The organism is Cardinium endosymbiont of Sogatella furcifera (assembly GCF_003351905.1).
Taxonomy (GTDB): domain Bacteria; phylum Bacteroidota; class Bacteroidia; order Cytophagales; family Amoebophilaceae; genus Cardinium.
Window position 1 is genome coordinate 57,672 of the sequence record NZ_CP022339.1, and the last position, 230,686, is coordinate 288,357.

The window sequence follows — 230,686 nt, forward strand, 5'->3', positions numbered from 1 at the left end:
TTTCCTTAACGTGCTTTATTTTCCCTTTTCTGAGGCCACCCATATTAGATGGCTTACTCTATAATGAAACTGATTTAGATCTAGAAGAGCATTACACAGACACACATGGTTATACAGAAATTAATTTTGCAGCTTTCGCTTTATTAGGCCGAACATTTTCACCTCGTATCAGAGGTGTACAGCATCAAAAAATTTATAAAATTGATGAAAAAAAAGACTATGCTAGTTTAGCACCAATGCTCTCATCTGGTGACCATAGGATTCATATTGATTGGATTACTGAACAATGGGACCGGATGGGACAATTTTATGCTTCCCTTGAGCAAGGTCATGCTACAGCATCAATGGCATTGAAAAGATTGTTATCATTTAATAGTAAAAACCATTTCTATCGTGCCAATCGTGAGCTTGGGAGGATTATTAAAACTGAGAATATTTTACTTTATATGTCTGATCCATTACTACGAAAAAAGCGACGGCGTGGGTTACTCAAAGGTGAACAAATACATCAACTTGCTAGAGAAGTAGCCTACGGTAAAAGAGGTAAAATAAAAGCACGTGATTTTCAAGAACAGAAAAATACATGTAGTTGCTTAACATTGATTTTAGCTTGCATTATCTATTGGCAAGCCAGAGAAATTAAACGCGTAATAGAGGAATGTAATCCTAAAGCTGAAAAAATAAATTTGAAATTATTAGAGCACATTAGCCCTATCGGATGGGATAATATTCTGCTATACGGAGAATATGTCATAAATAAAAACCTGGTTAAATAAAAAAAGCCTTAGCATGTATTTACGAACGATTTTGCCTAGTACCCTTATCACATAAAAAAATCTAGACATAGTTGGATATTAGATGCAATTTTGGAGAAAATTGATAGAGAAAGTGTGTAACTAGGGAACTAATCAAAATCTATTGTAAATAAACGTTATGTTGCTCCATTTATCAGGATATTTCTACATAATATGAGACTTTTTTAGTAAAAAATAGAAATTTCTAATAGAAACTAAAATAAATATTTATTTGTAATGTAAAAGAATTTAAATATATTATATTTGTACTTATAAATACATTTAAGTAATTATTACAGATTGTTTTTCCAACTATTTAATACTTTTTAGTAAGTTATCTTTATGACAGAAAGACTAAAGCACGACAGCTTAGCAAAAAAAATCCTATCTGATCCAATAGCTGCCCGTGAATTTCTTAGCCATTATTTACCAGAATCGTGTAAATCATTGTTAGATCTAAACACGCTTAAGGTAGAAAAAGAATCGTATGTAGAGAACAATTTAAAGCAAAAATTCAGTGACTTAGTATTCTCTATCAAGACTAAAAATAATGATAAGGCTTTTGTATATGCCTTAGTAGAAGTTGAAGTGAGTCCTAAGTATTGGACGGCATTTAAGTTATGGAAATACATCTTTCTCTTACTAGAAAGGCATAAAACAAAGGAAAAATCAAAGTTACCTTTAGTAATACCAATAGTGCTCTATCACGGTAACAGGTCTTTTAACGTCCCAAGAAATTTATGGGAATTATTTAGTGAACCTAGCCTTGCTAAAGAGTTTATGGGCGGTGATTATCAACTAGTAGATTTGTATGCTATGCCAGATGATGAAATCAAAAAGAAGGCGCATCTAGGCATGATGGAATATTTCATGAAATATATACATACCCGTGATATGATCAAGTTATGGGATGAATTTTTAGAAAACTTTAAATCATGTATTGTCCTAGATAAAGAAAAAGCTTATATTTACATAAGAAGCTTTTTATGGTATAGTGATAGTAAATTACCTGAAGATCGGCAAGCTATTTTAGAAAATATTATCACGAAGCATCTACCTAGTCAAGATACAGAAGATATTATGAGAACTATAGCACAAAAATATAGGGAAGAGGGTATTCGAATAGGAGAAGAAAAAGGTATCCAAATAGGGCAAGAAAAAGGTAAGCTAGAGGGTAAGCTAGAGGGTAAAGAAGAAAGGAATTTAGAGTTTGCGAAGTCCATGCTTTTACGTGGCTACCCTATAGGGGATATTATTGCTCTTACTGGTTTACCTTCTTCTCGTATTCAGGATCTTGTATAGATCTATTTATATCTATCTTCTTCTATACATTCCATGTATCTTGGTTGAAAGATTCCAGTTCTAAAGAAATCATTATTCACCCAATATAGATCTGGATCTTTGGTTTTGGCTAATACCTTTTTGGAGCATAGTTCTGCTATCCCATCGCATGGATATTTCATATTGATGTATATCATAAACCTATTAAACTCATTGAGCTTAAATAATAATTTTTCTTCTTTAAATGAATGTTTACACATTAAATATTTTATGATATTCTTAGCTTTATTTGATAGTTCATCTATGAAAAACTCATCGAATTCTACCTCTGACCTGTAATTAAAAAAAGGGTTATAAACAAACTCCTTCACTTCTTCTAGTTTATATTTTTTACTCATCTTCATTTAAAATTTACTATTTCTTTTGATTTTACTTTTAACGATATGCTGTATTAGATCATTGTTTAGCTTTTCACTATATAGCTCTGCAATAGCTTCTTTATCTTTTTTAGACACCTCTTCCGATTCCACTTGCAGTCTATTGATACGTTCTACAAGTTCTCCCATATCTAAGATGTTTTTGTTTTTAATACTTTCTAGTTGAAAGTATTTTACTGGATCATTTTTGTAAAAATTAGGATTAGATAGCGTTTTATCTATTTTTTTATTTTGAATCTCTAGATTTTTGATCTGTTCTTTGTAGACTGGAATCAGTCTATTATTGGCCTCTTTAGAGGCAATCTTTATCTGATCTGATCTACGCAACTCTCTTTGAATATCTGAGCAAAGGGAATTTAAGCTTTTTGGTGGCTTTGTGCTTAGGAAATTACTACTTCTACCCGTAAAAGAATCTACTTTACCTAATAGATATTTTTCTCTGTAACAGGAAAAAGAACAATATCTTTTAAGCTCTCTAGTACAATCTAAACTAGGAATATAGTCACTTGGATTCAAACTAATGCCACTTATTTTTTCTGATATACCCAGGGCTACTTTACCATATTTCGCATCAGATAGATCTTTGAATAATGATTTACCTTGATTTTTAATAGAATTAGCCTCTTCTACACTCTTTTTTAGTTTTCTCATACTATCAGCCGCATCCTTCATTTGTGCTAAAACATTACTAGAGGTACCTACTTGCTCTTCCATTAACTGAGCTGTTTTTTCTTCTGGAGATAGACCAGGTATCCACTTCTTTAATCCGTTAGGTAGGATTTTGTTTAATCCTGATTTGATAGAAGATCCTATACTTGCTGAAGAAGTTACAGGAATGAACAGGCATAACCAAACTAGACCATATTTTTTACACTTATTCATTTTTCTATTGGTTTAAGGAACACCTTTCTTCTATTATCTATAGTTATTTTTTGTTCATTTTTAACAGATTTAATACCATCTACTACTACTTTGCTGATCTCTCTGATCCAAGAATTACTGCTACTACTAGCTGCTCTACTGAGCAATTTGTTTTGCGCTTGATCAATGAAAGGATGTAAATTTTCTACTAATAGTCCAATCATGTAATCTGAATCATATAAACCAATAGCAACCGGAATAACATTTTTACCAAATTCAGCTGTTTCTAATTTAGCTAGAATTCTCTCTTTTCCAAAAGCAACGATTCCGTATAAAAACGCACCTTTTGGTATTTCTTGACCTTTATAAACAAAAGCTTCTTTGACACGTATTTTAATACTTCTGCCATGTTTGAGTTCCTGCGTGCCATAGACATATCCTGCAGCAAAGCTGTTTTTTACCTTAATATTCCTTTTTCTGCCTTTTCTTTCAAAGGCTACTGGAAAGTAGTTTTTTTCCTGTTTTGGAGTAAAAACTATCTTTTTAACGTTTTGAATTACCTTTTTAGGTTTAATGGTAACTGGTTCGGCTTCTTTAACCGATTCTGATACACCAGACTCTTGTTCAACTGTTGATACATCTTTACTGATATTTTTAGCCATATTTTCAAACAAAGAGCAGCCTACCTTTTCCGATTTCATGCCACCAACACCTTTAATTCTTTGATTGGTTTCTTTAGTAATCGACAAGGGTTCTGCTTTTTCGAGTAGCTTACAAGTTTTAGGTGGAGGGGCTACAAAAAAATCATGCCAACTTTTTGTTTTGCGCACATCTCTGAGCACCACCCAAGTAAAAACCAACAATCCAGCGAGTCCAAAACCTAATTGCTTCTTATCCATAGAAATTAAGGTTCTTTAACCAAACATGGTATACTTAATAATAATCTATTAGGTAGGTTCAAACTTAAATCTCTACGCCCTTTTTTCTCTTCAAAACGAACGATTATACCTGATTTTTCTACCTTGTGTTTGATAACGAAAATCATAGGTATGATATCTCCAGGTGCTACTACCATTCGTTTAGGTTTTAGTTTAATAGGAATAGCGGTTTTGTCTTTGTTGTTGCCTACAAAATATACGCTTCCTACCTTATAGTTATAAGGAGAGCTATTTCTCAACATAAACTTTAAAACAATCTCTTCTCCTGTGCTTACTGCATTACTCAAAAAACAACTTACCTTTTGTTTAGTCTGATGAAAACGTTTAACATTTGGCTGTTCCTGAGATACATATTCTATAGCTTCTGTTAAAGGGTCGGTTAAAGGTTCATCGGTGTCCCATTTCTCTGCTTCTTCTATGTTTTTAACTTTATGCTGGGTAAGATCATACATTGGCTGTATACCTGCATCATAACTAACGGTTCCATAAAATACATCAACCTTTTCATTTTTTTTGCCTTCGTTGGATAAATAAAAGACCGTAATAGTGGTTTTACTGGTCCCAGGATGTTTGGCCTTTATTTCTAAAAACCTACCTTCTTCTTTGGAGACATATTCTTGGTCTCCATTGCCAAAAGAAATCTTCTCAATGGTACCACTGAGTTCCAACAAAGTTGGATATTGATCTGAAACCTTGATATCCAATGCAAAAACAGGAAAATAAGAGATCAAAAATGCTAAAAGGCTACTTTTCTTCATGATTTAAAAAGGTTAGATCGGTAATCATTAAACCATAAGGATTGTTACTACATCTAGCTGTCGATTGCATTTCTAGTGCAATGCCTTGATGGTAACTATGGGTTTTGACTTTCCCTTGTCCAGTTAAAAATTTTAAATCTGTTTGAAAGTAGACCTCTGCTTTATATGGGTGGGATAATGTATCAGTGACGATGCGTTTAACCGTAATTGTTGTTACCCCATTCGATTCTTTATATACTTGAAACAAACTATCATCAGAAAAGAGTTTTTTTAAGGTGACTCTAGAAGCATTATTCATGACCGTCAAGGCTCTTTCAATGTTTTCCTGATAATTGTTTTCACTATGGGCAAAACCATCTTGTATAAAACGCATGGAAAAGTTTTCTACTTCAAACGATTCTCTGCTGTTATTAGTTGGATTCTCTTTTCTTATACCCACATGGGTCCCTTCAAGGGTAGCAAAATAGACCAAATCACTTCTGTTCTGTTTAAATACCAAATAGCCTAAAAAAGCAGACAAACCACCTAAGGATACCAAAAGAAAAACGACTAAAAATCGTAGTAGGTTAATGATATTCCTGTAATGATAGCTGTTTAGCTTATGAATCGATTGAACGGTTGATGACTGATAATCTTTATTATCTAACATATTGTATTGTGTTCATAGTATTCTTTCCCATTAGCTTGCCAAACCAAGTCCTTACACAGTAAGGATTAATATATTGTCTAGTCACTATTCATTTTGTTTTCTCAACTTTTGTAAACTACTAACTCCATAAGCCATAAACTGACTCGTCTTTGCTTCTCCTATCGCAAAAAGGCTATTTCCTACTGTATTGCCTATATATAGGGAGGTAAGCGGACCTACCATAGCATACATCAAGCAAGTAGCGATAGCAGCGCCGATACCATCTGCATTATTAAACTCCAAAGAAATCAATGAATAGTCTAATAAATCAATGGTCACCCCCCACATTAGAAAGGAAATCAGCATATTGAGCCAGTAATTAACTATCCCACTAAAATTTACTGGTAAGAGGCTAGCAGCAATGGCCAAAGGACCTACTTGTAAGGTAAATAGGATCGCCTGATGACGAAATATAGTAGTGGTTAAACCCATTATGCGAGATATCGATTTTAAAGCTTTAGTAGTTAAATTCGAAAAACCATTTTTAATTAGCTGCCAGATACTTATTTCAGGATCTTTTATACTTTCGAAACTATCAGGTTTAACTAGATCGTGCCAATCAAACCCATTCATAATCAAAGCGGTTAATTTGTCTAGCATATGAAAAATATCCAAGTAGAACTGTAAAAGCAGAAAGGTAACAGTTAGTGTTAATAGACTGGTATAACAGGATTTTAATAACTCGACAGTGCTTAAATGATACTGAAAATAATAGACCATTAAACGTACCAACAAGAAAGGCAATAGTAATAACTTAGCTAATCCAACCATCTTGCCAATGGTGATATTTACCATTAGGTTTTGTGCTTCTAGATTAGCTGAAGATGATAAAATACCTTGAAAATGACTAGACATAATATTTTTGTTTAGTATGGTACACCCATTCTGCAATGCCATCTTCTATGTTTTCATGTTTTTTAGCCAATGCAGCAAGTTGGTTTCTTTCTGATGGATGAGAGGTAAGCATAGCATGTTCCCAAAGAGAGGGTTCTACTAGCCACACATGGCTTTGTCCCATCTCTTTAATAAAGATTTCCCTAAAACCGACTGGGCCATTGTGTCTGCGCAGACTGGCATACTTTTGCATGTCTAACGCATTCATACCTAAGAAATCACCTATTTCTTCTCTGCTACATGCTTTTTCATTATATAACAGGATAAAGGTAGCTGCATTGTTTTTAATGGCACTGGCGATCTTAGATGATTTGATCTCCCCGATGTCTTGGGTGATGATGCGAATAGAGGTTTTTGTTTTTCTGCCTTTTCGGTAAAAGGCTTCTATATGCTCTCTAGATGCATCATCTAAGGTGGTCCAACCTTCTTCGATATCTATAAACTTGATGGCATCTGGATGTTTAGATACCATCTCAAAAGCAAAGTCAAATAGAATCTGTACTACCAATGGATAGAGTTTGCTATTGCCTTTAATCGCTTCTAGTTCAAAACAGACTAATCTATGGTCTAATAGGTAGTCTTGTTCCAGGGAGTTAAAGTGATCTTTATGGATACCATGCGCAAATGGCTTTAACACAATAAAAAATTCCTGAAAAGGGAACAACTGTTCCTTTTTAAGATCAATTATATCTTTCCCATTAGCTTGAACTAGTTCTTTTAGGTAGTTATAAAATCCTGTTAAAGTAGGGATGACCGCTTTTGGTAAATCTCTATAATAATCACTAATCCACTGAGAGAGTAAAGATGTTTCTACTTCACTCATGGGATTTTCATTCAAATCTCCCTTCCACATTTTGCCAATCAGTTGAACTAGAAATATAATTTTACTGCTATCTGGCAGGTAGCTACCTGATTCATCAGCTGGGAATAAAAAAGGATTTAAGGATAAAGATTTTTCTGCACTGAGTTCAATATATTTCCCTCCTAAAGCTTCAAATAAATGGCGATAGGTGCCACCACTGTCAATAACAATCACTATATGGCCTGCTTCAAATCGATCTTTAATCATTTTGCCATTAAAAAAGGATTTTCCAGAGCCAGAAGGACCGAAAATAAATGCATTTTGATTATCTAAATCGGTATTAAACGGGTTGAAATAGATCGGTTCTCTATATCTATTGGCTAGCAAAACACCCTCTTTATATCCTGTAAAGGGAGTGGCACTATTCATATGGGCAACTGCTGTTAACAAAGGAATAGGTATACGCCTATAGACTTGATTGCCATTACCTGGTAAAACAGTACAAAATAAGTTAGCGGTATCTATGGTTTCTAAGTAACCCCTCATGCCTATACTTGAAAAAGCAGCTAATACTTGAGCACTATAGTTATTAAGAGTTTCCAAATCAGTTATACCAAAGGGTATCACTAAAAAAGATAAATAAACAATGGGTTCGTTACGCTGGAGAAGGGTTTGTTCAAACTCGGCCATTTCACTACGTATATGTCTGATGTTTTGCAGCTTTCGTTCATCGATTTTAGTAGCCTCACTCCAGGCAAATGAATTAAAATGTTTTTTTAAGAATGCTTCAGAGTCGATCATACGAATAACCCTAGAAATAACATGCGGAAAGTTTAGACTACGCCCAAATCCCTCTGTTAAAGGGGCACAAACTCCTCCATTATGGCCAAACTTATCCAGCACTGTATAACTAGGCTGAGCAGCGCTCTCTATTAAAGATATTACTTGGGCTTTTCTGTTAGCCACCTGTACATATTCTTTATCTTTAACTAAACCACCATATAAGGTGCCTTTAGGATCTTTAAAGTTTAAGGATAAGCATCTATGTACCAGGCGAGAGAATTCACTAGCAGTAAGAGGGGTTAAGGGAAGATGGGTAGATACACTTTGACGAAATTGGGCAGCATCTTTTTTAGCTATTGTTAATCTATTTTCTAGATTAGCAAATGTATTTTTGCTAAAGCTCTTGGTCTCATCACTAGAATAAAAAGTAGACAGTGGCGTATAATCTTTATAAAAACCAGGAAAGGAAAGGATGATATAGGATTCATGGCGCAGTATAGGGCGACCTTCTGCATGTTCGAACTGTTTTTGTGCAAAAAAATCATTTATATTTACAGATGGGTTATGCCATTGGTCTGGGTAATATATATCTACTTGTTGCATCAGACTGTTACATGGTAGTTCTTTCATGCTATTAGATAGGGTAGCCGTCCAACCTATATACTGTTGCTCGGTATACTGTTCCTGAAAGGATAAAGATGCTTTAAATGGAACAGAAATAGTCCCATCTGCAGCAATAGCCATATCTTCATGAAAATCTACAAATGGTAGAACTCTATGTAAGTCTTCTTTCTTATCTTTTTTTGAGAAAAGCATTGATCTTAAATTTTAGCCTAAAATTATCTATCGGTACATGCAAAAAATGATAAGCAAAAAGACTTGATAACCAGGTAGGATTACTATTTTTCAGCAATATTTTTACCAAAAAGGAGATAATAACCATTAGGCTTGTTAAAGAGATGGTCCACATGCGGTTGTAGTGTAACCAGTCTTCACAGTAGCAAGAGACCATATAGGTCAGGCAGCAAACGCCTAACGCCACTAAGGCTTCTGATAATGAAAAAGGACCTAAAAAGCCTTTTTCTTTTAAGTAGGGGCTATTGACTAATTTTTGCATGGGAAACCTATAATTTATCCGATTCTAAAAAAATTGGCAACCATATCATACAAAGGGCCAATCGATGAAAAAAATACAATGGCAGTTACCCAGTGTAGTAATTCATGAAAGATCATGCCTCTGTCCCTGCCAGTATTATACAAATAGGCCAATCTAAAAGCGCCTACTACACCTAATAGCTTGGCTACCAAGGTTAACAACTGGTAGCCACTTGTAATCCAGCCTTCTAGGGCGCCTGTTATGTCCAGTAATATCATTTTTCTTCTATTTTAATATTGTATCCTTACTGTGTAAGGATATTGGTTTTTACTAAACAAGCTAATGGGATAAGAATTAGTTTGTTATTTTTTATGATTTATAAGTTAAAAAAATATTCATATTCAGTGTATTATTTATGTAAATCCATGAATTTTTTTTCTAAAGAACGAATCTTAGATAACTGTTTAGGTAATTCTGCTTTTGAAAATGAGGCTATACTAGGATGCAAAATTTTACAGGATAAGCTATTTGCTTGATCATCTAGATGATCATAATACTGTCTTTCTTTTTTCAAAGCTCTTTCAGTATTTATTATATCTAATTCTTTCTGTAAGCTACTGCACTTAGCTCTAAGACTACTATTAACCCTACTTAACTCATCCATTAAGCTATTTAACCTTGCAATATCTCCATCATGGCTTTTTATCTTATATTCTATATCATCCCTACTCTCACAGAGTTCTTCTATCTCTCTTTCTAAACGTTTCATGTCAGATTTCCTATCTCTCTGCTCATTATCTATAGCCTGCCTAGTTTCTCTTTGAAAATCTTTGTATTCTGCTTCTTTTTTATATTTTTCAGCATATTTTTGAATTATTTCTCTTTTGAGTTCTTCAACTCGTTCTTTAACCTTTACTAAATCTGTATGAATGTCTTCTATGCCTGTCATTTCTACACATTCTTCAAATACATTAGAAAAACGCTCTATCTCTTCCTCTAGAATTTTTGTTCTAGCTTGACAATCATCTGGATCCTGATTATTAGGGATACTATTCATTTCATCATACCAACGGTTGAACAACTGAGTAGTCAATATTCTTTTATTAACCTTGTCCTTTGTATTTTTTTTAAGTGTCTGTAGACTAGAAAGTGTATCTGTTACTTGAGGAGAAACAGTCGTATCACACTGCATATAGACTAGCAAATTATGTAGGTTAGACTGACGATCATACCAAGCTGGTTCTATGTTTTTTAAATTTTGCAAAGCTGGTGCTGAAGGTATACTGTAATCTTCAACTAAAGGCTTGTATAACTCTTTTCCATCATTACCCAATGAATTTAATTTAGAGGCTAATGCTTCAAATAAGAAAATAGATAGATCTACAGGTTCTGTTTCATGATTTGTGCCATCTGGATAGGTAATGTCAAAATAAATCCTTGGTGCACCATCAATCTTATCCATAAACGTATCTAGTTCACCTAACCTAAATTTAAACGCACTATCGCCTACTGATAGCATACCACCTGGTTCAACATGCTCTCCTGTTATTTTTAGTAAATCACCTTCTATACCGCCTGATAGACGATAATTTGACAAAATAAACTTATCACTTGTAGTATTAAAAGGAGCAATAACCTTTAAGTTGATATGTCTGTTATCGATACCATTCTCAACACTACCTTCTAAACTACCCACTACTTTAAAAGATGGATCTTTAACAATAAATGGATGTTTAAGCGTTACTTCGCGTTCATCTCCCTTATCATTTACTATGGTGATAGAGGACGTTAAATCACCAACATAACCAAATGGATTTAACATTAGTGTATTGACCCCTACTGTTAGGGGTGTTCCTTCTTTTATGGAATCCTTACCTAAAATGAACTTACCTCCATTCAGCTTAATGGCCTTAATATGGTATTTAAGCACTTTACCTGCATCGCTTAATGGCCTGATCTTAAGTTTACATACCCTATCTTTAAACGGTAACAAAGGTATTTCTCCTGAGACTATAGAAAGTTCTGCTGTAAAGTTTTCAATTCTATGATCTTGAACTTTAACAGAAAAAGAATAGTCTTGTGTGGTATCACCTTTAGTATTGCCTACTGTTAAATGAATAGTATGATTTCCGTCACTACCAGGTTTTGGAGCGTAAAATAGTGTATTGCTACCAAATTTAATTGGTTCATTGCTACATATTGGTTTTTTGCATCTGCCTGTATCTACATACATAGTTCCCTGGCCATCTGTCACACACCATTTAACCAATCGGTATTTTTGACACGATGCTAATACGTTGGATGAACTGATATTAATATTAATAGGTGTACCTTCTTTGTCTTCTACATAAGCAACCTTGACATTTGTACCAGCCTTTAAATCATAGGGAGGCTCATCTAACCTTAGCGAACAGGTTATAGGATCTCCTCCTTCTCTGTTAAAATCACAAGTCAATATAATAGCATCAATACTGACCTTATGTGTATGACAAATGTCTTTTTCATTAGGAACATAGTATAGAAACGTATCACCATGTTGGACTATGCTACCCACTTTAAAGGGCTCACCTATAGAAGCGTTGCCATCTATTTCAACACGCTTGAACAATTTTCCTTCACCACCTTCAACCCTAATGCCCTTAATACGAAATTGGATCACTTCTGGATTAACATTCCATTTTTCATATCTATGTGGAGATTTAGGTTTATTGGATTTATCGTTATTCCATGTGTCGTCAAACTTAATACTCAAGATTACAGGGACTTTCTCCGCTAAAACAGGTGCTACACCTTTTTCTGGCAACAAGGCATATTCATGCTTTGGTATCCAAATGATTTCGTCGGCAAATTGCTGTCTAAAGGCTACTGTACAAGACCAAAAAAATAAAGAAGCAGCAATAAATAATGGGGATGCTATTTTTCTCATTTTAGTTCTCATTTTCATTAATTAACCATATATTCGTTATACTGGGTTAATGACACATAGTAAAACTACTTGCTACATTACTGTTTCGGTTAGATCAATAGCCATTTTTTAAAAGGTAATACGTAATCCTGCCGAAAATCGATAATTAAACACATCATTTTTATCCAAAAAAGAAATAGGCGTCTCTGCTAGTAATATCAACAGCAAGTAATCCGTGATATATTTTTCCAACTCTAAACCTAATTGGGCGCCTATATTGAAACGTTTAGCACAATGCTCCCAACAAGCATGGTGGAATTTATAGCTCCCTTGACATCCTACTAAAAAATTCAGAAAGGTAGATTCGTAATGGTTGAACAAATTATAGTGGTAAGTATTGTATACCGTCAATAGATTTTTGTTATAAAAACCACCAGATAATTTCATATGCCATATTTCATTAATATGATATGCATAGCCTGCAGAAACCCCATGCATTTTATGCGAAACCCCATAATTGACTTCTATCCCATGACAACCATGTGTATGAATAGGTCTTTGCAAGACATAAACCCTATTCGGTTTACCAAATACACTAAAAGTCAAACCTAAAAAAGTAACCAGACTTATGATTATTTTTTGTTTAAACATGACAATGTTAAATTAAATGCAATAATCTCTATAGCTTTGAATGATATCCTATCGGATCTAACTACCGACCAAATAAAATCTTTTCTTTAATTTTACTTCCTGACAATCCAAACGCAGGCTGAATATCGTCTGTAACTGAACTAATACCACCAGCTTCTGATAGAATGGACTTAAGATCAGAATCATGTGCCTTATCTATAGGAGACGTTCCACCAGGTATTAGCCTATTAACTCTAGCACCTTGACGAATAAGGTCTAATAGTATTTGTGTAACTAAATCAATTTTATCACCTACAAATAAACCATGTACCAACTTACCTAGTTCTAGGTCGCATATTTTTTCATCACGTTTGATATGACTAAACCCGAATAAAAGGCCTGACATCTCAAATGACAAGTTATCACGGCAATAAGGACAAGGAATTTTGATAAGATGGTTTACTACATGTTTTCTAGATACATAATCAGTAATACACGTGAGATGAAATTTATGACCACACTCCAGTGGGATAACCGTCCATACCTTATCTTCCTCAACATTGAAGCTACCAAGACAAATACTACAATTCCAATCTTCTTTTACTAAATCCGGATATAACGAATAACCATCTGGAGAAAGAATATCTTTTAATTCCTCATGTTTATTAGATATGGCCAACATCAAAGGTGTAAATCCGCTTTTGCTCGTATCTGTTTTACTGGCACCTGTAGCAATAAGTAGTTCAACTATTTCTTTAAATCCTCTTCTAGCAGCCCAATGAATCGGCGTGAACTTATAAGGATTATCTGCATTATGAACAATAGATGGATATTTCTCTAAAATATGCTTTACTACATTTAAGTGACCATCCCTACAAGCCCAATGGATAGGAGACAAACCAACTGAATCTTTCTTATCTTTATCAGTAAAATGACACAGAACTATATCAAGCATTTCTTGGTCGTTATCCAACTCAAAAGAAACTAAAATATCTGATTTTCCATCTTTTCTAAATATTACATCCGCTCCATGAAAGAGTAATAAAGTAACCATATCTTTGTTTTTATTATGCACTGCCCAACTAATAGGAGTATCTTCTCCCCTAGCTATATTCGGATCCGCCCCTAATAGCAATAGTTCTTTTGCCATAACTAGATCGTTTTTCATAACAGCCTTTAATAAAGGCGTGTATCCTGTACTATTGACTTTATTAACATCCTCTGGTTTTATTTGTCCTTTTTTCGGATCAGATTCACATACAACAGGAAGATATTTATTATCTATTTCACTGATACCTGGATCCTTTTTAGAATCTTTCTTGCCATTTTTAGAAAAATCTTTCTTTTGATTCAGCTGATTATATTCAACCTTTGGCTTGACTTCCGTTTTTTCACAAGTAGTAGCTAAACAGCTACAAGCTAAAAAATATAAATAACATAATGATAATTTCATATATTTTTTCTATATTTATAAATATAGCAAAAATATATGAAATTATTTTAAAATATACAAAAATTTTTAACTAAAAAAATAAGATATCTATCTAGATCCAAAAATCAACTCTATCTCTTCTTCTATTTTCCTTTGATTATCTATAATATCTTCATTACCAACCCTTTTAACATCTGGTAAATCTTTTAACAACTCATTTTTAAAGTTTTTGTCATAAGACGATACTTCTTTGAACTGTTCTTGAAAAAAGACATTATCACTTTCTACTACTTTCCCAGCAAAAAATCCTACATCAAAACCTGAAAACTCATTAGGTTTTATCAACTCTTGTTCATGTATAGTAATATTTTCACCATGCGTAGTATGGTGACCTTGAGTGTTACTGTGACAAGTTTCTGAGGAACTTGTAGACTTGATCATGTGTTCTTCCTTACCAAATATAGAACTGGCATATCTAGAAGACTCCACACCACAGTTGCCCATAAATTGATTACTTAGGGTACCTTGTATCTTTTTAGCACCTATACTGCCATAGGTATCTTCTAATTGGGCATTCGATTGTATACAAGAAATGGTACTAATACCGTATTTTCTAGCCGTAGCTGGAACTTCTGCAAGACCTGGGATGTATAAGGTAGGTAGCTCATCTATAGCCACAAAACTCTTCGTTCTATTATGGCCATACATAGATTTAAAACATATGGTAATCAGTAAAGATATAACTGGACTGAAAGCTGATTTAGCAGGTGGGAAATTGCCTATACAGAGTATGGTTGGAGCAATATTATCGTTGATAGTTAGTTGTACTTCATTTTTACTCAAGACCCAAAATAAGTTCTTATCAATTAAAGGTTGTAAGCTTGTTTTAAAACTTGCTATAATACCTATTAACTGACCTGATGATTTATCTCCGCCTTTATAAGCATCAAATATTGACCTAGCATAGGAATAGGCTTCTGAGTCTTGTTCTATGATACTTAATATTTTAGGCTTAGTAGCTAACGTTACTACATGCGGCAACGTACAACAACTCTTTGCCTGATTGGATGAGTAAACGATAATGCCTTTTAGAAGGGATTTAGTACTTAAATACCAAAAATCATCTTTCCCTCCAGGATTAAGATTTTTTAATAATACAGTCACATATTCCTCTAAATAGGATCTATCTGATATGTATATAGGATCAATAGGATTGATACGAATACTCTTGTTAAGATTTGTAAAATTAATCGTATTAAACGAAACATTTTTCCTGTCCTTTTCTGGGTAATGGAAGTGTTCGATGAACTGTGTCAATTCCTAAAAGAGTTATAAATTAAATAATTAACGACTAAAGGTTTTTAGACATGGAAGAGCATATGAACAATGATTACGTTGGTTTAGTAGATTATAAAGATTTGGAGGAAAACATTTTGTCCTCTATCCGTTTAGGTAAGCCATTGACAGGCAAAGGTGGGGCATTAACCCCTCTGATAAAAAAGCTTCTAGAGGCGAGTCTAGAAGGTGAGATGGCCCATCATTTGTCTAGTGAGAGGATAGTAAATAATCGAAGGAATGGTAAAAGTTGTAAAACTTTTCGTACAAGCTCTGGTTCCTTTGACTTGGTAACCCCTAGAGATAGAACAGGTAGTTTCGATCCACAAATAGTTAAAAAGCGTCAAACAAATCTTCATCCTGAACTGGAAACCAAGATTTTAAGCATGTTTTCTAGTGGTATGAGCTATAAGTCTATAGCCGCTCATATTGAAGAAATCTATGATCATAAAGTATCAGCTGCTGAAATATCGGCTATTACAGATAGCTTATTGCCAGTAATAAATGAATGGCGTAACCGTCCTCTTCAATCGGTCTACCCCATAGTTTTTATGGATGGTATGTTTTTTAAGGTTAAAGAAGATGGGAAATGTGTAAGTAAATGTCTGTATACCTTATTAGGCATAGATCAAGAGGGTAAAAAAGAAGTGTTAGGCTTCTATTTATCTGAAAGTGAGGGAGCTAATTTCTGGTTAGGTGTACTCAACGAGCTTAAGGCAAGGGGTGTAGAAGATATCCTTATTGCCTGTGTTGATGGACTAAAAAGCTTCCCTGCAGCCATTAATAACGCTTTTCCCAATGCACAGGTGCAGGTCTGTGTAGTACACCAGATACGCAATTCCATCAAGTATGTAGCTAGCAAAGATGTAAAACGTTTTTTAACTGATTTAAAGCAAGTATATCAAGCTTCAAATAAGGAAGTTGCAGAACATTATCTATTGGAATTAGAAGAAAAATGGGGAGAAAAGTATCCAATGGTTATCAAATCTTGGCAAAACAACTGGGAGCATTTGTCTGGTTACTTTAAATATTCAGATCCTGTCAGAAGGCTAATTTATACGACCAATCCAATAGAAAGCCTCCATAGACAAATTAGACAGTTTACCAAAACAAAAGGGGCATTTACCAGTGTCAATGCTTTGTATAAATCAGTATATTGCGCTATCAAGAAGATGGAGGATAAATGGACTATGCCGCTCAGAAACTGGGCACTGACCATATCTCAGATAGACATCTTTTTTCCTGGAAGAGTCAAATCTGAGTTGACGTGAAGCCCGAAACTGACACAGTTAATTGAACACTTCCAAAAAAATGAAGCCAGTCATCTGATTCGCGAACGTGTAGTGCAGGCAAGGAAAATACAAGAAAAACGTTTTCAAGATCATACACAGCTCTATACCAATGCACGGATGTCTTCTACTATGACCAAGGTCTTTTGTCCTATTTCAAAGGCTGGACAAAAGTTGTTACAAGTAGCTATGGAAAAGTTGGGGCTCTCGGCCAGGACTTATGAAAGAATTTTAAAAGTAGCTAGAACCATTGCCGATTTAGCAGGAAGTGATTATATTTCAGAAGTGCATTTGGCAGAAGCTATTCAATACCGTAGCTTGGATCGATCGGGGTGGGGAAGTTAGGTAGGATGGTTTGGGCATCTTCTCTATAAGCCAAGGTAAAGTTTATAAAAATTTCATAAATTTGGCCCGTTGGACCATTCAATTGGTGTAGTATGGCGCATCTATTTTTCTTGCTATACAACTTGCAAAAAATATAACTATTGTTTAATAGAAATATTATGGCTATATACCATTGCTGGCGCAAGCTAAATCTTGCCTATAGGGCTGATCTGTTTTTGTGATTTTATTTACTTTATGTTTATGCTGATGCAGCCAAAAAAAGTTGGGTTTGTTGTTTTCGTACTGCTGTTTTTTTTTCAATCTATTCCCAAGACCCCTGCTTTAGGGGTAGATTTTATAGAAAAAGCCCATTTTAATGAAGATGGCTCTGGTCTGTTTAGTATTGAAGTGGATTTAACGAAGGCAGGTACAGTCCTTTCCATTATTAAATGCTTAAATTTAAATACAAGCTGTAAATTAATTAAATCTATTGGATATAAGTCCTTGCATAATGCCGAGGAGTGCTTAAAAAGCATAGCTGATATCAGCCAAGTCGGTATGCGTTATGATGAAAAAAAACTTAAATTTGAGTTAAGCTTTAACTTTCATACCATTAAGGCACTTAATAAAGCGATGCGAAAAATTAATAAAGGTTTGGATCCGCCTAAAATTACCTATTTTAGTCTCCAGGATGGGCTCTTTGTCCGTCAGGATATGAATGGTATTGCAAAAAAGGTACTCTTTTACCAAGAGTATGATAATTGTTTGGTTAAAAGTTTAGATTTGGCTTGCTTTTTCAAACAAACCACCTATACAACGATCTATACTTTTCCTAAAGAAATTAAAGATTGTAGTAATCCACTCAGCGAATTAACCAAAAATAAAAAGACGATACGTATTAGGCATGATGTATTTGCGCCTGACCAAATAGAAGACTCTATAGGGAATCGTATTCATTTTATACAATAAAAGTTATTTTTAAATAAGCTCTATGAAAACCAAATACCTCCATCTAGCAGAAAGAATAAAGGCCTTAAAAGACTGTCTTTGACTATGCTGACAAAGATAGGCAACTACAGCTATTAGAGGAAGCAGTTGCCGACCCTTTATTTTGGTCTAATCCAGCAGAGGCCCAACAAACCATCCAAAAAATTAAAGTATTAAAAGAAGCAATTGATCAACTCAATACCCTACAGACCCAATGGGAAGAGCTTCTTTTGTTAGAAGCCTTATTTGCAGAAGATGCGGTAGCACAAGAGGAGTTATCACTTATTGCCTCATCTCTTGCTGCATTGGTAGAAGAAGTTGAGTTAAAAAAAATGTTGGATGGTGAAGCAGACCATTTAAATGCGATTATAGATATAAAACCAGGTGCAGGTGGCACAGAAAGCCAAGATTGGGCCTACATGTTGGTACGTATGTATACGATGTGGGCAACTAAAAAAGGTTATGGGGTTAAAACGGTTCACTACCAACCAGGAGATGGTGCAGGTGTAAAAGCGGTAACATTAGAAGTGGTGGGTGCCTATGCCTATGGCTATATAAAAGCAGAGGTGGGCATTCATCGGTTGGTTCGTCTCTCTCCCTTTGATGCTGCAGGTAAGCGACATACTTCGTTTGCGTCTATATATGCAGCCCCTGTGGTCGATGATACCATAAAAATTGAAATTAACCCTGCAGATCTCAGTTGGGATACCTTTCGATCTGGTGGAGCGGGAGGACAAAATGTAAATAAAGTAGAAACAGCTGTTCGTGTGAAGCATATTCCTTCTGGTACTGTGGTGGAATGTCAACAAGAACGCTCTCAGCTACAAAATAGGGATAAAGCTTTACAACTGCTTAAATCGAAACTTTACCAACAAGCGCTAGAAAAGAGAAGAGCCAAACAACAACAAATAGAACAGAGCAAAAAAAAGATTGAATTTGGCGCTCAGATTAGGAGTTATGTGTTGCATCCTTATAAAATTATTAAGGATAACCGAACAGGATATGAGCGAAAAGATGTAGAAAATGTTTTAGATGGTGATCTTGATGGATTTATAAAAGATTATTTATTACACGTTTAGTATGTTCAGAACCTTGCGTCGAGGTAAGGATTAATCGAGATTGCTTTGAGGATAGGTTAGGAGTTGAAATTTAAAACAATACGGAAACAGAGTAAAATAAATTAAATTTTTCACCCATTTCAACCAATAGATTCTTGCTATACCATAAAAAGTTACTATATTAAAGATAGATGTTATATACCCCTATGGTGACCTCAAAGTTTTTAAATCCGAAGAACGACGTAGCTTTTCGCAAGATATTTGGTAGTGAAAAGCATAAAGATATTCTTATTCACTTTATCAATGATGTGCTGGATCTACATGGTCCAGATAAAGTAAAAGAAGTAACTTTTCTTTCTACGATTCAGGATCCGGATATTGCTTGCAAAAAAGAAAGTATAGTAGATGTACTATGCACAGACCAATATGGCAAGCAAATCATCGTAGAGATGCAAGTTGCTCCCCGAGAGGGCTTTGAAAAAAGGGCACAGTATTATGCTGCAAAAGCCTATTCCAGACAGCTCAATGCAGGGCAAGAAGTAGGCGCTAGATATCAAGATCTTAAAGCAGTTATTTTTATCGCTATTACGGATTATATTGTTTTTCCTGACAAAAAAGATTATCTATCCAATCATATTATTTTAGACGCTAATACCTACGCGCATGATCTACAAGATTTCTCTTTTACTTTTATAGAACTACCCAAATTTAAGATTACCGCTATAGAAGACCTTTCCACCATGATAGAGAAGTGGTGTTACTTTTTTCGTTATGCTTCCTCTACGAGTGAAAAAGATGTTAGCAAAATACTAGATTCTGATTTGGTTATTCAGCGCGCTTATGAAGCTTTAAATCGGTTTAACTGGTCAGAAACGGAATTACTTACCTATGAACAAGAGATCAAGCGTATCATGGATAATCAAGCAGTAGAAGACTATATGAAAAACCAAGCTAGGATAGAGGGTAAGATGGAGGGTAAGATAGAGGGTAAGATAGAGGGTAAGATAGAGGGTAAGATGGAGGGTAAGATAGAGGGTAAGATAGAAATCGCTAAACTAATGCTCCAAGAAGGTGAGCCTATAGATAAGATTATGCGTTTCACTGGATTGTCCCAGCCTCATATTGAAAAACTTATCTAATTATTAGATAGGAAGTGTTCACTCAATCGTATCAACTTAAGAAGTATATTTTATTGATTATTAAATAAAATATCAGTATCTATTCAAGTCAATGGTTTTGTATGTGTTCAGCGTAGTGGTTTTTATTAGGTATCTATTCAAGTCAATGGTTTTTTGCGTTAAAAAAACAACGCTCTTGTAAAAAATGGAACTAGATAAAATAGATAAACATATTTTAAATATTCTTCAAGTTGATTCAAAAATCACCAATGCTGCGCTTGCACAGAAAATCAACCTATCTCCTGCAGCTACGCTTGAACGGGTTAAAAAACTGGAGCAGCATGCCATTATCACAAGTTACTGTGCACAAATGGATTATGCAAAGCTAGGTTTCTTGGTCCATGTAATAGTGGGCATTCGCCTTCAAAAAAGTACCGCTGAATACATCAAGTTATTTAAACTTACGGTTGATAAAATAACATCTATTACCATTTGTTATCAAGTAATAGGTGATTTTGATTTTGTGTTAATGGTCTATGCGAAAGATATAGCCAGCTACCAAACAATGGTAGTAGAAAAGCTCTATCTACTGCCCTTTGTGGACCATGTAAAAACCTTATCAGTCACCCAATTGGTCAAAAACAAACCACTATTGCTAGCATAGACTCTTGACCCTTTCCATGGCAAATGGATGCCATGCATCCATTCATTCCCATCTCATCGTTTCCATTATTTCTATTTTATCCGTATAATCTATTGTAGTTATTACGACAGCAATAATAAATATTGGATATTTTGAATGGCTAAGTGGTTTATGTTAACCTCTTAATGAAGTAGTTATGTTTATCATATGGTTTTTATTGTCCTATTTAAAGATGATTCTACTTTTATCTTGCGTAACGAATCATTTACGCATTCCCAATCGTGCGCAGCAAATTGCAGAGAAGCATACAAAAATCGTGATGGAAAGCTTTACCGTGCTACAACCGCCTTGTGGTGGACAGGGGGCTAAATCTATCGGTACAGCGGACGCAAAACAAACTATAAAAATTATGAAAGAATATTGTGGTATGAACAATGAGAAGTATAATATCGTGGAGCCATTTTATTGTATGAATAGAGACGGGCAATCCGATTCTATAACACCTTTGACAAGATTGAATGACTATGAGAACAATAAAAAAGGGACGTTATTGACTTTCATCAATAGCCTAGTAATAACCAATGGTCACTTATTGATGAATCTGGAATTATTATCGATTTATCTAGGTGATGAAAGCAAAATTCAGGAAGAAAGTGTAAGGAAAGCGTTTATAAAAATAGAGCAAGTTGCTTTGGAGTCACAAAGGCGTTATAGAGCGGGAGCAATGTTTGCAGATGTCACCTACAAAGCGATCGAAGATATAATTACATATGTGCGCAGTAGAACGCGTATGTTTTCTCAGGCCCATCAATTACATGATAATTTTCATGCAACCGTTAGTGGTCTATACAGTCATATACTTACTAACCGAAAGAGCTTTGTGGATGTGCTAAAAATTGTATTTGAGAGATATAAAGAGGCGGAATTGGCTGTAACACATGCCCAACATATTTATAAAAAAAGGTTACAAGCACTGAATATAGAGAATAAAATAATCGATTTGTATCGCACAAAAGGCAAGGATGAAGCAGCTCGATTTTATTTAGACGTTCTCGCTATTTTGGAAGAAACAGAAACCGAAGCTAAAGCTAAGGAAAAAATCAATGAAGCATTTACAAATGCACAAGAAACACCACTAAAAACAGTGGATCAATTGGTTCTAGAGATAGAGCCTAGTCCACGATCTAATCCAAACCTTGGATTGCATCGGAAAAAACACCCTAAAACAAAACAACAAAAGTTAAAGACAAAAAATCTAAAAAACTTTTCTGCTCAAGAAAGCGATAAGGTAAACCAACCTAAAAAATCTATGCCATTTATATGGGAACAAAATGAAGCGGAACTACAGGAAGCAAATAAGCTTCTACAATCAGTAGGGGGGCTACAAAAGCGTTTTGATACATATGGTTATAAAGTGCATCCTAGGGTATTACGGTGGGTTGGGGCAACTACCGATCAAATAAAAAAATTTGATATGGATAATAAAAATAAAAAAATACACTATACGGATCTTAGAGAAGAAGATATTCTTTTGCAAAAGGCGTATCATGACCTGAAGGGTGTAGAATTGTTGCTTTGTGTAGATGACCATAAAGACTACTTTTTTAATACTCCTAAAGGTAAGTCAGCTTTTACCATTTTGAAGATGGGTGATGTTACGGTTGAAGGTATCCTTGAGATGGGCATTTCAGATGAGGGGAATATATATCATATGATGTTCAATGATAAGGTAAAACATAGGCCGGAGCAGTTGTTTCAAATTACAGATCCTCTATTAGAGGATGCAGACGAGGGTGGATTAGACAGTAATGCAAACGCTAGTCAGTGGTGCAATAAAGATGGCTTTGAAATAGCCAAACAAGATGATACATATATCGTCTCCTTTGGCATGCCTACTTCTACGCACTGCTCTATGCCTCAGCCCTCTAAAAAACTGTTTATTCAGCCGAATAAGTTATCTATAAAATCGATTAAAAATTTAGCAAATTGAGATCTTACTTTTGACCAAACAGATGGTACAAAAATAGGCTTAGCCGTTGCATGTTTTTAGGATAGAGTCAAAGAGATAAAGATGCGTTGCTATCTTATTGTTTTTATATTATTGGTGGGTGTAGATTTTCCCTTGGCTTTACCTTATTTATTTTCCTTTGACGATTACGTAAACGCAATCTACCAGCGGCAAAATTTTACGGAAGAGGAAGATTTTGAATCTATTAAACAAGCCCTTCGAGAAGCTTACGCTACACCATTGGATTTAAATAAGGCAACGGAAGAATCATTGACAGCATTAGGAATTCTATCTACAAATCAAATAAAAAATTATTTTAACCATTTGGCTACCACAGGCCCGCTTTATTCCAAATATGAACTGCAGGCCATTCCTGATTTTGATCTAACCACCATAGCTTTGCTTTTACCATTTGTCTATGTAACAGAAACCTACCATCTTCCATCTAATTTTCTGAAAATCAATGAAAATAAATCTAGTTATTTTTTATGTCGTTATACGCCTTCACTGAATAAAACGACTCAGTCGTCTACCTTAGGTAATCTAGATCAATGTATGGTGCAACTTTCCTGTAACCATAATGATGCCATAACATGGGGCATCACCGGTAGAAAACAGGCAGGCGAATCATTTTATTGGGACCATGCAACCTATCGTTATGGATGTAACCTATGGTCTGTTTTTGTAATGGTAAACCGTAAAAAGCAGATAAAAAAAATAGTCATTGGGGATTATCAAGTGGGTTATGGCCAAGGCTTATTGTTAAGTGCAGGGTATATCCATTCAGGAGAGGCGATTTGTTCTATTGTTCGTTCTAATAATGTGGGCATTAGGCCCTATAAGGGTATAAGGCGCATTGGATTGCGTGGTGTAGCCATTACCTCTGATCTAGGCCCTATTGAGGCAACAGGGTTCTATGCAAACCATAACCTAGATGCTACTTTGCAACGCAATGCAAATAACCAGCTCTATATCCATCAAATCGATTGCATAGGGAAATATGATACTGTCCATAAGTTAGCCAAAAAAGGCACGGTTAATGAACAGGTGGTTGGGTGCACCATACGAAAACCCTACCATAGAGGCCAAACAGAAGTGGGTATTGCTCTATTACCATTATGATATACCTATTATGGACAAGACAGTGGCCAAGGAGCCCTATGGGTCCCAATCTGCTGCTAGTCTATTTTACCGTTTGTTATGGAAAAACTGGATCTTGTTTGGAGAGGCAGGGTTTACTATGCCAAATACTATTCAGGCTAAGCAGGGAAAAGCGTTGATTACAGGATGTGTAGTAAGTTTTTCCCGTTATGTAGATCTTTCAGGTGCGTTATATTACTATGGTAAGGGATTGTATACACCCTATGGGAATGCCTTTAAACGGTATACCACAGAACATGCCAATGAAAAAGGAGGGTATCTCTGTTTGCAAGTTACACCTTTACCTAGTTGGCAACTCGCAACTAGTGGGCACTTTTTTGCCACCTTATCTCCTAAGCCTCAGCTGTCAACAGCGCGTAGTGGCTATCGTTTTACTACACGTTCTAATTATATGTTGCATCGTACCACCCTATTGGCCTTGCAACATAAACTGCATAAGAATCCGCGTAATAAGCCTAAAACAGCAGGTGAAGCCGCAACGACTGCCTCATCTACCCAAAATAGTTTGAAGTGTAAAGTAGACCACAAGCTGACCCACTATTGGTGGACCCAAGCAGAAATACAATATACCCATTATACTTTTTTATTCGAAACCCACCATGGTTATGCGGTATCCAGCATACAAAAATGGAAAACCAGCCAATGGCAATTGGCTGGCAAAGCGATCTATTTTAATACTCCAAATTATGCTACTAGACTATACTTTTATCTACCCAATCCATTATATAGTAGTACGCAATTTTATCCCTATTATGGTAATGGAATCGCTGCTACCGGGCTGGTTTGTTGGAAGCCCATGGGATGGATTCGTCTGGAAATTAAATATAGTTTTATATATTATATTAAAGATCTGCCTAAAACAGAAGCAGCCCAAACAAAAAAACCTTCACCCAGTAGAGGTAGTCATCGTGGAATGATACAACTTTTAGTAAGGTTTTAACGCAACTTCTTACAAAAGATATTTTTTGTTTGCTTTTGTCTTTCCAGCAAGTGGAAGGGCAGCCTTGTTGCTAGTCTATTAGAACTATTCATGAAAAAATCTACCATTGGCAAGTTGCCGCATATAACCCATATGTGGGTTAAGCTTTTAGCTACAATTAGCATCGTCTTGAGCAGTCTATTGGTAAATTATACCGCTTGCCATACTTCCAATCGACTCGACTCCGACTTAGCCATACAAGCCTGGTTTACACCACAGGACCCTTGTATGGATCTTATTGTGGCCAAGGTTCTGTCTGCCAAAACATCCATTCTTGTACAAGCCTATGTCATTACCTCTAGGCAGATTGCAGACGCATTGATAGCAGCGCATCAAAATAAGGTGGCGGTTCAGTTGTTAATAGATAAAGATGCCCCAACTACCAAGGGCAGTAAAGTGAATGAGTTGCTGCGGTATGGTATGCCTATTATAATTGATAAAACAGTTGGTTATGCACATAATAAAGTTATGATTATTGATGATGAATATGTGATTACAGGTTCTTTTAACTGGACACATGGTGCACAAACCAGAAATGCAGAGAACCTAGTGATGATAACAGGAAAAGAAATCAATAGAAGGTTTAAAAATAATTGGTACATGCGGGCAGCAGTTGGAGAACGATTAAAATATATGCGTAACCATTGACCTTATAGATTACAAAACAGTGGCGTTAACTTACTGTTGCCAAGCTACGGTTTTTAATCAAACTTGCGATCCCATCCAGCTATTATATTAAGGGTATACTTATTATCCATGAAAAAATACTGTTTTATCTACTCATTCATAATATGGATGCCTTATCCATGGAAAGAAACGATAATCCTATTACATTTGCCAATGGTATCATCCCTACACCTCCATTATTGGCTAAATGAACTATAATTTTAAATTGCGATGCATATGCACAATGCTCATCAGACAAAAAGTCTTAAAGAATTGGTAAACAGATTTCTTGAAACCTCTCCTTTTCAGAAACAACTAACAGCAGCTATGGTACGTGCTGCATGGCATACCACCATGCCTAAAGTGGTTTGTGATAGGACGGAAAAGCTTTATGTCCACCATAACAAGATTTTTTTAAAAATAACTTCTGCTCCTTTACGGCATGAGTTAAAGTGCAATAAAGATAGAATCCTGATGATGCTCCATCAAACTATGTCGCATACCCTGCTACAAGATGTTATTTTTTTGTAGGTATACTTCCACAAAAAAGATGCAAAATAAATCACTAACTATTTAGAACTACTAAAATATTGCTTAGATTCACATCAGCGTTCAAAAGTTATCAATACTGAACTGTAAAGGGATGATTATGCTAGTAGAAAAAAGGCCAGTAGTAGAAACAGAGCAAAAACTTGTGGTAGACCAGGGTGTAAATAAAGAAAAGACAATCAAAACAAAAGAGATGATTCTCCAAAGAACCAATCAAGTCTCTTTAATTAGCCATCTTGTTTCTGGTTTTGACCCCGTTAATGTAGAAGGCAATTACCAATCTAAATCTTCTTCACGGGTATCTATTTACTTTGGGAAAGTAAGTAAAAAATGGAAGTTTAAATGCCATCAAACGGATCAGGAGGGGGATGTGTTTGCCCTTTGGGGATACTGTTATGGATTAGACTATCCAACCCAATTGAATGATATTCTGGAGCATATGAATCGAAAGCTTTCCTTGGGCCTGTAACCCTATTTGTTTAAAGCAAGCACTTTTATGGTTGGTATACAAGGCATATCTTTTAAGGGTAAAAAGGTACTCATACGCGTTGATTTTAATGTACCCATAACGGATCATGGCGTGGTTATCGATGACCGGCGTATTCGGAGCAGTTTGCCAACGATTCAAAAAGTAATAGCAGATGGCGGAATAGCTATTTTGCTCGCTCATTTGGGCAGGCCTAAACATGGATATGAAGCACGTTATTCGTTACGCAGACTTTTGCCTGTATTATCTAATTTATTGCAACAACCTATTGTTTTTGCGCCCGATTGTATAGGATCTGTGGTAAAAGAACGGATAGATGGGCTAGAGCCAGGTAGCATCTTACTACTGGAAAATGTGCGTTTCCATGCATCAGAAACATTAGAAGATCGTGGTTTTGCTCAAGCACTGGCTGAATGGGGGGAGGTCTATATCAATGAAGCTTTTGGAACCATTCATAGAAATCATGTTTCTACTACTTTATTGCCTACTTATTTTAAAGAGCGCTATGCGGGCTACTTATTGCAGCAAGAAATAGCCGCTATTGATAAACTTTTTTCAAAAGAGCAAAGCCCCGTTGTGGCCATTATGGGCGGCAATAAGCTTGTAGATAAAGCAAAGCCGATTCAAGGTTTAATGCGTTACGTAGACCATATATTGATTGGTGGAGGATTGATCCTACCGTTTTACTATGCAAAACAGTCACCATCTGCACATACCGATTCAGAAGCAGAGGGGATTGCCAGTAGATTATTTGATGCACTGATACGCCATGGCCATTGTCAATTATGGTTGCCAACAGATGTCCAGGCGCTACCTGAAATGGATGAGCAGCTTACACCATCGACCTTATCGCTTGCCGATCTACCATATGACTCTTATGTAGTAGATATTGGACCGGTTACACAAGCACGCTTTGCAGCATTGATTCGGCAAGCTAAGACCATATTATGGGCTGGCCCTATAGGGGTATTTGAATGGGATCAATGTGCGCTTGGAACTGTTTCCATTGCCCAGGCCATTGCCCAGGCCACTGCGCATGGTGCCTACAGCATAGTAGGTGGCGGAGATACCGCTGCTGCTATAAAACAAGCAGGCTATGTCAATCAAGTTTCCTATATTTCTACAGGAGGAGGAGCCTTGCTGGCCTATATTGCAGCAGATCGAAAATTATCAAGTCTAGAGGCATTGAAGCAATAGCGTAGTTATAATGCGTTGTTATCCCAGTACATTAACAAGATAAAAAAGATATGATGAGAACCATAGCACAAAAATATAAGGAAGAAGGGAGGCAATTTGGTCAAAAGAGAGACAAGTTAGAGGGCAAATTAGCAATAGCTAGTTGTTTATCTGAAGGCGAATCGTTAGAGAGTGTGTGATTCGTAGAGGTTGTTACACCTGAGTTGTCCGATTAAGTTTGTGATACTACACTTTAGCTTACTAAGCTTATTAGGTCTTTGCGTTTTATCCTGTAGCCCTGCCAGACCGCCTAGTTTATACCTTTTTAAACAACGATAAAGAGTTGATCTAGCAATACCACAACGCCTAGCTGTCTTGCTTATAGAGCCTAACGTTTCATAAGCTTGTATCCAAGTCTTATGTGCATTAACCTTACGAGTTTTATTCTCCATTACGTACGCTATTATATGGGATTATGGATAAGTTTAACAACTTACCCATAATCCCATATAAGCTACTATAATTTTATATTTTTATAAAGTATGTTTTGTAGTGTTTCTGTTGAAAATTCACACAATTTATCGATTGTATTAGTTAATGCATCATGCTTTAGTGGCTGATTTTATTAACATGGCGGATAAAGGATTTAACTGATTCCCTTGTTTTTTTTCAAGATTTGGAGTTTTTTCAGGGTTTCCTGTTCCGTTAGCTTATTGATTAGTGTTTCCAATGTTTGAGTTGCTGCTTTTCCAGTTCCAATTACCATGCTGGAGAGACTTCTAATTGTGATCCCTTGTTTTTTCAAGATTTGGAGTTTTTTCAGGGTTTCCTGTTCTGTTAGCTTATTGATTAGTGTTTCCAATGTTTGCGCTGCTTCCTTTCCAGCTCCATTTGCCATGCTGGAGAGATTATTAAACCTAATATTATTATTAAGTATGTGTTGTAATTTACTTTCTATGGCATATCCCCCGCTAGCGCACTTTATTAAAGTTTTATTGAGCAAAGTGTCGAGCACATATAGATCGGTACATTTTTTTAAGACACTACTCAAAAAAGTATAGGGCAGCTTTAGTTTATCGTAAGCATCAAGTTTTTCTATTATGCTTTCCGCTAATAGGCTATTTGGATCATGATTTATTTTAATTTTTAATGACTTAAAATAAATTGTATTGGGTAAACGTTCCAATACGTCTAGGCTGCTTTGTGGATTATATAACCTAATATTATTGTTTACTTCACGCTTTTGTTTCTTTTTTATTTTACTATTTTGGGTAGATCCACTTGAATTTTTAGGCAAATATAACCGTTTTTGTAACTGATTACCCATTTTTTTGTGCTTGCTGAGTATATCTGATGATTGCTGTTCATTTTGTTGCTCTTTATTTGGCGCAGCACCAGGTAGCCATGAACTGCTAGATACTTTACATCTTTTATCTTGGGAAGATTCACCCGAATCTGGAACAGCAGTGAGTGGCTTTATCTTAGGTCTCTTGAGCGATTGCGCATGCTTATTAAATGTTTCTTTATGGATTATTTGTTCCTTGGATAGGAGGGCTTCACATTTTATGCGTGGCTGTATTTTCAGATGAGTGTGATTACAGGCATATATACATATCAAAATAAATCTATACCACACCCCCAATAGGGTGGCTAATAGTGTGATCATTTAATTAAAATTATTAGGTGTGTTATACGTATTGTCTTTCTTAAAAAAGATAGCATTATATACAAAAATTTTAATTTATGCAATACGATACAACTGTAAAGCGTTCAGGGGCGTTATGGAAGTGGTAGGCATCATTCCTATGGCTCAACAGTTGCCATGGTTCCGTCCTTACGTAGGTGCCATTTTGTAATCGTTCGTTATGAGGATGATTTTTTTTGAAAATTTTATTTTTTTATCTACTTTTGAAAATCGGGTACTTCTTGTGTTTAATAACTTTATGACCCTGTTTTATGGTGAATGTAGCTCAGCTGGTTAGAGCATTGGTTTGTGGTACCAAGGGTCGCGGGTTCGAATCCCGTCTTTCACCCCATTTTTCTATTTCAGCTATTTTCTATTTCAGGTTATGCGCTATATAAGAAGTTTATTTAAAGCAGTTGCTTTGTTTTGTTTATCAGCAGTCTTGTACCCAGGATGTAAGTCTTCTCGTAAAAAAGATTCGGAGGTTAAAGTATCTAGTAAGGAAAAAGCAAAAACTACTGACAAGACACCAGTACAAAGTGGTAATAAAAAAGCATCACAAAATGAGATAAAGCCACTACAGCAGCCGTTTATGCCTCCCCATTCAACACCATCACAGAATATTAATCAGGAAAAACGTAAAAAAGTGTTGGAATTCTTGATTCAACAGACTATGGTGACTATAGGGCCACTATGTCAAGAACTTATTCCGTCCGATCAAAAAATAAAAGATTTGATAAAAATTCTTAAAGGTCAACTCGGTAAGTTATTGGAGGAGGTGTTGAATGCCCTGCCTTCTGGTGAACAGAAACTTCTACTTGATTGCTTTGTAAAGTGTAAACAAGTCATGGATGAGTATAACAAGCAGTTGGGTGAGACGCTCAAACAGGTCCATGAGAAGTATAAAGAGTTGGACAATCTTATTAAGAAAGGAGAGAACTGCGAGATAGGTCCAAAAGTCAATGGATCTGACCCTATATTTCAGGATATTATTAAAGCGGCTAAAGAGGTAGGTGCGGATCATGAATTTATTATTAAATGGATGAAAATGGAACAAGTATTTCCAGGGTGTTCATCTCAAGAGCAGGCAACCTACTTGCCTCATTTGAAAGATATTAGATCTTTACTCATGTCTTCAAGTGCAAAAAACCAAAAGCTCCTTATTCAAATGCAAGAGCAGTCTTCTAAAGTACCTGCTCATGTATTAGAGCAGATTAAAAAAGGCAGTATACAAATATTAGAAAAGCTAAAATCCATACATAGCACGAAGAAGCAATCAGATACAACGTATAACTCAAGAGTCCGTGCTGGAGGCAGATAATGTAAAAGGTAAAGATAGGCTTTCAGTGGCTTTCTGATCACATCTTGTTCCAAGGAGCTTTTGTACTTTCTTGTAAGGAGTGTTGCTATATGGACACATTTGCTATTCATTAAGCTATTAGCAATTAGCCCTGTTTCTTTATCGGCGGCTGGTAGCAAGACTACAGTTGAAGTGTACTATATTTCCTTAAAAACTATCTATCTTGCAATAGATCTCTTTTTGTATATGTTCAGCGCAGTGGTTTTTATTAAGTATCTGTTCCAGTCACTGGTTTTTTGCGTTAAAAGAACAACGCCTCTGTAAAAAGTAGCGGTGTAGAAAGTGGCATTTTACAGATGATTAGGAAAAACAGTTGCCTTTGAAGCCCCCAAAGGGGGCGGTTTCTGTTTTTCCATCTGTAAGATGGCATTTTCAGCGGCTTTTTACCGAGGGCTTGATTTTTTGTCCACTTTTTTATCAAGAAAAAAGTGAGATAAAATGCATTATTAACCAGTATCGTGAACAGATACCTCTTTCGAGGCTCGATTTCTAATGGCAATCTTGTAGTCTATGCGCTCAAATACAGCTTGAGTATTCTGGCGACTCCGCTGCTCCTAAAAATTGCTCATCACAAATAGGGAGCGGTCTAATGTGCACCACACTGATATATTTATCATTACGACCAAATTAAGAACAAGCTATGGAAAGAATTACCCCAAAAGTCAACCTAGCCTTTAAAAAAATCTTTAGTGTAAAAGCAAACAAAGACCTGCTGATTGCCTTTAATGATGCATAACTTTTGCCATTTACATTGCCATACAGAATATTCCTTATTGGACGGTGCCGCCAAGGTAGAGCGGCTTATAGCGGCCAATAAACAACTGGGCATGGATGCATTGGCCATTACAGACCATGGCAATATGTTTGGGGTGCCTCATTTTGTATCTGCAGCTGCTAAGGAAGGGGTAAAACCTATTATAGGATGTGAGTTTTATATCGCACCTGACCGACATAATCATAAAGATAAAACCCGCTACCACCAGTTGTTGTTGGCCAAAAATGCTATAGGCTATCAAAACATTACCAAATTATCTTCCCTGGGTTTTTTAGAAGGCTATTATTATAAACCCCGCATTGATAAGGCTTTGCTCAAGCAGTATAAAGAAGGCTTAATCGCCACTACCTGTTGCTTGGGTGCAGAGATTCCTAAAACCATTATTCGTTATGGTGAAGCGGCTGCAGAAAAGCTGTTTGTAGAATGGTTGGAGTTATTTGGAGCAGATTACTATATAGAATTACAACGGCATGGTATCCAAGAACAAGAAGTTTGTAATGCCGTATTGCTGCGCTGGGCAGAAAAGTATAATGTACCAGTCATTGCTACCAATGATGTCCATTACACTACGCAACAAGATAGCCTTGCGCAGGATGTATTGCTCTGTTTACAAACTGGCAAAGATTACAACGATCCCAATCGGATGCGTTTTAGCAACGATCAATTCTTTTTAAAGTCACCAGAAGAGATGGCGCTGCTTTTTGCAGACGTACCCGCGGCTATTACCAATACACTTGCCTTGGTAGAAAAAATAGAAACGCCCTCTTTGACGCGCGATGTGCTGCTGCCTATTTTTCAACTGCCTAGCGGCTTTTCAGATGCCAATCGCTATCTAAGCCATTTGGCTTTTTCCGGTGCCCGTGTTAAGTATGGAGCCATTTCTATGGAAGTAGAAAGCAGACTGAATTATGAATTGGCCATTATTGCTCAAACCGGTTTTGCAGGCTACTTTTTAATTGTACAAGACTTTATTGAAGCAGCGGTACAATTAGGGGTTATCGTAGGTCCAGGAAGAGGGTCTGTAGCAGGTTCCCTAGTGGCTTTTTGTATAGGGATTACTAAAATAGATCCCCTGCGTTATAATTTACTTTTTGAACGCTTTCTGAATCCAGAGCGGGTTTCTATGCCCGATATAGATGTAGACTTTGATGATGAAGGTCGTAGAAAGGTAATCGATTATGTAGTTCAAAAATATGGTCGCAACCAAGTTGCCTCTATTATTACTTTTGGTAGCATGGCGGCTAAGTCGGCTATACGTGATGTAGCACGTGTCTTGGGTCTCCCTTTGGCACGCGCCAACTATTTAACCAAGTTGATACCAGATAGGTTAGGCATTACTTTATCAGAAGCCTTTGAAGAGGTAGGGGAACTCGCTGAGCTTAAAAAAGCCATTGCCACGCCAGAAGGTAAAGTACTTGATTTAGCTGAAACCCTGGAAGGCTTGGTGCGTCATACCGGTATCCATGCCGCAGGCATCATCATTGCACCTAATGATATTATAGATTATATCCCAATAAAAACAGATAAAAACGCTGACTTATTGGTAACCCAATATGATGGGTCGGTATTGGAAAAGGTGGGTATGCTGAAAATGGATTTCTTAGGACTCAAGACGCTAAGTATTATTAAAGATGCCCTGCTATTGATCCAACAAAATAGAGCCATTACCATAGATATAGATCTGATTCCATTAGATGATCCACTTACTTTTCAATTGTACCAGTCCGGTAGTACCAAAGGCACCTTTCAATTTGAATCAGAAGGCATGCGCCAATGGTTGATGAAACTGCAACCTACTACGATGGAGGAGCTTATTGCTATGAATGCACTCTATAGGCCCGGTCCTATGCAGTTTATTCCCAATTTTATTGCGCGTAAGCATGGCAAAGAAGCCATTGAATATCCACATCCACTTTTGGAAACCATTTTAAAGCCCACTTATGGCATTATGATTTACCAAGAGCAAATCATCCAAACGGCGCAAGCCATGGCAGGTTATACGCTAGCTGGTGCCGATTTATTGCGTAAGGCTATGGGTAAAAAAAATGCGACAGAAATGGCAAGGCAACGCGATGTCTTTGTAACAGGAGCAGCAAAAAAACATCAGATTCCTAAAGAAAAAGCATTGGCTATTTTTGAGATTATGGAAAAATTTGCGCAATATGGCTTTAATCGTTCACATGCAGCGGCTTATTCGCTTATTGCCTACCAGACCGCTTATTTAAAGGCCCATTACCCTACCGAATATATGGCTGCGGTATTGACGCATAACCAGGGTGATATGGATAAAATTACTTTCTTTATGGAAGAGAGCCGCCAGCAAGGGCTCTCTGTATTAGGCCCTGATATCAATGCAAGTCAAGTAAATTTTAGTGCTGGTCTCCATAAAGAAATACGATTTGGATTGGGGGCGATTAAAGGAGCGGGCGAAGCAGCGGTCACCGCTATTATAGCAGCAAGAGCGCAAAAAGGCGCTTTTAAAGATATTTTTGATTTTGTAGAAGCGGTCCAACTCAAAACGGTCAACAAGAAAACCATGGAAGCCCTTGCCTTATCTGGTGCGTTTGATACCTTTAAGGGCTTGCATAGAAGGCAGTATGTCTATGAGGCATCTGGTAGCAGTTTTATAGAAAAAGTCATACAATACCGCAACCGCATTCAAAAAGAGCGCACCGAAGCGCTTCAATCACTCTTTGCAGCGAGTGCGTATAGTCAAATTAAAAGGCCAGAACCAGTTGATTGTCCACCTTATGAGCCATTGGAACAATTGCGTATAGAGAAAGAACTGGTTGGTTTTTATATTTCTGGTCATCCATTAGATCCATTTAAAGTGGATATAGCTAGTTTCTGCAATGCCACCACACAAAATATATTGGGTACTAGTCGAAAAGCAGTAACCATAGCGGGTATGCTTACCGCTGCTACCATTAAGCAAAATGGTAAAGGCAATGCCTATGCTTTACTTACATTAGATGATTATTGTGGCTCGCTTAACTTTGCTCTTTTTGGAGAAGACTACTTAAAGTACAAACATCTATTAGCAGTCGGCACCCTACTCTTTTTGACAGGTAGTGTAGCCCCACGCTATGGAAGCCAAGCCATGCAAACCTTTAAGCCACAAACCATGCACCTATTGGAAGAGATGCGGGAGCGCATGGCCAAAGGTGTCCATTTAACGCTGGAACAACACCATATCAATCCGCTATTGGTACATGAGTTGGAAGCTGGTATCAAACGTTATCCAGGTAAATATTTGATAAAGATATCCATTGTAGATCACGACGCGCAAATCACCATTCCCACCCTTTCTACCCAATATCGTGTGGCACTTACAAATGAGCTATTGGATTGGCTCAACCAGTTGTCTATCGATTTTCATCTGTTTATGTAAGCATATACATAATATGTATGGATCTTACGGTGGTTGGTATTGTATGTTTGATCTATAAAGCTTAAATTAACATAGAAATAGAATAAACTGGTTTTTTTCTATTTCATTCGGTTTGCACTACTATTCAAGTAGGGGAGCCAGATAAAAGTATAGATATGGGTGCGGGGAATCATAGAACTTTTGTCTTGGCTTTATTAGGCAGCAGATGGTACAAAACGATTTTTTTGCATCTCAATACTCCTTCTAAATCTATGCAATGGGCCGTTAAATACAAATATTGATATGCATACGAATACCGCTAAAGATTTTTCTTTTACCTTATTAGATGGCACTTTATTTAAGTTTTCTAATCAAGATGTTTTGGTAGTCAATACGGCTTCACAGTGTGGATTTGCCCGTCAGTTTAATGCATTACAGGAACTACATGATCGTTATCATGCCCAAGGCTTTACCGTGCTTGGGGTATCCTCCCAAAGCTTTCGTAAGCAAGAATTTGATCAGCCTTGTGAGATAGCTGCTGCTATAAAAAATAAATGTAATAGGGTTACTTTTCCTATTACGCAGCTAGCAGCTGTTCGTGGAAAATCCATTCATCCATTTTATGCATGGGCTGCTACCCAAGTCTCTTTATTGGGGCGCCCAAAGTGGAACTTCCATAAGTATTTGATAGGTAAAGATGGCAGGTGCATCACATGGTTTTCTTCCGTAACTGATCCTTTAGCTCCAAACGTCATAGACGCAGTAGAAGCGGCACTAGCCAACCAGTAGTGCTGCGCTCAATAGCCTCAATTTAAGAACGATATATTATTGATTATTCAATCAAATAGCATTTTTTATCGTATCTGTTCAAACCACTGTTTTTTACATTAAAAAAACAACGCCCTTGTAAGATGGCACTTTCAGTGGATTTTTACCGAGGGGTTGATTTTTTGTCCACTTTTTTATCAAGAAAAAAGTGGGATATAACTCATTATTAACCAGTATCGTGAACGACAGATACTAAACAAGTATAAGAATTTGGAATTTTAAATAAAAAAATATACGATTTAAGAACAGCGTTTATGTTGTTTTGAATCCGTAAAATCGAATATATGACCTATGATGATGCTTCTAAAATCTACGTAAGCAATCGTAAGGACACTATTGTTTGTTCCAGTTGTATCGCTTCTTTGGTTCAAAAGTTGTTCTCTACAATTTTTTTCATTGTACTATGTCGCAGTTGTCTGTTATACATTGTAGGCTTCAGCTGTAACTGCAACAATAGTGATGCAACCTCTGCGGCTGATATTACTCCATCACGACATCATGTGACCCAACCCCACTGTTTAGGCACTGTAACTACGTTGGGCACAAATGACCCAATTGGCTATATTATAGAAGAGCGTCGCCTACTTGATCCAAAAAGTAAATGGAAGCAAGACCAACTAAAAAGCACCCCAAAAGTAATATTCCATCTGCATGATCAGGAATCCATCGCGCTCCCTGATGGTGCAGTGCCCAATTGGCAAGCGTATGGGATAGCGCCCTTTATGTTTTGTCAGATCAAAAGTTTAGGCGATAAACATATTGTTGCTTTGGATTTGAATGGCGCTAAATTTCAAAATGGTGAACAATTGGGTTTTATATTCGTGAAAAATAACCGAACGCTAGTTGATGTGATGCAGCATTTGATAGGGTGTCCTGATCAATCCTATGCCTGTAGGCAGATCAAAGATGGTTTGATCCTCCCTGGCGTTGTCAGCGGATATCTATTGCAATCTGAATCTATTTTAAATAGATCTATAGATTTAAATAGTTATTCGAATGGCTATTGCTATATTAAAAAAGGTGATCATTACTGTTTTATTCCCTTAAAAAATAGCGTTCCTGAAGTTAAACTAGTACAGCCAGTAGCTGGTTCATCGTATAACAGCATACTCCCAACAAACATACAACCATCATTATTAGAAAATAGGATAGATGCACCGCCTGTACGTCCTTTATTTTTAAAAAATGACGCGCCATCGGCTGCCTTATCTATGGTTCATGAGGAAGCTGTTACAGATAGGTCTATGCAAACGAATGATATAGAATCCGCTCCGCTCAACCTATTAGGAGGTGTAGGTGGCGGTCTGTATAGTGATAAGGCAGCGCACAATAATGGTTTATCCGAAGCCATGCGCGCAGAAAAAATCATCCAGATGAAGCAAAAAGCCTTGAATAAGATAGTAAAAAAGATAGCAACCTATACCATCATCCACGAGCAAGTTATAAAAACCATACAAAAAATAAATTTAGACAAGGTCGTATTAAATGATATAGTGCAAAACCACTTTAAACCAAATGTTGGCAGCACGTTACAATTGGTGTTCAATCCGGTATTGCAAGCGATAAGCCAATTGCAAGCTGCATTGATATTAGAAAAAAGTTGCCAACTCGGTATAGAATATAGTAGGCCCACCTATCTTAGCGATCAATGCAGTGCACTAATAAAACAATTAAGAAATTTAGAAGTAGCTATATGTGAGGAATATTTCGAAATCTTATCTACAGAAATCTTACTGCATCAGGTAATAGAATTTTTCGAAAGTATGTATGATTTACTCCTTTACATCAGACGCTTATACATTCTGAATCCAACAGATCGCATGCGGCAATGTGTCAAACAATTGTACATTGAAGATGATAGGCAATCCAAAACGGCGCAAGTCATCATAGAACAGCTAGAAAAACTAGAAGATGAGCAACTCAGTATGGTCCGAGAGGTAAGAAAAATAGCCTCAAAAAGAGCAGGAACACTAGTAGCGATACAAGATGCCGTCACCTTAGTACGTAATCCATTGGAAAATGCAATACATACCATACGCGCATTAGATTTAAGAATCAAGCTGAGGCTAAACTTAAACGTTATAGTAGGGAAGGTGAAAAACCTTAAGCGCCTCAAAGAGATTATAGCAGATTTAGACTTAGCCAAGGAGTATATATGCGCCATACGAGTGCGTGTACATGATCCCACTTTAAAGATACTAAAAGCAGCCATAGCAAAACAGATACAAACAGCCACAAATGAGGCATTAAAGCTAGCAAATAAACTTGAAACAAATTTGCGATCAAAAACAAATAGTATGGTCGATCAGGAAAAAGTACTTAAAACACTATTGCCAACAATAGATGCCTGTGATGATGCTGGGTATGAAGCAGCATAAAACCCGTTGGGCCAGTTTGGTATAAGTATGGCCTATTTTTTTCGTAGTCTAGCCAGTTCGTATGAACCGGTAAGTGCTCATAAAGTTTTTGATTTTATTGTAAAAAATGTTTACAATTGTAGTTTGAATAACCCTGAGGAATAGATATAAGGTTCATTTAACAAGATAGGTGTAAAAGGTTCTTCTTAAAAAGAAGCACACTTTGGTCAGTCATTATTTAGATGAATTTCTAAAAATTAAATTTAATTATCAGCATAAAAAACTATATTCTATATAGTACCATATGCATAAGGTATCGGTTGGGATTGTTGAATTTAAGTAGTTGTATCTATGGGTGTTTTAAATCTACCTCTGTTGATGGTAGCGACTTTTTTGTTATTAACCTTGGGTATAGGGCTATGTTTTACGAAGATCTCTACTTCATTTCGGGAATATGCTTTAGGGGATCAAACGTGGCATACGGCACCTTTGATGGGTACATTATTGACGCTTATCTATGGAGGAGGGAGGTTAATGGTTGGCGTAGAGCAGGTACATAATTTTGGACTTGCTTGGGTCTTTTTTATACTTTTTACTAGTTTTTTGCCACATTGGGTAATCAGCTGGTTGGCATTACGTATGACACCATTTATGCGTAACCTCTCTATGTCAGAGAGTATAGGCCGTGTGTATGGTACCTATCCGAGAATAATTACTGGGTTAGCTAATATTTGTTTTGCCATTGCTACCATTGCTATTCAAATCAATGTAATGTCTCGGTCCATCAGTATGTGTATAGATGTCGAGCATTCGCGTATGATCACCAGTTTGGTTATCTTGGTTTTGTTTATCTATTCCCGTATTGGCGGCATGCGTATTATTACTTTTATAGATATCGCACAAACCTTTGTCTTTTTTCTGATTATTCCCTTTCTTGCTTTCTCGATATTTGAGGCAACGGGTAGACCTGACGTGCTCTCTTTTTTGCGCACGCAAGAAAGTTTTCAGTTTCATACGTTGTTTCAATTTGAACCCAACCAATTGGCCATTTTTACCCTCTTCCTCTCTAGTCTGGTGTCCAGTATCAATCCTCCGATTATACAGAGAATTTATATGTCTGCCGATTGCTTTCAAGCCGGTATGGTTTTCTTTTTCACCGGTTGTTTGAGTCTGTTTATCGCTTTATTTATCATATTGCTGGGTCTATATACTTTTGTCGCTGCACCGCATCTATCAGTGGCAGAGGTTTGGCACTATATCATAGCTCATATTTCACCTGTTTGTAAAGGTTTTGTGGTTATAGGCTTGCTGGCTATGGCTATGTCTACAGCTGATACTTACTTAAATAGTTGTGCTGTTATGTTTAGTAATGATATAGCAAGCAGTATGATGGCTAAAAAGTCATTTCCCTACCCTATTCAGCTTAGGTTAGCTAAGGTAATTGCACTTTTTATAGGCATTATTACGGTGCTATTCAGTTTGTATTGTAGTGATCTATTTGCCTTATTGAAGTTTCGTTTTGATTGTTTTATTCCTATCGTAATTGCTCCTTTTATCTTAGCTGTTTTGGGGTTTAGGGGTGGTTCATCTACTGCTTTGATGGGCATGGCTGCAGGCACCGTGACCATTTTGGCTTGGAATAGGTGGGTTGAGCCAGCTACAGCTATGAATGGTTCTTTTATAGCTATGGTAGTTAATGGGCTTGTTATGAGGGTTGTACATTATGTGTCTCTTAAACTAAAAACATAAATCGTGGAAGTCCAGTTTGGTAGGTTGCGTAGGTTGGTTGCTGAGTTGCCTTCTTTGAGGAGGTACGTATAGTAATTTTTTATATCATGGTTTGCGTGTATGTGATTTTGGGTCTAGGAAAAAGTAGCGTATAAAGCTCTATGTTTGATTTTTAACTAGAAATACGTACCATTAAATGTAGCAACCGCTATCATTTATATTATAATCTTTTTAATTGTTTGCTTTATGATCTGTTTGAATATGTCCCTATTTATAGTGGCTGCTTTTTTATTATTAACCTTAATAGTAGGTGGCTACTTTAGTAGAAAAAAAACCACCTTTCGAGAATATGCAGTGGGGCATAAACAGTTTGCGACGGCTACTTTGGTAGCTACCGTATTGGCTACTTTTTTTCAAGGGGGTGGGTTGGTACGTAATATAGAATGTGTCTATGATCTTGGCTTGTGGTTTACAGTTATTTTGCTTTTGGTGCCTCTTGGCATGTGGAGCACTAGCAGATTTGCATTGCGTATGGGGCCATTTATGCAACACCTCTCTCTGGCAGAAACAATAGGTAGTATTTATGGTACGTATGCAAAGGTTATCACTGTTTTGGTTAGCATTTGTTGTAATATCCTCCTAATTACTTCTCAAATCGTCATTGTCTCCCAAACTATTGGCATTTGTGTAACTTTAGATAACCCTTATGTAATTCCTGTTCTTTCCACCTCAATCCTTATTTTTTATTCTACCTTTGGGGGGGGCCGCGCGGTTACCTTGACAGATGTGTTCCAATTTATCACTTTTTCCATTGTTATTCCTTTGCTTTGTTGGTTTGCCTTTGCAAAAATAGGAAAACCAGTTGCAACCATTGTTCCTATACTACAGAGTCACACTAAGTTTCAGTTTACCCACTTATTTCACTCTAATAACCAGCTAATTCATATAGTACTACTGTTGTTAGCTGATATACCGAGTAGTATAGTAGCTTCTCCTCTTACGCAACGGGTCTATATGGCTGCTAGTCCTATTCAAGCCCAAAAAGTTTTTTCGTATGCTGCTATTTTTAGTTTTATTATTCAGGTTTTTATAGTTTTAATTGGTCTATTTATTTTTGTCGGGGCATCAAACTTACCCAAAGTAGAAATTTGGCCCTATATAATGGGCCATATCCCTCCTCTTTTTAAAGGATTTGTTGCCAGTATACTCGCTATGGTGATGTCTACTGCTGATTCTTGCTTAAATACTTGTGCGGTTATGGTCAGCCATGATATAGCAAAAAGCCTAATAAAACAAAAAAAGATTAGTGATTCCACTCAGCTTAAAATAGCCAGGTGGACTACACTAACGGTGGGCCTATTATCTATGGTCATAACTTTTAAGTATAATGATTTGTTAAAATTAATGTATTGGGGCCTTAACTGTCGGGTACCTATACTAACCGCTCCTTTTATTTTAGCTGTTTTTGGTTTTCGGGGTACTCCTCGAACGGCTTTAGTAGGTATGACTACAGGTGCATGCACTATTTTAGCGTGGAACAAATGGATTAAACCTGCAATAGAGATAGATGGTTCTTTTATGGCTATGGTGGCCAATGGATTAGCGATGCTAGCGGCCCATTATCTACTGAAGCAGCCAAAAAGTGCTGGGTGGGTGAAACCAGATCATGAGTTTAAACAAGTACAACAAGCCCATGCGCGCAATAGAGCGGAGCGAAGGGAGATGATTAAAAATGGTTGGGCCAATAGAAAATCCACTTTGTCTAAGCTGATACCTAGTGATGCTGCCTTACGTTTAACAGGGCTTTATGTGGTCATTACGGCTATTCTAGGTTATTGGTTTATTAGGCCAGATCATATCTATTGGGCGATATGTCAAGGCCTTGTGGGTGCCCTGCTTACATCTTCTAAAACCTTTTTTAGCAGCGCAATTCCCGCCTGGTGTATTGGTTTGGGCTGGCTTATAGGGTTAGTGGTTTATCTGCCTCTGAGTCTGCTTGGACACTGGTGGTATCTTGTAGATCCGATCTTTACCGCATCTTTGTCTTTGGCCCATTGTGCTGTAATCCTATGGGTTTTGCCACTCCATCTGGGCATAGGGGTTGTTACCACTACCTTATTAATAGCCATTTATCCTATGGCTATTGGATTGACTTTGCCAGTATTGTCTGCTTTATTTCCGCTGTTCATAGCAGGCTTAGTGGTATTTGCTATGGCTATTTACTTTAAGGTAAAGGTACGCAATTACACCACTCAAATTCTTTACTTAAAAGATCAAGAAGGGATTAGAGAAGCACAACAACTGAAAGCCTCTCTTTATGATTCGGGTACGGTTCCTGCTACTATAGTTAATAAGTCTAAGGGTTATGGCGCTATTTTAACACAAGTAGTCGGTAAGATTGAAGAATCTATTTCTTTTTTAGATAGCAATGTGCCACTTTATAAGCAAGATTTTCAGAGTATTATTAATAAATTGTATGATTGGGTGGCCTATTTTAATAGAAGAGAAAGGGCCAAAAAACATGCCCTGCTGCAGCCTACTAAAATTACTTTAGATAAACTGATACGTAAGGTAGAATTGGCGTTAGGCCAAGAGGTAGCGCATCCGCCTAGGTTGTTGATAGAAAAGATAAACGATTCCAATGGAGCGCCATCTCCGCATATGGTATGTGATATCAATCAAATTGCCTATTTACTGGTGCAGGCTGTGTTACGTGTTGGTAAACGAGCGGGTACATCAATTGTTCATATACGTTTCCATAATACTGCTTTACAGTTTAAGCAAGCCGATGCTATTGACAACAGCTATCCTCTATCCATGCTTTTTCAAGCTACTGCCCTGGTAGTCAGTCAGGCTACTACTCTCCCTGAAGTGATGGTCAAAGTAAAACCTGTCTATGATGATGAGATAGATATGATGGGCCATCAAGGAAAACAGGACACACCACCCTCTATAGATCTTCAACAGGAAACCATATCCAGTATTGTGGGGGGGCATTATGGCCATTTAGAAATCTTCGATGGCGAGCAGCAGCCAGCTATGCTACTGGTATTGCCTAGTAATGTCACTGATATTCTTAGTAAAATAACGATTAACTTACCTCTAGATGAGTTAACCTTAGAGACCCCTGTCACCCCTAAGGAACAAGCCGATTCCATGATGGCATTAATGCAGTTCCATGATCATGTTAGTAGATCTTCTCATCGAGCGGATCCTATTGATATAGGTATTATTTCAGGGTTGCTTTTATTGCTGCGGCAGCATTTTGGCTTTAAGCGACATGCTTCGGGTCAATTGTTTTATGTACGTGCGGTAGGTATTGCGGAAATAGTCGTAAAATGGGTATTTCACTCTCCTAAGGTGATTTATGCTGCTTTGCTCTATGAGTTGGTGCGTCGTACCTGTTTGCCGCTTTCTTATGTCAAGGAACATTATAATTTAGGCGTATATGCTTTTGTATTGAATGTAGTAGGCATAGATAAACGGCAAGCATTGGATCATCCTTCTTTGCTGTATGTGCAAAATCGATTGCAAGAAGCAATTAAGGAGGAACATGTACAGCTTTCCGTTCTTTTTATCAAACTAGCCGAGCGGCTCTATGACCTACGTCATGCAGCAGGTTATAGCCATCTCTCAGAAGTACAACATATGGCGCAAGAAACCCTGACCATAGATGTGGAGTTAGCCAATGCCTACTTGGGCCCAGAGATAGGCGTGGCACTAGAAAAAGCAGCCAAACAGGCATTAGAACTGGGCAAACATAGACGAAAGGATCAAGATAATGAGCTATGATCAGGTGGCTGGTAACCGTCAGCTGACCTGTTGGCGCCATGCTTTGATCTATTTTTAAGGCCACTATACTTTATAACTATTTTCGAACCATTTTTTCTATTAGAAACAAATGACTACACCCACTTTACCACCACATTACAACTTTGTAGAACGAGAAACATATTGGCAACATTTTTGGGAAGCAGCAGCGCTATATAGTTGGGACCCAACTGATCCAGATACTTTTGTGGTAGATACACCTCCCCCTACCATTTCCGGACAGCTGCACGTAGGCCATGCTTGTAGCTATGCACAAGCCGATTTTATCGTTCGATTTCAACGCATGTTGGGTAAAAATATTTTTTATCCAATGGGTTTTGATGACAATGGGTTACCCACGGAGCGGTTGGTAGAAAAACAAAAAGGTGTTCGCGCAGCCCATATGGATAGAACGGCTTTCATAAAATTATGTCAGGAAGTAGTGGATAGGGAAGAAGAAAAGTTTAGGCATCTTTTTAAGGCCATGGCGCTTTCTGTGGATTGGAGTTTAGAATACCAGACGATTAGTCCACTATCTCGTAAGCTTTCACAGATGTCTTTTTTGGACCTTTTGAAAAAAGGGGAGGTATACCGTAGTGCGCAACCGATGTTGTGGGATCCAGTAGATGGTACTGCTTTGGCACAAGCTGATATTGAAGACCAGGAGCGCACCACCTATATGAATGACATTCTATTTCTACATGAAGCGACGCAAGCCCCTTTACCCATTGCTACGACTCGACCTGAATTATTGCCTGCCTGCGTGGCCTTATTCTACCATCCGGATGATATGCGTTACCAACATTTGGCGCACACCTATGCCCTGACACCTATATTTAATATGAGGGTGCCTATTTTAGCAGATGTGCTTGTGCAGCCCAATAAGGGAACCGGTTTGGTGATGTGTTGCACCTTTGGAGACCAAACCGATATAGTGTGGTGGAAGAAACACCAATTGCCTACTTGTATCATCCTAAATAAACAAGGCAGGGTAACCCATGTTGGTCCATTGCAAGGCCTTAAGGTAACAGAAGCACGCGAAAAAATCATTCAAATCTTAAAGGATCAGTCGTTGTTGGTTAAGCAAACGCTTGTGCAGCAATCTGTCAAGTGTGCAGAACGTTCTGGTGCACCTTTAGAAATACGCACTACACCTCAGTGGTTTGTGCGTACCATAGATCATAAAGCCGCCCTTTTAGCTAAGGTCAAACAACTCAAATGGCACCCTGCTGCCATGCAGCATAGGCTGGAGGAATGGATTGCTGGCATCGCTTGGGATTGGTCTATAAGCCGTCAGCGCTATTTTGGGGTGCCTTTTCCGGTTTGGTATTCTAAACGTTCTGGGGAAGAAGGAAAGATATTGGTGCCCACTGTAGATCAGTTGCCTGTAAACCCACTTGAAGATCTACCCATAGGCTATACCCGTGAAGAGGTAGAACCAGACTATGATGTAATGGATACTTGGGCAACGAGCAGTATTTCGCCCCAACTCTCTTCGCATGCGATTAATAAGGAGTCTAGCGTAGACTATAATAGGCACCTGCAGTTGTTCCCTATGGATTTGCGCCCACAAGCCCATGAGATTATACGGACTTGGGCTTTCTATACTTTACTCAAAGCCCATTTGCATGAGGATAGTCTGCCCTGGAACCATATTATGATCCATGGATGGTGCCTAGCGTCAGATAAGCAAAAGATGTCTAAGTCTAAAGGTAATGTGTTGCTGCCTGAAAAGCTTTTAACTACCTATGGGGCGGATGTCATCCGCTATTGGGCCGCTAACGCCCGTTTGGGTGCAGATACTTGTTATTGTGAAAATGTGATGAAAAATGGCAAACGGTTGGTGACTAAATTATGGAATGCCGGTAAGTTTATCTTGGGCCATTTTGATAAAATAGAAGGTTTAGGTCAACCACTTCAGTGGCAAAAAGTCACCCATACCCTAGATCGATGGCTCTTAGAATCCCTAGCCGCACTGACTGATAAGGTGCATGCACATTTGTTAGCCTATGGCTATGCAGAGGCGTTGGAACAGGTAGAAAAATTCTTTTGGTCTGTTTTTTGTGATGACTATCTAGAGCTTAGTAAAGCTAGGGTTTATAATGCACTGCAGCAAGATCCGCAAGGTCAGTATAGTGCTATGGTAACACTTTACCATGCTTTTTATGGTCTATTGCAACTTTTTGCTCCTATTTTGCCTCATATTACAGAGGAACTGTCTCAGGGATTGTATCCCCATAAAGGTTCTATTCATCAAAGAGGCAATTGGCCCACGTGGAGATTAGAGACGACCATTCCTCAAGCGCAAGTGGATCAAGTCGTGCACCTTAGGGAAATCATTGGATTGGTACGTAAAGCCAAAGCAGATGGTCAACTTTCTATAAAAGCGCCGATTCAGTTGCTTACCATTAGCGGTACAGTTTTAGATGAAGATATATATCAAGACCTTAAAGCGGTCACTGCTGCTACCGAGATCGTATTCGGCGATCTAACCTCAAGCCCTATGGATATACAAGTAGTGGGTAAGCAGTGTGGCATAGGGGTAGTGTGGGGGTAGGGAAGGTATCTGTTCAATTCACTACACATCAGATGCCATTGAGCAAAGCACAAACAAATAGCCAGGCGGGCATCTACCTGCACATCCCATTTTGCAAGCAAGCTTGCCACTATTGTGACTTCCATTTTAGTACTAATTTGTCTTTTAAGTCATTAATGGTCCATAGCATCCAAAAAGAACTTGCATTACGTCAAGATTATTTGAAAGGCATACCCATTACCAGTATTTATTTTGGTGGTGGTACTCCTTCGTTATTAACGCTTGTAGAAATAGAGCAGCTGCTCAACCAAGTGGTACGTTGTTTTCCTATAGCGCCAGCAGCAGAGATCACATTAGAGGCCAATCCTGATGACTTAACGCTTGAAAAATTGCAAGGATTGAACCATATGGGTGTAAATAGGCTTAGCATAGGCATACAGTCTTTTAATGATCAGGCACTGCGTTATATGAATAGGGCCCATACCAGTTCCATGGCCCAAAATAGTGTAGCGTGGGCACGTACTGCTGGCTTTGATAACTTAAGTATAGATCTTATCTATGCCATTCCTGGTACTACTATGTGCGATTGGCATGCTGATTTAACACAAGCCCTATTGTTGGAACCAGCGCATATTTCTACCTATTGTTTGACCATTAAACCTAAAACTGTATTTGGCTATTGGCATAAACAAGGTAGTCTGGTGGAGCTAGATGAAACTTTCGCAGCAGAACAATTTGAACGAACTGTAGCAGCTTGTGCTCAACAAGGTTATCTACATTATGAAATTTCTAATTTTTGCAAGCCAGAAAAATATTCTAGACACAATACAAATTACTGGAAATCAGGTCCATATATAGGTGTCGGACCAGGGGCACATGCCTATAATGGGCAGCAAAGACAATGGAATATTGCTCATAATGCATTATATATTAAAGCCATTCAAAATGGGAAGCTACCTTATACGGAAGAAACCTTAACGGTAGCCAATCATGTAAATGAATATATGATGACCAGTCTAAGAACTTGTTGGGGATGTGATTTTGATTGGATTTATGCACAATATGGGATTGACCTTATGGCCATACAAAAAGATTATTTAGAAAAAATTATGCAATGGAAATTGGCCTATTTGACCGGCCATATACTTTATTTAACAAATAGTGGTAAATTACTAGCCGATAAAATAGCGAGTGATCTTTTTGTAGATGGATGATCGCTCCATGGCATCATGGTAAGAAAAATAACCATTGATCCAACCATACAAATTCCTTTGATTAAGTTTAAGGTATGGTATAAAATCCTCTTCAATGCGTATTTATTCTAGGATTTTAGGTTACGCAGGGCCTTTATGGCCGTGCGCTTTTTATTATTTTTCTGCTATTCTCTTATCCATTGTTTTTGGATTGGCGACCTATGGCTTGGTTATTCCCTTGCTTAAGGTACTATTTAATCAAGAGGAGTTGAACCGGTTGTTATGGGAAGACCAAGTAATGCCCACATGGCAGCTAAATATGCACTACCTTACGAGTTTATTTAATTACTTTTTTATAAAAATTATTATCGATTACGGTAAAATACGTGCACTCTGTTTGTTGGCATTTTTATTTATGTGCGCTAATGCCATAAGTGGGTTTTTTAGGTATATAGCAGATGTTACTATGGCTAAAGTCCGTATCCATCTTGTCCATAATTTGCGCCTGGCTCTCTTTAAAAAAAGTTTAACGTTGCCTGTGGAGTATTTTACTGATCACAAGAAAGGAGATATAATAGCGCGTATTACTATTGATATTCAGGAGGTAGAGCATGCAGTTGCTGATACGTTGCGTCTATTTTTAAAAGAACCCACTCAACTTTTTTGTTACATTGTGGTGCTGTTTTACATGTCACCAAGTCTTAGTATTTTTACCTTATTATTTCTACCTATTGTAGGGTGGGCCATAGCTCAGCTTATACAATCCCTCCGTAAATGGACAGATGCAACGCAGCAGTCACTGGGTCATTTAATGCATTTAATTGAAGGTACCGTCAGTGGCATCCGTATCATTAAGCTTTTTGGTGCTCAAAAATATGCTATTGATCAGTTTAAAAAAGAGGGGAAGGTATATGCCTCTACCCATATGGATGTAGCTAAAAAGTCCTATATGCTTGCACCAGTTTCTGCCTCATTAAGTGTGGTGGCGGTGTCTATTGTATTGGCCTATGGTGGCCATTTAATCCTTTTGGACCGTAGCCTACTTACGCCCAGTACGTTTATTGCTTACATCATTATTTGCTCCCAAGCGCTTATACCGATCAAAATGATTGCGCGGTCTATTGGCCATATTCAACGGGGGATAGCTGCCGGGAGACGTATTTTTGATGTATTAGATGAAAAATATGCGTTTAAGCGTTATTCAGGAGCATCTATGTCTATCACATTTAAAGATAAGATTGTATTTAAAAACATTTCTTTTGCCTATAATGAGGGCAAGGAGGTTTTACATCAAATCAATTTTACGATTCAAAAAGGCGAAATGATCGCGTTGGTTGGTGCTTCTGGTTCAGGAAAGTCTACACTTTTATCCCTTTTGTCAGGACTTTATCAACCCAATAGTGGCGTTATTGAGATAGATGATCTACCCATTTCCCAGATGAGTGAAGCATCACTTCGTCATTTAATGGGCGTGGTCACGCAGGAATCTATTGTATTCAACGATACAATCTATAATAACATTCTTTTGAATAGAACAGGGTTCCATAAGGAAGCAGTCCTACAAGCTGCCCAGATAGCTTGTGCGCATGATTTTATTATGGCGTTACCTGAAGCCTACTATACCATTATTGGAGACAATGGCAGCAAGCTTTCGGGTGGGCAAAGGCAACGCATTTGTATGGCTAGAGCGCTATTAGGGAATCCACCTATCTTAATATTAGATGAAGCCACTTCCGCTTTAGACATGGTTGCTGAGCGCAACCTACAGAGAGGTGCGCTGCTTAAAGATAAGACCTCTATTGTAGTAGCCCATAGGTTAACTACCATTTGTGATGCGGATAGAATTATTGTATTGGAACAAGGAAAGATAGTAGAAGAGGGTACCCATGCCAGTCTACTGGCGCAAGGAGGGGTCTATAAGCAATTGTTGGTTGGGCAACAGAGGTAGATTGGAGTATCTTAAATAGATAAAAAAATTTGTATAGCACAATAAAGCTTTGTAGACCAGCAAAAGTTTTAATATATTAAAAATATTAGGTGGTAGCCTTGTATATCTGTTTGTCTCTATTAGGCCCTTCTACTTAAATGGATAGACTTATTATAGGAGCTCGAAAGAGGAACCAAAATGAACATGTTAAGGAGCTCTTTGTTGCTTTGTTTTTTTACACTGTTTTTCTTATCCGGATGTAGATGGCTACGCCGTGGTTCGAAATTCGAGCTATTAAAACTTGATAAAACAGAGACTGCACCAGTGTCATTAGAACCTGACAAAACAGAGCCCGCACCAGTGCCATTAAAACCTGAGCAAACAAAGACCGCATCAGTACCATTAAAACCTGACAAAACAGAGGGCATTCCACGTGTAAATGCGCATCATCAACAACAAAAGCCAGTTGATCCAAAGCAGCCATCTGATCATCCTTCTACCTATTTTCCTATGCATCAGGAAGCCGGTCCCAATAATATGCTACAGCAGAAGGTTGAGCAGATAATAAAGCAGAAGAAGCATCAAGAGGAGTTGACCTATAAGCAAAAAGAGGAGTTGCTCAATCAAGCATATGAGCAGGCAAAGCAGGAGTTGGAGGAGAATAAAAAACAGATGCAAGGTAAGTTGGGGGAGCAGGAACAGGCGTATGAGAAGGTATGTAAGGAGGTAGACGACCTGACGGAGCAAGAGGAGAAAAAGAAGAAGGAATTGGATAAGTTGAATAATATCAACAGGCAGAAGCAGTCGAAGAATATGAATAAGCGGAAGAAGAAGTTGCAGAAGAAGCAGAAAGATGAACAGCAGGAAAAGGTGGAGGAGCTGTCTACGGAAATAAAGAAGCTGCAGGGAGATAAAAAAGACAAAGAGCAGGAGTCGGGGAAGCTGCGTGATGAAATAAACAAGCTGAACGACCAGATGAAGGATCTGGAACAAGAATTGAACAATCTGGACCAAGAGCGGGAGGAGATAAAGCAAATGATAGCGAATGAGGCATGACAGGGTCAGCTAGTAAAACATCATAACCAGTAATTTGTTTGGTAGTCAGTAAAATATACTCTTTAAGTTGACGCTATTGGATGAGCGGAAATAGGGAGGAAGCTAAGTGAAGTGCGCAAAGAGCCGTTGTATCTATTCCAGGCACTGGTTTTTGTGTGCAAAGAAAAACACCCCTGTAAAAAGTTGCGGTATGGAAAGTGGCATTATACAGATGATTTGGAAAAACAGTTTCCTTTGAAGCCCCAAATGGGGTGCTTTTTGTTTTTCCATCTATAGGATGTCACTTTCAGCGACTTTTTACCGAGGGCTTGATTTTTTGTCCACTTTTTTATCAAGAAAAAAGTGGACAAAAATCATTATTAACCAGTATCGTGAACGTATGACAGATACAACAAACTAACCTACAATGATTGACCATTTAAAATTCCATGGATACAACTGATAAAAAGCCTTTTTGGATGGATACACCGCTGGACAAAATGACACCTTCACAATGGGAGTCTTTATGTGATGGCTGTGGTAAGTGTTGCTTGCTTAAAATACAAGAAGCAGCAACCCAGAAACTGCATACCACAAAGATTTGTTGCCGGCTACTCAATACGCGCACCTGCCAGTGCTCCAACTATAAAGAACGGTTTCGCTATGTAGATGATTGCATCAAACTAAATCCTACCAATGTGCAAACGATCACCTGGTTACCTAAAAGTTGCGCCTACCGGCTGGTTAAAGAAAAAAAAACATTGCCTGACTGGCATCCATTGATCACCAAAGATCCGCAATCTACGGTCAAAAGTGGCCATTCTGTTAAAGGCTTTGTTGTACACCCAGCATTGGTCAACAAACCCATTATAACCTATTTACTAGAAGAAACTACGCCCTAACCTTCTATGCAGCCAATATCCGTTTTGCCGCGTGTCATAAATCATTTTCCCTGTATATAACTTTCCTCAATGTTTTTCATTTTTTTTGGTAAGACAGTCATATTTATAGGTACCCGCTCACTCCATATAAGTTCATTTTTATATTGCATCCAATAACTAATATATACGTTGTCACACTTAACAGGCTCATCAGCCTTACGAGGATTAACTTTCTGGTATAGACGATGTAAATAATTCTCTAGATTCTCTTTTTCAACCTCCTCTTTAAAGATTAATACGACCTTCTCTTTATTTTTATTCTCGTTGATTAGATATAGATTCTTCTTACTATGCTCAGTTATATACTTACTGATATCTTCCTTTATATTTGTATCGTCTATAAATACTATAAAACCTCGATGTCTGCGCGCATCTATATCAAACCCACTAGGTGTTATATGAACGGTAGGAAGTTTATAAAAAACATCATCTGGCTCAAAAAACCCAGTTTTGATGATCGTAACATGCGTTTTTGTATGGTCTAATGTTATCTTTGGCTTATCCGGCTTTGCTGCTTCCTTTAATTCCGGTTTTGGTGGCTTCGTTTCGTTTACTTCATCTACTTCTATACTTAATGGTTCTCTTTGTCTGTAAAACTTAAGCTTATGATCTATAAATAGACAAACCATATATTCGTAATCTGTTCCATGACTAAAAAAGTCGATGCAAGATGAATCAAGTGGTTTCCGTACATCTGTTACAAGACAGATGGTGCCATCATCTGTCACACTCGTATTGCTATGGGATCTAGGTGATGCTTCAAATAAAGTTTCCAGCTTATCGGTCCTCCAAATCGTATCTTTTGGTAAAAAGAATAAAGCTACTTCTGCGTTTGGAGGTAGTGGGGTGACTTGATCATTAACGGTATACTCAATGGTACAATCAGATAATTTTACAGCTCGAACCTGGCCTGATGCTTGTTCACGGTAAAGCTTTAAATCCAATACTTTTAAACTATGACTATTACCCGTAAAGGTAATAGAAGGCGGGACACTTTCTTGAACCAATGGGCTTTCTGTAACATTAGATAGGATATCTCCCATTTGACTCAAATAATAGTGCGGACCTTGAATCAAATAACAAAGTATCTTAAACTTACCCCCTTGAATAGGGGATTGGCTGTTGCACAATGTACCTATTATCGGAGGATCCATTCTCCTTAACCTACCTGGAATAACAATCATCTCATCATTAAATGATGTAACTTGAGTAGGCCATTCATCTCCAGAAGTTATGATTTGCTGCACCAAATGATAAGGGTTGATCCCTTCTTTAACTAATAGGAAACCTACTTTTTCATCTTTTGGGTAAAAATTAGTCAGCCCACCTTTTAAGAACCAACCTGTACCATTTTTTCCCTGGTTTTCAATAGCATCCATAGCTTCCAGTCTGATACCTCGATAATTTGGCAACGATGGATGCGTTTCTGTGCGATCCATTTGGAAGGGAGTAGTAGAAACTACATAATCTTGGGCAGATGCACCACTTGGTGCATATATCATATGCATGGTATATTTTTTTGAGGTTAATTTTTTATAGGTTTCCTCCTCTGCTTGAATCGTCCATTCTATTGGACCCGCACCAACTTTATTGATTTTATTCCAATAGATAAAACGATCTTTATCTAGCCATATAAACTTTTCAACCTCATTTTTAACATCCATAGCACTTTTTACTAAGGATAATAGTTCCGTATCGAAGGTAGCAGGTTCATGGCATGTAGCACCATCTAGACACCCTATAAAGGCTACCTGACCTTTTGATGCAGGCGCTACATTAGAGATATGCCCCTTAAACCGGAAGAACCAATCTGTTTTAGCTCCCCCCATACAACTGAGACTGCCTAGTGGCCTACAAAAAGAGCAAGCAACCACTGGCTTATTAGGAAGCGCCGAATCTTGACTATCTACAATAGATGCAATAGGAGCCTGCGTACACCGGGGACATCCTCCTCCCCATAGGCTATAAATAAATGATAATGATAAATAACGTAAGTGTTTATGCAACATGTTGATCATGAATGAAATAAATTAACCTTTGCCTAAAGGTAGTACGTAGGATAGATGATACTACAAATAGTAGACATTATGAATAACATATCATTATAGAATTATTATATGGCTTGGTACTACTCAGGTATCCAAAATAAAATAATTTCTTCTTGCATCCAAGGTAATTTAAGCTTATTCATAGACCAAGGAGGCAGTAAATCACCTGTATCGTGGTCCTGATGCATCATCGTTAAATGCCAAAATTTTTTCTCTGTAGTGTCATCAGCTTGGTGGCTGGTTAAAATACCTAATCTATTTAAGAAATAGTCTTTTACTATCCTTTCCAGGGTAGCGTTTTGAAATGCATCGGTTTCTTGCAGTTTTGTTATGCTTTTCCAACGCTTTAGGACTTTTTCCATAAGCAGTTGGCTATTGGCTGATAGGATTGCCATTGTGTTACTAGATGTGGATGTTTCTGTTTCTATTTCTATTTTTGATGTAGTCCCGTCTTGGGACGCTTGGAGCTGTTGGTCTGACGTAGTGCCCTTTTCTTCTACTTGATCATATATATCCTCCGTTTCATCTATAGGCTTATAGGGTAGCAATACTGCATCATAAGATAATCCACAAAGTAGTTTAGGAAGGGTAAGCTGCCATTCGGGACTCTTTAGCTTACCTGTAACCAAATATTGTAAGAGATAGACTGCATTATGGGCTGCTTGGTCACAGAAAAATTGGTCGTCAACCATAAGATTGTTTAACTTGAAAAAATCATACAAAAAGGGCCATAGAAATACCAAGCCTGTATTTTTTGTATATACCTGAACCGATGCTTCTGGTAGACGAACTTTTTGAGGTGATGTTTTTAGTGGCGCTTTTTCTAATGACTGATGGACTAAAGCTGACTGGGATGGGTGCATGTGCTTAATTAATGGCTTAAGTAAGGTGATCAGCTGATCTGCTTCCTGGTTCGTAGCCTTTGTATCGACAATTGAGGTAATGATTTTGTAAATAGTTCCTTGAGTATAGCAAGTGGTCAGTAAGGTACTGTGTACAAACTCTTGGGCTGCAAATGACTTTTTTGAAATTAAATAATGCATAATAGAAATGCAGAGTTCCTTTTTCCATGTGGATGGATGATGGAAGGGTATAGTTGTATCTAGCAATGGATGGTTTAAAAGAGTTAGGTAGTGCATGACAAATGGAGCGTTGTCTTTTGCTAAACAGGTTATAATTTTTGTAGTCACTTCTTCGCTAAAATAGTGGACTATGCGCCTGGCTGTTACTTGATGATTGTCCTGATCTGCTAGAAGTTTTGGTAATTCAAGTGGTTGGTCTTCCATAAATTGAATCAACTCATCGCCTAATCGCTCTATTGTTAGATGATACTGCTGGGCAAAAAGAGATAAGTTGCCATTAAGCAGTAGATAAAGCTTGATTAAGATAGGTGCGTGGTATCCACGCTGCCTAGCTTGTTGTTGGAATACTTGACTATATTTTTCTTGTAGCCTGTTCAATGAAGCAGTTAACGTTTCTGGTATCTCCTTGGTATCAAGTAGTTGAAAAGTTGTTAGTAGGGTAGTTGGTGTAACTTCCAGTACGTTACTCAATTCAGTAGTAAGGTCCGCAAGCCAATCATCTGGTGCAATAGATGTCTGAGGTAGTGTTTTTAATACACCATCCCAAAATAAATTTTTAGTCATATTTTGCTCGCCTAGTGCACCTTGTGTGTCACACCACCATTGATAGCTCCCTTGTATGAAGGTTGTTAACGTTTTACCTATTGCACTATGTCTTTGAATCAATTGCATCAGTTGCGTATGGGTAAAATTTGCGATAAGGCGTTGCCGCACATGTGCTTTATCTTGGGCTAAAGAAAAAGTAGAAAGGTGTGTGAGCACATCACTTAACAAGGCTGTTGCATCTGTATAATTTCCAAGCTTACCCGTATGCAAAAAGAGGTGCCATCTTTCTATAATCCTCTTTTTTTTGCCTAGTATCACATCGGCAATCTGTTTGTAGAGCGTGATGCGCATCGTTTCCTGTAATGGTAGGTTGGGTAAGTGTTGTGCAACCAATTGGTCGATGATGGAGGGAGATAGCTCAACAGATTGGCGTACCATCTCTTTAATAGCTGGTAGTAGCCTACTATAGTAAAGTGGTACAAGAGCTTGGTCTAATGTTTCATGTGTAGATAGAAACATTAGATCCACTTCATCTATTTTAGTTAGTTTTAATGGCGTTAACTTCTCTTTGAGGAAAGAAAAAATCTCTACCAGCTGGTAATCGGTTTCCTCTCTGGCTGCATCAATTAACGCATCACATAAACGGGTTGGGGGAGATGCAGTTTGTGCGCTCAGATGGAATACGATACGCTCTATATATTGTTTTTCTGGTGGAGTTTCTCTAATTGCGGCAGCAATAAAAATTTCTTTAATGGAACGGATATGGCCCTGTTGCTGGGTGCGCTGCAACACTTGCATCATGACCCTTTCTAGGCGATCCAGCATCTGATGGGAACAAGGGACAAAGGCCTGCAATAGTTTGGCTACAGTGATCTCTGTAGCATGTTGCATGAGCTTTTTTAAAATGGTTGCTTCTTGGCACCAAGGTGCTAATTGATCTCTTATCTGTTTGGGTGTGGCACGCTCCAAACACTTAGCTATGAAGTAGGCTGGCACCAACTGATCATTTGGCAATACATTATCAACAAGAAAATCCACTACATCTGCCAATGGATGGTTATGGGTACCATCTAAACGAGTGGTGTGCTGCTTGGTTTGCGATGCGTCAACCGGTTTTGATGTGCTATAGGTTTGTACTATATAGCTCTCTTGGTCTACTTTAGGTGACACACGCGCCAAACATGCTGCTAGATCTGGATAGGCTTTCTGTTCTGCTATATCAGATAGTCGGTCACATAATGCGTCAGCAGATAAGGAGGTATAAGGCGCTAGATAACCTATCACACGTCCTATATATTGCCTAGTAGATGGCGCATCCACGGCTGCTGTAATAAACATATTTTTGAGATGGTCTATGTTTGCTTGGCATTCAGTAGATTCAAGGAATGCAATCAGAACGGTTTCGAGTTTAGGTAGCCACTCCATTGAAAGAGGAATGGATGCTGGCAAGCTGTGCTGTATGATAGGCGGCTGCATAGCCGCTTTGTTATTTGCATCAGGCATAACAGGCCAAAGGCACGTGGTCTCCTTGGGCATCTCTGATGATAAGGTCGATATGGATACCAGTGGGGCTATTATAGCTTTTATAGCTGGGTTATAGGTTTGAGTAGTTAGCAATTTGGCGCATTGTTGCGGGCTGATTACACCATTGGCCATATGTGTTCTAAACAACGCGTGCATCTCTTCAAGATAAAATGTTTTAGAATGTTCAAAGGCACAATAGGCTAAAGTCATAGCTTTAATCGCACAAGCAGGTGTGGTGGCAGCAGTAGTAGCCGTTGCGATTTGCATACAATCAGAAAATATACCTACAATAGAAGGATCTATAGAGGCTAAGCAGGCAACAAAGAGCCTATCAGGTAAGTTTTGAACCAACTTTTCCCTATTTTTTGCTTCCTGCAGCCAGCTTTTTACTAGAGGTCGTATACCTGTTCGGTCCATTGCCCGTTTCATACTACCTATAGCGGCTGATAGTTGATGGGGCGCCATGCCATTATTGGCTATTTTGTCCAATTCTTTTACTATTTGTTCCTTATTTTTGATACTTTCATACCCGAATTTTAGTGGCGTTATCGCTAGGTCACGCAACTGAAGCACCAATGCTTTCGTAGTGGAGTCAAATGAGGGTTTTTTTTCATTTTGTGCGTAATAAATCTGTAATGCTTCTAGCATTTTTTCGTAGCTGGTAGAGGTTTGTAGGGCGACTTGCTTGAGGAGCATGCGCAAAAAACCCATTCGGTCTACTTTGCCTCTTGGTTGGTTGATGATACTCAATAGAGTCGTTGCAAACAATTGCTTCGTATCTAACAAGTTGGTTGCAACCCTCTTTTGTTGTAACAATATTCCTATTTCAGTTAGGATAGGCTTAAAGTAAGCTATAGGTTGTTTCAATAAGCAGGAAAGAGTTCGCTCTACAGTAGACCGAGCAAAAAATGTCATACAACGTTGGACAGCTTTTTCCTTTTTATGCAGATCATACCAAAGCTGTTCTATAAGCAGAGGCGTGTAGTGCAGCAATTCTAGATATATTTTTTCAATTTGTTTTTCAGAACGTTCGATCATCCACCACGCCAAATGACCTTCTGATAAATAGTGTGCTATGGCTTGCCGTTTTGCCTCTGGTAGTGGGATTACTGCAGTAGGGTTATGGATGACCTTACGCATCTGTTCTTGTAATTTAAGCATTAACACCTGTTCTACCTGACAAGGGAGTTGTTTGTCAAGGGTAGATAGATATACGTCACCTCCATCTATAACCAGCTTGTCTAAATGGATGACTACATCACTAGGCACATATTGAGCAAAGAGTTTGGATAAAATGGGTATAATTCGTTTTTGGACAGCTTGCTGAACGGTGTGATAGAGCATGCTATTTTGACTATGCTGATCAATAGTTACTTCAATCCGACTACGTAGAATGACATGATGATTTTTTGTAGGCATAATTGGTTCTATTAGATAAGTAGACCACTACCTTGATGTAAGGGAGTTTCCATCAGTTTTCTCTGGCTTTTTACCAAAAATTTAAAAAGCCAGATGATTAAGTTGTAATATAGCACTATAAGCCAGCCATATCGACTAGCTTAGGTAGCATAGCTGCTATAGAAGCTTGGTCCGTAATAACATAACGCCACATTTTATCTAAACCTTTTGAGATCCCTATTCTAGATGTTGACTTATAAGGCAATTGATAACCTATATCTTTAATATATAATGTTTTTGATAGCGTTACATCGATCGCATTATGGGTTACATTAATACCTAAGCATTGACAAAGCTTGCCTGGACCATTTAGGTAAGTATAGGGCGGATGGATCAGCTGTATGCCTCTAATGAGTGTAGCTGCTGGAAAATTTAAAGCTTCAGTAACAATATTTAAGCAATAATATTTTCCATATATAAAATAAACATAACTAAACCCAGCTTGCCCAAACATGACTTTAGTTCTTTGTGTAATACCTCTAGCCGCATGGCAAGCGGGATCACCTACACCAATATAACTCTCTGTTTCGGTAATAATCCCCTGAAAATCATGGAAGCATAGTAGTTTGCCAATTAAATGGGTACTAACCGTGTGTGTATCTTGTACAAAAAAGTCTCTATTTAAAATCATTTAGGGCCACTAGGCTTATTTATAATGCGTATCGATGCCCTTATGTAGCCTGCTTTCAAAAGGCTATGGATCATTGAGCACGTCGATCTGGTGGTTACATCCTTACGTAGATTGAATGTGTTGCGGCTTTGTGCACCATTTTTGTACAAAAGCATAAGGCCAAATCAGGTTATTGCTTATAACGGGGTGGGTTACCTTATCTGCTACAGCTTAACCAGCGTAACCGTTGCTTTGTCTTACTATAAATCGGTTTGGCATATAAAATGGCCACCGAAACTAAGTATATACATACGGCAAAGAGATAGGTATAAGCCGTTTCTTTATACAAGACCGAACAAACCTTATGCATAGGCCATATCCGGATAAAAAATAGGCCCATCAATAAATGATCCACAAGCGCAGAGATGGGTAAACTGATACCATTACTTAGTGCAAAACCATACCGTAGCTCTAGCTTTACAAAAAGCCTTAACCCAATATATGAAGCGATCAATATGGCGCATAAAGAGGCTACTATAAGTCCACTAATAGGCTTACCAGCCATATAATATTGTTTATTATATAATAAGCAAAGCGTTGTGGCCGTACATAATACAATACTTACCGTGGCCTTTTTGCTACCATGGTACTTTGCAATGCCATTTAAAATAAGTGTTAAAAAAGTAAATAATAGTGCGCAATAGACTATTTTATTGGTAAAATTAATACATAATGTAGCTGCAAATAGCCCACTAAGTTTATAAAAATAGTTCTGTAAAATTTTATTCATAACACCTAAATTATTAATATGCCTTAAGTTTAATCCTATCACACTTTAAATATATAGTTTTTTCACTGCCTGTCAAATTAAATCTTGACTACTACAAATTTTAATCTGACTACATCTGATTACAATGATGAGCCATTGATCGACTCTACTTGATTTATAATGTAAATCCGTTGTAATAGACTGATTTTGCATAAAAATATTTTCTAGTGCGGAATATGAGATGAATCGTCTTCTATTTCTATATGATCTAAATCTTTAGCAAGCTCTGCTTCCAGTTCTTCAATGGTTGGAAGCGCTGTTTGTAATTTGCTAGGCAGGTTTTTAGTAAGCCTGTACATTGAAAGACCTATAGGTTTATTGATATCACGTAAGGTGTATTCTGCTAAAACGCCGACCTTGGATCGGCATAAAATTAATCCAATGGAAGGATTATCGCTTGAGTGGCGCAATAAATCATCCACAGCAGAAAGATAAAAATTCATTTTTCCTACATATTCAGGCTTAAAGTCTCCAGATTTTAACTCTATAACTATAAAGGAACGAAGTTTGATATGGTAAAATAACAGGTCTATATCAAAATCTTGTTCTTCAACTTGAATATGATATTGACGACCTAAAAAGGCAAATCCTTCCCCTAATTCAAGTAGAAATTTTTCAATGTGTGCAACTAATCCTTTTTCTAATGCTCTTTCATGGGTTTCATCTCCAAGGCTTAGAAAATCGAATAAATAAGGATTCTTTAGGGTAGCTTGGGCTAAGGCGGCGTGTGGCGGAAGTAGTTGTTTATCAAAATTGGTGATGGCACCTGCCTGACGTTCATATAAGTTAGTTTCTATTTGTATAGATAAACTATTTCTTGACCAGCCATTTTTAATCGTATACTCTATGTAAAACTTTTGTTGGCTCTTATCGAGCCCAGAATAGATCAGGACTACAATATGACCCCAGGGTATTTGGTCAACAAGCTGTTGACCAATTTCATCTTGACTATATACTTGAGCAAACTTCCGCATATATTTGAGGTTTTGTGGGCTGAACCCTTTCATCTCTGGAAAAGCAGCTCTTAAATCTTTCGATAGTTCAGCAATAACACCAGTACCCCATCGTTCTTGCACTTGCGTATGTAGGATACGACTTCCTATATGATGGTATAGGGCAACAAGTGCTTTATTAACATGAAGAGAGGCTTTATATTTAGCACTGGCTACACTGGTTTTTAAATCATTTAGTAATTGATGGTAAGCTTGGTTAATGATACTTTTGTTCATATAATGAAGAGATCAGATAATACAAACGTGCGATAGATATAAAATTTTAACTTCGACATAACTAAAATAATTAAAAAATTAGAAGTAGAACAGTCGGAAAGAAACAAGGCGAAAAGATGGGACTGGAAAAAGGAAAAATACAAAAAAAATATACTGGCCTAAAAAAATAGGAAAGAAAATTTAAAAAGAGGTGTCCGAATAAACCAGTCCATTATAGTACCATGTCTGGCAGAAACTGGCTATTTTTTTACTAATCAAAAAGTAAGAAATCGGTAAGAGAAATAGCGTAGAACGAAAAGGGAGCTAAGGTGACAGCTATAGTAGCAGCCAATAATAAGCGCATGATTACTGTAATACCCACCCGTTGGAATTTTATTCCAGTGTAAAATGCGCTTAAGTCTTTTATAAATGCGTGGGTTATATCTTCCTTGCAGCAAGGGCAAAGATGTTTATACACATAGGAAGGAAAAGGGGTAAACTTGATATGTCCCTTAGATTGGTTAATAAACGATCGCACTAGGCAAGAACCATGTGCATAATGGCCACATGAAGCAATTTGAATAGTAGTAGGGACTTCTTCTTTTTTATGACATACTACACAAGTTAGATTTTCTTGCCCTGTATGATGTTTGCTATATTTTTGGTTGAAAAATGATTGTAAATGTTTGTCAATTCCTCGCTAAGATATGCATCTAGGCTTACCTTTTCTGAATGGCTGAAACTTATTGCTTTATATGGTGCTAAGATGGAACCTAAATCCTACCAAATGCCTGTAGCAAGTATTCAAGCCTTAAAGCAACAAAAAACACTTCTTGCACAGTTGAAGAAACAACTTACGATGTCTTATAATTTGTTAGAATCTTTTAGTGTGTTGCCTAAAACAGATGCTGTAACCTTAAAAGTGATCAATCAAAATATAGCTTCTTTAGAAGAACAAATAGCATTCTTAGAGCAAGAAATGCTTACTATTACACAGGAACGCTGTAAAGAACTCTACACACAGATCAGTTCTATTCAAGGTATTGGGGATAGAACCACTATGGAGCTTATCGTTGGCACTGGTGGCGGTCACCATTTTGAAAGTGCTAAGCAGTTCTCTAAATACATTGGGCTAGCGCCTACTTATGAACATTCAGGCTCATCGGTAAGAAAAAAAGGCCATATTAATCGTCATGGCAACCCGGGATTGCGTTCTTTGCTCTATATAGCTTCTTGGTCAGCTATACGCTTTAATAAGTCCTGTAAGGACTTTTATGAGCGGTTAAAAGCAAGGGGTAAGCCTAGTAAAGTGGCACTGATTGCAGTAGCTAACAAGCTTATTAGACAAGTATTTGCTATTATGCGCGACAATACTTTTTATGTAGATGGCCATGTATCTAAACTAAAAGTCAGCCCTTAGCCTGCCTAAACAGGAAAGATAATAGTTGATTATTTGATTATGAATATAAATTAAAAATATAACAGTTATGATGTGGATTTATGGATAACTTTATCAAGTTATCCATAAATCCACATCTCAATCAAAATAAACCTTAAAAATGAAATATTTTTCTAACAAAAAATTTGCTTATTAACATAGTGCGTGTAAATTATTTTTTTGGTTTGTCAAATTCTATTTTCAAATTTAATTAAAAAATGTGCCATAGCCTCACTCCAATTATGAATAGGGATAGTCCACTTGTGTGTCGTAGAGAAGTATTATCATGAAAAAAAAGGTGGTAATATAAGCTTCATATAAGATGAAGGTAGGAATAAGGGGGAAATAAAGCTTGAAGATATAGGGAAGTGTTCAATTAACTGTGTCAGTTTCGGGCTTCACGTCAACTCAGATTTGACTCTTCCAGGAAAAAAGATGTCTATCTGAGATATGGTCAGTGCCCAGTTTCTGAGCGGCATAGTCCATTTATCCTCCATCTTCTTGATAGCGCAATATACTGATTTATACAAAGCATTGACACTGGTAAATGCCCCTTTTGTTTTGGTAAACTGTCTAATTTGTCTATGGAGGCTTTCTATTGGATTGGTCGTATAAATTAGCCTTCTGACAGGATCTGAATATTTAAAGTAACCAGACAAATGCTCCCAGTTGTTTTGCCAAGATTTGATAACCATTGGATACTTTTCTCCCCATTTTTCTTCTAATTCCAATAGATAATGTTCTGCAACTTCCTTATTTGAAGCTTGATATACTTGCTTTAAATCAGTTAAAAAACGTTTTACATCTTTGCTAGCTACATACTTGATGGAATTGCGTATCTGGTGTACTACACAGACCTGCACCTGTGCATTGGGAAAAGCGTTATTAATGGCTGCAGGGAAGCTTTTTAGTCCATCAACACAGGCAATAAGGATATCTTCTACACCCCTTGCCTTAAGCTCGTTGAGTACACCTAACCAGAAATTAGCTCCCTCACTTTCAGATAAATAGAAGCCTAACACTTCTTTTTTACCCTCTTGATCTATGCCTAATAAGGTATACAGACATTTACTTACACATTTCCCATCTTCTTTAACCTTAAAAAACATACCATCCATAAAAACTATGGGGTAGACCGATTGAAGAGGACGGTTACGCCATTCATTTATTACTGGCAATAAGCTATCTGTAATAGCCGATATTTCAGCAGCTGATACTTTATGATCATAGATTTCTTCAATATGAGCGGCTATAGACTTATAGCTCATACCACTAGAAAACATGCTTAAAATCTTGGTTTCCAGTTCAGGATGAAGATTTGTTTGACGCTTTTTAACTATTTGTGGATCGAAACTACCTGTTCTATCTCTAGGGGTTACCAAGTCAAAGGAACCAGAGCTTGTACGAAAAGTTTTACAACTTTTACCATTCCTTCGATTATTTACTATCCTCTCACTAGACAAATGATGGGCCATCTCACCTTCTAGACTCGCCTCTAGAAGCTTTTTTATCAGAGGGGTTAATGCCCCACCTTTGCCTGTCAATGGCTTACCTAAACGGATAGAGGACAAAATGTTTTCCTCCAAATCTTTATAATCTACTAAACCAACGTAATCATTGTTCATATGCTCTTCCATGTCTAAAAACCTTTAGTCGTTAATTATTTAATTTATAACTCTTTTAGGAATTGACACAGTTCATCGAACACTTCCAAATGGCTTATGGTGGCACTTCGAACTTGTTTTTTGATAGTTTCATCCATCAAAGCCCACAGTGGATTTGCGCCATAATCTATCAATAATCTAACCGTTTTTTCCTGATCCTTAATATTTTTAATCTCTTTTACCAATTCTAGTGGCGTTTGCATCTTATTGCTTATGCTATTAGGATTTGCACCCGCTTCCAGTAGTAATTGGATAACCGCTATCTGTCCAGGACTATCTCCATTTTTTATTACTTCTGTAAGCAATGTTTCTCCACGCATATTCCAGCCATTTAAATCTATCTTATGTTCGATTAAGCGCTTCATAAATGCGATATAAGCAGGCGTCTCAGTCACTTCTTCATAGGAAGGGGGGGCACTATCTGTAGCTTTTTCATAGGAAGGTGGTGGCGCTGTTGGGTCTTTATATGGGTCATCTAAAGATGTTACCATAAGGGTAACTGGTTGTGCGTTTGATTGCTTTTTATATGATAAACTACTCTTACACGCATATTCCAGTATTAATGAGATGCCGCTATTTTTCACAATAGCCACCCTGACTGATCCAGACTTATATGGAGTATGCATATCTATATATTTTCCTCTTCTTACTAAGAAATCCATGGCGCCTGTATCACCTTTTAGTGCCTTTGAAACTTCAGACAGACATCTATCAAGATCATTATAATCTTCCGAAACATCCTGATCACTTCTATCACATGGAGGCTTATCAGGCAGACTATCCTGCTTTATACTGGGAGTGTTGTTTAGATTCCTAGTACAAGTAACCAATGCTGTACAAAAATAAAAGCAGCCTAACATAGCAATGATCTGTTTGGCACGCAGTATACTACTCGCATGCTGCTTTGTTATTTGATGCGTATTAGGTACCATAACGATAGTTTCCAATTTATATTGGGTTAACAACTATATAATTGAATCGTAATACACAGTAAGCATTATTAATAGAAAATACAATAGTTGAAACTCTATTTCTTTTGCCAGAGAAAAGCAGCATGGCTGCCGTTTGCCTATCTACATTTTACCGTAGCAGCTTTGCAATTTCACTGATTTGTAATTGGCCAGGGGTTTGATAGTATATTTCTTTGGCATCTAACATCTCTCGAATCGTATCCAGTAGGGCTTTTTCTTTTTCATGAGGCACCGATGCAGTAAGTTTTTTTAAGTCCTGGTTGCCTTGCCTAATGGCATCCATAATATACTTGCGATGGGCGATCCTATCATTAGGGTCTATCGTTGGGTTTGCCTTTTCTTTGCAGCTATCACATTGGGTACAAATTGCTTCTGTTTCATCGAAGTAATCCAACAAAGTAGCCAAACGGCAGCGCCGGTTATTGGTAACATATTGTATAACCGCTTCTATTTGTTGATAAGCTATTTTATTTTTTTGTTCAATTTTATGAATTGGTAAAGGTAATTCGGAAGCAAGATAGCGGGATGTTAAAAAAGTAATTTGTGGACTTGCTTTTTGAGGGAGGTATTCCAATACCTTTAACCGATGTAAAGCGTATAATTGCTCTTGTACCTTATATTCTGTAAGTTGAATCAACTGAGCTATTTTTTTTTCAAAAACTGTACAATAAGGCGTAAAAAGTGTACCACCATAGAGCCTTAAAAGGGCTTTGATGCATAAATCAAAAGCAGGATGACGCAATTGAAAGGCATACAATGCTTCCCTAGATAGGGGTATATAGATTTTAGATGGCTGGTAATAGGCTTCATTGAGTTGTATAAAACCCTCTGACTCTAATGCTTTTAATCCATAGTAGGCTTCTTTCGTATAGAGTCCGGTTGTCTGTTTAAAATCCGCTAAGTCAAAATCATAGCTTACAAAGGCATGTGAACCTACTGCTATTTTATAGTAATTAACCAGATGCTGGTAGACTTTTCGTACTTGGTCAATAGTGGGATAACTCTCCTTCCATTTTTGTTTTAACTGTGCAATATCTTGTAAATCATACCAAAGAATGGCATAGGCTATGGTATTATTGCGACCTGCCCTGCCTGCTTCTTGGCAATAGGCTTCTAATGAAGTGGGTAGGTCTAAGTGTACTACTAAGGAAACATCTGCTTTATCAATGCCCATACCAAATGCTGCTGTAGCCACCATGGTACGTACTTTGTTTTCACTCCATATGGCTTGTTTCATTGCTCTATCCGCCATGGTTAAACCGGCATGGTAAAAGGCACTGGTGATCCCATTGTTATGCAGAAAAGTAGCGATGGTTTCTGTTTTTTTGCGTGTGTTTACATAGATAATAGCCGGTCCAGAAGTGTGTTGTAAAGCTTTCAGCAGCTGTGCTTCTTTGTGCGCTGTTTTGCGCACCCAATAGACTAGATTGGGTCTATAAAAAGTTTGTGCAAAAAGAAGGGGATGATTGAGTTGTAAACGATCTTTAATATCCTGTTTAACCGCTTTAGTAGCTGTAGCGGTAAAGGCTACAGTGTTGGCCTTTGGAATCATTTGCTTAAACTGCGCAATGTTTAAATAGGAGGGCCTAAAGTCATATCCCCATTGGGAAATACAATGGGCCTCATCTACTACTAGCGTGGTAATAGACATGGTAGGGGCACGAAGCTTAAAGAGGTCTGTCTGTAAGCGTTCTGGGGATACATATAATAACTTCACGTTACCATATACACAATTATCTAGTCTACGCTCTATTTCTACACTAGACATACCTGAAAAAATAGCCTCTGCATGAATGCCTCTCTGGGCAAGTTGGGTGATTTGGTCTTTCATCAGTGCAATAAGGGGTGTAACCACAAGGGTTAAGCCCTCTTTGCATAAAGCTGGTAATTGAAAACAAAGTGACTTTCCACTACCAGTAGGTAAAATAACCAATAGATCTTTACCATCTAATATACCCTTAATGATGGATTCCTGAAGGGGTCTAAAGGAATGATATCCCCAATGGTTGCTTAATAGGTCATAAATATGGTCCATGGTTGGGGGATAGCTTCCTAGCTGATGCAATGTATAGCACACTTTTTGCTTGCTTTACCATAAATGACAAACAATAGAGCGGGCTAGTGCAGAATAGCTATGTATGTAAATTGGATACCAGTCGAAGATAGATTGTTAATGCTTGTATATCTTTGCTATCTTTTGCCTCTAACCCTACTTCATATACAATATCATTGAATAGCTTAATCCCATGTGGGAGCGTTTCTAATAGATCCTTATAACTCAAATTATACAGCTGATCTGCTAGCTGATCTATGATTTTTAGACTTTGTACAATGGCTTCCTGGTTCTTTTTATATTTATATAGCGTACTACATGCCAGTTCTTTCTGGTGCGTTTGCTTAATTTTTTCCCATAGTGTTTGCCCATTAGTATGACAATCTGTGTGCCATTTTTTTATATTAGCTTGACATCGTTGTAGCTTACTAAGCAGTGAATCATATGTTTCTGAAATAAAGCAGATGAACCTGTTGTATGCTAGTTTTTCCTTAGTAAGTAGGATGGACCCTGGGTTATTATAGTGTGCTTTTATGCACGCTTTAAATGCCTGCATCAGCTTAGCATCCGCTTGGACCTTTTTGATTGCCGCTATCAACGCTTGTTCATTGTCTTTTGTGGTTGCCCTTAATAGGTTGCCGAATGCATCATAACAGTTTTCTAAAAGCGTGGTATCACGTTCTTTTTTTAATTTTGCTACTATTGTTACTGTTATTTCTTTAGTAAAGAAGTCATTCCATAGTGTATAGGGCTCTGACTCTGTACCCGTTATACGCCATTCAGGGTTTCGCTTTGCTAGTTTTTGGCTCCAATCAGTAATGGTATCGGGTGTGGATAGTATAAATGCTTCTTCCAATGAATCTAATAGGCCTAACTTATAGGAATTTTGCGTATAATACCCCTCTTCTTCCTCATAGATGTAGGACTTATTTTTACATCCATCTGTACATCTACAGAAAAGAATCAGCACAAAAGTATAACAGAAATATTTTTTCAAATGCATTGTATGGTATCTCATCCCTGCTTAAAAGATTTATTCGATTGCTATTTTAGCATTACTTAATGCCCTATCTAGAATATTAAGCAAGATAGTTTTTTATCTCTTTTTTTCCTATTTCTAGCTTTGCATTTTTATGAATGGGTGCATGGCCTAAGCATCCAGTGGGTGGTTGATTTGTCTGTATACTTTTTTTGTCGTAGTTTTAGAAACTATAGGTATTATACTTTTGCAATTACTTTCACATTTTGATACTTACTTATGGTGCTTGTACAATACTTAAAGAAGTTTTTTCTCTGTTGCCTAATGGGTCTTTTTTTAAGTAGCGTATATGCTCAAGAAGCTAGTGATAGTGCGGAACGTCCTTTTCGCCAAGGAGAATGGTTAGAGTATCAGGTCTACTATGGTGGTTTTATACATGCTGGTACGGCCACTATGTGTGTGGATGAACAGTTGCATAAGCTCGAGGAGCATGTTTGCTATAAGATTCACGTACAAGGTGCCTCTAGTAAGGCATTGGGCCTTTTAGGTTTTAAGGTTTTAGATACATGGGAAACCTATTTAGATGTAGATAAGGCCTATCCATTACGCCCGCATAGATGTGTTGCGCACCTTCAAGAAAACGGCTACCTACGAAAAGAGCAGGTTGACTTTGATTATCAGTCTTATCAAGCTAAGGTAGAAATAACTGAGAGTAGCAAAAATATGGAGCGTGAGGTGAATTATCATCCACTTCCTAGTGCAAAAGACATTAAAGATCTAATTGGTGGCTATTATGCGTTGCGTTCCATTGATACGACAAAACTCAAACCAGGTGATAAGCTTATACTAACCGTTTTACATGATCAGCAGCTTTATGAAGATGTGGACATCTTATTTCTTGGGAAGAAGACCATTGCTACCAAACTAGGCAAAACATCTGCATTGGTTTTTGCCCCCTTAGTACCTATTGAGGATAGCATATTTTCTGGAACGCGTCCAGTGGAAGCATATATTTCGGATGATGTCAACAAAGTGCCTCTGAAATTAAAAGTTAACCTTGTAGTAGGTGCAGTAGAAATCGAACTCACAAACTATAAAGGTTTGAAAGAGGATATTCATTTCCAGCTATCTTAATCTTTATCATTTTGTATCTATATGCGCTCTGACTCTTTTAGTGCACTTCGCCCATTACTCGCATCGCAAAACCTTACTACTATAGTTAGGCAGCTATTGCAGCATATTCAAGCGCAGCAAGATTTAAATGCGTTTGTAAATGTTTATGATCAAGAAATAATAGCAAATGCTGCTGTAGTCAACCAGAAAATAAAAGAAAATAAGGGCGGTCCTTTGGCAGGCATGGTAGTTGGTTTGAAGGATATGATTGCCTACAAAGACCATCCATTGCAAGCGGGTAGTAAAATTTTGACCAATTATATATCGCCTTTTGATGCAACGGTTACAGAACGACTTTTGGCAGCTGACGCATTGATTATTGGCCATCAGAATTGTGATGAGTTTGGTATGGGCTCCTCGTCAGAAAATGCTTATTTCGGTACAGTGCTTAATCCTTTAGATAAAACAAGGGTAGCAGGTGGTTCTTCTGGTGGATCTGCAGCAGCTGTAAAAGCAAAAATGTGTCATGTTTCTATTGGAACAGATACAGGTGGATCTGTTAGGCAACCAGCTGCATTTTGTGGCCTTGTGGGCCTTAAACCTTCTTATGGCAGGGTTTCTAGACATGGCTTGGTGGCTTATGCTTCTTCTTTTGATACAGCTGGCATCTTTGCGCATACCGTAGAAGATTGTGCGGGTGTACTAGAGGTCATAGCGGGTCCTGATGCATTTGATGATACCGCAGCCGATCGAGCAGTTCCGCGTTATACCAATGCGTTGCCTGAATCAGGACGTTATAAAGTAGCCTGCTTAGCAGGAACACTTAGCCATGATGGGTTACAGCCAGAAATAAAAGCACATACATTGCGTGGCTTGGAACTTTTGAAAAAAGAGGGCCATCAAGTAGACCATGTCCATTTTGAACTACTCAAATATGCACTACCTACTTACTATATATTGGTGAATGCGGAAGCAAGTACCAATCTAGCACGCTTTGATGGCATTCGGTATGGCTATCGCAGCAGTTATGCTACCACACTGGAGGAAGTCTATATCAAGACAAGAACGGAAGGTTTTGCTAAGGAGGTAAAAAAGCGGATTATGCTGGGTTCCTTTGTGCTCAGTGCCTCTCAATGTGAGACACACTATGTTAAAGCCCTAAAAGTACGTAACCTGATTAAAAAGGCTTTGCAAGATATCTTGAACCAGTATGATTTTATCATATTGCCTACCACTACTACTACTGCTTTTCGGGTGAATAGTTTTGCAAACAATCCAATATCCATGTATTGGAGTGACCTCTATACCGTGTTAGCATCGGTAGCTGGTTTGCCGGCTATTTCTTTACCTAATGGAGTAGATAATAAGGATTTGCCCATTGGCATTCAAATCATTGGTAATTATTTTGAGGAGGCTAAGCTGCTTGCTTTTTCAAGTCACTTTGAGGCTATTGTACAATAGGCAAAAAAACATGGTTCGTTGTGCTTGTCTTGGGTAATATGACCAAAAGGCTCAATGGGTATATTTTTTTATTGCGTAACATAGCTATGGTCTATTTTGCATAGTGGCTGTAGCGTGTAACATTTTAAATGATTGATTGTATGAAAGTTCCAATTATGAACCAATCCAACCATCCATTACCTGCCTATGCTACACTAGGGGCTAGTGGCATGGATTTACGTGCTTGTACCCCTATCCCTATTGCTTTGACGCCTGGACAAAGGGTACTGATTGCCACCGGTCTTTATATGGCTTTACCACAAGGTTATGAGGCTCAAGTAAGGCCACGTAGTGGCTTGGCGTTACACCATGGCATTACCGTTTTAAATAGCCCTGGAACTATTGATGCAGATTACAGAGGGGAAATAAAAGTATTGCTTATTAACCTCTCTGATCAGCCCTTTGTAGTCCAAGATGGAGATAGAATTGCACAGCTAGTAGTGGCCAACTGTGCCTCCGTTCAGTGGCAAGTAGTATCTGGTCTAGACCAAACCGATAGGGGAACGGGAGGTCATGGCAGTACCGGTAAAGACTAATCAGGTACGTTTTGCATGATTGCATCTAAGAGGTCACATAGCGCTGTATAGGTGGTAGCCGTTACCAAGCTGGATCGGTATGCTTTTATGCCAGCCACCCCTCGAAAGTAATTGGTATAGTGGCGCCTCATTTCTAATATGCCTGTGCGTTCTCCTTTCCACTGTATGGCATGGACCAGATGTTTTTTTACCGTTTGAATCCGCTCCGTTAGGGTAGGAGGGGGCAGTAGGTTGCCTGTTGCGTGGTAGTGTTTAATTTCTCTAAAAATCCAAGGGTAACCAATACTGGCACGGCCAATCATAATACCATCTACGCCATATTTATTTTTATAGGCAACTGCCTTAGCAGGACTATCAATGTCCCCATTCCCAAAAATGGGAATATGAATACTAGGATCTGCCTTTACCGCTGCAATATAGCTCCAGTCTGCTGATCCTTTGTACATTTGTTGTCGGGTTCTGCCATGAATGGTGACAGCCTGTACACCAACATCTTGAAGGCGTTGCACGACTTCAAGAATTTTAATCGATTGGTGGTCCCATCCTAAGCGCGTTTTGACCGTAACTGGGACGGAGACTTGTTTGACAATTTCTGCCGCCATGGCCTGCATTTTAGGAAGATCTAAGAGAATACCAGCACCCGCTCCTTTACAAGCCACCTGTTTAACCGGACAACCATAATTGATGTCCAATAAAGTAGGTTGGGCCCTTTCTACAATAGCAGCCGCTTCTCGCATTACTTCTATTACATCCCCAAAGATTTGTATCCCAATAGGGCGTTCTGCTTCATATATTTCCAATTTTTTTACACTTTTGGTTGCATCTCTAATCAATCCTTCGGAGGAAATAAACTCCGTATACATCAGATCTGCACCATGTGCTTTGCATATGGCTCGAAAGGGAGGATCACTCACCTCTTCCATAGGTGCCAATAAAAGGGGAAAATCACCTAATAGACAATCTCCAATTTGTAACATAAATAGAATTCCTTTAAATTTCTCGATCGTCTGCTACAAATCTACGCTTAAAGTTGGCATTTCCCATCTGTGCAAAGAGGGCTTGCGCATAGCTAATGGATAAAATAATACAAAGTGGACCAAAATAAAGATTTCTTACGGCTATTTTTTGGGTATATACAGAATATATGCGTAATTTAGCTATGTTGGCAGCTGAACTATTGTGGCTTAGATGGAAAAGTATAATAGTGCCATTTAAATAGTGGGTTACTACCCTATTTAATATAGAATGGTTATAGTAGTAATTTACTATAATTAAATTTAGATTTCTAGCCTAATTGATATATTTTTTTGTACGTTGTGTTGGTATAGCAACTAGTTCCTCATAGGAAAGGATAGATGTTAGGGCCTGTAGCTCAGCTGGTTAGAGCGCTACACTGATAATGTAGAGGTCCGCGGTTCAAGTCCGCGCAGGCCCACGCCCATGCAGACAAAAATAATCTTATCAAAAGGCTATATAAGCTTCCCCTGTTGGTTTTGTGGTTCTTTATATAATCCATGTTATTTTTTTAAATCAAAATGAGACTAAAGCATTTTATTAAGCAAGTGGTTACGGTTGCTGTGGGGTTTCTGATCTCTTTGCTAGCCTTATCTGGCATAGTTGTGTTTGGACTGTTAAAGTTAACGTCTAAGGACTCGAGTCAAGTAGAAAATAATTCAGTGCTGGCCCTCAATATGCACGGGCGTATGATTGAGTGGATGCCTGTATCATTGTTTGGTTCTAATGGAGAAATTATAGATTTTAAAGTAGTGCAAAATGCTATCCACCAGGCAACAAAAGATAGTCGTATTGCTGCCATTTACTTGAATGTATCCTATCTGAATGCAGGATTAGCTGCTTTAGAGGAAGTTAGAGAGGCATTATTGAATTTTAAAAAGCAAGGTAAAACCATCATCGCCTATGCAGATTTTTATACCCAGCAGTCCTATTATTTGGCTTCTGTAGCAAATGAGATCCTACTCAGCCCCAGTGGTTTCTTAGCATTCAAAGGCTTTTCTGTAACTGTTGATTTCTATACAAGGCTTTGTGCGCATCTCTCTGTAAAGCCAGTTATCTTTCGTATTGGGGACTATAAGAGCGCAGTGGAACCTTTCTGTTTGACTAAGATGAGTGAGGAAAGTAGAAAGGATACGCAAGCATATCTTCAGCCTCAATATGAACACTTTTTAACTCAAATAGGCCGTTCTAGAAGCATAGCAGTTGCAGCGCTTAAAGAACATGCTAATCATCTTTCAGCTGTTTTACCTAATGATGCCCTTCGTGCTGGCTTAATTACTAAAGTGGGCTACGAAACAGACGCTAAAAAGTTGCTCAAAGCAAAGCTACAGTCTCCCCCTTTGGTCAACTATAAAGCGTATGGTGCATTAAAAACTCCATCTGATTCGGTCGACAAGATTGCCGTTCTAATGGCTGAAGGGGTAATTGTGGATGGATCAAGTGGTGCTGGTTATATTGGTGCGCATGATGTTGTTAAAGCGCTAAAGGTTATTCGGGAAGATAGTAGGATCAAGGCTTTAGTCTTGCGTATTAATTCACCAGGGGGTGGTGTAATGGCTTCAGATATCATCTGGAAAGCAATAGAAGAAGTGAAAGCCGTTAAGCCCGTTGTAGCTTCTATGTCTTGCGTGGCTGCTTCTGGTGGCTATGCTATTGCAGCGCCTTGTCACTATATTTTTGCACAACCCACTACGATTACAGGTTCGATTGGCATTTTCGGTATATTTCCTGATTCAACTGCATTGATGCATAAGATAGGTATTGACCGTGATGTAGTCAAGACAGCGCCTTCTGCAGACTGTTTTACACCTAGGTTAAGCTTTTCTGAGCTAGAGTCTAAACTCATGTATAAAATTTTACAGTTCAATTATGATGAGTTTTTGAGTAAGGTAGCCGATGGGCGTAGGCTTAGTGTAGCATGTGTAGAAAAATTAGCGGGTGGTAGGGTATACACGGGTTCAGTAGCTCAAAGCAATGGGCTTGTGGATGAATTAGGTGGATTAGATGCCGCTATTGCTAAAGCTGCATCTTTAGCAAAATTACCACAAGGGTATGGTATTTGTTATTTTCCTCGCTCTAAAACAAAATTGGAGCAGTTGCTAAATTATACTACGCATACGATTAAAATGGAGGTATGTGATGCCTTAGTACAAGGATACCCTATCTTGAATCATTATAGAATCCTATCTAAATCACATGGCGTACAAGCCATATTTCCTTATACAATTGATATGGATTAAAATCACCCGATCTATATAGGTGAATGTTAGACCTTGGCCTGGACAGAATAGCTGTTTAGGCTAGCCTCACAACTATTTTTAATTGCTTGTATGCTACCTACAGGGCAGTTTACTATTCCAAAGCATGAACCAATAAATAGTGAAAAAAGAGTATAAAGACTTGTTATACAAGCTATTACTTACTAAAGTTGGGACGTAGTACATTAGATCAATTCTTGATAGTAGTCAATAGTTGATTGCATCAAATCAAGTCAGATGCGTTCCTATCTCAGGATCATACTTTGAATGGTTTTATACCTTGCGTCTTACCCTTTGTTACAAATATGCACGTCACTAGGCCAGATAAAATCCTTTTGAGGGTTTTTATTATCTTCTTTCTAAGCATAACCAGGTAAACAGCTGTAAGCTTGTAAGTGGGCATAGCCGGACAGCCGTTTTTGATTGTTTTTCTTACTTTTTTACTCCTTTCTAACCTCGCTATTGATGCATAAAACTACTCAATAGCCCCTTCTTTTTATATTGTTTGTTTTGAAAATTTTTCATATTCTTAAAACATCCAGGCTAAACAACCCATTAGTGATCAGGTCTCTGGTAAAAGTACTTTTATCTTAAGTGTTATCTAGAGCCTTTATACCAGGTGTTTTACAGAGCGTAGTATATCCAAGGTTAATAAGTCGTTATGCTTCTTGTTTTCTCTCTATTTTTGAAATGCTTTATATATAGTTGTAGTAGTCTAGTTGGGTCTAGTATGATGACGGATGGAGGTTATGATAATCCTAGAGCTATTGCCTCTGTTTTACAAAATGGAAAAATCAATACTACCTCAGTTGGTAAGCATGATATACTATCATGGGATGATATTAAAGATTTATTAAGTCGAATGGATCCATTACACGAAATCCAACGTCTTTTAAATAATTATGGTGTGTTGGGTATTGAAGATCTAAAAAAAATTTTGAGTATAGAAAATGAATACGGAGAGAATATATTACATGATGCATCCAACAATAATCAACCAGATATACTGAATATATTCAGAGAACCACTGTACGATAACCATTGTCCTGACATTTTACAGGCAGAAGATAAAAATGGTCATACTCCACTTATTATTTCGGCTTACAGGGGTTATCTGCTTTGTGTTAAAGCACTTGTATGTAGTGGGCGGCTAGAACAAACTCAATTAGAAGTTGCTTGTCAGTTTGCAGACGCTTTTGGGCATAAAGATGTGGTTGAATTCTTAAGGACTATAGCCAAGAATCATTTCGTATGTATGGATAATAAATGCATTAAATCTTACGCTTCTGCAGATGCTTTAGAACTCCATGAACAAGTACACACAGGTACAAAATGTTATAGTGCAGATAGGCCATTCATCTGTACCTTTCAGCAATGTGAAAAAACATTCAAAACGAAGGCAAATTTAACCCAACACAATAAATGCCACAGCGAAGATAAACCATTCATCTGTACCTTTCAGCAATGTGAAAAAACATTCAAAACGAAGGTAAATTTAACCCAACACAATAAATGCCACAGCGAAGATAAACCATTCATCTGTACCTTTCAAGAATGCGGAAAAACATTCAAAAGGAAATATGAAGTAGACCGACATCTAAAACAGCATAGCGAGGATGAGCCGTTCATCTGTACCTTTCAGCAATGTGAAAAAAAATTCAAAACGAAGGATAACTTAACCCAACACAATAAGTGCCATACCAAAGATAGGCCGTTCATCTGTACCTTTCAGCAATGTAAAAAAACATTCAAAACGCAGAAGGACTTAACCCAACACAATAAGCGCCACAACGAAGATAAACCATTCATCTGTACCTTTCAGCAATGTAAAAAAACATTCAAAACGAAGGAAGATTTAACCCAACACAATAAGCGCCATACCGAATATAAGCCGTTCACCTGTACTTTTCAGCAATGTGGAAAAAAATTCAAAACGAAAGATGAAGTAAACCAACATAATAAATGCCACATCAAATATAAACCATTCATCTGTACCTTTCAGCAATGTAAAAAAACATTCAAAACGCAGAAGGGCTTAAACCAACACAATAAACGCCACAGTATAGATAGACCGGTCACCTGTATCGTTCAAGGTAAAGGGTAGCTTACACAATGATCGTAGCATATATACAAAAGAAAATCAGCCTATTTTACAATAATATATGAATGGAGGAGGGTGAGGGATTCGAACCCTCGGTACCGTTAAAAGTACCACGGTTTTCAAGACCGTTGCATTAAACCACTCTGCCAACCCTCCCAAAAATAAAGTATCTGTTCACGTTACTGGTTAATAATGATTTTTATCCCACTTATTTCTTGATAAAAAAGTGGTCAAAAAAATCAAGCCCTCGGTAAAAAGTCGCAGAAAGTGGCATTTTACCGAGGGCGTTTTTTTAACGAAAAAAACCAGTGACTTGAACAGATACCTAATAAAAACCACGCACTGAGACCATATCGCAATATTACGAAAAAAATACACCCTATAAAAGGGCATTTACCTTACCCAGGCTAGGTGTATCATACAATATTATTCTATACTTGTTCCATTTAAATCTGTCATATCCTCTGTATCTTTCACATTTTTTAGTGGTGTGAGTCCTCCAGAAAAATTAAACTTCATCACTTCAGAGCCAGGTATATCCAAAGGTGTGAGCAATTCTGGAGGAACGATAACAAGGATACCAGCTAAGTCATATGCATTAGGCAGATAAACGGCTATATGATTAGGCATAGCAAGCACCTCTAAAGATTCTTTTGTAATAAACCCTATTCTATAAACCTGAGTGGTTTTATTGGTTAGAACAATAACAGGCTTATTAAACTTTCCTTTGCTGTTTACAAAAGCTGAAGTAAAATCCTTTAAGTAAGAATAAAGTGCACGAATAAATGGAACTTTTTTGATGAGCCCTTCTGTGAATCCAAATATCGATTTAACCAGTAAGGTAGTACCTATGTACCCCAATAGTGTTATGGAGGCTACGACAATAAACATGCCAAGGCCTGGGATACTAAGGCTAACAAATCCATCTACCTTCAGCAATACCACTGAAATTAAATATAGAGTTCCCCCTAATGGAATAATCAATAGTAACCCTCTAAAAAAATAAAGTATCAACCGATTAATAAGTGGCTGTTCCGTGTTCATCGTTTCAACATTATAAATGTAAAGCAGCCTAATCCTAGAGTATATAAGCCCAATTTTAAGAAAAAATATGATTCTAAACAATAGACGTTCGGCCCTATCTTTTAGCAATAGATGTTAAAGTAAAAGATTTATAATTATATATATACAATTGATAATGAGCATCTGTACATATAGAACCAAATTTTATTTGGCCTTATATGCGATTATGCGGATCGAAAATGAGAGAAAGTCATGTTTTATTTTTAAAGTTTTTATTTAATATTTATGTATTTTATTCTGGTTATCTTATAAATTAATTTTTAATGTAAATAATATTTGGTCTTATTACGGCTAGTTTATATGTATTCAGGTCATGTCACCCACTGGAGCGCATACCCAATGGTGCCAAATTAAGGGAAATTGTATCTGTCGTACGTTCAAGTCACTATTTTTTGTACTAAAAGAATAACGCCCCTGTAAAAAGTCGCGGTATAGCAAGTGGCATCATGCAAATGATTTGGAAAAGTAGTTTCCTTTTAAAATCATAAACGTTGATTTTATTTATATTTTTATTTGATTTTCAATATAAAAAATTATTTAGCCTAGACTAAATAATTTTTTATACCAGGCTAAAAATAGAGGTTTTTATCACAAAGACAGGCTGTAGCCCTATTTTTGCTTATTGATATTTAGACATATCTAAATATTTATTTAAATTTGGCTAAAATTAAATTTTTATGAAACATACACATGCAGAAGAGAATTATTTAAAAGCCATTTATATGCTTTCGGAAAGGCAAGAGACGTTGGTTGCCACTACGGCTATGGCCGAGTTTTTACATACCAGTGCTGCATCCATTACCGATATGATGCAAAAACTACATAATAAGGGGTTGGTGATCTACCGTAAATATCAAGGTGTAATGTTGACAGAAGTAGGGAAGCAATCTGCTATAAAGATTTTGCGCAAACATTTGCTTTGGGAGGTTTTCTTAGTAGATAAATTAAAATTTGGGTGGAGTGAAATAGATGAGATAGCAGAGCAGTTAGAGCATATTGACTCCGATATCTTGATTGATCGATTAGACCATTTTCTAGGTAATCCATATTGTAATCCTCATGGTATAGTGATTCCAAATGCCCATGGAAGTATTGTAGCCAAGCCTAGATTATTGATGACAGATCTAGATGAGGGAGCAAGTGGCATAATCAGTGCCATTAAAGATGATTCAGCTTCTTTTTTACAATATTTAGGTAAAAGAAATATCTATTTAGGGGCTAAAATCACCGTTGTTGAAAAAATTCAATTCGATGAATCTATGGATGTAACTATTGATCACCAGTATAAAATTAATATATCCCGTAAGATAACAGATCACATTTTAATAACTTTATAACATTGACTATGCTAGCTATTTTTTTTAAATGCCTATTGTCTAATAAGTACAAGATTTTTTGTTTGTTTTTTTGTTTAAGCCTATTTGCGTGTGCTGGTCATACTACGGACCAACCATTTACTATTTTAACCACCACAGGTATGCTCGGAGATGCTGTTAAAAACATTGTAAAAGAGGATGCACAAGTGGTCAGCCTTATGGGGCCTGGTATAGATCCGCATACCTATCAAACGACTCAAAAAGATGTGCAACAGCTTAGGTGTGCAAGTATGATATTTTATAATGGTCTTGACTTAGAGGGAAAAATGACGAATTTGTTGAAAGAAGTCGCCAAAGATAAAGCGGTGTATGCGGTTAGTGATGCCCTGAATAAAACAGCGCTACTATGTGATGGTCCTGTTGGGATAGACCCCCATATCTGGTTTGATGTCAATATATGGAAACAGATAGTTGGTTTTATTAGCCAAAAGCTACAAGCAGCCAGGCCTGAATCAGCGGCTTATTATAAAAGTAATACATTGGCTTATATGGAAGAACTAACGCAGTTACATCAATCGGTTACTGCTCAAATTCAATCTATTCCAGAAAAACAGCGGGTATTGATTACGGCACATGATGCTTTTGGTTACTTTGGCAAGGCTTATGGTATAGAAGTAGTTGGTTTACAGGGTATTTCTACTGTATCTGAGTGTGGGTTACAAGATATTAAACGCATTGTAGACCTTATTATCAATCGGAATGTTAAAGCGGTTTTTTTTGAAACGTCTGTTTCAGACAAATCTATGCGGGCGGTACTGGAAGGGTGTGCCCGTTATGGGCATAAGGTAACGGTAGGAGGGTACCTCTATTCAGATGCGCTTGGTGCGCCTGATACCTTAGAAGGTAGCTATTGTGGGATGATCCACACCAATACTACAACAATTGTCAATGCATTAAGATAAAGTGTGTATCTAAGAACGCAGTCTAAAAGGTCATAATTTTTATCTATAGAATAGCAAATTTCTAGGGAAAAAGTTAGCTTTGCATTGCCTGCTCATAAAATTATAAAGCGTGCAATCGCATGGGGTGTATAATCTTAAATATAATGTTCTGTATGATAGCCAACTTTACTAGATGCATGTGGTCGAATTTGTATAAAGTTTTTTGTTTATTGGCTTGTTGGCTTTTATCCTCTTGTTTGGAGACTACTATGAATGAAAAATTTATTATTTTAACTACTACGGGTATATTAGGAGATGCTATTAAAAATATTGTAAAAGGGGATGCGCATGTAGATGTGGTTAGCCTTATGGGGCCTGGTATAGATCCGCATATGTACCAAACTACTCCAAAAGATGTGCAACAGTTTAGGCGCGCGCGTATCATATTTTATAATGGTCTTGATTTAGAAGACAAAATGAAAGATCTTTTGGCTAAAGAAAGGAAAGCGTATGCAGTTAGTGAAGCCATCAATAAAGCACAGCTATTATTTGAGGATATGTTCCCTGTTGGCATAGATCCCCATATCTGGTTTGATGTAAAGCTATGGAAACAAGTGGTTGGTTTTATCAGTCAAAAGTTGCAAGAAGTCAGACCTGAATCAGCGGTTTACTATCAAAATAATACCTTGGCGTATATGGAAGTACTAGAGCAATTGCATCAATCGGTTACTGAACAGATTCAATCTATTCCAGAAAAACAGCGGGTATTGATTACGGCACATGATGCTTTTGGTTATTTTGGTAAAGCTTATGATATAGAAGTAGTTGGTTTGCAGGGTATTTCTACTGTATCTGAGTGTGGGTTACAAGATATCAAACGCATTGTAGCGCTTATTATAAAACGAAATGTTAAAGCGGTTTTTTTTGAAACATCTGTTTCAGACAAATCTATGCGGGCGGTACTGGAAGGGTGTGCCAATTATGGGCATGAGGTAGTAGTAGGGGGGTGTCTTTACTCAGATGCACTGGGTGCACCTAATACTTTAGCAGGAACCTATTGTGGCATGGTTCGTGCCAATGCTACAACCATTGTTAATGCACTCAAATAAGCATCATGCAGACAGAAAAGCATATCGTAACCATAAAGGATTTAACCGTTGGCTATGCAAACAGCAAAACTGTCTTGGAAGAAGTTAGTTTTGATTTACCATCCCATAAAATTATTGGAATCATAGGTCCAAATGGGGCAGGAAAATCTACCCTATTGAAGGCTGCTATGGGGCTTGTTCCCTATCAAAAGGGTGAAATAAAATTATTGGGCGCACCTATCCATAAGGTAAGAAGGTGTATCAGTTATGTGCCTCAAAAGGAATCCGTAGATTGGGATTTCCCTGCGTCTGTTTTTGACATTGCGCTTTTGGGCAGGTATAATAGATTGGGATTTTTTGAACGTCCTAATAAAAAAGATAAAGCTATAGCTATGCAGTGCTTAGAGGAGTTAGGCATAGCACACCTTGCCAAGCGCCAAATTGGCGAACTATCTGGAGGGCAACAACAACGCGTATTTTTAGCCAGGGCATTGGCACAAGATGCAGCATTGTATTTTATGGATGAACCTTTTACAGGTATAGATGTGACTACAGAGAAAATGGTTATTAGGCTTTTAAAAAACATGGTAGCGGCAGGAAAAACAATTGTGGTCGTACACCATGATTTGGGGTCCGTACATAGCTATTTTGATTGGCTGATATTACTGAATCATAAGCTTATAGCTTCTGGTGATACAAAAAAGGTTTTTACAGCTGATTTATTAGAAAAAACATATGGTAGCAGATTCCCTTGTTTTCAAGCGTACTCAAACAAGTGTCCATTATAACAGGATAGGTGCTAACTTTTTAAGAAGTTAGCTATTTTCGCTAGTTTTTCATCTGATTCTCGCGCCGCATCATGAGAGGAAATATAGCCAGGGTAGCTAGCAAATTTAGTTTTAATATTGTGTGATACCCTTTTTTGCCAACTACCACCTTTCGTTCCATGCAGAGGGATTAATTTAGCATGTAAATGATTGACCCCATATCCTTCAAATATAAGGGCTGTTCTGGCAACAGTTGGAAACCTACGAACCAATAAGTCGGATACTTCTTTAGCGGCTCCCATTAACCCATTGATTTCTTCTGATGTATGATCAAAAATATAGCTGCTCAGATGGCGTTTAGGTATTACTACTGTAAATCCTTCTGTGTTAGGAAATATGGATAAAAAAGCCATATAATTGTTATCTTCCCATATTTGATGACAAGGTGCTAACCCAGCTACGATTTCACAAAAGATACATGTTTGTGTGGGTAGATCAGTAGGCATGTGCATAATGGCTGAGTGATATTTGTTTGCAAGTGTTTTAAACATCGTATCTATTCAAGTCACTGGTTTTTTGTTAAAAGAATAGCGCTCCTGTAAAAAGTCGAGATGCAGCAAGTGGCATCTGACAGATGATTGTAAAAAATAGTTTCCTTTGAAGTCCCCAAAAAGGGGGCTTGCTGTTTTTTCAGCTGTAGGATACCACTTTCAGCGACTTTCTACCGAGGGCTTGATTTTTTACACTTTTTTATCAAGAAAAAAATAAAAATACCTTATTAACCAGTTGCGTGAAGAGACACTAAACATCTATTTATTCCAACCGGATAAACTACTAGATGCATGAGTATAGTTTAGCTTCCATGAACTGCTTTAAATCTAGTCAACAAATCTAAATAAACCAAGCCATACCTTACATCAAATTCCATGGCAAGAGTTACGCCATGATCTATTGCACATGATTAGTTTGTTGGCATGTAGCATTTTGGATCGCTACTTGTTGTGCGACCATTTCAGCCATCTTATTAAAAGGCATCATGGTCGATAGGGTACCTAAATCTCCCTGTTGGCAAATCATAGGGAGCAGGGGAATTTGGCCTAAAAAAGGTATAGATGTTTTTTCTGCCAATAGTTTTCCCCCATCTTTTCCAAAGATATAGTGGGGATGGCCTTCATCTAGGAAATAGGACATATTTTCTATTAATCCCAAGATGGGCACCTTAATCTGTTCTTTTTTAAACATGGCAATTGCCTTTATGGCATCTATTAATGCGATTTTTTGTGGTGTTGTTACTACTACAGCGCCTGTAATGGCAACCGTTTGTACCAATGTAAGGTGAATATCACTGGTTCCAGGGGGAAGATCGATCAATAAGTAGTCTAGTACGCCCCACGCTGCTTCTTGTAATAATTGCTTAAAAGCCGCACTGGCCATAGGTCCACGCCATACAATGGCCTCTTGCATATTGGACAAAAAGCCAATAGAAAGCAACTTTACATTATGACGACTTATAGGAATGATATGGTGCTTTCCTTCCTGTTTGACTACAGCTGGCTTGGCGGTTTCGCAACCCCACATGGTTGGAATAGATGGTCCAAAAATATCCCCATCTAAAAGGCCTACCTGTGCACCATGGTTGGCCAACGCGCACGCCAAATGCGTAGCAATGGTAGACTTACCCACACCACCCTTTCCAGAAGTGATAGCAATAATATTTTTAACGCCAGGCAGTATGGAAGGCTTAAAACGCCCTGACGTAACTTTCGATTTGAACTTAATGACAATTTCAAAATCATTCGTTACTGTTTCACGAATAGCATTTATACATGCCTGCTTTATTACTTCTTGTAATGGACAAGCTGGCGTAGTAAGTATAATGGTAAAAGAAATAGTTGCGTTATCTATACAAAGATGCTCAATCATACCCAGCGAAACGAGATCTTTCTTTAAATCAGGATCGTCTACCCTACGTAAAGCTTCTAGCACCTTTATTTGTAACGTGTTCATGTATAGTGACTTGCTTTATCTGGACAGTTTTTGCTTACTTTTATTTACTACTTTTTTTCCATTTGCTAGCCTACCATTTTTAAATGGTAGAAGTTCATAGGTTTTTGATGGTTCATACTAGCATAAAACCTAGTTATATTTAGCCCTCTTTTATTGATAAACATACCATTATATTTTAGGGTTCTCTTAGTAAAGCCAGTACGATCTTTGTTTTTTTTTCGAACTAAAGCCTAATCTTATTGCTAGACATCTGATTAATTTTTTTAAAACATGAAAACTAAGTTCCTGCAGCAAATAAATTAAAAGATTCTTGTCCGATTTTTTCAGGCCACTACGCTGCTAGCATAGCCAAAAATTAATATGTCGTTTATCCAAATCGCAACTTTTGACTTTTACCTTTACAATATCCCCCAAACGGTAACATTTTTTCGAGCGTTGGCCAACTACCTGAAAGCTATCTGCTTCAAAAACATAGACATCATCGGTAAGGTCGGCCAAGCGCACCATACCTTCACAGCCATTCGATAGGATTTCTATGTAGATATTCCATTCGGTTAGACCACTAATGATGCCCTCCAATGTTTCTTCCTTTAAGTTTTGTATAAACTCTACTTGTTTGTATTTTATGGAGGCCCTTTCTGCATGCACAGCGAGGGATTCTCTTTCTACCGCATATTGACATTTTTGTTCATAGGATGCGTTATCATAGATGCGTTCACCTTTTAAATATTTTTTCAAAAGACGATGGGCTAATAGATCCGAGTATCTTCTGATCGGAGAAGTAAAATGGGTATAATGGGTAAACGCCAATGCAAAGTGCGGATCGGGTTTTGTAGTGTAGAGCGCTTTAGCCATAGACCGAATGGCCAGTGCTTGTATAATGTGCTCTTCTTGTTTGCCTTGAATCATCTGTTCTAGTTCATGCATGGCTTTATATACAGGTTTGTTCGTGCTGTTTATTTTATAGCCTAATTGGTTCACAAATAAAAAGAATGTATGTAACTTATCTGGGTCTGGATCGTCATGGGTCCGATAGATAAAAGTGGGGCCTTCTTTTTCCTGTTTTTGTTTTAGTTTGGCTACATGGGTAGCTACTGCTTGGTTGGCCAGTAACATAAATTCCTCAATGAGCCTATGGGCGTCTGTACGGACCTTGGGCATCACTTGAAGTGGTTTTCCAGTGGCATCTAGTTCAAATGACAGCGATCTGGTTTCAAAATTAATCGCTCCTTTTTCTGAGCGTTTTGTTCGAAGTTGTTGGGCTAAGTGATTCAATAGGGTAAGTGCTTGGTAAAAATCTCCGCTTTGTCTCTCTATGGCTGCTTGGGCTTCTTCATAAGAAAATCGCTTATCAGAATAGATAATAGTTTCTCCTAGCCATGTATCATAAATTTTTCCTGTTGCATCTAATTCGAAAATAGCTGAAAGGGTTAATTTAGGTTCATTTGGGCGTAAAGAACATACTACATTAGAAAGTAGTTCTGGCAGCATAGGAATACAGCGATCTACTAGATAGACAGAGGTATTGCGTGCATAAGCTTCTTTATCCAGCAAACTTTCTGGCAACACATAATGGCTTACATCTGCAATATGAATCCCTACTTGATGGCGGCCATTGGCTAATGGTTGATAGGAGAGGGCATCGTCAAAATCCTTGGCGTCTGCTGGATCTATGGTAAAAGTAGGTATATGCCGAAGGTCTCTTCTTTGCGTTATTTCTTCTTCGGTAATTACCAAAGGTATGTTTTGAGTGCTTTCAAGCACGTTTTCTGGAAAAGTATCCTTTAAACCAAATTCAGCCATAATGGCATGCATCTCTACCTCATGTAGACCAGCCTGACCCAGATGTTGTACTACTTTACCTGTCCCTTGCCTATTCAGCATAGAGGTTAACGTAATGACTACTTTATCATTTTTTTGCAGTATAAGGTTTGGTTCTTTTTCTAATAACACAGTGTAAGTCATGCGTTTTTGTTCAACTATGGCTTGGGGTTGCTTGCCAGCCACAGTGACGCGCCCAATGATCGTGTTGCGTTCAATAATTTCCACTACTACACCTTCTGGACGCCTGCGGCCCCTCGTTGGCAGCAAGCAGACTTTAACCAAGTCGTTATCTAATGCAGATAGTAGGTTGTTTTGACGCACCAGTACATCTTTGGGCTGACTCGGTGCCACAATATAAGCATATTCAGTATGGACATAATCTACGCGTCCTGTGATGTAAATAGGCGCGGTGGGGTGCAGATAACGTCCTTTGCTTATTTTTTTAATCATACCTTCTTGCAAAAGATCTAATAGAACTTTTTTGACCTTTGCTTTATCTGATTTTATTTTAACCTTTAATACCGTACAGAGTTGTTGTATGGTATAGGCTTGATTGGGCTCCTTTTGTAGGGTATGCACAATACGTGTTGCATAGTTTTGCACTGATTTTTTCTTTTTAATGTTAGGAGGGTGGGATGCTTGCATAGGTAATATTACTTGGAATGATGCAACCCATCTAAGATTGCTGTACACATCTTCTGAATCTTAACTGTTAATTGCGTAATGCCTACAGATCTACCCAAAGGGACATAAACGGAAGGTACTACCCATATGGGTAACCTGATTGACAATGTAGGCTACATTACGTCCAAATCTACTTTCAATATAGGAGAGGGGCACCTTAGAATCCTCAACTACATCATGCAATAGAGCAGCTATTACTACATCTGGGTCTTGTGTTTCCATTAATACAATGCGTGCTACAGCCATAGGATGGGTGTAAAAAGGGTCTCCTGATGCACGTTTTTGGTCACCATGGCATTTTTTTATAAATAAAATAGTATCCCTTACCAATGCCCTACTCAACGAAGTTGATTGAACCAAGAGGTCTTCGGTTTCTATTTCTTGTTGCAGAGATGCGGGTGTTTCCATGATCTTAAAGTTGGGATAAAAAGGTAATGTATTCATTACATTATCTCTAATCTTGCTGAGATGTAGTGGCAACACATATAAAAAGGTAATGGCCGCATCTTGTTTGGTAATGGTACCATAGCCATAATGGGCACTAACTATTTGCATAATCTCTTTTTCGTACAGATCAGTGATCGTATTAGGCACTATACCAGGCGCTTTTTCTAATAAATCGGTATACAAGGGGTCTATCCTAGGTTTGTCTATACCAGTAGTAATTACAAAAGCTACAGCAGGTAATTCTTTAAAAAATTTTGTCTCGCTATCAACATTATATTTTATTTTTGTATCCATTATATGGATCCTTATAATCTCTTGATTTTCTAATAACTTATTTTTACTTTCTTCAATGAGGCGCATACTTGTGACCAGAAGGTATTCAATTTTTCCTGCATCACATTCTAAATATTTTTGTTGCGTAGTATGGTAGATGGCTACCTGAAATAGGATACCTGCTTTTTTAGAAGTAGTGGTAGCACGATCAAACATATTTTCTATATCGACCAAAACAACCTCTAATGTAATATGGTCTCGTTCATAATAGGCTAAATCTTGCAAAAACGTTCTATAACTATCTAAGCTATTGATGCTTCGCTTAACCATTTCTTTGTGGTGGCATAACTCATCTGGTTTGGATAATAGTTGCTGTAAATCAGAACAAACCTTTTTTAATACATCTTCTTGATGATTACTTTTGGTCAGTATATCCAAATGGTGTTGGTATTGAATTTTTTTAATGGTGGCTTGATCCTTATAGAAAGCAAGTTCATGCCAATAGGCCAACTGGTTGGCCAGTAATGTTTTTACGGTTTTATGTAAGGAGATATACTTTATAAGTGCACACCAACAAACAACCAAACATAAACAGTTTGACCAAGACCCCCAAGTAGAAACAAGCAAAGCTAATGGTGGATAAGGAGCAATAAAGTAGGTCATCACAAAAGCAGCTAGCAGCATGAAAGATGCGGTAGGCATCGGTAGAAAATAAAAGCCTACTGCAATATTTAATAGGTATATAATTGTAGGCACTATTGCATAACCACTTATGCTAAAGCACAGTGCCCCAGGCAGGAATAGCAAACAAAAGATACCGATTAACCAAATATAGTGCATCACTACTTTATGGTGTGTCGTTTGGTGGCTATGCCATATGGGATAACATATAAAATATGTAGCCAAAATCATGCATGGGGAAAAATAATATACCCAACTCAATTTTTGATTATAACATAGGCTGATACAGAGGTAAATTTCAGAATAAAATCCGACTCTAAAAAAGTGAGCTGGTTTTTTTGGAAAAATATTTCGTATATACTCCTTCCAACAGAAGGTCCTAATTGCCTCCTTGTATGCTTTCCATTTACGTTTTCTAAGTTGTTTTTCTATTAATAGGGGTTCTTGATCTTGCGTACCTCCAGTATGCGGTAGTTTAGGAAGCAAATAGTGACTAATTACGAGCACAACAATGTTGGCCAACATACTTGGAAAGATAAAATTCCACTTTGCATGCAAATAGTATTGCATGATAGTAGTTACTAAAATACCTGCACCCATGCCCAATAATACAGATAGTGTACGTGGAAAAAAGCCTATGATGGCTATGATAAATGGTATAGATACCATAGAACTACAGAAGGTAAGCATATGATAAAATGTAGTGTACAATAAATCTGGGTAGCTAATAGCTATCCAAAGTCCTACTCCACCCACGCAAATAGTAGCCACTCTAGCCCATATCAATTTATGTTTTAATGATCCTGTCAAAGGTTCTATAATATCATGAACTAATGTAACCGTGCACATGTGTAAGTTAGAGTCAACGGTAGACATGATTAATGAGATAAGGGCTATGTACAATAATATGTTGAAGCCAGCCGGTGCATCATTTGTAATCATATGTAAAAATTGACTAGGCTTTAGATCAGGATGCATGTGTAGTAAACAGATACCTACTGTAGCTAGCAAAATTTTTACTACAGTAAAGATCAATGCAGCACGTGTAAAAACAGCTTTAGCTTGCCACACGCTAGCCGACATATAAATCCGCTGTATATTTGCAGAGACCATCCATGGAATTACATAGGTAGCTATATCCAAAACCATAGAAGAAATTTTAGGACGATTATTGATAACGATGTCTACCCAATCACTACGTATCCGATTCAGTAACAAATCAATAATATTAGTGGGGGGATGCAGTTTTTGGTAAGTTATCACAAATAACATAGGCATAAACAGACCAAAAAATAGAATTTGCATAAAATCTGTAAAGGCTACAGAACGTGCGCCCCCAATGGTAGCGTACAACGTTACAAAAATGGCGATGGTGATTGTAAACAAGGTGCCATCTATGTTAAAAAATAACCTTAATAGTTTATTTACTATACAAAATTCCAATACCACCAGTCCACCAGAACGGATCACAAATGCAATAGCAGCAATATACCTGACTCCTTTTCCATAGACCGTTCCCATAGATTCTGCCATGGACAAATGACGCATAAATTTACCCATACGCATAGCCAAGGAACGACCTATAATGAGGTAGGCCACTCCAGCAAATAATACGAGTACCAACGGACGCGCAACTACAAAATCTAAGTTGTTGCTTAAAGATCTTCCTCCTAATGCAGTAGCAATAACGGATGCTACCAAAATCCAAGTTCCAAATCGTTTGTGTCCTACAGCATAATCCGAAAAATCCTTCATTTTTCGACCTGTTATTAACCCTATTGTCAATGTTAATATTAAAAACCCTATGACCCACCATACTTCAGCATGCATAATATCCAGAACGTTTAATAGACTGCTTTACTCGATTACTAATAGCTATTTTATGGTCTATGCTCGTGAAATACATAGTATTCTAGCATAGTGTGCTTCTCTTAAGAATTGCACACCATGAATAGCCTTGAACTTGAAAAAGGCCTGGTTTAAAAAATAAATTACAAGCATACACACTGTCCTATAAAAAAATAGGCTGATGGTACACTTCGTTTTTTACAACGTAGACGCACTATAGCAATAATCTAACTATTGAATTTCACTGTTTTTTCTGACCTATACAACAAAGTTGTCTTACTATCCGCTTTTTTTAAGGATATGCTTTACTTTTTTTTGGCCTATAAGATCTTAACAGGAAGGCAAAACATGTAATATAAATAGTTTCTTTAGCTACTACAACCATTTCCGTCCGTGGTTCCTATGGTGGCCAGTAGCTGCTTTGCTGCAAGAACACTATCTATTTTTCCAGTAATGATAAGCATTAGATTCTGTCCCAACTTTTTGAGTTGGCAACAAGTTGGATGGGCTTGCATATAACGCATAATATGCTCCCACATGTTTAAATTTCTTTTTTGAGCATCAGCATCTAAGTAGCAATGTAACCGCTGACCTTTAAATGAAATTTTTTGAAAACCAATGCGTTCTGCCTCCCATCGGAGTTGTACTGTTTCCAATAAAGTCTCTGTAGCAGTAGGTAATGGACCAAATCGATCTATTAATTCTTCTTTAAAATTTGTAAGGTGGTCGTTATTTTTAAGCGCATTAAGCCTTGTATAAAGCGTCATTCGTTGCGTTGTACTTTGCACATATTCAGGTGGTAGCAGCGCTTCACAGTCTGTTTCAATCGAACACTCGGTATAGAGCGGTTTAGTGTTAAACAATGTTTTAAAATCGTTGTGCTTTACCTCATCTACCGCCTCTTCTAATATTTTACAATAGGTCTCAAAACCAATATCCGATATAAATCCACTTTGTGCTGCACCGAGCAGATCACCCGCACCACGTATGTCTAGGTCCCTCATAGCCAGTTTAAAACCATCTCCTAACGCTGCACACTCTTCTAATGCGGTCAGCCTTAGTTTCGCTTCTGGCGTAAGGGTTACTTCTTCTGGAATCAATAGGTAGCAAAAAGCTTGCACATGAGAACGACCTACTCTACCGCGCATTTGATGTAAATCAGAGAGGCCTAAAAGGTGGCTGTCATTAATGATAATGGTATTGACATTGGGCATATCTATGCCAGATTCTATAATACTAGTAGCAACCAGTATATCATACCGACCTACTATAAACTGCAATATTTTCTCTTCTAACATAGATCCGCCCATTTGGCCATGTGCCACACAGATGCGTGCTGCAGGCAATAGGTCTGATAAATTTTGTGCAATCGCGTTGATATTTCTTACCCTATTGTGCACAAAAAAGACTTGCCCCCCACGGGCTAATTCATCTTCTATGGCTTCTTTAATCAACTTATCGTCAAAGCGGTGCAACTTTGTTTGAACAGGCAGTCTATTGGTAGGAGGGGTAGTGAGCATACTTAAATCCCTGGCACCCATTAGCGAAAAATGGAGGGTCCGTGGAATAGGCGTAGCGGTCAAGGTGAGTGTATCTACATTCAACCGCATCTTTTTTAATTTTTCTTTTGCACGTACACCAAATTTCTGTTCTTCATCAATGATCAACAGCCCTAAATCTTTAAACTTGACACCATTGGTCAATAGTTTGTGTGTACCTATTAAAATATCCACCTTACCAGAAGCCGTATGGGCAAGCGTTTGCTCGACTTCTTGTTTGGTTTTAAAGCGATTGATGTAACTGACATGAATGGGTAAACCAGCCAGCCTATCGATAAAAGAGTTGTAGTGTTGTAGGGCTAAAATAGTAGTAGGTACGAGTATAGCTACTTGTTTGCCCTGTACCGCTGCTTTAAAAGCTGCACGAATAGCGATTTCTGTTTTGCCAAATCCCACATCACCACAAACGAGTCGATCCATGGGAGTGGGGCGCTCCATGTCTGCTTTAACAGCCGCAATGGCGGCAGCTTGGTCTGGGGTTTCCTCATAGCAGAAAGAAGCAGCTAACTCTGCATCCAGTACCGTATCTGCCTTAAAAGCAAACCCCATTGTTTTTTTGCGTTGCGCATAAAGGGTAATCAGTTCTTTGGCAATGTCTTTGATCTGTTGTTTAACGCTGCTTTTTTTGCGTTGCCATGCAGAAGTTCCTAATGTATGCATGCCAGGCGTTGTACCATCTTTACTGGTATATTTGCTGATTTTATATAGTTCGTGTACATTTACGTACACCATGTCGTTGTTTTTATAGATCAGGCGAATGGCTTCCTGTTTCTGGTTATGGATGGTTAAGGAATGGAGTCCAGAAAATCGGCCAATTCCGTAGTCATTATGGACCACATAATCACCAATTTCTAGCCTTCTATAGGCATCGACGAGTAAGGTTTCCGTTGGGGCATGCTGCTTGGGTGGTTGGTACTGATAATACCTATTAAAAATTTGATGATCACTGTAACATACTATTTTAGCTGTATGATCTATATATCCTTCCCGTAAACTCAGTAGCAATGGCTTAAAAGTTGTCGGGGGCGCTTTGGCTTCTAAAATAGTAGTCAGTCGTGTAAATTGACCTGCAGCAGGTGCTGTAATATATACCTCATAGCCCTGCTGCTCTCTTTTGTAGAGGTCATCCGCTAGCAGATTAAAGTTTTGTTGAAAACATGGTTGTTTTTCAGAGTTATATGATAATATTAGGGCACTATCTGAACCAGTGGATTCCCCAAATAGAATCTGATGAAAGGGGACAATAGATGCTATAAAGCTTTTCCAAGTCTCTAGGGTAGAGGTATCGTTGGATGTGGTCGTTTGTACTGCTAGCTTTTGTTTATTTTTTAGCCAAATACAACTGCCTTTGGGTAAACAAGTTGAAAAGAAGATAGGATTGTACTGGCTTTTGGTTTTTATTTTTGCGTTGGATACAATAGTTGCTGCATTTGTCTTTTTAAAAGATTTTTGGTCTTTAGGGTCAAAGATGCGAATGGTAGAAACTTGGCCTCCCCATAGTTCCATTCGGTAGGGAAATGATTGAGGCACCGTATAAATATCAACAATGCCACCACGTATAGCAAACTGACCTGAACTATAGACAAAATCTACTTTTGTAAAACCTTCTAGCATGCTTTCCAAAGTTTGGAGTGATAGCGTTTGGCCTACCTCTATCCTGCAACCCATAGTGGATGGATCTGGGATTTTTTCCAACAGTGCAGCTATATGGGTGACGATTAATGGAGTAGACCTACCATCACGTATGGCCTGTATGATAGCAGATCGTTTATTTTGAATAGAGGTATCCTCTTTTTGTGCCAAGCTGGGGAGTAGCAGCACCGAATGGGCCAAATGGGTTAAATCTCCATACATAGCCAATGCTTCTTCCTTGTTTTCCAGTATGATAAGCTGTACCCGATTGCAATTTCTTTGCAGGGCTGCAATCAGTAGTGCATCTAAACTGCCTTGCATACCTTGTAAGTGTATATCTTGCGGATCCTGTTTTAGGTAGTCTGTAAGCTTGGTTATAACTTCTTGTTTTTGATACCGTTCTATAAAATCGTTGATCTGCAAGATAAAAAAAGGTTAATGAAAACAGTGCCATCTATCCAAGGAGATAAAATGGCTGGTAGCAGCTACGGCTAAACTATGAAAAATGAAATGCATCTACTGTCAAGAATAAGTCCAACGCAAACTTACAAATATTTTTTAAAAAATATGCTCAATAGAGTCATCGATTGGGTAGGATTTGTATACTTTTAAACCTTCTACTTTTTTCAAACGCCTACTATCTGCTATAGCGTATAGCAAAATAGTGAGGATGGGTTATCTACATAATTTTTATTGAAAAGACAATAGTTGTACTTAATCTATTTTGGTCTGATATTCTATTATTTTTGAATAAATAACCGTATATTAAAAGAAGCTATGATTATATATCATAATCATTTTTATGGTGTTCCATATAGAATAAAATAGTAGTGACAAGAAGCAAAAACCATTTATTCATAACACTTGTATGGTATTGCTTTACCTTGTGGTCGAATGGATGCATAGGATGCACCAGATGGTTATGGGGTGCCAATAAAAAAAAGAGCCAGGTTCTAATAGAGCCGCTGAGATCGTACAAAACTTAACCTCAAAGCGGGAAAAAATGACGCCGTTACCAGATGGGGTCACTAGCCATACTATGCATACGTCTGATCTAGAACCGGAAGGAATAACTCCAGTACCAGATGTGATTGCTAACCATACGATGCATCATACACCTGATCCAAAACGGGACGAAGTAGCGCCAGCACCAGATAGCGTCAGCAGTCATATCCATAGTGATGAACATGGTCAAGTAGCTCAATCAGTGCAACAGACTGCAATAGAAACCATATTCGGAAAGGTATACCACATAGCATCTGAAACATTAAATCCAGTCATTAAAGCAACAAAAATATTCATAGCGTTAATGTCACTAATTAAATCAGAAGAGGAGTTACAAGCATTCGAAAAAGAGTTAAATGAACAACTAGAAGAAATAGTAAAGTCATCTCCCGGTTTCCTTATGTTAAAGCGAAAGTTAGAAAAAGAGCTAGATAATAAATATGAGCAAATATTAAAGGAAGGTCGCTATCTCCTTTTAGGTCTAAAATATTTTATAGCGTATAACAGGAAGATGGAACCAAAAAAGGCTGAAGTTACTAGACAAGCAATCAAAGATATAGTGGACATTATTAAAGAAGCCAAAGCAGTAGACCATACTATCCCTACGGATGAAGCGATAGCTGGTACATTATCAATCCTTAAGAAGGAACGAGATAGAATAACTAATTGTGAAACAGACGTAAAAAGACTTTTGAAAAAAACACCCAATATAGCCAATATGTTTCTAGATAAAGCAAGGAAAAGTGCTACAACAGCTATAGAAACATGTGAATGCGTTATAACACATGTAAGTGGATTATCTCGTATTAAACAAGTAATCGAAGGGCGGGAAGTAACCGCACTACTGGTGCTAACAGTCGTACATAAAACTGGCAAAAAATTATTAGAATGTATAGAAAATGAAATAGAAAAAATAAACGCGGAAATAGACACAGAAATGAAAATATTAGCAAATATTAAAACAGAACTAGATAAGTTAGAAAACTATTTAACGCCATTACTAACCTCACAGAAATAGAAAGACCCTAAAGGAGCCGCATCATTTTTTTTACCCAAGGCTTCAGTAGCAGCTTGGATACAATAGATAGCGCAGCCCGCTGCATTGCAGCATATAGCTCCTTTTTAACTTTTTTTTTAATGCTGCTGGATACAAAAAACCACAGAGACACTCCACTCAAAAGTGCCCCCCAAAACAAGCATGACTTTTTAGACATAAGGTTACAGGAATAAAGCCAACGTGGTAAGCGAAAGGCAGTCAAAAGAGCAATGGCCCTTTTGACTGCTTGTGCCCTTAGACCTAATTAAGATAGACCTTTAACAGCGTTTTTAACCGTATTGATTGCATCTGCTGCTTTTTCAGAAGATGATTGCACACAACCAGAAAGTTGCTTAGCCCTATTTTGGATAGCTTTAAGGATTCTTTTTTTAGTATTATCGCAAACTAAAAATCCTAATATAGCACCTAATACCACGCCTAACACTAGGTAACATACATTTCTAAACATAATTTTACTTTAATTTAAGGTGTTAAAAAATGAACTTTTACCTTGAATATATCCGTTCAGCCCTCTATACCCAGATAAGCTGATACCGACTCAACCTTAATCATACCATTTCTAAGCTTACCCTTTTCTAATGCGTGTGCCATTATGTACAACCTGCTCTATAACATTTAGCACTTCAATTGGCATCAGGATCTGAATAGACACCTCTAAATTTACATACTTTAAGCCAACAAAGCTACAGGTAAGATAAAAATTATAGTATGCTGAAAGTCAAGCAACTAAAAAAGATGAGTTGCCATTTTAAATATCTAACTTAGCATATTTAGCATAGCGTTCTATAAATTCTCTACGCGGTGGCACCTCATCGCCCATTAACATAGAAAAAAGGTGTTCTGCAGCCAGTGCAGAAGCTATGGTTACCTGTTTTAGATTGCGTCTGGTGGGATCCATAGTAGTATCCCAGAGTTGGATTTCATTCATCTCACCCAAACCTTTGTAACGTTGTACAAATACCGCATCCGTTTTCCCATCTTTAAGGCTAAACTGGGTGACCCATGCTTCTTTCTCTGCCTCTGTCCAGCAATATTGCGCTTCTTTGTCTCGTTTCACTAGATAGAGTGGAGGAGAGGCAATATATAGATACCCCTTTTCTATAATATCCCGCATATAACGAAAGAAAAAGGTTAAAATAAGCGTACGAATATGACTGCCATCTACATCTGCATCGGTCATAATCACAATTTTATGGTAGCGTAATTTATCTAGATGTATCGCTTGTTCATTCCCATCTGTGCCCATGGATATACCTAATGCAGTGATCATATTCCTAACCTGCTCGTTATCATATATCTTATAGGTTTGTGCCTTTTCCACATTTAGAATTTTACCCTTTAAGGGTAGGATCGCTTGGAATCTTCTATTTCTACCCATTTTAGCCGTACCACCAGCAGAATCACCTTCCACTAGAAATAGTTCACAAAGGGCAGGGTCCCGTTCGGAACAATCAGCTAATTTGCCAGGCAAGCTGTTGCTCATCAACACATTTTTGCGTTGGACCATTTCACGTGCTTTTCGGGCAGCTTGGCGGGCCTGGGCCGCTATAATCACCTTATTAATAATCAGTTTGGCCTCCTTAGGGTGTTCTTCTAAGTAGTAATGCAATACTTCCCCTACACAGCTTTCTACCGCGCTTTGTACCTCTGCATTGCCCAGTTTGGTTTTTGTTTGTCCCTCAAATTGAGGTTCTGCTACCTTTACAGAGATGACAGCGGTTAAGCCTTCTCGAAAATCATCTCCAACAATCTCTATTTTGGCTTTCTCTAATAAACCAGATTTGTCTGCATAGCTTTTTAAAGTGCGGGTTAAGGCTCTTCTAAATCCAGTGACATGCATACCTCCTTCAATGGTATGTATGTTATTGACATAGGAAACGACTGTTTCCGAATAGCCTGTATTGTAGGTCATCGCCACCTGTACCACCACATTGTTTTTTTCTCCTTCTACAAGGATAGGCATGGGCATAATAGCCACCTTAGTGCTGTCTAAATGGGCTACAAACTCTAAAAGCCCTCCTTCAGAGTGGAAAGTTTGACTGAAAGGATTGCCTTGTTCATCTCGTTCACGGAGATCCTCTAGTTGCATCTGTAACCCTATATTTAAATAGGCTAGTTCTTGCAACCTATTTACAATGGTATGTAGGTTGTAAACCGTCGTGGTAAAAATAGAGGGATCTGGAGTAAAATGAACAGTAGTACCGCGTAAATCTGTCGTACCTACCTCTTGAACAGGGTAACGTGGAATGCCTTGAGCATAGGCTTGTTTATAAATTTTTCCATTTCGGTATACGGTCACTTCTAAGTGAGTGGATAATGCGTTTACACAGGAAACCCCTACACCATGTAAGCCACCAGAAATTTTATAGGTATCCTTATCAAATTTACCACCTGCATGCAATATGGTCATAACCACCTCTAAGGCTGATTTTTGTTCCTTTGGATGCATCTCAGTGGGAATGCCCCGACCATTATCCCATACGGTAATGGCGTTATCCTCATGGATAATAATTCCAATTTTTGTGCAATAGCCTGCTAAAGACTCATCAATAGCATTATCTACTACCTCCCAAATAAGATGGTGTAATCCCTTAATGCCTACATCCCCGATGTACATGGCAGGACGTTTGCGCACAGCTTCTAGTCCTTCTAGGATTTGGATGCTATTGGCTGAATAATCATTATTGGTTCGGGTCATCTTTAACAGCTGGTTTAAACAATAGAATAGATATACGAAGATAATAGGTTTAGCGCAAAGGAACACTATATTTCAATGAGTGTCATACCGGCCATACAATGTATAGGGCTTTGCAGGGTGATGCTTTTTACTAAGGGGTGGTTGCTTAAGTAGTCTCGTATGGCATTACGCAAAATGCCTTTGCCCTGTCCATGGATGATTTTTAATCGACTATGACCCAATAGTAATGAACGATCTAGAAATTTTTCTAATGCCAACAATGCTTGCGCTTTGTTGAAGCCATGTAAATCAAGCATCGGATCGGTTTGCATGGAGGGTGTGCACATTGTACCAAGATTGGATTGCCTAGCTTTTGTTGGCATAGATGGAGGAGGATCCACATGTTCAACAGCTTGAAAAGGAAGATAAAAGTGCAGCTTGCCAACAGAAATCAATACTTTATCTAAACGTATATCCACTACTTCACCTATAGTAGTTTGATTTTTAATCCGTACATAGCTGCCAATCGAAATGGGCATATCTAAATATTAAAAACTAACTAGATAAGGCCTCTAAAGCTAGATAAACTTTTTCATATATCTTCATTGCCCTAACCTCTTCTAAATAATACCTTATACTGGCTTGAAAAGCTTCTGGCTCGACTTTATATAACGCTAAAATTTTTTGATGGTTTTGATGCCGCAATAGCTCTATGGTTTCTGGAGTATAATAGCTATAGTATAACCAGCTATCGAGTAGTTCTAGATCCCTTACTATATGGACAAAGACTGTTTCGTTGATTATAGTGGTGGGTGGATGGTGGGTCGTTGTAAATGATGACCTGCTTATCCAGTATAATAGGGACAATGCTAAAAGAATAGTAGCTATTTTTTTCATATTACAAAGCAGAGGTTAAGTGGTTAATTGTATGTAAAGTTAAGTAAAAACCACTATATTGGGTAAATGTGGAGTGAAAATTGGGTAGTCTTCTTCCAAAGAAACGACCATCACAACAAGTAAAATTGAGCTGCTCCAGCGCACTATTGTAGCATATGGTCAGTATGCTGAACAACGCGATCATTAGGTGCATATAACGCACAAGTTACGTCAAATGCTGTTAAAGATTCAACCACTAGGCCATACCGCCCCCTAGGAGGCAGATGGATTTGTAGGCGCCTCATTACCTATTTTATGTAAGTAGCGATAGCTCATATAAAGATTGATTATGGAAGTATTCCCCAAAAAAATTCTTTCTGTTGTTCATCCAAGCAAATTTAACTTCGATAAAAGTATCAACTACCACTTGTCTATTAATATAGGTCATGGTTTGATTAAGATATGTTGTATAGAACGCACTACCCAAGCGTGTTTATTACTGGGCATATATGCACTGCCGCTCGATAAAAACCACCCAAGCTATGTCAAGAGTTTAGAGCAATTGTACAATCAAGATTTTTTTTTGATTAAAAAAAACTGGTGTTCTGTTACTTTATCTATTTCTAATCAAAAATTTACCTTGTTGCCTCATTTATTGCTCAGCACAAAAGATTTGTCTACCTATATGCATGTTGCTTGTGGTGTAGACCCAAACGATGAAGTGATCTCCTTTACCCATGCATTGGCAAAAGTATCGGTTGTCTTTGCAGAAAATGCTATTGTATTAGATTGGTTTAGAAAACGTTATACAGGTAGTAATTTTCATATTATCCACCAGTCAAATGCCATTATAGAAGGATGCCAGCTAGAATGCCTATCTAAAGCAGAATTATTTGTCTGGTTGGCAGAGGACTATTTGTATATAGTAGTCCATAATAAAAGACAACTACTCTATTGCAATGCGTTTGCTTATAAAACATCCGATGACTTTTTAAGTTATCTATCGGCTGTCATCCAGGTGATGCAGTTAGAACGTACTTCTTGCGCATTACTAGTGGGTGGATGGATTGAAAAGCGGTCATTGGCCTATCGTCAGTTGAAAGCCTATATTCCAAGAACCACCTTAAAAACAAAGATTAACTTTTTACACTCAAATTCATATGTTTGTAAAGCCAGTGGCACTTCACCTATGTTGTACTTTGATTTGATAAGCGGTTTTCTTTGTCATACCCATAGCAGCGCATGGCAATAAATCAGGTGTTGTTGTATGGCTGTACTATTGGTAACGGCGCGTATCTTTAGCCAAAATTTTCTACATATGTCCCTTATTTTAAGCATTGAAACCGCCACAGCTGTTTGTTCCGTTGCGTTACACCATGGAGGTAAACTTATAGCACATACCGATCTTTTCATGGAGCGTTCCCATGCGGAACATTTGATGCCTATTATAGCAGATTTATTAAAAAACAGTCATTATGAACGCAAATCATTGGCCGCCATAGCCCTATCTAGCGGCCCTGGTTCATATACTGGGTTACGGATTGGCACTGCAGTAGGGAAAGGCCTTTGTTATGGCTTAGACATTCCACTTATTGCAGTTGGCACATTAGAAGCCATGGCATATGGCATGCGCCCATTTGTAGATCCGGATACCCTATTATGTCCAGTCATTGATGCGAGGCGCAACGCTATTTATACCCTTATAGCAGACCAAACAGGGCAAATCAAATGCCCTACCCATGTAGCGCTATTGGATGATAAAGCGTATAGAGATACGCTACCGGACAAACCTTTGTTTTTTTTTGGGGATGGTACGCAAAAATGTAAAGCATTCCTTATGGAACACCGTAATATTCGTTTTATAGAACAGGTTGTTCCTTCTGCTACACAAATAGGCTATTTGGCTTTTGCTAAGTTTCAACAACAGTTTTGGGAAAATATAGCCAGTTATACGCCTTATTATTTAAGCCAGTTTCAAGAAAAATAAAGGAATATGGGATATTTATTTGGTTTTTCTTAAGATTAGTCTTAATATTGCTTCTATTAAGTCATTTTAGTGGGGCGGCTTGGCTTATAGTAAAGCCAGGTTCGTTTTTCATAATAGAAGCTATAGTAAATCATAGCAAGCGTTTATATCACATACAATTTTTAATATTAAATATGAAAGGAATAAAAAAAAATTTGGTGGCAGGTGCCTTAGCTTGTGGTGCTGCGTTTAATGCACATAATGCACATGCGGAAGTAAGCCGGTTCAGTTATGGTCCTAAGGTTGGCCTAAGTTTCTCTCCTTATGCAATGTACCCAGAAGGTGTTAAAATTGACAGCAAGGCAGTATCCCATAGTTTCTTTGATACTCCATTTGTACATGTAAGCTTTGATGCTAGATGTAATTTATCAGATTATATAGGCGTTGGGTTAGGCGTTGGTTATATCAAGAAAGGTGCTACGTTAACAGCGGAACAAGAAAAAGACCAACAAACTGAAGAAGATAGTAAGACTACGCCATCTGTTAATGCAACTACCCATAATATTGATGTTCCACTCTATTTGTGTATTTTCCCAACTGGTAATCCGGATGGAGAAGATTTTTTTACAATTAAGCTAGGTGGCTCTGTTCATATCCCAATTTTAGCAACCTATAGAAGTAATGATAAAGAGGTAAAATTGAATGATAATCAAAAAAAGGAGGAAGCTAGTTTTAATATGGGTGTTAACATTGATCTTGAATATCAATTCGCTGATTTGGGTGTCTATCTCGGAGTTGGGTATCGCATGGGACTTATGAATGCGTTTAATTTAGATAAAGATAAAGATAAAGAACAAACTATATTCTCGAATACTAGTGGGTTAAAAGATCTTAAAATACACACTGCAACTGTAAGTCTAGGTTATAATATTGCCACTTTTTTTGCCAACTAATCTAACGGGTAGGGGAGGATAGTCTTTTCGTGCCCTAGTTCGTTTTAGTAGCAGCTAGCTGATGTATAGCAGCTAGCTATTGCTTGATATGGCCCGTTCGTCTAGGGGTTAGGACGTCAGGTTTTCATCCTGGAAACAGGGGTTCGATTCCCCTACGGGCTACGTTTTTATCCACTTAATCTATCGTATCCATTCGTATCTGTTCAGCGCGATGGGTTAATTTAGCTGTGGAATCAAATCTTTTAGGTTGCTTATCAAGTTAATTTTTATACCAAAAGATTTAGAAAGTTGTTGCTGCTGCGCAGCTATATATACTTCTTTAAAGCCGAGTTTTTCTGCTTCTGCGATTCTATATTCCATTCTTTGTACACGTCTAAGTTCACCGCCTAGTCCTACTTCTGCTATAAAGCATTTAAAACTTGCAATTACCTTATCTTTTAGAGCGCTTACAACCGCCATACAAACCGCCAAATCTAGTGCGGTATCATCTACCCTAAGCCCTCCTGTACTATTTAAAAATACATCACAATCATGTAGCCGAAGACCTGTTCGTTTTTCTAATACAGCTAGTAACATATTTAATCGTCTGGGGTCATAGCCTGTAGCATTGCGTTGAGGATTTCCATACCTGGTTGTGGTTACCAATGCCTGCATTTCAAGCATGAGTGGTCTAGTTCCCTCTACACACGAGCCAATCGCTATGCCACTTAAAGTATAGTCTTGCCCGGAAAGTAGCATGGAAGAGGGGTTTTGTACACCATGCAGGCCACTTACTTTCATCTCATATATGCCTAATTCTGATGTGGGGCCAAATCTATTCTTTATGGTTCGCACCATTCTATATAAACATGGTTTATCCCCCTCAAACTGTAATACCGTATCGACCATATGCTCTAGCAGTTTGGGGCCTGCTAAAGCGCCATCCTTATTGATGTGCCCTATTAAAAATAAGGCCACGTTCGAATGCTTGGCGTAATGTAACAATCGGGTCGTACAAGCTTTAATTTGGTTGATGCTTCCTATGGTGCCTTCCTCTTCCTCAGTATATAAAGTTTGAATAGAATCTATCACCAATACGGTTGGCTCCAAATTAGTTGCATGTTCGAGGATCTGTTCTAATACGCATGCTTGGAGTAACAAGCAGCTTGATGAAGAGAAGCCTAGACGAGAAGCACGTATTTTAATTTGATTTTCTGTTTCTTCTCCAGACACATATAGCACCTTACCCGCTTTGAACTGTAGCGCCATTTGGAGCAAAAGCGTTGATTTTCCAATACCAGGCTCACCGCCTAATAACACCAACGCACCTGGCACAATGCCTCCACCCAGTACCCTATTGAGTTCTGCATCTGCAGCGCACAATCGTTGATGTGTAATTTCTTGAATTTCATCTAATCTTTTAGGATGGCTAGTAGGTCTGTGCTTTTTACCATGTTTCGTGCTGCCTTTGGTGGAAAATTCGGCTAATTTATTCCATTCCTTACAAGCGTCACATTTTCCTTGCCATTTAACATATTCAAGCCCACAGTTTGTACAAACATATGCCATATAAATTTTGTTTAGATTTTTAGCTATATACGATGCGTTACGTAACTTATTTCATCCATCCATTCGCTATATTCGCTTTATAGATAAAAGTAATGTTTATAGACTATATTCCCATGGATGATCACCTATTCAATAATACTACTCAACTCAATATGCCTTTTGATAGGGCTTCATTTTATTATACAAGCTGTGCTTCTACCAATGATATGGCCCAAAAATATCTGCTACATGCGGCAGAAGGAACCATTTTTATTTCAGAGCATCAGTATCAAGGAAGAGGACAACGGGGTAGTACTTGGACATCGGAATCGGGTAAAAATATTCTTTTTTCGTTTATCTTATATCCAACATGGTTAGCGCTAGGTGCGGTTTTTGCCTTGAATATTGTTACCAGTTTAGCCATTTATGAGGTACTTATAGGTTACTTGCAGGTGGCTATAAAATGGCCCAATGATATCTACTACTTAGACCAGAAATTGGGTGGTATGCTTATTGAAACCCATATAGGAGAGCGGCATAAGATCAAAACAGCTATAATCGGTATTGGCTTAAATGTCAATCAACTCTATTTTGAATCTTCCAAACGCACTTCCTTAGCCATACAAAAAGGCACTGTGCTGGATAGGGCGTTACTAGTCACCCAGATCATGGATGCCTTTGGTAGGTATTATGCGCGGCTACAAAATGGAACCTTCCATTTGCTTTGGGAGCAGTATATTCATATACTCTACCGAAACAGAGGATTTCATAAATTTGCAACCATGCATGGATCGTTGGAAGCACGTATTGTAACCGTCAATAAGCTAGGAGAGTTGGTAATCGCAACACGTGATGGCAACCAATATAGCTATAAAGCCAAAGAAATTATTTTTGTGTAATTATGAACCACGCTTGTAAATAGATACACTATTGCTTTGCAATAATCTTTCTAAGCTATAGGCCTTATCCAAACAATAATTACCTATTTGGGTTCGACATAAGCTATGCAAATAGGCTCCAACGCCTAGTTTTTTCCCTAAGTCATGAGCCAGTTGTCGAATATAGGTTCCTTTGCTGCAAACCACTTTGAAAGCAATGAATGGCAGCTCAATCTTCGTAATAAGGAAGGAACGGATCATTACGGCACGTGGGGTTAGGACAACTGCTTCTCCTTTTCTAGCTATTTGATAGGCCCTTTTTCCATCTACCTTAACGGCTGAATAAATAGGTGGTATTTGCATGATAGATCCAACAAAAGTAGCAGCAGCAGTTATGACCATCTCCTCGGTGATATGATCATAACTAGATAGACTATCAAAGGGTGTTTCTAAATCCATAGATGGCGTCGTTTTACCAAGCACAATTTGGCCAGTATACACCTTATCCAATGCTTGAATACTACTAATGTTTTTAGTTTGCCTACCACTACATAATAAAAGTAACCCTGTAGCCAGCGGATCCAAGGTACCTGCATGACCTATTTTTTTTATGTTTAAAGCATGACGAACCTTTTTGACCACATCAAAGGAGGTCCAACCCAAAGGTTTATCTACCATAAAAATAGCCTCGGAAAATTCGTTTGACGGTTGATACATATTATTAGTTACTAACTCCGATAAAAGCATTGAGAAACGAAAAATACCCGCAGTTTTGCCAATCAATATGATAGAGAAGATTCAAGATTATTGTTATTGGAAAAACATGACTCAAAAAGAGTTCTTGTATCAAGCTGTAGTTGCATTTCTAAAATGGAAAAAAATTGAAAGCAGACCAGACTCAGTTAAACATAGAGATGAATTTCTTAGAAAACGTAAAGCTAAAAAAAAATAACATACCATAGATGGTTAATCGGGTCTTTTAGGAAGTGTTCAATTAACTGTGTCAGTTTCGGGCTTCACGTCAACTCAGATTTGACTCTTCCAGGAAAAAAGATGTCTATCTGAGATATGGTCAGTGCCCAGTTTCTGAGCGGCATAGTCCATTTATCCTCCATCTTCTTGATAGCGCAATATACTGATTTATACAAAGCATTGACACTGGTAAATGCCCCTTTTGTTTTGGTAAACTGTCTAATTTGTCTATGGAGGCTTTCTATTGGATTGGTCGTATAAATTAGCCTTCTGACAGGATCTGAATATTTAAAGTAACCAGACAAATGCTCCCAGTTGTTTTGCCAAGATTTGATAACCATTGGATACTTTTCTCCCCATTTTTCTTCTAATTCCAATAGATAATGTTCTGCAACTTCCTTATTTGAAGCTTGATATACTTGCTTTAAATCAGTTAAAAAACGTTTTACATCTTTGCTAGCTACATACTTGATGGAATTGCGTATCTGGTGTACTACACAGACCTGCACCTGTGCATTGGGAAAAGCGTTATTAATGGCTGCAGGGAAGCTTTTTAGTCCATCAACACAGGCAATAAGGATATCTTCTACACCCCTTGCCTTAAGCTCGTTGAGTACACCTAACCAGAAATTAGCTCCCTCACTTTCAGATAAATAGAAGCCTAACACTTCTTTTTTACCCTCTTGATCTATGCCTAATAAGGTATACAGACATTTACTTACACATTTCCCATCTTCTTTAACCTTAAAAAACATACCATCCATAAAAACTATGGGGTAGACCGATTGAAGAGGACGGTTACGCCATTCATTTATTACTGGCAATAAGCTATCTGTAATAGCCGATATTTCAGCAGCTGATACTTTATGATCATAGATTTCTTCAATATGAGCGGCTATAGACTTATAGCTCATACCACTAGAAAACATGCTTAAAATCTTGGTTTCCAGTTCAGGATGAAGATTTGTTTGACGCTTTTTAACTATTTGTGGATCGAAACTACCTGTTCTATCTCTAGGGGTTACCAAGTCAAAGGAACCAGAGCTTGTACGAAAAGTTTTACAACTTTTACCATTCCTTCGATTATTTACTATCCTCTCACTAGACAAATGATGGGCCATCTCACCTTCTAGACTCGCCTCTAGAAGCTTTTTATCAGAGGGGTTAATGCCCCACCTTTGCCTGTCAATGGCTTACCTAAACGGATAGAGGACAAAATATTTGCCTCCAGAAATTTGTAATCTACTAAACCAACGTAGTCATTCTGCATATGTTCTTCCATGTCTAAAACCTTAAATGTTTAATTATTTAAATTATAACTTTTTGCAGACTTGACACAGTTAATCGAGTCTTTTATTTTCATTATTTAATAATCAGTAAAATATACTCATTAAGTTAACGTCATGGGCAAACGATTACAGTACATTATTTCCACTCTCGATTTTCGTGTCCTTTTATATGGACTTTTAAGTAACGTTGAACATTGGTTTTATAAGAACATCCATTAACACTACAGCTGTAGGTGTTTTTTGTATTGTGAATTTTTTGATGGCGTATTAAGTCAGATTCTACCTTAAAATTTTTCTCACAATGCTTACATTTTAATGTTTTTGTTGGATTGTGACGCTTAATATGCTCTTTTAGGTGACCCTCTGTTTTGAATTTTTGATCACATTGATCGCACTTCCAATTTCTTTCTTCATCGTGGAATTTTTTGTGTCTATCTAACTTCCATTTGTGTGTGAATTGTTTATAACAATCATTATACCCACACTTGTATTCTCCAGCTTTATTGCGGGATGTTTTTTTTCTACCTAGCGACTTGCTAGGTGCGCTGTGAATTTTCCTATTGCCTTTTTTTACTTTTAGCGTTTTTATATCTACTAATTCACTCCTCTTATTAGAAGACTTCGAGCGCAATGAATATGATTTCCTTGGGGAAGAATTGTGAAGCTGTGAAGATGATTTCTTTTTTACACCTATTCTTGGAGGTGTGCGCTCATCTACTTTTGACGCTGTCTCATCATCATTATGTTCTAAATAGTCAGAGTCTGTTTCATCACCATAGTCTGGGTAAGCCTCTGGGGCATCACCATAGCTTGATTGAACTTCTATATGCCTACTATCTGATTCAGGGTGATCTGCTGTAATTAGTTTACAAAAGTATAAACAACTATTCTGAAAACGTTCCACTGACGTACACAGGGATGTAAGCTTCTTACAAATATTACACTCTTTTGGAGTATCACGATCTATATCAGATATTGCAAGGCCTTGTAAAACCTTATCGCTTTCAGATAGAATACATAGCATACATTCTAGTATTAAATTAGGCGGACATTTACTTTTAAGTAATTCTAATGTTGATTCCACAGACATAGCCTTATCTGGATCCAGATTTAGCATTACCCCATCAAGGCTAGAACCATTACGACAGAATATTTTATATTTATCACGAATATTCCGCAGATCATTATTTATTGTTAATCGTTTTTCTACAACCACGTATTCAATCTGGCTATGGTCAAATTCATGAGTCTTATGGTTAGTAGAATCTTCAATACGTATTGGATCGACATTATAGTTACAGTACTTGGATGTTAACTCTACCCGAACATTATTAACTTGCTGTGCACTACAACCATATATGGAACACACCAACAATAAATAATAAACAATAAAAAAATAGTATAAATTCTTGCTACAAAATTTATTTTTTACTACATTAACGTGCTGGTACATTGGATAAAATTCTTTTATAAAGTTAGTAGCTTGACTGCATTTAAATCATGTTTTAATTCAGCCGCTATTAGGGGCCTGCATAACCTTGTAGCTTGTGCCTATCTCAATCGGCATAAATAACATTTAAATCTGATATTTATACTTTTGGTGGTTTTTTAGTGTATTGAAGTTCAATAGAATGTATCATTCTTAACTTGCTTAATACTAGGCCATTCTATCAATGGTTAGGTATTTATGCAATATACAACGCATATTTTATGTTCGTTTTGAATTAAACTACATAGCTAATTATTTAAGAACCTGCCAATATACTTACCTTGGCCTATTTCAGTGCGAGTAGGGTTCTACAAGAGCTTCATCGATTTCCAATTTTAAACTATTGAAACAGGAAAGTGAAGTAGTTTTTTATATGAACCAATCCTTAAAGGGACTCTACTGACTTACAAACAACATTTTGCAAAAATTCCAATTTTTTTATTAAAAAAACAAGTAAACCATTATACTCTTTATCCGTTTCCCTGTTAATACTATAGTGGCGTAAAAAAATCGGACAAAAGTTTTTGGGATTTCTAATCTAAGATAGATTTTTTAAAAGTAAAAAGTGCTAAGGTAATTTCAACCATACTTTTAGATTTTGAATATCCCTTTGCTTTTGCTATGGATATTTTGTCAAAATAGGGACAAAATTCCTTTGACTAATAACTTAACTGAAAGACAAATCAGGCAGTACGTGGTATACCGTAAAACTCTTACTTTACTCAATCAGAAAAGGGGGATAGATTCTTAAAACGGGTCATCTCTTTGTATTTAACTGCTAAACAACAAAAACTAAATCCTTTCAAACAGTTGATAAATATAATCGCCTAAAAACCACTGCGCTGAACGTAAACGTCTAGTTTTCTAAAAATAAAAATTATTTGTTGATCTAGAAAAACAAGGATATTTCTTATATTCATGAGGTAATATGGTATTGATGACCATAAGCATTTACTAGATTTAATCAGTCAATTTCACCCTAAATTAGGGGAACTTTCCATGTCAGTAGCTGAAAAATTAAGACAAGAAGGTCAAGAAAAAGGAAAATTAATGGGTATCCAAATTGGTCAAGAGAAAGGCAAATTAGACATAGCCAAAGCTCTGTTATCCGAAGGTGAATCGATAAAAAGAGTGATGCGCTTAACTGGCCTATCTAGTACTCAGCTTAAAGGCCTTATGCCTACTAAATGGGATCTAATCTAATATTAGATAGGTGTTTTATGAGTTCTTGCCTATTAAAACATCTATTTCTTGGTCTTTTTTTTAAAAATTTTGCTCAACATCCACATATTGATGAATCTCTTTCAAATCTTTTAGTTTTTGATTTTCAAATTTCTTATCAAAACTACTTACCTTCTTCAAATACAATTTCAAGAAGGCTTAATTGCTTTCCACTACTCTGCCAGCAAACGCTCCCACTTACATTCCATAAAATCTTTCGGGGAAAGAATAGGTTTTTCTTGCAGATGGGTACCCTCTCCAGCTGTTTCTGTACGACCACTTTGGTAATGATTAGCTGAGGAAGAAGAAGAAACTACTTTTTTTTCTTTTTTCCCCATGATGTGGCTGGCCCAGTCAGCAGAAATCCCTTCCACATTGCCAATAATCTTATTGACGAAAGTATCCTGTATCGGAATGGGTGGGATATCAGAGTAACCTTATTGTCAAACTTTTCAATAGGTATTTAACGATGCATCCATTTATCTTGTTCAAACTATTCTTAGTGATCATTTTGAACACTTTACAAGCTTATTTTTTCCATAGGGGAGCTCAAAAAGGCTTATCAAGACAAGCATCGAGTTATTCCGTTAGCCATTGCCATGAGTGGCCTGCCAGGTAGGTATCAAAAAATAGCCGCTAATTGGTTTAGCTTGCACCCCTCTTTTAATAAAGAAATTCAGTATCTATTAGACGATGATGCAGCGGGTCTTAAAGTCAATGAACGGCTAGCAGCTTATAATTTGCTGCAAAAAAATATCATTTCCTCAACAAAACTTAAAGAAAAAGCTGTAAAATTACGAAACAAGGCTTCTATTTTAACTAAAATTGACCGGGTTTCTATCGCAGCAGAACAAGATCGGTTGGCTTGGAAAAGTATGGTAACATACGAAATCAATGAAAGAGAGAGAAAAAGAAATCAAAATAGATAAAATGATGCGTAAGATAGATGCACTGCCTATTGGCTATTCAGATGTTGAAAGGGTTATTAGAACAGGCTATTATGTAGATAAAACCCGATATGCACAAGAGCTAATAGAAAAAGAAAATCCTGTATTTATAGCTCGTCCTCGTAGATTTGGGAAATCACTGTTTATCAATACACTGGCTACTATATGTAGCGGAGAAAAAGAAATTTTTAAAGATTGCTATATAGGTCAACCAGAAAATGGATATGAGTGGAGGAAATATCCGGTGATTGATTTAGATTTTTCCAGATTAACCAATGATACACCTGAGGAACTAAAAGAATCCATCAAGAAAGCTTTAAAAGAAATAGCATTTCTATATGAATTAAAAATAGAGGACCAAACGGTCAAAGGTACTTTGCAGGATTTAATCATGAAGTTAATGAATCTACAATGTATCAGTGCAAGTAGTGAAATTAGGTCATCTGACTATGAGTCTAAAATAGTAGTACTTATAGACGAATACGATGCGCCTATAGTTCATCTAACCAAAGGCTCAGATCTAGAAAAATCCAATATCAAAGTCATGAAAGATTTCTTTATGACTTTAAAGTCCTTCAACAAATATTTTCAACTCACCTTGATCACTGGTGTAAGCAAATTTAGTTTATCGGATGTATTTTCAGGGACCAATCATTTAAAAGATATCACCATTGATGCATCTGCTGATGCCATGTTTGGTTATACCCAGCAAGAAATCGTAATCATATTCTCAAAAAACTTAGAAGATATTGCTAAAAAATGGAGTATAAAAGAAAATAAAAACATAACTCCATCAGAAGTAATGGGAGAGATTACAACCTATTATAATGGATATAAGTTTTATGAAGATGGCTTAAGTGTATATAACCCCTGGTCTACGCTAAGATTTTTAGATGCTGGTAAACTAGAAAACTACTGGTACGAATCCGGTAGCCCAAGTTTACTCATTAATCAGATGTTAGTAGATCCTGATAGGTTTGACTTTCAGTCAGATAATCTCCAAATGGAGGCCACTAGGGATGATCTAATGTATACAGGCAGTAGGAGTGAAATTGGTTTAAAGTCTCTAATGTTTCAAACGGGGTATTTAACTATTCATAATTATGATGACTCTACTGGGCTATACATCCTAAAATTCCCTAACAAAGAAATAGAAGCTTCTTTTCAGAAAAGTATAAAGTCCAGTTTAGAAAAAAGCGTAAAAGATTATTTCATACAAGAGCGAGATAAAATTAGAAGCGCATTAGCTAATAAAAAAATTGAGATGTTTATAGAACATATCAATACAGCTTTTGCCACTCTTCCGTACTACATCGACACAAAGCAAGAGAAACAGTACCATAGCAATCTACATATGCTGCTGCAAGGCTTGGGATTTCTAGGAGGTAGGAAAATGCATATGCATAGCGAATCCGTTTCTAGCCAAGGTAGATCAGATATCGTTCTAGAATCAGAAACAGCGATTTACATTATAGAGATAAAGTATAGATCCAGCGGCAAAATAGCCTTAGCACAAATCAAAGCAAATGGCTATTATAAACCTTACTTACTCCGGCAAAAATCCATTATACTACTAGGCATAAATTTCAATGAGGAAACCAGAATGATAGATAACTGGGCATACGAAATACATGAAGAGCATCTAAAACAATAAATTCTATGGATTTATAAAAGCCTACTAATATAGCCTAAAAATACCACAAAAAACAACTATTTTTCCCCATAAAGTTTACATAGAAACTTAGTACTTTATATAGCACACTTTAAAATCGATATAGACCCAGCAATGCGTGAATTATTAGGCCCCATATTGATATACACGCACGCATCTAAATGAAGAATTAACGAAACCCTAATAAAAGATATTCATAATAGAATAGAATACAATACAATATATTGATTAGGAATCGTCTCAATAAAAATCGCCACTGGACTTATTTCTCTCTAGTAAATGATAAAGAAAAAGGAACTATAGTGGATTTTATATTAAAGCGTGGTTTCAGCTATAAAGCTATTCGTGTCCTAAATAGTATGCACTTGGATGATACCGTCATAAAAAATCAATTTTCACTTGAAAATGAATTAAAAGAATTATCTATACAAGAACAACTAGCCAAAGTATATTTTTATAGTTTTGAATCCAACATAACATCAAATTACTTAAAGGCGCGTGGTATTGCAGCATCAACCTATAGACCTTATATCGGTACCTCTTTGCAAGTAGATAAAAAAGTGGTTTAAGGTTTAAACGAGTAAGGTATATTGACAGAAAAAACCGAAGGTTGGAACATAAATCGAGACGCTTTAAAAACTATATGAGGCCGACTTTCTTTTCTAAATTAGTGGATGGATTACTTTGGGGATCATCTTTAGTTCTTACTGCTGGTTGTATTAAAATGTCCGGTATATGCCAGCATATTCTAGAAGCATCCGCCCAAATCAGTGCTCAAAGAGAAGATAGTAAAGTAAGAAGCCTAAAAGAGTTTTCTTTTCTAGAATTCATGACTATTACCTGTGAATCTAATAATCCCCTACTTTTACATAAGTTTTTCAAGGATATTACCACTCACTTACCACGTTTGAGCTACTTATTTAATCAGTGTGGCCCCGTTCTATATGGTACATTAAATAGTTAGAAAGGACTAATTACTTAAATATATTTATATGTACAAATATAATATATTAATTCTTTATAAATTACAAATAAGTATTTATTTTTAATTTCCATGAGAGATATTTCTATTTTTTTGTTGCAATACCCTTTTCTTTATTTGTATTTTCATAATATTCTAGTGCCTGCTTGGCGACTTGTTCTAAAGTTATCCCTATTGCTCTTTCTAAGTATGTATTGGCTATTTGCACATCTATCTATTTTTTACATAAAGCAAAGAGGCATGATCTAAGTCTTGTCGTTTATCTATACCTACCACATTTAACACAAAGACATAAACACCTAAATTATAATGTTTCTTGATTAAGCCGCTGAAAGTGTCATCTTACAGATGGAAAAACAGAAAGCGCCCCCTGTCGGGGCTCAAAGGAAACTGTTTTTCCTAATCATCTGTATAATGCCACTTTTTACACCACGACTTTTTATAGGGGCGGGTTTTTTTGACGCAAAAACCATCGCGCTGAACACATACGCGGACAGGGACAACGACGCATACGCATGAGCCATGACGATCTCTGTGTTAGAATAGATGTCCCTTAAGCCCCCGCCATTGGGTGAATGGAAACTAATTTAGCAGCTCTAAGTCTTCTTGCACCGCTCATAACCTCATATGCTACGCCAGCATTTTCAGAAGTAAGGCAAGGGTTTCCTTTAACTTGCGTCTATCTACAATCATATCTAAGAAGCCATGTGCCAATAAAAACTCTGCGGTTTGAAAGCCTTTTGGCAGTTCTTTCCCCACAGTTTCTCGAATCACACGTGGACCTGCAAAACCAATTAGTGCGCCTGGTTCAGCCATATTGATGTCCCCTAGCATCGCATAGGAGGCGCTTACACCCCCTGTAGTTGGATCGGTTAGTAGCGAAATATAAGGAATTTTAGCTTGCGCTAGTTGTAATAACTTGGCAGCTGTTTTGGCCATTTGCATCAATGAAAAACTGCCTTCCATCATGCGGGCACCACCAGACTTAGAGATAATCAATAGAGGCATTTGATGCGCTAAACAGTGATTAATCAATTGGGCTATTTTTTCGCCTACTACACTACCCATGGAACCCCCAATAAATGTAAAATCCATGCAGGCAATGGCCAGTGGTAGGTTATGGATCTCCCCATAAGCCGTTCGAATGGCATCCGTTAAATCTGTTTGTGCTTCTGCTTGCTTGAGTCGCTCTGTATAAGGCCTGTTGTCTATAAATTGCAGGGGATCTGCTGATCGAAAGGTTGCATTGAGTTCCGTAAAACGGTTTTCATCAAATAGAATGGAAAAATACTCTTTAGAACCAATCGGTAAATGATGGCCATCATCGGGCACAACGTGTAAGTTTTCTTGTAATACCCTGCTGTGTATAATCTTGCCTTTTGGGGTTTTTACCCACAGTCCATCAGGTGACTCTTTTTTGGCAGAACTAGGGGTTAGAATGCCTTTCTTTTTGCGCCTAAACCAACTTAGGTTGTCGTTTATTAAACTCATAGGGTTGTAAATATACTTTATGGATGTTCAGGACGCATTTGTGGGAAAAATAGTACATCTTGAATAGAATTTGAGTTGGTCATGATCATCGTTAGGCGATCTATACCTATGCCAATACCTACTGTTGGTGGCATGCCATAGCGTAAGGCCTTTAAAAAATCATGGTCTACGACCATCGCTTCTTCATCGCCCCGTTCGCCTAACGTGCGCTGTTCCTCTAGCCTTTGCTGTTGATCGATGGGGTCATTTAATTCGGAGAATGCATTGCAGATCTCTTTACCTGCACATATCACCTCAAACCGTTCTGTTAACGCTGGGTTGTCCCGGTGGCGTTTGGCCAAGGGAGACATTTCAACTGGATAGTCGGTTATAATGGTTGGTTGAATCAGATAAGGTTCACACTTTTCCCCAAAGATTTCATCTATAATTTTACCTTTGGCTAAGTTGTCTGCGATATGGATACCAAATTGATGGGCTACGGTGCGTAATGCGGCCTCATCCATATTGCTTACATCATATCCGGTAAAATGATGAATCGCTTCAAACATCGTAAAGCGTTTCCATGGCCGTTTAAAGTTAATCAGATGGGAGCCAAATGATATTTTTGTGGTACCATGTAGGGCAAGTGCAACCTCTTCTACCAATTCTTCTACATAGTCCATCATCCAAAGGTAGTCTTTGTAGGCAACATAAAGCTCTACTTGCGTAAATTCTGGATTGTGAAAACGGGACATCCCTTCGTTTCTGAAATCTTTGGCGAATTCATAGACCCCTTCATAACCACCAATAATTAACCGTTTTAAATACAGTTCATTGGAAATACGTAGATATAAGCGCATATCTAGGGTATGGTGGTGGGTAGTAAAAGGACGTGCAGAGGCGCCTCCATAAATGGGTTGCAAGATAGGGGTCTCCACTTCTAGATAACCTTGACGGTGCAAAGAAGCTTTCATCGTATGAATCAACTTGGCCCGTTGCTCAAATACTTTGCGTACCTCTGGATTTACAATTAAATCAACATATCTTTGACGATACCGTTGTTCTGGATCGGTAAAAGCATCATGCACGGTTGTACCTTCTTGGGTGGTTACTTCTTTGACAATCGGTAGGGGCGTTAAGGCTTTGGTAAGCAACCGAAGATGCGTGACGTGGAGAGCTATCGCACCTACTTGCGTGGTAAATACAAAGCCTTGTACTTCAATGATGTCACCTATATCTAGTAGCTTCTTAAAAAAAGTATTATAGTGGCTTTTATCCTCCCCAGGGCAAATGGTATCTCGTTGGACATAGAGTTGGATCCGTCCACTTGCATCCTGTAGTTCTACAAAAGAGGCTGCACCTATAATTCTGCGACCCATAATGCGGCCTGCTAGTACTACATGGCTATATTTTGCTTTATCTGTTTCTTTGTAATGGGCAAGAATAGTGGCTGCTTTGGCATTGATGGGATGGACAAAGGATGGATAGGGATTGATTCCCATGGCTTCTAGTTGGGCTTTTTTCTGCGTCCGAATAATGGCTTGTTCATTCAGCTCCTGCATGGTTTATAAAAAATTATACATTTGATTGCTATTGATAGCAAATAGTAATCTATGGATGCGCCTGCAGCGATCACCCTTAGTTCCTCTAATTTACACTTATTTCTATAATTCTATACTTGGTTGTGCCTGTTTTTGTGGTATGGTAAGCTGGTTCGATTGATTCTTTTTGCTTGTACATGTTAAGCATCTCTTGTTAAGAGCCTATTATTTACCTATATTTTAAAATGGTTTATGCTGAAGTTCATTATTTTATGATCTATGGAGTCAGTTGTATCGCAGTTTACCTACATCTTTTAAAGTAATTTAATCTATGCATATGCTTAAAGTCTTACACAAGGCAAAATATTTATCAGTTGTAATTGTTCTGTTTTTGGGTTGTCAACAGGCGAATCAAATGGATGTGTTGTCGAAATTCTATTCATCTGATTTTCAAAATTCTAGCGTACGCCCAGATTGGGATCAGGAGGTCAAGCAAGCTATAAAAGCATACAGCTTCACTACATACTGTGTATGGCTTGCCGGTATGCTTGAAAAGAATGACTCCTTAAAGAGTTTTGTAGATGAGCTACTTCTCCAATATAAAGATAGCTTCATAGTGCAATCTGAACATCTATTGCCAAAGTCTAGACTTGGATATTTCAGCACTACTTTCCATTCTTTTAAAAAACAGGCCGATGCGGTTTGCAAAGAGTTAAAAGCAAAGTTAACCAAAGATATTAGAGTAAAGTTAGGTACAAGATATGACAGCACTTGGTCGAAAGAGAAATATGAACAAGCAGTTGACGCAATAATCAAACATACCCCTATCGTTTTATCTGGGTTTAGTCAGGGTGGCAGTATAGCGGTTGAGATAGCGCGGAATAGCATCCACTATGGGTTATCTATTCAAGGTGTACTTTTGATGCTGACAGATTTGAGTGGGGTAGTGCCATTTCAAAAAGGTATGGAGGATTTAAGGAAATTTAAGGACCCTGATATACGTGCTGGCTTCGAAATCGTGACGGGCAAGTCTGTTGATTCTAATTATAGTAAGATGTCGAAGGCAAAATTTGGTGTGGGTGTTGTATCTCCCCTATTAGCCAGATTCGGGTACAAAACAGCAATAGAATGTATGCGTCCTGGTTCTAGGACTAACCTGGATCATATTCAATTTGTACGTCAAGGTATAGATGCCACTGGTTCAAAACACAATATTCCTATATTGATTGTCGCTGGCCATATAGGTGATGTAAATGATTATTATGACTACGACACATCTGATGACGAAAAAACCCGCAAGGTAGAAGCCTTTAACAAAGGACTTAATATATTTATGTCTGGTCATGAGGCGGCATATCATGATGGCGCAGTGCCTTTCAAAAATCAATTCGGTAGAGGACCAAGTCTTGAAGATATTACTACTTTTTCCTCTGGTACCTGTATATCGAATATAGCTTTAGACAATATGGATTATGTTATGCCTAATAAGCCTGATAATGTAGATATATATATTGTTGGCGAAGATGTTTTTCATGGCAAAAAGAAATTTAAGACTTGTTTTGCTGAATTTGATAACCCTAAGATGTTGAAAAACCAAGAGCTTTATGAGATTGAGAAAGTTCCGCGCGAAATCATAGCATGGCTTAACAGTAAAGTGAAGCGTCATTGTAATAGAAAGTAGTGCAGATACATCTCTTAAAGTAAATCGACCTATGTATGTTGTTAAAATTTTAGATAATATAAAGTAGATAATTTAGTTATGGCCAATCCATTTTTGTTGAGTAGCCTTTTGTTGAGTAGCCAACTCGTTAATTATTCCCCAATGTTTAAAGAAGGGAACGTAGTCTCTTCCGTCTCCGATGTAACAGATACCCAAAATGACTCTACTTTGCTTAAGGAGGTTGAGCAGGTTATAAACCAGTCTAGAGATATTTTTTTGGTATGGCTGCATGGTATGTGTCAGAATAATGACGCTGGAGAACAACTTCTACCTGAAATTATCGATACAGATCCGCTTAGTAAGCTCAAGGAGCATATTAAGCTTATATTCCCAACATCCAGGGTTGGCGACGTTAATACGTTATTTCGTTCTATTTCTGACGAAGCGGATGGTGTGGTTAGGGAGATTCAAGCAAAGATCAAAGAATATGTTAAAGGTTTATTAGATAGCGCCTGTAGCTCCTGGACCGAACAGCAAAGAGAGAAGGGCGCTGAACTAGGGATGCAGTATGTCCCTGTTTTTTTAAGTGGTTTTAGTCAAGGTGGCGTTGTCGCCACTAACATAGGATATAACAGTAAAAGCAAGTATGGGCTTACTATTAAAGGTGTAGTTTGCATAGAGACACCTTTAACGGGCGTAAAGTCATTTGAACCAAGTTTGCTAGATGTGGTTCGGTTTCTACACCATGGTGGTAAGGGCTTAAGTGAGATCGGAGTGAGCTTTATGTCAACTACGGGTAAGATGTTCGCTGCAGAGATGGGTGTAGACTTATCGGCATTGCTCAAAGAGGAGGATAAAATTCAAACTGTTATAGCGTCTATGCAACCTAATGCTCAATCTATTCAAGATTGTTTTAACTTTATTCGTAAAAACAAAGATGCGATGGATAGGGCACATAATATCCCCATGTTATTGATGTGTGGTTGTATAAAGGATCTAACATCATATTGGACTTTGCAGCCAAGTGATGAAAAAGCAGTAGTAGCGCTTAATGCTGCGTTGGAGAAATTTATAGGTGGCAAATTTAATGATGGTGTAGTCTCTTTACAAGGCCAATTGTGTAGAGTGGAAAGTGTTGATTCCCTGACTGATTTTTCTCCTACTACCTGCTTAGAACATATGGCAAGGGAAAAGCCGGATTATGATTATGTTATGCCTAATAAGCCCTCTAATGTAGAATTATATATTGCTGAAGAAGATGTGTGGCATCATAAGGCACGTCTTGGTGCTATATTAACAAACTTGGATGGTGCTAAGATGGTCAAACCTAGCAACCAGATGTTTGATTATGAGGCCTCTAAGTCTAGATTCTCAAAATGGCTCTATGAGTGCATGAGTCGATAGATGAAGGTAGCGTAACCGATACTGCTATCGATATAGTATTTTTGAAAAGCTCACGTCATTAGACTTTCTGCACAACGCTACTTCTGCTGACAATTTCCACTTGGATCCGGTGCTCAAATTACACCTAGTAGATGGCGGTTTTGCGCTCCGTGTCCCCTAAAAATTCCTCACCATAAGCGAGTTTTGCAGAAAGTCTATTGTTTGAAGAGATACCTTCTTCGTTTTTTTTATTAAATTTGAGCTAGTAATTTAATTCTTAATTAAAAAAGATTAGAGTATTGTTAAAAAAAAATATTTATTCTATTCTATATCTATTGGCTTGCCCCCTTTGTGTTTTGGCTGATGCGGTGACCTATAAAGCCGATCGATTGGAAGGGGAGCTCGTCAACGATAAGCCTTGCAAAAAGTTAGAGGGCAATGTGGTCTTTACCTTTGATGCCAACGGTATTGTGTTGACTGCAGATAAGGCCTATAAGTATGATGAAGAGGATCGGATAGAAGCGCAGGGCAATGTTCAGATTGTGGATCAAGAAGGCAACGTCATTAAGAGTGCGGCGCTGATCTATTATCCAACGAAAAAACAGGCTGTTTTTGAAAATAATGTAAGTTATACCTCTAAAAAAGCCACCTTTTATACCCCTAAGCTCACCTACAATGTAGAAAAAAAACAGGGTGAATTTTTGCAAGGGGGCAAGTTGGTACAGGATCAAATGGTTTTAACTAGTAGTAAGGGCTTCTATGATGGTGCTAACCATCAAGTTACTTTTTTAGACCAGGTGGTATTGGTGGATCCCAATTATAGGCTCCATTGTGACCAGTTGAATTACCATACTGAATCAGAAACCGCTTATTTTCAAGGAGCTACTAAAATTATCCATGAGGATGGTGTACTGACCACACTCAAGGGGGGGCACTATCTCTTGCCTAGAAAACAGCTTGCCTTTGACCAAGGGACGCTGATTACCCAAGATATCATCCTTACTGCCGACCGTTTAACCATTTTGGATGGGAAAGATTGTGCGGCTACTGGCCATGTCTTGCTGCGTGCGCAAAAGCATGATGCGACAATAGTAGGTGAAAAGGCGCGTTATCTTGCAAAAGAGAAAAAAGGGGAAATAACTGGCCATCCATTATTAACCAAGGTGGTTAATGATCAAACCATCTATTTACGTGCCGATACCTTTGTTGTTTTAGAAAAAAGCATACCTGATCAGCCACCAGAGCAAGAAATTCATGCCTTACATCGTGTAAGGCTCTACCAAGAAGAGGTACAAGGTGTGGCAGATGGCGCTGTTTATAATAGCCGTAAAAATACCATTCATTTACATAATAAGCCGATTATTTGGTGCAGCAATTACCAAATCACAGGAGAAGAAGTCTATTTGGTTATAGAGGAAGGCAAAGAGGTAAAGCTCTTTGTCGATAAAAATTTATTTATGGTATCCGCAGATTCTATGGGCCATTACAATCAAGTCAAAGGGCATAAGATGGTTGCCTCTTTTAAAGAGGGCGCTATTGAGAAGATGTCGATAATCGGTAATAGTGAGAGCCTCTACTTTGCATTGGGGGGTAAAGATGAGTTGATGGGTATGAACCATATCAAGTGTGATCGTATGGAGATAACTATGTCAGCTAATACATTGGTGCAAATGATATGCAAACCCAAACCTAGTGGCCTCTTTTATCCAGCAGAAAAACTTGAAGGTGCGCAAATGAAACTGGATGGTTTTGTCTGGCATGGTGAAAAATGGCCTACCAAAGAGAATATTTTAGAAAAGGCACCTAAAAAGGCAATAAATAAAAGTGGGTAGTAAGCCAACCCAGTTGGTTCGGCCTATAGTATTTTTTGCTATAAAGTAATCACTATTTAGCTAAAGTTTAGTAAACTTGTATAGCTGCCCAGTAGTTTTATTGCTGAACAGTAATGGAGCTGTATGTTACGTCATTTGTATAGTGTAGCACCAACTGTTGTTTTATTCCATTGTCTATGAAAGATTATATCATCAATCTATCCGTTATATATAGGTTCAGGTGGCTATTTCTATTGCCTTGCACTTTAGTAGGCCCTACCTTCTGCGTGTTGGCGGCTGCTCCGGTTCCTATACAGCAAGATTTTCTTGTAGGACAAAAGGGTAAAATTATTCGGTTCTATGAGCGCAAACGTTATGCCAAAGCCAATGAGCAAATAGAGCTCCTTTTGCCTTTGTTAAAGAATAGGCTAGATCGTGCAAAATTTGAATGCTATCAGGCGTATTGTAATTTTTATGAAAAAAAATATTTGGTTAGTGCGCATCAATTTCATTGGCTTGTAAAGCAATATCCTACTTTCCAGCAGGCAGAGGAAGTACTTTTTATGTATGGATATAGTTTGGCCTGTGAAGAGGTGCCTATAGCGTTAGACCAAACCTTTACTTATAAGGCGATTGATGCCTTAGAACACTATTTAGCGGTTTATCCAGCGGGTGCTTATTGCCATAAGGCTGCTGAGGCTTTACAAAGTTTACGGAACCGTCTTATGCATAAACATTTTCGGGCTGCTGCACTATATGTTCGTTTGGGCTACTATCATGCAGCCATTGTAGCCCTTAAAAATTTTCATGAAACCTATCCAGATACTGCTTTAAAAGAACAGGTACTGCGACTTTTGATAAAGTGTTATGAAAAGTTGGGTATGGAAGCCGCTAATGAAGACAAAAAGAAAGAAATCCTATTCTCTAAGTCTTTCTTTGTGCAACAATTGGCGCAGCATTTGAGTGATCCATCCTCTCATGCAGCAGCTGGCAATACAACATTTTAACTTGATACAAGCTTGTTTTGATTATATATATACGATTATGATTCTGAATAAAAAAGTATATTTGGTGCCTAGAAACATACATGAATTGATTGCACCTACTGGCAATATTTATGAGAGTACGGTTATCATTACGAAACGTGCCAAGCAAATTGCTATGCATATGAAAGATGAGCTGGATCGTAAGCTGGAGGAATTTATGTCTATTACGGAAGAAAAGGATAGCATAGATGTTCAGCGGCAATATGAGATTACCCAGCATTATGAAAAGCTTCCTAAGCCTGTATTAGAAGCTACTACAGAGTTTTTAGAAGGTGCTATTGCCTTTCGCTATATTCATGAAGAGGCCTAAACAAGGCGCTTTTAGACTCACTTTGTAAGTAAGAAAAAAGGTGTCTATTCACAGCATTGGTTCATAAGGCAATTTTATTTTTACTTTTTTCTTGATAAAAAAGTGGACAAAAAATCAAGTCCTGGGCAAAAATTCGCTGCATCTGTCAGACGCCGTTTTCTAGGCCGTGACTTTTTTGAGGGGCGTTTTTCTTTTAAGACAAAAACCCAGTGACTTGAACAGATACAAAAAAAATGCAATACAACTACCTTACTTAGGCGTAATGGTCTGAATGGGATAGATGTTGAGGTTTATGAACCCATTATATACCATAAAGCGTTTAGCGGTTGTGCAGTTCTTTGTGGCGGTTTGCTATTGGTTGCCTGGGTGTGGTATGCAACAGCCTAGTAACCAATCTTTTGATGTGACCGATCTGCTCACTACTTTTCCTGCATGTTTTTCTATGCAAGCTTCGATCGATTACATGGGTTTTGGTCCTACTTTTCGTTGCCGTGTGGTCTGTTGTGTAAGCTATAATCAGCGCATTGATTTTATTGTAAAAGGTCCTTTTGGTATAGAAATCATACATGGCTGCATCGATAAAAAGGGTGTGACGGTAGTAGATCGGCTGCGTCATCTGGTCCACCAATGGGATTATCAGCGCATAGCGCAACATTATCATTTCATTTGCAGTTATCCATTGATGCAATCATTACTGTTAGGTACAGGCCCTATTGGTCAGGGTGCGTTTTCTACCGATTTGGTTTACAGCTATGATGACCGGACGCGTAAGGTGATATCGGTACAATTACGTGATACAAAACAGGGCAACGCTTTTACGTTTTTATACCGATATAAGATGGTAGCAGATCGTACTTGTTTATCTGGAATTAAACTACGTTTCTTGTTCAAAGAGCAAACACAGTGCTATAAAGGTAGGGCAACCCTATATAAATTACATTTTAAACAGTTAAAGAGGCCAACCATTAGGCTGAGGATACCTACCTATTATCGCGTAGCATACCCACACCTATAAACAGGAAGGGTTGCTTTTTGATCCATGCAGCCTGCTACTTCGTTTTTTGTTCTAATTGCGTTGCAATCAGCTCTAATTCTTTTAATATTTGTTGGGCAGCGCTTACAACATCCGTAATGACTTCTTTACCTGTAGTTTTTGCTTCATTTGTAAACGCATGCTTATTCCCCATGAGCTTTAGCATAAAAGCTTGTAACTTTTTTTTACATGACTTTAAATTGTAAAGCATTCCATCCCTAGCTACTGACCCTTTGGTAGGTGCAGCAAAAATGCCCACAAAAGCACCTAGGCAAAACCCTAAACAAAGGATCAATATATTTTCAGTTCTTTTTATCATTATTGGATCAGTTAAATGGTTAGGTTATTGGTGTCTGTTCACATTACTGGTTAATGATGAACTTTATCCCACTTTTTTTTTTGATAAAAAAGTGGACAAAAAACCACTGCGCTGAACACATACGGTTATTGATTGTTCAACTATGGATATCCCTTCAGTCCTATGGTTACGCTACCCCAAAACAAGAAAAAAATGCATCTTGTAAAAAATTACGATCAGCAGTTATGCTCTTTATTATTGATTTTCTACCCCTTTTAGGATTCCTTCTAGTACACCATTTATAAAGCAACCACTTTTAGTAGTGCCATACCATTTTGCTATTTCAATGTACTCATTTATAGATACTTTAAATGGTATATCCTTACATTCAAGCAATTCTGCCAAGGCCAATTTGAGTATCAACTTATCGGTTAAGAGGATACGGTCATTATCCCATTTTTGAGTCGCTTCACCAATCATAGCTTCATAGCGCGTGTTGTTTTCCATGACTATCGTCAGTAAGCGGTTATAAAATTCGGCTTCTAGTGCCCATTTTGGATGATGCCAAAAGCGGGTAAATGCAGTCAAATCTTTTGTAGCGTGCATGATCACAACATGGATGAGCATTTTTTTTACTATGCGTTTGTGCTCGTCCCAATAGAGATCTGCCATAGCGAAAACATCATTCATGGGACCCTCTTGGAATATAATAGCTTGCAGGATGTATTCCAAAAGCTTTACACTATTATATGGCGTTGATCTATAAGCTTTAGGGATTATTGCAGGTTGGATGAATTGTCTATACCAATTTTCTATTTGGTAGGGATCTTTAGACCAGTTGACACTATTTTTAGCAATAGTATCCATCCAGTTGCTGTTGTTACACAACGCTTCTAATAAAGGATCTTGTGCCAGCTGATGGGTAAGTAAATGTACTGCTGGTTCTAATGGGTTTTGTGCTCCTTTTATCTCTTTTGACCATTTGTACCATGCTACCAATAACTGCAAAATATACAAAAGACTCCTGTAGAGCGTCTCCTTAGATTGGTTAAAGTCATTCTGTACCCGTGTTTGGTCTTTGCCTAATGCTGCTACATAGTAGCCAAGCCGCCTGCGTACAGATTGTTCAATTTGCTTATGCGCTGGGTAAGAAAAATCTTGCATCGGTAGCGTTGTGGCCACTGCTTCTGAGAAAAGCGCCACGGCTACGCTTTGTGCTTTGGCTTGTTTGTCCTTTTGGTCGGGTGCATCTAAAAAGCTATCAAATGTAAAATCTTTTTTTATTTGTTCTATCGCCTCTTGTTGATGTACTTTTTGTGCAATGGTGTATGCATAAAGATTTTGTAGCGCTTTTACGCGAACAAAACGCCGAGGAATAAGGAACTTTTCCATTATCGTGCAGCTTTTTATCGGCCAACTTGGGCATTTTTTATGCTTTGAATGCGTGCTATAGCCATTTCTTGCGCTATTTCCTGTGTCGGGCGAGCACTATTTGCAGCTTTCGCTAATACATCCAGGCAGATGGTATAAAGCTGCTCTGTGCGTTGTTTGACCGAATGATGTGCACTGGGTTCTAATTCAGTAACGGCATTGATTAATCCACCTGCATTGGCTAAAAAATCTGGGATATATATAATGCCCCTTTGCAGCAATAGGTTGCCATCTCGGTCTTGGTCTGCTAGTTGATTATTAGCCGCACCGACCACAGCGGCACAACTCAGGGTAGGAATAGTGGTATTGTTTAAGGTAGCACCTAAAGCACATGGTGCATATATGTCTAACGGCCAGCTGTGCAAATGCTCAGTTGCTACTACTTCTACCTTACAGCTATTTGTTAGGGCTTGCAGACGCTTGGTGCAAATATCGGCTACGTAAACAATGGCTTGCTCTTGGCAAAGCAATTGCGCCAAGCTATAACCCACTTTACCTATACCGGCTATACCTATTTTTTTACCCGCTAAGCTATCTGTTCCAAATGCTTGTTTAGCACTCGCTTTCATAGCAATATAGACCCCATAAGCGGTATGCTCTGACGGATCACCATTTCCTCCTAATGCTACAGGCAACCCTATGACATGCCGGGTTGACTTGGCAATGTCTACCATATGTTCTATGGTGGTATTGTAGTCTGGTGCAGTAATGTAATAGCCACCTAACCGCTCTATAAAAGTTCCATATTTGCGCAGCAAAGCTTCTGTAAGTGTGGTGCCTTTTTTCTTCATAACCACAGCTTTTCCACCTCCAAAGTCTAGCCCAGCTATAGCGGCTTTGTAGGTCATGCCCCGGGAAAGACGTAGTACGTCTTTAAGTGCCTCGCGTTCATCTTGGTATTCAAAAAAACGCAATCCACCAACAGCAGGTCCTAATGTTGTATCATGGATGCCCACAATCGCTTGCAAACCCGTTGTTTCATCTTGAAAATAAACCACTTGCTCATGCCCTTTTTGGGAAAAATGGGTGGTGTCATTTGGATAGTTGCTAAAAATATAGCTAGAAAAGGTTTGCTCTGTTATTTTCATAAGGCCTAGTAAAGGTTATGTAGCTTACATTAAGGGTGATGTCCCTAATACAGCCAACCATATATGAAGATGATACTCAAATAATTAGCTAAGAGGGTAGATCGACAGTGGAGTAGGGGGGATTCGAACCCCCGGTACCCTTTTAAGGGTACACCCACTTTCCAGGCGGGCACCTTAAGCCACTCGGCCACCACTCCAACTAGCTTGTTGAATTTACAACTTTTTTTCTAATTCGGAAAAAATACAACAATGGTATATAATTGTTTGATGGTTGCGTTTTATAGTAAAGGATCTCATGCATAGTCTCATTTTTAGCATGGGCTAACAATATTGCATAAGCTAATTATATAGATTATCTGTTTTTTTTATTAAAACCCTATTATAATTCTATTAATTTTTGTACAATGAAAAAATTATAATATTTCCATTTAAATAATAAAAAGTGATATTGCTTATTGCATTGCTTGTATCTTGCACGTTTTCGTGCAATCGGTTGACTAGATATGGTCTACATCCCACCAAGCAAGCCCTACAAAAAAACCTAAAGGATCTTGCGCAATTAGTGAGTAAACTACCTATAAAACATAATCCATTATGTGCGTTAGATCAAGATGGTCGTAGCATAGTGCACCATTGCGCTTTGCATAATCAACCAGAGCGGGTTCAATTATGTCTTTCGCTGCAGTTTCTACATGGACCTGGTATTAATGTGAATCAGCAAGACAAGCATGGCAATACGTCGCTTCATTTAGCGGCAACCTTGGGCCATGCATCTGTAGCGACGGTATTGCTCCAAGACCCGCGCATTGATGTGCATGCAATGGATCATAATGGTAGAACGGCGCTTCATTTGGCAGTAGCCTATGGTCATGTAGACATAGTCAAACTATTATTGAAAGATGCAAGAATTGCGATCAATAGAATAGATGATTTTGGCAATTCTATTATTCACTTGGCAGCAGCCTATGGCCGAGTAGCTGTAGTCGATGTATTACTGAAAGATCCACGCATTGATGTGAATGCCCAAAACTATTATGGGTACGTTGCCCTTCACTTGGCAGCAGCCTATGGCCGAGTAGCTGTAGTCAAAGTGTTACTGAAAGATGCACGCATTGATGTGAATGCCCAAAACTATTATGGGTACGTTGCCCTTCATTTGGCAGCGGCTTATGGTCATGCATCTGTAATCGACGTATTACTGAAAGATCGACGTATTAATCCAGATGCAATCGATCAGTATGGCAGAGATTCCTTTTGTTGCGCTTTACAAAGGGGAAAGGTACCTGTATACGAAAGGTTACGGAATATGAAAAGTGCTTGAGATCTAAAAGTATGTATGGTTGTATGCGCCATTCAATACTATGTCCATAGTAGGCAAATACCCCTGTAAGATGTCACTTTCAGCGACTTTTTTCCAAGGGATTGATTATCAAGAAAAAAGTAAAAATAAAATTGCCTTACTCACCCATGGCGTGCATAGACACAAAACGGCTTCCTTAATATATCATTCTTAAGCCCCCGCCATTGCATGAACAGACAGCTATGTTTTACGCTTGTCTTACAATACAACATACCTATTTAAGGTATCAGAGCTGATCTAATGGGTCAGGTGGTCTACCAGTAACATAAGTGCTTTATAGCGATGCGAAATCTTATTTTTTTGCGTTTCTTCCATCATGGCATAGCTTATGTCGTATCCTTCTGGTTGAAAAATAGACTGCCAATTGGTTTGGTTCGGCATAGAACTGCTGGGGCGCATAATTTTGCCATGCATGGTACCCGTAAATAGCTTTACAGGTTGACTGGGACCTTCTGTATAGGCAAAAGTAGAAGTCGCTATTGCAGTTTTATCCTCAAAATCTGATAAAATTCGTATTAGTCCATTGAGTCCTATTTGGTGTATAAAGGTTTTAATGTAAGGGCCAGGGAGGCCATTTAAACTATTAAAGCTGAATGCAGTGTCTTCTACTAATACGGTATCTCCTATAATAGCAGCGGCAGTTATACATTTGTTAATGGCAATCTGATCCAAAGAGGCTTGTAGTTCCGGTAACTCTAAGGCATGATGCACCAACTTAAAAGGAGCAGTATTCCCTAAAATGGCATGAACTTGTTGTAATTTTAATAGATTACTGGTGACAAAGTTGATGGTTTGCATAGGCGATCTCGAAATAGTCATGCACTATTTTATAGTTTTTTACACATAAAAACAACCATTGTATCTGATCAAATGGTCTATTTTAGAGTATTTTATCTATATCTAATTCTATAGCAATTTGCTTGTTGTTTGCTGCATCTGTTGATGCATGGCTAGTGGTATACGCAGATGGTGGCTTGCTTTGAATAATATTTTTTACCTTTTCAGATAAGATGTTGTTGGCAATCAAAGGACCTTTTTTATACACTAGTTGGGGATCATTGTACAACTTGATCATGAATTTTTCCCATATAGGACGCGCTGTCACACTTCCTGCTCCTAGGCTAAAATCCCTAAAATGAATGCAACGGTCTTCTCCGCCTACCCAAACACCGGTACAGAGGTTTTGGGTTAGCCCGATAAACCAACCATCTGAATGATTGGAAGTAGTACCTGATTTGCCCGCTATCTCGTTCTGTTCTCTTAGTGCTATAGATACCCCATTGAGTGCGCCTTCATCTAATGAACCTTTTAACATATAGGTCATGAGATCAGCCGTATCTTCGTGAATCGCTTCGTGGCGTTGTGGTATAAAGGTTTGTAATACATTGCCGTGTTTATCTTCAATATGGGTAATAAAAAAAGGTTCTGTCCAAACGCCTTTGTTCAAAAAAGTACTGTATGCACCTACCATTTCATAAACGGAAGCATCACTACAACCTAGGCAAATGGCAGGAACTGGATCTAAAGGACCTTTTAGCCCCATGCGCTTGGCATAATCTACAACCAATTGAGGAGTAAGCTGTTTAATCAGATAAGAGGTGATCGAATTGTAAGATTTGGCCATAGCATAACGTAAAGTATATTGCTTCCCAGAGTAGCTTTTCCAGGCATTTTGTGGCGTCCAAGTGGTTCCGTTGGGTTGTACAAAAGTAACAGGCTCGTCTGTTACCAAATCTGTGGGTAGGTAATCATTGTCTAAGGCTACGGTATAGACGATAGGCTTAAACGTTGAACCTGTTTGGCGTTTGCTCTGCTTGACATGATCATATTGAAAGTATTTGTAATCAATGCCACCTACCCAGGCTTTAATATGGCCTGTATAGGGATCCATAGCCATACACCCAGCTTGTAATATCCTGCGATGATGTTTAAAGGCTTCTAAAGGGGTTATCGTTTTTTGAATAGGACCTTCCCAAGAAAATAATGTGGTGGGTATAGGTGTATTTAATACTTTATGAATAGATTCAGTGTCTGTTCCATATTCTTTACGTAGTTTTTGGTAGAGTGGTGTTTTTTTTATTTCTTTTTCAATATAATCTACTATTTCTTTCCCATTTTCATGAATCCATGGGTTTTGTTCTTTCCAATGGTCCTCAAATTGATTTTGCAGCAGTGCCATTTGCTCTTTTAAAGCAGCTTCTGCATGCATTTGCACCCGACTATCGATGGTGGTGTAGATGCGTAGTCCATCTGAAAAAAGATCATACCCATTTTCTTGCGTCCACTTTAAGAGAAAGTCACGCACTACGGCTCTAAAGTAAGGCGCTATACCTTTTTCATAATTTTCTTCTTGATACTGTAATTCAGTAGGTATCTCACAAATCAGGTCATATTCAGATTTTTTGAGAAAACCATACTTAGCCATTTGGGCTAAGACTACATTTCTAATATGGTTGGCTCTTTCAGGATTTTTTATGGGGCTATAGCGAGTAGGTGCACGTAGTAGACCGACCAACAACGCAGCTTCTTCTATACGTAATTCGGCTGGTGTTTTGTTAAAAAAGGTACGTGCGGCTACTTTAATACCATATGTATTGCTTCCAAAGGTAACGGTGTTCAAATACATGGCTATAATTTCTTGCTTGGTATATGCACGCTCTAATTGAACGGCTAAAATCCACTCTTTTGTTTTAAGGATCAGTTTATTCAGCAATGGAATATCTGTACATTTACCTTTATAGTTTACCTCTTTTCTAATGTTAAAAAGGTTTTTGGCCAACTGTTGGGTAAGGGTACTGCCTCCTCCTTTATTTTGTTGTAATAAAATAGAAAGGAAAAAAGCACGTGATAAACCTCGTAAATCTATACCTGCATGTTGTTCAAAACGGTAATCCTCCGAAGCGATCAGTGCATGAACCATATTGGAAGCAATCTCTTCATAGGTTACCGGACTGCGGTTGTTTCTAAAGTACTTGCCTAGTAAGCTGCCATCAGCTGCGTAGAGCTCAGAAGCTAATTCGCTTTGTGGGTTTTCTAACAAGTCTGTAGACGGCATGCTGCCATATAAATTGTAAAAGTTGACTTGAACAGAAAAAAGGTAGATAGGAATGCCTATGGTTATGGCTGCAAAAAATTTCCAGAGTATACGTATTATTTTTTCCATATGTTGTCCGTTTGGTTCTGCTGCAGGAAGTAGTAAAAATATCTATAAATTTAACCTTTTTAAGGCTAAAAAATCTAAAATAACCGATTCGATGTATGTGGGATCTATGATCATCCAATTTCGTCAATTTAAGAAGTATATTTTGTTGACTGTCCAACTTATACCTTATTTAGCGAAAAAGCAGTGCGCTGAATTGATTTCAGTATAGATTATTTTATTATATTCCCAGCTCATTTGTATTATACCTTATGCGCTTCATGTACAAAGCAAGATTCAAGATCGTTGTATTTATTTTTATTTTCTGTGAAAATACATTTTTGTGGGCTTCTGGTATGGGAAACTATCGATTAAGTCTACTGGGCACACTCGAAAAAAAGGTTTCGGAACATTGGATGCCTATGAAAGCTGAGGGCTTGCGTTTGCGCTGGCTATATCCTTTTAAAGAAATGGAAAAAAGACCACTGACCGGTGTCGCTAGCACGTTGGCTAGGCCTGAGCAGGTGGCTGTAACAACAGGTGAGGAACTATTTCTATCGCAAGATGGTGGTCAGACTTTTAGATTGGTAACGGATAGGCATGCGACTGCTCCTTTATCCTATTTTACTTCAGTAGCTATTTCAGAAGAAAATCCCGACGAATGGATCATTGGTACTTCTTATAGTGGTTTGTATATAACACGCGATGCAGGAAAAAGCTGGCGTGCTATGCCTATAGCGTTAAAAGCCTTATCCTTTGGTGGCCATTATCATGAAACGATTAATGATATCGCCTACGCGCTTTCAGATCCTGAAAAAGTTTATTTTGCTTATGGACCTTATGGAAAAATAGCCTTGCTGAATATTAAGACTGGATGTGTTGAGCCTATACCCCCTCTGCCAGAACGACAGGGCATTGTTGCTTTATCTACTACTAAGGTCAATGCATCTGTCCGGTTGATGGCTCAAACGCAATCAGCTGTTTGGCACTTTCTGAATAAGAAGTGGTTAAAAAAGTCTACCTTGCCCATCAATTGTACACCTTATTTTTGCAAGACTAGACGAAAAAAGGTGGAAGACAAAAGAGGCATTTATCTAACAGCTTGGACAGCTAGTAATCTACAGGATTTACGCAAGCATTTTATGTTTATCAAGGCGCATGGTATGAATGCCGTTGTGATTGATTTTAAAGATGACTTTGGCTATATCACCTATAATTCTCAAGTTAAAATGGCGCACGAAGCCAAGGCGGTCCGCCCTATGCTAGATATCAAGGCGATTCGTACTTTAGCAGATGAACTAGATATTCATCTGATTGCGCGTTTTGTACTTTTTAAGGATGAAAAACTATATCGGTACGACAGCCATCGCTACGCATTATGGGATAAAAAAAGAAATGCGCCATGGGCGCACTTTATAAAAAATCGTGCAGGTCAACTGGTTCAGAGAGAATATTGGGTGAATCTCTTTTCACCTGAAGTTTGGGAATACAACCTCCAAATCGCCCAAGAATTGCAAGGTCTAGGTATTGATGAAATTCAGTTTGACTACATTCGGTTACCTTCCGAGGGGCCACTCTATACCATTGCCTGTAGTCACAATATGTACGAAATGAAAGCCATAGATGCCCTAGAGTCTTACTTAAGAAGGGCACGTGAAGTGTTGACCGTACCTATTTCTGTCAATGTTTTTGGCTACAACGGCTGGTTTTTAACGGATTCGCTCGGGCAAAATATCCAACGATTGGCACTTTATGTGGATGCGATTTCTCCCATGACCTATCCTTCTCACTACCACACTACATTTTTGGGGGCTATGTCATACCTAAAAAAGGCACATGTACTCTATAAAGTAGGATCTGATCGTGCTGTTTTCTATACAAAAGCACAAACTTTTATTCGTCAGTATGTGCAAGCTTTCCTTTTGGGATCAGAAAGGAGTTTTTCAGAAGAGACCTATTGTAATTATATCAAAGCGCAAATAGAAGGTGTGTATAGTTCAAACGGTTCAGGCTTTTTGCTCTGGAATGCTTCTAATAACTATTATATGGTAAAGCAGGATTTGGTGTGTCCGTAATGATCAAATCTGTATAAATATAAATGAAGGAAAAGAGGGTTTGGTATTTTGGTGTATGCCTTGCTGATATGGATGGTTAGTGGGGCTTCGCTTATAACCGTGCATAAAGGCATGTAGCCTCCGATTTACAATTTTTTTATCTATGCGTTGGTTTTTTATTGTTTTTACCTTGCTACCATTCAGTGGGTGGTCTGTTGAGCTATCACAGCCAATCGTTGTGCCAGAGGTAGTGAGATTTGCAAATATGCGGTTGAAGTTTACACGTGGTGCCCGCAAACAGGTGCAGATAAAAGTAAACCAGCTGACCAGATCTCAAAGATCGTTTAATCAAATATTAGAGCGCACCCATCTTTTTTTCCCATTTATAGAAAAAATATTGGCCGATGAAAATGTTCCAGATGATTTTAAATTCCAAGCTGTACATGAAAGTATGCTCGTAGGGAATGCGGTAAGTCATACCGAAGATGTGGGCTTTTGGCAAATTCAAAAGGCAACCGGTTTGGGTTTAAGATTAACTATAGATCATCTTGTAGATGAAAGAATGCACTTAATTCAGTCCACAAAAGCGGCTGCTCGTTTTTTAAAGATTCACAACCAATATTTTGATAGTTGGTTGGGTGCACTACTGGCTTATAATAGGGGTAGAGCAGGTGCAGTAAAGATTTTTCCTAAAAAACACTATGGCGCCAGAGTAGTACGATTGGATGATAAGACCGACCAATATATCCTCTCTGTTATAGCTACTAAGTTGGCATTTGGAAGGATCGCTGGGAAAAAAAAACATGCAAGACTACGGCTGTTGGTCTATGACCAAGGCCACCATGGACAAAGGTTAGAAGATATTGCTGCGCACTTAAATATAGAAGAAAAATTATTATCTGAACACAATAGATGGCTTAGAACTGCTGTGGTACCCCCTAATACCAAGTGTTCTTTGTTAGTGCCATTGCTGCATACTGATGCACATACCCACTCTGTTCTTAAGCTACCCTTAAAAAACAGCGCACCGAAGCAAGGAATAGCAATATCTAAACCACAGGATACCCAACCAGATTATGCCAAGCATTTACAGGCTGCTAAAACCTTTCCTGAAATTACCCCTTTGAAGGATGGGCGTTCTGTTAGATTGGTTAAAGCCAATGGCAGATTGGCGATTATAGCTGAAAAAGGAGACACCATTCCCTATTTAGCCCAGTTAGGCAAACTGGATATAGATAAATTTTTGCTTATAAATGAGATTGACAAAACGCACCAGCTGATACCAAATATGGTCTATTATTATCGATCAAAAGGTAGTAAAGGCGGTAGACACTATCATGTCGTAGCATCTGGAGAAGATATATGGCGCATTGCACAACGATATGGTATGCAGCGATCTGCTCTTTTGGAAAAAAACCGCATGCAGCAAACAGAACAGTTAGCCAAGGGGCGCATATTATGGTTGCGATTTATTAGACCCCGTAAGTTTCCAGTAGCCTATCATCAGGCTGTCGCCCAACCCAGCTGATGTTTTATTTTGTTACTTTATAGTAGCCACTATAAATTGTATGTGTTCAGCGCAGTGGTTTTTTGCGTTAAAAGAGCAACGCCCCTGAAAAAAGTCGCGGTTTAGAAAGTGGCATTTTACAGATGATTAGGAAAAACAGTTTCCTTTTAAGCCCCCGTAGGGGGCGCTTTCTGTTTTGCCATCTGTAAGATGACACTTTCAGCGACTTTTTACCGAGGGCTTGATTTTTTTGTCCACTTTTTTATCAAGAAAAAAGTGGAATAAAATGCATTATGAACTAGTATCGTGAACAGATACTATAAATTTATCTTTAGCAAAGCGCAGTACTGGAATATGCTGATTAGCATGATGTTTGCCATAGGCTACCCCCTGAAAAATAAGGCTATTGTAATGCATATTTCCCCATTCTTTTTGAAAATAGGTGCCATAACGTCCTAGCATTCTTCCAAAGAATACCATCATTTCATAACCAATGTAACTTTTTTCATTGGGTTCTGTAGCATTTTGTTCAAAAAACTTTTTACGAAATGCATGTAAAGCAGGCCTACTATAGTCGATATAATGAGGAGATAAAAATAGAATAGGGAATTTTTTTAGTTGATGGATATTGAGTATTTCCTTTTTGATCCATTGTTCATGTCCTATAATGTGTGGCTTAATACCCAGTTTTAAACAGAGGCTTATTACGTTTGAAACCAGCAGTTCATCTTGAGATGGTACATAGATATGGGTAAGCTTGTTGAGCGCTAAGCTATCTTGTTCAGTGGCTTCAGGGTTTTCGTCTTCTTGGCTGATTGCTTGTTCAAAAAAACTTTTGATCGTTGCACTAGAAAGTTGTACAAATAGATCTATTGGCCTACCTAATTGCTGTTCAACTTTCTGCTTATAGCATGTTGCTTGCAATACATCTTTCTGCTCCATGCCATAAAAAACGCCTATACAAGGTTCCTCTATGGCTGTATGATGTAGGTCGTTGAGTGTAAGTGTTGCTGCTTTTTGGGCACAAGTTTCCAAATCTGGCTGAAAAAGAAAGGTAAATGGGTTCCCTTGGGTGACAGCAGGGTTATCTGAAATAGGATTCACAAGATTAATTTTATGTTTTTTAGCAAATGCAGTAACTAATTGAGTCGTATCAGGGTAGAGCGGACCTATGATGAGATCCATATAGGGCATGGCTTCTTGTGCAAGTAATGATTGGGTAATCGCTACATTTCTTTTGGTATCAAAGGCAAAAAGGTTGATAACAATACCCTCTTGCGCAAGCCTTTCTATGGCCAGTTGGATGCCCTGATAGAGCGCAATAACAAATTGGTCTGTACATGCTGCATAATTCAATTCTTCTACAAAGAAGGGTAAAAAAACAGCTACATTATAAATAGTTTTTTGCTTAGAGGTCAAGTTTTTCAAAGGGTCGTATATATAATCTGAAAAATTGTATTGCTGTTTTAACCGCTGTAGTGGCGCAAAGTCTTGGGTGAGATAAGCCTTTCGGGCAGCTTTTTTGTGTAAAATAGTTTTGATAAGTGGATCCTTTGGAAATTGTTCAATCAACGCTTGCAAAGTTTCATGATGGTCTATTTGTTTAAGGAAATATTTTTTCATTTGTAGCACTGACTGAGCCATACGCTTGTCTTTAATGCAAGCAAGTGCTGCTAATGCTTGTGCGCCATCTCCTGCTTCAAAGCTGCATTGTGCAGACCAGTAATAGATTTCATCTTGTTTGTTCCAATCTGGGAATTGGGTTTGTAGCTCCAAAAAAGTTTGTCTAGCGGTTGTTTTATCTCCATGGTGGTAGGCTGCTAATGCATAGTAAAAATGAATATAGGGGGCAAGGGCAGTGGGAGCGGCCATCTGCTTCAGCCTATCAAATAATGTTTTGGCCTCAGCATAATCCCCTGTTTTGTAAACTTTTTTGGCCGCTTCATATGCCGAAAATAGAAGCTGCGTATGGCGACTGGATGGACTACCTTTTGCTATTCCTATAGGGTACCATAATAAAAGTAGTAATAGGGAAACGTTTATGGTGCTGCTTGCTTTCTTTATATACAAAGGCATAATGTAGATAGATCTAATTTCGTGTAGATGGGACAGGTTAACCAGCTATTGTGTTATATAACGGTGCAGCAATTTTGAAGCCCCCAAAGGGGGCGCTTTCTGTTTTTCCCGCTGGGCAACAGATCATTCCCTTATTTTTACTGCGTGCTAGCTTTTTACTGTCGGGCATGAGCATGTACTAACTAGCCATTGTCATCTCTGTGCTAGCATAGATTGCCCTCAAGCCCCCGCCATTGCTTGAACACATACTCTATTTTTTATTTAAAAATACCACTGCTCCTTTTTTGTAACCAATCAGAATAGGTTGCTCTTTGGTAATATGTCCAGATAGCAATGCTTTAGACAATTCATTGAGTACCATGCGTTGCATTAAGCGCTTGAGTGGCCTTGCTCCAAATTGCAAGCTATATCCTTCTTGCGATAGGTAGTCTATTAAACCTTCATCGAGCTGGATGATTATGCCATTCCTTTGTAGATCTGCTTTAAGTTTTGCTACCTGAATATGCACAATATCTTTAATCACCCTTTTGGAAAGTGGATTAAACATAATGATTTCATCTACTCGATTTAAAAACTCTGGACGCATGTGCTTTTGAAGCAATTGCATAACGGCTTCTTTGGTTTCTGTTAATACTTCTTGAGCAGGTAGATCTTCAATGCCTTCAAATCTACTTTGAATCAGATGGGCCCCCATGTTACTAGTCATAATAATAATGGTATTTTTAAAATTTGCCGTTCTACCTTTATTATCCGTTAGCCTACCATCATCCAATACCTGCAACAGGATATTAAAAACATCTGGGTGCGCTTTTTCTATTTCATCTAATAGAATAACTGAATAGGGCTTGGTCCGTACCGCTTCCGTCAGTTGACCCCCTTCATCATATCCTATATAGCCAGGGGGTGCACCAATGAGCCGACTAACCGCATGTTTTTCTTGGTATTCAGAGATGTCTATGCGAATCATAGCCTGTTCATCATTGAATAAGAACTGTGCCAGTGCTTTGGCTAATTCGGTTTTACCTACTCCAGTAGTACCTAAAAAAATAAAAGAACCAATAGGCTTACGAGGGTCCTGTAGTTCGGCACGGCTTCTACGTACGGCATCCGCAATAGCCTGAATGGCTTCTGTTTGTCCTGCCACACGCCCAGCCAGTACAGCTTCTAAGTGCAGCAGCTTTTCTCGCTCGTCTTGTAGCATTTTAGCGACAGGAATACCCGTCCGTTGTGCGATAATTTCAGCAATGTCTTCCTGTGTGACTTCTTCTTTAAAAAGTGGACTCGTCTCACGTAATGCTTCTACCTTTTCTTGTAGTTCCTTGAGTTTTTTTTCTGCCTCGATAAGCCTTCCATATCGGATTTCTGCCACCTTACCATAGTCAAAGCTGCGTTCAGCTTGTTCAGCATCCAAACGCAATTGTTCAATTTGCTTTTTCTGTATACTGATGCCATGCATAATGGATTTGTCATGCTCCCATTTTGATTGGAGCGTTTGTTTCTTTTCATTTAGATCGGCAATGGTTTTAGAAAGTACTTCCAGCTTCACTATATCTTGCTCTTTTCGAATCGCTTCCCTTTCAATTTCCAATTCGGTAATTTTGCGTTGTATTTGATCTAAATCCACAGGAACTGCATCTAAATCAATACGCTTTTTGGCAGCAGCTTCATCCATAACATCTATGGCTTTATCAGGTAGAAAGCCCGGTAGGTAACGATCAGAGAGACGCACTGTTGCAGTGACTGCATTGTCTTTAATACGTATGCCATGATGCAGTTCATATTTTGGTTTTATACCTCGTATAATAGAAACCGCATCTTCCTGACTCGGTTCATCTACCATTATAACTTGGAACCGTCTTTCTAGCGCTTTGTCCTTTTCTATATATTTTTGATATTCCTTTAAGGTAGTTGCACCAATGGCATGTAGTTCTCCACGTGCAAGTGCTGGTTTAAGTAGGTTCGCTGCATCCATAGCACCTTCCCCAGAGGCACCTGCCCCAATCAACATGTGGATTTCATCAATAAAAAGAATAAATGCCCCATTAGAATCTACTACTTCCTTAATAACAGCTTTCAATCGCTCTTCAAACTCACCTTTGTATTTGGCACCAGCAATCAAAAGACCTAAGTCTAATGCAAAGATTACCTTAGATTTAATGTTTTCAGGTACATCACCAGATACAATTCTTTGCGCCAATCCCTCTACAATAGCCGTTTTACCTACACCAGGTTCTCCAATTAATAGAGGGTTGCTTTTCGTTCTACGTGAAATAATTTGTACCGTTCTGCGTGATTCTTCGTCACGCCCAATGACTGGATCTATTTTACCTTCTTTAACCAGTTGATTTAAATTTTTTGCGTAACGTTCCAGCGATCTGTATTTAGACTCTGCAGTAGGATCCGTCACTTTATGTGTGCCCCGTAAAGTCTGAATGGCTGTTAGCAACGGTTTTTCTTCTATGCCATGCTTTTTCATTAACGCTGCCGTTTTATCTGTACCTGTACAGAGGCTTAAAAGTAAATGGTCAACTGCAATAAAATCATCACCTAATTGTTTTTTATAACTGGCTGCGCCACGCAAGGTAACATCCAGGTTTGGTGACAAATAAGGCTGTTGACCAGATGCTTTTGGGTAGGTTTGGATCAGTTGATCTAAGGCTTGTTCCAAAGGCATTAAAGCCACTTGAAGTTGCTGTGTAAGGAAGGTAATATGTGCTTCATTGCTGCTTAAAATAGCCTTGAGTAAGTGACTATTTTCAATAGTCAATTGTTGATTTGCTTGCGCAACTGCTATCGCGCCTTGTATCGCTTCTTGTGCTTTAATCGTATATTGCCCAAAGTCCATACTGCTGAAGATTGTTTACTATTTTACTGCTCTTAATTTAAATATAGTAATTTTTGTCTGTCTATCATTCAGCGCGTTGAATGATGGTAAGGGTACTATAGCCCTTTACGCTTCCCATGGCAAATCGATGAGATGCATCTATCTATGCCGATTGTATCGGTTCCATTATTCCCATTTTATATGTATAATCTATTGTAGGTATTACGGCAGCAGTAATTGGATATTTTGAATATCCAAGTGGTTTTATTTTAACATTTTAATGTGTAGTTATGCTTATTATATGGTTTTTATTGTCCTTATTAAAGCATACTTTACTTTCTTCTTGTGTAGCGGATCATTTAAGCACTAAACCTGAATGTAGTGTTAAAGAGAAACAAACTGAACAAAAGACGCTAGAAGATCTGGTCAAGTTAGTTGTAGAACGTATATGTGTGCCTCATAGTCAAAATAAATTTTTTGAAAAAGATGAACAAGGGCGTAATCCTATACACCATGCAATTTTAAATGATAAGCCTAATGTTCTTGCCATCATCCTTAAAAATTCGGTGAACAATAGCTTTATTACTGCTTTGATCAATGCACAAGATAATGATCGCAATACCCCGCTCATTATGGCAACACAAGAGGGTAATCAAGATATGGTCAAGCTGCTACTCGAGCAGCCAAATATTGACGTTAACAAAACAAATCGTGAGGGTAATACCCCGCTCATGATGGCAACACAAAAGGGTAAAGAAGATATAGTCAAGATGCTACTCAAGCAGCCAAATATTGACGTTAATAAAAAAAATATTGAGGGTAATACCGCACTTGGAATGGCAGTCAAGAATAAGAAGCATCCAGCAATAGTTCAAAGCTTGTTGCTTGATAACCGTGTTAATCCAAACTTAACTTGCTCCAAGAACGCAGCGTATTCACGCCCATGTGAATATCTATTAATGTGGCTCCAAATTAATTATATAAGAGAATGTATAAATCGAGAAGAAAAAGAGGGAAGTATAAGAATGCTTAAGGCGTTCTTAAAAAGAAAAGAAATTAATATTCAGTCATTGGATTTTGACATACTTAAATTTGCGCAAGAGCTCAATGACAAAGAATTATTAAACCTCATTAATCACGTTTTAGGTTCCTAGTCAAAGTTATTCCTGTAGGGTGAGAGTGTTTGTTAAACGATAGACGTCAAGGTAACGCTAGGATGTCGATGTACTTAAACTAAAGCCAACTGTAGTAGTCAAGATTTGACCTGACAATTATTAACTTTGTATTGGATATACAATAGCAATGCCATATGTATCTAGGTCCTATTTATGATAACCTATATGTAAATAGATGCAATAGCTTTAAATGTTCTGATGGCATGATGAAAAAATTACCAATTGGGGTTAGTAATTTTCAAGAGTTAGTAAGAGGGGATTATCTTTTTTGTGATAAGACAGCTATGCTGTCTGAGTTCCTCAGTAAGGGAGACAAAGTTACTTTAATTGCCCGCCCTCGTCGTTGGGGCAAGACACTCAATATGTCTATGTTGCAGCATTTTTTTTCAGCAGAGGTTAGTGGCGTAAGTACAAAAGGTCTATTTGATGATTTAGCGATTAGTAAGTTAGATGGTGGTAACCACATTGATCAACATCAAGGTAAGTACCCTGTTATTATGCTAAGTTTTAAGGATGTTAATGCAGATAGTTTTCAGGGGGCCTACAATGCGGTGTATGAATTGATATCGACTCTTTATGAATCCTATACCTATTTATTTAATAGTGATAAGGTTAATAAAATACAGCTAAACAAGCTGTATAAAATTGTAAACAATAAGGCTAATCAACAACAATTAGAATCTTCTCTAGAATTGCTTAGTAAATGCCTCTACCAACACCATGGTCAAAAGGTCTATATTTTGATAGATGAATACGATACCCCACTAAACAAAGCTTACGGTAATTCAGATTATTTAAACACTATGGTCGCATTTATGCGTAACCTGTTTAGTTCTGCCTTAAAAGATAATGACTATTTAGAAAGAGGTGTTTTAACGGGCATATTACGTGTTTCTAAGGATAGCATGCTTTCTGGGTTGAACAATCTGGAGACCTATACCTTGCTAGATGAAGAATATAGCGCGCACTTTGGATTTAGTGAAATGGAAGTTTCCTATTTATTTGAAGCACATGGTCTTAGTACTGCTATAGAAGAAGTAAAAAGTTGGTACAATGGTTATAGGATAGGGAATTTGGTCATGTACAATCCATGGTCTATTATTTCTTGCATCAATAGATCAGGTCGTTTTGATGTCTATTGGGTAAATACCGGTAATAATAACTTAATCGAACAAAAGGTACTTACTGCTCATTCGGACATCAAAGAACAATTCGAAGAGTTGATGCGGGGGGAGTCTTTGGATATATCTATCAACAAACACCTTGCTTTTGATATCCTAGATAAAGATGATACATCTTTTTGGAGTCTTTTGTTATTTGCTGGTTATTTGACCTTTGAAACCAGTAGTTTAAGTGCCTATACTACAGTATATGATTGTAAAGTAAGAGTACCCAATTATGAAATATGGCGACTCTATAGTACATTTTTTCAAGAATGGTTCGTCAATCAGTTTAATAGAAAGCGGCAATATGATTCTTTTTTGAAACATTTGGTAGTTGGTGAGGTTCCTGCTTTTGTAGAACAGCTTAGCGACTTTTTACGTCGCAGTATGAGCTATTTTGATACAAAAAAAGGTAGCACATCAGAAGGCTTTTACCATGGTTTTGTGTTAGGAATGTTAGCAAGTTTGGGTATTACCCATTATATACGCTCTAATCGAGAAAGTGGTTTAGGTCGTTATGATCTGTTATTAATTCCTAAAAAAGAAAGTTTAAAAGCGCTTCTATTGGAATTTAAGCAGATACGTAAAGAAGAAGAACTAGAAAGTGTAGCTAAACTTGCTTTAGATCAAATACAAGCACAAGCCTATCATACTGAAATACTACAATATCCGCATGTAAAAGAAGTAGTAGAATGCGGTATTGCTTTTTCAGGAAAATCAGTTTTAGCTGCTTATTCTACCTATAATCTGATTAACAAGCAAATCGGTGATGTTATTTTAACGAGTAAATATGGCCAGGAAGAGGAGTAGGAGTAACCTATTTACTATTTAATATTTTCCCTCCTGTTTGTGTAATGTGCCATTTAAATACCCAATTCTTTGCATAAGTTATTAACTTTTTTCCATAGTTGCTTGGGCTAAGCTTACCTGAAACTTATTTACAGCTAATTTTCCACCTCATTGTCTGCTCCTATCTCTGGCAACCCGCCAATCTATCGAACCTACATGTACGACGTACGATAGGTACTAAAACTAGCATCCGATAGCGCATACTGCATCAATCCTTAACTTAACGTGTATGATTAGGAGGATGGTCTTATTTATTAAGGCAGCTTTTTTTCTTCAAGAAATTTACTAGAAAAGAACTTGCCAATTATGTAACCAATAGATGCTGCAATTATCGTTAAAAATAGATCTTTTTCTAGTTCTAGAAATAAAAACAGCACTGCTCTTTTCTGGTAGACTACTAAAAATAGATCGAAGTAAAAAAGCAGATAGAGGCAGGTAAATAGCATCCATGTAGTGGAAATGGATTTTTCATCTTTTATTTTCTTAACCCAAAGCCCAAGCAGTATAAGGCCCCCCAATGAGAGTATCAGCAGTAAAAAAGAAAAAATTGGGTACAATAGAAGATTGGCTAAAACATTATAGCAAAGTGCTAACCCACCTAATATGTTTTGAATGACCCCTTCTGCATGGGTATCCTTTTTGAGTATCTCATCGAGCGAATCAGATGGCGTATCTTGTGTAGTATCTGACTCAGCGTCTAACGTTGTAGATGGTGAGGTTTGGTCTACTACATCTTGTGATCCAATTGCATGATCCGATTTAAAATTAGTTGCTATACATACAACCATACTCAATAAATAGGGTAAGAGGCGCATAAATTTTAAGCTTAATTACTTTTTTATAAGTGGTTTTTAGGTTAGATTGCTGTCGAGGTATGCTGATTATCTAATGGATCACCTCCTTTTGCTCAATATCTTAATTTTTGGAAAAAGATCATAGTTTAAATGTATGCATATTCAAAAAAAGCTTAATATTTTATTTGCCAGAAGAGGCACCTGCCACACTGAACGCCTGCTACCTGAATTAGTAGACAACAACCTATTGATTAGTGATAGACAATTTAGTGATCACCTCCGATTCCTCTATCTATACACGGACTTATTGGCCTACTACGATAACAATAACCAAAGAATAGATCAAAATGTTTGGCGAAAATTTTTAGAACAGGATGATACCGTCATACGTTCCCTCATTCTACACACCAATATCGATACCTTAAAGAAACGTATCCATAAAGATTTTTTAACCCTGCGGCGGAACCCTACAGGCATTGCAGATGCCCACTCCATGCACCATATATTGGTGGTGGCGCAAGACTTAATCATCTTACTAGATTATTGGTATAACAATCTATCTAATGAAGATGTAGTGCGCGCAAAATTAGATGCCATTATACATGAGGAAATCAATATCCATATCAGTAAACTATACAAGATTCTACAACAACATCGCAAAGCCAGTTCTATTCAATCTTTTATCAACTTTTCTGTTTTTCTCCATCAGAAGTGTCTTAATGCTTCCTTATGGCGCTTAAGCAAGGAACTGGTTTATGATGAAACCAATGGCATGGAACCCAATGATGAGCAAGTGATCGATATTTTCGATGATTTTTTTGATGCTGTTTTTAATACCATTTATAAACTCAAGGAGCTGGCTGCTAGCGATTATTTTGATACCCTTTTCTCGCAAAATAAAGAACCACATGTAGCACTTTTGATTGCTTTTCTCCAGCTGCTACAGTATGCAGATGGGCATCTTAATTACATTCCACAAAGAACGCTAGAGCACTATTATAGGCATGTGCTCAAATTTAATAACAACCCTTCCATTCCAGATCAGGCGTATGTCCACTTTTTACTGAGTCCCAATCAGCCATTCGCCTTTGTACCAGAGGGGAGCCTTTTGGTTGCAAAAAACCCAGTTAATGGGGAAGATATTTTGTTTGAAACGAAAAGAAATATAACAGTAAATAAAGCTAGGCTTGCTCAGATTAATACGTTGCTGATTACTAAAAAATTGGATAAAGAAGGCTATAAAACAGTTGAATTAGCTACCACTACCTACAATGGTGAGCTATTGCAAACGCTTCCCTTTCAACTGTTCCCTACATCACAAAACAATGATGCCATCAAACAGCAGTCCAATGAACAATTGGCCGTATTTGTTGGCTCGCCCTTATTTCACCTTGCCGAAGGTATGCGCACCATTCATATAAAGTGGAAATTTACCTTTGAATCCTTTCAGATATTAATCAATCGCAACCCAAATAAGAAGGTTCCTACTACAGCCTTTTTAAAGCAAGTGTCAGATATGCTTTATGCCATGTCACAGGTACATATTACTACTAAAGAGGGATGGCTCGGTATACCGGAAGAGGCTATAGCATTGGAATTTATTGATGAAGCGCGTTGCCTACATATGACTATATCTTTAGATACAGAAGTACCCCCTATGGCGATGTTACCTGCTGGATACCAGGGTGGCGTAGTAGATCCTGGTACGCCTTCGGTATCTGTTGGCATACGCAATGGGGCATCCCTTACTGGCTTGTACATTTTAAATGGTTTATTGCTTGAAACAATAGACCTAAAGGTTAGGGTAGAGGGGTATCGTGGATTAGTACTGCAAAATCAATTAGGTATTATTGATAATAGTCAAATTTTTGAACCTTTTGGACCACTGGCCAAACTAGATAGCAGCTTTTACATAGGTAGTGGCGAAATCTTCTCTAAGAATCTCACTGATTTAAAAATATATATTAAATGGGATAGCCTCCCTACTGTAGACGGAGGATTTAAGTCGTATTATGATGCCTATCCTACCAAGGTAAATAATGATGATTTTAAAGTAAATATTGCTTATTTAAATCATCAGCACTGGAATCCATCTTACGCCCACAATAGGCAAGTAGTACCTTTGTTTCAGGTTGTAAAAAATAACAAAGGTAGTGAGCAATTGGATTATCTTAGAACCATTAGTGACATTGACGTAGCTGCATTACGGACTACTAAAACAAACCAACCCTTAGATGTTACCGTCTATGGACCCAAAACAGTAGCTGGTTTTTTAAAATTACAACTATGTGCACCAGAACAAGCCTTTGGTCATGCCATCTATCCTGGCCTGATGAGTAGTGTGCTGGTTAAAAATGCGCAGAAAAAGAAAGAGGAAGCTATAACAGTATTAAATGAACCTTATACCCCTCGCATAAAATCTATTACAGTTGATTATGAAGCAGAAGAATCTATGGTATTAACTTCTCCTCCTGGGGAAGAAGAAGAAAAATACCTCAATAGTTTTTTTCATATTTCTTCTTTTGGCTATTTAAAAACATTTCCCAGCAAGTTAACCACTCCACCTACATTGTTGCCATTGATAGAGCAGAAAGAATCATTTATCGCTTTTGGCATAGCAGATCTAAATAGTACCCATTTGTCTATACATATAGCTATTGGTGAAAATAGTCCAGATCAAGAAACCCAACAACCCAAATGGTTTTACTTGTCTGACAATATCTGGTTACCCTTGGAGGAAGCGATTGTGGTAGACGGGACAGATGGATTATCTAAATCTGGTATTATGATTTTTGACTTAGCGAATTTACCAGTCCCAGTGCGTCAAAATAATACCCGTATGACCCCAGCATTAACCTGGATTAAAGCACAATTTATGGATAAAAAAGGCGCCTTATCCACTATAGTTGGGGTCTATACGCAAGCCGTTGCCGTGTCAAGGGTTATGGATAAAAATGGTGTTTTTTCTGCTCCAATACTACCTGCAAAAGCGATTCAAGCATTCCAGAATCCTGTAGAGGGCATTGAGTGGGTCTTACAACCTTTTGGAACCTTTGGTGGAAGGCAATTTGAAAATCATCAAGCTTTCTACAGACGGGTTAGTGAGCGCTTAAGGCATAAAAATAGAGCAATATCGGTGTGGGACTATGAACGCATTGTGCTTGAAAAATTCCCAGAAATTTTCAAAGTAAAATGTATCAACCATACCGCTAAAAGCACAAATAACATGGTGAACCCTGGTCATATCACCATTGTAGTTATGGCTAAAGCAAATCCTAGCCTAGACATTCCTTTCGTTAGTAGAGATCTTTTAACTGAGATTAAAACCTATATTCAAGGTGTCAGTACGCCATTTATAAAGTGTGAAGTGGTCAACCCTATTTATGAAGATGTTAAAGTTAACGTTACAGTTAAGTTTAAAGCTGGATATGAAAAAGGATTATTCTTAAATTTGTTATACCAGGATTTACATAACTTTTTTTCTCCTTGGTTATTTGATCCATCAGCGGATGTCCAGTTAGGTGGAAATATACCTACTTCTAAAATTATAGACTTTATTAATAACCGTTATTATGTAGAAGGCATAGGAAATTTTTCTATATTAAAATATTGTGGTCACACCAAAGACTTAAAACTAGATAAGGTAACCACTTACGATAGTCATTTATTTGCCGGTTATCCATGGTCTGTTATGGTTTCTTCCAAAAATCATAAAATAGCTGTGGTAGATACATTCGATGCTGCTGTTAAGTTGCGCCATGGCAGTATCGGAGATATGGCGATTTCTGAAGATTTTATAGTAGGTCCATGGGAGCGTCCTAAGCCAGAGGAGCATATACCATGTATAGATCAAGATATACCCATACCAAGTTTAGAAGAATACTGTTTAATCACCAAAAAATATATTAGAACTGATCATGGCAATCACTAGTAGAGAGGCACTAAAGAAAAGCTTTGAAAAAGGATCTATCCCTACCCAACGTGATTTTGAGGATTTGATAGACTCCATGTTTCATAAGCAAGATGATAAGATTATTTCTCAGGATCATGGCTTAAGTTTATCTCCTAAAGGGAGTTCCGCTAAGTTGATAACATTTTTCAATAATTTGAACGATTTTAAACCTACTTGGAGCATTGAACAATACCCCAAAAATACCCCAGATTTTGGATTTAATCTTGTTGATAAGCAAGGGGAGAGTAAGCTGCTTATTCAAGCGAATGGACATGTTGGCATAGGTACAACCAATCCATCGGAAAGATTAACCGTAAATGGCAATGTCAGCATGCATGGACGTAGGGGTACGTATACTTCTGGTACAGTGCCTGGTGACGGTAATTGGTATAATATTACCCCTCCATTAAATGCATGCCATGCATTTGAAGTCATCGCTAAAATTGGTAAGCAAGGACGTGGTTTATATGCTATGACCCATGCTATCGCACTAAGTACATTTGGAGATTCCAGTAATAAGATTGATGCTGTAAAGGCCTATTATGGTAGTTTCAGAAATAAAATTAATCTTCGCTGGGTTGGAGATACCTTTAATTATACATTGCAAATAAAAACCCAACGTGATTATGGAGAGGGGAGTCTGATTAAATATTATGTGACCAATTTGTGGTGGGAAGAAGAAGAATATGAAGCCGTCCAGCAATAATAAATGTGTGATGCATGTATCATCTTGTTTTTATGGTAGTTTCTACTATGTTTCTTAAGGCCTCACTATTCGCTATATGGTTTGCGTTTTATGGGTAGATATATAAAAAACCAAGAAACTTTCTTAAATTAGTAGATAGTTCTATAGAAAGCATTATACCATTTAATATACTTATGAAAAAAGAGATTCATCCAGCATATAGGCCAGTTGTTTTTTTAGATACTTCTAGTGGTGCTAAGTTTATGACCCGCTCTACCATATCTACCTCAGAAACCATTGAGTGGGAGGATAAAAAAACATATCCTTTATTCAAAGTGGAGGTTAGTTATGTGTCACATCCTTTTTATACAGGGAAGAAAATTTTTGTAGATACAGCAGGTAGGATTGAACGTTTCAATCAAAAATATAAAAAGAAAAATACAGCTGCTCTAGCAAATCAATAAGCGCCTAATGCCTTTAGGCGGCAGTCACCATACTCTATGGCTTAAATTTTAAAATGGGTCGACCCTTAAGTGGAGGCTATTGCCTGAACGTATTCATTAAATTTATTACTTGCCATGCAATTTGCAGAGATACCTGAGCACCATGTTTTTAAAAACACTTTAATAAACATGGCGCTTACAGGTAGGGTAGCGCATGCGCAGCTTTTTGTAGGTCCTGTTGGTTCTGCGAATCTTGCTTTAGCATTAGCCTTTGCGACTTATTTAAATTGCAGTTCCCGTCAGGAAGCGGATGCTTGTGGCCGTTGTTTTTCTTGTATCAACATGGCGCAATTTACCCATCCAGACGTGCAGTTGGTATTTCCTAAAAAATCAAGTGGTGCTGTTTTGGAAGCACCATCAGCTTATTTAGAAGCATTTCGTAATTGTCTTAAGGAAAATCCTTTTTTAACCCTGGAGGAATGGTCTAGTGCCATGCATTATGATGGTAACCAGTGTCAGATTAGTAGGAGAGATGCCAGTTCCATTAACCAACAACTTAGCTTAAAACCTTTTATTGGCCCCTATAAAATCGTCTGTATATGGCTGCCAGAATATTTGCATCATACAGCAGCTAACGCACTGTTGAAAACCTTAGAAGAGCCCCCCGTAGATACTGTTTTTTTGTTGGTCAGTTCTAATAGTGATCAAGTCATATCCACCATTAGGTCCCGAAGCCAACAGCATACGATTCCCCCTTGTTCAGAAGCAGCTATTCAACAGCTTTTATGCAGTAAGCATAAGGCATTAGATGCGGATCGATGCAAAGCAATAGCCTGCTTAGCCGAAGGGAATCTATATAAAGCTTTTCAATTGGTTGAGCAAGATGTTGAAGCCCATTTTGAGCAGTTTAGCCATTGGATGCGTAGTTGTTATAGGGGTGATTTGATTAAATTGGTGGGGTATTCTGAAGCATTTTACAAACTATCTTCTGATGCACAAAAAGCTTTTTTTGCTTACGCACTACAACTGATCAGGGTCATTTTATTAGCCAAGTTGGGCTACCCGCTTTTACACATACAACCAACTGGTGAAGCAACGTTTTGTAAAAAATTTGGCCTTACTGTGACCATACATCAATTGAAAGAAATGGTTACACAATTGATGCAGGCATATTATTATTTAGAACGTAATGGCCATGCAAAAATGGTTTATACCCATCTGTCTACTCAAATTGTACATATTTTTGGCGCTGTTTAGCCACGCAACTAGCAAGCCAACGATTCAGCTCAGTAATGAGTTTATCTATTCGGTTGGCCAAAATAACCCAGCCAAAATTAAGAATCCACCAGGGATAACGGTTGCACATGGGATGGCAAAGGCTATACGCAGGGCGAGGGTCAAGGTCCTATGTTCCAATTTTATACCCTCGTAAAATTGATTTAAATCTTTTATAAATGCGCGTGCTATATCTTGCTTGCAGCAGGGACAAAGATGTATATATAAGTAGGAAGGCTTGGGCATCCATTTGATCCTTCCTTTAGATTTCATATCAATCAATGATTGCGCCAGACAGGATCCATGCATATAATGGCCACATGAAGGAAGGCGAATCGTAGTGACCTCTGTCTCTTTTTTAGCACAAACTACACAAGTTTGATCTTCCTTTTTAGCTAATACCGTATTAGACCTAGGATACTTCTGGTTAAAAAATAATGACAGCTTTGTATCCAATTGGGTTAAAGTTTTATGAAAAGTGGGAGATCGTAAAGCTAGATTCATTTTTTCTAGCTGGCCTATGACCATCTCTCGAACATATGCTTGGGTAGTTTGATCCATTTGAGCCAGCAGCGGATTGGCGTCATAGTCGATCAATAGCTTAACGATTTTTGCTCGGTCTTCAGCCTTTTTAATCTGATTGACCATGCCAAGAGGGACTTGTTGCTTACGGTTTATCTCATTAGGTGAGGCACCAGCTTTTAGAAGCATCTCGATAAGCTCTATCCGATTTCGATCATCTCCATGTTGTATTACTTCTGTAAGCGGTGTTTCTCCCCATCTATTCTGCTGACATAAATCTACGCCATATCCAACTAATTGCTTTAATAGTTTAATCAATGTGTTATATCCTTCAGCTTGTATTTGCTTGATGTAGCAAGGTAGTGTGGTGGCGTCTTTATAGGCAGGCGGTAGTGTTGTTGGATCTGCTAAAGCGTTCACCATTAAAGTAATGGATTCGTTTTCTGGTTGTTTTGTATGTGATAATTTACCCTGACGTGCATACTCGAGTACTAATGCGTTGCTTCCTTTATTATTGCTTATAATAGAAACCTGGACAGATCCAGGTTTAGGTAACGCTTGTGTATCTATGTGTTTCCCTTTTTGTGCCAATTTATTTACCGCATCTGTATCACCTTGTAACGCATTTTGAAGCTGTTCTTCAATAAAATTCTCATCCTTTGAAATCAGCTTTTCTCTTTTATCATTATAAGGCAAGTTATGATTATAAGGAACAAATAGCTTGGAATTATTTTTTAACTTATATAGATCACAAGACGGTGCAGTACACAAATAGAAGCAACCCAGTAAGGTAATACACCTTTGGGCGATACGATTCCACTGCTGATGGGTTGTTATATATCTATTATGTACCATAATGATGGTAGTTTGTTACATCACAGTTATATAATAGGCACTGTTAACAGGAAATGCAATAGCTATATAATTTGCTGCAAAAAAAATATCATTTGGAATAGCTGGATTATACAGCTGAATGGATATTATTTGGATAATTATAAAAATTTACTTATTATCCATTATTGGGTGCTCTAGAGCCCTTGAGTTAAGTTTTTTTGTTCGCTCGTAGAGCAAACGTTCTTGCCACAGCTTTTTTCAAGGGTAACTTTTTCTACTTTTAGGAGTTTTTCTTGTTTTTGGTACGGTTGATCACCGATAGGGCAATTGGGTGTCTTGAGTAAAGTGGCAACCTATAATGGGGAGCTATTTCTTACTGAATCAAGAAATTATCTTGTGGCCTGAAGCAGGCATAACGGGCTAATGGTATAACCTCCCCTTATGACGCCATCTGGCTAAATAAGCACCCTTTCCTTGCTCTTTTAAGATTGCCCACATTGTGCTAGGCCAATGCTAAAATCTTACTAGCTAGTATTATGCATACTTTATATAAACACTGCTTAAGCCTGTATATAGATAGGATCTAATCTATATACTACCTAGCAAATGTACAAACCACCTAAAAAAATAAAATAAAAATAAACAAATGCAATTCATAAAAAACAAAACATCGCAAAAATCGAAATAATAGAATAAGGAATGATGAAGCAGTATCACCAACAAGTAGGGCACAATACTCCAAAACAGGAAAATATTATGAAAAAGAACTAGACGAGTTATTAAGAAATATTAATGAGCTAAGAAGTAGCATGCTAGTCACTGATCTCTGATGATTCGGTGTAGTTAGATGTGAAGTTGCAACAGAAACGTTACAAAAAAGAATTTATAAAAATATAGAATTATAGTAGATTATGTGGGATTGTCTGTAAGTTATTAAACTTATCCATAATCCCATATATAGCGCGATGGACAATAAAATTCGTACTCTATTCGAATAAAAGTTATCAAATCTTTGCTTGTATATGATACTGTATAACACTCCACTTATAATGGTATTGGTCTTCTTGGTATTGACACTAGTTCTAGGTCTTTATGTTAGTACCTTGTACGTTAGAAAAAAGGAAAACAAATTTATCCAATATGCTTTGGGGAATAAGCAGTTTCACACGAATACTTTAGTTGTTACGGTATTAGCCACTGCGTTTGGAGGGGGCGTTATGATGCGTGGTATACCCAATGTTTATAATATTGGTACGCATTACATAATTTCTCTCTTTGCATGGTCAATCAGTTTTGGCCTAATCAGTTTACTAGGTCTGCGTATGGGTCCATTTATGACGCACCTTTCTGTGGCAGAAACGATAGGTAGTGTATATGGTAAATATCCAAGGACTATTACTGCTTTATTAGGTATTTGTTGGTCTATTGGTATAGTTTCTATTCAAATCAATGTAATGTCCTCTACTATCGTTATGTGTATAGATTCTATTGACCCTCGTATCGTGACCGTTCCAGCAACCTTAATTCTTATTGCTTATGCTATACTTGGTGGTGTGCGTGCCATTACGATTACCGATATATTGCAGTTTGCAACCTTTACCATTATTATTCCCCTTCTTATTAAGTTTTTATTTGTAAAAACAGACAAATCATTTTTAGGGGTTATATTGTTTCTGCGAAAGAAAGAAGATTTTCAATTCAGTAATATGATCCAATTCGATAAAAAATTCTTGAAGATTATCCTAAATAGTCTAGGGGCTTTTCTTTTTCTAAATCCATCAGTTGTACACAGAATCTATATGTCTTCTAGTCCGATTCAGGTCCATAAGGTTTTCAAGCGTGTAACGCTTTTTAGCGTTATCATATGGGGGTGTATCATATCGGTTGGGTTGCTTGTTTTTGTAGGGAATCCAATGTTACCAGTAACAGAGATTTGGTCATACATCCTAATTGATATGCCAGCTGTTTATAAAGGGTTTGTGGTGATTAGTTTACTAGGGATGACCATGTCTACAGCTGATTCTTGTTTACACACTGCTGCCATCATGGTCAGCCATGATATGGTAGAAACCATCCGATGGCTAAAAGCAGCCCCTTATATACACCAACTTCGGTTAGCTAAATTAACTGTACTAGTTGTTGGTCTATTGGCTATGATCCTAACACTTTGCTGTCCTGATTTATTTGAATTAAGTAAGTTTGTTTTTGGCTATCTTACCTCTGTATTTACAGTTACAGTAACATCTCCTTTTATTCTAGCTGTTTTTGGCTTTCGGAGTAGTGCTCGTACCGCTTTGATTGGTATGGCTACAGGCATACTTGTGGGTCTGGTTTGGGAAACATGGGTTGAACCTGAAATAGGAATAAACAATCGGGTTATTTCCATCATGGCTAATGGATTAGCTATGATAGCTGCCCATTATTTACTACCTCAACCACCTGGTAAAGGATGGATTGGAGTAGGCCAGCAATATAAAAGAATGAAACAATTGATACGAATTTTTAAAAAACATAAAAAAAGTATAGATCTAGAGTAGGACTTTCTTAGGGTCTCTCTTTTTAAGTGTCATACGTTTATGTTATAGGATTATCTTAATTAAAGATCTGGGGGGCGGAACGTGTAAAACGGTATCTAATACCAGCACTTGAATAAAAAGTTATAATTTAAAATAATTACTAACTAAATTTTTTAGACATCGAAGAAACAATGAATAATGGATATGTTAGCTTAGTAGATTACAAAGTTTTTGATGAATACATTTTATCCTCCATCCGTTTAGGTAAACCTTTGACAGGAAAAAATGGTACTTTGATCCCTCTGATAAAGAGGCTTTGATAGGCAAGTTTAGAAGGTGAAATAGTGCATCATTTATCTTGTAGTAGTTAAGATTTACTCTGACAGGCAGTAAAAATTTAGTGCCTAAAGTTGTCAGTTAAGTTTAATGTGTCAGTCATGCTTTTAAGATAGGCGATTTTATTATTTTTTTCAAAGATTAATTTTTTACTATCCTGCCAAGTTTGTCTAGGTGTTTTTCCGTAACAATACTTTCCAGAATGTGGTCGCTCTTGATTGTAATAATCTAACCAGGTATCTAAGTCCTGTTGCAAGTCATGGAGATCTATATAGATTTTTTTACGCATAGCTATATCAAAGAATTCTTGTTTCATAACCTATGCTATAGAAATTTTACCAAGAATCGGTAAATATTCCACTCACCAATAAGTTGACTGAAAGACAAATTAGAAACTAGGTGGTATATCGGAAAAATTCCTACTTTACTCAATCGGAACGATGGAATAGGTTTTTAGAACGTACTATTTATTTGTATCTAAACTTATTTCGCTGTATGGCGAAAAGCTGAAACCTAAACCTTACAAAATGCCTTCAGAAATTATACAGGCTTTAAATCAACAAAAAACACTCCTTTCTCAGCTCAAAAAACAACTTACGATGTCTTAATAATTTGCTAGCGTCTTTTAGTATGTTGCCTAAGTCAGATGATGCATCCTTAACCATGCTCAAGGAAACTATAGCTTATCAAGAAAAGAAAATAGCTCTATTATAAAAATAGATACTTTCTATTACGCAGGCACACTATAAGGAACTCTATGAACGCATTAGCTCTACTGGCTTATCTCCTTCTCAGATTCAGGATCTTGTGTAGGCTTTAGTTTAATAGGGCTATCTTCTTCCATACATGCCATATGTTTCGGTTCAAACACTCCGGTGTTAAACAGGTCTTTATTGACCCAAGATACGTCTACCTCTTTCGTTTTTGTTAATAACTCTTTAGCGCACAATTCCGCTAGTCTATCAGACCGATCAGGCATATTGATATATCTCATAGATCTATTAAATTCTTCTATATTAAATAGAAATTTTTCTTCTGTAAAGGACTGATAATTTGTTACAAATTTTACAACATTAAAATCCATCCAAACATGCTTTTTAGCAATTTGTTTCTTTAATACCAATCCTTCTAAACTTGTACATGCTAAAGGCAACATAGATTTGACCGTGTGCAAATGTCCCTTTTCCTATATCTAAGATTACTTTCTCAAAGGTTTTGCCTTGACTTTTTTGGTATGTCTTAAAATTTAAAATCTAGCACTAAATATTTAGTGATCAATATACCCTACTTTGTTATATAATTAATATTATGTATACAACAAATTTTTAGACTCTTGAATTGATTTATCTATAAAATAATCTCATTAGGTGAACAAATGCTTTGTGCTTATTATCCACCTGCAGTTTACAATTTTAAAATTAATTATTAATAACTAAAATTAAAAATTATCGTCTTGATATTTAATAGAGCCCGATTTTATTCATTAGTTCCTTCTATTTCTGCATCATACACAAATAAATTTGGATAACTTCACAACTACCTTTCAATCAAATAAAAAATTTTATTACACAAACAATTTATATTACCCATATATATCTCATATAGTCTCAAATGTAATCAGATTATTGCCTTAATCTGATTACATAAAAATATTTTTAAATTGATTATGAATATTTAATGAATTTTGTAAGCAGAAGCAGCTAGATTAACTATATAACTTCAATAAATTAGGTTTTAATAAAAGGTAAAGGTAAATGTAACTATTATACTCAATTTATTTGACTACATTATTTTATATCAGAAATGTATTTATATTATATAACACACTATCAGCCTCTTTTATAGATTTATTTATGTAGTCAGATTAAAATTTTAATCTGACTACATCTGCTTACAATGATGAACTATTGATCGACTCTAGTTTATAACGTAAGTCTACTGTAATAGACTTTTAAGATTTTGCATAAAAATATTTCCTGGTGCGATATGTGAGATCAATCATCTTCTATGTCATCTAAATCCTTAGCAAGTTCTGCTTCCAGTTCCTCAATGGTTGGAAGCACTGTTTGTAATTTTTTAGGCAAGCTTTTAGTAAGCCTGTATGTTGAGAGGCCTATAGGTTTATTGATATCACGTAAGGTGTATTCTGCTAAAACACCGACCTTGGATCGGCATAAAATTAACCCAATAGAAGGATTATCGCTTGAGTGGCGTAATAAGTCATCCACAGCAGAAAGATAAAAATTCATCTTCCCTATATATTCAGGCTTAAAATCCCCAGATTTTAACTCTATAACTATAAAGGATCGAAGCTTGATATGGTAAAATAACAGGTCTATATAAAAATCTTGTTCTTCAACTTGAATATGATATTGACGACCTAAGAAAGCAAATCCTTCACCTAATTCAAGTAGAAATTTTTCAATGTGAGCAACTAATCCTTTTTCTAATGCTCTTTCATGGGCTTCATCTCCAAGACTTAGAAAATCGAATAAATAAGGATTCTTTAGGGTAGCTTGGGCTAAGGCGGCGTGTGGGGGAGGTAATTGTTTATCAAAATTGGTGATGGCACCTGACTGACGTTTATATAAATTGGTTTCTATGTGCATAGACAAACTATTTCTTGACCAGCCATTTTTAATGGTACATTCTATGTAAAACCTTTGTTGAATTTTATCAAGCCCAGAATAGATTAGGACTACAATATGGCCCCATGGTATTTGGTCAACAGCTTGTTGACCAATTTCATCTTGATCATATGCTTGAGCAAACTTTCGCATATACTTGAGGTTTTGTGGGCTGAATCCTTTCATCTCTGGAAAAGCAGCTCTTAAATCCTTTGACAACTCAGCAATAACACCAGTGCCCCATCGTTCTTGCATTTGCGTATGCAGGATACGACTGCCTATATGATGATATAGGGAAACAAGTGCTTTATTAACATGCAGAGAGGCTTTATATTTAGCACTGGCTACACTGGTTTTTAAATCATTTAATAATTGATGGTAAGCTTGGTTAATGATACTTTTGTTCATATAATGAAGGGATCAGATAATAAAAAGGTACGACAGATACAAAATTTTGACTTCGACCACTAGTGGTGCTTATGCACGTTACCCTTTACGGGCTAATCTCCAATATTCTATCTACCCTAAATACTCTATATTCTTGCCGTTTTAAGCAAAAAGCCTTTACACCAATATAAGGTTTATTCAAATATTCCATTTCTCCTACAGCAATAGGTGTAATGGATCTTTTCGATTTTTCATCTTTTGCTTTTAAATAAGTAATATGGATAGTAGCTTTATGTTGAATAGCTTTTTCTATTATGCTAATTTTATCCTCTAAAGTACATAAAAGATCATATTTTTTATACTGATAATCTGTTATAAATTTTACAACATTAAAATCCATCCAAACATGTTTTTTAGCAATTGGTTTCTTTAGTACTAAGCCTTCTAAACTGGTGCATCTGCTAAGGGCAACATAGATTTGACCGTGTGCAAATGTCCCGTTTCCTATATCTAGGATTACTTTTTCAAAGGTTTTACCTTGGCTTTTATGGATGGTAATAGCCCATGCCAGCATGACTGGATATTGCGTAAAAGTACCCGTAATAGTTGATTTTAATGCACTGCCCTCTAAGTAAAATTTATAAGATTCCCAAGTATAAGGAGTAATACTGACCTTCTTTCCCGTTTCAAGCAAAATGACCAATTTAGGAGTAGCATGATCTGTATCAATATCTATGATTTTGCCAATAGTGCCATTAATAAATTTGCCATTAGGCTCATTATTAAGCATCATTACTTGCGCCCCAACTTTTAACTTTAATGCAACAAGTGTAGGTAGTTGTTCTTTTGCAAACGCTCCTTCTAATATACCAGTAAAGGTAAACTCTTTCTGCTTGATACCTTTTAATTTTTGAGCGTTAATAGCTTGGGCATTTGCATTAGTAGTGGTTAAATAGATATAAAAGTCATCTAAAGAAGGCTCAAAGCCAGCATCATATCGCTCATTAATGATTGCTATTTCACGGTCCGTTATAGAATTATTGCGAATATTGTTTAACAGCTCGATAAATTTTGTATCACTTTGTCGGTATATTTTATCAAGTTCTATTAATTCAAGGTCCAGTGATTTGAAACAATGTGCGCTAAAGAAATAGGGGGTAGGATAGTGTGATTGAAAGATTGATTTTTCTTGACTTTGTACCACTGGTGGCAATTGATATAAATCACCGATACATATTATTTGTATTCCTCCAAATGGCTCACTTTCCTGTCTACCATTAAGGCGGAGAAAGCCATCTATACAATCAAGTAAGTCAGCCCTAACCATTGAAATTTCATCAATGATGATGGCATCTATATTTTTATATATATTCTCTTTTTTCTTACTTTTTTTAGTCGTTTGGATGGCTTCAAGGGTTACATCAGGTTTAAACCTAAAAAATGAATGAATTGTCTGCCCTTTAATATTTACTGCAGCAGTACCTGTAGGCGCAAGCACTGCTATTTTCTTTTGGGTATTTTCTCTAAAATGCTTTAATAAAGTTGATTTCCCTGTTCCTGCTTTACCAGTAATAAAAATATTTTTTGCACTTGATTCCATAAGATCAAGTGCTTTAATAAACTGCTCATTTAGTTCTATATTGGTCTGAGTCATTCAATTAGTTAGTTACTTACTTAATAACCTGCGTGGGAGATTAGGGGTTAAAAATTGAGTTTTGAAAAGCTCCTTTATGTTGTAAACTTGAAGATCAAATTTTTCACTCAACTAGCAAAGAAGAAAACTATGCGTGTAGGAAAGTTAATGGCCTTTTAAAAAATGATGATTGCTTATATTGACACTATTGGTCAAAACAAGTGTATAATTTAAGCAAATTTTTAGGGAAAATGTATTAACTATCTTTATCCTTTCTTTTACTATTTTCTTTATTTTTACAATCCTCTAGCGCTTGTTTAGCGGCTTTTTCTAATAGCTTTCCTATCTCTGGCCCCAAATATTCGTTTGCTAACCTAACATCTATGGCTAACGTTTCTTTAGCCATATGCGCTACTTCTTGTAGATGAATATATCCTGCTGCGTGGCGTAGGTCATAGAGTCGTTCAGCTAGTTTAATAAAGAGGACCGAAAGTTGTACGTGATCTTCCTTGATCGCCTCTTTCAATCGATTCTGCACATAGAGCAAAGAAGGATGATCTAAGTCTTGGCGCTTATCTATGCCTATTACATTTAACACAAAGGCATAGACACCTAAATTATAATGTTCTTTAATGTAAGAAATAGGTAAACAAGTATGGCGCACAAGCTCATAGAGCAAAGAAGCATAAATCACTTTAGGAGAGTGAAAAACCCATTCTATCACTAATTCAGTAATCCCTACCGCACGCACATAAAACAATTGACCAGAAGCATGCCGTTTAAATCCAAAATGCTGCCTTAACAGTAAAAGCAACCCTGAAATGATTTTTATATCAATAGGATCCTCTGCATGAGACGCTTTACAAATATAGTCATGGAACCTCATTAATGCCATCATAGAATTAGCTTGCTCTTTAGGCGTGGCTAGTCCTTCTGAGGTTAAACAATCTAGAGGCAATTCGACAGTCATATTATCTAGAATATCCGTAACATTGCTAGGAAATACGAGCAACATAGTAGGGTGCTGGCTATCAATAGAAACTTCCAAATAGCCATAATGGGCACGCACTATAGTGGATATGGTGTCTTGCTCCAGATCTATGGATGGTAGTACCTTTTTCTTGCCTTGAGCTTCTGTAGCATCTATTGTATCATTATAAACCTCCTTTACCTTAAGAAGTGCACCAGAATCAATAGTAGCCTGGCTAATTACTAAAGCAGTAGCTTGAAAATCTATAAAGGCAGCATGGCTGCTATCAATAGGATCAGCTCGCTTAAATTGCAAAGAAGTGGCATACAGTTGTATGCTAATAATAGGTACATTTGGGCCCTCTAGCTTACCAATTCGTAAAATAGACTTAACCAATGAATAGACTACTTGATGGATATCGCATACCATATCGAGACATGGTTCTCCATTAGGAAGACTTGTAGTTTCTACCAGCAGCTTAGGTGGAGCAGCTACTTCTTGAGATAAAGCAATCTCTACCTTACGTATCAACTTTTCTAAAGTGATTTTATCAGGTTGTAGTAGTGCATGATCCTTAGCTTTTTCTCTTCTATTAAAATAGATGATCCAGTCATAAAATTTATTAATAATACTTTGAAGATCTTCTTTAAAAAGTGGAGTATGGTTGTCTAAAAAAGAGATAGATTCTTCAACTTTACGCACTACTTGGTTTAAAATAAAGCCATACCCTTTAGGTGGAGCAGCTCCATTGGAGGGAACGAGAGCCACGTCATAGAGGAATGCTTTGAGTTGTTGGGATGCTCTAATTTCTTCTTGATTTTTTAGGTAGCGCACTTGCTTCATACAATTACCTAGGTTGACTTTCAAACAAATAATAATGGTAAATAGAAACATAATCAATATAAATATAAATGTCGGGAGTAATGAGCATAATACTGGATAGGGTAATCCATTAGAAGTCGGATAAATAACCACTAATAAAGTGAGTACTAAACCTGCTATGCCTAGATAGAGTGGCAATACCCATAAGATTACGGCGCAATGGGCTAAAGATAATGATGTGGTAAAGATGGAGTTTTCCGCATTCCACGAATGCCAAAATAAATTTAGAGGCAGATAAAGCGTTAGGCCTATTAGCCAACATAGGCCAATAGACCAAGCTGGAATCAATCTTATCTTTTTCGAGATATCATAAATAAATGGATAACCTAAAAAACAAGTAGATACAAAGAGTTGAAGTATAAGCCAAGAACCATGATGGGTAATATGCTCTATAAAATAAGCTAGCAAACTAGTGACGGTAGTATAGCATCCTATATATACAATCGTAGTATGGCTGGGTACCAGATTAGCCAATATAACCTTTCTATTTACCCAAACATTTTTAATTGTTTCTCTTCGTTCCGCGCGCTTACGGGCATTTTCTTGTTTAATTTGTGTAAATATGCTATCTGGCTTAACCCAACCTGTACCTTTTGGCTGTTTGAGAAAATAATGGGCTGCCATCATGGCTAATCCATTGGCTAACATACAAGAGAAAGCACCATCTATACCTATCTCTGGATCAAGTGGTTCAACCCATTTGCTCCAAACTAAAATAGCTAGTGTACCTGTAGCCATACCAATTAGGGCTGTACGAGAAGTGCCTCGAAAACCAAAAACCGATAATATAAAAGGAGCAGTTACTATGGGTATTGAAAAGTCAATAGCTAGAAACATTAATTTCAATAAATCCCTGCACCAAAAAGCTACACACATAGCACACAGGCCAATTACTATAGTAGTCAGCCTAGCTACCCGTATTTGATAGATATAAAGAGTTTTTTTTACTCCTCGGATACTTCCCACAATATCATGACTAACCATAACGGCACAAGAATTTAAGTACGAATCAGCTGTAGACATAGACATGGCTAGCAAACTAATGGAAAAACAACCTTTAAAAGTAGGGGGGATATTGTGCATTATATAGGGCCAAATCTTTTCTTTTGGTAAATCAGGTGTTCCAACAAAAATAAACAGACCCACTAGAATAATACAACCTTCTATAAGAAGACTAAAAATACTACCATATGAGAAAACTTTTTGGGCCTGAAGTGGGTCTGAAGCCATATATAATCTCTGGATAGTTGTAGGTTTTATATAATACACTATGCCAGATAAAATCAGCGAAACTATAGCTGCTAGCTTAGTATCAAAATGCAATACAGTGCTAAACTGAAATTTTCCCCGTCTTTGTAAAGAAGCAATAACTTCTGATATGGGGATCTCTGTTTTTATAAAAACAAACCAAGCTAAAAGAGGAATAATCATGGAAAAGGTTAGAAACTGCAATACATCTGTAAAGGTAACCGAACGAATACCCCCAAAAGCAGAATAAGCAATAAGAATTAAGGTAGCGAGGATTGTAATTTCTCCGGAGTCAACTGGTCCTACACAGATACTAATTGTTTTAGAGATTACAACAATTTGGATGGAAAGACTAACAATAGATCGACAAATATTAGATATAGCAGTAATAATCCTTGGATACTTACCATATACATGCCCTATGGTCTCTGCCATAGAGAGGTGTTTCATAAATGGTCTCATACGTACTGCCAATCGACTAATAATCCAAATGCAAAAACTGCTATCGAAAATTAGAAATATTATCCAATAAAGTCCGATATCATGGATTTTCTCTACCTCACGCACCAACCCTCCTCCACCAAAATTAGTAGCCAACATTGTAGCTACTAACGTAGCTGTAGCAAACTGTTTATTCCCTACTGCATATTCTCGGAAGGTGGTTGTTTTTCTACTAAAATAAAATCCCACGGCTAGTGTGAATAATAAAAAGGCCACGACCATTAAAAGGGGTATATTAAGAGATGTCATAATGAGATGAATCTATATTTTTGGATTCTATGTTTTCTCTCATTTGGTCTATACCTTCCTTATTTTCAAGGAAAATGTATACAGCTTGATAAAAGAATTCATCTTGAGTCATATTTTTACAATAACAATAATCCTGAATTTCCTCTATCATATTAGTTGGTAACACTGCTGGTACTTTTCGTGTCTCAATACTTTTATCAGTATCAGTTGAAGTATATTGATCCTCTTGTTCTTTCATTTTGTATTAGGTTTTTTTATGAAATGGCATCTAATATTAGTTTGGAAGCTATCCCTTACTTAAAACGAATATAAAAAATATTTATATATATACATACATATGTATATATATAAATATGTATGTATTTAAGAAACAAACTGATTATTTAAATTGATTATCTGATTATTATGAAATAGGATAGGGTGGTTAAGAAATATTAAATAGTATTTTTATTAAAAAAATTTAGTCTAAAGCTAGTTGGATAAACTATAGATTCTTGTTAAAAACAACTAATATAGATATATTGTTTTTCTATGAAATTCAGTAGATTATGTATCTATAAAAGATATTAAGTATTTTTTAAGGATTTAACTTTAGGTATTGAAGACTTAACTTTCAAAGATAAATCGAAACACCTACTGTAATCTGTTTAGAGAGGCTATTGGGAGAACCTCAACTTGATAGCTTACAAAGAATTAATTAAAATCAGTCTATGATTCTGGTTCTGGTTCAGAGTATCCCCAAACCGCTTTGTTAGTATTAATATGTTTGATTATATTTATATGTATATATATACGGCATGCTTGTTGATTGTATACTAAGAAACAATTTCTAAATCAGACTTAGATCTGGTTGCTTCAATTTCAGTTCAAACATAGTAAAAAATGAAAGAAGAAGATCAAGGTAATACAACTGATACTGATAAAAGCATTGAGACACGAAAAATACTTGCAGTTTTACCAGTCTCTATGATAGAGAAGATTCAAGATTATTGTTATTGGAAAAACATGACTCAAAAAGAGTTCTTGTATCAAGCTGTAGCTGCGTTTCTAAAAGGGAAAAAAATTGAAAGTAGACCAGATTCAGTTAAGTATAGAGATGAATTCCTTAGAAAACGTAAAGCTAAAAAAAACAACATACCATAGATGATTAACCTATTTGCATAGCAAATGACCCTCTTGGTAGTATGTAATTTTTTTGCATTGCACTTAAGTAAGAAGTGATGCTTGCTAATTTTTAATATTTCTCCAAAGGGGTTTTCAACTGAAGTGGACGGACTATATTATTACTTAAATTACAACTCTGAATGAATACGAAAAATAGGTTAGTAAAAGAATAAAATCTAAGAAGATATATAGTAATTGTGATAATCTGACTTTAGGATTACAGATTTTTTAATCTGATAATCAACATTAATAAAGAATTATTGCATCTACTTTACATAGAACTAAATAGAAGGCTTATAGATAAATGGTTTTGATTATCATTATATTATATAATATTGCAATAAAACCAAATACAATACCATTTCATTAGATACAAACATTAATCAATTAAGTATTATAAGTTACTGTAAATCAGCTAGATAAATACCGGATTTAGGTTATTGAGTAATAATATTTCAGGGGTACCAAATAAGACTATCTTCGTCCGTCCGTACACACACCATATGTTTCGGTTCAAAGACACCTGTATTAAATAGAGCTTTGTTCACCCAGTACACGTCTCCATCTTTAATTTTTGCTAATAAAGCTTTAGTGCATAGTTCCGCTAGCCCATCAGATGGATGCGCTATATTGATATATCTCATGAATCTATTAAATTCGTTTACTCTAAATAAGAACTTTTCTTCTGTAAATGCTTGCTTATAAATTAGGTACTTTATGAGATGTCGAGCAGTATTTGAAAGGTCATTTATAAAAGATTCATCGAATATTTTTTCTGATTTATAGTTTAAAAAAGGGTTATAAGAGAACCTTTTTAAGTCTTCTAAATTGTGTTTTTTAACCATAACTCAGTTATTTTATAGTGCATGCTGTTCCCATGCATAAGACTGGCGTAATTGATCAACATATTCATGGTAAAAAGACCATTTGGCTATATCAACAGGCGTTTGGTTATACTGATTTTTAATGCGTACATTAACGCCTTTTGTTTTAAGTAATACTTTAGACACTTCTAAGTACGCCTGACAAGTTGCCAAATGCAATGCAGTACTGCTATATTTATTTTTTGCATTGATATTTATAAATTTGTTCTCCAGTAGCAGTTGTACTACTTCTATTTTTCCACTGTATGCCGCTAAATGTAAAGGCGTATTATCATCTTTATCTCTGGCATTTATATCAATACCTATTGTATTCAATAATAGTTCAACTGTTTCTACATCACCATTATTGGTTGCTAAATGAAGAGGCGTCAAGTCATCTTTATCTTTACTATTTACGTTAATAAAAGGTTGATCCAATAATATTTGAATAATATTTAAATGCTTTGCATATACTGCCAAATGTAGTGCAGTATCACCATCTCTATTTTTAATATTGACATTAATTTCTTTTATTGTCAATAACATTTGAATGTGTTCTACATTACCTTCACATGCTGCAAAATGTAACGAGGTATCTCCATATGTATTTTTTGCATTCACATCAATTCCTTCAATTTTAAGTAGTTTGTTAAGGCGCCCTATATCATTAATGACTGCTGCCCAATGTAGGAAAGTATTCTCGTGGTCATCTTTTGCATGCATTAACATCTGATCTTTTTGATTTAGTAAGCGTTAGGTGATTCATTTGATAGATTATTCCATTTCTTAACAGATGGCTATGCGTCATATGCATATACACCTTAAATTTATATGACTGTATTAGGTAAGTGTAGTTTAATGCATTAATTTTAACTGATAACGAAATATATGCACGAAATATATGCATAATATAAGCTATATTCATATAAAAAAGAATATATAAATGCAAGTTAATATCGTATATTAAATCTATTTTAACTTTATAAATTCTTTTACAAGTTTTTTATCTACTTTAGCGGTTAAGAAATCCACAATTATATGCGTAAGAAGAAATTAGTATGACTACATCACACATTTTTCAGTGCGATCCGCAAGTCACCATTTTATAAAGTTTAAATTCTTTTTCCTTAGGTATCAATCATATAACACATGTCAACCAGACTAAAACATGATGCACTAGTTAAGAAAATCCTAACACAACAAGAGGCTGCTCAAGAGTTTTTAGCCCATTATTTACCATCAGAGGTCAAAGGAAAGTTAGATTTAACCCGAATTACTATTGAAAGAGAATCTTATGTGGAGCATAAGCTCAGGAAATCCCTAAGTGATCTAGTCTACTCGGTACGAACGAAAGATAATGACCAGGCATTTGTCTACATACTTATAGAGGCAGAGGTAAAACCTAATTACTGGATTGCACTGAAATTGTGGCAATATATGCTTCGTTTATGTGAGCGCCATAAAAAAAGAGATAAAGACAAATTACCTCTGATCGTACCCATTTTGTTCTACCATGGTAGTAGACCCTTTAATGCACCAAAGAATTTATGGGCATTATTTAGTGGTCCAAAGCTTGCTAAACAGCTTATGGGTGGAGACTATAAACTGGTAGATTTACAGTCCATATCAGATGATGATATCAAGCAAAAGAAATATCTAGGAATGCTTGAATATGTTATGAAACATATCTATCAGCGAGATATTCTTAATCTATGGGAGGAATTTTTACAAAACTTTAAACCTTATATTCTACTTGACAAAGAAAAAGGCTATATTCATATTAAAAATTTCTTATGGTACACTGATAGCAAATTACCTGAAGATAAACAAAAAGACTTAGAAAGAATCATCGATCAACATTTACCTGAACAAGATAAAGAAGATATTATGAGAACTATAGCACAAAAATATAGGGAAGAAGGGGTTCAAATTGGTCAGAAAAAAGGGAAACTAATGGGTATCCAAATTGGCCAAGAAAAAGGCAAGCTAGAGGGAAAGTTAGAGGGCAAGCTAGAAATAGCTAGAGTCCTATTGTCCGAAGGAGAATCGATAGAAAGAGTCATACGCCTAACCGGCCTATCTACTGCTCAGCTTAAAGGCCTTAAACCAACTAACTAGGTAGGTATTTTAGGAAGTGTTCGATGAACTGTGTCAATTCCTAAAAGAGTTATAAATTAAATAATTAACGACTAAAGGTTTTTAGACATGGAAGAGCATATGAACAATGATTACGTTGGTTTAGTAGATTATAAAGATTTGGAGGAAAACATTTTGTCCTCTATCCGTTTAGGTAAGCCATTGACAGGCAAAGGTGGGGCATTAACCCCTCTGATAAAAAAGCTTCTAGAGGCGAGTCTAGAAGGTGAGATGGCCCATCATTTGTCTAGTGAGAGGATAGTAAATAATCGAAGGAATGGTAAAAGTTGTAAAACTTTTCGTACAAGCTCTGGTTCCTTTGACTTGGTAACCCCTAGAGATAGAACAGGTAGTTTCGATCCACAAATAGTTAAAAAGCGTCAAACAAATCTTCATCCTGAACTGGAAACCAAGATTTTAAGCATGTTTTCTAGTGGTATGAGCTATAAGTCTATAGCCGCTCATATTGAAGAAATCTATGATCATAAAGTATCAGCTGCTGAAATATCGGCTATTACAGATAGCTTATTGCCAGTAATAAATGAATGGCGTAACCGTCCTCTTCAATCGGTCTACCCCATAGTTTTTATGGATGGTATGTTTTTTAAGGTTAAAGAAGATGGGAAATGTGTAAGTAAATGTCTGTATACCTTATTAGGCATAGATCAAGAGGGTAAAAAAGAAGTGTTAGGCTTCTATTTATCTGAAAGTGAGGGAGCTAATTTCTGGTTAGGTGTACTCAACGAGCTTAAGGCAAGGGGTGTAGAAGATATCCTTATTGCCTGTGTTGATGGACTAAAAAGCTTCCCTGCAGCCATTAATAACGCTTTTCCCAATGCACAGGTGCAGGTCTGTGTAGTACACCAGATACGCAATTCCATCAAGTATGTAGCTAGCAAAGATGTAAAACGTTTTTTAACTGATTTAAAGCAAGTATATCAAGCTTCAAATAAGGAAGTTGCAGAACATTATCTATTGGAATTAGAAGAAAAATGGGGAGAAAAGTATCCAATGGTTATCAAATCTTGGCAAAACAACTGGGAGCATTTGTCTGGTTACTTTAAATATTCAGATCCTGTCAGAAGGCTAATTTATACGACCAATCCAATAGAAAGCCTCCATAGACAAATTAGACAGTTTACCAAAACAAAAGGGGCATTTACCAGTGTCAATGCTTTGTATAAATCAGTATATTGCGCTATCAAGAAGATGGAGGATAAATGGACTATGCCGCTCAGAAACTGGGCACTGACCATATCTCAGATAGACATCTTTTTTCCTGGAAGAGTCAAATCTGAGTTGACGTGAAGCCCGAAACTGACACAGTTAATTGAACACTTCCTCAGGATCAGAAAACATTGATAATAAACTATTTGAACCTTTATATGCTTTTTGGCCATTATATATACAGATATTTAATATGACCGGTAAAAGAACATTACCTTTTTCTTTTAAATGCTGGCGTATTAGCTGAATGTTGTTATCTAAGCAGAGGAAGTCTCCTTCCCCTACTCGACTTCAAAACCGGACGTGATAGTTTCCCATCATCCGGCTCCTCTCTGGTTTGGTGCCTGTCATGCACACCTTCTGTGTAATTCATCATGACAATGTCCATGCAACATAGATAGGTTTTGGTATGTATTATTGCGTCTGTTTCGGTCTCTATGATGTATTTCTAAGATATCATCATGTTTGAACCAAAGTTGGCAATAGTCACATTTACCCTGTTGTAGATTCAATAGTTTTATTACTCTTGGTGACTTATCTGGTATTTTCTTTAGACGATTCCCCCAGTAAATCCAATCACCATCGTATGGTGAGCGGGTTCCTTGCACTTTGACATGCTTTTTAATGTCATGGTCTCCATGCTTAATAAGTGTAATTTTATTACTTGTCATAAATCGCCAATTGTCATTGCCATACTTTTTGAAGTATCGTCTTTTAATCCAACGTTTCCCTTTGTTGGGGTGTCTATACATTGCCCATTTCCAAAGTTTTTTATGCATCAGATCATCCATTCTGCTAAAGTTCCTCTTTGATCCTATAGAAGAAGCATAATATTGACTCCATCCTTTAATGATAGAATTGAGTTCTTTTATTACTACTTCCTGTGTCATTCCTCGCATTTGCTTAAGCTTATGTTTGATCTTTAGATTGTGGTGTTTACTGGATTTATGACTTGGTTTAATAGATAACTTGTAACCTTTCTTATTGTGTTTTGTTGGAACATGTCGTATGTTAAATCCTAGAAAGTCAAATCCTGGTTGGTCGCCTTTTACTGTATGTGAAATCTTCGTCTTTGATGGTTTTAGTTCTAAACCAATGGTTTTTAACCATGTTTCGACTATAACCTTTGCCTTTTTAATGATTTCTTCATCCTCGTGAATAACAACAAAGTCATCAGCATAGAATATTACACTGATATATCGTTGAGCTTCTTTACATGATGCTTTCCCTCTTTTCTTTTTCATAAACTGAAAAAGTTCTTTGCTCAGCTCTTTCTTGATATGATCTTCCAATCCATGCAGTGCCACGCAGGCCAAGAGTGGAGATATTGTTCCACCTTGTATTGTACCTTGTGGTGTGGATATAAACTTTCTATCTTCCATTACTCCAGCGTTTAGCCAACCTTTTATAATTCTTTTAAAGGTGGGGGTAGTGTTGAGTTTTTCCAATAGTACGTTTTGGTCGATCTTATCAAAACATTCAGCAATATCTGCGTCTAAAACATATGCAGTTTTTTTGACCATAGTGATGAATATTGCTTCAATTGCATCATGACATGACCGCCCAGGTCTAAAACCATAAGTGTTTGGAGCAAACTTTGCTTCCCACTCTGGTTCCAGGGCCATTTTCATAAGTGTTTGTTTTGCTCTATCAGATATAGTGATAATGCCTAACGGTCTTTTGTCATTTTTCCCAGGTTTGGGAATCCAAACTCGTCTGGATGGTTGTGCTTTAGCTCTTAATATCTAATGAATAGGCTAATTCTATTCTTTCTTCTTGGTTAAGATTTGCTTTCCCATCAATACCAGCGCTCTTTCTTCCTCTATTGTCCTGAGTTACTCTTCTGACTGCTAGCAATTTTGCACTTATGGAATTAAGTAATAGTTTTTGAAGTTTATGTACATTCTTGATATCCTTACGTTTTTCAGCTTGGTAAATTCGCTTTTGTAGCTTGAATACTTTTTTCTCTAGCTTACGCCAGGGAATTATATCCCATTTATACCAAGTTTTATCTTGGTCCATTATTTATATACTACTACTTGCAACTTTACCATCCAAACCAAAGTGCCTACGTCAGCGTATCCTAAGCATTACCTTAGACATTAGCTTCTTAGACAATCCTTCCACTTAATAGCCTACGGCTGGCTGCCTGCTTATTATTCTTAAAAAAAAAAGAAATAGTAAGAACTTTTAAGTGGTTAACCCGTTCCATGGTTTTGTTTCGCGTTAAACTTAGATTCCTACTATTTGCCGGAAAATGAGAACATCTATAATCGAGTGAATACAACCTCGATTCCTCTTTTGCTTCAAACCTTATGGTTTATGTGTATCAACCTTATTTTCACACTTATTATTAACGACAATTCAATCATAGGTTCCTTGCGTAATCATATTTAACTCTGCTTGCAGGAATGCTCCATAAGGTTTGGATTGACCTACTTTTGTATCATGCTTGCACCCCAGAGGTTGCCACGCTTTGAAGTGTGATACATGCATTATCCCTGATGTCTAGGGAAGATGGAATTGAACCATCACAAAACCACGACTTGCGGGTCGCACATACTCCATAAAACGCAGGGGCATATACGAATCTTCAATAGATTGATGCTCGCAAAGAATATACAGGTATCCTTCCTGCCCATTTATATTGGTTTTGAACACTAAATCAGACTCTCCTCTTCTTCCAACTGGGTCCACAAAGCTTTTATTGGTCAGTTCTAAATTTTCTTGATCTATTTTAATAAATAGATCGGAAGGTAGATTGTAAGCCAGAAAATCTAGCATAGCTTCTTTATTACAAAAAGTATTTTTAAAAACGCTGTCGTGAGGTTTGTCCGCTCCTTCTTTTTTATCCTTTTCCTTGTTTTTTTTCTTACTCATGTGATTAATACATTAAGACAAATAAACGGTATTAAAAATGTGAACCCTCCTGTAATAGTAGCAAAAATAAAGCAACATACTTAATTTAAGAAAGCTGTTGTATGTCAGGCTCAGATAAACCTGTAAACCGTATAATCTTTTCTATGGGTTCACCTTCTTGGATCATTGCCTTAGCTATAGCAAGGGATTTGTCCTCTTCCCCTTTTTTAAAGATTAACTTATTATTTTCTTTTTGAAGTTCTATTATATTATTGAGTTGAGTAATTTGTTTCATGAATAGTGCTTCTGCCTCAGGTTTAAGTAAATATTTTGTACTTAATTCTAACCCTTCCATGATATGTTGATCCTTAAAGCTATAATAATGATTGGTTTTACCCCTGTAGCCACCTAGGATCAGATGGTCTACTACTTGTATATTCACTATGTCGCCTATTCTTGTAACGTGATCTGTAAAATCTATATCTGTTTCTGATGGTGTGAAACGACCACTAGGATGATTATGAATAAGGATAAGCGTGGCTGCTTTTTTTTGATAAGGTATACAAAAGATATCCTTTAGCGGGACAGCTACCCTATAAGATGAGCCTATACCAAGGAGTTCTATATTGACTATTATTTTTCTTATATCCAGTGCGATAGTCCAGAAATGTTCTTTAGTCAGGTCTATTTCCTTATCACGATTTAATATATGCTGCATAATCTTATGTGCATCATAAGAATTATGAATAGCAATTTTATCCTGATTTCTTAATCTGATTATCATGATACTAGATAGATAACTTCGCTAAATAAGCTTGTCAAATAAGATAACGCAAGGCAAAATTGTTTCTACAATCATACAAGTTTTTTTACTTGGCTCAGAGACAGACCCGTTATGCTTGCAACTTTTTCTAGGTCATAGCCATCTTTAAGCATAGCTTCAGCTATTTCTAGTTTTCCCTCTATTTTCCCTATATTTTTTCCTGATTGCTCAACAGAAGTCATTTTTTTAGTCATATCGCTTATTTCTTTTTTGAGTCTTTGTTCCATCTCATGACTAGGGAGATACTTGCCACTTTTATATATCTGATCCATCAAGCCATTGTTTTTAAAATCATAAAAACTACCTTCTGTAATGATGAGATGATCTAATAGCTTGATACCCACTATAGCTGCTGCCTGATGGAGACGATCTGTAATATCTATGTCTTCTTCAGATGGGGTTAAATCCCCTGTTGGGCAGTTATGAATCAGGACAATACCAAAAGCTTTCTTTTGTAAAGGTATGCTCAATATATCTGCTGGCTCTTTTACTACTGTACGATAGCTACCCATGCCGCAGAGTTCAAGATTTAAAATACTTTCTCCTTTATCTAACGCAATTACCCATAAGTTTTCCGTATTCAGATCTGGCTTATCTGGTTGTTCTAATAACGCAGACATCACCCCAAAAACATCATAAGCGTCCACAAGAGGTTGCTTATTTCTCTTACTTTTCTTGACTGACATAATGCAAAAAATTTAAATCAATAGGAACCTAAATAGACAAGCATATACTTATCTAGTTATTTATCCATTGGAATATAATTTATTTTATAAAGTAAAAAATTTAAATATATATTTTATCCATAGCCTAAATAGACAGGTCAACTTAACTATATATATGGAGCCATTGCGATAAAAATTTGTAAAACATTTTTATACAAATTCATACTTACTTAATTTAAACACTTTTGTAATATCTTAGCGTTAAAATATCATTATAGGGTTTTTTAAGTAATTCTTGGATAGACCTTTACATCTTTTATAAAATTCAAAATCAATCCGTCATAATAAATAATTTAAAATCATTCATTTTCAGATTAATAAAGCTTATTGTACTAAGCTCATGTTGATAAGTACAATTCTATATTTGGAGAATTGAAATTTAATTAATAAATACATATTGACCTAAGCTTGTTAGGTGCAGTTATTACTTAAATAGAATCCTCTTAAACCTCCTACAATGAAATCGTGTAATTTCAAAATACAGTGCTTATTATACTTAACAGTTATAATAAGTATATTAGGTTGTCAACAATATAACAAGGTGCACATGCAAAGTATACCTGTACCTCAAGCATCTACATCTGAATCTGGATCTCGACCTAAATCTAGAACAGAAAGTAAACCCATCATAGTATACTTGCATGGTGGGGGTGCGGACAGGCATGAAGTTAACCCGTTTATAAAAAAGCTCGGCGAAGAAGAATTCTTGTACATTTCATTAACATGTAGGGAGGGAGCGTTTAAAGCGATGCATATCCCAATGGAAACACAAGTAAAGGCATGTGCTAAAGAAATATTAAAAAAACTCAAAGAACATTATCCAATGTTTACAGAGCAACAACTTCAAACGCTCCCTATCCATATAATAGGTAATAGTCAAGGTGGAGTGGTAGCCTGCCTTTTAGGAGCAAATCATAAAAATAAACTTAATATTAAGAAGATAATCTGCTTCCATTCATGTTTATCAGGAATGGACTTAATGAGCAATGATGGAGCTGATATAAGAACTTTTTTCAACAAGTCACGAGAAGTATTTGGTCACACTACCCAATGGCAAGACAAGTTCAAAATTTACGCAATGACAAAAATATTATTCGGAACAAGCAAGATTGCCAATTTTTTATTTCCAGCTATATCAAATCTCCATTATTTAGAAGATGTAAAGAATTTCCTACGTGACTCTACGCATCATATTCCTATATTAATTGTAGCTGGTGTAGTAGATCTTATGGAACGTATTGATCCCGGTATTGTAAATCCTAACAGGAATCAGGTTCATAATCTTGTTAAAGAATATGCCAAAATTATTACTAAAAAGGAGGGCACTGCTGAGCAAAAAGACCGGGCACATGATACCATGCTTTCACTGAAAAACCAGCTTGGAAGAACAGATAGTTATGACTCACTTGTAGAGTGTATACCAGAAAATGATCCAAATTTCTTGACTGCATGTCTTTCTGTTTACCCTGAAAATGTAAAATTATACATCGCCGATAAGGAATTTCACCTTCTCAATGATGATAACATATTAATTCCTTCTAGATGTATTCTGAATCATACAACGTTAAGTGAAAATACTGTAGAAACAATAAGATCATTTTTACTGCAACCATCATAAAGAAAAGGATAAAAACCTTGTGGAAGATTTATAATTTATCATATGGTAACTTATATGATATAGATTCGGGCCTTTCCAGCAGATTGTGTAAAATCATTTTCGTTGTTCTACTATATTACTATAAGTTCAAGCAGCGATAGATTTATTGTTAGAAGGTGGCGCAGATTTATCGACTATCTTTGCTCAAGATGGTCTATTCAAGGTTTTTAACGAAAAATATAGTAGAGCGGGCTCTAGCCTCTGAGTTAGACAATCATTTAGGGTATAGTAAATATGTTAGAAACCATTCTGATAATTCCAGAAATAGCAGCTACAACAAGCGCTTAACCACGGATCAGGGAGGGATAGACTTGGATGTTCCAAGAGATAGATCGGGTATATTTGAACCTATGATTGTTCCGAAGCATTAGCGAAGAATAGATGGCCTTGACCAGAAAATTCTATACTTTATATGGTTTTATAATCTGCTTTAAAAATCACATGTTAATATTAACCTGAGTTCGGGATTAGATTTTTCATAAATAGTTTAAAAAGCTCCTTTGTGTTTTAAATTTGGAGATCAAATTTTCAACCAAATTAACAAAGGAGCCAATTATGAATGTAGAAAAATTAGTTGAAATATATTATGCTGTTGATGAATTTCTCATAAAATTTATGCCTTATATGGAAAAGAAACTGCTGACCCATTCTGAAAGAAAACCAACTAGGACGTGTTCATTAAATTTAAGTGAAATAATGACTATCCTTATTGCCTTTCATGTAATTGGATTTAGAAATTTTAAGTCTTATTACATTCATTTACAAAAATTTCATTCCAGTGAATTTAAGAAACTAGTAAGCTATAATCGCTTCATAGAGTTGGTACCTAGAGTACTAGTTCCGTTATTTTTTTTTTACACAAAGTCTGCCTAAAAAGAAAACAGGCTGTTATTTTATAGATTCCACGGCCATCAAGGTTTGTAACATCAAAAGAGCCTATGCTCATAAGGTTGCTAAATCGATTGCTACTAAAGGTAAAACTAGTACCGGTTGGTTTTTTGGATTAAGTGTGCCGCAGATGTATTCGGGAGAGGTAGAAATGTAAATAACTTCTCTAAATACAGTACAGCTATGGAGGATTCGCCAGAGATGTTGGAAATATGATTGGGTTCTTGAATTTGATATCAAGGGTCTTTTCGACAACATTGATCATGCTTTGCTAATGAGCGCTCTAAGAAAACATACAGATAAAGAGTGGATTCTTCTTTATGTAGAAAGATGGTTGAAAGCTCCGATGATACGGGAGGGTATTCTCTCAGAACGTACCCAAGGCACACCCCAGGGTGGGGTTATTGGCCCTCTTCTAGCCAACTTATTTTTGCATTATGCTTTTGATTTGTGGATGAAAAGGACATTTCTCGGCGTGGAATTTTGCCGTTACGCGGATGATGGACTTGTACATTGTAAAACGAAAAAGCAGGCAGAATACATAAAAGAGAGATTTACGAAGCGCTTTAAAGAATGCGGACTAGAGCTCAACGAGAACAAGACCAGGATTGTTTACTGTAAGGACAAACTAAGAGTCCAAGATTATTCTATAATAAGCTTTGACTTTTTAGGGTACACTTTTAGGCCTCGGTTATCCTACAGTACATCCAAAGAAGAGTTCTTCGTGAACTTCTCTCCAGCTGTAAGTAAAGCCTCTATAAAAGCTATGAGTCAGGAAATGAGACGGTGGAAGCTCAATCTGAGAAGCTCACAATTTCTTGAGGACTTCTCAAGAATGTATAATCCGGTTCTTCGAGGCTGGTGGCATTATTATGGATTCTTTTACAAAATTGAAAGATTGAAACAGGACCTAAGGTGCGCAAAGAAGGTGCTAGTACTAAGGTTACTCCTCCTAAAAAAGATTATAGTAGTGACCCTAATACCTATGATAAGAATAGACCTAGACGTGGTGGCAATCAATGATCATGGTGCAGGTCCTAGTGGCGTGAAAAGAAACCTTAAGTTCTAGAGGGTGCTAGTGGAAGAAGAAGTAAATGATCGTGTTACCTTCAGCAGATTTTGTAGCATTTAATTATGAGCGCTAAACTATTTTATATTTTTAATATATTAGTTTGCATGGGAACCAGTGTTTGAAATAGGGTAAGGATGTTTCTTAATAAGAATATTTATTATTAAGGGTTCACTTTACGGTTGTATATCTGAGCAAGTACTATTTAAATCTATATCCATTATGATAAGATCAATGTATAAATTTTTACATGTGTACATAAGATTTATAAAATCACGGAATAAAGTAATATTATTGTATACTGGTTTATTCTTACACTCTTGTAGCGCTATTAGAGCGCATAGGTCGAATATAACTCCTATTACAAGGCAGGATCTATTAGAACAAGATCTCTTAGTAAGGGGAGCAGGTATTACAGTGGCACAAGAAAATAGGCCATTGATCGAGGAGTTAAGAAGTAAACTTGGGAGATTACGAAACGAAGGTTTTGTAGACGGTACTGATCATAATAATACTAGTATGAAAAAACATTTCATGTTTGTGTTTTATCATTGTCTTAGATGTAAGCAAAGTAGAATGTCCATTCCAGAAAAGGTAACCTATTTTAGTGGGCTTAACGATACCCCAAATTTAGTTTGGGATCTAGTACATACTAGGGAGGATACAATAGAGTTTAGGCTCAAGAGTCTTTACGACCAAGGGTCTGATCCAAATTGGCGCAGTAATTTGGCTAAGTCAAGACGGGGGACTTCGCCTATTTCCGATTTCGGAAGTGGGCTCGAAAAGGTAGATATAGATCATTTACTTAGAAGTGATCGTGTAACAATTGAGCTACCAGTAAGTTTACACAAAGAGAAAACTCGGTTTATAGATAATCTCACAAATATTCCTAAAAGAAACGTGACCAGGAACTCTTATGATTACTGGAGAAGTAGAGTTGGCCACTAATGAGCTAGATGACAAGCTTGTAAATCGAGTAAAAAAGAAGTTAATATATAAACTAATAAATTAAATATTTTATTGTATATCATGAACTCTACAAAAATTCATATTATGTTAAGAACCATAAGAATAAAAAACATATACCCTTTATTATTCATAGGTGTAACGCATTTAGGGTGTTCATCAAGTTATCGTTACCAAATGGAAACTGGAGATACAAGCGTCCAATCTAGTTCTAAGAAAGAAGGTGAACATAGTGTGCCTCAACGTGGAACTAATACACAACTGGATGAAAAGATAAAAAAATTCTTGGACAAAGAAGATTTTGAAAAAGGATCACCTGTAACTAATGAAGAACTGGATTTGGTAATTAATAAGCTGGGTAGAACTGTAGATATGTTTAATATGTCTAGTATAGACAAAGAGTATAAAGCATTTTTAAATAAATATGGATCTATAGATGGTGGAGGTTTCGAGATATATGGACCTACTGTACATACCGGTGATAATGAAAAAAGAATTCAATATATATCATCGATACAACGTGGATTTGAGAATCGTTGTAGAACGAGTAAAATGAAAGCAGCACAAATAAAATCGTGTTGGTTAATAGCAGGTATAGATCAAGGTGACGAGTATTATATAAATTTGTCTGGGAAAAAGAAAGAAAATATATATTCTATTAGCCCTGATGGTAAATCAAAGCTTTTTGCTAAAGATTTTTTAGAGTTTTTGGATAAGTTCTTTGAATCTTATGAGAGAAAATTTGAAGAAGAAACTTATCAAGGAGAAGTTTATCAAGAGGAAGGATCCGATTCCGATTAGTATATTTCCTGGCTCTGTCCAATTAAGTGTCGTACGTTTGTATTAAGTAAGATTATCTTATTAAAGAGCTGGAATAAGGTCGCTCAAGTGCTGGTATTAGATGCCGTTTTACACGTTCCGCCCCCAGCTCTTTTCATCTTAAAAACTGAATAGTTCGTTGGCCCTTAGAGCCCGTGGTTGCGACGATAGTTTATAAGATGATTCAATTTAGTATAAACTTTCTAATAATATGAAATATATAGGCATTGATATATCAAAAAGCAGCTTTGTAGCTGCTTTTCCTAAAGGTGAAGGATTTACTACGTCTAAATATTCAAATGATGTAAATGGGCTTAACCTATTTTTGGCTCAACTTGATAGATCCTTGCATCACTGTGTTTTAGAAGCCACTGGCAATTATGGCGCTTTATTAGTAGAGATGCTTATAGCAGCTGAGCTAGCTGTTTCAGTTGTTAATCCAAGGCAAATCAAACACTTTGCTAAGGCAATGCATCATATAACTAAAACCGATAAGGTAGATGGCGTGCCACGAAGGCCTCCTTTCTAGTGGGTGCAAGTCCCACCCTGGCAATAGGCCTGTTGGCCAGGTAGCGAGGAGTGCATCTATAAAGAGTAATTTTTGTAGATGAAGCCACTCGACGACGGCTCTGTACAAGGAGCTACGCAAACTGCGGGCCGTACGCAAGGAACCTATATGTAGCGCCGTGAAGGTCTTACCAGAGAAATCTGGGAATTGGAGATGCTGAGCCTCTCGTCTGGTGGGCGAAAGCTGTAAAGTGACGGAAAGATAACAGGTCAATAACCGTCACTTATCTCCCGGCGTAGCAGGGGCGGCACGTAGGAAAGAAAGGAGGAGAAACGTGGGAGATCCTGCACGGTCTTTAAGTTCCAAGAGTAAGGAAGGATATAAGGCGCAAGTCGAAGTTCGTTCCGATGCTGTGCAGGAAGTCGGGAAGATAGTAGTAGTGAAGATGGCAAGGACAACAAAACCTTACCGGAGCGAAGGATCTTCAGTTTCGTCATGTTTTCAAAACAGGGAAAGATACCATGATTCCGCAAGGTAACCACATGGCACAAAGCGTCCGAGAACTGCAGCGAGAACTTTATCGATCTGCTAAGTCTAATCCTAAACGCAGCTTCTACACCCTTCATGACAAAATATATAGATTGGACGTACTGGTCTGTTCATGGAAACAGGTTTGTGCAAATCACGGGGCACCAGGCATAGATGGAATAACAATAGAACAAATCAAAGAACAAGGGGAAGAAGCGTTTCTTGGACAAGTTCAAAAAGAACTGGAATCAGGAAGCTACCGAAGCAATAAGACAAAGCGCGTGGAAATACCCAAACCGAAAGGAGGAATAAGAATCTTGGGAGTGCCCACGATTAAGGACCGCTTAGTACAAACTGCAACCCGTCTTGTTATAGAGCCAATTTTTGAAGCAGACTTCCAAGAATGCTCATTTGGGTTTCGACCTAAACGATCCGCAGTCCATGCAAGTCTATCAATATATAAATGGCTTAATTACGGGCTCACCCAAGTTTTAGATATTGATTTGAAGCGATACTTTGACTCAATCCCACACGATAAGCTTATGAAAGTCATTCAAAAGCGAATCAGTGATAGGTATGTTCTAAAGTTAATACAAGCCTGGCTTCGCTCAGGAGTCCTTAAAGGCGAAGAAGTTGCTACTCGACAAGGATCCCCTCAAGGGTCCCCCATTTCGCCCTTACTTTCTAATATATACCTGAATCTGCTAGACACAGTATGGGTCAAGCGGATGACCGAAAGGAATGGGTGGAATGCACAGATTGTCCGCTATGCGGACGATCTCGTGATAGTGTCGAATAAACCGGTAGAGAAGATTTTGGGTATTTTATGTGGGTATCTGCAACGCTTGGGCCTTTCGATCAATGAAGAAAAGAGTCGAATGACCACGGCCGAAGAAGGTTTCAATTTCTTAGGGTATGCCTTTAAAAGGGGATACTCGCCAAGATATCAGAAACCCGTTACCCATATGTATCCTACACCTGATGCAATCAAGCGGATTATTAAGAAAGTCACGCAATTGACCTATCGGAACCGGTTGCACGAAAGTGTTGAAACTATTGTTAAAGACTTAAACGCATCCTTACTGGGGTGGACGGAGTATTACCGTCACACGGCCAGTTCTAGGAGATTTAGGAAAGTACAAGGGCATGCAAACAGGCGTCTGAGAAGATTTATCATGAAAAAGAAAGGGAGTAGGAAGAACGGGTATAAGGAACTCCCCGACGAGAAGCTCCACAAAGTGTACAAATTAGTCAATGTAGGAGCTTATCGGGTGCGATACAGATGGACGTAATGCAGACGAAGAAGACGATCCGTGCGCCGTATGAGGGAAAACCTCACGTACGGTGCGACGGGGGGGTGCTGGAAACGGGAAAGAGAGATTGGGTTATTTAGGCACGAAATCGGAAACGATGGACACGGATAAACCTGGTCCTATACTTCACCGCGCCAGTGCTCTACTCTACCTTTTAAACTAGCTCGCTATGGACAGGAAAGGGGATTGAAAGCTAATTACAGCTATTATATTACAACAGATCGGCTTAAAAGGCAACAACAAAGAAGAGAAGAGCTGGTAGCTACATTAAGCAATGAAAAGAAACGGTTACACCATAGCCAGACTAATATAGATAAAGAAAGCATAGAAAGGCATATCGATTTTTTAGAAAAAGAAATAAAAATTATTGATAAAGCGTTAAATAAAACCATAACTACTGATAAGGATCTAGACGAAAAGGCTAATATACTAGAAACCATTCCAGGAATCGGGAAATGTTTAGCCACTAAATTAGTCAGTTTTTTACCTGAATTAGGTGATAGAAGCTACAGTAGTAATCAACTATCAGCTTTAGTAGGTATAGCACCATATGCGGCTGATAGTGGGAAAAAACAGGGAAAAAGATTTATTAGGGGAGGAAGGAAAATACCACGAGATGCACTGTATATGGCTGTATTAGCAGGGAAAAAGTGGTTCCTATATTTAAAAGAATGCTATGATAGATTAGTAGGTAAATATAAGCCTAAAAAAGTGGCTATCGTAGCATGTATGAGGAAGCTCCTAGAGCTGGCGCATAAGCTTATACAACAAAAAAGAAGCTTCGTCAAAAGTATCAAAAACGAGTACAAAATGACTAAAAAACTTGCATAGTAAGATAATAGCTTTTTTCTTGATAAAAAAGTGGACAAAAAACCAGTGATTGGAACAGATGCCTAATAAAAACCAATGCGCTGAACACATACTTCTATATGATGAAACGATTGATCGCTGGGCTATTGGATTTGTTTTTTCCACCCCTATGCGTGGGATGCAACCATAAACTGATTCAGGGAGATATAAAAAGCATTTTAGCTATAGAAAATAAAGCATTACAGAATGTTCTTGAGTGTGCAACCAAAAGTGGAAATCTATCTTTTATTAATACGTTACGCAATAAAGAACTTATATCAAAAGATAGTGCAGCATATGCTATTCAGGCTGCATTACATACTGCAGCTGAAATGTGCAATGGCAGTTCCAACCATATTTTTACAAGGATATTAGATAATGTAGAGGTTACAGCAAAGCGCTTGCAAAATTTTAATCTAAAAAAAGCGATAAATGATTGTTTAATCATAACAAATAATCAGGACTTGAATTGCATTGATATTTTAACGGTAAAAGGATGTGACAAGTGTCTTAAAAAGTTAGTGGAATATGGATATACTATACCGTTTGATATAGCAAACCGTGCTATTGTTTGGGCAGATGATCATTCTGACAACAATGCGGCTAAATTCTTAAATGAATATATCAAAAGGCACAATCAATTCGAAAATACTCAAGATGGATCTAGTAGTGGACCTATTAAAAATGATCTATTAAAAATTGTTATTCAATCTACTCTTTTTAACCAAGATAATGAGGAAAATGATTCAGTAGAAGATAATAGTATTAATCATGCAACAAAGAATGAAGCATTAGCATATCAAAAAAATACTACCCAGCTTCATACTTTCGCTGAAAATGGCAATGTAAATTCTGCTGGACTGTACTTGGATAAGATTGATGCAAACGAACGTATAAAAGAAGTATATTATATGCGTAATGACAAAGAACGTACCCCGTTTGAGATTGGAGTCGCAAAGAGCGATGTAGGTTTTGTTAAACTCTTATTCGAGAAGGCAGGTGCACCAAGTAATCTATTAAAACTTGCCATTGATTGGGCAAAGACAAATGAAGGAATAGGGAGAGAGAAAAATACTTTTGCTAGTCAAGAGATGATTAGTTTATTAAAGAAATGCTACAAACCTTTCAAATGTTTTTGTGGTAAAAGGTTCGCTTGGAAAGTTTATTTACAAAACCATGAAAGAACCCACACAGGAGAAAAACTGTTCAAATGTGATTTTACAGACACCAATGGTAAACCATGTGGCAAAGCTTTCGCTCAAAAAAGTACCTTAACATATCATGAACGTACCCACACAGGAGAAAAACCGTACAAGTGTAATTTTACAGACACCAATGGTAAACCATGTGGCAAAGCTTTCGCTCAAAAAAGTATCTTAACATATCATAAACGTACCTACACAGGAGAAAAATCGTACCAATGTGATCAGTGTCCGAAACGTTTCAAGAGGAAACAGAATTTAAAAAACCATAAACAAGGCGACCATATAAATGAAGTGTTCAAATGTGTGGAGTGTGGGCAACTTTTTAAGAGGGAAGAGTATTTAACAAAACATGAACAAGTCCACAAAGGAGTAAGGTCATTCAAATGTGATGAGTGTCCGGCAAGTTTCAAGAAGGAAGAGTATTTAACAAAACATAAACGAGTCCACAAAAGAGCAGGACAGTTTCAATGCTTGCAGTGTTCAGCAAGTTTCACTATGAGAACGGAGTTAACAAAGCATAAAAAGGTCCACACACAAAACCAAGTAGGTGCATCATGGCAAAGACATGATCGGTGAAACCAGATCTATCGGTATAATGCTCCCGGATTTATAGATCACTTTCGTGATACAGCAGGCCATCTAACACATGGGTTGAATCTCTAACCCAGCTGATAACCATGGTATAAAAAGGACTATATTGATCTGAGATATGTGTATAAAACTGAACCCACTGATCCTGAACATATTTAGGGTTTACCTGTCCATCGTAACGTCCTATGCCTCTGCAGGAACGCTATTATCCAATGGCGTGACCTTCACTCCTTTGTTAGATATTTCAACACCAGGTAAATTACCACATAAGAAATTATATCATTTTTTGTAAAAGTTATAGTTATTATAAACTATTCTATATCAATAAAAAATAATTATATAAGTAAATATTTTCTGGTGCGAAATGTGAGGAAGTTCTATTGGGCATTAGTTTAAACCCTGCTCGCTATATACTGGAAACAAAATATACCAATAAACTCAAAAAAAACATGAAATATAGCTCTGCAAGAGAAAAACAAACCATTTATTCAGTGAATAGATTTTTGAAAAATACCGGTAAATTAGTGGGTATCAAAGCAGCAAATGGGCAATATACTGATTTGAAAAAACTGAATAAAGCGATTGAAAAGTCAATGCAATATGATCGCACAGTCGGGGAGTACAGTCATACCAAACAGTTGCTCCTAGCAGACGCTTACCAAAGAGAAGCCGATGAGTTATTAGCCAATAATAAAGAAATTCAGCATCTATTAGACGATGATGCAGCGGGTCTTAAAGTCAATGAGCGGCTAGCGGCTTATAATTTGCTGCAAAAAAATATCATTTCCTCAACAAAACTTAAAGAAAAAGCTGTAAAATTACGAGAGAAGGCTTCTACTTTAACTAAAATTGACCGGGTTTCTATCGCAGCCGAACAAGATCGACTTGCTTGGAAAAGTATGGTAGCATACGAAATCAATGAAAGAGAAAGAGAAAGAAAAAGAATTTTAACAAGATAAAGTTATGCGTAAGATAGATGCACTGCCTATTGGATATTCAGATGTTGAAAGGGTTATCCGAACAGGCTATTATGTAGATAAAACCCGGTATGCTCAAGAGCTCATAGAAAAACAAAATCCTGTATTTATAGCCCGGCCTCGAAGGTTTGGGAAGTCACTGTTTATCAATACACTGGCTACTATAGCTAGTGGAGAAAAAGAAGTTTTTAAAGATTATCATATAGGTAAGCCAGCAAATGGGTATGAGTGGAGGAAATATCCCGTGATTAAACTGGACCACTCTAGATTGACTAATGACACACCTGAAGCATTACAACTATCTTTAGAAGATTTACTTATACGGATTGCTTCAATATACCAGTTGAAGCTTACTGGACAGGTTCTTAAAACAAAGCTCTCTAATTTGGTTGAAGATATGACTAAATTAGGCAATGATTATGAATCGAAAATAGTATTATTAATAGATGAATACGATGCACCTATTATCCATTTAACCAAAGGTTCTGACCTAGAAAAGGCCAATATCAAAGTCATGAAAGATTTTTTTATGACCTTGAAGTCACTCAATGACTACTTTCAACTCACTTTTATTACTGGGGTAAGCAAGTTTAGTTTATCTGATGTCTTTTCAGGGGCCAATCATTTAAAAGACATTACCATTGATGCATCTGCTGATGCGATGTTTGGTTATACGCAGCAAGAAATTATAACCATATTCTCAAACAACTTAGAAGATATTGGTAAAAAATGGAGTATAAAAGAAAATAAAAAGATCACTCCATCAGAAGTAATGGGAGAGATTGCAACCTATTATAATGGATATAAGTTTTATGAAGATGGAGCAAGTGTATATAACCCCTGGTCTACGCTAAGATTTTTAGACTCTGGTAAACTAGAAAACTACTGGTACGAATCCGGTAGCCCGAGTTTACTGATTAACCAGATGTTAGCAGATCCTGATAGGTTTGACCTTCAGGTAGATAACCTACAAATAGAGGCCACTAGAGAAGATCTCATGTATACGGGCAGTAGGAGTGAGATTAGTTTAAAGTCTCTCATGTTTCAAACGGGGTATTTAACCATTGATCATTATGATGGATCTACTGGTCTATATACGTTAAAATTTCCTAACAAAGAAATCGAAGCCTCTTTTCAGAAAAGCATACAATCCAGTTTGGAAAAGAGTGTAAAAGATTATTTTTTACAAGAACGGGATAAAATTAGAAAGGCACTAGCTGACAAAAAAATTGAAATGTTTATAGAGCATATCAATACAGCTTTTGCGACATTGCCTTATTATATAGATACAAAACAGGAAAAACAATACCACAGCAATTTACATATGTTGCTGCAAGGATTGCGATTTTTAGGTGGTAGGAAAATGCATATGCATAGTGAATCAGCTTCTAGTCAAGGCAGATCAGATATTGTTTTAGAATTAGAAACGGCTATTTACATTATAGAGATAAAGTATAGATCCAGCGGAAAAATGGCCTTAGAACAAATCAAAGCCAACGGCTATTATAAACCTTATCTACTCAGACAAAAAGCCATTATACTACTGGGCATTAACTTCAATGAGGAAACCAGGATGATAGATAACTGGGCATATGAAATACATGAAGCGCATATAAAACAATAAATTTCTTATTGAATCTTATTCAAAGAACATAAGACTACTGCACAAAATATAACTGTTTTCTCCCATACAGTTTATATAAAACCTTAGGCTACTTTTTGAAAAGTATAGCACACTATACTTTACTACGTAAAGTGTATCCACACAAACGCTCTATTCTCCGATTTCGTTAATCTATAATCAAGCAAAAGGGAAAGAAATTCCCCATGATTTATATGCAGCAATATACGATAGAACCCATACAATATGCCGTATTACACATCACTAAATATAAAGAAACAGGCAGCATAGGCACACATATAGACAGAAAAAATTTGACTCAAAATGTAGCACACTTTAAAAGCGATATAGACCCAGCAATGCGTGAATTATTAGGCCACCATATTGATCATACACGCACGCATCTAAATGAAGAATTATCGCCTCTAAAAAAAGAAAACTTAACAAAAGACATTCATAGCAGAATACAATCAGGATACAAAGGTAACAAAGAAATTAGAAAAGATGCCGTTAAAGCCTTAGGTATTATATGTAGTAGTCAAGATTTAATCTGACAGTTGTTCAGTTGTTAACTTTGTACGGATATAAATTATAACTACTACAAACTTGTTAGGTTTAAACTTCATCGGACAGCAGAGGTGTAACAACCTCTACGAATCACACAACTATTGACAGAAATTTGGTCGCTTCTTAAGTAATGGCTGGGTGTATCAGTTTGGCGGCTCAAGAGAAATTCTATTCAGTCCTTAATCTATTATCATACATTAGTTGAATTTGAATACCAAAAGGATCTTCAATAATGCAATATGCGGAAGTGTTCGATGAACTGTGTCAATTCCTAAAAGAGTTATAAATTAAATAATTAACGACTAAAGGTTTTTAGACATGGAAGAGCATATGAACAATGATTACGTTGGTTTAGTAGATTATAAAGATTTGGAGGAAAACATTTTGTCCTCTATCCGTTTAGGTAAGCCATTGACAGGCAAAGGTGGGGCATTAACCCCTCTGATAAAAAAGCTTCTAGAGGCGAGTCTAGAAGGTGAGATGGCCCATCATTTGTCTAGTGAGAGGATAGTAAATAATCGAAGGAATGGTAAAAGTTGTAAAACTTTTCGTACAAGCTCTGGTTCCTTTGACTTGGTAACCCCTAGAGATAGAACAGGTAGTTTCGATCCACAAATAGTTAAAAAGCGTCAAACAAATCTTCATCCTGAACTGGAAACCAAGATTTTAAGCATGTTTTCTAGTGGTATGAGCTATAAGTCTATAGCCGCTCATATTGAAGAAATCTATGATCATAAAGTATCAGCTGCTGAAATATCGGCTATTACAGATAGCTTATTGCCAGTAATAAATGAATGGCGTAACCGTCCTCTTCAATCGGTCTACCCCATAGTTTTTATGGATGGTATGTTTTTTAAGGTTAAAGAAGATGGGAAATGTGTAAGTAAATGTCTGTATACCTTATTAGGCATAGATCAAGAGGGTAAAAAAGAAGTGTTAGGCTTCTATTTATCTGAAAGTGAGGGAGCTAATTTCTGGTTAGGTGTACTCAACGAGCTTAAGGCAAGGGGTGTAGAAGATATCCTTATTGCCTGTGTTGATGGACTAAAAAGCTTCCCTGCAGCCATTAATAACGCTTTTCCCAATGCACAGGTGCAGGTCTGTGTAGTACACCAGATACGCAATTCCATCAAGTATGTAGCTAGCAAAGATGTAAAACGTTTTTTAACTGATTTAAAGCAAGTATATCAAGCTTCAAATAAGGAAGTTGCAGAACATTATCTATTGGAATTAGAAGAAAAATGGGGAGAAAAGTATCCAATGGTTATCAAATCTTGGCAAAACAACTGGGAGCATTTGTCTGGTTACTTTAAATATTCAGATCCTGTCAGAAGGCTAATTTATACGACCAATCCAATAGAAAGCCTCCATAGACAAATTAGACAGTTTACCAAAACAAAAGGGGCATTTACCAGTGTCAATGCTTTGTATAAATCAGTATATTGCGCTATCAAGAAGATGGAGGATAAATGGACTATGCCGCTCAGAAACTGGGCACTGACCATATCTCAGATAGACATCTTTTTTCCTGGAAGAGTCAAATCTGAGTTGACGTGAAGCCCGAAACTGACACAGTTAATTGAACACTTCCGTATTTTACGAACACCTACCTATTAAAACATCTATCTCTTGGTTTATTTTTTTAAAGTTTTGCTCAATATCGACATGTTCATAAATCTCTTTTAAATCCTTTAGTTTTTGATTTTCAAATTTTTTATCAAAACTACTGACCTTCTTTAAATTATATTTAAAGAAGGCTTGATTGCTTTCCACTACCCTTCCAGCAAACGTTCCCACTTTAAAATCCATAAAATCTTGCGGGGAAAGAATAGATTTTTCCTGTAGATGGGTACCCTCTCCAGCTGTTTCTGTACGACCACTTTGGTAATGACTAGTTGAGGTAGAAGAAGAAACCACTTTTTTTTCTTTTTTTCCCATCAGATGACTCGCCCAGTCAGCAGAAACCCCTTCTACATTGCCAATAATCTTATTGACAAAGGTATCCTGTATACGTTTAGCGCCTATGCTACCGTAGGTATGTTCTAACTGTGCATTAGATTATAGGCAAGCCACTGTGCTGATGCCATATTTTCTAGCAGTAGCCGGTAGCTCTGCTAACTCTGGAATAAATAATGTAGGCAACTCATCTATGGCTACAAAACTTTTGATTCTATTATGACCATACATAGCTTTAAAGCAAACCGTTAGCAATAGCGAGATAACTGGTGAGAAGGCAGATTTAGCAGATGGATGATTACCTATACATAGGATCGTTGGTTTTGCGCTATCATTGATCGTTAAGTCTAAATCATCCCCGCTTAATACCCAAAATAAATCTTTATTTAAAAGTATTTGCAAATTCGTTTTAAAGGTAGCTATGACACCCACCAACTGCCCAGCTGTTTTTTCTCCACCCTTAAAAGCATCCAAGATAGAACTAGCGTAACTAGCCGCTTCGTCATCTCTTTCAATCAATTGAAGTATGCTAGCAATAGGTTTGGTAGCCAGCACCAATACATGCGGTAAGGTACAGCACCTAGGTCTTCTATTGGCCAAAAAAACAATCATCCCTTTTAGCAATGCTTTGGTACTTAGGTTCCAAAAATCATCTTTTTTATCTGGAGCCAGGTTATGTAATAGTACACTAGTGTATTCCTCCAGGTAAGCCCTGTTTAGAATATATCTTGGCGCAATAGGGTTGATACGTATACTGAGTCTCAAGGAAGTAAAATTGATGCTATGGAATTGAAATTTAGTAGGATCACAGAACTGTAAGAAACAATTAAAAGCGAACTTGGTAAGACAGTAGTTAGGATCAGGTGTAGTCGGCCTTCCTTCAAAGTCATAATCATAGATGATGCCAGCATAACCCTTTTTTATTAATGCGTATACAATAGGCTCCAATATATAGCGTGTTTTGCCACTACCTTGGTTGCCTAAAATGTATATGCCCCTTTGTGGATTATTAATGGGCAATTGTCCATTATATGCAGGTAATGTGATACTTTTATCTCTGTTTTGCGTCTTAGTAGGATTGATCAGTTGGAACTGACCCTCATCATTACCAAATGGAATCAGAAAGGTAATTAATGCAAATAGCAAGGGATATAACCAGATATGAAAATTTCCTTTTACCCAAAAAATAGGGTAATAGATTAAATAACAACAGACAAGCACTGTCCAACCTAATATTAACAAACTGTTAAAGTGGCATTTTTGTTTAAGTCTTTCAATCAACCTAATAATTTTATCGTATTGATAGTGGAGTAAGCATAGTACGTATAGGCTATTAACCATCCAGTTATGTTGCACAGCTATACAATAAGATAAGAATGTAGCCAATGCATCAGGTATAAGTTGTATATCATTTAAATAGAGTAGGTGTAGGTAAAAAAACAGCTGATAGCCTATCAAAAAAGCAAATACTATAGAAATATTTTGGTTCATTCATAAAAATATGAAAAAATAATTTTAAATCTATTGCTTTTATTAAATTAATTTTGTATAATGCATAAAATTTTTATAAATATGCATCATTTACGTAAAATATTTATGCTACTTTTAATGTTTTGTACTCCTTTACAAGGTAAAGAAAATTTAGAATATGGAACTAGTTATAGCATTACGCATATAAAAGAAGAGAAAGCGCCTTGTTTAAGGCATACAGAAGGTTGTAGATCTGTAGGGTTAGCTTGCAATAGAATGCCGCATCATCAGATATGGTATGGTATCTATTACCATAGGCATCTGAATGCATCGCTAGCCTTGCGCTTGAGTGGGGGGATTTCACTGGTTAAATTTAACTATAAAAACCATATGCGATGGGTCATTGCACCCTCGTTTTTATATACACTTTGTACTATAAATGCCGACCATTACATCAGTTTGTTTCTAGGGCCTATTGTAGAATATGGCCCTTATAAGGCTATTATTTTTGGATTACCAAATCGGAATGGGTGGGATATCAGAGCAGCCTTAGGAGCCCATTATACTTTTTATTTCAATCAAAACTGGGCTATTGGCATAGGAATAGGCCCTTGCATTGGCTTGCTTAAAGATAAAGGAGCGAGCGGTCTATTGGCCAGTCTTTACTTACAATATAATCTATAAAGTAACTGATTGAGTTGTGTAAATAGTACATCAAACTTAATAAATAGCTATAAAAACTCGCCTTAATATAAAAATAATAAACAAATCGTAATTGTCAAACATTTCAATAGGTATTCAACGATGCATCCATTTATCTATTTATTCAAACTATTCTTAGTGATCATTTTGACCACTTTGCAAGCTTGTTTTTTCCATAGGGGAGCTCAACAAAACTTATCGAAGCAGATACCAAGTTATACTGTTTCACTTAGGTCAAATAACCAGAAAGGTTATTTTGAAGATCAAATGATTCCTATAGATATGTTGTTTGCATCTCAAGATGAAAATATAAAAAACAATGGTATGGGTTTTAGGATTAAAAAGATATCTATAGAAGGAATCTCAGGCCATTTAGAAACAGAAGATGGAGATCTATTAGGGGATGGATATGATTTTGTCTATAAGGATGATGGCTATCCATTATTTTTTATACCAGCAGTTGATGAAGATAGTGGCCATTGTACCATTACCTTAGACACCCTATTGATAGATAAGTATGGCAATGAGGCACCTGAATCTACCCATAAATTAGCAACCTACGGGTTATACATTTGTCACAAAAAAGCTATAAAAAAATCAATCCAAGAAGAAGAAATAAAATGTTCAGAAACTTTAAAGCCATTAAGTGAAGATCATTCTATTGTTATTAACAATAGTAAACTACGCACCACTACCGTTTCATTAGAAGACAATGGTTATCCATTTCAAGATCCTGGATTTTTTGCCCAGATTTCCTGCAATAAAAATATTTCTTTAACGGTAGGAGGGAAGCATTTAACAGGCGATGAAGAATGGATTCTAGATACTTGGTATTTTAAAGGCCTGGTAGCAGGTAGCTTGTATGATGTATCAACTAATCATAAGATTACTACACCATTAAAGTTACAAGTGGGTACTATTTATATAAGCTGCCGAGCAGCTATTGAAAATCTATCTGGTAGTCCAATAGTAGTTTTAGCTATCATCCATCCAGACGGTCGAAAAAAAGAGATACAAATAGATGTTTCTAGTATCATACTGCCCATATTAGAAGCCAAACTAAATAAATATACAACATTACTTTCAGATTTAATTTACACTACAACAGACCCAGATATTAGGGATAAAACCATCAAAGCATCCAAGGAAATTATTGTTAAGATGGGATACCTACTAGGGAAAGAAGACGAAGAAGAAAAAACAAAAATAGAGTCAATCATTAAGGACTATGACACATTTTTAAAAGAAAACCAAGCTCGTTTTGAAAATGCTGTACGTGCCTCTGAAATATTATCCGTAGCAAACGCTGCCATAAGGGATAGCGTTGTTTTCGAAGAAAATAAATACATACCTGCTTGGCGTGAAGAGGACCAAAAAGAAATCACTGAGTTCCTTAATGAAGTGGAGGATAGTCCTGAATTATTTAGCCATTTATCGAAAACTATTGAAAAAATTAGGGAACAGTTAGAGACTATCGATCTCCATTTCTATAAAGATGATGAATAGCTGTCTATATCAAGGAGGTTTGTCGTCTTGAAAAGGACTAAAAAAGATGTAAGCATCACTTACATATGATCAACTCTAAAACATTAATCATCTATGGCATTACACGACAACTTAGAAGAATTAAAAGACTGGGCTAGTAGTATAACCAATACCATATTTATTATTGCGGCCACCGTTACAGGCTTGATGGTAGCAGCTAAATTCATCAATAGCAGGGATAAAAAGGAAGCGATGAGTTATGCGATTTGGTGGATAGTAGGCATTTTCTTTTTCTTTGTCTGCTCTTCTATCATTTCAGAGATTATGGATATGTTTGGTAATCAATGATGATCGTTAATAAAAGCATAGAAAAAAGAGGGATGATAGGCCCTCTTTACACCCATGAAGCATTGCTACTGGTACTCTTTAGCATGATTACTCTCTTTGGGCTAATGGTTTTAAATAAAATCTTTAAGATCAGTAAGCTATGGATGCTAACTTGTCCTGCTTTATTTTTTCTGCTATTGATACTACTCAGATATATGAGAAAAAATAAAAACCCTACCTACTTGTTTTCTTGGATGGCTTTTCATTTCAAGCAACCTAAGTATATAAACGCAAAAAACAGCAAGCTGTGTTACAAGAAAAATATATAGAAAACTATATACCCATTGTTGAGTTTCAAGATGGGTGCATCATTTTGGAAGATGGAGCAGTGGCCATAGGCTATCAATTGAATCTATTTCCGGATGAAGGGGTAGGAGAGGAGGTTTATAAAAATTGTATAGATAGCCTAGCACAAACCATTCGAAGATTTCCTATTGGAACCGTTATACAACAATTAGATAGCTATTCCAATAAAACATTTCATACAAAGATCCAAAATGGCTACAACTTTTTTCATCAAAAGCAACTAGAACATTGTAATGGACATATTTTCTTAACCCATGTAACCTATCTATTCGTCATATGTAGGCCTACTACCCATAGCATAGAGCCGCATACCACTACTTTTTCTTGTGGAAAGGGTTACTTTAAACACCCACTGTCAGAACTAAAAAAAACAATAGATCAAGTAAAAAAATGCAGCCTAGAGTTAGAATCGGCCTTTCCAGATGGTTGCCAGTATAGACAGTTGACTGCGTCAAACAATCTTAGCTTGCTCTATGCCTATTTAAACTTAGACTTTAGTGGCACCATAGATGGTTTAGAGCATGGCCTGACCAATCAAAAAGGATTTTTTAAAATTGGCAATAAGCAAGTAGCGATTGTATCAATGCAAAGCCAATCGAATAAACCTGACTACACCAGTAAAAATGGGTTAGGCAATGGGGGAGGGGTAACCGTACCTTTTACTTGGGGGTTAAGCCACTATATGAACTGCCCCCATATTGTTGTACAAGCGATTGCCATTCAAAATACAGAAGACTTTTTACAAAGCCGTTCCAAAGCATTAGAATGGAGCCAAGCGACTAAGCGCAACAACCGAGAGATTCGTAATGTAAACCAAGATATGGAAGAACTGATTGCCTTTGAAGCAGCCATTAGAGCGCAAGAAGAAATCATCGTAACCCTTAACTATCTGGTTATCCTTTATGAAGTAGATCCCAAACAGCTCGCTGACAACATCGAAAAGGTTAAAAAAGTATTTAAAAAGCTAGATATGGCCCCTTTTGTAGAGGACTATGATACGACTAATCTATATTTTTCAGCGATACCTGGTAATGGCCATCAGCTTTATAGAGGGCAACCGATGGCACTTAAAACTGCACTAAGTTATTTCAATAAGATTACCCCTAGAAAGGGTGCGGATAATGGTATACTACTAGCCAGTAGACAACAAACGCCCATCTATTATGATCCATTTAATCTCAACTTAGACAACCAAAACGCTTTTGTCTTTGGCCCTTCTGGGTCTGGTAAATCTTTTTTTAATGGCAAAATGATCAAAGATCGATTTCAATCAGGTCATATAGTCATTGTGATAGATAGTGGAGGTACCTACAGAAGGCTTTTTCAAATATTAGGCGGGAAGTATATAGAATACAATGCAGCAACACCGCTCCATTTAAATCCATTTCTGATCAAACCTGAATCAAATGGCCTATTTAAACCAGATATCAACAAGATAACTTTTCTGGTACAACTGATTGGAAAAATCTGGAAGGGAGATTTAAATACAAACCCTATGAGTGAAGTAGACAAAGCGCTACTAGCTGGATGGATTCCCGAATATTATGCCACTTTGCATAAGGAATCTGTACCGAGTCTAACTGGGTTTTATGATTATCTCAAAAAACTAGTAGATCAGAAAGACCAACAGGTTAAAAAATTAACCGATGAGGGATTGTTTCTATTTCATGAGTTTTTCATTGTACTGCATCCTTTTGCACATGGGATCTATAAAAAGCATTTTAATTCCTACGAGCAGGTCTATTTAGAAGATCACAAACTGATTTGTTTTGAGCTAGAAGCGATCAAAAATAATCCTAAACTCTATCCTCTAGTCGTACAAGTGCTATTTGAGTTTGCCTTTGAAATCGTCGCCCAATATCCTGACGTGACTAAATTTATTGATATTGAAGAAGGATGGACCATGTTGGATGATTATGCCGAAGAAAACATTGAAGCCTTTTTTAGAAAAGGCAGAAAAACCAAAACTTCCATTCGGATCATTACCCAAAACATAGATGAAATTAAAGCCTCTAAAATAGCTGGTGCCATGAAAAACAATGCCTCCACTTTTATATTGCTTTACAATGAAAAAAAATCCAGCAGGGAAGATATTGGGGACTTTATCGGAATGACCCCCTTTGAAATGGAAAAATATGAAAGCTTAAGACGAAAAAATGGTTCAGATGGTTATAGAGAGGTCTTTATAAAAGAAATGGGAGATTCTAATATATGGCTGCTCCAAACATCTCTTTGGGAACATGCATTACTCACCTCTAGGCCAGATGAAAGAAACGCTATTACCAGACTCATTCAAGAGAAAGGAGATGCCCAATTGGGTATTGCCGAATGGGTAGATGGGCAACGAAAACTACAAGCTAAGTAGCGATGGAATATCTATCTGTGCACTATGTTTCCAGTGAGGTTTGGAGTGTTATGCGGCAAGTTACCAAGACCACAACAGAAATTGCGTTGTTCTTACTGCCTACCTTTGTAAGCATTGATTTTTGCGTGCGATACATCAAAGAGGGATTAAATGAAATCAGTAGTAAAGCGGCCATTATAGAAAATATTGCTAAAGGGATGGTATTGACGCTATTGCTCTGCCACTTCGAAGAGATCAATGAGTTATTAGATAGGATAACTAGCGCACTAATTGATCAATTGGGCTTGAATCAGGCCATGAAAACATATCTAGAAGCACAAAAAGAAAACCTAGAGAACAATCAAGCAGATGGGTTTTGGGGATCAGGTAACTATATCATTCAATCGATACTCAATAAAATCAAGAATGTTGTATTGGGATTTTTACAAATGTTTTCCAGAGGGGTAATGCACGCCATAAGGGGTTATTTACTCGTTTTTTCTACCCAAATAGGGCCACTAGCCATTGCCATGAGTGCCCTGCCAGGTAGGTATCAAAAAATAGCCGCTAATTGGTTTAGCTTGCATCTCTCTTTTTTTATGTGGGGGGTCACGATGGCACTAATAGACCTAAGCATTATTCAGTTAAATATCAAAACGGTAGCGGGGTGCGATATGTTAAACTTAATAGGGGCGGTAGCATTAGTAGCCATGTATTTAATTGTGGGTACCATTACAGGATTGTATATAGGAGAGATGATGGGTGGCACGATTTTTACCACTGTAACCAGTTTTGCCATACATCAAATCGTAGCAACTGGTAAACAAATCTATAAACTTAAAAAAAAGAGATTAAATGGTTAACGTAGATGCATTCAATAGTTATAAGCTCAGTAGGCTGATACAGCGTATACAATATTTATGCATAGGGGTTGTTGTTATTTTAACGGGCTTAACTTGTTTCTTTGCTGCCAAATGGATAAGTGCTATAAACAGTGACTTAACCTACTTTGTAACGCCAGAAGGTAGCTATTGTAGCCAAAAAAGAAAACAATTGATTCGAAGGGAACCCTTTGAAATAGAAAATTTTACGATTCAGTTTCTTAAAAATGCTTTTGAGCATAATGAATATACCTATCAAGCTAACTTACTAGCCTGTCTACAGGTTATGGATAAAAAAAGTGGTCTGTTTCTAAAAAGCAAATACAATGAAGAGGAGGTCTTTCAGGTATATAAAAGCTATAACGGTATATCCACTTTGTCCGTTGAACAGATAGAAACCAACCTGATGGATTATCCATACGAAGTAGTAGCCTTTTACACGACTACTTTGCAGTTCTTGGGATTAGAAGGCAAAAAGCTTAGCGGATTAGATCATAAAAAATTACCCGGAGGGGTCTATTTTAAATTGAAAACAATCCACAGAAGTAAAGAAAATCCATATGGATTGCTCATTACTGAATTTACTTTCGTTGACCCTAAAAATAAGCGTGAATATGTGCAAAATAATACGTAACCTACTAATAGGTTGTCTTTTTTGTTTGAACGCTCAAGCAAAAATAACCAGTTATACTCCTTTAGAGGAGATACAAGTTGCGCATCGATTTTCCTCGATGCTATTGTTTGATGAGGCTATTAAAGAGGTCATTATGCCTAATAAAGATTATATCGCTAATGTCAACCAAAACATGGTCTTGTTGCGGGCTACCAAACCAGGTACGGCTGCTACTTCTATAGTGGTCACCTTTAAAAAGGGGAATAAGGTCTTTAATGGCCTATTGCGATCTACCCATAAACCGCAAGAAGTCTATGATTTTACAAGTAAAGAGGAAGAAGAGGCTAGCCCCCATCCTACATTAGACCATCAGGTATTACAAAAAATAAAACAGATTCAATCAATGGATCAAACCTATTTTAATATAGGCAAGCATACCAGGTATTATGACCTTATCCTTACCAATTTATTTCATGATGAGGAACATACCTACCTAAAAGTATATTTAGAGAACAAAACAGGTTTAACCTTTGAACTCTTTGAAACCAATTTCCAGCACTACAATAGTAAAAAAAGTAGAAAACTTGTTTTTCCTATATATGGCTTAGAAGATCGAGTCATACCGGCTTATAGCAGTAAAATGTTTGTCTATGTTTTACCACGCTATACTACATCTACTAATGGTAACCTATTAGTCCACTTTGTGGAACAGTCTGGTAGTCGTTTGGTGAACTTATCTATACCTGCGCGTCTACTTTTAGAAGCACCCTACTATGGTAAAGGGTAAATATCTATTACTGGTTGTCATTGGTGCTATTGTAACCTTTGGAAAGATCTTTGTGGGCAAACGCAAAATAGAAAATTTTAACCCTGTAAATATGAGCGTGTCAGACTTTCAGGAAGTTAAAAAAAATGATACCAAAACATTACTGGATGCATATGATGAAGAGCTATCTGGTAAAAAAGAATCGCTCCTAAAGAAAACTTCTAGAAAGGGGATCTCTTCACTAGCTGGCCTCTTTAACCTAAAACCTTTAGAAAAACCTAAAAAACCTAAAAAAGAAAAAACTATGGTTGCGAAATTACCTAAAAAAACTAATATTAAAGCAGCACCAAGCCAGGGTTTTATTTCCTATCAAGACAACCCAAAAGAAGAAATTTTGAATACCTTCTACCGTGCCCACTTAGAAGAAAATCAAAAAGTAACAGATGAAAGTGCTGTAATCCTTAAACTAGAAGAAAACGGTATCATTGACGAAACGATGTTACCAGCGGGTACGGTTTTATACGGAAAAGCTAAATTTGCTAAAAATAGGATTTTAGTGGCCATTCATGTAGCCCAATATCTAGATAGGACCTTCCCAGTCTCTTTAGTTTGTTACGATACTGATTTCCTACCTGGCCTCTTCTGCGAAGGTGTAAATCCTATTATTGAAACCAACAGCCATAAAGTATTAGATATGATCATCGATCAAGCCGATTCGGGCTTAGCCAGTGAAGTCAGTAAAATGGCTACCCAATTCATTAAAGATGTAACCAAAACCAAGTCCTTTAAACTGCATAAAGGTAGAGAGGTATATGTTTGTGCAGTAAAACAATTAAAAAATAAATGAAAAGATATTTATGGGTAGTGTTTCTATCAACAGCTACTGTAGCTTATGCAGGAGATAAATGGGATAAAGCCAAAGAAACCCTTAAAGATGTGGTCAGCAGTACGTTAGATTATATACCATTTGGTAGTACAGTCAAAAAACTATTTGGCAAGCAAGATAAACAAGTAGACCTTCTAAAAACGATTGCAAAAACAGAACAAAGCACCTTTGATAAAATCAGAGATACAGCCCGAACAGCTATGGAAACCAAAAGAGCCATAGAAAAGGCTGGTAAAGCGGTAAGAGATGCGGTTAACTTAGGTAAAAAACTCAAAAATATGAGCTTTAAAAAAATGATCTTAGGCCAAACAGAAGATCTATTGGGCATTAGTTTAAACCCTGCTCGGTATATACCGGAAACAAAATATACCCATAAACTTAAAAAGAACATGAAATATAGCTGTGCAAGAGAAAAACAAACCATTCATTCAGTGAATAGATTTCTAAAGAATACAGGTAAATTAGTAGGCATCAAAGTAACAAATGGAAAATATACCGATTTGAAAAAACTTAATGAAGAGATCGAAAAATCGATTCAATATGATCGTACGGTGGGGGAATATGCCCATACCAAACAGTTACTCCTAGCAGACGCTTACCAAAGGGAAGCCGATGAATTACTAGCCAATAATAAAGAAATTCAGTATTTATTAGATGATGATGCAGCGGGTCTTAAAGTCAATGAACGGCTAGCAGCTTATAATTTGCTGCAAAAAAATATCATTTCCTCAACAAAACTTAAAGAAAAAGCTGTAAAATTACGAGAGAAGGCTTCTACTTTAACTAAAATTGACCAGCAAGTTATCGCAGCTGAGCAAGATCGGCTTGCTTGGAAAAGTATGGTAACATACGAAATTGATGAAAGAGAGAGAAAAAGAAATCAAAATAGATAAAATGATGCGTAAGATAGATGCACTCCCTATTGGCTATTCAGATGTTGAAAGGGTTATCCGAACAGGCTACTATGTAGATAAAACCCGATATGCACAAGAGCTAATAGAAAAAGAAAATCCTGTATTTATAGCTCGGCCTCGTAGATTTGGGAAATCGTTGTTTATTGATACACTCGCTAACATATGTAGCGGAGAGAATGAAGTGTTTAAAGATTATCATATAGGTAGGCCAGAAAATGGATATGAGTGGAAGAAATATCCTATAATCAAAATAGATTTTTCAAGCATAAATCACAATCCGAACTGTTTAGAAAACAGCTTAAAAGATGAGTTAACTAGAGTAGCTCGTTCATATGGTGTGGCTATTCAAACGCAAGATATACAAAGTGGACTAAAAGATTTAGTAGAAGTACTTTCAAAACTCAGTAATGGTTATGAATCCAGCATCGTGGTGCTTATAGATGAGTATGACGCTCCAATGGTCAATTTGAAGAAAGGATCCGATTTAGAAAAGGCCAATATCAAAGTCATGAAAGATTTTTTTATGACTTTAAAATCACTTAATAAACGTTTTAAGTTTACCTTTGTCACTGGCGTAAGCAAATTCAGTTTATCCGATGTATTTTCAGGAGCCAATCATTTAAAAGATATCACCATTGATGCATCTGCAGATGCGATGTTTGGTTATACCCAGCAAGAAGTTATAACGATATTCTCAACAAACTTAGAAGATATTGCTAAAAAATGGAGTACAAAAGAAAATAAAAAAATAACTCAATCAGAGGTAATGGGACAGATTGCAACCTATTATAATGGATATAAGTTTTATGAAGATGGTTTAAGTGTATATAATCCCTGGTCTACGCTAAGATTTTTAGACACTGGTAAACTAGCAAACTATTGGTATGAATCAGGAAGCCCAAGCCTACTGGTTAACCAGATGTTAGCAGATCCTGACAGGTTTGATATTCAGGTAGATAATCTTCAAATAGAAGCTACCAGAGATGATCTCATGTATACAGAAAGTAGAAATGAGATTAGTTTAAAGTCTCTAATGTTTCAAACGGGGTATTTAACCATTCATAATTATGATGATTTTACTGGGCTATACATCCTAAAATTCCCTAACAAAGAAATAGAGGTCTCTTTTCAGAAAAGCATACAATCCAGTTTGGAAAAGAGTGTAAAAGATTATTTTTTACAAGAACGAGATAAAATTAGAAAGGCACTAGCTGACAAAAAAATTGAAACCTTTATAGAATACATTAATACAGCCTTTGCTACGCTTCCTTACTATATCGATAGTGGCCAGGAAAAACAATACCACAGCAATTTACATATGCTGCTGCAGGGCTTAGGATTTTTAGGTGGGAGAAAAATGCATATGCATAGTGAATCAGTTTCTAGTCAAGGCAGATCAGATATCGTTTTAGAACTAGAAACAGCCATTTACATTATAGAAATCAAATATAAATCCAGTGGAAAAATGGCCTTACAACAAATCAAATCAAACAGTTATTATAAACCTTATTTACTTAGACAAAAAGCCATTATACTACTAGGCATTAACTTCAATGAGGAAACCAGGATGATAGATAACTGGGCATATGAAATCCATGAAGACCATATAAAACAATAAATTTCTTATTGAATCTTATTCAAAGAACATAAGACTACTGCACAAAAAACAACTACTTTTTCCCATACAGTTTACATATAAATGTAGGCTACTTTTTCAAAAGTATAGCACACTATACTTTACTACGTAAAGTGTATCCACACGAACGCTCTATATCTTCAATTTCGTTAGTCTATAATCAAGCAAAAGGGAAAGAAATTTCCCATGATTTATATGCAGCAATATACGATACAACCCATACAATATGCCGTACTACACATCACTAAATACAAAGAAACAGGCAGAATAGGCACACATCTAGACAGAAAAAATTTGACTCAAAATGTAGCACACTTTAAAAGCGATATAGACCCAGCAATGCGTGAATTATTAGGCCCCCATATTGATCATACACGCACGCATCTAAATGAAGAATTATCGCCTTTAAAAAATGAAAGCTTAACAAAAGACATTCATAGCAGAATACAATCAGGATATAGAGGGAATAAGGAAATTAGAAAAGATGCCGTTAAAGCTTTAGGTATTATACTGACCGGAAGCCATGAACGGATGAAAGCAATTGAGCAAGATGAAAAATTGTTTAATGATTGGAAAAGAGCAAATTACGGGTTTGCTTGTCGGGAATTTGGCTCAGAAAATATCATTCGCTTTACGCTACATAGGGATGAAAAAACACCTCATATACACTGCGTAGTAGTCCCGATCTGTAAAGACGGTAGATTAAGCGCCAAAAGCTTTATGAGCGGGTCTCATATGCTGATGGCGTATCAAGATAGGTATGCAAACGCGATGAATAGGTTTGGATTAAATAGAGGAATAGCTAAACATCTAACAGAGCGTAGCCATATACCGATCGGGCAATTTAGAAAAGAAACGCTTAAAAAGAAACAGGAAATAATGCTCTCTGTTACATCAGATATACCCAGGCCTAATCTACTAAACTTTAAACAAGTACACCAAAATATTGCTAATCAACTTTGTGCGTATGCTTATGAAGCTGAAAAACAGAAACTAAAAGCATTAGAAACAGAAAAAACCTATAGCAATATCATCAAAGAAAACATACGATCAGATTTAGATCGTGTCAAACGAGAGGTTAACTTAATACAACATGCTGCTTCTATGGGCTACCAGCTTAATAAAGCTAAAAGCTCAAGATTATGGGCAGTAATGGATAAAGATGGAGACAAAATATTGATTAGGAATGGTCTCAATAACAATGGCTACTGGACCTATACCTCTCTAGTAGATGATAAAGATAAAGGCACTATAATAGATTTTATGCTAAAACGTGGTTTTAGTTATAAGGAGATTCGTGGATTGAATAGTATCCATTTGGATGATACTGTGATCAAAAATCAAAGTTCACTGGAAAATGATTTGAAAAATTTATCGGTACAAGAAAAACTAGCCAAAGCCTACTTTTGTAGTATTGTCTATAAAAAAGAAGATAATTATTTAACCAGCCGTGGTATTGCACCATCAACCTATGGTCCTTATATCGGTATTTCTTTGCAAGTAGGTAGAAAAGCGGTATTTGGTCTCTATCAAGGATTAAACAATCAAGGAAATGGAACGATGTGTAGCACTATTTCCTACCAGTTTTTTACAGACAATACTGGAAAAATAGAAAGTAGAAAATACTTTCAAAAAGGGCTTTCTAGAGGGTTAGCTGTATTAAAGCATCCCAATTTTCCTGTGAAAAAGATTGTGTTCACAGAGAGTCCTATAGATGCCCTAAGTCATAAACAGCTTTATGCAGAGAAAGATAGTACGATGTATATCGCTACTTGTGGTACTATGTCTAATAGTATCATTAAAGAAATCAACAACCTATTGAAAGAAGCTAAACAGCATAGCCAAGAAGTAGTATTGGCTTTTGATATAGATCAAGCAGGTCAACGTATGCAAAAACTAATAGAAAATATTTCTAAACAAGAGGGTATACAACCTACTAAAATGTCTGTAACTTCAGGAAAAGACTGGAATGAACAACTGCAACAGAACTTAACTGGTCAGGCTATGAATTTCCTTTTACAACTGCAAAAGTCTATTGCTAGGGATATCCGATCCAACTGTTCGATTGATGAATATCAAAAATCAAGAAAAAAGGAAATAGCGTATATCGATAAATATGTCGGAATAGAACTCTGATTTTTTATTTATTGAATATTATAGTAATTGATTTATCTGATTAGATTGTAATCTATGCATATAAGCAGACAAAAAAAAATATATCAAATTAGCCCCTTGGCTACCAAAAGAAATATAGATACATTGACTTGATAGCCAATGGATTAATTTGATCAGACATCTCAGAGATCAAATAAAATGATTAAGGTAGTGCACGGATACCGATATTATTACATTGTTGAACAATATTCAGCATAAGCTGATCAAGATTATTAACTCCATTATGGACTTGTATAGCAGAATCTCTAGCCGTACAAGCAGATCTATTAGCCTGATTAAAATCAGCTAGAGCACCTCTAATACCATTATTTTGAGCATAATAACCTTGAACATCATTCATATTATAATCAATATTAAGAATTGGTTCATTCATGCCGTTTATTATTTGAAGAATATGTTGGTGGCTATTATTAGCAGCTTGCATAGCATTTTCAGCTTGACCAGCAGCAGCTTGAGCTCGATCGACAGCAGCTTCAGCCTGTTGTCTAATATTCCTTGCTTGATTCGAAGCATCTAAAATATTCTGATCATTAGGTTGAGCCTGCCCAGCTCGTATACGGGCCTTAGCAGCAATAGCAAACCTATCAATAGCACCAGCAAGACCATTCACTCTATCAAATATAAGGAGCGCCTTATCAAGATCAATTTGAGCAAGTCCGTGATGATGATCAGCCCAATTATGTGCTCTTTCAGCACCATTAGCGATAGAATTAATGGCTGCTAATAATCCATCATTATAATCATTTAAAATTTGATCAGTCCCTAAATTAGCAGCATTGTAATCTTGTGTAAGGATATTATATCTTGGATTATATGGATCAGGTCCTGGTGGATCATCTGCATGCATTGCCATTAACGATACTGGTATAAAAATGTAAAACAAAGACTTTGATAATAGTAATGTTAACCTCTGCATGTTAATTCTATGTGACATTGTAATTAGTGATTAAATATGAATAATTAAATTGGTGCTTATAATACATCTCCACCTGCTCCTAATTTGAGCCTAGATTCTTTTTCTCTATCATCGTCTGTTTTAGACATCATACCTACCGCAGGTAAAGTATCACCTCCTCCTAATTCCAATCTAGCCTTTTCTCTGTCATCAGCAGTTTTACGGGCCATATCTGCTGTACGTCTAGCATTAGCAGCATCCTGAATTGCACGATCAGCAGCTTTCTGTTGACTAATAGCAACTCGCTCTGAAGTATCAGCTCTACGTTTTATGACATTGAGAGAATGCTGAAGTAGCTTATCGTTACATAAGGCATCACCTCCTCCTAATTCTAATCTAGCCTTTTCTCTGTCATCGGCAGTTTTACGGGCCATATCTGCTGTACGTCTAGCATTAGCAGCATCCTGAATTGCACGATCAGCAGCTTTCTGTTGACTAATAGCAACTCGCTCTGAAGTATCAGCTCTACGTTTTATGACATTGAGAGAATGCTGAAGTAACCTGTCACAGTCTATAGAACCACTTTGTACAGCAGATGAAGAAGCCTTAACATCTTGTCTCTTTTCGGATGTTCCATCACCACCACTATCCATATAGCTTGGATTCCCTATTTTGTTACATCCAGCTATTCCTATTGTATAACAGCATAATAGAACTTTAAAGTTATTCGCGTTCATTTTGATTTATGTTTATGTTCAAATTAAAGCTAGTTTTTATTACTATAGCAGCTTACAAAACTTATTACATAATTCTACAAAAAAATTACAAAATCTGCAAGTAATTACTATAGCCATACAACATATAAGTATTTTGCATACTAACAGCCCACTAAATTAGTTTCTAAATCAAATTTTCATATACCTATTTGCGACATAGATTATGTTACTGAATAAGTAACAAAAATAGCTTTTATAATGCGGTATTATTGGTTAATATTCGTATGTTTCATAAACGATCGTTTGTGAAACATAATTACATAATATGCTTATAGGGTACGCACGTATATCTAAGTCAGATGGTAGCCAAACGCTAGACTTGCAAGTAGATGCTTTAAAAGAAGCAGGAATATCGGAAAACCATATCTACAAAGATGAAGCTTCTGGCAGCATAGATGATCGACAAGACTTAACCAATTGCCTCAAAACGCTTAGAGAAGGAGATACGTTAGTCGTATGGAAACTAGATCGACTAGGCCGAAACCTAAAACACCTCGTCAATCTAGTACAAGAACTACATGACAAAGGGGTGGGGTTAAAAGTATTAACCGGACAAGGGGCAAAGATTTATGATTTTTTCGTATATTGGGATCGAAAGTAGGAACAAGATGGCGCATTAGTGTCACTTCATTAGCTCTATTAAGAATCATTTCTTTAGTTAAGTATGTAGCATTCATGCTTGATTGATTTTAGGATTTGATTCGAAGAGGCCTAGTTTCTATTTTTCAGGTGTCGAGCCTCAAAAAAGTAAATTTTTTAGCCTTCTTCGGGGGGCTTTTTTTATGCCCTTCGAACGGATAATGTTTCCAAATAACTTTTATTGTTAAATAGGTATTGCTGTTTAATCGTCTTTATAAAATTTATAAACCGATTAATAATGAGTACTTTTTATATTCCATGTATCTATTCTAAAAACCCCAAATGTTATATAATTAATATTATGTTAAATACATACTTAACAGACAGTAGGGTATAAGCAGCTCTACTAATAAAACGCCATAATTGCCAGTGGCTTCTAAAACACAGTGATCCAAGGATTGATCAAGTTGAGCCAAAGATTTATTGAAAATGAATTGGTTTTTTACTGTTAACGCTAATATTAAATACTTTTATAAGTTGATTATCAACTTCATAATATATATAATCAACTACAAGAAGATGGGTTTAATGTAGGTAGAGATCGTGTGCTTAAGTATATGGGTGTACTTGGTATATCGGCTATTTATCCACGTAAGAAGCCCTCTATTTCTTGTAAAGATGCGCAGCATAAGGTATATAGTTACTTGCTGGATAAATATTGGATCAATTTTGGTAAAACAAAACGTGTGCATGTACCTAAATCGAATCAAGTTTGGAGTGGGGATATTACTTATATTCGAACCAGTAGTGGTTATATCTATCTTTCGGCTATTATAGATTGGCATAGTAAAGCCATATTGAGTTATAAGTTATCGAATACTATGGATACGATACTTGTAACAGATACATTAGAAAGGGCACTAAGTAAATATCCTGCACCAGCGTTCTTTAATAGTGATCAAGGTAGTCAGTATACTAGTCATAAGCATACAGATCTATTAAAAAATCATAATATTCAAATCTCTATGAATGGAAGGGGTAGAAGTATTGATAATATTGTAATGGAAAGATTTTTTAGAACCCTAAAATATAATTACATCTTTATCAATGAGTTTAAAAATATTAAGGCATTAAAAGAGGGAATTAGCAGTTATATTACTAAATATAATTACCAAAGGTTTCATTCTACTATTAACTATCAAAAACCTATGAACGTGTATCTTAACCATTTAAAAATGATAGCCTAGCAAATGGGAAAAAATAGGAAAGAAAAGTAAGAAAAAAATGTCCCAAAAAGAAAGTCCACTATAAAATACTATAAAAACCATCTATCTTTCAGTGTGCAACAAGATTATATATTCCTAAATAAAAGGATCAGGATATGGATTATAAAAAAGAAGAGAAAAAACTAAAAAGAGCGGAGCAACGAGTAGATGCTACCGAAAGTGTACAAATCCCCATTGGGAAGGCCAGTGTTAAGCAAATGATAGAGGCTGGATTTTACGCAGATAAGACTTCTTATATTACTAAACTTTTTAAAGATGAGGGAACTTATTACTTCTTTACAAGACCACGAAGATTTGGTAAATCTCTACTACTAGACACCATAGATCAAATAGCAAAAGGAAATAAAGAATTGTTTAAAGGGTGCGCTATTTATAAAGATCAAACCTATAGGTGGAAAAAATATCCAGTTATTTGGTTGAACTTCTCAAAGTTGGCTAAGGATAATCCAGAAAAACTACAAAATAACTTGATAGATGTATTATATACGTTTGCTAAGAATCATAATATAAGTAGAAGTGAAATAGATCCCATTATAGGTGAGCCGACCGTAGAGGGTACACTGGAAAAGTTGATTAATGCATTAAAAAAACTAGGTAATGGTTATGAACCTACACCTATTATCTTAATTGACGAATATGATAGTCCATTAATCTCTTGCGAAAAAGAGAAGTATGAAGGAGTGCTTGCTGTCCTTAGTTCATTTTTTAAAGTTTTAAAAGGCAGTCAGAAGGACTGCAAATTTATCTTTGTCACCGGCGTAACTAAATTTCACCTATCTGGACTTACCTCAGGGGCAAACTCGGCTAATGACATATCATTGCATGAGGATTATGCAGAGATGTTGGGCTATACAGACAAGGATATTGAAAAGTTATTCTTTAATGACAAACACACATATATTAATACAGTCATAATAAATCTAAGGGAAAATTGGTACAAAGGAGAAAGCTATACAGACGAACAATTAAAACAAGAGTTAAAAGATTATTATAACGGCTACTGTTTTAGTCGAAATAAGGGTATCAAGCGGATGTATAATCCAGACTCTATATTGAAATTTTTTCGAGATAAAGCATTTGGTAATTACTGGTCCAACTCTGGTAATCCTGCCATCTTACTACAACAAATAAGAAATGATATCAATAGGTTTACAATCGCTTGGAATAAGTCCAGTCTTGCAATCAATAAGCTGGATTTTGAAAATTTAGCAGGCTCTCTTTCCAAGATACCATTACTCCCTTTAATGTACCAAACAGGTTATCTTACCCTAGATCCTAATGGATTTAAAGAGGACATACGAGAAGATAAAAACGCAACGGACTACTATTTAAAGTTTCCCAATGAAGAGGTAAGATCTGCTTTAAAGTCAACCTTAATTAAGATTATGGACGAAGTCCAGGAGGAAACAGGTAAACAATATAGCACTTCGATTCTTAATACTTTAAGAAATAAAAAGTGGTCTGTCTTTCTTAACTATATTCGAAGTGATTGCTTAGCTAAAGCAGGCTATCGTTTTCTAGATAAAACAGAGAGGAGTTTTCAAAGGGCTTTATATTTATTTCTAAATGGTGTTTTTCATGCAACGCATGATATGCAGACTAGTGCTGAATCCGACAGTGGCATAGGCCGCACAGATATCGTTATGGAGGACCATAGAAACGACCAAAGAGCTGTCTATATCTTTGAGTTAAAAATAGATAGACCAGCGCTGGAGGCTTTAACACAAATACACAGTAAAGATTACAGTATTAAATATGGTTCATGTAGTGAAAAAATCCTGATAGGGATAACCTGTGATGCTGCAAAACTTAATATAACAGAGGCAATTGTTCAAGTACATCAAAAAGATGAGCAAGATAATTTTAGAGAAGTTGTTTATACACACTTTACAGTTGACCAGTCTGGTTATTTTAAAGAGGTAATAAACCAATAGCCAATCATATTAAGAACGTCAATTCGGGATTAGATCATATTTTTAATATGCTAATCAGCATTAAAATAATTTAATGGATTAACGAGTAAATATGAATAGAAAATATCTAGGAAGTAATTTGGGGAAGTGTTCGATTAACTGTGTCAAGTCTGCAAAAAGTTATAATTTAAATAATTAAACATTTAAGGTTTTAGACATGGAAGAACATATGCAGAATGACTACGTTGGTTTAGTAGATTACAAATTTCTGGAGGCAAATATTTTGTCCTCTATCCGTTTAGGTAAACCTTTGACAGGTAAAGATGGAGCTTTAACCCCTCTGATCAAGAAACTTCTAGAGGCCAGTTTAGAAGGTGGAATGGCGCACCACTTATCTAATGCTTCAGCAGTACATAACCGAAGGAATGGCAAAAGCTGTAAAACTTTGCGCACAAGTTCTGGTTCTTTTGATCTACTAACTCCTAGAGATAGAGTAGGTAGTTTCGATCCACAGATAGTTAAAAAGCGCCAAACAAGTCTTCATCCTGAACTGGAAACCAAGATATTAAGGATGTTTTCTAGTGGTATGAGCTATAAGTCTATAGCCGCTCATATTGAAGAAATCTATGATCATAAAGTATCAGCTGCTGAAATATCGGCTATTACAGATAGCTTATTGCCAGTAATAAATGAATGGCGTAATCGTCCTCTTCAATCGGTCTACCCCATAGTTTTTATGGATGGTATGTTTTTTAAGGTTAAAGAAGATGGGAAATGTGTAAGTAAATGCCTGTATACCCTATTAGGAATAGATCAAGAGGGTAAAAAAGAAATGCTAGGCTTCTATTTATCTGAAAGTGAGGGAGCTAATTTCTGGTTAGGTGTACTGAACGAGCTTAAGACAAGGGGTGTAGAAGATATCCTTATTGCCTGTGTTGATGGACTAAAAAGCTTTCCTGCAGCCATTAATAATGCTTTTCCCAATGCACAAGTTCAGGTCTGTGTAGTACACCGCGTGCCAAGTATGGTACAAACAAAGGAGATGAAAGGAGCTCCTACCAATAAAACCTTTAAGTTGGATAGCCTGAGACAGATGCTAGCAGCGTAAGCGGCTAGTATGAAGCATGTCTGACAATGCATGGCCAATACCCACTTTGGGCCAGCGGGCAAATCAATAGGTCGTAATGAAAATGAGCGTAATTAGTAGCGTCGTAATTACATGTCTAGCAGATATCAGTGGGAGAGCTAGAAGAAAGAAGTGCTGATCGCCTCTGATGTACGGGTAAAGGCAGCAAGTTTAGTGGAAATAAAGGTGATACCACTAATCTACTTCTCGGCGTCTAAACGGCGACATATTGAGAATGTTTGTACAGTAACTTGGGAGATCCTTAGATACGCACGGTTAGTAATAATTGTAATATACTGGTTATAAGGTTAAAAAAACTGAAATTCTAAGTACAGCATCTAAGGAAGTCGGAGGGGGTCATAGTACTGATGATAGTAAGGACAACATAACCTTACAGGAAGGAAGGGCTCCTACTTTGATCAAAACTTATTAAGTATGGAGGAATTGGTGACTGTAGAGGGTAAAACCTTTGCTCAAAGCGCCCTAGAAAAAGTTCGGGTACTACAAAATAAGTTGCATCAAGCAGCCAAGAAGGATCAAAAGAGAACATTTGATCGGGTAATACCTGTACCATATAAAAGCTCTAGTATCAACTTGTCACGTAATCCAGTATACGATGTATATAATTATTTTTATTATCATCACAAGGTTGATGGCAATTATCAATAAAATCTTGATAAGTAATTTTATGAATTATTTTTTGTATTGTTTCGAAATTGCGCAAGGGATCTACCACTTCATTGCTACCTCCCTCATAACCTGAGGGCAAAGGACTGGCTGAGATACCCATTTCGTAATTGTATATATTAAGCCTTCTTGTTATATTACAGCCGCATGTAAAGCAGATTAAAGATAAGTAGTAAGAAAAAGAATATAAAATTTTGTTATATAATTTATTTTTTATTATGCTCATGTTAGCTAATTAAATTCAAGCAAAAATGGCCTATCTAAGAAATAGATAATCTATGTCTATCTAAGCTGACATAACTGATGGAAAACCTCCTTATTCAGGTTAGGGCTTGATTTTTTGCCCACTTTTTTCTTGATAAAGAAGTGGGATACAATCCATTACTAACCCAGTAACATCGTGAACAGGTAGATAAGGCCTAGTGGCAGGCGGCCATATAAAGCAGCATACTGACACAACTACGACTAGGTGATCCAGCAGGTTCATACTCTATTGCAACGCATGTATAAATCTATAGCTAATCGTCCCACTCATTGTCATCTTCCTCCGGCTCGGAACCGGAATCAATATCACTCACTGTTTCATTCTTTGGGTTCAGTGCCTCCCTCCTTTTTTCCATCGCCTTGTGTAGGCTCGCAAACAAGGGATTCGTAGATTCGATATGCCCTTTACCCTTTTTACCAGAACTAGGATCATTTTCCACCTTCTTAAGCTTTATACCACCGGTTCTAATCTCCTCCAACAATGCATCACGATCAGTACTACTTTGCTGCATCTGTTTATTCCCAGTACTTGCTGGTGGCGGTGGAGCCGGTATACCGTTCACGACAGGCCCAGTAGCTGGTGGCATCGGAGGTGGAGGCGGAATGGATCCATTGGTAGAAAGCAGCTGAGATCCACCAGGTGTAACCGCTTGATCAGCAGGAGAACGTTTGGGTTCAGATATAGTAGATGACTGAATAGATGCTTTCTTATTTAACTTGCTTGTTAGTTCATCCATCATAGGATTACCACTACTACTTTGTAATGGCCGATCTTTTTGTATTCTTTGATCCATTTTAACCCCACTACCTTGATTTGGCTCGCTTACCGATTGTAGAACGAATCCAGCTGACGGAGGCATCGGAGGCGGTGGTGGTGGCGGAACCGGTATGCTGTTCATGCCAGGCGTACTTTTTTCCATCTGTGTTGTAGGTTCTTCTTCTAGTACTTCAACATGCCTAAGCTGTCTACCTTTTTTAATCGCGTCCAACAATGCCTGACGACCAGAACCATTTTGGGAGGTCTGTGTATTGCTAGACCGAACATTTTCTGACAGTGACTGTGGCGGAGTAGACGCAACATGAACCGTATGATTACTGTTGTTACCACTACATTGTAGGTCTGAAGATGGAGCGGTCGGTGGTGGTGGCGGTGGAGGAGGCGGTAAAGGCGTTGTAAACTCAGATTTTTTACAAGACGTAGATGTAGATCCTGTATACTGCATGGGTGAAGTATGTACGGACACCTTACGCGCATTCTGCGTAGGTGCAGCTTCTGGATTATGGGTATGCGTCTGTTGCTCATTTCTGCTAGCATCATTTTGATCTTCAGCATGTAAGGGTACCTCTCCCCCATCAGGTACCTTATCAGATTGCGCCCCTTCCTTTTCATGCTCGTCTATTGGCGTATCGTCAGACAATCGCTCTACTTGCTCATAGTAGATATGCGGCTCTCTATCTGTTTTCATCAAAAATCTTACCTGGTCTAATGTCATCAAACGATAATATTCCCCTTCCTGAAGGTAACAGTAGGCAGATGGATACGCTTCTAAACGCAAACTTGAATAATCATTTGCTACACCCTTTGAATCAAATTGTAGTAGATCACCTACAAATTCAGCCGGACAGTTTATATAATCTGCTGCTACTGCTGTCTGAGTGGCCCATTCTGAATCACACGCTAGCATTTCTTTGACCAAATGTACCAGACTAGGCTGCGCTTTAACCAACAGAAACCCTACCTTTTCAAATGATTTAAGCGTAGCAGATGGTATGCTACCACTAATCGACAACTTGCTATTGATGCAACTGCTTGTAGTGTAGCTATACTTTTTATATAACTCCGTAGTAAACTCGGAGGTGATGCCATCTTCTTTAAAGATAGCACGATCCACAAAAGGTACTTTATAACAAAATGCTATCTCCCTCCAGGATGGATTATCTTGTATTTTATGCCAAAAGTCTTCCTTGTCACTACTAGACGCACTGAGCGCAGCGGATGGATCCAATTGTTGCAACAAACGTTCCAATAAGGTATGGTCCACTTTTATAATACGCGGATCTTCAATATGATCATAGCGCACACGTACGATAGGCTTTTGCTCGCTTTCTTTCCCAACCTGCGGGTGGTGTTCAATAAGCTTCATCCATCCTTCTTTCGAATGAAGCTTAACAATAAACACCTCTTTGGTATCAGCTGTTACAAAAACACCACATAGCTCATCACCTAGATTCAATACCGTGCCCCTACCTAATACAAATTTAACATCATCACCTTGCGCTTCCTTTTTATTTTGAACCTCTAAATCATTTGATTTTGAAACTGATGGTCGATAAGGTTCACCACCTATTTGAAACCTGGATGCGTTACCAGGAAGACCCTGACAAAAATCCACATTCGCACTCAGTAAAATATAAGTCGCTGGAAAAATTATATTTGAACCTACTAGGCCTTTCGTGATAGATTTAATTTTATTAAATTTGTCCATCATAATTGTTTTTTGTTTTTTAGTTGTTGCTTGAAGTGTTGTATAAATAGGCCTATAGGGCTCCCTTAAAAGATTCTATTTTGATCATTCAACCTAATATTCGATTACCTTTCTATCCCCTAGATTCAGGCATAGAAAATAGAAATAAAAATAGAATCAAATGCTATCTAAACACTGACAAAAAAAGCTATTATTCTACTTATTACGCCATTAAACTTGGTGGTATAGCATGCTATATACCCTACATGGTGATGGCTGAATAGCTATGAAAAGCGTTGCTAGGCCATAGCGTTTTCAGATAAAAACCTCAGGCAATGAAGCTTATACTAAAGGATAGTACCTACTTCAGTGCCTTTTATGTCTCCAGCACCTGTTGCTACAAGCGCATGATTAAGGTTACTAAAAAAAATTAAAAAAACAAAAGATTTCTAGGAAGCGTTGCTCTGTTTTTTTAAGCTTTCTACGGCTTCTTTTAATCGGTCTGCTTCCAAAAACTGTAGTGCTTCTGCCGCTTGGTACATTTGATCTTCCAATAGCTTAATGCGTTCTTGTAGGGAGGCTTGTTTGCCATAAGGCGCCGTACAGTCGGAAACAACGGTCGGAAAAGCACGCTCCTCATCCGCTACTTGTCCAAACGCGTCGAGCCTATTATCCTCTAAAGCTATAGCAGGTTGTTGTTGGCATACAGAACTAGGAATAATATGATGTTGTGTATTATAAGCGATTTGTAAAGCACGCCTACGTTGTGTTTCGCTAATAGCCTGTTCCATAGAAGTGGTTACCCTATCTGCATACATGAGCACACGCCCTTGTGCATGACGCGCTACCCGGCCTATGGTTTGGATCAGCGCGCGCACATTGCGCAAAAAACCTTCTTTATCTGCATCTAAAATAATCATCAAGGAAACCTGGGGCAAATCCAACCCTTCCCGCAACAAGTTGACACCCACAAGTACATCAAAAGTACCATTGCGTAGGGCATTCAATATGACCACACGGTCTAACGTTTTGATCTCAGAATGGATGTATCTACAACGGATTTGGGCATGCACTAAATAATCGGTCAGTTCTTCTGCCATGCGTTTGGTTAAGGTGGTAATTAATACCCGTTCCCCTTTTTTAACAATCTGTTGAATCTCTTCTAAGATGTCATGCATTTGATGCAGTGTAGGACGCACCTCTATTTCAGGATCTAATAACCCAGTAGGACGTATAACCTGCTCTATAACGACGCCACCCGAACTTTCTAGTTCATAATCAGCAGGCGTTGCACTAACAAAAATAACCTGATGGATCAGTTGTTCAAATTCATCAAAACTTAATGGACGATTGTCCATAGCAGATGGCAACCTAAAACCATGTGTTACTAAATTTATTTTTCTAGCCCGATCCCCTCCTGCCATAGCCCTGAACTGGGGAATGGTAACATGGCTTTCGTCAATAACCATTAGGTAATCTTTAGGAAAATAGTCTAGCAAACAGAAAGGACGCTCTCCAACTGACCTGCCATCTATATAGCGTGTATAATTTTCAATCCCAGAACAATACCCCAGTTCTCGCAGCATGTCCAAATCTAACGCTGTCCTTTCTTGTAGCCGCTTGGCCTCTTCCAACTTGCCAATTGCATTGAAATGGTTTACCTGCCTATGCAACTCTTCTTGAATCTGTTCTACCGCATTATCCAATATATCTTTCCCCATTATAAAAAGATTAGCAGGAAAAATAAAAGCTTCTTGTAGCTCTTTGCGTTTGCTACCAGAGGCAGGATCTATGATATGGATGGCTTCCAGTTCATCTCCCCAAAAGATAAAACGATAGGCATAATCTCCATAAGCCACAAATAGGTCAATGGTATCTCCCATGACGCGAAAGCGCCCACGTGTACATGCACTATCATCTCGGCTATAGAGCATCTCCACAAAACACTTTAAAAGATTATTACGCGATAATGCATCGCCTACGCGAAATAAATGGCTATTGCGCTTGAAAGATTCTGGCTTACCCAGCCCATAAATACAGGAAACAGAAGCTACTACAATGACATCTCTCCGGTCACTTAACAAAGCAGCCACTGTACTAAGACGCAACCGCTCCAATTCATCATTAATCGCTAACTCCTTTTCTATATAGGTACCACTAGCTGGCAAATAGACTTCTGGTTGATAGTAATCGTAATAGGATACAAAATATTCAACTAAATTATTGGGAAAAAAGGAACGCAACTCACCATATAGTTGCGCCGCTAAGGTTTTGTTATGGCTGATCACTAGCGTAGGCCTATTTAACGCTTGAATGGTATTGGCTATCGTAAAGGTTTTTCCAGATCCCGTAACGCCCATCAATACTTGGCTCGTTACCCCACGGTTGATGTGGGCCACAAGTTCACGAATAGCTTTGGGCTGATCGCCGGCAGGTTCATAGGATGAAACAATTTTAAATGACATAAATTAGCAGAATAATAATTTACAAACCGGCATAAAAATAAAAAAGGCAGCATGCATCCGGGCATTGTAAGCAAAAAAAATAAGATGTACAAATTGATACAAAATATAATATCTGTATGTTTATACCCATATATATTTGTTTTTTGAATTTAAAATCAGTAAAATAATAATTTACGCTACAGATTTCATATCTACATTTTGCAATTTTATGGCCTACGTTCAACAAGCTGCTTGGTTCTGGGCACTCATGCTCCTTTTACAAGCGTCTATCTGCAGCAGAAAACGTTGCCGACCTGCGTCAACACCTATACCCGTAGCAACCATTTATAAAAAGTTGTGCTGCAAGCCATGCGCATCAGACCATGCGCCAGAGGAGAAGGAAGAGCAGGTTATTGATTTTAATCCTGAGTTTGGTGATGATGATGATTGCAAGATCTTTAATCCTAAGGTTGATGGCAATGTAGACAATAAGATGCATAGTGATTCTAACGGTGAGGGTAGCGCTGGCTACGATTCCGGTTATGATTCTGATAAAGATGCTGATAAGGATGCTAGCGCTACACCTAAAGCCAAGCAACCGCCATCATCCGTATCGGATCTTAAGAAGCATAATATAATTTTTGATTTTGAGCGCATCATCGAAAAAATGCGTAAAGAAGCTGATAGAAGTAGAAATATCCACTGTAAATTTTCAGGAGATAGATTGATACGCACCGTAAAAGATGAACCGAATGATCAGCATAGCTTATACGCTGCAGAAGATTATGTCATTCAAGGATTGAATATATATCGTGCTGCAAAAAAGATCTGTGTACTATATGAGCAAGATCCTTCCGCATTTGAAGTCAAAGCGCATGAATTTTTGTGTTATTATTCGGATCATTTAGAAAAACCAGAAGCTTTTTGGATAAACAAGATCAAAGAGATCAATCAAGGCGTTGTAACATACTTATACAAAAAGGGGTTTCTAGATGCAAATCTAGATGCCATAAATAACAACTTAAGAATAGCAGAAAACTATGTTGGATTAGATGATACCCATTACAACGTTACGACTAAATTCAAGATAGAAGGCAAAGAATTTGCATTAGAAGATACAAAATGGCCACCCCTAACAGCAACCCAGAAAGAAGCCTATCGCAATAGAAAATCAGAAAAATACTACACACGTTTAGATCCATTTGAACAAAAGTTTATTGATGCTTATAAATCTGAACTTGGTGATGATAAGCATTATATCCCAACCCAAATTCGGACCATTCCAGGATGCAGGAATGCCTATCAAAAAAGGATTATCGCTTATGATCAGAATAATCACCCAACTGTATTAGGCCGTTATTACCATAGCGGATCATTGCCTTCACCTATTCAATGGACAGATAAAAAGACGGACCAGAAAATTACTCAAGATAATTGGGCACAAGTCCAACAACAGGATAAAAATGTAGAAGTAATATCTTTAAATTACAACATGGATATAAAAGGCTTTGAGCAACTGCGTGAAAAAAAGATTGTAGAAGATACAAGGCAGGTAGTCGGCAATGACAGGTTTATGAATTTATCAATCAACGGGATTGGAACATCTTTCAACCTTAAGAATCAATATAATAAATTATTAGAAGATTCAATAACTTGGTATACAAAAAATTCTACAGATCCATCTATAAATTTTAAAAAGGATCCAAAAGACAAAAGCTTTTTTATGGAGTTGGAAAAATTAGGAGAGGCTGCGCAAACACCTGAGCTTTTGAATAACCTAAAACAGATCACCTATATATCGGATAATCCCAATGCCACTACCTGCGCAAGTTATATTGCATGTAAAGCAATATTAAGTCAAGCTGATCCTAGTACTACTTCTGTTTTATTTTGTTGTAAAAGTGGTAAGGACAGAACCGGTATAATCAGTTATTTAACGGATGCAACTATTATTTGCAAGTCTTGTCCAGAATTGGATATAGATATAGATAAAGTCTGTAAAGACCTAGCCCTCACTAGACATTATCAATCGTTGGCTTGCATAAATGGAGGTATGCCAGGTAGATTTGGCATGAAACCTGTTCGAAACAATAAAGCATGTAATAAGTTTACTGAGCTACTCTTTCCTAGAACAGCAGAGTTAACAAAAATTCCGCTAATTAGATAACGCCTTAGTGGCCCTATGGCCAAACATAGGTCAAAAAAAGTATACATCCAATGCACCTGTTTTTAAGTATTGAAAATCAATGAAATTGTATTGATCTACTGATAATCAATTAGATTATTATATTTATACTAGCGTAGTAGGGGATGATGGTTTGATTGAGATCTATTTTTTAGCTATATTCCCGGAATATAATGTAGTTTTTTCTTTGGGCTTTATTCTAGGTTATGATAAAAGCGTTTGGCGCATATTTACTTTTTTTACGTGGAATGTTTGGCAATCCCATTCCATATCGCATGTTTTTGGCCCGGGTTGCGAAAGAATGTATTCAGGTAGGGGTTGATGCCCTCTTTATTGTTTGTATTATTTCCATTTTTATGGGCGGGGCTACTTGTATTCAGTTGGCATCTCAATTAAAAAATCCACTGATCACAAAAGATTTTATAGGTGTTGCGGTACGGAATATGACCGTTTCTGAATTAGCCCCAACAGTAATTGGTATTGTTTTTACGGGAAACATCGGTTCTAGTATAGCCAGTGAGCTGGGTTCTATGCGGATTAGTGAGCAAATAGATGCCTTAGAGATTATGGGTGTAAATGCAAATAATTATTTGGTTTTACCTAAAATTATTGCTACCGTCTTGATGTATCCATTGCTGGTGATTATTGCTATGTTCCTTTCTATTTATGGAGGGTTTCTCTCTTGTAAGTGGCTCACTTCAATTCCCCCTCAAGCCTATATCAATGGGTTAAGAAATGCGTTTGATGCATACGATGTCCATGTGGCACTTTATAAATCATTGGTTTATGCTTTTATTATCTCTTCTATTGCTTGTTATAAAGGTTTTTTTACAAGGGGGGGGGCATTAGATGTAGGCAAATCCAGTACAAATGCTGTGACCAGTAGTTGTATTGCGATTCTGATCGCAGACTTATTTTTAGTCTATGTTTTACTTGGTCATCGTATCTAACCTGATCACACTTGTATGATTACCTTTGAAAACATTTCTAAATCTTTTAATGACAAGGTGGTCCTAAATGGGCTCACGGGTAGATTTAAAGCTGGGCAAATCAGTTTAGTAATAGGTGCCAGTGGAACGGGTAAAAGTCTGTTAATAAAATGTTTACTTGGATTGGTTATGCCAGATCGCGGCGTTTCTCTTTTTGATGAGCGGGATCTAGTATATGGCGATAAACCGCTACAAACTGAAATAAGAAGGGAAATTGGTATGCTCTTTCAAGGAGGGGCTTTATTTGATTCTAAAAATATAGAGGAAAATATTCGCTTCCCATTAGATGTACTCACTGCTATGAGCGCATCAGAAAAGAAAGATCGTGTACATGCATGTCTGGAACAAGTAGGCCTTACAGATGCCAAGCATAAGATGCCCAATGAATTAAGTGGGGGTATGAAAAAGCGCGCTGGTATTGCTAGAGCTATTGTGAACCATCCTAAATATCTTTTTTGTGATGAACCGAACTCAGGGCTAGACCCCCAAACCGCACTTAAAATAGATGAATTAATTGCCCAAGTAACCCATACCTATCAAACCACTACTGTAATTGTGACCCATGATATGAATACCATTTTATCCCTAGGCGATTTTATTTTGTTCCTGCACCAGGGCAAAAAATCATGGGAAGGTAGTTCTAAAGATATTTTACATACCAGACTAAAGCCATTACAAGACTTTCTGTTTGTTGGCAAGATGAAAGAACTCCTAAGCTAACGACGGTAGATCACACGAAACGATTCCCCCTTCGCTAGATAAAAGGCAGCTATAATGCTTGTATCGTTTCTATTCATGGTACTGTTTTAGTAAGGCAATTTTTTTACTTTTTTCTTTTAACACAAAAAACAGTGATTTGAACAGGTCCACTCGACTAGCTCAAATGATCAACCGTTGTTAAGGGGAAATGGCGCATATATCTATTGACTGCTTCCTTGACCTTTTTAATCTTATGTTCATTGCCAATATTTTTAAGCACATCATCTATCCATTCTACGATCAATAGCATATCAGAGGCCACCAATCCCCTAGTCGTTACTGCCGCTGTACCCAAACGGATCCCTGAGGTCACTTGTGGCGTAGTAGGGTCAAAAGGAATTAAATTTTTATTCGTGGTAATCGCTGCTTTTTGTAAGGCTGCTTCTGCTTGTTTACCCGTTATATTTTTACTAGATAAATCCACCAACAACAGGTGGTTATCCGTTCCATTAGATACAATTGTATAGCCTTTATCCATCAATGCTTGCGCCATTACCTTTGCATTTTTTTGTACCTGTATGGCATATGTTTTAAAATCACTGGTCATAGCTTCGTAGCAGGCAACAGCCTTAGCAGCAATACTATGGACCAATGGCCCACCCTGCGTACCAGGGAAGACAGCCGAATCGAGTAGAGCCGACATATTTTGTACTATCCCCTTGGCATTGGTTTTAGGATGCTTAAAATCTTTTCCCATCAGTATCATACCCCCTCGAGGACCTCGTAATGTTTTATGCGTGGTAGTAGTAACAAAGTGGCAATAAGGAAAAGGATTATTGAGTAACCCCTGGCTAATAAGACCTGCAGGATGGGCAATATCTGCCCACAAAAATGCCCCTACTTCATCTGCAATCACGCGTAACCGGGCATAGTCCCAATCACGACTATAGGCAGAGGCACCACAAATCATCAGAACAGGTTGTACCTCCCTTGCCTTTCGGGCTACTTCCTCCCACTCCACACATCCCGTCTCTCGGTTTACACCATAAAAAAAAGATTGATATAGCTTGCCAGAAAAATTTACAGAGGAGCCATGGGTTAAGTGACCACCATGGGATAGATCAAACCCAAGTATTTTATCACCAGGCTTTAACAGCGCCATCATCAACGCTGCATTGGCTTGTGAACCAGAATGGGGTTGCACATTCACCCAGTCGACATGGAACAATGCCTTAGCCCGTTCAATAGCTAAAGACTCTATTTCATCCACAATCTGACAACCACCGTAATAGCGCTTACCTGGAAGACCTTCTGCATACTTATTCGTTAGAATACTGCCTGTAGCAGCAGCTACTTGAGCAGAAACAAAATTTTCAGAAGCGATCAATTCTAACCCTTCCTCTTGACGTATTTTTTCTTTTGCTATCAGCTTAAGAATAATCGAATCTTCTTGGATCATCTTAGATATTTACTAGGTCACTACAGTGGATGATCTACCCATTGGATAGACCACAATAAGGAAGGTTAATCCATACCTAAAAGACCTACATGGACAAGCATTAACTTATACAGCTTAGTATTATTTTGATGCATGGCTAGTTCTAATGGTGTAAGCCCTTCTTTATTTTTTATCCATACGCCTCTACCAGCGTGTACCAGTAGTTTTTTTACAATAGCCCTATCTTGGCACTGTACCGCATAATGTAAAGCAGTTTGGCCTATATTGTTTTGTATATTCACATCAATAGCCGGATAACGCAACAAACGATCTACACTTTTCCGTTGCTGCGTAGCGACTGCATAATGCAATGGCGTACTACCTGTGCAATCTTGTGCATTTATCTCCAACAAGCAACAGTGGAGCAAAGTTTTTAACAGCTTACTTTTTTTATTTGCAGCTATAAGGTGCAAAGGTGTAGCACCGTTAGTTGCTTTGGCATTAATGTTAAAACGTCCAGCGTTTAGTAATGCACGAAAGAGCGCTACTACATTTTGACGAGCCGCCCAATGCAACACAGTATATCCTTTTTTATCTTTCGTTTCTACCATCTGTTTTTGCTGCAACAGCATTTGAACGATTGGCAGATTACACGCTTTAATAGCGATCCATAAAGGGCTAGGCTCCGTATCACACATAGCGCCTGCTTGCAATAATAATTGCACAAGATCCTTCCTATTTTTTTGAATAGCAAGTTGTAATGCATTATAGCCTTGACGATTGACTATATTTGGATTGGCACCAGCTGCTAGTAAAAGCGATACAATCTTTTTATGCCCTCTTTCAACCGCAAGCAACAGGGGGGTATTGCCATTTCTAACACTTACCTGATCCAACAAAACTTTGGACTTAATCAGACAGTCCACAATGGCTGGTTTCGCATATTTAGCCGCATAATGCAAAGGACTATATCCTAAAAAATCTTGATTATTAATCTTTTTTCGGTCAAGTAATAGAGTTGAAACTTTTTGTAAGTTATTCTCTTGAATAGCCCATATCAACGCTGTATAAACAACAGTAGGTTGACTAGCGCCAGATACTTCAGTAGCCTCTGATGTAGCATGGGTAGAGAAACCGCTACTGGTTAGCCCCCCCAAAAAAACAATGATTTGTAACGCTTTGGTAGAAAAGTGGAAAAAAGATAATGGTTGCATAGGCATTGAATGACTAAATAGCTAACCTGCTGATGCAGGGATAGGAAACCTCTATTTTTTTGCAAAAAAACTGGGAGGACAAATCTGTTTTTGTAGCCCTATAAAGCGCTTTGGCTGATACAAATAGATGCAATCTAACTTATTTTATAAAAATAGTAACAATAGGCTGCCATGTACCTGGCTTAGCCTAACAATTCTACAACATTTCTGATATATAAGCAAGCCCCATTCCTACAATACATTCAATTTACCATAGGCAGACCGAATAGGCGGTAGCCACCCAAATGGCGTATAAGGGTATATAAAATGGAAAGAAAATAATTATAGGTAGAGGTCAACTACTCTGTAAGCGTGACCAACCTATTTTTCTTTATTGTGATTAATAGTTAAATTTAGATGTTAGGCATCCATCACCTACTATTGTGGGTATGTTACTGATCATACCAGAGATCATTTTCTTTATTTATAGCAGGCATATGTTACATAAAACTGACTCCAAAAGATATTCATTTTTCGCACATTATCTTTTGTTTTATGTCATATCTATAGCCTATTTTCACTTTACAAGTTCTAGTTGTGTACGCAACGAACTGATACCTATCCTAAATAAAACGCTGAGTAATCTACCTGAATCGATCAAGGAAAAATATGTACACCTCATGCAGGCCCCAAACGTACCAGGGGATGAAAAGAAACAGCTGAAACAACATATTGATACAACCAAAGACCAAAATCTTGTAGAAAAACTTATCAATCAATATCATACGCTCTATATAATTTTGCATCCAATATTGCCAAAAGATCAATTTTTTGCATTAAAAAATAGCATAGCCCAAGTTACTAATTTAAAGGAGGCAGACACAGTGGATCAATACATTGAATCACAGCTACCTAAACCATTCATAAAGTTAAGTGATGAGGATAGAGAAAATATATGTAAGCTTCCGGAGGGTCAGCGCAACAATATTCTAGCAATTATGACCCCTAATGAACTCCATGAAGCAGAAGACCAACCTGCCCATAAAGGCACTACAGTCCAGTTAGAAACTATACATCAATTGATTCAAGAGGGTAAAGCGCAACAGGCCCAAGATGAAGATACACCAGAAGATGGCTGGGGCGATAAACTACCATTAAAAGGTAAAGACAGAATGGTGTTTTTAAATTTGATGGTAGAGTATAATGACAACGATCAAAAAGCATTAAAAATGCTTTTCGATGAAGTCGATGCAGATAGTGTTAGGAATTTGGCCATTCTTTTCGCAAGAAGATTTACCAAAGAGGAAAACAGGCGACTCGTAAGTGCAATGATTTACCTTTACAAGGGTTGGCCAGCAGACACTATTAAAATGTGTAACAATACGGCCGAAATGTCTTTGATGGAACAGTTAAAGATCTTCCGAAGGACTACCGGATCGCAGCTAGATGCCTTGCAGCAACTTAATAAGTATCTAAAGGAGCTTATAGAGAACCCTAATCTGTTTAAAGCCAAGTACACGAAGGAACCTAATGATTATATAAGTAGTCTTATAGATGAGGTCAACGAAGAGAGTATAACTGGCATAAAAATGAGATAAAGCCTTATAAACGATCACTATGAAAAAAGTTGCAATTAATGGATTTGGTCGTATTGGTCGATTGGCCTTACGGAATCTTTTATCCTGTAGTGATCTACAGGTAGTAGCGCTGAATGACCTGGCCAACAGTGCTACTTTAGCCCATTTATTTAAATATGACTCTAACTACGGTCCTTTTAGGGGGCAAGTCACATGTGATGATACGAGTATAACCATAGATAACCAGCGCATCCATGTCTATGCCTCAGCGCATCCATCTGCATTGCCCTGGAAGACACTAGGTGTAGATATAGTCATAGAGGCTACAGGCCGTTTCTTAGACCAAGCAGGCGCCAGTAGCCATTTAACAGCAGGTGCCAAACAAGTAGTACTTTCTGCACCTGCTAAAGATCATACCATTCCCACTGTTGTACTGGGTATTAATGATGCGATTTTAAAAACCAAACCAGCGATTATATCTAATGCCTCTTGTACAACCAATTGTTTGGCACCCGTTGCTAAGGTATTAGACGACCATTTTGGTATAGCACAAGGGGTCATCAATACCATCCATGCCTATACAGCTGACCAATCGTTGCAAGATGCACCACATAATGATTTAAGAAGAGCAAGAGCCGCTGCACTTTCTATTATTCCTACTTCTACAGGCGCTGCCCAAGCTATAGGGCTGGTTATGCCCCATTTAGCTGGGAAACTAGATGGTATGGCCATGCGTGTGCCTGTTGCGAACGGTTCAGTGGTTGACTTTACCGCTATCCTAAAGCAAGAGGCTACTCAAAAGAGCTTAAATGAAGCAATGTATCAAGCAGCCCAGGGTCCACTTAGGCATATATTGGCCTATACAGAAGAACCGATTGTCTCTGTAGATGTAATAGGCACTACCTACTCCTCGATTGTGGATGGGAAACTCACCTATGTGGATGGTAAATTGGCAAAAATCATCAGCTGGTATGATAATGAAGGAGGATATGCCCACCGGCTGGTAGATATCATACGGTTGCTCTAAAAAGATTAAACCTTAACTGCTACATAGTATACAGTAACAAAAAAACTTTTACACAATCCTTTAGAAAGACCAAAAATTTAGTATGTGTTCAGTGCGATGGTTGTTTGCGTTAAAAGAACAACGCCCCTGAAAAAAGTCGCGGTGTAGAAAATGGCATTTTACAGATGATTTGGAAAAACAGTTTCCTTTGAAGCCCCCGAAGGGGGCGCTTTCTGTTTTTCCATCTGTAAGATGGCAGTTGCAGCGACTTTTTACCAAGGGCTTGATTTTTTGTCCCCTTTTTTATCAAGAAAAAAGGGGGAATAAAATACCTTATTAACCAGTGACGTGAACAAATACAAAATTTAAGCCATACTCTTACTCCAATGGGTTCTGTCGCGTTTGTTTTAAAGAAATGCTTACTATTTCAGTAACTGTAGTTAAAAAGTAGTGACCATGTTCAAGATTTCTGTCAAATTCATACCTTATTTTAAGTATCTTTTCACGAAACTGGTTAATAAGCCATTTTTCTTTTAAAGATGGGTTCTTAAGTTAGGGCAACTTACTCGTAAATACCCTGTGAATCCATTTAGGTAGTAAAATAGCCCCTAGTACCAAATAGAGGTAAAAAGTACAGATGCGCCATAGCAACGCAATCAATAAAGTATAATCACCTAACATAGGTTCAAAAAACTTCTGAAACCAGAATTCTGCAATGCCGCTCCCACCCGGAGAAACAGGTAGCAACATCAGGGCCCACATCACAATTTGTCTGCCCCAAATGGCTAGGTGCTGACCAAAGGAAATAGGGCAATAAGCAGCCATCAAACAATTCATCAAAACATATCGAACCATCCAGGTTAAAAGGGTACAAAGCAATATTTTAGACCAAAAAATAGGGAACCTTCCTCTAAACTCATGTGAAGTAACGATGATATCTTTACTTAACTGATAAGCTGATCGACGCCACCGCTTCAAAAAACCGATACTGGTTATACGCATTAAAATCCATTTTAAGGGCTTGGGATTGACAAACACACCAATGGTCATCACCAAGTTATAAAGAAAGAAAAAAGCATAAGTACTAAAAAAAAAGGCTTTGATGCCACTACTCAGTTGACCTGCAATAACAAAAATGGAGTCATATGCCCCCCCCAAACCGAATGAACCAGCTAGAAGAAAGAACAGATTATCCACTATCCCGGTCACAATAACATAGGCAATGGACCTACCAAATGATAATCCTTCTTTAGATAAGAGAAAAATGGCTACTAGCCCTCCTCCTACCACGGATGGTGTAACAGCAGTGCCAAACTCCCAAAGAATGGTCACATAAAAACAACTCGTCCAACTCAAAGTATGGTTGCTCAAGATCCGTAATCTATACATATGGCCCACCTCACGCAATACAATGGCTAATAAAGTCATAAACAGATAATACCAATTAGGTGCACTTAATAATGTAATGACCTCAAGTGAAATTTTACCAGATCTATAGAATAAAAAACCAGTAATCGCTAGTCCACATATTATAGGGAACCATACCTTTTTAACATTTAATGTTTTAAGTGCCTCTTGAGCATCCATATATATCGTATTATTAATTTAACTTGGTTCAGCTAAGTCTGCATGCGCAGCAATCCCTTTCACAGTAGGAACCCTGAAATAATTTGAATCACTGCTAGGGGCAAGCGCTAGCGCCTGCTCATGTGAAAGCCAATTCGATACCACATCTGACCGTAAACTAGTAGATGCCAATCTATAAGATTCTTCTACAACAACACTATTATCCACATCAAGTTCATCTAGCTGATTGACCCAATCTACCATGGCATTTAAGTCATGGAGCATAGTGTCCCGCTCATGCGGCGGCAATTCAAGGCGACACAGATAGGCCAATTTATTTAAAAGATCATTATCAATAACCATACACAGACTAAATAAAAAATTTTACCAATCTAAAATTATTTTAAGCAGAACAAAATAGCTGTCAGCGCAGATAAAAAAGATACAATGAGTCTCTCTTCTAGTCACTGATTTTTTGTATTAAAAACAAAAAACCCTCAAAAAAGTCGCGGTGTAGCAAGTGTCATCTAAGAGATGATTGGGAAAAACAGTTTCCTTTAAATCCCCAAAGGGGGCGCTTGCTGTTTTTCCATCTCTCAGATGACACCTGCAGCAACTTTTTACCGAGGGCTTGATTTTTTGCTTACTTTTTTATCAAGAAAAAAGTAAAAATAAAATTGCTTTACTAACCAGTGGCGTACATAGACACTAAAATGAAAGCACACATAAGCTACGTACAGTATGATACCGATTGCATTCTTTATAGTTTTGAAGCAATAGGATGCAAGGTTACTAAATACAATTTAACAATAACTTCGTTGTTTATAGCATCTTCGTTTTTTATAGCATAGTCAAATGGGACTTTACCAAAGCTATCCTTCTTATTTGGATCTAAGGACAATGCCAATAATCGCTCCACTATTTTAGGGCTTTCCGTATCGTCTAACGCAGCTGCATAGTGCAATAAGGTTTTACCATCTTGACCCCGTATCTTTAGCTTATTCAGATCTATTGCTTTTTGAATCAACTGCTTTACAGCGGATGCATTAGATTCCTTGTGTGCCCAATCTAAGGGTATCCATCCAGCGTTATCTTGCTTATCTATCGCTGCACCTGCATCAAGCAACATTTTAATAATAGAACCTTTTCTATCATAACAACAGGCCCAACCTAAAGGCGGATTGCCATAGAAATCTGGTGCATTAGGATCTGCACCTTGACGCAAACAGCTATCCACTTTTTTAGGGTTACCTTTTTTTATCGCCGTAATCAAATCAGGCTGTTCTGATTCCTGTTCACTAGACCTACACCTGCTTGCTTGTAGGGAATAAAAGATTAGAATAGCTAAAGCTAGGCATCGCATATCACAAGCCAATAAAATAAATCAGAAAGAGCAACCCAAGCAATAGCCTTATTATATAGATCTTTACATCTGTACCAAAATAGAAGGTAAAAACAGCCAGACCAAAGTATGCAACAGGCAATTATCTATAAGGGCATAACCAATGTACCACAATTGGCATGCATCTTATTACTTACCCTTTTTCAAAGTTTTTGACGCATCTACAGTTTTTGATGCATCAGACTCGAGCACATCTACCACCTCAACTTCAAACAAGAGAATGGAATTGGCAGGAATAAGCTTTCCTATCGCATTTGGACCATAGGCCAAAGCAGATGGTATAAAAAAACGTGCTTTTTCATGCTTCTTGAGCAATAATAAACCTTCATCCCATCCTTTAATCACATAGCCAAGACCTACTTTAAACTCAAATGGTTGGTAGGGCCTTTGTGCATTATAAATATTGTGCGCCTTAGCTACCTCTTCTACACTGGTATCAAACACCGTACCATCTAATAGCCTACCGGTATAATGGACTTTAATGGTCTTGCCCTTACCCACAGGAATGGCATCAGAAACGTGATCAATACTATAAAAAAGACCAGAATCTGTGGTAGATGCTTCAATATGCTGCGCAGCTAAATAATCAGTAATCAGCTGCTTGTCTTTAGCTAATTGGGTCGTACGACGCGTTTCTAGCATTTGGTGGTATGCTTCGTCAGTCATAATCTCATTTAATTTAATATCCATTACAAATTCATCCTCTTTATTTAAATCGAGCTGCTTTAAAATCTGCTCTAAACGTTCCGGATCTTTTTCTTCCAGATAGTCTGCAGGCGCACATTTAAAAACCATATGTTGCTTACCTTGCATCATACCAATCATCTCAGCCAACTTCTTATTTTCCGATTGAAAAGAGGACTCAAACTGCAAGAAAAAAGGCTCCGGTCGATTGATTAATATTATTTCTTTAGGGTCACTTTTTTTATCTTTTGTTCCTTTTTTAGGGATTGCTTTCATGACAAAAGAGAATTCAAACCACTCGCCATCCTTTACTTTTCTTCCGTTACCTTTTTTCCCTATCGATTTATAAGAAAGGCCCGATGGGGTAGTAAGAAAAGGATAACCATAACAATGGTACTGATGATTATACCAGACAAGTCCTATAACAAGGGTCATAAATATCCAGGCGCATACTACTTTACGTTTCATATAATATAATTAAAAATTAAGGTGAAGGTCTTGCAATATTTTTTCAAATTGATCCACGGTTTCTGTTAAACTTAAATGAGAAACGCCCCCTGCAGCATTCTTATGGCCCCCACCACTAAAGTATTTTTTGGCAATTAAGTTAGCCGGTATGTCACCAACAGATCGCAGAGAAAGGTATACCATCTCATCTTTTTCTTTTAGCACAGCGGCTAACGATATACCTTTTAAGGAAAGCGCATAATCTACCAAGCCTTCTGTATCCCCACTCTTTAAATCGTACCTTTTATAATCGTCTTTTTGAATCACAAAATAGGCCACATGCAAGGCAGGCAACACAACCAAACGCTGGCTAACTGCAAAACTAAAAAAATGCAACCTGTTGAGCGACTTATTGTCGTAAATAAGCCGCTGTACCTTAAAAGGATCTACCCCATACGCTATCAAATCGGCTGCAATGCGATGCGTAATAGACCGCGTATTGGGATTTTTAAACGAGTTGGTATCGGTTACAATACCCGTATACAAACAAGTAGCAACTGGAAGAGTGACCTTTTCTTTCTGCCCCAATGCTTCAAAAATTTGAAACAATACCTCTGCACTAGCAGCTGCTTTAGGATCCCATAATAAAAGGTTTGCAAAGTTTTCCGGCTCTATATGATGGTCAATAATAACCTTAAATGCATCAGATTGCTTTAATATATAGGCCCACTCATCCAAACGGCTGGCAGCAGAGAAGTCTACACAAAAAAGTAAATCGATGGTCTTGATTTGCGCTAATAAAGCTTCCTGTGTGTAATGCGCTGCTACGATCACCGTATCTACCCCCGGTAGCCAAGAGAGAAAGGTAGGATAGGCTGTGGGCGCAATGACATGAACGGAATGGCCCTGCTCCCTAAGAAACAAAGCCAAAGCTAACGAAGTCCCAAGTGCATCTCCATCAGGTCTAGCATGCATGACCACTGCAATCTGCTTAGGACTGGCTAACTGCTCTTTTAGAATAGATATATCGTACATATATAGGCAATCTAATAAAAATTTATGATATGGAAAAATATATGGGCCTATAACCAGATGGTTCGTAAAAGCATCCTAGCTAAAATAGGCCACCATCCCTAGGCTATTGCATGCAATAGATACCAAGTGTACCTATTGCAACCATAGACCTTTTGGTAATGGCATGAGCTATAAGTGGGGTCGCTCTAGGCCAAACTTAGCAGATGTATATGAACCATACCGAGACCTATAGGTAAAATTTATTCAACTTTATACCTTTCATCAGTAACTTGTGCCAATTCTTCCATAGCACTACCTATGTAATAGGGCTGTATCCACCGTTCTACCTGTCTCGTTTGGTCATTATGCTTGGCTGATGCGGCGGCTGTATCTTTATTGCTTACACAAGCTATAAAAATACCTTGATCATCAATAATCGGATCACTTAAAACATTTAACCCTAACCCAAAACATTTTCCTACAAAAACTTGGGCTTTTTTAAGCTGGTGATCATCTTTTTCCAAAAAACACAACCGCTCCACCGATTGTATGGTCAGCCCTTCACCATATTGCTCTGCTATACCCTGCAACGTGGTAGCCTTGATGCATTTGAGTTTATCTAAAATTATTTTGGCTTTTTCTTGATGTAAGACCTTTGCATATACTTTTCGGAAAACCGAATCTAAAGGAACCAAATCACCTGGCTTAACCTGATCCACCATAACCGCCAATAGATAGACGTTCCCTAAATCAAACAACGGAGAGACCTTGCCTACCGTGGCCTGATTGTAGAGCCAGCAAACCACCTTTCGAGCAGCTGCATGCGGACCAATAGAGCCATCAGATGGTGCAACGGTCTCTTTTTGAATGGTTAAGTGCGCATGCGTAGCCAATTGCTCTAAATCAGCCAACCCTTTTACAGAATCAGTAAGCTGCTGCACCTGCCTAAAATACTTATTACGTGTCTGGTCACTGACCAAAGGCTTTTTCTCAATAACAGCGATTTCATAATGGCCTTTCTCTACTTTAATCAGCTTATACAAGGTGTGGAAAGCATCATTTACAACGGGACCTACTACCATACCCGCCTTTAGGGTGTGTTTGATGGTAGTGAAGGCACTAGGCAACGTATCCGCTGTACAGACCAAACGTGTATCTTCAAGATGGCCATCGGTATGCTGTTTAGAAAAGGCATATGGATCTGTTGTAGTAGAAAACTGAACAACAAGATTATTTAATTCTTTTTGAAAATCATCACTATCAGATTTATTTTGTTGAACAGGGAAAGCAATATAGTGAATGGTTTTGAGCGCTGATAAAGCGGTATACTGGTTTTTATGAGCAGCCATATAGTCTCGTAATTGCTGATTGGTCAGTCGAACCAAATCATCTTGAATCGAGGAAAAGGGAATATAAAGATAGTCTACCTTACAGAACAGGCCAGCCTGTTGTGCAGCGTGCGCCACTTCCAATGTAGTAGTAAAACAACTTTGCACCATGAGTTGATGCAACTTTTTGACCGCTCTTTTTTGGGCAAGATCTTGTTCAACCTGACACCACCAGACTTGCTCACTTTTAGATAAATTATTGAGATAGTTCAATAATTTTTGCTTATCAAAATCACCTGTTTTAGGATCTTTAAACGCAGCTCTAAGTTCTGTATCAATATGTTCCCCCTGCACCAAATCGACGAGCTCTTGACTCCCTACCGCAATACCAGCCTGCTTGAGTTCTTTCCTATAAAGCATGCGCTCAATTAACTGACGCCATGCATAATCCCTTAAACGTAGCTGATCCGCTTCCTTGGGCTGCTTCCCTTGACTAGCCAGATTACGACAAATCGTTTCATACATTTTATGGTAATCGACGTAGCTAATTTTTTCACCAGATAACCGACCAATTTGATCTTTACTACTAAAAAGATAGGGGATGACACGCGCCAACTCACTACCCAAAAACATAACCACCAAAAAAGAGACCACCATCACAACAAAGGTATTGCCACTCTTTCTAATATTTCCAAGAATTGCCATTTATAGAGATGCTTTAAATGTAAACCCACACCAACCATACTACCCCCTATTGCGAATTTACCGCCTAATCGGATAGGATCAAAATAAGACCATCGATTAGGCAGTTTGCGAAATGCTATCGGGCAATTGGTCCGTCGATCCAGTACCTCAATCCTCACCCAGGCCTTGTACGCTGTGGTCTTGCATACCTTTTTTCACTCATCAACTTTTTTCGAAAAAAATCTAGGATAAGCCATAGTTACTTTAACAGCCCTTTGCGTTGCAAGACAGTTGTAAAAAATTTGATCTCATTATCTCCATGGAAGATTTTAAATGGAAGATAAAAAAACTGCACCTTAGATAACACCAATAGAAAATATCCTTTCCCTTTATAAGCCTTCCGAATTTCTGTCCATGATATGGGCATGGCCTGTTTTGCATTGAGCTGCATGATCAACTGCTGGTTGTTAATTTCATATACGACACGCTCAAAAATAGGACGATTGGTATCTAATTGTGTAAGTCCATAGAGCTGAACCAGCCAAAAAATCAGATAACAGATAAAACCGATGATACCGACCAACACAAACCAGATCGTCTTGATAAAAAAGGTACTACTCATCAAAAGCGCAAGCAGAGGAAAAATCCACCACTGCATGCGTAAAATATTTTGTATCCCTAATTTTACATAAAGACCATTCGACATTTTATATTTTTTTGTTTTGACAATCATAATATTCAGATAATAACTAAATAACGAGCGCTGGATAGCCCAGCCAGCTAGGCTATAGTTTTTTTATTTAAAACACCTGGTGAATATAGTGATTTTACCTATAACTTAACTATATTGCTTGCGCTGAGTGCGTAGGACAGAT

At 37.3% G+C, this 230,686-nt stretch carries 177 protein-coding genes, 5 tRNA genes and 10 pseudogenes (1 of these 192 running past the window's edge); 107 read left to right on the forward strand and 85 right to left on the reverse strand.

Annotated features, from left to right (window positions below):
- On the forward strand, positions 1–776 hold the 3' portion of the coding sequence (locus tag CE557_RS00260; RefSeq protein WP_114909649.1) for a Tn3 family transposase. The gene continues 31 nt to the left of window position 1, outside the view; only the last 776 of its 807 coding nucleotides appear in the window; its start codon lies off the left edge, out of view; it ends in the stop codon at positions 774–776.
- A gap of 360 nt (positions 777–1,136) precedes the next feature.
- On the forward strand, positions 1,137–2,096 hold the full coding sequence (locus CE557_RS00265; protein ID WP_114909650.1) for an Rpn family recombination-promoting nuclease/putative transposase: 960 nt from the start codon (positions 1,137–1,139) through the stop codon (positions 2,094–2,096).
- A 2-nt stretch (positions 2,097–2,098) separates the two neighbouring features.
- On the opposite strand, the gene CE557_RS00270 is transcribed toward CE557_RS00265, so the two are convergent.
- From CE557_RS00270 to CE557_RS00330, 13 genes are all read right to left on the reverse strand, one after another.
- Positions 2,099–2,473: a hypothetical protein gene (locus tag CE557_RS00270; RefSeq protein ID WP_162789889.1), complete on the reverse strand. Its 375-nt coding sequence runs from the start codon at positions 2,471–2,473 to the stop codon at positions 2,099–2,101.
- A gap of 6 nt (positions 2,474–2,479) precedes the next feature.
- Positions 2,480–3,394, reverse strand: a complete 915-nt coding sequence (locus CE557_RS00275) for a hypothetical protein (RefSeq protein WP_114909652.1) — start codon at positions 3,392–3,394, stop codon at positions 2,480–2,482.
- Complete coding sequence (traM, locus tag CE557_RS00280) at positions 3,391–4,272, reverse strand: conjugative transposon protein TraM (protein WP_114909653.1); 882 nt, start codon at positions 4,270–4,272, stop codon at positions 3,391–3,393. The genes CE557_RS00275 and traM (CE557_RS00280) overlap by 4 nt, the downstream gene beginning before the upstream one ends.
- A 5-nt stretch (positions 4,273–4,277) precedes the next feature.
- Complete coding sequence (locus CE557_RS00285) at positions 4,278–5,069, reverse strand: hypothetical protein (protein WP_114909654.1); 792 nt, start codon at positions 5,067–5,069, stop codon at positions 4,278–4,280.
- Entirely contained in the window at positions 5,056–5,718 is a 663-nt protein-coding gene (locus CE557_RS00290) for a hypothetical protein (RefSeq protein ID WP_191239813.1), read from the reverse strand. Before CE557_RS00290 ends, CE557_RS00285 begins: the two co-directional genes overlap by 14 nt.
- Positions 5,719–5,802: 84 nt before the next feature.
- Positions 5,803–6,654: a hypothetical protein gene (locus CE557_RS00295; protein ID WP_223245902.1), complete on the reverse strand. Its 852-nt coding sequence runs from the start codon at positions 6,652–6,654 to the stop codon at positions 5,803–5,805.
- The gene (locus tag CE557_RS00300) at positions 6,605–9,052 is read right to left on the reverse strand and encodes a VirB4 family type IV secretion system protein (protein WP_114909656.1); all 2,448 of its coding nucleotides are present in this window, start codon (positions 9,050–9,052) and stop codon (positions 6,605–6,607) included. Before CE557_RS00300 ends, CE557_RS00295 begins: the two co-directional genes overlap by 50 nt.
- A complete protein-coding gene (locus CE557_RS00305) occupies positions 9,030–9,353 on the reverse strand; it encodes a hypothetical protein (protein ID WP_114909657.1) in 324 nt (107 codons plus the stop codon). Before CE557_RS00305 ends, CE557_RS00300 begins: the two co-directional genes overlap by 23 nt.
- Positions 9,354–9,367: 14 nt before the next feature.
- On the reverse strand, positions 9,368–9,610 hold the full coding sequence (locus tag CE557_RS00310; RefSeq protein WP_114909658.1) for a hypothetical protein: 243 nt from the start codon (positions 9,608–9,610) through the stop codon (positions 9,368–9,370).
- A gap of 131 nt (positions 9,611–9,741) precedes the next feature.
- The gene (locus CE557_RS00315; RefSeq protein ID WP_162789890.1) at positions 9,742–12,258 is read right to left on the reverse strand and encodes a coiled-coil domain-containing protein; all 2,517 of its coding nucleotides are present in this window, start codon (positions 12,256–12,258) and stop codon (positions 9,742–9,744) included.
- A gap of 108 nt (positions 12,259–12,366) precedes the next feature.
- On the reverse strand, positions 12,367–12,888 hold the full coding sequence (locus CE557_RS00320) for a hypothetical protein (protein WP_114909660.1): 522 nt from the start codon (positions 12,886–12,888) through the stop codon (positions 12,367–12,369).
- Positions 12,889–12,949: 61 nt separating this feature from the next.
- Positions 12,950–14,320 carry an ankyrin repeat domain-containing RING finger protein gene (locus CE557_RS05235; protein ID WP_114909661.1) on the reverse strand — a complete coding sequence of 457 codons (1,371 nt, stop codon included), beginning with the start codon at positions 14,318–14,320 and terminating at the stop codon, positions 12,950–12,952.
- An 87-nt stretch (positions 14,321–14,407) separates the two neighbouring features.
- Positions 14,408–15,616 (reverse strand): type IV secretory system conjugative DNA transfer family protein, encoded by a 1,209-nt coding sequence (locus tag CE557_RS00330; protein ID WP_114909662.1) that lies wholly within the window; start codon positions 15,614–15,616, stop codon positions 14,408–14,410.
- A gap of 62 nt (positions 15,617–15,678) precedes the next feature.
- On the opposite strand from CE557_RS00330, the gene CE557_RS00335 reads away from it, so the two are divergent.
- The 14 genes from CE557_RS00335 (at position 15,679) to CE557_RS05210 (ending at position 28,279) form a co-directional block, all read left to right on the forward strand.
- Positions 15,679–16,905, forward strand: coding sequence for an IS256 family transposase (locus tag CE557_RS00335; protein ID WP_162790027.1), 1,227 nt, complete (start codon positions 15,679–15,681; stop codon positions 16,903–16,905).
- Positions 16,906–16,959: 54 nt separating this feature from the next.
- Positions 16,960–17,268, forward strand: a complete 309-nt coding sequence (locus tag CE557_RS00340) for a magnesium chelatase subunit ChlI family protein (protein WP_420888372.1) — start codon at positions 16,960–16,962, stop codon at positions 17,266–17,268.
- Between the two features lie 246 nt (positions 17,269–17,514).
- A complete protein-coding gene (locus CE557_RS00345; RefSeq protein WP_162789891.1) occupies positions 17,515–18,216 on the forward strand; it encodes a hypothetical protein in 702 nt (233 codons plus the stop codon).
- Between the two features lie 22 nt (positions 18,217–18,238).
- Positions 18,239–19,313, forward strand: a protein-coding gene (gene prfB / locus CE557_RS00350) for a peptide chain release factor 2 (protein ID WP_114909664.1) whose coding sequence is annotated in 2 segments (ribosomal slippage) — positions 18,239–18,295 and positions 18,297–19,313 — 1,074 coding nt in all. Because the reading frame shifts where the segments join, the coding sequence is not laid out codon by codon here.
- 185 nt (positions 19,314–19,498) lie between these two features.
- Complete coding sequence (locus tag CE557_RS00355; RefSeq protein WP_114910452.1) at positions 19,499–20,431, forward strand: Rpn family recombination-promoting nuclease/putative transposase; 933 nt, start codon at positions 19,499–19,501, stop codon at positions 20,429–20,431.
- A gap of 184 nt (positions 20,432–20,615) precedes the next feature.
- Positions 20,616–21,074: an Lrp/AsnC family transcriptional regulator gene (locus tag CE557_RS00360; protein ID WP_114909665.1), complete on the forward strand. Its 459-nt coding sequence runs from the start codon at positions 20,616–20,618 to the stop codon at positions 21,072–21,074.
- A 211-nt stretch (positions 21,075–21,285) separates the two neighbouring features.
- The gene (locus CE557_RS00365) at positions 21,286–23,043 is read left to right on the forward strand and encodes a DUF1609 domain-containing protein (protein ID WP_162789892.1); all 1,758 of its coding nucleotides are present in this window, start codon (positions 21,286–21,288) and stop codon (positions 23,041–23,043) included.
- Positions 23,044–23,124: 81 nt separating this feature from the next.
- Complete coding sequence (locus CE557_RS00370) at positions 23,125–24,183, forward strand: hypothetical protein (protein ID WP_114909667.1); 1,059 nt, start codon at positions 23,125–23,127, stop codon at positions 24,181–24,183.
- Entirely contained in the window at positions 24,101–25,162 is a 1,062-nt protein-coding gene (locus CE557_RS00375) for a hypothetical protein (RefSeq protein ID WP_162789893.1), read from the forward strand. Before CE557_RS00370 ends, CE557_RS00375 begins: the two co-directional genes overlap by 83 nt.
- A gap of 90 nt (positions 25,163–25,252) precedes the next feature.
- The gene (locus CE557_RS00380; protein WP_114909669.1) at positions 25,253–25,849 is read left to right on the forward strand and encodes a phospholipase D-like domain-containing protein; all 597 of its coding nucleotides are present in this window, start codon (positions 25,253–25,255) and stop codon (positions 25,847–25,849) included.
- 249 nt (positions 25,850–26,098) lie between these two features.
- Entirely contained in the window at positions 26,099–26,398 is a 300-nt protein-coding gene (locus CE557_RS00385; RefSeq protein ID WP_114909670.1) for a DciA family protein, read from the forward strand.
- Positions 26,399–26,516: 118 nt separating this feature from the next.
- Complete coding sequence (locus CE557_RS00390; RefSeq protein WP_162789894.1) at positions 26,517–26,885, forward strand: hypothetical protein; 369 nt, start codon at positions 26,517–26,519, stop codon at positions 26,883–26,885.
- A 27-nt stretch (positions 26,886–26,912) separates the two neighbouring features.
- A complete protein-coding gene (locus CE557_RS00395; protein WP_114909672.1) occupies positions 26,913–28,100 on the forward strand; it encodes a phosphoglycerate kinase in 1,188 nt (395 codons plus the stop codon).
- 50 nt (positions 28,101–28,150) lie between these two features.
- Positions 28,151–28,279, forward strand: a complete 129-nt coding sequence (locus tag CE557_RS05210; RefSeq protein ID WP_255410643.1) for a hypothetical protein — start codon at positions 28,151–28,153, stop codon at positions 28,277–28,279.
- Here the strand turns inward: CE557_RS05210 and CE557_RS05250 are convergent.
- Positions 28,265–28,531, reverse strand: coding sequence for a helix-turn-helix domain-containing protein (locus CE557_RS05250; protein ID WP_114909673.1), 267 nt, complete (start codon positions 28,529–28,531; stop codon positions 28,265–28,267). The two genes, CE557_RS05210 and CE557_RS05250, sit on opposite strands and share 15 nt — an antisense overlap.
- A 194-nt stretch (positions 28,532–28,725) precedes the next feature.
- A complete protein-coding gene (locus tag CE557_RS00405) occupies positions 28,726–29,745 on the reverse strand; it encodes a hypothetical protein (RefSeq protein ID WP_114909674.1) in 1,020 nt (339 codons plus the stop codon).
- A gap of 293 nt (positions 29,746–30,038) precedes the next feature.
- Here CE557_RS00405 and CE557_RS00410 point away from each other — a divergent pair.
- From CE557_RS00410 to CE557_RS00475, 13 genes and pseudogenes are all read left to right on the forward strand, one after another.
- Positions 30,039–30,115, forward strand: a tRNA-His gene (locus CE557_RS00410).
- Positions 30,116–30,148: 33 nt separating this feature from the next.
- Entirely contained in the window at positions 30,149–31,084 is a 936-nt protein-coding gene (locus CE557_RS00415) for a hypothetical protein (RefSeq protein WP_162789895.1), read from the forward strand.
- 679 nt (positions 31,085–31,763) lie between these two features.
- Positions 31,764–31,856, forward strand: a pseudogene (locus CE557_RS05255) (Rpn family recombination-promoting nuclease/putative transposase); the annotation flags it as partial.
- Positions 31,849–35,289 carry a DNA polymerase III subunit alpha gene (gene dnaE, locus CE557_RS00425; RefSeq protein WP_223245903.1) on the forward strand — a complete coding sequence of 1,147 codons (3,441 nt, stop codon included), beginning with the start codon at positions 31,849–31,851 and terminating at the stop codon, positions 35,287–35,289. The pseudogene CE557_RS05255 and the gene dnaE, both read left to right, overlap by 8 nt.
- A 282-nt stretch (positions 35,290–35,571) precedes the next feature.
- On the forward strand, positions 35,572–36,057 hold the full coding sequence (locus tag CE557_RS00430; protein ID WP_114909677.1) for a glutathione peroxidase: 486 nt from the start codon (positions 35,572–35,574) through the stop codon (positions 36,055–36,057).
- A gap of 323 nt (positions 36,058–36,380) precedes the next feature.
- On the forward strand, positions 36,381–38,474 hold the full coding sequence (locus CE557_RS00435) for a hypothetical protein (protein WP_114909678.1): 2,094 nt from the start codon (positions 36,381–36,383) through the stop codon (positions 38,472–38,474).
- Between the two features lie 330 nt (positions 38,475–38,804).
- On the forward strand, positions 38,805–40,202 hold the full coding sequence (locus CE557_RS00440; RefSeq protein WP_114909679.1) for a sodium:solute symporter family transporter: 1,398 nt from the start codon (positions 38,805–38,807) through the stop codon (positions 40,200–40,202).
- Between the two features lie 225 nt (positions 40,203–40,427).
- Complete coding sequence (locus tag CE557_RS00445) at positions 40,428–43,973, forward strand: sodium:solute symporter family transporter (RefSeq protein WP_114909680.1); 3,546 nt, start codon at positions 40,428–40,430, stop codon at positions 43,971–43,973.
- Between the two features lie 109 nt (positions 43,974–44,082).
- Complete coding sequence (locus CE557_RS00450; RefSeq protein ID WP_114909681.1) at positions 44,083–46,548, forward strand: valine--tRNA ligase; 2,466 nt, start codon at positions 44,083–44,085, stop codon at positions 46,546–46,548.
- A gap of 32 nt (positions 46,549–46,580) precedes the next feature.
- Positions 46,581–47,741, forward strand: a complete 1,161-nt coding sequence (gene hemW / locus CE557_RS00455) for a radical SAM family heme chaperone HemW (RefSeq protein ID WP_114910454.1) — start codon at positions 46,581–46,583, stop codon at positions 47,739–47,741.
- A 94-nt stretch (positions 47,742–47,835) separates the two neighbouring features.
- The gene (locus tag CE557_RS00460; RefSeq protein ID WP_114909682.1) at positions 47,836–49,668 is read left to right on the forward strand and encodes an ABC transporter ATP-binding protein; all 1,833 of its coding nucleotides are present in this window, start codon (positions 47,836–47,838) and stop codon (positions 49,666–49,668) included.
- Between the two features lie 303 nt (positions 49,669–49,971).
- Positions 49,972–50,703: a hypothetical protein gene (locus tag CE557_RS04985; protein WP_162789896.1), complete on the forward strand. Its 732-nt coding sequence runs from the start codon at positions 49,972–49,974 to the stop codon at positions 50,701–50,703.
- 428 nt (positions 50,704–51,131) lie between these two features.
- Positions 51,132–51,584: a YcgN family cysteine cluster protein gene (locus tag CE557_RS00475; RefSeq protein ID WP_114909684.1), complete on the forward strand. Its 453-nt coding sequence runs from the start codon at positions 51,132–51,134 to the stop codon at positions 51,582–51,584.
- Between the two features lie 41 nt (positions 51,585–51,625).
- Here CE557_RS00475 and CE557_RS00480 read toward each other — a convergent pair whose 3' ends face one another.
- The 5 genes from CE557_RS00480 to CE557_RS00500 form a co-directional block, all read right to left on the reverse strand.
- The gene (locus tag CE557_RS00480) at positions 51,626–53,632 is read right to left on the reverse strand and encodes a hypothetical protein (protein WP_114909685.1); all 2,007 of its coding nucleotides are present in this window, start codon (positions 53,630–53,632) and stop codon (positions 51,626–51,628) included.
- Positions 53,633–53,751: 119 nt separating this feature from the next.
- Positions 53,752–58,242, reverse strand: coding sequence for a contractile injection system tape measure protein (locus CE557_RS00485; protein WP_114909686.1), 4,491 nt, complete (start codon positions 58,240–58,242; stop codon positions 53,752–53,754).
- 115 nt (positions 58,243–58,357) lie between these two features.
- A complete protein-coding gene (locus CE557_RS00490) occupies positions 58,358–58,912 on the reverse strand; it encodes a DNA-3-methyladenine glycosylase (RefSeq protein ID WP_114909687.1) in 555 nt (184 codons plus the stop codon).
- Positions 58,913–59,108: 196 nt separating this feature from the next.
- Entirely contained in the window at positions 59,109–59,681 is a 573-nt protein-coding gene (locus tag CE557_RS00495) for a hypothetical protein (protein ID WP_114909688.1), read from the reverse strand.
- Between the two features lie 203 nt (positions 59,682–59,884).
- Entirely contained in the window at positions 59,885–60,949 is a 1,065-nt protein-coding gene (locus CE557_RS00500) for a PDDEXK nuclease domain-containing protein (RefSeq protein WP_114909689.1), read from the reverse strand.
- Between the two features lie 661 nt (positions 60,950–61,610).
- Between CE557_RS00500 and CE557_RS00505 the strand changes: the two genes are divergently transcribed.
- Positions 61,611–62,348: a transposase gene (locus tag CE557_RS00505; RefSeq protein ID WP_223245904.1), complete on the forward strand. Its 738-nt coding sequence runs from the start codon at positions 61,611–61,613 to the stop codon at positions 62,346–62,348.
- A gap of 416 nt (positions 62,349–62,764) precedes the next feature.
- Here CE557_RS00505 and CE557_RS00510 read toward each other — a convergent pair whose 3' ends face one another.
- The 4 genes from CE557_RS00510 to CE557_RS00525 all read right to left on the reverse strand — a co-directional run bounded on the left by CE557_RS00510 (position 62,765) and on the right by CE557_RS00525 (position 68,072).
- A complete protein-coding gene (locus tag CE557_RS00510) occupies positions 62,765–63,991 on the reverse strand; it encodes an IS256 family transposase (RefSeq protein ID WP_162790027.1) in 1,227 nt (408 codons plus the stop codon).
- Positions 63,992–64,035: 44 nt separating this feature from the next.
- The gene (locus CE557_RS00515) at positions 64,036–64,962 is read right to left on the reverse strand and encodes an ankyrin repeat domain-containing protein (RefSeq protein WP_114909690.1); all 927 of its coding nucleotides are present in this window, start codon (positions 64,960–64,962) and stop codon (positions 64,036–64,038) included.
- Between the two features lie 148 nt (positions 64,963–65,110).
- Complete coding sequence (locus CE557_RS00520) at positions 65,111–67,036, reverse strand: RecQ family ATP-dependent DNA helicase (protein WP_114910456.1); 1,926 nt, start codon at positions 67,034–67,036, stop codon at positions 65,111–65,113.
- A 97-nt stretch (positions 67,037–67,133) separates the two neighbouring features.
- Positions 67,134–68,072 carry a hypothetical protein gene (locus CE557_RS00525; RefSeq protein WP_162789897.1) on the reverse strand — a complete coding sequence of 313 codons (939 nt, stop codon included), beginning with the start codon at positions 68,070–68,072 and terminating at the stop codon, positions 67,134–67,136.
- Between the two features lie 240 nt (positions 68,073–68,312).
- On the opposite strand from CE557_RS00525, the gene CE557_RS00530 reads away from it, so the two are divergent.
- The 3 genes from CE557_RS00530 (at position 68,313) to dut (ending at position 71,182) form a co-directional block, all read left to right on the forward strand.
- Positions 68,313–69,167 carry a DUF3108 domain-containing protein gene (locus CE557_RS00530; protein WP_114909692.1) on the forward strand — a complete coding sequence of 285 codons (855 nt, stop codon included), beginning with the start codon at positions 68,313–68,315 and terminating at the stop codon, positions 69,165–69,167.
- Between the two features lie 21 nt (positions 69,168–69,188).
- Complete coding sequence (gene gatA, locus CE557_RS00535; RefSeq protein WP_223245905.1) at positions 69,189–70,607, forward strand: Asp-tRNA(Asn)/Glu-tRNA(Gln) amidotransferase subunit GatA; 1,419 nt, start codon at positions 69,189–69,191, stop codon at positions 70,605–70,607.
- A 140-nt stretch (positions 70,608–70,747) separates the two neighbouring features.
- Positions 70,748–71,182 carry a dUTP diphosphatase gene (gene dut, locus CE557_RS00540; protein WP_114909694.1) on the forward strand — a complete coding sequence of 145 codons (435 nt, stop codon included), beginning with the start codon at positions 70,748–70,750 and terminating at the stop codon, positions 71,180–71,182.
- Here dut and dusB read toward each other — a convergent pair.
- The gene (dusB, locus tag CE557_RS00545; protein WP_114909695.1) at positions 71,179–72,159 is read right to left on the reverse strand and encodes a tRNA dihydrouridine synthase DusB; all 981 of its coding nucleotides are present in this window, start codon (positions 72,157–72,159) and stop codon (positions 71,179–71,181) included. The genes dut and dusB overlap by 4 nt on opposite strands.
- A gap of 384 nt (positions 72,160–72,543) precedes the next feature.
- Here dusB and CE557_RS00550 point away from each other — a divergent pair.
- From CE557_RS00550 to CE557_RS00560, 3 genes are all read left to right on the forward strand, one after another.
- Positions 72,544–72,617 (forward strand) — tRNA-Ile (locus tag CE557_RS00550).
- 100 nt (positions 72,618–72,717) lie between these two features.
- Positions 72,718–74,436 (forward strand): signal peptide peptidase SppA, encoded by a 1,719-nt coding sequence (gene sppA, locus CE557_RS00555; RefSeq protein WP_114909696.1) that lies wholly within the window; start codon positions 72,718–72,720, stop codon positions 74,434–74,436.
- A 748-nt stretch (positions 74,437–75,184) separates the two neighbouring features.
- Positions 75,185–76,558, forward strand: a complete 1,374-nt coding sequence (locus tag CE557_RS00560; RefSeq protein WP_162789898.1) for a C2H2-type zinc finger protein — start codon at positions 75,185–75,187, stop codon at positions 76,556–76,558.
- Positions 76,559–76,621: 63 nt separating this feature from the next.
- On the opposite strand, the gene CE557_RS00565 is transcribed toward CE557_RS00560, so the two are convergent.
- Positions 76,622–76,711 (reverse strand) — tRNA-Ser (locus CE557_RS00565).
- 270 nt (positions 76,712–76,981) lie between these two features.
- On the reverse strand, positions 76,982–77,599 hold the full coding sequence (locus tag CE557_RS00570; protein WP_114909698.1) for a DUF502 domain-containing protein: 618 nt from the start codon (positions 77,597–77,599) through the stop codon (positions 76,982–76,984).
- Positions 77,600–78,315: 716 nt separating this feature from the next.
- Between CE557_RS00570 and CE557_RS00575 the strand changes: the two genes are divergently transcribed.
- From CE557_RS00575 to CE557_RS00590, 4 genes are all read left to right on the forward strand, one after another.
- Positions 78,316–78,975, forward strand: coding sequence for a metal-dependent transcriptional regulator (locus CE557_RS00575; RefSeq protein ID WP_114909699.1), 660 nt, complete (start codon positions 78,316–78,318; stop codon positions 78,973–78,975).
- An 8-nt stretch (positions 78,976–78,983) separates the two neighbouring features.
- Entirely contained in the window at positions 78,984–79,916 is a 933-nt protein-coding gene (locus CE557_RS00580; RefSeq protein WP_114909700.1) for a metal ABC transporter solute-binding protein, Zn/Mn family, read from the forward strand.
- Positions 79,917–80,164: 248 nt separating this feature from the next.
- Complete coding sequence (locus CE557_RS00585; RefSeq protein WP_223245906.1) at positions 80,165–81,004, forward strand: metal ABC transporter solute-binding protein, Zn/Mn family; 840 nt, start codon at positions 80,165–80,167, stop codon at positions 81,002–81,004.
- Between the two features lie 5 nt (positions 81,005–81,009).
- Entirely contained in the window at positions 81,010–81,771 is a 762-nt protein-coding gene (locus CE557_RS00590; protein WP_162789899.1) for a metal ABC transporter ATP-binding protein, read from the forward strand.
- Between the two features lie 11 nt (positions 81,772–81,782).
- Here the strand turns inward: CE557_RS00590 and CE557_RS00595 are convergent, their stop codons facing one another.
- The 5 genes from CE557_RS00595 to mfd form a co-directional block, all read right to left on the reverse strand.
- A complete protein-coding gene (locus CE557_RS00595; protein ID WP_223245907.1) occupies positions 81,783–82,301 on the reverse strand; it encodes an HIT family protein in 519 nt (172 codons plus the stop codon).
- 397 nt (positions 82,302–82,698) lie between these two features.
- Entirely contained in the window at positions 82,699–83,757 is a 1,059-nt protein-coding gene (locus CE557_RS00600; protein WP_114909702.1) for an Mrp/NBP35 family ATP-binding protein, read from the reverse strand.
- Positions 83,758–84,096: 339 nt separating this feature from the next.
- Positions 84,097–86,226, reverse strand: a complete 2,130-nt coding sequence (gene rnr, locus CE557_RS00605) for a ribonuclease R (RefSeq protein ID WP_114909703.1) — start codon at positions 86,224–86,226, stop codon at positions 84,097–84,099.
- 90 nt (positions 86,227–86,316) lie between these two features.
- The gene (locus tag CE557_RS00610; protein WP_114909704.1) at positions 86,317–89,496 is read right to left on the reverse strand and encodes a sodium:solute symporter family protein; all 3,180 of its coding nucleotides are present in this window, start codon (positions 89,494–89,496) and stop codon (positions 86,317–86,319) included.
- A gap of 386 nt (positions 89,497–89,882) precedes the next feature.
- On the reverse strand, positions 89,883–93,128 hold the full coding sequence (mfd, locus tag CE557_RS00615) for a transcription-repair coupling factor (protein WP_114909705.1): 3,246 nt from the start codon (positions 93,126–93,128) through the stop codon (positions 89,883–89,885).
- Between the two features lie 580 nt (positions 93,129–93,708).
- Here mfd and CE557_RS00620 point away from each other — a divergent pair.
- Positions 93,709–94,728, forward strand: coding sequence for a hypothetical protein (locus CE557_RS00620; protein ID WP_114909706.1), 1,020 nt, complete (start codon positions 93,709–93,711; stop codon positions 94,726–94,728).
- A gap of 283 nt (positions 94,729–95,011) precedes the next feature.
- Here the strand turns inward: CE557_RS00620 and CE557_RS00630 are convergent, their stop codons facing one another.
- The 5 genes from CE557_RS00630 to CE557_RS04990 all read right to left on the reverse strand — a co-directional run bounded on the left by CE557_RS00630 (position 95,012) and on the right by CE557_RS04990 (position 98,625).
- Complete coding sequence (locus tag CE557_RS00630) at positions 95,012–95,215, reverse strand: hypothetical protein (protein ID WP_114909708.1); 204 nt, start codon at positions 95,213–95,215, stop codon at positions 95,012–95,014.
- A gap of 300 nt (positions 95,216–95,515) precedes the next feature.
- Positions 95,516–97,465, reverse strand: coding sequence for a DNA topoisomerase (ATP-hydrolyzing) subunit B (gene gyrB, locus CE557_RS00635; RefSeq protein WP_114909709.1), 1,950 nt, complete (start codon positions 97,463–97,465; stop codon positions 95,516–95,518).
- Positions 97,466–97,530: 65 nt separating this feature from the next.
- Positions 97,531–97,983, reverse strand: a complete 453-nt coding sequence (locus CE557_RS00640; protein WP_114909710.1) for a Smr/MutS family protein — start codon at positions 97,981–97,983, stop codon at positions 97,531–97,533.
- A gap of 16 nt (positions 97,984–97,999) precedes the next feature.
- The gene (locus CE557_RS00645; protein WP_114909711.1) at positions 98,000–98,341 is read right to left on the reverse strand and encodes a DUF4296 domain-containing protein; all 342 of its coding nucleotides are present in this window, start codon (positions 98,339–98,341) and stop codon (positions 98,000–98,002) included.
- Positions 98,342–98,484: 143 nt separating this feature from the next.
- A complete protein-coding gene (locus tag CE557_RS04990) occupies positions 98,485–98,625 on the reverse strand; it encodes a hypothetical protein (RefSeq protein WP_162789900.1) in 141 nt (46 codons plus the stop codon).
- Positions 98,626–98,669: 44 nt separating this feature from the next.
- Here CE557_RS04990 and CE557_RS00650 point away from each other — a divergent pair, with 44 nt between their 5' ends.
- From CE557_RS00650 to CE557_RS00665, 4 genes are all read left to right on the forward strand, one after another.
- Positions 98,670–99,572: a DUF3822 family protein gene (locus CE557_RS00650; protein WP_114909712.1), complete on the forward strand. Its 903-nt coding sequence runs from the start codon at positions 98,670–98,672 to the stop codon at positions 99,570–99,572.
- A gap of 15 nt (positions 99,573–99,587) precedes the next feature.
- A complete protein-coding gene (tsaB, locus tag CE557_RS00655; RefSeq protein WP_114909713.1) occupies positions 99,588–100,307 on the forward strand; it encodes a tRNA (adenosine(37)-N6)-threonylcarbamoyltransferase complex dimerization subunit type 1 TsaB in 720 nt (239 codons plus the stop codon).
- Positions 100,308–100,480: 173 nt separating this feature from the next.
- On the forward strand, positions 100,481–101,239 hold the full coding sequence (locus tag CE557_RS00660; RefSeq protein WP_114909714.1) for an outer membrane beta-barrel protein: 759 nt from the start codon (positions 100,481–100,483) through the stop codon (positions 101,237–101,239).
- A 90-nt stretch (positions 101,240–101,329) separates the two neighbouring features.
- Positions 101,330–101,401: transfer RNA gene (locus CE557_RS00665), tRNA-Glu, on the forward strand.
- 54 nt (positions 101,402–101,455) lie between these two features.
- Here CE557_RS00665 and radA read toward each other — a convergent pair.
- Positions 101,456–102,787 carry a DNA repair protein RadA gene (gene radA, locus CE557_RS00670; RefSeq protein ID WP_114909715.1) on the reverse strand — a complete coding sequence of 444 codons (1,332 nt, stop codon included), beginning with the start codon at positions 102,785–102,787 and terminating at the stop codon, positions 101,456–101,458.
- Positions 102,788–102,879: 92 nt separating this feature from the next.
- On the opposite strand from radA, the gene CE557_RS00675 reads away from it, so the two are divergent.
- The gene (locus CE557_RS00675; RefSeq protein WP_114909716.1) at positions 102,880–103,665 is read left to right on the forward strand and encodes a biotin--[acetyl-CoA-carboxylase] ligase; all 786 of its coding nucleotides are present in this window, start codon (positions 102,880–102,882) and stop codon (positions 103,663–103,665) included.
- On the opposite strand, the gene truB is transcribed toward CE557_RS00675, so the two are convergent.
- From truB to CE557_RS00690, 3 genes and pseudogenes are all read right to left on the reverse strand, one after another.
- Positions 103,666–104,361: a tRNA pseudouridine(55) synthase TruB gene (truB, locus tag CE557_RS00680; RefSeq protein ID WP_114909717.1), complete on the reverse strand. Its 696-nt coding sequence runs from the start codon at positions 104,359–104,361 to the stop codon at positions 103,666–103,668. It lies immediately after the preceding gene.
- Positions 104,362–104,660: 299 nt separating this feature from the next.
- Positions 104,661–105,886 (reverse strand): annotated as a pseudogene (locus CE557_RS00685) (IS256 family transposase).
- 155 nt (positions 105,887–106,041) lie between these two features.
- Positions 106,042–107,358, reverse strand: a complete 1,317-nt coding sequence (locus CE557_RS00690; RefSeq protein WP_114909718.1) for a C2H2-type zinc finger protein — start codon at positions 107,356–107,358, stop codon at positions 106,042–106,044.
- Between the two features lie 682 nt (positions 107,359–108,040).
- On the opposite strand from CE557_RS00690, the pseudogene CE557_RS00695 reads away from it, so the two are divergent.
- Positions 108,041–108,225 (forward strand): annotated as a pseudogene (locus CE557_RS00695) (IS66 family transposase); the annotation flags it as partial.
- A 168-nt stretch (positions 108,226–108,393) separates the two neighbouring features.
- Positions 108,394–108,597, forward strand: a complete 204-nt coding sequence (locus CE557_RS00700; protein ID WP_114909719.1) for a hypothetical protein — start codon at positions 108,394–108,396, stop codon at positions 108,595–108,597.
- A gap of 191 nt (positions 108,598–108,788) precedes the next feature.
- Here CE557_RS00700 and CE557_RS00705 read toward each other — a convergent pair whose 3' ends face one another.
- A complete protein-coding gene (locus CE557_RS00705; RefSeq protein ID WP_114909720.1) occupies positions 108,789–108,989 on the reverse strand; it encodes a hypothetical protein in 201 nt (66 codons plus the stop codon).
- Between the two features lie 225 nt (positions 108,990–109,214).
- Here CE557_RS00705 and CE557_RS00710 point away from each other — a divergent pair, with 225 nt between their 5' ends.
- The 4 genes from CE557_RS00710 (at position 109,215) to CE557_RS00725 (ending at position 112,198) form a co-directional block, all read left to right on the forward strand.
- Positions 109,215–109,544: a hypothetical protein gene (locus tag CE557_RS00710; protein ID WP_114909721.1), complete on the forward strand. Its 330-nt coding sequence runs from the start codon at positions 109,215–109,217 to the stop codon at positions 109,542–109,544.
- Positions 109,510–111,216: an AAA family ATPase gene (locus CE557_RS00715; RefSeq protein WP_114909722.1), complete on the forward strand. Its 1,707-nt coding sequence runs from the start codon at positions 109,510–109,512 to the stop codon at positions 111,214–111,216. The genes CE557_RS00710 and CE557_RS00715 overlap by 35 nt, the downstream gene beginning before the upstream one ends.
- Positions 111,217–111,458: 242 nt before the next feature.
- Positions 111,459–111,803, forward strand: a complete 345-nt coding sequence (locus CE557_RS04995) for a hypothetical protein (RefSeq protein WP_162789901.1) — start codon at positions 111,459–111,461, stop codon at positions 111,801–111,803.
- 74 nt (positions 111,804–111,877) lie between these two features.
- Positions 111,878–112,198, forward strand: coding sequence for a hypothetical protein (locus CE557_RS00725; protein ID WP_114909724.1), 321 nt, complete (start codon positions 111,878–111,880; stop codon positions 112,196–112,198).
- A 103-nt stretch (positions 112,199–112,301) separates the two neighbouring features.
- Here CE557_RS00725 and CE557_RS05215 read toward each other — a convergent pair whose 3' ends face one another.
- From CE557_RS05215 to lysS, 3 genes are all read right to left on the reverse strand, one after another.
- Entirely contained in the window at positions 112,302–112,424 is a 123-nt protein-coding gene (locus tag CE557_RS05215; protein WP_255410644.1) for a hypothetical protein, read from the reverse strand.
- Between the two features lie 422 nt (positions 112,425–112,846).
- Positions 112,847–113,707 (reverse strand): acetyl-CoA carboxylase, carboxyltransferase subunit beta, encoded by an 861-nt coding sequence (gene accD, locus CE557_RS00730; RefSeq protein ID WP_114909725.1) that lies wholly within the window; start codon positions 113,705–113,707, stop codon positions 112,847–112,849.
- Positions 113,708–113,724: 17 nt separating this feature from the next.
- Complete coding sequence (gene lysS / locus CE557_RS00735; protein ID WP_114909726.1) at positions 113,725–115,248, reverse strand: lysine--tRNA ligase; 1,524 nt, start codon at positions 115,246–115,248, stop codon at positions 113,725–113,727.
- A 310-nt stretch (positions 115,249–115,558) separates the two neighbouring features.
- On the opposite strand from lysS, the gene CE557_RS00740 reads away from it, so the two are divergent.
- The 6 genes from CE557_RS00740 (at position 115,559) to CE557_RS00765 (ending at position 122,452) form a co-directional block, all read left to right on the forward strand.
- Entirely contained in the window at positions 115,559–116,908 is a 1,350-nt protein-coding gene (locus tag CE557_RS00740; RefSeq protein ID WP_114909727.1) for an alpha/beta hydrolase, read from the forward strand.
- 78 nt (positions 116,909–116,986) lie between these two features.
- Positions 116,987–118,291: an alpha/beta hydrolase gene (locus CE557_RS00745; RefSeq protein WP_162789902.1), complete on the forward strand. Its 1,305-nt coding sequence runs from the start codon at positions 116,987–116,989 to the stop codon at positions 118,289–118,291.
- Positions 118,292–118,569: 278 nt separating this feature from the next.
- Positions 118,570–120,102, forward strand: a complete 1,533-nt coding sequence (locus tag CE557_RS00750) for an OstA-like protein (RefSeq protein ID WP_162789903.1) — start codon at positions 118,570–118,572, stop codon at positions 120,100–120,102.
- A gap of 176 nt (positions 120,103–120,278) precedes the next feature.
- Positions 120,279–121,088 (forward strand): outer membrane protein assembly factor BamD, encoded by an 810-nt coding sequence (locus CE557_RS00755; RefSeq protein ID WP_114909730.1) that lies wholly within the window; start codon positions 120,279–120,281, stop codon positions 121,086–121,088.
- Positions 121,089–121,125: 37 nt separating this feature from the next.
- Positions 121,126–121,437: a DNA-directed RNA polymerase subunit omega gene (locus CE557_RS00760; protein WP_114910459.1), complete on the forward strand. Its 312-nt coding sequence runs from the start codon at positions 121,126–121,128 to the stop codon at positions 121,435–121,437.
- A gap of 292 nt (positions 121,438–121,729) precedes the next feature.
- On the forward strand, positions 121,730–122,452 hold the full coding sequence (locus CE557_RS00765; RefSeq protein ID WP_162789904.1) for a DUF4292 domain-containing protein: 723 nt from the start codon (positions 121,730–121,732) through the stop codon (positions 122,450–122,452).
- Between the two features lie 34 nt (positions 122,453–122,486).
- On the opposite strand, the gene CE557_RS00770 is transcribed toward CE557_RS00765, so the two are convergent.
- The 4 genes from CE557_RS00770 to CE557_RS00785 all read right to left on the reverse strand — a co-directional run bounded on the left by CE557_RS00770 (position 122,487) and on the right by CE557_RS00785 (position 125,484).
- Complete coding sequence (locus tag CE557_RS00770) at positions 122,487–122,789, reverse strand: YtxH domain-containing protein (RefSeq protein WP_114909732.1); 303 nt, start codon at positions 122,787–122,789, stop codon at positions 122,487–122,489.
- 234 nt (positions 122,790–123,023) lie between these two features.
- A complete protein-coding gene (gene nusB, locus CE557_RS00775) occupies positions 123,024–124,160 on the reverse strand; it encodes a transcription antitermination factor NusB (protein ID WP_114909733.1) in 1,137 nt (378 codons plus the stop codon).
- A 14-nt stretch (positions 124,161–124,174) separates the two neighbouring features.
- Positions 124,175–125,287 carry a Leu/Phe/Val dehydrogenase gene (locus tag CE557_RS00780; RefSeq protein WP_114909734.1) on the reverse strand — a complete coding sequence of 371 codons (1,113 nt, stop codon included), beginning with the start codon at positions 125,285–125,287 and terminating at the stop codon, positions 124,175–124,177.
- Between the two features lie 108 nt (positions 125,288–125,395).
- Positions 125,396–125,484, reverse strand: a tRNA-Ser gene (locus tag CE557_RS00785).
- Positions 125,485–125,780: 296 nt separating this feature from the next.
- Between CE557_RS00785 and CE557_RS00790 the strand changes: the two genes are divergently transcribed.
- Positions 125,781–126,608, forward strand: a complete 828-nt coding sequence (locus tag CE557_RS00790; RefSeq protein WP_162789905.1) for an ankyrin repeat domain-containing protein — start codon at positions 125,781–125,783, stop codon at positions 126,606–126,608.
- A 276-nt stretch (positions 126,609–126,884) separates the two neighbouring features.
- Here the strand turns inward: CE557_RS00790 and CE557_RS00795 are convergent, their stop codons facing one another.
- Positions 126,885–127,445, reverse strand: a complete 561-nt coding sequence (locus CE557_RS00795) for a non-canonical purine NTP pyrophosphatase (protein ID WP_162789906.1) — start codon at positions 127,443–127,445, stop codon at positions 126,885–126,887.
- 82 nt (positions 127,446–127,527) lie between these two features.
- Positions 127,528–129,810, reverse strand: a complete 2,283-nt coding sequence (locus CE557_RS00800) for a transglycosylase domain-containing protein (RefSeq protein WP_114909737.1) — start codon at positions 129,808–129,810, stop codon at positions 127,528–127,530.
- Between the two features lie 332 nt (positions 129,811–130,142).
- Here CE557_RS00800 and CE557_RS00805 point away from each other — a divergent pair, with 332 nt between their 5' ends.
- Together CE557_RS00805 and CE557_RS00810 are read left to right on the forward strand one after the other, a co-directional pair.
- On the forward strand, positions 130,143–131,861 hold the full coding sequence (locus CE557_RS00805; protein WP_162789907.1) for a putative glycoside hydrolase: 1,719 nt from the start codon (positions 130,143–130,145) through the stop codon (positions 131,859–131,861).
- Positions 131,862–132,003: 142 nt separating this feature from the next.
- On the forward strand, positions 132,004–133,368 hold the full coding sequence (locus CE557_RS00810) for a LysM peptidoglycan-binding domain-containing protein (protein ID WP_114909739.1): 1,365 nt from the start codon (positions 132,004–132,006) through the stop codon (positions 133,366–133,368).
- Positions 133,369–133,638: 270 nt separating this feature from the next.
- Here CE557_RS00810 and CE557_RS00815 read toward each other — a convergent pair whose 3' ends face one another.
- Together CE557_RS00815 and CE557_RS00820 are read right to left on the reverse strand one after the other, a co-directional pair.
- Complete coding sequence (locus tag CE557_RS00815; protein WP_114909740.1) at positions 133,639–135,423, reverse strand: ABC transporter substrate-binding protein; 1,785 nt, start codon at positions 135,421–135,423, stop codon at positions 133,639–133,641.
- 250 nt (positions 135,424–135,673) lie between these two features.
- On the reverse strand, positions 135,674–138,268 hold the full coding sequence (locus CE557_RS00820) for an ATP-dependent Clp protease ATP-binding subunit (RefSeq protein ID WP_114909741.1): 2,595 nt from the start codon (positions 138,266–138,268) through the stop codon (positions 135,674–135,676).
- A 269-nt stretch (positions 138,269–138,537) separates the two neighbouring features.
- Between CE557_RS00820 and CE557_RS00825 the strand changes: the two genes are divergently transcribed.
- Both CE557_RS00825 and CE557_RS00830 read left to right on the forward strand, forming a co-directional pair.
- A complete protein-coding gene (locus CE557_RS00825) occupies positions 138,538–139,401 on the forward strand; it encodes an ankyrin repeat domain-containing protein (protein ID WP_114909742.1) in 864 nt (287 codons plus the stop codon).
- Positions 139,402–139,625: 224 nt separating this feature from the next.
- Complete coding sequence (locus tag CE557_RS00830) at positions 139,626–141,395, forward strand: AAA family ATPase (RefSeq protein ID WP_162789908.1); 1,770 nt, start codon at positions 139,626–139,628, stop codon at positions 141,393–141,395.
- Between the two features lie 293 nt (positions 141,396–141,688).
- On the opposite strand, the gene CE557_RS00835 is transcribed toward CE557_RS00830, so the two are convergent.
- Positions 141,689–142,249 (reverse strand): hypothetical protein, encoded by a 561-nt coding sequence (locus tag CE557_RS00835; protein WP_114909744.1) that lies wholly within the window; start codon positions 142,247–142,249, stop codon positions 141,689–141,691.
- A gap of 133 nt (positions 142,250–142,382) precedes the next feature.
- Between CE557_RS00835 and CE557_RS00840 the strand changes: the two genes are divergently transcribed.
- The 4 genes from CE557_RS00840 (at position 142,383) to CE557_RS00855 (ending at position 148,565) form a co-directional block, all read left to right on the forward strand.
- Positions 142,383–146,159, forward strand: a complete 3,777-nt coding sequence (locus CE557_RS00840) for a baseplate J/gp47 family protein (RefSeq protein ID WP_114909745.1) — start codon at positions 142,383–142,385, stop codon at positions 146,157–146,159.
- Complete coding sequence (locus CE557_RS00845; protein ID WP_114909746.1) at positions 146,146–146,886, forward strand: adhesin; 741 nt, start codon at positions 146,146–146,148, stop codon at positions 146,884–146,886. The genes CE557_RS00840 and CE557_RS00845 overlap by 14 nt, the downstream gene beginning before the upstream one ends.
- 173 nt (positions 146,887–147,059) lie before the next feature.
- A complete protein-coding gene (locus tag CE557_RS00850) occupies positions 147,060–147,329 on the forward strand; it encodes a type B 50S ribosomal protein L31 (protein WP_114909747.1) in 270 nt (89 codons plus the stop codon).
- Between the two features lie 114 nt (positions 147,330–147,443).
- On the forward strand, positions 147,444–148,565 hold the full coding sequence (locus CE557_RS00855) for a DNA polymerase III subunit (protein ID WP_114909748.1): 1,122 nt from the start codon (positions 147,444–147,446) through the stop codon (positions 148,563–148,565).
- A gap of 45 nt (positions 148,566–148,610) precedes the next feature.
- On the opposite strand, the gene CE557_RS00860 is transcribed toward CE557_RS00855, so the two are convergent.
- Positions 148,611–149,960 (reverse strand): ankyrin repeat domain-containing RING finger protein, encoded by a 1,350-nt coding sequence (locus CE557_RS00860; RefSeq protein WP_114909749.1) that lies wholly within the window; start codon positions 149,958–149,960, stop codon positions 148,611–148,613.
- 1,001 nt (positions 149,961–150,961) lie between these two features.
- On the opposite strand from CE557_RS00860, the gene CE557_RS00865 reads away from it, so the two are divergent.
- Together CE557_RS00865 and CE557_RS05260 are read left to right on the forward strand one after the other, a co-directional pair.
- Complete coding sequence (locus tag CE557_RS00865; protein ID WP_114909750.1) at positions 150,962–152,476, forward strand: sodium:solute symporter family protein; 1,515 nt, start codon at positions 150,962–150,964, stop codon at positions 152,474–152,476.
- Positions 152,477–152,634: 158 nt separating this feature from the next.
- Positions 152,635–152,772: pseudogene (locus CE557_RS05260) on the forward strand (IS256 family transposase); the annotation flags it as partial.
- A gap of 80 nt (positions 152,773–152,852) precedes the next feature.
- Here the strand turns inward: CE557_RS05260 and CE557_RS00870 are convergent.
- From CE557_RS00870 to CE557_RS00895, 6 genes and pseudogenes are all read right to left on the reverse strand, one after another.
- Positions 152,853–153,107: pseudogene (locus tag CE557_RS00870) on the reverse strand (integrase core domain-containing protein); the annotation flags it as partial.
- Positions 153,108–153,563: 456 nt separating this feature from the next.
- Entirely contained in the window at positions 153,564–153,947 is a 384-nt protein-coding gene (locus tag CE557_RS05095; protein ID WP_191239814.1) for a hypothetical protein, read from the reverse strand.
- An 838-nt stretch (positions 153,948–154,785) separates the two neighbouring features.
- A complete protein-coding gene (locus CE557_RS00880; protein WP_114909751.1) occupies positions 154,786–155,826 on the reverse strand; it encodes a PDDEXK nuclease domain-containing protein in 1,041 nt (346 codons plus the stop codon).
- 85 nt (positions 155,827–155,911) lie between these two features.
- Positions 155,912–157,459 carry an AAA family ATPase gene (locus tag CE557_RS00885; RefSeq protein ID WP_114909752.1) on the reverse strand — a complete coding sequence of 516 codons (1,548 nt, stop codon included), beginning with the start codon at positions 157,457–157,459 and terminating at the stop codon, positions 155,912–155,914.
- A 235-nt stretch (positions 157,460–157,694) separates the two neighbouring features.
- Positions 157,695–161,288 carry a sodium:solute symporter family transporter gene (locus CE557_RS00890; RefSeq protein WP_114909753.1) on the reverse strand — a complete coding sequence of 1,198 codons (3,594 nt, stop codon included), beginning with the start codon at positions 161,286–161,288 and terminating at the stop codon, positions 157,695–157,697.
- Complete coding sequence (locus tag CE557_RS00895) at positions 161,275–161,526, reverse strand: hypothetical protein (RefSeq protein ID WP_114909754.1); 252 nt, start codon at positions 161,524–161,526, stop codon at positions 161,275–161,277. The genes CE557_RS00890 and CE557_RS00895 overlap by 14 nt, the downstream gene beginning before the upstream one ends.
- 644 nt (positions 161,527–162,170) lie before the next feature.
- Here CE557_RS00895 and CE557_RS00900 point away from each other — a divergent pair.
- Positions 162,171–162,431: a hypothetical protein gene (locus CE557_RS00900; RefSeq protein ID WP_114909755.1), complete on the forward strand. Its 261-nt coding sequence runs from the start codon at positions 162,171–162,173 to the stop codon at positions 162,429–162,431.
- 476 nt (positions 162,432–162,907) lie between these two features.
- Here the strand turns inward: CE557_RS00900 and CE557_RS00905 are convergent, their stop codons facing one another.
- Positions 162,908–163,297: a hypothetical protein gene (locus tag CE557_RS00905; protein WP_114909756.1), complete on the reverse strand. Its 390-nt coding sequence runs from the start codon at positions 163,295–163,297 to the stop codon at positions 162,908–162,910.
- 12 nt (positions 163,298–163,309) lie between these two features.
- On the reverse strand, positions 163,310–164,038 hold the full coding sequence (locus CE557_RS00910; RefSeq protein WP_162789909.1) for an ankyrin repeat domain-containing protein: 729 nt from the start codon (positions 164,036–164,038) through the stop codon (positions 163,310–163,312).
- Between the two features lie 426 nt (positions 164,039–164,464).
- On the opposite strand from CE557_RS00910, the gene CE557_RS00915 reads away from it, so the two are divergent.
- Both CE557_RS00915 and CE557_RS00920 read left to right on the forward strand, forming a co-directional pair.
- Entirely contained in the window at positions 164,465–165,433 is a 969-nt protein-coding gene (locus tag CE557_RS00915; protein ID WP_114909758.1) for an Rpn family recombination-promoting nuclease/putative transposase, read from the forward strand.
- Between the two features lie 99 nt (positions 165,434–165,532).
- Positions 165,533–166,759 (forward strand): IS256 family transposase, encoded by a 1,227-nt coding sequence (locus tag CE557_RS00920; protein WP_162790027.1) that lies wholly within the window; start codon positions 165,533–165,535, stop codon positions 166,757–166,759.
- Positions 166,760–166,777: 18 nt separating this feature from the next.
- On the opposite strand, the gene CE557_RS00925 is transcribed toward CE557_RS00920, so the two are convergent.
- The 6 genes from CE557_RS00925 to CE557_RS00945 form a co-directional block, all read right to left on the reverse strand.
- Positions 166,778–166,927 (reverse strand): Rpn family recombination-promoting nuclease/putative transposase, encoded by a 150-nt coding sequence (locus CE557_RS00925; protein WP_114910460.1) that lies wholly within the window; start codon positions 166,925–166,927, stop codon positions 166,778–166,780.
- Positions 166,928–167,025: 98 nt separating this feature from the next.
- Positions 167,026–168,423, reverse strand: coding sequence for a reverse transcriptase domain-containing protein (locus CE557_RS00930; protein ID WP_317048467.1), 1,398 nt, complete (start codon positions 168,421–168,423; stop codon positions 167,026–167,028).
- On the reverse strand, positions 168,410–168,700 hold the full coding sequence (locus CE557_RS05135; protein ID WP_223245908.1) for a reverse transcriptase N-terminal domain-containing protein: 291 nt from the start codon (positions 168,698–168,700) through the stop codon (positions 168,410–168,412). Before CE557_RS05135 ends, CE557_RS00930 begins: the two co-directional genes overlap by 14 nt.
- Before the next feature lie 486 nt (positions 168,701–169,186).
- Positions 169,187–169,558, reverse strand: coding sequence for an Rpn family recombination-promoting nuclease/putative transposase (locus tag CE557_RS00935; RefSeq protein WP_114909759.1), 372 nt, complete (start codon positions 169,556–169,558; stop codon positions 169,187–169,189).
- Positions 169,559–169,643: 85 nt separating this feature from the next.
- Complete coding sequence (locus CE557_RS00940; RefSeq protein ID WP_114909760.1) at positions 169,644–170,321, reverse strand: JAB domain-containing protein; 678 nt, start codon at positions 170,319–170,321, stop codon at positions 169,644–169,646.
- Positions 170,322–170,392: 71 nt separating this feature from the next.
- Complete coding sequence (locus CE557_RS00945; protein WP_114909761.1) at positions 170,393–171,046, reverse strand: JAB domain-containing protein; 654 nt, start codon at positions 171,044–171,046, stop codon at positions 170,393–170,395.
- Positions 171,047–171,632: 586 nt separating this feature from the next.
- On the opposite strand from CE557_RS00945, the gene CE557_RS00950 reads away from it, so the two are divergent.
- The 10 genes and pseudogenes from CE557_RS00950 to CE557_RS05240 all read left to right on the forward strand — a co-directional run bounded on the left by CE557_RS00950 (position 171,633) and on the right by CE557_RS05240 (position 181,463).
- Positions 171,633–172,703, forward strand: a complete 1,071-nt coding sequence (locus tag CE557_RS00950) for an alpha/beta hydrolase (RefSeq protein WP_162789910.1) — start codon at positions 171,633–171,635, stop codon at positions 172,701–172,703.
- A gap of 188 nt (positions 172,704–172,891) precedes the next feature.
- Positions 172,892–173,113, forward strand: a complete 222-nt coding sequence (locus CE557_RS00955; RefSeq protein ID WP_162789911.1) for a transposase — start codon at positions 172,892–172,894, stop codon at positions 173,111–173,113.
- A gap of 184 nt (positions 173,114–173,297) precedes the next feature.
- Positions 173,298–173,754, forward strand: a pseudogene (locus tag CE557_RS00960) (transposase); the annotation flags it as partial.
- A 66-nt stretch (positions 173,755–173,820) separates the two neighbouring features.
- Entirely contained in the window at positions 173,821–174,699 is an 879-nt protein-coding gene (locus CE557_RS00965; protein WP_223245928.1) for a reverse transcriptase domain-containing protein, read from the forward strand.
- A gap of 294 nt (positions 174,700–174,993) precedes the next feature.
- Positions 174,994–175,647, forward strand: coding sequence for a hypothetical protein (locus CE557_RS00970; RefSeq protein WP_162789912.1), 654 nt, complete (start codon positions 174,994–174,996; stop codon positions 175,645–175,647).
- Between the two features lie 105 nt (positions 175,648–175,752).
- Positions 175,753–176,466, forward strand: coding sequence for an SMI1/KNR4 family protein (locus CE557_RS00975; protein ID WP_162789913.1), 714 nt, complete (start codon positions 175,753–175,755; stop codon positions 176,464–176,466).
- 229 nt (positions 176,467–176,695) lie between these two features.
- Positions 176,696–177,013, forward strand: coding sequence for an IS110 family transposase (locus CE557_RS00980; protein ID WP_223245890.1), 318 nt, complete (start codon positions 176,696–176,698; stop codon positions 177,011–177,013).
- A gap of 500 nt (positions 177,014–177,513) precedes the next feature.
- A complete protein-coding gene (ltrA, locus tag CE557_RS00985) occupies positions 177,514–178,812 on the forward strand; it encodes a group II intron reverse transcriptase/maturase (protein WP_114909766.1) in 1,299 nt (432 codons plus the stop codon).
- 207 nt (positions 178,813–179,019) lie between these two features.
- Entirely contained in the window at positions 179,020–179,664 is a 645-nt protein-coding gene (locus CE557_RS00990; RefSeq protein WP_114909767.1) for a transposase, read from the forward strand.
- Between the two features lie 1,109 nt (positions 179,665–180,773).
- A complete protein-coding gene (locus CE557_RS05240; protein WP_223245929.1) occupies positions 180,774–181,463 on the forward strand; it encodes a C2H2-type zinc finger protein in 690 nt (229 codons plus the stop codon).
- Here CE557_RS05240 and CE557_RS01000 read toward each other — a convergent pair.
- Positions 181,411–181,650 (reverse strand): annotated as a pseudogene (locus CE557_RS01000) (Tn3 family transposase); the annotation flags it as partial. The gene CE557_RS05240 and the pseudogene CE557_RS01000 sit on opposite strands and share 53 nt — an antisense overlap.
- 277 nt (positions 181,651–181,927) lie before the next feature.
- Here CE557_RS01000 and CE557_RS01005 point away from each other — a divergent pair.
- The 4 genes from CE557_RS01005 to CE557_RS01020 all read left to right on the forward strand — a co-directional run bounded on the left by CE557_RS01005 (position 181,928) and on the right by CE557_RS01020 (position 186,200).
- The gene (locus tag CE557_RS01005) at positions 181,928–182,437 is read left to right on the forward strand and encodes a hypothetical protein (RefSeq protein ID WP_114909769.1); all 510 of its coding nucleotides are present in this window, start codon (positions 181,928–181,930) and stop codon (positions 182,435–182,437) included.
- Positions 182,438–182,441: 4 nt separating this feature from the next.
- Positions 182,442–184,079: an AAA family ATPase gene (locus CE557_RS01010; RefSeq protein ID WP_114909770.1), complete on the forward strand. Its 1,638-nt coding sequence runs from the start codon at positions 182,442–182,444 to the stop codon at positions 184,077–184,079.
- Between the two features lie 212 nt (positions 184,080–184,291).
- Entirely contained in the window at positions 184,292–184,630 is a 339-nt protein-coding gene (locus tag CE557_RS01015; RefSeq protein WP_162789915.1) for a plasmid recombination protein, read from the forward strand.
- 343 nt (positions 184,631–184,973) lie between these two features.
- Positions 184,974–186,200 carry an IS256 family transposase gene (locus tag CE557_RS01020; protein WP_162790027.1) on the forward strand — a complete coding sequence of 409 codons (1,227 nt, stop codon included), beginning with the start codon at positions 184,974–184,976 and terminating at the stop codon, positions 186,198–186,200.
- Positions 186,201–186,239: 39 nt separating this feature from the next.
- Here CE557_RS01020 and CE557_RS05245 read toward each other — a convergent pair.
- A pseudogene (locus tag CE557_RS05245) lies at positions 186,240–186,689 on the reverse strand (TraM recognition domain-containing protein); the annotation flags it as partial.
- Positions 186,690–186,701: 12 nt separating this feature from the next.
- The gene (locus CE557_RS01030; RefSeq protein WP_114909773.1) at positions 186,702–188,090 is read right to left on the reverse strand and encodes a type IV secretion system DNA-binding domain-containing protein; all 1,389 of its coding nucleotides are present in this window, start codon (positions 188,088–188,090) and stop codon (positions 186,702–186,704) included.
- Between the two features lie 81 nt (positions 188,091–188,171).
- Here CE557_RS01030 and CE557_RS01035 point away from each other — a divergent pair, with 81 nt between their 5' ends.
- The 11 genes from CE557_RS01035 (at position 188,172) to mobV (ending at position 201,125) form a co-directional block, all read left to right on the forward strand.
- A complete protein-coding gene (locus CE557_RS01035; protein ID WP_162789916.1) occupies positions 188,172–188,753 on the forward strand; it encodes a hypothetical protein in 582 nt (193 codons plus the stop codon).
- 120 nt (positions 188,754–188,873) lie between these two features.
- Positions 188,874–190,277 carry a hypothetical protein gene (locus CE557_RS01040; protein ID WP_114909775.1) on the forward strand — a complete coding sequence of 468 codons (1,404 nt, stop codon included), beginning with the start codon at positions 188,874–188,876 and terminating at the stop codon, positions 190,275–190,277.
- Between the two features lie 93 nt (positions 190,278–190,370).
- Positions 190,371–190,604, forward strand: a complete 234-nt coding sequence (locus CE557_RS01045) for a hypothetical protein (RefSeq protein ID WP_114909776.1) — start codon at positions 190,371–190,373, stop codon at positions 190,602–190,604.
- Between the two features lie 286 nt (positions 190,605–190,890).
- On the forward strand, positions 190,891–193,314 hold the full coding sequence (locus CE557_RS01055; RefSeq protein WP_114909778.1) for a VirB4 family type IV secretion system protein: 2,424 nt from the start codon (positions 190,891–190,893) through the stop codon (positions 193,312–193,314).
- A 2-nt stretch (positions 193,315–193,316) separates the two neighbouring features.
- Entirely contained in the window at positions 193,317–194,156 is an 840-nt protein-coding gene (locus tag CE557_RS01060) for a hypothetical protein (RefSeq protein WP_114909779.1), read from the forward strand.
- The gene (locus CE557_RS01065; protein ID WP_114909780.1) at positions 194,149–194,808 is read left to right on the forward strand and encodes a hypothetical protein; all 660 of its coding nucleotides are present in this window, start codon (positions 194,149–194,151) and stop codon (positions 194,806–194,808) included. Before CE557_RS01060 ends, CE557_RS01065 begins: the two co-directional genes overlap by 8 nt.
- Positions 194,789–195,574, forward strand: a complete 786-nt coding sequence (locus CE557_RS01070; protein ID WP_162789917.1) for a DUF4138 domain-containing protein — start codon at positions 194,789–194,791, stop codon at positions 195,572–195,574. The genes CE557_RS01065 and CE557_RS01070 overlap by 20 nt, the downstream gene beginning before the upstream one ends.
- Entirely contained in the window at positions 195,561–196,400 is an 840-nt protein-coding gene (gene traM, locus CE557_RS01075; RefSeq protein ID WP_114909782.1) for a conjugative transposon protein TraM, read from the forward strand. Before CE557_RS01070 ends, traM (CE557_RS01075) begins: the two co-directional genes overlap by 14 nt.
- Positions 196,397–197,332 (forward strand): hypothetical protein, encoded by a 936-nt coding sequence (locus tag CE557_RS01080; protein WP_114909783.1) that lies wholly within the window; start codon positions 196,397–196,399, stop codon positions 197,330–197,332. Before traM (CE557_RS01075) ends, CE557_RS01080 begins: the two co-directional genes overlap by 4 nt.
- Positions 197,298–198,971 carry an AAA family ATPase gene (locus CE557_RS01085; RefSeq protein WP_114909784.1) on the forward strand — a complete coding sequence of 558 codons (1,674 nt, stop codon included), beginning with the start codon at positions 197,298–197,300 and terminating at the stop codon, positions 198,969–198,971. Before CE557_RS01080 ends, CE557_RS01085 begins: the two co-directional genes overlap by 35 nt.
- Before the next feature lie 213 nt (positions 198,972–199,184).
- Positions 199,185–201,125 (forward strand): MobV family relaxase, encoded by a 1,941-nt coding sequence (mobV, locus tag CE557_RS01090; protein ID WP_162789918.1) that lies wholly within the window; start codon positions 199,185–199,187, stop codon positions 201,123–201,125.
- Between the two features lie 181 nt (positions 201,126–201,306).
- Here the strand turns inward: mobV and CE557_RS01095 are convergent, their stop codons facing one another.
- Positions 201,307–202,017: a hypothetical protein gene (locus CE557_RS01095; RefSeq protein ID WP_114909786.1), complete on the reverse strand. Its 711-nt coding sequence runs from the start codon at positions 202,015–202,017 to the stop codon at positions 201,307–201,309.
- A gap of 119 nt (positions 202,018–202,136) precedes the next feature.
- Positions 202,137–202,796, reverse strand: a complete 660-nt coding sequence (locus CE557_RS01100) for a hypothetical protein (RefSeq protein WP_162789919.1) — start codon at positions 202,794–202,796, stop codon at positions 202,137–202,139.
- Positions 202,797–203,100: 304 nt separating this feature from the next.
- On the opposite strand from CE557_RS01100, the gene CE557_RS01105 reads away from it, so the two are divergent.
- The 5 genes and pseudogenes from CE557_RS01105 to CE557_RS01125 all read left to right on the forward strand — a co-directional run bounded on the left by CE557_RS01105 (position 203,101) and on the right by CE557_RS01125 (position 208,408).
- Positions 203,101–203,436, forward strand: coding sequence for a recombinase family protein (locus CE557_RS01105; RefSeq protein WP_114909788.1), 336 nt, complete (start codon positions 203,101–203,103; stop codon positions 203,434–203,436).
- A gap of 520 nt (positions 203,437–203,956) precedes the next feature.
- Positions 203,957–204,661: pseudogene (locus CE557_RS01110) on the forward strand (IS3 family transposase); the annotation flags it as partial.
- Positions 204,662–204,795: 134 nt separating this feature from the next.
- A complete protein-coding gene (locus tag CE557_RS01115) occupies positions 204,796–206,634 on the forward strand; it encodes an AAA family ATPase (RefSeq protein ID WP_114909790.1) in 1,839 nt (612 codons plus the stop codon).
- A gap of 196 nt (positions 206,635–206,830) precedes the next feature.
- Positions 206,831–207,667 (forward strand): annotated as a pseudogene (locus CE557_RS01120) (IS256 family transposase); the annotation flags it as partial.
- 507 nt (positions 207,668–208,174) lie between these two features.
- Complete coding sequence (locus CE557_RS01125) at positions 208,175–208,408, forward strand: hypothetical protein (RefSeq protein WP_114909791.1); 234 nt, start codon at positions 208,175–208,177, stop codon at positions 208,406–208,408.
- Positions 208,409–208,944: 536 nt separating this feature from the next.
- On the opposite strand, the gene CE557_RS01130 is transcribed toward CE557_RS01125, so the two are convergent.
- Positions 208,945–211,083, reverse strand: a complete 2,139-nt coding sequence (locus CE557_RS01130; RefSeq protein ID WP_162789920.1) for a WH2 domain-containing protein — start codon at positions 211,081–211,083, stop codon at positions 208,945–208,947.
- Positions 211,084–211,604: 521 nt separating this feature from the next.
- The gene (uvrB, locus tag CE557_RS01140; RefSeq protein WP_114909794.1) at positions 211,605–213,620 is read right to left on the reverse strand and encodes an excinuclease ABC subunit UvrB; all 2,016 of its coding nucleotides are present in this window, start codon (positions 213,618–213,620) and stop codon (positions 211,605–211,607) included.
- A gap of 208 nt (positions 213,621–213,828) precedes the next feature.
- On the opposite strand from uvrB, the gene CE557_RS01145 reads away from it, so the two are divergent.
- The 3 genes from CE557_RS01145 to CE557_RS01155 all read left to right on the forward strand — a co-directional run bounded on the left by CE557_RS01145 (position 213,829) and on the right by CE557_RS01155 (position 217,493).
- Entirely contained in the window at positions 213,829–215,766 is a 1,938-nt protein-coding gene (locus CE557_RS01145; RefSeq protein ID WP_114909795.1) for a hypothetical protein, read from the forward strand.
- A gap of 266 nt (positions 215,767–216,032) precedes the next feature.
- Positions 216,033–216,734, forward strand: a complete 702-nt coding sequence (locus tag CE557_RS01150) for an MlaE family ABC transporter permease (protein ID WP_223245909.1) — start codon at positions 216,033–216,035, stop codon at positions 216,732–216,734.
- A 15-nt stretch (positions 216,735–216,749) separates the two neighbouring features.
- Positions 216,750–217,493 (forward strand): ABC transporter ATP-binding protein, encoded by a 744-nt coding sequence (locus tag CE557_RS01155; protein ID WP_114909797.1) that lies wholly within the window; start codon positions 216,750–216,752, stop codon positions 217,491–217,493.
- Between the two features lie 154 nt (positions 217,494–217,647).
- On the opposite strand, the gene CE557_RS01160 is transcribed toward CE557_RS01155, so the two are convergent.
- Together CE557_RS01160 and CE557_RS01165 are read right to left on the reverse strand one after the other, a co-directional pair.
- On the reverse strand, positions 217,648–218,931 hold the full coding sequence (locus CE557_RS01160; protein ID WP_114909798.1) for a serine hydroxymethyltransferase: 1,284 nt from the start codon (positions 218,929–218,931) through the stop codon (positions 217,648–217,650).
- A gap of 65 nt (positions 218,932–218,996) precedes the next feature.
- Positions 218,997–220,124: an ankyrin repeat domain-containing protein gene (locus tag CE557_RS01165; protein ID WP_162789921.1), complete on the reverse strand. Its 1,128-nt coding sequence runs from the start codon at positions 220,122–220,124 to the stop codon at positions 218,997–218,999.
- Between the two features lie 476 nt (positions 220,125–220,600).
- Here CE557_RS01165 and CE557_RS01170 point away from each other — a divergent pair, with 476 nt between their 5' ends.
- Positions 220,601–221,701 carry a hypothetical protein gene (locus CE557_RS01170; protein ID WP_114909800.1) on the forward strand — a complete coding sequence of 367 codons (1,101 nt, stop codon included), beginning with the start codon at positions 220,601–220,603 and terminating at the stop codon, positions 221,699–221,701.
- A gap of 19 nt (positions 221,702–221,720) precedes the next feature.
- The gene (gene gap / locus CE557_RS01175) at positions 221,721–222,707 is read left to right on the forward strand and encodes a type I glyceraldehyde-3-phosphate dehydrogenase (protein WP_114909801.1); all 987 of its coding nucleotides are present in this window, start codon (positions 221,721–221,723) and stop codon (positions 222,705–222,707) included.
- Between the two features lie 531 nt (positions 222,708–223,238).
- Here gap and CE557_RS01180 read toward each other — a convergent pair.
- From CE557_RS01180 to CE557_RS01210, 7 genes are all read right to left on the reverse strand, one after another.
- Positions 223,239–224,273, reverse strand: coding sequence for a lysylphosphatidylglycerol synthase transmembrane domain-containing protein (locus CE557_RS01180; RefSeq protein WP_114909802.1), 1,035 nt, complete (start codon positions 224,271–224,273; stop codon positions 223,239–223,241).
- A gap of 18 nt (positions 224,274–224,291) precedes the next feature.
- The gene (gene gatC, locus CE557_RS01185) at positions 224,292–224,615 is read right to left on the reverse strand and encodes an Asp-tRNA(Asn)/Glu-tRNA(Gln) amidotransferase subunit GatC (RefSeq protein WP_114909803.1); all 324 of its coding nucleotides are present in this window, start codon (positions 224,613–224,615) and stop codon (positions 224,292–224,294) included.
- Positions 224,616–225,012: 397 nt separating this feature from the next.
- Positions 225,013–225,615 carry an ankyrin repeat domain-containing protein gene (locus CE557_RS01190; protein ID WP_162789922.1) on the reverse strand — a complete coding sequence of 201 codons (603 nt, stop codon included), beginning with the start codon at positions 225,613–225,615 and terminating at the stop codon, positions 225,013–225,015.
- 168 nt (positions 225,616–225,783) lie between these two features.
- The gene (locus CE557_RS01195) at positions 225,784–226,806 is read right to left on the reverse strand and encodes an FKBP-type peptidyl-prolyl cis-trans isomerase (RefSeq protein WP_114909805.1); all 1,023 of its coding nucleotides are present in this window, start codon (positions 226,804–226,806) and stop codon (positions 225,784–225,786) included.
- 9 nt (positions 226,807–226,815) lie between these two features.
- Positions 226,816–227,820: a DHH family phosphoesterase gene (locus CE557_RS01200; protein ID WP_114909806.1), complete on the reverse strand. Its 1,005-nt coding sequence runs from the start codon at positions 227,818–227,820 to the stop codon at positions 226,816–226,818.
- 239 nt (positions 227,821–228,059) lie between these two features.
- Positions 228,060–229,832: a SurA N-terminal domain-containing protein gene (locus tag CE557_RS01205; RefSeq protein WP_114909807.1), complete on the reverse strand. Its 1,773-nt coding sequence runs from the start codon at positions 229,830–229,832 to the stop codon at positions 228,060–228,062.
- A 238-nt stretch (positions 229,833–230,070) separates the two neighbouring features.
- Positions 230,071–230,544, reverse strand: a complete 474-nt coding sequence (locus CE557_RS01210) for a YcxB family protein (RefSeq protein WP_114909808.1) — start codon at positions 230,542–230,544, stop codon at positions 230,071–230,073.
- Between the last annotated feature and the right edge of the window lie 142 nt (positions 230,545–230,686).

Bases quoted from the DNA above. Each gene is read 5' to 3' on its own strand.
- CE557_RS00500 (WP_114909689.1), bottom strand. From the start codon at position 60,949: ATGAACAAAAGTATCATTAACCAAGCTTACCATCAATTACTAAATGAT.
- CE557_RS01205 (WP_114909807.1), bottom strand. From the start codon at position 229,832: ATGGCAATTCTTGGAAATATTAGAAAGAGTGGCAATACCTTTGTTGTG.
- lysS (WP_114909726.1), bottom strand. From the start codon at position 115,248: ATGCAGGAGCTGAATGAACAAGCCATTATTCGGACGCAGAAAAAAGCC.
- CE557_RS01015 (WP_162789915.1), top strand. From the start codon at position 184,292: ATGCAGCAATATACGATAGAACCCATACAATATGCCGTATTACACATC.
- dnaE (WP_223245903.1), top strand. From the start codon at position 31,849: ATGATGCATAACTTTTGCCATTTACATTGCCATACAGAATATTCCTTA.
- CE557_RS00440 (WP_114909679.1), top strand. From the start codon at position 38,805: ATGGGTGTTTTAAATCTACCTCTGTTGATGGTAGCGACTTTTTTGTTA.
- CE557_RS00490 (WP_114909687.1), bottom strand. From the start codon at position 58,912: ATGATTTTAAATAGAGACTTTTTTGTACAAGATACACACACGGTTAGT.
- CE557_RS01105 (WP_114909788.1), top strand. From the start codon at position 203,101: ATGCTTATAGGGTACGCACGTATATCTAAGTCAGATGGTAGCCAAACG.
- CE557_RS00595 (WP_223245907.1), bottom strand. From the start codon at position 82,301: ATGTTTAAAACACTTGCAAACAAATATCACTCAGCCATTATGCACATG.
- CE557_RS01045 (WP_114909776.1), top strand. From the start codon at position 190,371: ATGGCATTACACGACAACTTAGAAGAATTAAAAGACTGGGCTAGTAGT.
- CE557_RS00715 (WP_114909722.1), top strand. From the start codon at position 109,510: ATGAAAGAGAGAGAAAAAGAAATCAAAATAGATAAAATGATGCGTAAG.
- CE557_RS00860 (WP_114909749.1), bottom strand. From the start codon at position 149,960: ATGGTACATAATAGATATATAACAACCCATCAGCAGTGGAATCGTATC.
- CE557_RS00510 (WP_162790027.1), bottom strand. From the start codon at position 63,991: ATGAACAATGATTACGTTGGTTTAGTAGATTATAAAGATTTGGAGGAA.
- CE557_RS00435 (WP_114909678.1), top strand. From the start codon at position 36,381: ATGACCTATGATGATGCTTCTAAAATCTACGTAAGCAATCGTAAGGAC.
- CE557_RS00390 (WP_162789894.1), top strand. From the start codon at position 26,517: ATGCTAGTAGAAAAAAGGCCAGTAGTAGAAACAGAGCAAAAACTTGTG.
- CE557_RS00640 (WP_114909710.1), bottom strand. From the start codon at position 97,983: ATGCCCATTTCGATTGGCAGCTATGTACGGATTAAAAATCAAACTACT.
- CE557_RS00385 (WP_114909670.1), top strand. From the start codon at position 26,099: ATGCATATGCACAATGCTCATCAGACAAAAAGTCTTAAAGAATTGGTA.
- CE557_RS00910 (WP_162789909.1), bottom strand. From the start codon at position 164,038: ATGCATGCAAAAGATGACCACGAGAATACTTTCCTACATTGGGCAGCA.
- CE557_RS01010 (WP_114909770.1), top strand. From the start codon at position 182,442: ATGCGTAAGATAGATGCACTGCCTATTGGATATTCAGATGTTGAAAGG.
- CE557_RS00915 (WP_114909758.1), top strand. From the start codon at position 164,465: ATGTCAACCAGACTAAAACATGATGCACTAGTTAAGAAAATCCTAACA.
- CE557_RS00310 (WP_114909658.1), bottom strand. From the start codon at position 9,610: ATGATATTACTGGACATAACAGGCGCCCTAGAAGGCTGGATTACAAGT.
- CE557_RS00345 (WP_162789891.1), top strand. From the start codon at position 17,515: ATGCAGCCAAAAAAAGTTGGGTTTGTTGTTTTCGTACTGCTGTTTTTT.
- CE557_RS00335 (WP_162790027.1), top strand. From the start codon at position 15,679: ATGAACAATGATTACGTTGGTTTAGTAGATTATAAAGATTTGGAGGAA.
- CE557_RS00295 (WP_223245902.1), bottom strand. From the start codon at position 6,654: ATGGCATTGCAGAATGGGTGTACCATACTAAACAAAAATATTATGTCT.
- CE557_RS00895 (WP_114909754.1), bottom strand. From the start codon at position 161,526: ATGAAAGAACAAGAGGATCAATATACTTCAACTGATACTGATAAAAGT.
- CE557_RS05250 (WP_114909673.1), bottom strand. From the start codon at position 28,531: ATGGAGAATAAAACTCGTAAGGTTAATGCACATAAGACTTGGATACAA.
- CE557_RS01020 (WP_162790027.1), top strand. From the start codon at position 184,974: ATGAACAATGATTACGTTGGTTTAGTAGATTATAAAGATTTGGAGGAA.
- CE557_RS00900 (WP_114909755.1), top strand. From the start codon at position 162,171: ATGAAAGAAGAAGATCAAGGTAATACAACTGATACTGATAAAAGCATT.
- CE557_RS00820 (WP_114909741.1), bottom strand. From the start codon at position 138,268: ATGGACTTTGGGCAATATACGATTAAAGCACAAGAAGCGATACAAGGC.
- CE557_RS00770 (WP_114909732.1), bottom strand. From the start codon at position 122,789: ATGATAAAAAGAACTGAAAATATATTGATCCTTTGTTTAGGGTTTTGC.
- CE557_RS00430 (WP_114909677.1), top strand. From the start codon at position 35,572: ATGCATACGAATACCGCTAAAGATTTTTCTTTTACCTTATTAGATGGC.
- CE557_RS01160 (WP_114909798.1), bottom strand. From the start codon at position 218,931: ATGATCCAAGAAGATTCGATTATTCTTAAGCTGATAGCAAAAGAAAAA.
- tsaB (WP_114909713.1), top strand. From the start codon at position 99,588: ATGGCTGTACTATTGGTAACGGCGCGTATCTTTAGCCAAAATTTTCTA.
- CE557_RS00905 (WP_114909756.1), bottom strand. From the start codon at position 163,297: ATGGTTAAAAAACACAATTTAGAAGACTTAAAAAGGTTCTCTTATAAC.
- CE557_RS00370 (WP_114909667.1), top strand. From the start codon at position 23,125: ATGCGTTGCTATCTTATTGTTTTTATATTATTGGTGGGTGTAGATTTT.
- CE557_RS01040 (WP_114909775.1), top strand. From the start codon at position 188,874: ATGCATCCATTTATCTATTTATTCAAACTATTCTTAGTGATCATTTTG.
- CE557_RS01190 (WP_162789922.1), bottom strand. From the start codon at position 225,615: ATGCGATGCCTAGCTTTAGCTATTCTAATCTTTTATTCCCTACAAGCA.
- CE557_RS00395 (WP_114909672.1), top strand. From the start codon at position 26,913: ATGGTTGGTATACAAGGCATATCTTTTAAGGGTAAAAAGGTACTCATA.
- CE557_RS00935 (WP_114909759.1), bottom strand. From the start codon at position 169,558: ATGAGTAAGAAAAAAAACAAGGAAAAGGATAAAAAAGAAGGAGCGGAC.
- CE557_RS01155 (WP_114909797.1), top strand. From the start codon at position 216,750: ATGATTACCTTTGAAAACATTTCTAAATCTTTTAATGACAAGGTGGTC.
- CE557_RS05095 (WP_191239814.1), bottom strand. From the start codon at position 153,947: ATGTTGCCTTTAGCATGTACAAGTTTAGAAGGATTGGTATTAAAGAAA.
- gatA (WP_223245905.1), top strand. From the start codon at position 69,189: ATGCGCTCTGACTCTTTTAGTGCACTTCGCCCATTACTCGCATCGCAA.
- CE557_RS00810 (WP_114909739.1), top strand. From the start codon at position 132,004: ATGCGTTGGTTTTTTATTGTTTTTACCTTGCTACCATTCAGTGGGTGG.
- CE557_RS00485 (WP_114909686.1), bottom strand. From the start codon at position 58,242: ATGCCTACAAAAAATCATCATGTCATTCTACGTAGTCGGATTGAAGTA.
- CE557_RS00290 (WP_191239813.1), bottom strand. From the start codon at position 5,718: ATGTTAGATAATAAAGATTATCAGTCATCAACCGTTCAATCGATTCAT.
- CE557_RS00710 (WP_114909721.1), top strand. From the start codon at position 109,215: ATGAGTGGCCTGCCAGGTAGGTATCAAAAAATAGCCGCTAATTGGTTT.
- dut (WP_114909694.1), top strand. From the start codon at position 70,748: ATGAAAGTTCCAATTATGAACCAATCCAACCATCCATTACCTGCCTAT.
- CE557_RS01170 (WP_114909800.1), top strand. From the start codon at position 220,601: ATGTTACATAAAACTGACTCCAAAAGATATTCATTTTTCGCACATTAT.
- CE557_RS00765 (WP_162789904.1), top strand. From the start codon at position 121,730: ATGAACCCATTATATACCATAAAGCGTTTAGCGGTTGTGCAGTTCTTT.
- CE557_RS00745 (WP_162789902.1), top strand. From the start codon at position 116,987: ATGGCCAATCCATTTTTGTTGAGTAGCCTTTTGTTGAGTAGCCAACTC.
- CE557_RS00740 (WP_114909727.1), top strand. From the start codon at position 115,559: ATGCATATGCTTAAAGTCTTACACAAGGCAAAATATTTATCAGTTGTA.
- CE557_RS00525 (WP_162789897.1), bottom strand. From the start codon at position 68,072: ATGAGATACCATACAATGCATTTGAAAAAATATTTCTGTTATACTTTT.
- CE557_RS00530 (WP_114909692.1), top strand. From the start codon at position 68,313: ATGGTGCTTGTACAATACTTAAAGAAGTTTTTTCTCTGTTGCCTAATG.
- CE557_RS00675 (WP_114909716.1), top strand. From the start codon at position 102,880: ATGTTTATAGACTATATTCCCATGGATGATCACCTATTCAATAATACT.
- CE557_RS00320 (WP_114909660.1), bottom strand. From the start codon at position 12,888: ATGTTTAAACAAAAAATAATCATAAGTCTGGTTACTTTTTTAGGTTTG.
- CE557_RS00950 (WP_162789910.1), top strand. From the start codon at position 171,633: ATGCAAAGTATACCTGTACCTCAAGCATCTACATCTGAATCTGGATCT.
- mobV (WP_162789918.1), top strand. From the start codon at position 199,185: ATGCAGCAATATACGATACAACCCATACAATATGCCGTACTACACATC.
- CE557_RS00515 (WP_114909690.1), bottom strand. From the start codon at position 64,962: ATGGTACCTAATACGCATCAAATAACAAAGCAGCATGCGAGTAGTATA.
- traM (WP_114909782.1), top strand. From the start codon at position 195,561: ATGGTAAAGGGTAAATATCTATTACTGGTTGTCATTGGTGCTATTGTA.
- hemW (WP_114910454.1), top strand. From the start codon at position 46,581: ATGCCATTGAGCAAAGCACAAACAAATAGCCAGGCGGGCATCTACCTG.
- CE557_RS00945 (WP_114909761.1), bottom strand. From the start codon at position 171,046: ATGTCAGTCAAGAAAAGTAAGAGAAATAAGCAACCTCTTGTGGACGCT.
- dusB (WP_114909695.1), bottom strand. From the start codon at position 72,159: ATGTTACAAATTGGAGATTGTCTATTAGGTGATTTTCCCCTTTTATTG.
- CE557_RS00880 (WP_114909751.1), bottom strand. From the start codon at position 155,826: ATGAACAAAAGTATCATTAACCAAGCTTACCATCAATTATTAAATGAT.
- CE557_RS00795 (WP_162789906.1), bottom strand. From the start codon at position 127,445: ATGCAAACCATCAACTTTGTCACCAGTAATCTATTAAAATTACAACAA.
- CE557_RS00890 (WP_114909753.1), bottom strand. From the start codon at position 161,288: ATGACATCTCTTAATATACCCCTTTTAATGGTCGTGGCCTTTTTATTA.
- CE557_RS04990 (WP_162789900.1), bottom strand. From the start codon at position 98,625: ATGAGGCGCCTACAAATCCATCTGCCTCCTAGGGGGCGGTATGGCCTA.
- CE557_RS00520 (WP_114910456.1), bottom strand. From the start codon at position 67,036: ATGGACCATATTTATGACCTATTAAGCAACCATTGGGGATATCATTCC.
- CE557_RS00270 (WP_162789889.1), bottom strand. From the start codon at position 2,473: ATGAGTAAAAAATATAAACTAGAAGAAGTGAAGGAGTTTGTTTATAAC.
- CE557_RS00600 (WP_114909702.1), bottom strand. From the start codon at position 83,757: ATGAACACGTTACAAATAAAGGTGCTAGAAGCTTTACGTAGGGTAGAC.
- CE557_RS00610 (WP_114909704.1), bottom strand. From the start codon at position 89,496: ATGCATGCTGAAGTATGGTGGGTCATAGGGTTTTTAATATTAACATTG.
- rnr (WP_114909703.1), bottom strand. From the start codon at position 86,226: ATGCAAGCATCCCACCCTCCTAACATTAAAAAGAAAAAATCAGTGCAA.
- CE557_RS01210 (WP_114909808.1), bottom strand. From the start codon at position 230,544: ATGATTGTCAAAACAAAAAAATATAAAATGTCGAATGGTCTTTATGTA.
- CE557_RS00760 (WP_114910459.1), top strand. From the start codon at position 121,126: ATGATTCTGAATAAAAAAGTATATTTGGTGCCTAGAAACATACATGAA.
- CE557_RS01095 (WP_114909786.1), bottom strand. From the start codon at position 202,017: ATGGCAATGCATGCAGATGATCCACCAGGACCTGATCCATATAATCCA.
- CE557_RS00365 (WP_162789892.1), top strand. From the start codon at position 21,286: ATGATTCTACTTTTATCTTGCGTAACGAATCATTTACGCATTCCCAAT.
- ltrA (WP_114909766.1), top strand. From the start codon at position 177,514: ATGATTCCGCAAGGTAACCACATGGCACAAAGCGTCCGAGAACTGCAG.
- CE557_RS00405 (WP_114909674.1), bottom strand. From the start codon at position 29,745: ATGATCACACTATTAGCCACCCTATTGGGGGTGTGGTATAGATTTATT.
- CE557_RS00840 (WP_114909745.1), top strand. From the start codon at position 142,383: ATGCATATTCAAAAAAAGCTTAATATTTTATTTGCCAGAAGAGGCACC.
- CE557_RS00590 (WP_162789899.1), top strand. From the start codon at position 81,010: ATGCAGACAGAAAAGCATATCGTAACCATAAAGGATTTAACCGTTGGC.
- CE557_RS01005 (WP_114909769.1), top strand. From the start codon at position 181,928: ATGAAATATAGCTCTGCAAGAGAAAAACAAACCATTTATTCAGTGAAT.
- truB (WP_114909717.1), bottom strand. From the start codon at position 104,361: ATGTATCAACCGTCAAACGAATTTTCCGAGGCTATTTTTATGGTAGAT.
- CE557_RS00660 (WP_114909714.1), top strand. From the start codon at position 100,481: ATGAAAGGAATAAAAAAAAATTTGGTGGCAGGTGCCTTAGCTTGTGGT.
- CE557_RS01035 (WP_162789916.1), top strand. From the start codon at position 188,172: ATGCATCATTTACGTAAAATATTTATGCTACTTTTAATGTTTTGTACT.
- CE557_RS01165 (WP_162789921.1), bottom strand. From the start codon at position 220,124: ATGCAACCATTATCTTTTTTCCACTTTTCTACCAAAGCGTTACAAATC.
- CE557_RS00955 (WP_162789911.1), top strand. From the start codon at position 172,892: ATGGTCTATTCAAGGTTTTTAACGAAAAATATAGTAGAGCGGGCTCTA.
- CE557_RS00815 (WP_114909740.1), bottom strand. From the start codon at position 135,423: ATGCCTTTGTATATAAAGAAAGCAAGCAGCACCATAAACGTTTCCCTA.
- radA (WP_114909715.1), bottom strand. From the start codon at position 102,787: ATGGCATATGTTTGTACAAACTGTGGGCTTGAATATGTTAAATGGCAA.
- CE557_RS00580 (WP_114909700.1), top strand. From the start codon at position 78,984: ATGCTAGCTATTTTTTTTAAATGCCTATTGTCTAATAAGTACAAGATT.
- CE557_RS00505 (WP_223245904.1), top strand. From the start codon at position 61,611: ATGTTTGTCAATTCCTCGCTAAGATATGCATCTAGGCTTACCTTTTCT.
- gyrB (WP_114909709.1), bottom strand. From the start codon at position 97,465: ATGACCCGAACCAATAATGATTATTCAGCCAATAGCATCCAAATCCTA.
- CE557_RS01070 (WP_162789917.1), top strand. From the start codon at position 194,789: ATGTGCAAAATAATACGTAACCTACTAATAGGTTGTCTTTTTTGTTTG.
- CE557_RS00450 (WP_114909681.1), top strand. From the start codon at position 44,083: ATGACTACACCCACTTTACCACCACATTACAACTTTGTAGAACGAGAA.
- CE557_RS00980 (WP_223245890.1), top strand. From the start codon at position 176,696: ATGAAATATATAGGCATTGATATATCAAAAAGCAGCTTTGTAGCTGCT.
- CE557_RS00650 (WP_114909712.1), top strand. From the start codon at position 98,670: ATGGAAGTATTCCCCAAAAAAATTCTTTCTGTTGTTCATCCAAGCAAA.
- CE557_RS00630 (WP_114909708.1), bottom strand. From the start codon at position 95,215: ATGTTTAGAAATGTATGTTACCTAGTGTTAGGCGTGGTATTAGGTGCT.
- CE557_RS01180 (WP_114909802.1), bottom strand. From the start codon at position 224,273: ATGGATGCTCAAGAGGCACTTAAAACATTAAATGTTAAAAAGGTATGG.
- CE557_RS00375 (WP_162789893.1), top strand. From the start codon at position 24,101: ATGAACAGGTGGTTGGGTGCACCATACGAAAACCCTACCATAGAGGCC.
- CE557_RS05235 (WP_114909661.1), bottom strand. From the start codon at position 14,320: ATGAAATTATCATTATGTTATTTATATTTTTTAGCTTGTAGCTGTTTA.
- CE557_RS05135 (WP_223245908.1), bottom strand. From the start codon at position 168,700: ATGGACCAAGATAAAACTTGGTATAAATGGGATATAATTCCCTGGCGT.
- CE557_RS00825 (WP_114909742.1), top strand. From the start codon at position 138,538: ATGCTTATTATATGGTTTTTATTGTCCTTATTAAAGCATACTTTACTT.
- CE557_RS01115 (WP_114909790.1), top strand. From the start codon at position 204,796: ATGGATTATAAAAAAGAAGAGAAAAAACTAAAAAGAGCGGAGCAACGA.
- CE557_RS00275 (WP_114909652.1), bottom strand. From the start codon at position 3,394: ATGAATAAGTGTAAAAAATATGGTCTAGTTTGGTTATGCCTGTTCATT.
- CE557_RS00460 (WP_114909682.1), top strand. From the start codon at position 47,836: ATGCGTATTTATTCTAGGATTTTAGGTTACGCAGGGCCTTTATGGCCG.
- CE557_RS05210 (WP_255410643.1), top strand. From the start codon at position 28,151: ATGATGAGAACCATAGCACAAAAATATAAGGAAGAAGGGAGGCAATTT.
- CE557_RS00920 (WP_162790027.1), top strand. From the start codon at position 165,533: ATGAACAATGATTACGTTGGTTTAGTAGATTATAAAGATTTGGAGGAA.
- CE557_RS01080 (WP_114909783.1), top strand. From the start codon at position 196,397: ATGAAAAGATATTTATGGGTAGTGTTTCTATCAACAGCTACTGTAGCT.
- CE557_RS00560 (WP_162789898.1), top strand. From the start codon at position 75,185: ATGATGACGGATGGAGGTTATGATAATCCTAGAGCTATTGCCTCTGTT.
- CE557_RS00835 (WP_114909744.1), bottom strand. From the start codon at position 142,249: ATGCGCCTCTTACCCTATTTATTGAGTATGGTTGTATGTATAGCAACT.
- CE557_RS01065 (WP_114909780.1), top strand. From the start codon at position 194,149: ATGGTTAACGTAGATGCATTCAATAGTTATAAGCTCAGTAGGCTGATA.
- gatC (WP_114909803.1), bottom strand. From the start codon at position 224,615: ATGGTTATTGATAATGATCTTTTAAATAAATTGGCCTATCTGTGTCGC.
- CE557_RS00850 (WP_114909747.1), top strand. From the start codon at position 147,060: ATGAAAAAAGAGATTCATCCAGCATATAGGCCAGTTGTTTTTTTAGAT.
- CE557_RS00315 (WP_162789890.1), bottom strand. From the start codon at position 12,258: ATGAGAAAAATAGCATCCCCATTATTTATTGCTGCTTCTTTATTTTTT.
- CE557_RS00480 (WP_114909685.1), bottom strand. From the start codon at position 53,632: ATGTTGCATAAACACTTACGTTATTTATCATTATCATTTATTTATAGC.
- CE557_RS00830 (WP_162789908.1), top strand. From the start codon at position 139,626: ATGATGAAAAAATTACCAATTGGGGTTAGTAATTTTCAAGAGTTAGTA.
- CE557_RS00940 (WP_114909760.1), bottom strand. From the start codon at position 170,321: ATGATAATCAGATTAAGAAATCAGGATAAAATTGCTATTCATAATTCT.
- CE557_RS00575 (WP_114909699.1), top strand. From the start codon at position 78,316: ATGAAACATACACATGCAGAAGAGAATTATTTAAAAGCCATTTATATG.
- CE557_RS00495 (WP_114909688.1), bottom strand. From the start codon at position 59,681: ATGAATAAAATTTTACAGAACTATTTTTATAAACTTAGTGGGCTATTT.
- CE557_RS01030 (WP_114909773.1), bottom strand. From the start codon at position 188,090: ATGAACCAAAATATTTCTATAGTATTTGCTTTTTTGATAGGCTATCAG.
- CE557_RS00885 (WP_114909752.1), bottom strand. From the start codon at position 157,459: ATGACTCAGACCAATATAGAACTAAATGAGCAGTTTATTAAAGCACTT.
- CE557_RS01100 (WP_162789919.1), bottom strand. From the start codon at position 202,796: ATGAACGCGAATAACTTTAAAGTTCTATTATGCTGTTATACAATAGGA.
- CE557_RS01195 (WP_114909805.1), bottom strand. From the start codon at position 226,806: ATGAAACGTAAAGTAGTATGCGCCTGGATATTTATGACCCTTGTTATA.
- CE557_RS01060 (WP_114909779.1), top strand. From the start codon at position 193,317: ATGGAATATCTATCTGTGCACTATGTTTCCAGTGAGGTTTGGAGTGTT.
- CE557_RS00805 (WP_162789907.1), top strand. From the start codon at position 130,143: ATGGGAAACTATCGATTAAGTCTACTGGGCACACTCGAAAAAAAGGTT.
- CE557_RS01125 (WP_114909791.1), top strand. From the start codon at position 208,175: ATGGAGGAATTGGTGACTGTAGAGGGTAAAACCTTTGCTCAAAGCGCC.
- CE557_RS00755 (WP_114909730.1), top strand. From the start codon at position 120,279: ATGAAAGATTATATCATCAATCTATCCGTTATATATAGGTTCAGGTGG.
- CE557_RS00585 (WP_223245906.1), top strand. From the start codon at position 80,165: ATGAATGAAAAATTTATTATTTTAACTACTACGGGTATATTAGGAGAT.
- CE557_RS00700 (WP_114909719.1), top strand. From the start codon at position 108,394: ATGTCAGTAGCTGAAAAATTAAGACAAGAAGGTCAAGAAAAAGGAAAA.
- CE557_RS00725 (WP_114909724.1), top strand. From the start codon at position 111,878: ATGAGGCCGACTTTCTTTTCTAAATTAGTGGATGGATTACTTTGGGGA.
- CE557_RS05240 (WP_223245929.1), top strand. From the start codon at position 180,774: ATGATTAGTTTATTAAAGAAATGCTACAAACCTTTCAAATGTTTTTGT.
- accD (WP_114909725.1), bottom strand. From the start codon at position 113,707: ATGAGTTTAATAAACGACAACCTAAGTTGGTTTAGGCGCAAAAAGAAA.
- CE557_RS00305 (WP_114909657.1), bottom strand. From the start codon at position 9,353: ATGCAAAAATTAGTCAATAGCCCCTACTTAAAAGAAAAAGGCTTTTTA.
- CE557_RS00620 (WP_114909706.1), top strand. From the start codon at position 93,709: ATGACGCCGTTACCAGATGGGGTCACTAGCCATACTATGCATACGTCT.
- CE557_RS00285 (WP_114909654.1), bottom strand. From the start codon at position 5,069: ATGAAGAAAAGTAGCCTTTTAGCATTTTTGATCTCTTATTTTCCTGTT.
- CE557_RS00355 (WP_114910452.1), top strand. From the start codon at position 19,499: ATGGTGACCTCAAAGTTTTTAAATCCGAAGAACGACGTAGCTTTTCGC.
- CE557_RS01200 (WP_114909806.1), bottom strand. From the start codon at position 227,820: ATGTACGATATATCTATTCTAAAAGAGCAGTTAGCCAGTCCTAAGCAG.
- nusB (WP_114909733.1), bottom strand. From the start codon at position 124,160: ATGGAAAAGTTCCTTATTCCTCGGCGTTTTGTTCGCGTAAAAGCGCTA.
- CE557_RS00845 (WP_114909746.1), top strand. From the start codon at position 146,146: ATGGCAATCACTAGTAGAGAGGCACTAAAGAAAAGCTTTGAAAAAGGA.
- CE557_RS00975 (WP_162789913.1), top strand. From the start codon at position 175,753: ATGTTAAGAACCATAAGAATAAAAAACATATACCCTTTATTATTCATA.
- CE557_RS00415 (WP_162789895.1), top strand. From the start codon at position 30,149: ATGCGCTATATAAGAAGTTTATTTAAAGCAGTTGCTTTGTTTTGTTTA.
- CE557_RS00300 (WP_114909656.1), bottom strand. From the start codon at position 9,052: ATGCTTTTCTCAAAAAAAGATAAGAAAGAAGACTTACATAGAGTTCTA.
- CE557_RS01085 (WP_114909784.1), top strand. From the start codon at position 197,298: ATGAAAGAGAGAGAAAAAGAAATCAAAATAGATAAAATGATGCGTAAG.
- CE557_RS01150 (WP_223245909.1), top strand. From the start codon at position 216,033: ATGTTTGGCAATCCCATTCCATATCGCATGTTTTTGGCCCGGGTTGCG.
- CE557_RS00645 (WP_114909711.1), bottom strand. From the start codon at position 98,341: ATGAAAAAAATAGCTACTATTCTTTTAGCATTGTCCCTATTATACTGG.
- CE557_RS00780 (WP_114909734.1), bottom strand. From the start codon at position 125,287: ATGAAAATAACAGAGCAAACCTTTTCTAGCTATATTTTTAGCAACTAT.
- CE557_RS00855 (WP_114909748.1), top strand. From the start codon at position 147,444: ATGCAATTTGCAGAGATACCTGAGCACCATGTTTTTAAAAACACTTTA.
- CE557_RS00570 (WP_114909698.1), bottom strand. From the start codon at position 77,599: ATGAACACGGAACAGCCACTTATTAATCGGTTGATACTTTATTTTTTT.
- traM (WP_114909653.1), bottom strand. From the start codon at position 4,272: ATGGATAAGAAGCAATTAGGTTTTGGACTCGCTGGATTGTTGGTTTTT.
- CE557_RS00800 (WP_114909737.1), bottom strand. From the start codon at position 129,810: ATGGAAAAAATAATACGTATACTCTGGAAATTTTTTGCAGCCATAACC.
- CE557_RS01145 (WP_114909795.1), top strand. From the start codon at position 213,829: ATGGCCTACGTTCAACAAGCTGCTTGGTTCTGGGCACTCATGCTCCTT.
- CE557_RS00865 (WP_114909750.1), top strand. From the start codon at position 150,962: ATGATACTGTATAACACTCCACTTATAATGGTATTGGTCTTCTTGGTA.
- CE557_RS00475 (WP_114909684.1), top strand. From the start codon at position 51,132: ATGGATACAACTGATAAAAAGCCTTTTTGGATGGATACACCGCTGGAC.
- uvrB (WP_114909794.1), bottom strand. From the start codon at position 213,620: ATGTCATTTAAAATTGTTTCATCCTATGAACCTGCCGGCGATCAGCCC.
- CE557_RS00265 (WP_114909650.1), top strand. From the start codon at position 1,137: ATGACAGAAAGACTAAAGCACGACAGCTTAGCAAAAAAAATCCTATCT.
- CE557_RS00360 (WP_114909665.1), top strand. From the start codon at position 20,616: ATGGAACTAGATAAAATAGATAAACATATTTTAAATATTCTTCAAGTT.
- CE557_RS00380 (WP_114909669.1), top strand. From the start codon at position 25,253: ATGAAAAAATCTACCATTGGCAAGTTGCCGCATATAACCCATATGTGG.
- CE557_RS00690 (WP_114909718.1), bottom strand. From the start codon at position 107,358: ATGTACCAGCACGTTAATGTAGTAAAAAATAAATTTTGTAGCAAGAAT.
- sppA (WP_114909696.1), top strand. From the start codon at position 72,718: ATGAGACTAAAGCATTTTATTAAGCAAGTGGTTACGGTTGCTGTGGGG.
- CE557_RS00445 (WP_114909680.1), top strand. From the start codon at position 40,428: ATGATCTGTTTGAATATGTCCCTATTTATAGTGGCTGCTTTTTTATTA.
- gap (WP_114909801.1), top strand. From the start codon at position 221,721: ATGAAAAAAGTTGCAATTAATGGATTTGGTCGTATTGGTCGATTGGCC.